Source organism: Acinetobacter sp. NIPH 817 (assembly GCF_000368405.1).
Lineage (GTDB): Bacteria > Pseudomonadota > Gammaproteobacteria > Pseudomonadales > Moraxellaceae > Acinetobacter.
Map to the genome: position 1 here is coordinate 2,667,746 of NZ_KB849420.1, position 230,686 is coordinate 2,898,431.

Sequence of the window (230,686 nt, forward strand, 5' to 3'; positions counted from 1 at the left end):
ATTTACATAGGCAATGTCTTTAGCCTCTACAGATGCATCTTTAAGTGCTAATTGCATACAGCGCCCCATCATCTCGGCGTCTGGTTTAGTTACATGTTGACCATCAGTATTGCTACCGTAGCCAATCACCTCTGCATAGATATGAGCACCTCGAGCTTTAGCATGTTCATATTCTTCTAAAATTAAACAACCTGCCCCTTCACCAATCACCAATCCATCTCGCTTAGCATCAAATGGACGCGGTGTTTTTTCGGGTTGATCATTCATGCCACTGGTCGCGAACAATACATCAAAAACGGCTGCACCTGCTGCACTAAGTTCCTCAGCACCACCTGCAATCATGACCTGTTGTTTGCCATATTTAATTGCTTCATAGGCTTGCCCAATGGCCATAGAACCAGAGGTACAGGCACTTGAGGTAGGTAAAGTTAAGCCTTTAAGACCAAAATATACGGTCATGTTCACGGCACTGGTGTGGGCCATCATACGAATATAGGTTGTTGCATTGATCTTACTCATGCTCTGATGAAGCAACATGCTAGCAAACTCACCTACGGCCTCTACGCTACCCGCAGAAGACCCAAAAGCAACACCTGTTTCGCCACTAGACAAAATTTCATGACCAAGCAAACCAGCATTTTGTAAGGCAGTTTCCGCACAAACCACAGACATGAGTGCTACACGCCCCATCCCGCGGGTAACCTTACGGTTAAAATGTTTTGGAACATGGAATGTTTCAACAGGCCCAGCAAGCTTCGTTCGAAGATCAACATATTGCTCCCACTCTGGCATGTAGCGTATACCGCTTTTGGCAGCGTCAAATCGAGCAAAGATGTCATCGGCAGTTTCACCTAAAGAGGTAATTCCAGCCATTCCTGTCACAACCACACGCTTCATCAGATGAGCCCTCCATTCACAGAAATAACCTGTCGAGTTACATAAGAAGCTTCATCTGAACACAAGAATTTTACTACACTCGCCACTTCATCGACCTGTCCCATGCGTTGCAACGGAATCATTTTAAGCGCATGTTCTTTGACTTCATCTGTCACCATTTCAGTTTCGATCAATCCTGGTGCAACACAGTTCACAGTAATTTTTCGCTTCGCCAATTCGAGTGCCAAAGCTTTGGTCGCACCAATCAGACCTGCTTTTGCAGCACTATAGTTAACCTGACCACGGTTACCCATAATCCCAGAAACCGAAGATAAGGTGACAATACGGCCACCTTTACGTAAATGAATCATTGGCATAACTAATGGTTTTAATACGTTATAAAAACCGTCTAGGGAAGTCGAAATAACTTCATCCCAATCTTGATCGGTGAGTGCAGGAAAAGCTCCATCATGAGTAAGACCTGCATTCAATACAACGCCATAGAATCCGCCATGCTGTTCTACATCTTGTTCTAAAATCTGTTGAACAGTTTGGCGTTCATTTACATCAAACATTAGATAATGGCTATTTTGTCCTAATGCTTGAATCTCTTGTACGACTTGCTCAGCCTCTGCCTGACGCGAACGTGCATGCACAGTCACATCAAAACCAGCCTTGGCAAGTTGTAATGCAATCGCTTTCCCAATTCCTCGACTTGAACCTGTTACTAAAATTCGTCTTGTCACAATATATTCCTAATTCTTTGTGGTTATTCAAATGGTGATTCTGTTGGCTCAAATACACTTAACGTTGCCTGAATGCAGTGCTCAGCATATTGAATTTCACAGGAAAATTGCCCAAGTCCTTCATGAAAATATTGTTGTTCTATTTGAATGATCAATCGTGAACCTAAGGCGAAATAAGGGATCGGTAAATTTAACTTACGCGTTCCCAATAAAAAACCGACTTTTGGCGCTTGTTTTGACTGCTGACCTTGCCAGCCGGAATAAGCACTAATCGTTTGTGCCATAATTTCAATGCTTGCCCATGTCGGCAAACCTTCTGCTTCACAAAACATCAGCTCTGGCGTAATCGTGAGTTCTGCTTGCGCCCGCCCTTCTGCAACCTCGATTAAATGGTCAATAAATACCATCGGTTGCTCATGAGGAATATATTGAATTGCATCCAGTTTCATTAGGGTTTCACTCCAAAAACAAGACTAATATTACTTCCCCCAAAAGCGAAAGAATTACTCATGACATAGCGAATGGGCTGTGTTAACTCGGATTCTTGCACATAGTTTTGATCGGCCAAATCTGGATCAACCTCAACACTTTGATGTAAAGGCAACCAACTTTGATCTTTTAGAATCTGTGCACAAATAAAAGCTTCTATGGCACCTGCTGCACCAAGACAATGTCCAGTTTTATGTTTAGTACTACTTAAAGCAACTTGGTAATCACCAAAAACTTGACGTACAGCCTTAATTTCCATTGCGTCATTTTGTGGAGTTGCTGTTCCATGCAAATTGATATAACCAATCTCTTGGGCGGAAAGATGTGCCATATCTAATGCACGTTGCATGGCTAAAGCGGCACCTTTACCTTCAGGGTGCGGGGCTGAAATGTGCCATGCATCCATAGATTCACCAGCACCCATTAACATGACAGGCGCTGATGCTTTACTTAAAACAAAAAATGCAGCAGCTTCACCAATATTAATACCATCACGATTTACACCGCAGGGTTGGCAAATATGTTCAGATAAACTTTCTAGGCTATTAAATCCATTTAGGGTCAACTTACACAAGGTATCGACGCCACCAACCAGCACAACATCTGCTAAATCTGCGTGAAGTAATCGCTGCCCTGCGGCTAATGCTTTAGCGCTTGAAGAACAAGCTGTCGAAATAGTATAGGCGGGCCCTTCCCATCCTAAGTATTGCTGTAATGCTTTCGCTAAACAGCTCATTTCTTGAGGATAATGAGATATTGATAGATCTGTTTGCCCTTGAAAATATTGCTTAAGTAAGAGTTCATTATCTGCAATACCAGAGGTAGACGTGCCCACCACAATCGCCAAACGTTTATTTTCAAAGGATGCCGTATAGGCTTTTAACTCTGTTTCGATTTCAGATAATGCGGTTAATGCAAAACGTAGATTACGTGAATCTACAGACCGCAAAGCATGAGGTAGGCTCGAACTTAATGGATGCGTATATTGTCCCACCCAAACATCACGATCAGCGATTAAATCATCTCGCAAACTCAAGGTTTGCTGCGGCTGTTGTAATGCTTGTTTGATTTGATTAAGTTCGCAGCCTAATGCAGATAAACCAACACTAAATTGTATGCCTACTGCCATTGGAGCTGCATTTGCTGAAGGTAAATGTTTCATGGCGTAGGACTTTCTTCTGTCTGTAAGGTGTTCTCAATCGAACTCAGCGTCATGGTATAAGGGACTTGTTCATTAATCAATTCAATGCTTCCTTGCCCTTGTTTAACCTGCAACACAGGCTGCTTTTCAATATAAACAACCTGCTTGTCTGCTTGTTGTTGCATCTCTACGGCTTGCTGCCCTAAATGCGAAAACTGAGGGTATGTCGCAAACAAAAGGTCACGCACCACAAACTCAAAAGGCAATAAACGCATTTGATCAATACGTTGTTCAACATGAACCCGATGCCCATCAAACTGTAACTTAAATAATTGTTGACCTGTCAGGCTTAAAGCGACCATATCCAGTACAGCACCCTTTTGCTGTTGATATAACAAGAAGCTAAAACTTTGCTGCTTCAACTGAACTTCAACTTGATCTTGCCTTTGATAAGTCTGAGCCTGCCATAGAGGGCTTTGCAGCCCTTTAGCATGTGGCATGACCTGACAACCATTTAAAAATATAAAGCTACTGAGTAATATCGTTGCCCATTTGCGTTGCATGGTTATCCCTCAAGTACCTGTTCTTGCACCAAGCCTTCACGACAATATTCTGCCAAGGTGCTGAGTCTACGTTTGGCATTTTTATGGATTGGATTCTTTTCATCCCACGCATAACCAGCCAATAATGAAGAAATCATACGGCGAATACCTTCATTCTGATTTTGCGAGAACACCACATCTTGGAATTCACCTTCGTACCATGATTCAACATAGGCACGAAACACCTGAATACCACGGCGTAATGGTTTTTCATATTCTTCTAACCAGTCGACTTGCTCACCTTGTAAAACTCGTTCAACCAAAGGAACCGCCAAACTTGAAGATTTAAGAGCAATCGTCACACCTGATGAAAAGACTGGATCAAGAAACTCACCCGCATTACCTAATAGCGCATAGTTGCGGTCTGCCAAGTGTTTTACATTCGCTGAGTAGCCCACCAAAGTACGCACTGGTGTATCAAACTTTGCATGGCGCAAGACATGTGACAAGCTTGGTTCATCGGCTAAAATGCGTTTGAACATTGCTTCAGGTTCATTATCTTCAGCATTTTCGACCGTGTGTTTGTCAAAAAATTCTTGTTCTGCCACCACACCGAAAGAAGCCCGTCCATCTGCAAATGGAATCAGCCAATACCATGCACGATGATCTTTTTCATGGACAGTAATTAAAATTTTATTACGGTCAAACTCTGGGTCATCTGTAATTCCGTCTTCAATATGGGTAAACAGTGCACGTCGTACCGGAAAATTTGATGGGCTCTCTAGATCTAATAATTTTGGTAAAATTCGCCCAAAGCCACTCGCATCTAATAAGAATTTAGTTTGAATCTGATAACGCTGTTGTTCTTCATCTAATACAGTTAATACAGACTGTTCAGATGTAACATCAACATCTAAAACCTCATGCCCAAAGCGAATATCCGCACCATAAGCTTGAGCCTGTTTTGCTAGTAAGTTGTCAAAATCTGCACGGCGAACTTGCCAAGTTGTTCCCGGACCATCGGTAAATTTTTCTGTAAAGTCATAGAAGCTACGCTGTTTGCCGCGTAAAAAAGCCGCGCCGTTTTTAAATTGAAAAGCGTATTGTTCAACATGCTCACTGACTGTTTCTAATAAACCAGCCTCTTCTAAAAACATCATAGACTGCGGTAACAATGACTCACCAATCGAAAAACGAGGAAAATGCTGTTTTTCAATGACCGTAACGGTATAGCCCTTTTTTCGAAGAAGTGCAGCAGCAGAACTACCTGATGGCCCAGCCCCAATAATCACGACGTCAATTTTTTCTATAGTGCTCATAGCACAACTTCCTTTTTAATTTATTCAAATTATGAATGGTCTTGTAAATTTACAATATGTTTTTCATCTGCGGGGGTTAACAAAGTCGCGTAGATAAATGAGAAAATAACCCCGAATAAAACCGTTAAACCAAAACAATGAATTGCATAAGTATGGCTAAATGAAAGTAATCCAAAGCCAAGTAAGGTCGACATCATACATAAAAATAATGCCATTCCAACTACTTGCGGGTGATCATGTCCATGTCGGTAGAAAATTGCATAGTCGACACCAATCCCAATAATCAGGAAAGTTGCCATAATACTAAATAGGTTAATCTCGACACCTATCCATGCCTGAATAGCAAAAGTGCTCAGTAATGCCAAGCTGACTGGCAGGACCAAAGGCACAATCGAACTTAGTCCATAAATAAGTGCTAAACCAATCGCCAGACCAATTAAGGCATAAATCAGAAGATGTTGAGCCTGCACTCGATGTTCGGCAAACATTTGCGACATTTCGGTAATCGGTTGCTGAAAATGTATGTGCTCATTCTGAAGCTGCTTTAACACATCAGGCTGTTTTGCCCCTGTCACCATGACTAATCGTTCATTGGCTTGAGGTTGTAAAAAAGCTAAAGGGTGATCTTTAAATACAGCAAAATCTAATAGTGGTTGTGTTGCCAGTTGTTGTTGCCACTGTAAAACATCAGTGACATTTAGCCCCATACTTTGCGCATATTGCTGCAAAGTCGCTTTTGGAATATTTTTTAAAAGTTGTAGATTATTTTGCTGCTCTGCCAATGGTGGAATCCATTGTCCCAAAGCTTGAAATGCACTGATTTTCCCTTGTGACTGTAACTGTTGCAAGTGGCTAATCAGTTGCTGCTCTTGTTGCTGCATTTCATTTGCAGAAGCTGCTCGTACTACAAAATAATCACTGCTTTGTTGCTGGCCAAATTGTTCACGAACCGCTTGGTCTTGCTGCTTTAAACTCGCGTCCATACCTTGTAAATTACGAATATCATCGTTACTTTTAAGATAGAAAAGACTCGCCGTACCTACTGCTAAAATGATTGCAATCAAGCTATAACGAACTTTGGCTCGCTGCTGAAACCATAACCGTGCTTGTCCAATCCACGACAGTGCTTTTATTGCAGGCTGAGCATTGAGTGCAGGTAATCTTGGTAATAGTAGAACACTACTGATCCACGCCGCAGTTAATCCCACAATTGAAAAGACTGCAATCTGCTTAAACCCAGGAAACGGAGTAAAACTCAAAAAGATGTAAGCAACCAACGTGGTCATTAAACCCATAAACAAACTTGGTAATAGCGGTTTTAAAATTTGAAAACCACCAAGCTTTCTATGCTGCGATTGCATCGCCATAAAATAAAATGAAAAGTCGACACAGACACCTATCAGACTTGCACCAAACACTAATGTCATCAGGTGAATTTCACCAAACACCCAATGTGTGACCGCAAACGCCACAAAGCTTCCAGTCGAAACTGCAATAAACTCGGTCGCCAAAGGTCGCAGTGAGCGAAAGCCAAACCAAACCAGAAAAATTAAGCCCAGTGTCGAGCCAACACCAATGGTTGAGATTTCCTGTTTAGCCGATTGCGTTCCAAAATTTGAAAATAAAATAGTTCCAGTCCAATGAGATTTTAATCCCATTGCAGCTAACTTTTGCTTAGTTTGCTCAATCCAAGTAGAGGTCTGTTCTTGATAATCAATGTTGTATGGACTTTGCTTCAACTGTAATACGAAAAGCCGAGAGATACCTTGCTCATGATGAATAGTGGCAAAGCCCTGCTCCATTTCAATATCTTGTTGCGACGGGGTTGCCAACTGCATAGCATAACGAGGGAACAATAATAGCGGGTCTTGCTTCAGTGACTCAGCAGTGACAGGCATGCCTGGACTCATCATCTGCATCAGACTTTGTTCAGTCAGCGCAGCATAATCCTTTTTTTGCAATAAGGCTTGATCTTGAGCACTCAACAAACCTGCTCGATGTTGATACAACTGTTTTGCAAATTGATCAAAATCAAGTTGTGGCTTCAGTGGTTGCCACAACTGGCTTTGCTTGGCCTGCGCTGTTAAGAAATGAGTCGCTTGTTGTATCGCAGCTTCGTCTTTGGCATCTACCACCACAAATACTTTATTGTTGAGTTGCTCATTCATGTACTGCTGAGTACGTGCAAGTTCTGGGTCTTGCTGAACTTTAGGCAATAACGCAAAAATATTAGTTTGAATATGAATATCTTTATTCAGCCACGTCACGCCAAGCCCCACCGCAATCAGTAGCAGAGCAATTAACCAAAGCGCGGTGAACCTATTTTGCCAGTTGGAAAATCGCATGCTCAGCAGCCGTTAGAGTCGTCGGTTGAGAAGTCTGGTGACTAAAGCGAATGGTTGTTAAATTATTCGCTTTCTCGGTAATCACGATTTGGTTGACGTACTGTTGTCCTTGAGCATCAACACGCACAAATAACTTTTTAAACAAGCTACTTTTCGGAGTTAAGCTCATGCTCCAACCCGCTGGACTATAATTCGCACTTACCACATTAAAATTCTTTGCTAAGGCCTGTTCATTACCAGACATGAGCTGTAAGAATAAAGTCGCGACCGAACTATATGGCGATTGATCAACTTGTATTTGGCTAAATGTACGCTGAGTTTTCTGTACCAATTTGGTTGGGGTAACAATCAAATCTGCTTGCACAGGTCGTTTGATTTGCCACGCTACACCATAAGATTTTGAGAACAACAAAGAGCCGTTCGATACAAAAGTTTTATTCAACGATGGCAATTTTTTTTGCTGTTCGAAATCAGCACGAACCGTAGGAGACTGTGACAATTGCTGAAAAATTTGAGTGATCTGTGTTGGCGCTGCATAGACCGCACTTAAACTGCTCATCCAAACAGCGGCACCTAAACCTAAAGTTTTGATGAATTGAGACATCACGCATTCCTCTTCGGTTGAAACTCAGACCATGCATTCAAGCGATCAAACAAAACCTGTGGCGATTGAAAACACATTTCACGAGCTTCAATATTCACCGCCACCTGTGTGGTATAACCCTTGGTTAAACGTTTCCCAGACTCAGCATCAAAAATCAAATAATCAATTTTCAAACGGTTTTCCCATTCTTTTAAAATGGCTCGAACTCGAATCTTTTGTTCAAACTCAATACCGTATGCATAGCGCACATGGCTTTCAATCACAGGCCATGCATAGCCTGATTCTTTCATCTGCATATAGTTGTAATGAAATTGATCGAGCAATTTGCAGCGCGCAATCTCAAAATATTTTAAATAGTGTCCATGCCAAACCACATTCATGGTATCGACATCATGAAATGGAATTTCAATGATTACATCTGCATGCATTGGCTCACCTTATCCCATAAATTCTGGTTGATTAAACAATTCAAGTTGGTCTAAACGATCAACAATCTGTTGTAATTCGGTTTGTAATGGTCGGTCTTCTTCGACAAATGCAAAGCTTTGTAAGGTCCATTGCATAAATGCTTGTAATGTTGGACTTAACTGTGTGGTTAAACCTTTCAAATGAATCGCCTGCACACTCGCGCAGCAAAGAGCTGCGATCACTTGCTGTGTTAAGGTAATTACGCGGCTCGCATCACGTGCAGCAATGGTTCCCATACTGACTTTATCTTGGTTATGACATTCGGTTGAACGTGAAAAAATTGAAGCTGCCAAAGTGTTTTTCAAGGCTTCAGCCGTCCACGCCGACACTCCGATTTGTACCGCTTTAAAACCATGATTCAGTGGTAAACGTTCAGCCGTTGCACCTGTTAAATTACGTGGCAAACCATGATTCATTTTGTGATCGACTAGCTGTGCAATCTGTCTATCCATCAAGTCAGCAATATTAGCGATCATAATTTTTAAGCTATCCATTGCCTGTGCAATGTGTCCACCGTAAAAATGACCGCCATGCAATACACGCATACCGGCTGGATCAATCAATGGATTGTCGTTGCTTGAGTTCAGCTCATTTTCAATAAACTGACGTAACCATACTTTGGAGTCTTCAAACACACCAATGATGTGTGGTGCACAACGAAGCGAATAACGGTCTTGCAAGCGTTGACTTTGGTGTGCTGTTTGTACTTCACTATTCAGCCAATCACGTAATTGCTTTGCTATTTGCTGCTGTCCCGGATGAGGTTTCTGTGCAAACAGTACTTCATCAAAATGACTAGGATTACCCTCTAGCGCCAATACATTCAGGGCGGTAATTAAAGTACTTGCGAGTGCAATTTGCTCTGCTTTTTTATAATTTAAACAAGCAATCGCCGTCATTACTGCTGTGCCGTTCATAAGCGCCAAACCTTCTTTAGGTCTGAGCTTTAAAGGCTGCATATTCTTTTCAGCATAGACTTGAGCAACAGGAACAATTTGTCCATCAACATAGACATCACGCTCACCGACTAATGTTCCCGCAATGTAAGACAACGGCGTTAAGTCACCGCTTGCCCCAACTGAACCTTCAGATGGAATGACTGGAATTACATTTTCATTCAGCAACCAAACCAAGCGCTCAAGTAGTGCTATCGACACGCCTGAATAACCGCGAGCTAACGAACATAAACGCGTTACGACTACTGCACGTGCAGTGATGACATCTAAATTTTCACCTAAACCACACCCATGAAAGCGTGAAAGATGCAGCGGTAGTTCATTAACCTGATGCAACGGCACTTCAACCAAACATGAGTCACCATAACCCGTAGTCACCCCGTAGATAACCCCTTCTTCTTCAAGGAGCTGATCGAGAAAATCAGCGCCTTTTTGAATCAGTTCACGCCATTCAGACGTGTCAGGTAAAGCAACCTGACATTCGCCTCTGGCTACAGAAACGACATCTTCAATACTCAGTGGCTGTTCACCTACGGTTAACACACGCATGTTATTTCGTCCAAAAATTATAAAAATTAAACCATTGATAAGGGGCACGCAGACAATGCTGTTCTAGAACGGCAACGTATGTTTTAGTGATGGTTTGCATACTTTCAATACGGTGAGCACGGGGTAAATTGATCTGTTCAGCAATTGAATGAATATGCACTTGAAACTGCTGTTGCACCCGATAGCAAAACACCGCAATAACAGGCACTTTGAGTAAATTTGCTAAAATCCATGCACCTTGTGGGAAAGCTGCTGACTCCCCTAAAAAATCAACATGCTGTACACGATCTGACTGCACAGGAACTCGATCTGCCGCCACAATAACCCACTCGCCTTGCTGCATTTTGTCTTGCAGCAACATCGCGGTTTCAATACCTAGCTCATCAACTGATAAAAGACAGATATCTGCCTTATCATTTATTTTTTTCAAAAACTCATTAAATTTGGTCGCGTGCTTTTGGTAAACCAGCACATTAATTTTCTGCGGATGCTCTGACTTAATGGCGCGAAGCAATTCAATATTGCCAAAGTGAGAGACAATAATCAGAGCACCTTTTTGATAATGCTGAGAGAAGTTTTCATGTCCAAAAACTTGTAGCTCCTGCTCGGGAATATTGCCTAGCCAGCCCTCAATCTTATCTAAAATACATTCGCCAAATTGCATGAAATGCGCGTAGCTATTTGTCCAATTTGGTTGGTGATTAAACGGCGACTTCGATCCAGCAAAATGATGCAGTTTTTGTAAATAAAGTAAGGAGGCCTGCCTTGCTGTGACAGCAAATAACCAGTACCACATAATAACGAAGTACATCACCAACTTGCATAACCAACGTCCACCAAAACGGTAAAACCACAACATCAGCATGAGGGGCAACATACCGCCTCGCTCTTTAATGTCGTTCCATTTTGGTGAAGCTGAATCTGTCATAGTCAACCTTGCAGCTTTTGTTTTAATAGCTTCGGTAAGCGAATCAACATGCCCATAAACAAAGTTGCATGCGCTTTGCTTAGCCCTAAGTTATCTCGCCAAGCATGAAAATGAGAAATCCCCTGCTCTGGATAAACCACAGATGTGGGTACATTAATAAAAGGAGTATTTTCCCATTTTAAACGTACTAAAATTTCACTATCAAAACCCATACGTGGCTGGAATTTAGCACTATTTAAAACTTTTATCGTGCTCGCGAGCGGATACACGCGAAACCCGCACATGCTGTCTTTAATTTCAAAAGACAAACTATTTAACCACACCCAAAAATGGGTGATGTAACGGCCATATAAGCGCTTTTTAGGAATAGAGGCATCAAAATATGGCTGACCAATTACCATTGCATCTGGATTTTGTCGAGACTGCTCAATAAATTTTGGAATGTCATCCCAGCAGTGTTGACCATCTGAATCGAGTTGTAACGCATGGCTTAAACCAAGCTCATAGGCTACACGTAAACCAGTTATTACGGCTTGTCCCTTACCCTTATTCACATCATGCTCAATAAGATGAATTTGAGAATATTGCTCTGCCAATGCTTTTAAAATTTGGCTACAAGCATCATCACTTCCATCATTGACCAACACAATCGGTAGATGAAATCTGTCCAGATAAGAAATTAAATCTGCTAAATAATGTGGATGGTTATAAACCGGAACAACAAAGCCGTAATTGGTCTGCATTTTTAACCCTCTACTTCCGTTTGCAAAGCAAATAATAATCGCCCTGAAGCTAGAATCTGTTCTGAATCACGTAGTTCAAAACTCACTTTATGCTCTTTTCGAGCAAGCTTGAGTTGCACCACAGCATACGGACGAATCAGGTTTTGAAATTTTAACTGCTCATATCCCTGACACCAGCTCAAATCAGACCAAATTGATTTAGCAAAATGTTGTAAAAAGCCTATTTGCCCAACCCCAGGATAAATCGGTTGTGTTGGAAAATGCCCTTTAAAACAAGCTAGCTCAGGTGGAAATTCCAACTCCCAAATGTAGTCATCTGAATTTTGAGACTGTGATAGCACCACGGGTTGTAACATAGGCTTAAATAGAGTTTTCAAATAGTTCTTATTGAGTTTGGACTGAGGGTTTTGTGGTAACTGACTTAAGAACCGCCACTGACGTGGAATTGCTACAATTTCCAAGCTGTCTTTTAATTGCTGTTTTAAATGGCTAACAAAAGCAGACTTACCCTGTTGTTGTAACTGCTCATGAGCTTGTTCTGGTAGAACAACAATACAACCCAACATTTGGCGTTGCTCATGTTCAAATACCAGTACATGACATTGCTTTACTGCATCTAAAGCCTGAATACTTTGCTCAATCGCATCTAGACTCAAACGTTTTTCTTCAAGTTTTACAATTCGATCTGTACGTCCCATTAGCTTAAAAGTCTGACATATTGCATCTGTCCATGCAGCACCATCACCTGTGGTAATCCAGTCATTCTCATAGGCATGATTACTCTTGACCATAAGCTGTTGATCTTCAATACGAATAGCCACATTACTAAATGCAGTCCAAGCATCTTCATCTTTAGCACGATGGGCAATACCACCAGTTTCCGAACTTCCCAAAACTTCAATAATCGGACGATTTAGTAAAGGGCGGACACCACTTTCTAGTTTGCCCCCGGAACTAAAGACCATCTGGCAGTGTTGCAAAACAACATCGGTTGTCCAGCGTTTTAATAAAGCAGGACTCGAGATCAAATAATTGCTTAATCCCAACGTTTCTAATTGTTTTTGAGCTTGTACCACATCTTCTGGGAATGCCATTTGAGGTACATAAAAACTTCGACCAGTAGCAAGTGGTAGCAGTAATTTAAACAGTAATCCATAAATATGTTGATGACTAACCGTTGCAATCGCGATTGCCTGTTCATCAAAACTAAAGCTTTGACTCAATCCTTGGACTTCGTTGAGTAATTGTCTGAGTGTCCTTGGAATTTTTTTAGGTTCCCCTGTTGAACCTGATGTATAAAAATAGAGTTGCGCCTGCTCTAAAAAAGCATCGTCTAAGGTTAAAGATGAAGGAACAACTTTTTCAGTATTTTGGCGCTTTAAAAAATAAATCTGCTGTGCTGCAAAATCTTGTTCTAGTTCACGTACTCGATTCGGTGGTAAAAGTACTTGTTTTTTCGCTAGCAAAGCAGCAAAGAATAAAACCAGAAATTCATAGCTATCTGCTTCCCATAAAGCCCAAGTTAGATTTTCCATTTGAGCAATTGCAGTAGCTTGTAAGGCCACATCCTGCCAAAAGTAATTAAAACTGGTCGAGTGCAGAGCACCGTCTATACAAAGTGGCTGAGCTGAATCGATGAATTTCTGAAAATGGCAATACATAGTTTTTAATTAATGATTTGAAGAATGTAAACGCTGATGTCGCTTACGCAGAATAAATTCACCAAGGAACAAAATGCCCATCAGCACATAAGAAATAAAGCCATTATAAATGACCCAAACCTGAGTTGAGGTAAAAAGCACAGTGCTTAACGCGATCAGTGCATTACAAAAAAAGAAAACACACCAAACTTTAGTCACCTGTCTGGTCCACTGCACCCCAGAATCAGGTAAATCAGGTTCAACGAGTCGGGCAAAGCGCTCAATCATAGACGGCGGCTTGATGAGTGTCAGCGAAAAAATAATTAATGCGCCTAAACTCATACCGACTGGATATAACTTTAACCACGCATGATTATGTGACAATAAGCTCAGACTGCCACAAACAATAGCAAAACCGGTTAAAGGCCATAATAAAGAGTTACCTTTACCAAAAAGTCTAACGACACCCAACCCGATGAGTAATAGACTTACCCAAATGAATTGACCGTGTGTCAAACTCCAACCCACAATAAAGGGATACAGCACAAAAAGTGCTGTTATTATCCCTTTAAGAATAAACTTCATTCAGCAGTCATGTTCTGAATAACCGTCACAACATCAAGTACGGTTCTCACATTTTTAAAGTCTTCAGGTTTTACTTGCTTACCTGTTAACTCTTTAATTTTTACAACTAAATCAACCGCATCAATACTGTCTACATCAAGGTCTGAATAAAGGTTCGAATCGAGTTGAACAGACTCCGGTTCAATTTCAAACAAATCTTCCATCCATTCACGGAGTTTAGTTAATACTTGCTCTTGAGATAACATCATCACGCTCCTTATGACTTCTGTTGTGCTTCAACTAAAGCAACCAAACTCTGGATTGATTTAAAATGCTGTTTGGTTTCATCCGACTCTGCATTTAAATGAATGTTGTAACGCTTTTTCAAAGCTAGTCCCAACTCAAGTGCATCAATCGAGTCTAATCCTAAACCTTCTCCAAATAGTGGCGCTTCTGTATCAATATCCGCAATAGTGATATCTTCAAGTGCCAAAACATCAATAATCATTTGCTTTAGTTCATCAGCAAGATTGCTCATTTCAAGATAACTCTTCATCAAAAATTTTATAAAAACTACGACTTAACTGACGAACTTGTTTAGGTCCTACTGTTAAATCGTCTAACAAATCTGATACTTGCACTGCATCTAAAACCTTGACCTCGATATGAAATGGTTGAGATGGTACGTGGTACCATTTTTCATTCTTAGTTAATGTAGATGGTGTGCAGGTAATAATTACTGGACGAATTGGTACATTTGCGCGAATGGCAATATTGGCTGCGCCTCGCTGAAACTCGTTGAGGGTCATCCCTTTTTCAGTGCGCGTTCCTTCCGGAAAAATTAAAAGAGAAGCCGCATTGTTTTCTTTTAGACGCTTTACACAGTCTTCAACAAACTGCTGAGAACCTGCATTTAAAATATAGCCTGCGCTTTGTACAGGTCCTTTGGTAAATGGGTTCGACCAAAGAGACTGCTTCACGACACAATTAGCCTGCTGCATCATACCAATTAGTACTACAACATCAATCAAAGTCGGATGATTGGCAATCACCAACTCTTGACGACTATTTTGTAGCTTTTCCAAGCCTTCTACCGAATAAGTCATGATGCCAAGTTTGACCATCATTTCGGTAAAGCCTTTAAAACTATGTTTAATCACATTTTGTGCACGCTGCTGACGCTCTTCAGAATCAGAGGTTGTCGCATTTAGTACTGGTGCAATCACTGAGGCAATTGCCATACCACCCAGCCCAAAACTGGCAAAACTAAAACCAGTAGCAGCCACACGCCAGCAATAATTACTTTTTTGCTTGAGTTTTTTAAGATTTAGCATTTGTTCCACCCAAATGCAGATGTTAACTTGTCAGCGTCCTGCCAAAAATGAGCAAAAGCAGGAGCATCTGCTTCATCTGTATGCATCCACGCAGTAATTTGTAAATTAGGTTGCTCTAGAGTAACGACGGTAGCCATTGCATAGGCAGAAAAATCGACTGCCTCAGCATAAATATTAGGTAATGGCTCATCATAAGCAACGACTAAGACCCGTTTGATATCAGTCATTGACTTTAAAAGTGCATATGCCTCAATCAAACTTTCAGTCCATGAACAGCTTAAGCTTGTAGAGGGAGTATCATCCTGACATAAAATAGAATAAAGCCCGGAAATTGCATTATGAACAGACGTTGAAAATTGTGTAGGCGATGGAGTTTGTTCATTTAAAACATCTTTTAAGATATTTAAAGTTTTGGCCTCATCACCATACTTTGACACCCAAACAATATAATCAGCTTTATTACCATCTAATGCACCGATCGCGCTATTTAAAGCAAGTTTAGCTAAGGGCGATAAGCGTCTGCGCTGCATCGCAGGGATGCAGTCGAGAGCTGCGTACGAGGGCTGAGCATGTGTAAATATAAGCTGAGCAAGATGTAATGTTACCATGCTAAAAAATGAACCCTAAGCCACGTTATTCTGTCGAAATATAAATTATTTTATAAAGATGCTGATTATAGCATTCGTTATAAAATTTACAAAAAATTACGTTTATTACTCACACTTTTTCATAACTCTTGGCACGTGCTCATTTATTTGCAATAAAAAACCCAAAGAAAACTTTGGGTTTTTGAACGTCAAAAAGCTTAACGATTAAATTTTTTCTCTGCTTTTTTAAATTTCTGAATGTAGCGACGACGACGTGCAGCAGTACGTTCATCAATTTGACTCTTACGACCTTCAAACGGGTTTTCAGAAGTTTTAAAGTCAATACGAACTGGTGTACCTTCAAGTTTATATACTTTACGGAACACGTTTTCTAAGTAACGACGATAATCCGCAGGAGTCTTATCAACCTTATTACCATGGATCACAATAGTTGGTGGGTTCTGTCCACCCATATGCGCGTAACGCATTTTAATACGTTTTCCACTCACCATTGGCGGTTGATGTGCATCTGTAGCATCATTCAAAATTTGGGTTAATTTCGCAGGTGAAACTTTTAAATGCGATGAATCATAAGCACGGTGAATAGTTGGATACATATCCCCTACACCCGTACCATGCAATGCAGAAATAAGGTGTACTTTCGCCCATGGAATAAAGTCAAAACGACGATCAACATCCAATTTACATTGTTTGCGATCATATTCGGTCATGTTATCCCATTTATTAATGGCGATCATCATGGCACGCCCAGCTTCAAGCGCATAACCAATTAAATGCAAATCTTGCTCAACAACTCCTTCACGAGCATCGAGAACTACCACAACCACATGTGCATCTTTAATTGCTTGTAGCGTTTTCACAATTGAGAATTTCTCAATCATTTCTTCTACTTTACCCTTACGACGCACACCAGCTGTGTCAATTAATGTGTATTGACGGCCATCCCGTTCAAAAGGAATATAAATCGAATCGCGGGTTGTACCAGGCTGGTCAAATGCTACTACACGATCTTCGCCAAGTAATCGATTGACCAAGGTAGACTTACCAACGTTTGGACGGCCAATAATAGCTAAACGTAAACCTGTTGCTTTGTCATGTTCTTCTTCACTTTCGTCTTCAGGAACATTCTCAAGAACATCCTCAAGCATTTGCTGCACACCACGACCATGGCTGGCAGCAACTTGTAAAGGTTCACCCATACCAAGCTTGTAGAATTCAACCAAAGCCGCTTCTGCATGAACACCATCTACCTTGTTTGCAACAAGATAAATTTTCTTGCCCAAAGTACGTAGTTCACGGGCAATTTGCTCATCTGAAGCCAATAAACCAGCACGAGCATCAACCACAAAAATAATGATGTCTGCTTCATTAATTGCCGTTTTTGACTGCTCGGCCATGTAGTTATCAATACCGCCCTCATTTTCACCAATACCGCCAGTATCAACGACAATAAAAGACTTATTCTGATAAGTCGCATCACCATATTTACGGTCACGAGTCAGGCCCGCGAAGTCGGCTACAAGTGCATCACGACTCTTGGTAATCTGGTTAAATAACGTTGATTTTCCGACATTCGGACGACCAATGAGCGCAATAACGGGTTTCATACAATAACCTTAATTCAAGACCAGCCATATCTCATGGCATGAGCATTAAAAACAGTACAGGAGATATATTTTAAGGTCAGAGATGACCATAATAAAAGACGGGGCTTTGAACTGATTTAATTCAAACACCCCGATATTTTTAACAGCATAATTTGTTAAGCGCTTATTTTAGCACAAGCGAACGAAATTAACGATTCTGCCAAATACTTAAATCACCTTTTCGGGTCGAAACATAAAGTTGATTCTCGATAACACGCAATGTGTTAACTTCTCCACTTGTTTTTGAACGACCAATTAACTTACCTGTTGTTGGTTCAACAAGATGTAATACGCCATCTAAATCACCTACAACAAGATCTTGTCCTAGCACAACTGGATTACTTAAATGACGGTTTAACAAACTATCATTTTCCCAGATTTTTTCACCAGATGCTAAATCGTAAGCTGTTAGCTTACCATCTGTTGAAGAGACAAATACTTTATTGTCGTAAACTTCTGGACGTTTAGTACTGCTCGAATCTTCACTCCAAACGACACGTTGAGAAGCAAGATCGGTTACAGTCACTTGACCTTGGAAACTGGTCGTTACCATAAACTGTCCAGCTACAGTAGGATCACCATCGATATCAATTAAACGTTGAATATCAGAACGACCTTCACTTACCGCAACACGACGTTGGAAACGCGGAATACCACTAATGGTATCAATTGCATAAACATATGCATTCGCAGAAGCAATTAATACAGTACGAGGATCAAGGCTCACTGGTGATGCCTGACCACGCAAACTAAATTGAACATTCGGTAACTTATAAGCCCAAACTTGTTGGCCTGAAGTAGCATCATGCGCAAATACAGTACCATCATTCGCAATGGTAATAACACGTCCAGATTGAACTAATGACGGGCTTAACAATGCGCCAGATAACTGTGCAGTCCACTTCTGTTCGCCTGTTGCCTGATCTAGTGCAAAGAGTTGACCTTTACTATTACCAACAACAACAATTCCTTCAGCAGCTTCAACACCAGAACTCAAGCCTAATTTGCTGACTTTCTTTTCCCAAATGCGTTGTTTCCCACGATATGCAGCTACTTCACCTTTTGGATCAAGCGTGAAAACCACACCATCGTTTGCATCAACTTGCAAACGTAATGGATCAGCTTTATCAGTAGAAGAAACACTACGCGAAAACACTGGCGTTAAGGTCTTTTTCGACTCGGTCAATTTCGGTAGAGGATTAGGTTTAACTTCTTTTACTTTATTACTAGAACATCCCACCAGTACAGCCGATGCGATTGCAATTGCCAAAGGCAGTTTGAATTTCTGATTCATTAAGACTCTTCCACCTGTGTTTCCAAAATTGGGCGCTCAATCTGTGGATCTTCAACTAAAACGCCAACACTTTCGAGTTTAATTTGTAAAATTTGTCGCTCTTGTTTACGTTCTAGTAACGAATTCCAAGCTGCCTGATACGCTTTTTTAGCAGAATCAACATCTTTCTTAGCAACAAAGATATCACCACGTAACTCTTCTACCGTTGCTTTAAATGCAGGATCGACGTTACCAGACAGAGTTTTTAGTGCTTCATCATATTTGTTTTGCGCCAATTGTGCATCTGCTAAACGCAATTTTACAACCTGAATCAAACCTTCATCTTTAACTTTTGAATTTTCAACTTTCTTTAAAGCTTTTTCGGCAGCAGCATAATCTTGTTTTTCATAGGCTAATTTTGCTAATACAAACTGAGTCTGTATAGCCTGAACAGAGTCGATATCATCTTTTACAATTTTATCTGCTGAAGCAGTTACTGAACTTAAAGCATTCGGATTATCGGCACTCGCATTTGCCTCATCCATTAACTGCTGTACTTTTGCAGTTTCTACCTGACTAGTTGCCAGATTCTTTTTTTGCCAGTATGTCCACCCAAAAAAGGCAATCAACGCAATGAGAATTCCGCTAATCATGGCAGAACCATATTTTTTGGCGAACGACTTTAAGCTGTCGAATTGTTCTTCATCACTTAAGCTCATGTGATTGTCCTTTTCCAGATGTTCAGTTTATTTTGTAAATTTTTGGATTAAAAATGGTACGAGGTCAGCAATTGCGACTTGTGACTGTTCAGCTGTTGCTAACTCTTTAATAGCAAGCTGCTGTGCTTCCCACTCTCGTTCCCCTAAAATCAAAGCAAAGATTGCTCCAGCCTGATCAGCTTTTTTCATCTGGCTCTTCATGCTGCCTTGTGAACCTGTTTTGATGCGAATACTGCTATTTGCAGCTTCTAACTGGTCACGTAATTGTTCCGCTAAAATCAAAGCATTCGTTTGATAAGCAGGTTCTGCAACCAAGAAAACTTCACAATCACGAATAACTTCAGCTTGTTCAACTTGCTCAAGCAGAAGCAATAAACGCTCCATACCCATTGCAAAACCAACAGCTGGTACAGATTGATCTGGCTTACCTTTTAATTGGCCAACTAAACCGTCGTAGCGCCCACCAGCACATACTGTGCCTTGCGAACCAAGTGCTGTAGTCGTCCATTCAAAAACAGTCTTGTTGTAATAGTCTAGACCACGCACCAACTTCTGGTTAATTACAAACTGGATACCAGCAGCAGTCAAATAATCTTGTAACTGCTTAAAATGATCCAAACTATCTTCTTTTAAGAAATCATGCAATTTCGGCGCATTTTCCAGAATTTTCTGAGTAGATTCAATTTTAGAATCTAAAATGCGTAATGGATTTGTTGTTAAGCGACGCTGCGAATCTTCATCCAACGCATCTTTATGCTCATTTAAAAAAGCAACTAATGCATTGCGATACTCTGTACGCTCATCAGTTTCGCCTAAAGTATTCAACTCAAGCTGAACCTTATCAGCAACGCCCATACGTTTCCATAAGCGAGCTGTCAACATAATCAATTCAGCATCAATGTCAGGAGTCGCAACACCAAAAGTTTCCACACCAAACTGATGGAACTGACGGTAACGCCCTTTTTGTGGTTTTTCATAACGGAACATAGGTCCCATATACCACACGCGTGGCGTAGCGCCGCGCAACAAATTATGTTCAACCAACGCACGAACACAGCCAGCTGTACCTTCCGGACGTAAGGTTAATGACTCTGGTGGGTTACCTTTGTCGAAAAAGGTGTACATTTCTTTTTCAACAATATCAGTGGCATCACCAATAGCACGTTTAAACAAGCCCGTTTGCTCAACGATTGGTAAACGAATTTGCTGATACCCATAAGCATCCATTAAAGATGCTAAATGTTGCTCAAGACGTCTCCACGCTACTGTTTGCGTTGGCAAGACGTCATTAAAACCTTTGATTGCGACAATTGAACTCATGATGAACTACGAATAATTTCTTTAGATTTAGCTTCTTCAAGCTCTTGGACACGTTGACGAACCATTGTTTCGATTTCATCAACCAATTGATCGGTATCGATTAAATGGCTTTTCTCACCATTACGATAAACCAGTGAGCGAGGCGCAGCTCCAACAACCCCGATATCAGCTTCTTTTGCTTCACCCGGGCCATTTACCTTACAACCAATCACTGACACATCCATTGGAGTACGAATATCTTCTAAACGTTCTTCCAAAGCTTGCATCACTTGAATAACGTTAAATTCTTGGCGCGAACAACTCGGACAAGCAATAAAGTTAATCCCGTTAGAGCGCAGACCAAGCGATTTTAAGATATCAAAACCAATCTTGATTTCATCTTCTGGTTCGGCAGCAAGCGAAATACGCATTGTATCGCCAATACCTTCCATCAATAATCCGCCAAGGGCAATCGCTGATTTCACAGTACCCGTACGGTAAATACCCGCTTCGGTAACACCAAGGTGTAATGGATTATCAATTTGCTGAGAAAGCAAGCGGTAAGCATCCATGGTTAAAAACACATTTGAGGCTTTTACACTAACTTTAAACTCATGGAAATCGAGGCGGTCTAAAATATCAATGTGACGTAAAGCTGATTCAAGAAGTGCTTGCCCAGTAGGCTCGCCATATTTTTTCTGTAAATCTTTTTCTAGAGAACCCGCATTCACACCAATACGCATTGAAATACCATGGTGACGTGCCGCAGCAACGACCTCGCGAACTTTCTGGTCTGACCCGATATTACCCGGATTAATACGCAAACAGTCTGCACCATAATCTGCAACTGCTAAGGCAATTCTATGGTCAAAATGAATATCGGCAACTAATGGTACTGAAACGCGCTTACGAATTGCGCCAAATGCCTCAGCAGCCTCCATAGATGGGACCGAAACACGCATAATATCAGCACCTGCATCAACGCAACGCTCAATCTGAGCAACGGTTGCATCAACATCGCAAGTTTCGGTGTTTGTCATACTTTGCACACTAATAGGTGCATCGCCACCGACATACACCGACCCAACACGAATTTTGCGTGTTGGTCGACGTTTAATTGGGTTCTCTATCATTGTATCGCTCAACTCATGGTATTAGCGGGATAAACGGAATTCAGCTTTACCGTTTACCGTATATGGAGACAATGAAATCTGTTCTTGGTTTAAATTTAATGACACCGCAGTTGCATCATCAAGACGAATCTGAAATGGAGACTCGCCATTTAAGTTTAAAGTTGATGACTGACGGCCTGTCGCCAAAACTTTACCTGTTGCATCAACAATATGAACAGACGTTGGACGGTTAAAGTTTAGCACCAATTGATCACCCACTGTTGAGGTGGCATTTCCTTTCATAGGCAAAACTTCAACACTAGATTGATTTACTTTAGGTAAATCAGCATCTTCTTTCTTAGAAGTCCATTTTTGAATACCCATGACAATCAATGACACAACAGCAATAACCACGATTGCAAGAAGTGCACGCTTCAACCATTTCTTATTACGGTCACTATTAGAACCAGGGAGCTTACCCATGATTTTAATCGGTGAGTTGTTTAAGGCATGGTTTGGTAAAAGCCCGGTATCATTTGCATAAATTTCATCAAAGCGCTGAATAATTGCCGTCGCATCTGTATTTAAATATTTTGCATATGAACGGTAATAGCCCTTGATAAAAGTCGCTTCTGGCAATGACTTGTAATCATCTTGCTCTAAAGCTATTAGAGTCTTAACCGGCATGTTTAAATCTGAAGAAACTTGCCCTAACTCTTTATTCTGAGCAACTCGAATTTGACGTAAATACTCACCAGGACGTTGAATATTTCCTAAAGCAGAAGTCGGTAAGCTTGAGCCAGTTGGCTGCTGTGAATTAGGATTTATTTCCATACGGCCTCAGTACTATACTGTAATTGCAAATAACGTTGATATTCTGGACTTTCCGGGAACAAAGCACGTAACTGGTTTACTAACACTTGCATTCCCATTTTATCCGCATTGGCTCGAGCCACTCTTACACCAATCCAAAGTGCTCTTGCACCCTGATTTTTCTGCCCCACTGTATGAACATATTGTTCATACATTTGTGTAGCAGCCGGAATCTGCTGCTGCAAATAAAAAATTTCCGCTAACTCTAACATTGAAATATAAGAGTCGCGGTTAGCAAGGAGTGCTTGTTTGAATGTTTTTTCAGCATTCGCAACATCACCCAATTTTAAATAAATACGCCCTAGATTTTCTAACGCCTGATAGCGTTGGTCATAACCTAATGTTGTACCAGCAATACGAAATTGCTCGATCGCATCATTATAGCGTTCCATTTGGTATAAATAAGTACCATAGTTATTATGTGCTTGAGCATTATCTGGTTCAGATGAAATTGCTCGTTTAAAGTAATGTTCTGCTTTTTCTAAGTTCGGCTTGCTACCTTCTTGCTGTAGCAAAATGCCCATCATCATATTTGCCATTGCATCGCGGTTATCTACACTTAAAGCTTGATCAAGAGCTCGCTTTGCTGAATCCAAGTCACCCGAACGGATATGTTCAGCAGCAAGTTGTGTACGCACTTTTACCGCTTTTTCTGGGTCTTTCTTTTGCATATGCGTTGTCTGGCAACCACTTACCAGAAATGCAACTGCAACCCCCATACATAATACCGTTTTTAACTTTGGAGTACTCAAAGCCTGCCCTCAATTTTATCCCTGTGTACGCAAAATCTCTTGACGCTGTGTGACTTTCTTCTGCCACTGTTCAGCACGACGAGTTCTATCGGCCACTTGTCCGACTAACTGTCCACATGCAGCATCAATATCATCACCACGTGTTTGACGAATCGTACACACAAATCCAGCATCAGACAAAGTTTTTTGGAACGAGATAATTCGATTTCGGCTTGAGCGGCCATATGGTGCATGCGGGAACGGGTTAAATGGAATTAAATTAATTTTACTTGGTAAGTTTTTTAATAATTTAATCATTTGCTGTGCATGTTCAGGCTGATCATTTACACCCTCTAACATCACATATTCAATAGTCACATGTTTACGCGTACTTTCATTACCATCTTTGGCAATATAACGCTGACATGCCGCAATCAACTGAGCCAATGGATATTTTTTATTAATTGGCACTAGTTCATTACGTAATTCATCATTTGGTGCATGTAAAGAAATTGCTAAAGCAACATCAATGTCTTTTGCAAGTTGATCAATTTTAGGTACAACACCTGATGTTGATAAAGTCACACGACGCTTAGACATGCCATAAGCAAAGTCATCAAGCATAATCTGCATTGAGCTTAATACTGCATCATAGTTGAGCAATGGTTCACCCATACCCATCATCACGACATTGGTCACTGAACGCTCGCGCTCGGCAACGGGCACTTCTTCCATATAAGAATAGTTTGCCATCCAAAGTTGTCCAATGATTTCATCTGGCGTTAAATCACGTTGGAAACCTTGTTTGCCTGTTGAACAAAATGAACAATCTAATGCACAACCGACTTGTGACGAAATACACAAAGTCTTACGCAAGCCTGTTTTATCTTCGGCAGGAATTAATACAGTTTCAACTAAAGAACCTGCACCATCGCCCACACGAAAAACCCACTTACGTGTACCATCTTTTGAATAGTGACGGTGAACCACTTCAGGAGCTTTGATTTCACAAATTTGTTCAAGTTTCGCACGCAATTTCCCTGAAATATTGGTCATTTCAGCAAAATCAGTAATGAAGTATTGATGTATCCATTTCATCACCTGACCGGCACGAAACTTTTTCTCACCAATATCTTCAAAGAATTTTTCTAATTCAGTACGAGACATGCCGAGTAAATTCACTTTATTTTCGGCAGCAGGAATGACCAGCGTGGACGAAGATTGCTGCTGTCCATCAAGATTTTCAGATGAAACGACCTCTGCAGAACTCATGTGTATTTACCTAAACCATGTCAAAAAACTGAAGATATTGTTCAAGAATCAAACAATATTCTCTTGAGAGAATAAAAAAACCAGATAAGTAGTATACCACTTATCTGGTTTGAATGCTTTCGATTAACGAGTGCGTGGGCAGATCTCGTTGTCAGCAAAGAAGTAAGCAATTTCACGCTCTGCAGAAGCAACTGAGTCAGAACCGTGAGCAGCGTTTTCGTCGATGCTTACAGCAAAGTCAGCACGGATAGTGCCAGGAGCAGCTTCTTTAGGGTTTGTAGCGCCTAAGATTTCACGGTGTGCAAGAACTGCATTTTCGCCTTCAAGAACAGATACTACAACTGGACCAGAAGTCATGAATGCAACTAAGTCACCAAAGAAACCACGTTCTTTATGCTCAGCATAGAAACCTTCAGCATCAGCTTGAGAAAGGTGTTTCATTTTAGTCGCAACAATTTTTAAACCCGCTTTTTCAAAACGAGCAAAAATATCACCGATGTGGTTTTTAGAAACTGCATCAGGTTTTACGATAGACAAAGTACGTTCAATAGCCATGAGTGGCTCCTTTATTTTAAAATTTAAACATTAAAAAATTTGCCGCATTATACCGATGTCATAGGCAATAATCAGCTTTGAATGTGTAAAAGTTGCGATTTTTTCTACTGTTTTTAGCGAACTTCGTCTATCCAGGCCATTTGAATCCCTTCTAGCAATCCTTCTGTCGATTTATTTGGGTCATCATTGAAGTCTGGCAATGCGCACACCCATGCATGTAAATCGGTAAAACGAATCCATTGCGGATCAACTTCTGGATGTGCTTCTGACAATTCAATGGCAATATCAATCGTATCTGTCCAACGTAAGCCCATAGCGGCTCCTATCTGTTTAATCTGCTAAATCACGAACTGTGTACTTTAGCAAATCCACAAACCTAATCGATAGCTTAAGCTGATAAAAATTACCGATGCTTATAAAGCGATATTCAATAGTGGAGCCATAAAGATAATCATACTCGCGACCGCCGCACCAATAAGCGCACCCACAATCACATCACTTGGGTAATGAAGACCAAGCACCATACGAGACAATGCTACAAGCACCATGAAAGGAAACATCGCCGCAAGCAAACCAGGCTGGATATAACCCAACACAATCGTCACCATGACCGCATGAAGTGTGTGACCTGATGGAAAGCTAAAGTGATCAAGCGGTCTTTCACCGAGCACAATCACTTGATGCACTTGATAAGGACGAGGTCGTGTTGTTTTATGTTTTAAAAATTTATAGATCGCAGTCCCAACAGAACCACCTAATAACAAGTAGATGATTTGCAGGCTATAGGTGATGCCTTGCATCCCCCACACGATTGCCAGCATTAGATACCAAAATGGCCCGTCACCCACACGACTGATAATTTTGAAAAAAAGAGCAACACGCTGTGAGTGAGAGAAATTGTTAAGATATAAACAGCCTCTTAAATCTAAATCGAGTATTTTTATTTTTGCATTCTTAAATTTCATGGTCATTCTCCTATTTTAGGATACTTAGGTGAAGTCCACCGAGGGCTCCTTCACTACCTGATAAAATGCCTGCTCCAATTGCTGAACCGGAAGTTGCCAACCGCTTTGCTGTACTTTATGACAGGCTTGTACGCCCATTTCTCTAAGTTGTTGTAATGAAGGAAGCTGATAAATTTGTTGTATAAAGTGGCTTTTTTGTCCAAGTGGGCTTAACCAGCCATTCACACCATGTGTTAAGTATTGATGTGCACATGCATAATCATACGCTATAACTGGCAAACCGCTTGCCATCGCCTCTAAAACTACGTTACCAAACGTTTCAACTTGACTCGCAAATACGAATACATCGGCACTCGCATAGGCAGCTGCCAAATCTTGACCTCTCAAACTTCCAGTAAAGATAACACCCTTCGCTTCAGCTAGTGACTTTAAACGAGCAAAATCTGGGCCATCTCCCACAATAACCAATTTCGTTTTATTGGGCTGAACAGTTTGTAAGTTGGCATAACTATCAATGAGCACTTGCACTTCTTTTTCAGGAGACAAACGCCCTACATAAAGCATAACGCGAGTATTTTCATCGGCATCCCATTGCTTTCGCAAGTTTTCAGAGCGGTGCTTTGGTGAAAATCTCGTTGTGTCTACACCGCGTCCAACAACAACCAGCGGGCAAGTAATACCAAAACCGCGTAAGGCTTCTTGTGTATCTTTACTTGGCACACAAGTCACTTGAGTATTGTTGTGAAACCAGCACAGGTATTTTTGAATCGGTTTAACCAAAAAAGCCAAATCGAAGAATCGACTAAAATCTTGAAATGGCGAATGAAAGCCACTAGAAACCGGAATATCTTTTGCCTTAGCAGCTTGCATGGCAGTTAAACCTAATGGTCCTTCGGTCACAATGTGAACCACATCGGGTACAAACTTTTCAAAAGCTTTCGATACTTTTAAATATTGTGGCCAGCCAAATTGCAAAGTCGGATATTTTGGAATCGCCTGTGACATCACCAGACATTCTTGCTCTGGCGTAAAGTCATGGCATTTTGTCTTTTGCTCTGGACGAATCAGTAAAATCTTATGCCCCTGTTTTTGTAAACCTTGGCATAGTTGTAATAATGAAAGTGCCACGCCATTAATTTCAGGTGGCCAAGTTTCGGTAACAATCGCAATTTTTAAACGTGGGCGCACCAAATCATGCAATGAATGCGTATTAGATAGCTGCTGCTTTTGTTTAAAAAAGAATTGGAAGCTTTCAGGAAGTTGCTGTTGTTTTAATAGTGCTGTCGCGTATGAGCTTTGCATAGCGCCATCCATCAATATATTTATTTTCATGCTTAAATATTAAGCAGATTTTTTGACATTTTGATGATAAATGCGTGACAGTTTACTGACATGAAAAATAAAAAAAGCACGCTGATAACAGCATGCTTTTCTCTTAAGACTTAGTAATACTTAGCGATTTTGCAATTTTGCATAATCCATGAGTACATTTGCAGCTTCAGTCACAAAAGTTTCTTCTTCTGGCAATGCAGGGCGTTGAGATGCTTTCATTTTAGCGCGAGATTCAGCTAGAGCATCTAATGAAGCTTGATAGCTTTCCCAGTTTGCAAAAGGCTTTTGACCAGTTGCAGCACGGCGTTCATTTTCTGCATCTAAAGTTTGTTTCTCTAAACCAAGTAATTCTGCACGGCGTTTATCAATATCAAGTACCACTTGTTTCTGATCACTCGTAACTTTGGCAATCGCGGTACGTTTATTTAGATATTTAAACTGGGCATCATTAGCAACACGTTGTTCAGAGAATTGAGACAACTTTGCCACATAAGGTTGAACAGAGCCTTCGCGCTTAAATGGTGCAGTAGGAATTGTGTCCCACTTCAACGCATTCTTCGATTTACGCTCACCAAACTCTTCGTTATAGATATCGACGAGTTTAATGTCTGGCACTACACCTTTATTTTGTGTACTACCACCTGTAATACGGTAGAACTTACGCTGAGTTAAAGTCGCTTGACCGTATGCCAGAGTATCAAGTTGCACCTGAGCTGTACCCTTACCAGTCGTTGTGCTACCAATAATAATACCGCGCTCATAGTCTTGGATTGCAGCAGAGTAAATCTCACTTGCAGATGCCGATGCCAAGTTCACCATTACAGCGAGTGGACCTGTGTAAACTTGCTGACCACCATCGTTGTCTTCAAAAACACTTACGTTGCCATTGCCATCACGAATTTGAACCACTGGACCTGACTTAATCACTTGACCCAGCATACGTGCCACTTCTTCTAATGAACCACCTGGGTCATTACGCAAGTCGATAATAATACCTTCTACTTTCTTCGCTTTTAACGCTTCAAAAGCATTGGCGGTATCTTCAGAAACTGAACGGTATTGTTGACCCGCACGACGTGAACGATAGTCAAAATAGAATGATGGAATTTCAATTACGCCCAACACATGCTTTTTACCATCACGTGTCACTTCAACTGTACGTGAACGAACACCAGCATCTTCTTCTTGAATCACATCACGCACTAAGGTCACATTACGTGCTTGACTCATTGATGCGCCAGCACCAAGAAGTTTTAACGTAACTTTAGTTCCGCGCTTACCACGAATGAGTCCAACAATTTCAGAACTTGTCCAACCAACCACATCAATCATTTTCTCGCCTTCTTGGGCGACACCAACGATTCGATCTCCTGATTTCACTTGACCAGACTTACTTGCAGGACCACCTTCTACAATGGTTTCAATCTTGGTGTAATCTTCATTGCCACGCTCTGGACGAATCGATACACCAATACCTTCAAGCTGCAAGGTGGTTTGGCGATTCAATTCTATCGCATCGATTGGCGGGTAATAGTTACTGTGTGGATCATAAGTCGCCAACATGGCGTTCAATGTTTTATCCAAAACATCATCGCTTTTCACACGACTAATTCTTTCAAGCTGACGCGTATAACGTTTAGTTAAGGTCTGAGCTGGTGTTAAATCTTCTGGACCAGTTAAATCTTGACCATCAGCAAGTGATGGATTTTCTTTAAGCGCTTTTTGTTTCGCCTGCTCTTCTTCACGGCTAATCGTTAAGTTGATTAACTGCGAAACCAACATTTTACGCCAGTGATTTTGTTGCTCAGCCGATGTTTTAAAATACGGCGCTTTTTCACGATCAACTTCAATATAACTATTTGGCTGTTTTAAATTTTGCTGCTGTTTCAGCTCGGCTAACATGAACTCATAAAATTGTTTTAAGCGTTCACGATATTGCTGATGAATTGCAAATGGTCCAGTCAAATTCCCCGCTTTTAAAGAAGCACCAAAATTTGAACCATATAGTTTTTTATAATTTTGAACTTCAGCGTCTAAAAATAGTGAGTGATCCGGATCAAGACTATCTAAATACATATCGAGAATACGATTTGATGTCGTCGCATCCAGACGCATATTCAAATAATGTTGGCGATCAACTAAAGTTGCCAGTTGGCGAGCCACCAAAGCCTGTTCTTGCGTTGGCTGGATCGATTGAGAAACTACAGCAGTATTGGTTGCTGCTCTCGCTTCATTCATCGTATGAGTGAAGAATAAACCGCCAGTTGCGATCGCTACTGCACAAGCTATAGTTTGAAGTTTCATAAATTTTTAATACTTCCTTGGGTGTTCCTATCTTACACGCTCTGTTTTCGATATGAACTAAGCAGATTCAAAATCTTAACCAACTAAATTGTTTATACCGTGTAGTTTTATCATATTCTGTACTGACAAAATGTAGCAAAACATTGCAAAATTCGCTTATTGTTTTTCAATCAAAATTCAAATGGAACCAATATGATTGGCGCATTGATGCTGGACATCGCCGGCACAGAACTTACTCAAGAAGATATTGAACTATTACGCGCTCCGCAAGTCGGTGGCATGATTTTATTTGCACGAAATATTGAATCTCCACAACAAGTCCGTGCCTTAACGGACCATATGCGTCAAATTCGTCCAGATATTTTAATTGCTGTCGACCAAGAAGGCGGCCGAGTTCAGCGCCTAAGATCAGGTTTTACCTTATTACCAGCCATGGGTCGTTTCGGTGAACTCTATATTACTCAACCTCAAAAAGCACTTGAACTAGCTGAACAGTGCGGTTGGTTAATGGCAACCGAAGTCCTTGCTGTCGGTATCGATTTTAGTTTTGCACCCGTTTTAGACCTTAATGCAATTAGTGATGTGATCGGTGATCGTGGCTTCTCTAAAAATATTGAGGATATCGCACCACTTGCTGGCGCGTTTATGCAAGGCATGAAAAAAGCTGGAATGGCAAACACGGGCAAACATTTCCCGGGTCACGGCTCAGTGAAAGCCGACTCTCATGTCGCAGCTGCAATCGATAGCCGTAGCTATGACGAAATTTACAACCATGACATGCAAAGCTTCATTAAGCTTATGCCTCAGCTTGATGCGCTCATGCCTGCACATGTGATTTATGATCAGATCGATCCAAATCCAGCCGGTTTTTCACCTTTCTGGATTCAAGAAGTTCTACGCAACCGTTTGAAGTTTGATGGTGTACTTTTCTCTGATGACTTAAGCATGCAAGCTGCATGTGTAGCAGGTGGCGCAGATGCACGTATTCAAGCTGCTTTAACTGCTGGTTGTGATATGGGACTCGTGTGTAATGACCGTAGTGCGGCATGTACAGCACTTGAAGGTATTGCAAACTTAGAGCTACCAAATCAAGAACGCCTTGAACGAATGCGTGGTCAAATTCCACAAATTCAGATTGGTGAAACCTTATCGCTTGGCAACGAGTGGCAAGCTGTCAAAACAGCCATTGAAGAGTTTAAAAATTCGATTTAAGTTAGTATAAATTTCAATTGGCTACAAAAACCTATTCGCTATCTGATACGCGGTTAAGTCATACGCAACCTGCTCATCTGCTGAAGGATATTGATTGCTTCAATATATTTGATAGATGCAGAAAGTGAACAGGTTTTGCGTATGACAATGGTTTTGGTTACTTTTCCCGAAAGAAAAGTAACTCTAACTGAAAGTTCATCCCAGAATGCGAACCTAATTGACAGGACTCCGTCATACAGGTTCATTCAACATCAATGCATTAAAACCTCTTCATTGTTATAAATAATGAAGATCACAGAAAAACAATAAATCGAGCTCAGGACGAATGACACAACAACTTTCAAAACACCGCCACATCTCTTTTACAGCCCACTATACAGGCTATATCTGGTATCAAATGGGGATCTCTCATGAAGCACTTGCCACTACCAAAGGCAAATCACTGGCATATTTGGTTCATCCAATAGAATCTTGGGCTGAGAAATATGTGGGCGGTAGTATGCGCACGACGCTTAAACAACGTCACACCATGCTTGATCATCACTTAAAACAACTCATTCAAGAAAGTCCTGATTTACAAGTTCTAGAAATAGCATGTGGCCTGTCCCCACGCGGTTGGTGGTTTAGACAGCATTACCCTTCGATTACCTATCGGGAGCTTGATTTACCCGACATGGCACAAACCAAACAAAATGCGTTACAGCAAATTGAAAAAAATGCACCTGAAGTTTTATCAGTTGATTTATTTACAGAAGCTTTTGCACAAGCATTTAAAGTATTTGACCCGAACCGCCCGCTAGTTGTGATTAGTGAAGGTTTAATTAATTACTTTGATAAAGATTTATTAAAACAGCTGATTCAATCGATTGCTCACTATGGCGCTTCTTTTAAAAATTTTCATTATTTAACTGACCTCTACCCTGAACCAGTTAAAAACAAACTTGCTAGTATTATCTGGAATAGCAGTAAGTTATTGAAATTAATGTCTCGAAGCTCGTTTAGTTTTCACTTCAAAAATCCCAAAGAAGTTGAAGACTTTTTTAAAGATACAGAGTTCGATCAAGTTAGCGTGGAACAACCACAAATTTTCTTTGGACAAGCGTCTCAAGATAGTCATGAGCAACATTTAGGCGACTTGGTCTGGACCATTCACGCGCAAATAAAATAACCAATATAAAAAATGGAAGCTCGACATCAACGAGCTTCCATCTATAATTATATTATTAAACTGCTTGTTTTTGACGAGCAATAAAACGGCTTAAACGATCAGCAAGTTCGAAACTACCATGTTTAAATAAAGCGCGAATACCCTGCTCTGTACTCTCAAAAATTAAGCACTCAATTGCAAAGCTACCCTCTTCATCTTCTAAATGCAGTGCCAAGTCACGTGGATGGTCATTCACAAAATTAAGCTGAGAAACATCATCCATTTTTAAATACATACCGAAGAAAGTGACATCAACAATTGTTACAGGTACCTCTACATCAGACTCTCGGTGAGTAAGTTGAGTATTTGGCTGCAAAACTCGAACTCGCTCTTCACCACGGCGTTCCATGTTTTGCATTTGTTCACGTGTCATAGGAATAATGCCATCCAAATTTTGGATAGATTCACCTTTTAAGAATGAAGTAAACAAACTCATGGTTTCTTTACGACGCTGGAGCTGCGGTACATGATCTGCGTTTGCGATCAATGCAAATTCCATGTCTGGGCATTGCAACGCAAAGTTCGCATTTTCATGAGGCAGAGTAAAACTATCGTACTGCCCTGATGCAACCAACGTTTTGCACTCTGGAATAGGTACATCCGTTAACCGCAAAAGACGATTACAGTTAATTTCATAACGTTCTCGCTCAGTACCCGTAAACTCAGCCATTTGTCTAAAAAATAATTTCTTGGCTGTTGGTGACATGCGGGTTTTATCTAATTTTGCATGATTAACTAAATATAAAATTACAGCTTGCCCAAACTCTTCCATGCGGTTTTCTTGCATGAGCTTGAGCGACTCTTCCAAAATCATTCGCCAACTTTTTCGGGTCTTTTGCATAACCCCCATTAAAATCATGCGATCCATTAATTCAGGACGATGATAGGCAAAACAAGAAGCAATCACTGACCCTAAAGACATTCCCATAACGGAAACTTTTTGTAGACCCACAATATCTAACCAGCGTCCCAACATTTTAGATAAATCAGGTAACTCTAAAGTACCTGCAGATACGCCAGTATCCCGATTAGTAATTTGCTGATTTGCACCCATAGAAGGCAAATCGATTAAAATGACCGGACCACTTTCAAAAAGTTGTTCAACACAATATTTATAAGAATTAAAATTCTGGAAAGCACCGCCCACAATCACAATTGGCGTATTGTGAATCGATTTTGGATCGGCAATTGCCATATATTCAATTTTCCAGCCGTCAATCCATGTTGTACGAGCAGGTTGTTTAAAACTATCTCTATGGTAGATATCGAAAAAGCCAAAACCGGCATAAGCTTGGTTGATCTCCGAATCCATTTGAATAATGGAATTCATATCCCTGCTTCCTCCTTGCTGTAATTTTTTTATGCTGCAAGAGTTCCTTCTTGAACACGTAATCTTTTATGCACAAAACTTTTAAATTTGTATTAGTTTGTATTGCACAATAACATTCTAAACAATTGTGTGAAATATACGCAATCGCTCAAATGACCGCTCATCTTGTTTAAGTCGCTAATAGTTTGCAAAATATTTAAATGTTTTTTTATGGCAGTCACATTTTTCAAAAAAAGCCATTCATTGTTCCGCATTTGACTGCTACTATCTTACTCATTGGTAAATGATTAAAAAATGCTATGCAAGACTCAATTGAACAATATATGCAAAAAGTCGGGCAACAAGCACGTCAGGCATCTCGTGTCCTAACAAGTGCTTCTACCTCACTAAAAAATCATGCACTCTCTGCTATTTATACTGCTTTAGAAAATAATCAGGCAGAAATCTTGGCAGCGAATCAAATCGACATGGATAAAGGTCGTAGCAATCAGCTCGACAGCGCATTGCTTGATCGTCTTGAACTTACGCCCACACGCTTTAAAGGAATGTTGCAAGGTCTAAAAGATGTGATTGCACTTGTCGATCCAATTGGGGAAATTACTGATCTTGCATATCGCCCCACAGGCATTCAAATTGGAAAAATGCGTGTGCCTTTAGGTGTTGTTGGGATGATTTACGAATCACGTCCAAACGTAACCCTTGAAGCTGCATCTTTAGCGATTAAATCGGGCAATGCCATTATTTTGCGTGGTGGTTCAGAAGCACTTGAGTCAAATAAAGCGATCGCTGAAGCGATTAAGCATGGCTTAAAAGTTGCTGGCTTACCTGAAGATTCAGTTCAAGTGATTAACACTTCTGACCGTGCGGCTGTTGGTCATCTTATTACCATGGCTGAATATGTAGATGTAATTGTTCCACGTGGTGGCAAAAGCTTAATTGAGCGTGTAACTAACGAAGCGCGCATTCCTGTCATTAAACATCTTGATGGTAACTGCCACGTATTCGTTGAAGCACAGGCAGACTTGCAAAAAGCATTACCAATTACATTAAATGCCAAAACACATCGTTATGGCGTTTGTAATGCGATGGAAACCTTGCTGGTTGATGAAAAAATTGCAGACGTTTTCTTACCGCACATTGCTGAACTGTATGCTGAAAAACAAGTTGAGTTACGTGGCTGTCCAGAAACACGCCGCATTTTGGGTGCCTCTGTAAAACCTGCAACAGAAGAAGATTGGTACACCGAATATTTAGGGCCAATTCTCGCAGTTAAAGTGGTGAGCGGGATTGATGAAGCAATTGACCATATCAACAAATATGGTTCACATCATACCGATGCAATTGTGACTGAAAACTACACTTTAGCTCGTCAGTTCTTGGCTCGTGTAGATTCAAGCTCAGTCGTAATTAATGCATCAACTCGTTTTGCTGATGGTTTTGAATATGGCTTAGGTGCTGAAATTGGTATCTCCACCGATAAAATCCATGCCCGCGGCCCAGTGGGTTTAGAAGGCTTAACTTCACAAAAATGGATTGTGTTAGGTGACGGACAAATTCGCCAATAACAGATTTAACACTTCAAAAAAACGCCTGATCAATATCAGGCGTTTTTTATTACTCAAGTTATGAGTCACTATAAAAAACCAACCCGAAGGCTGGTTTTTCTTAATCGTATATTTATTAGAAAATAAAGTCGGTATTCACAAATTTAGAGTAGTGTTCAGACACCATAGAGGCCAACATGCCTTTGCTGTCATCTGTCTGTTTAGCAGCAATCATAGAACGGATCGAGAATGCACGAAGCGCATCATGCACAGACAATGTACCTTCCGCAGAATCTTTACGTCCACCAAATGGGAACACATCAGGGCCGCGCTGACATTGACAGTTGATGTTCACACGACAGACCTGATGAACCAGCGGATCAACCAAGTGGCCAATTTGCTCAGGGTCACTACCAAAAATACTCACCTGCTGACCATGATCAGAAGTAGTGACATAGTCCAGCACAGTTTCAATGTCATCATAAACAGAGACTGGTATCACTGGACCAAACTGTTCTTCGCGATACAGCCTCATCCCCTCAGTCACTGGATAAACTACAGCTGGATAGAACATCGTTTTGCAGAATTCACCGCCTTCCAGATTAACCACTTTTGCCCCTTTAGCCATGGCATCCTCAATGACTTCAGTCATGTAGGTCGTACGGTGCATGCCTGGTAACGGAGTAATAAACACACCTTTTTCCCAAGGCATCCCCACTTTAAGTTTGGCCAGTTCAGCCGTTAAGCGGTTAACGAACTCATCGGCTATTGAGCTATGTACCATCAGCATTTTGAGTGCTGTACAACGCTGACCATTAAACGACAATGCACCCAGCAGGCACTCTTTCACTGTTAGATCTAGGTCGGCATCCGGCAGAATAATGGCTGCATTCTTCGCATCTAGCCCCAAAATCGCACGCAGACGGTGAGATTTAGGATGTTGCTTCTTCAAGTGATCAGCTACTTTACTAGAACCAATCAGTGCCAATACATTAATTTGCCCAGATGCCAGTAGATGGGGTACCACTAGAGAGCCTGGTGCATAAATGGTATTGATCACACCTTTTGGAAATGAATCACGGAACGCTTCTAGTAACGGTTCAAACAATAAGGTCCCAAATTGAGGTGGTTTAAAAATAATGGTATTACCCATCAGCATGGCTGGGATCAGAGTCGCAAAGGTTTCGTTCAGCGGGTAGTTATATGGTCCCATACACAACACGACACCTAGTGGAGTACGACGGATTTGACCAATCGTACCTTCGGCAATTACAAAACGGGAATTGGCATTATCTAAATCTTTCAGAGCATCAATCGTTTGACGCATGTAGGTAATTGTACGGTCAAACTCTTTTTCTGAATCCGCCAAGCTTTTGCCAATTTCCCACATGATCAACTTAATAATCAGATCTCGCTGTTCCACCATGCGCTGAATAAATTTTTGCATGCAGGCAATGCGCTCACTCACCTTCATCATTGGCCATTCGCCACGACCATTATTGTAAGCCCGTACCGCTGCCTCTAGTGCTTCATCGCTTTCTTTTTCACCCATGACTGGATAACTACCAAGTTCAACTTGCTGTAGGCTACCGTCAGGCTGCTGAATCCAGATTGGAGATAATGTTTTCTTGGTTGCACCAGCCCATAGCTTCAATTCACCATCTACCAGTGAGACACGCTGATGAATTTGGGAGGGTAAACGCACACTTTCAGGAATACTGTCCACTACTGGGAATTTATGTTGTAGATTATTTAACTGATTCATTCTTCTTAATACCTTATTATTCGTATGTCTTTTATATATTCCCGAACTTTCCATTCTAATTAGGATTTATTCGGGTCAATATCACTATTATTATCCGTACTCACCTTGCTTGAACCGTTAACCACAAGGTGAATATTTTAAAGCGTTGATAACCTTTCTAGCTGAATCTACCCCCGACACACACTATCAGTCACCCCTAGCTTCTGGATGACTTGTTCAATGATCTGTTCTGGTGTGAGAGCAATATCAATAGCAATTGCTTCATTTACATCAGGTTCCTCTAATGTGTCTAGCTGTGTTTGTAGCAACGCTGGGTCAAAAAAATGACCTGATCTTTCTGCAAGTCGTTGCTGTAATAATTCATAAGAACCTTTTAAGTAGACAAACTTAATATTCTGGTCCTGCCCTCTTAAAATATCGCGATACATGCGCTTTAAAGATGAGCATGTAAATACAGCCGTTTCACCATCTCTCTGTTTGGTTTCAATGACCTGACGAATTGCTTGCAACCATGGCAAGCGGTCTTCATCTGTTAAGGGAATGCCCTGACTCATCTTACTTTTATTTGCAGCTGAATGAAGCGTATCGCCATCAAGAAACTCACAAGCCAAACGCTCTGATAACAATTCACCAATTAGGGTTTTACCTGTTCCACAGACACCCATTGCAATCACAATCATGGATTACTCACCTTTAATTATAAAATAGTGCTAAGCAGTAGCGTGAAAGATAAACCCAACACCGAAATGATCGTTTCTAATACTGACCAAGTCTTGAGTGTCTGTCCTACTGTCATACCAAAATATTCTTTGATTAACCAGAATCCTGCGTCATTTACATGTGAGAAAACTAATGAACCTGAACCTGTGGCAAGTACCAAAAGTTCTGGTCTAACCGCAACTCCCGCTGTGGCTGCAATTGGAGCCACAATGCTACAAGCGGTAGCCATGGCAACCGTTGCCGATCCTGTTGCCAAACGAATTAATGCTGCAACAAACCAGCCCAACAATAACGGCGATAAATTTGCCTTTAAAGCTGTAGAAACAATCTCATTAGAAATACCGGTGTCACGCAAAATGCCACCAAAACCACCGCCAGCACCTACAATCAACATAATCCCAGCAATAGAAGCTAAACATCCGCCACAGAATTTTTCAATTTGTTCACGGTTAAAGCCCTGCATCGTACCGAAAGTAATAAAGCTGACCAATACTGCGATGAGCAATGCGATATCAGAAGTACCAATAAAACGTAGTAAGTCGTTTGCAAAAGTTTGTGGTGCAAAGAAAAGATCTGCCCAACTGCCGATTAACATCAATACAACTGGCAGCATGATCGTAAATAAGGTAATCCCAAAGCTTGGTAGCTCGCGAGTTCTATTCGTATCTGCTTCAATAAACTGCTTCGCTAACGGGTTATTTTCAGGCAATTTGACGTATTTATTGATCCAAAGTGCATACAATGGTCCAGCAACAATAGCTGTTGGCACACCCACTATCAGACTATAAGCAATTGTTTTACCAATATCAGCATGATAAGCCTGTACTGCTAACAACGCTGCTGGATGTGGTGGAATTAAGCCATGCACAACCGACAAACCTGCAACCATTGGCAAGCCCACAACCAGTAAGGATTTGCCTGTTCGCTTCGCAATGTTGAACGCAATTGGAATGAGTAGAACGAAACCTACTTCGAAAAATACGGGAAGCCCAACAATAAGGGCAATAAACATCATGGCCCAGTGAATATTTTTCTCACCAAACCACTTAATTAAAGTAATTGCTATTCGCTCTGCGCCACCCGACTCAGCCATCATTTTGCCGAGCATTGTTCCTAATGCGATTACAATCGCAAGGTGGCCTAGGGTTTTACCAGTACCAGCTTCATATGACTTAACAATATCGCCCATTGGCATGCCAACAGCTAAAGCTAAACCAAGTGAAACAATAATGAGAACCAGAAATGGATAAATTCTAAACTTCGCGATCATGACCACTAAAGCAATAATCGCGATTACAGTGTAGATCAGTAACATGCCACCCTGAACCGTCTCCATGGGACACTTCTCCTTGGAATAATTATTTAGGCACACTGCCTAAACAAAGGTCTTCAACCACAGTAATTCCTACTGTTAAGACATTAAATTTTTATATTTAGGTGTGACCAGCACAAACTGGTCACATCAATACAGCCTTTAAAGCACATAAAATGCACTTCATTTTTTATAAATATTGACTACATTTACAGTGCTCTCAACTGACTCGCAATTTGTGCCAAGCGAGTAATTTCAACCCAGTCTTGTGCAGCTACAGTAGCTTTAGGTGTTAACCATGAACCACCCACACAAACCACGTTAGGTTGCTTTAAGAAATCTGGTGCTGACTCTGCAGTAATTCCGCCAGTCGGACAAAAGCGTAAGTTTGGAAATGGACCATAAAATGCTTTTAGCATCTCAACGCCACCTGCCTGTTGAGCTGGGAAGAACTTTACAATGTCATAACCTAATTCAATTGCCTGAATCAGGTCACTTGGTGTCATCACACCAGGCAATAAAGGCAAGCCGGCATCTTGTGCAGCCAAATGCAAATCTTTAGTCAAACCGGGAGATACACCAAATTGAGCACCTGCTTTTTTAGCTTGAGCACAATGTTCTGGCTTGGTAATCGTTCCTACACCGACCACAATGTCATCTGCCAATTGGCTAGCACGCTCAATAGCAGCAAGACCCGCAGCAGTACGCAACGTAATTTCAAGGACTTTTACACCGCCAGCATGTAAAGCACGTGATACATCTTCACCTTGCTCGGCAGAATCAAATGCCAATACTGGAATGACTGGACCTAATTTGACGATATCTTCAATTTTAATCATTATTTTCAGTTCCTTTGACTCAAATCTGCTCTGGTGAAGTTTCACCAACTAATGCACCAAATACAGATGCTCCATGTTCAGCTGGCGCAGCAGCAGCACGGAAAACACCAAATAATTCACGGCCAAAGCCAACTTCGTTTTCTGCCTGATGTTCTGGCTGTGCAACAGGACGCGACTGCCAAGTCTGTTCATCTATTTCAACATCGAGTACGCCTGCCTCAGCATCAATAATCAACATATCGCCTGTTTGCACTTTAGCAATCGGCCCATTTAGTAAGGCTTCTGGAGATAAATGAATCACCGCAGGAACTTTGCCTGAAGCACCAGACATACGGCCATCAGTCACTAAAGCAACGTGGAAACCTTGATCTTGTAAAACACCCAACACAGGCGTTAAACGATGCAATTCAGGCATACCGTTAGCACGAGCACCTTGGAAACGAACAACCGCAATAAAGTCTCGGTGCAATTCGCCACGATCAAACGCAGCTTGAACCGCTTCTTGAGAATCAAACACAATTGCTGGTGCTTTAACTTTACGATGTTCTGGCGCAACAGCAGAAATCTTGATGACGCCACGGCCAAGACGACCCTGCATTAAACGCAAGCCACCATCTGGTTGAAACGGCGCATCAATGCTACGGAGTACTTTGTCATCAAGACTCTGAACCACACCATCAACCCAAGTCAGTTTGCCACCAATCAGTTTTGGTTCTTTGGTGTAATGGTGCAAGCCTTTACCAGCCACTGTGGTTACGTCGTTGTGCAATAAACCAGCTTTAAGTAAGTTACGAATGAGGAAAGCCACTCCACCCGCAGCTTGGAAATGGTTTACATCAGCCTTACCATTTGGATAGATTTTTGCGAGCAATGGAACAACAGCAGACAATTCATCGAAGTCATCCCAGTCAATTAAGATGCCAGCTGCACGAGCAATCGCAATTAGATGCAGAGTATGGTTGGTTGAACCACCTGTCGCGAGCAATGCCACGATGCCATTGATAATGGCTTTTTCATCAATCACATGACCAATCGGCGTATAGTTTCCGCGCTCAACTGTTAAATCCAGTACACGAATCGCAGCTTCTGCGGTAAGTGCATCACGTAATGGTGTGTGAGGATGGACAAATGCGGCACTTGGCAAATGCAAGCCCATAACTTCCATCAGCATCTGGTTACTGTTGGCTGTACCGTAAAAAGTACAAGTCCCTTGTCCGTGATAAGCAGCTGACTCAGCTTCTAACAAAGCATCTCGGCCAACCTGACCCGTTGCAAATTGCTGACGGATCTTAGCTTTCTCATCGTTAGATAACCCACTGGTCATTGGGCCAGCTGGCACAAAAATAGTAGGCAAATAACCAAACTGCAAAGCACCAATCAGTAAGCCTGGCACAATCTTGTCGCAAACACCCAGACATAAAGCTGCGTCAAACATGTTATGAGACAATGCAATCGCTGTGCTCATCGCAATGGTTTCGCGAGAGAACAAAGATAGTTCCATGCCAGCATTACCTTGGGTAATACCGTCACACATCGCAGGAACACCACCTGCAAACTGTGCTACGCCACCATTCTCACGAGCGGCTGTTTTAATTAAATCTGGAAATGTTTTATAAGGTGCATGGGCCGAAAGCATTTCGTTATATGAAGATACGATGCCAATATTTGGCTCACGACCTACTTTAATAATTAACTTTTCATTATCTTCCATGCTGGCAAAACCATGAGCCAGATTGGCACATGAAAGTGCTCCACGAGCAGGAAATTTGCCTTGTGCATGTTCAATACGTTGTAAATATGCAGAACGAGTTTTTTGACTACGTGCGATTACACGCTCGGTAACTTTTGCCAATATAGGGTTCGGCAAGTCCATGCTGGACGCTCCTGTACAACCGGATAAGCCGGAATATAAAAATAGACCAAATGATATATTTCTTATAATCATTTGAAAAAGGATGAACAATATTATTCAGGCAAAAAGCGACATGCAACCCCAACCAATACGGCTGTAATGGCCTCAGCACAAGCTTTAAAGGCATAGTAAGTTTATATTTTAGACAAAATTCTTATTAATAATGAGGTATATTTAAACCTAAAATAAACCTTAAAAAATACGGTAAAATTATCGCAATATCAATGTAATGAAATATAATTAACAATATATAAATGATGTTCTTTTCATTCTAATTTTTAGTATTAATAAAACTATATTTGGTTCTTTTTAATTCTCTCGAATGCTATTAAAACTTAATTTAACTTACGTATATTATTTGTAATATATGCTTAAAATTTAATTTAAAGACATGAGATACCTATTCAATAAAGAATCAATCTTTAAGATTTAAAATACGTTTTTCATTCAGTTTTATTTTTTCATAAATATATACAAAAAACTCTTTTCTAGGCATATAAAAAAACAAGGAATACAGTGGTTAAGCTTTATACTGGATAGATATTAGTTAGAAATAATTTGATGGTCGATAGTGCTTAAGTCTAATGGGCTAAAGTCTATCTTGGACAGAAAAACAACACATGATAAAACATGACAACCCGTTCAATCTGTATCGGAAAATAATACATCTTGAACAGGAAGTTAGGAAAACTACTTTAAATCAGGACTTGGGTATTTCAACGTGGCTACATCAGTATTAGTTATCAATTGCGGCTCTTCATCTATTAAATACGCACTGGTTTCAGAGCGTCGTGAAGACCGTATTTACGGTTTAGCAGAAAACTTGGGGGCAGCTGACGCTCGTATTAAGGGAGTTACAGTAGGTGGCGAACCACTTGAACTTTCAATTCCTTATGCTGACCACGCCAAAGCTTTAGAAACTTTACTTGCACGTCTTGCCAACTACAAACCGCAAGCGATCGGTCACCGTGTTGTACATGGTGGAAGCCTTACCAAAGCAGAATTACTCACTCCTGAAATTATTGAACGTATTCGTGCTGCGACGCCTTTAGCTCCACTTCATAACCCAGCACATTTAATTGGTATTGACGCAACCGTACGCCTATTCCCTGAATTACCTCAAGTTGCCGTATTCGACACTGCATTCCATCAAACCATGCCACCGCATGCATATCGTTATGCAATTCCTAAATTTTTATATACTGACCACAACGTCCGCCGTTATGGTTTCCATGGGACAAGCCACGCCTATGTATCTGATAAAGCAAGTGAGCTTGCCGGCAATCTGAAAAAAGGTGGATGGTTAACAGCGCATCTAGGAAATGGCAGTTCAACTTGCGCAGTATGGAATGGACAAAGTGTTGACACATCTATGGGCCTCACTCCACTTGAAGGTGTAGTGATGGGAACGCGTAGTGGTGATGTTGATCCAAGCTTACATAGCTTCCTTGCGAAAAACCTCGGTTGGGACTTAGCAAAAATTGATAAAGTTTTAAATAACGAAAGTGGCTTACTAGGCTTATCTCAACTGTCTAATGACATGCGTACAGTGATTGAAGCTGCTGAAAATGGTAATGAAGATGCTTGTCTTGCAATTGAAGTCTTTAGCTATCGCCTAGCAAAATCACTTGCTGCATTAAGCTGTGGTTTACCAACTTTAGACGGTTTAATTTTCACAGGTGGTATTGGCGAAAACTCAGCTTATATTCGTGAAAAAACCTTAGCTTATTTACCTCATTTTGGTTTACAGCTAAATAAAGACCAAAATAATAACCTAAAACGTGGTACTGAAGGCCGAATCGACAATGGAACTGGTCCTCAAATTTGGGTCATTCCTACAGATGAAGAAGGTCGTATTGCCAAAGAAACTCGTCAAGTTGTAGAAGCGGCAGAAAATACAGCATCTGTAGCAAGCCTGGCTTAATTAGAGCTCAGCGAAAACTCGATATTCGTTTATTTATAGGTTTATATGAATACAATTTTATTGATTCCTACAGGCGAAGGGGTTGGTTTAACCTCTGCCTGCTTAGGCATGATTTACGCACTTGATTGTAACGGGATTAAAGCAGGCTTTTTAAAACCATTTTCTCAAGAAGACCAAGAACCTCTTGACCGAACCACTTCATTATTTGGTCATTTATTTCAAAGTAAAACTGTTCAATCTATTTCGCATGAAAAATTAACCCAGCTTATTGCCGCTGGAGAAGTAGATGAATTACTTGAAGAAGCGGTTAGCCTCCATCGTAGCGTTGCAGCAGACCATGATGTCATTATTGTGGAAGGCTTATTACCTAACGGACAAGACCACTTTGCCAGTGAACTCAATGCAAGTCTTGCACAAGCACTTGATGCGGAAGTTGTCTTGGTCAGTACAGCAGATATTCAAAATCCGAAAAAAACAGCAGAAAAAGTAGATGCTCATTTACGTCAATTTGGCGGTGCAGCGTCAAATCGTACTGCTGGCGTACTGTTTATGCGTACTCGTGGATTAACTGAAGAAACAGCACAAATTCCTGTTGCATTTGATCCATCCTTACGACCAACCGAAGAAATCACAAAATTTACGAGCGAACTGCAAAAATATAATCGTTATCTCGGCTCTAGTGACTTACCAATTATTGGACTTGTTCCTTTTAGTAATACACTGAGCGTACCAAGGACTCTCGATATTGCAAATGTCATTGATGGGCAATGGGTACATCAAGGGGAAGCCAAAACACGTCGTATTTTGCATTCAAGTCTAATTGCTTCAAGCATTGAATATGAACTGAATAAGTTTATTGCAGGCGAATTAATTATTAGCGCATCTGAGCGTACAGATGTTTTACTCGCAAGTAGTTTGGCAACCAGCAATGGTATTCCTCTGGCTGGTTTAGTACTTACAGAACGAGAAGCGCCAGCACCAGAGCTTTTAGAGTTTTGTCAAAGTGCAATTAAGCAAGGGTTACCAATTTTACATACCCGTTTAAATACATTGGAAACTGCACAGCGCCTGTCTAATTTTGGCAATGAAATTCCAACAGACGATACCGAACGTGCCGAGCAAGTGACTCGTTTTGTTTCAAGTCATATTGATGTTGAATGGCTTAAGCAGCACAGTAACAATGCTGCTACCCCTCGCCTATCGCCATCGGCTTTCCGTCATGAACTGGTGCAAAAATCGATTGCAGCGAAAAAACGAATTGTACTACCTGAAGGTGATGAACCTCGTACTATTCAAGCTGCAGCAATTTGTCAGGCACGAGGTATTGCTGACTGTATTTTGTTAGCTAAACCAGATGCTGTGCACGATGTTGCAAAAGCACGCGGGATTGAATTACCTGCCGAATTGGCAATTGTCGATCCTGATAGTATTCGCAACCAATACGTTGCACCAATGGTTGAGCTACGTAAAGGTAAACTCAACGAATTACAAGCTAAAGATCAATTACAAGACACTGTAGTGCTTGGCACTATGATGCTGGCCCTAGACCATGTAGATGGTTTAGTTTCAGGTGCGGTACACACCACAGCAAATACAGTCCGCCCAGCATTCCAGCTCATCAAGACAGCACCTGAATATTCACTAGTTTCATCAATATTCTTTATGCTTTTACCAGATGAAGTCTATGTCTACGGTGACTGTGCGATTAACCCAGACCCTACAGCAGAACAATTGGCTGAAATTGCGATTCAGTCTGCTGACTCAGCGAAAGCATTTGGAATTGATCCGCGTATTGCCATGATCAGCTACTCAACCGGTACTTCTGGAACTGGTGCAGATGTTGAAAAAGTACAGCAAGCAACTCAAATTGCTCAGCAACGTCGTCCTGATTTACTTATTGATGGTCCACTTCAATACGATGCAGCTTCAGTTGAAAGTGTAGGCCGTCAAAAGGCACCAGACTCACGCGTTGCTGGCCGTGCAAATGTATTTATTTTCCCAGATTTAAATACGGGTAATACCACTTACAAAGCAGTACAGCGTGCTGCAAATGTAGTCAGTGTAGGTCCAATGCTGCAAGGTCTCAACAAACCAGTCAACGATTTATCTCGTGGAGCATTGGTAGATGACATCGTCTTTACCATTGCATTAACCGCAATTCAGGCAGAACAGCAAGCCACTGCCAAATAATTAATATAATTCACCTTTACTACCTCTCGCCATTTGATGTCCGCTCAAATGGCTTTTTTTATTTTAGTCATTCAAAAATAATTAATTTTCCGATTTCTGGCATTTAAATTACTTCAATATCTTCTTATGCGACTTTCGGTCAAAAGATCAACCAATCTCCCACAACACTATCTTTTTGTCATATAATTTAGCCCGCTAGCTAACAGCCCGCTCAAGAGATTTTCTGGTATGACAACGATTATCAAACAAGATGACTTGATTACATCGATCAAGGACGCCCTACAGTTTATTTCGTACTATCACCCGCAAGACTTTATCCAAGCGATGAGCCGTGCTTATGATCGCGAAGAAAACAAAGCCGCAAAGGATGCAATTGCACAGATTCTAATTAACTCTCGCATGTGTGCGGAAGGTCATCGTCCAATTTGCCAAGACACTGGTATTGTTAACGTTTTCCTTGAAGTGGGCTTAGATGTTAAATTTGATTTAACAATGAGCTTAGACGATGCGGTAAACGAAGGTGTTCGCCAAGGTTACCTTGAAAACAGCAATGTTCTTCGTGCATCTGTACTTGCTGATCCTGCATTTGGTCGTAAAAATACAAAAGATAATACCCCTGCTGTAATTCACTATAAACTCGTTCCGGGTAATAAAGTAGATATTACTGTTGCTGCTAAAGGTGGCGGTTCAGAAAACAAATCTAAACTTGCAATGCTTAACCCATCTGACTCGATTGTTGACTGGGTACTTAAAACTGTTCCAACTATGGGTGCAGGCTGGTGTCCTCCAGGTATGCTCGGTATTGGTATTGGTGGTACTGCTGAAAAAGCCATGATGCTTGCTAAAGAAGCACTCATGGAAGAAATCAACATGGACGAATTACTTCGCCGTGGACCAGAGAACAAAATCGAAGAACTTCGTATCGAAATCTTTGAAAAAGTAAACGCACTTGGTATTGGTGCTCAAGGTCTTGGTGGTTTAACGACTGTCCTTGATATTAAAATTAAAGATTACCCATGTCATGCTGCTGGTAAACCAGTTGGTATGATTCCTAACTGTGCTGCTACTCGTCATGCTCACTTCCAGCTTGATGGTACAGGCGTAGCTCATATTCAAGCACCAAAACTTGAAGACTACCCTTCAGTAACTTGGGATGCTTCACAGTCTAAACGCGTAAACCTTGATACCATTACTCAAGAAGAAATGGATTCTTGGAAACCGGGTGATACATTACTTCTTAGCGGAACAATGTACACAGGTCGTGATGCTGCACACAAACGTATGGTTGAAATGATCGACAATGGTGAAGAATTACCAGTTGATCTTAAAGGTAAGTTCATTTACTACGTAGGTCCAGTCGATCCAGTTCGTGATGAAGTAGTCGGTTCAGCAGGACCAACAACTGCAACCCGTATGGACAAATTCACACGTAAAGTACTTGAGCACACTGGCATGTTCGGCATGATCGGTAAAGCTGAACGTGGTCCTACAGCAATTGAAGCAATCAAAGACAACAAAGCAACTTACTTAATGGCAGTGGGTGGTGCGGCTTACCTCGTATCTAAAGCTGTTCGCGAAGCTGAAGTTGTTGCGTTTGCAGACTTAGGTATGGAAGCTATCTACAAATTCGTCGTTGAAGATATGCCTGTTTCTGTTGCAGTTGATGTAAACGGTACTTCAATTCACGCAGTAGCTCCAAAAATCTGGCAAGCGAAAATTGGAAAAATTCCAGTAGTCGATGCAGCAGCTGGCTAATCAAGAAAAGCACCGAATCCGGTGCTTTTTTTTGCATTCTTTTTTTATTTCAAAATCTGAAAAGAATTGTAACAATTACTTCTTCAATCTGTGCTATTAATAAATGCACTCTCTCGCCATATATTGAATATAGGTCATTTCATGACTATTCGCCCTATTCTTAAAAACCTTTCAATCAGCCTCTGCTTAAGCTGTATCACCACAAGCTTATTTGCGTCTCCTGCTAAGTTAAGTTCAGTCAAAGAACTCATGCAAATGAGCCAAATTGATTACCTACTTAAAGAATCAATTAATGAATTAACACCTTACTATGATCAACAGGCAGAACAGATCGTTAGTAATATCACGGGTATCAAAACTTTAGGTCCAAAAGAAAAAGAGGCCGCGAAGAAGTTAGGTTTACTCTTAAAAGATTCGAGCAATCAACTCATTAGCAACCCAAAAACCGCTCAAGCTTTACAGGATATTTATCTTAAGACTTATACTGAAGAAGAAATTCAGGCAAATTTAAAGTTTTTGAAAACTCCAGAAGGTCAATCAATTACACGTAAAAACGTGCAAATTATGGGGCAAATTTCAGAATATATGATGGAGTTGGGACAACAGACCTTTAATGACCCTAAAGCAAGAGATCATATGCAAGAAGAGATGCTTAAAATTCTTGCCCCACTCATGAAAGATAAAGAAAAGTCTTAACTTTTCTTTATCTTTTGCGGTCCATTACCAAGTTAAAGGATTCCATAATTTAAATGGCTTAATCAGATGTACATCTGATTTTTCATCATATTTGGCTGGCTTTAATTCTTGTGGTTTATGTCGAATCTTTCCTGAAGCTTCTTCAGCCACAAAGTTGTAGCTAGAAGATTTAAGCTCGGTAAATGCTATCTCTCTACGTCCTATATTGTCTTGCATTAACATAAATGGGCCAGTGTGTTCACCACGGTCCATTTTGTTCTCTTCATCATATTTCAAATAATAAGACGTTCCCGCCTCAACAGTGATATCAATATATTTCGGTTCTTGAAAATGAATACCAAGTAAAGGGCGGCTTGCAGAAAGACGATAAGTGCCTGCTGGTAATTCAATCCAGTAATAATGATTATGTAATAGACTCGGAATACGCTTGCCATTCACAAAAAGATTTATCGCCGCAATTTCCTGACGATTCCATTTCGTGTCTGGTCGATAAAGATAAACTACAGCAGCTTGCTGATTTTGTGGTTTGACTGGAGCAAAAGTCTGACCCAACTTTTGGTTAACCCAACCACCTACAGCAAAACCACCCACATGATATTGATCAAACAAACCAGGTTCTTTTTCAACATCAACTTTAGGTAGGGTTGCAGTCAATTCACCCGTATTTTTTTCCAAATGAGATGAACTTTGACAGCCCACAAATAGTCCGGCACAGCACAAAGATACGATTAAATAACGCATGGCATCCCTCAAAGCGTTTTGTTTTTGATTTATTTTTTACAACGCAAAACTATGCGTATTTTGTATTTTTAAGATTAACACCGCGCACATAAATTGAAAACAAAAAAAGCATGAATCACTCGCGCGATTCATGCTTTTTAGATGAATGAAATCTATGCAGACTTCGAATCAATAACCTTTAAATCTGCTTTAGCAACACTTTCATGTGTTGCAGCTTCTTTAGGCTGACGCTCTACTTTATAAACAGGTTCTGCCTCACCATTAATGACTGCTTCATTAATAATGACTGTCCCAACATCAGTACGACTTGGTAAATCGTACATGGTTTCAAGCAGCACGTTCTCCATAATAGAACGTAAACCACGCGCACCCGTATTGCGTTCAAGTGCTTTCTTCGCGATAGCACGCAATGCAGAATCTTCAAAGATCAGATCAACATTTTCCATAGTGAAAAGATATTGATACTGGCGAGTTAATGCATTTTTTGGCTCAGTCAAAATTTGCATTAATGCTTCTTCATCCAACTCTTCAAGTGTCGCAATCACTGGTAAACGACCAATGAATTCTGGAATTAAACCAAATTTCACTAAGTCAGTTGGTTCAACCTGACGGAACAATTCAGCAAGTTTTTTGGTTTCATCTTTGTTTTTAACATCAGCTGTAAAACCAATACCGCCTTTCTCTTGACGCTGCTGTACAATTTTTTCCAAACCGGAAAATGCACCACCACAAATAAACAAGATATTCGAAGTGTCAATTTGGATAAACTCTTGCTGTGGATGCTTACGTCCACCTTGCGGAGGAATAGAAGCCACTGTACCTTCAATCATTTTTAATAATGCTTGTTGTACACCTTCACCAGAAACATCACGCGTAATTGACGGGTTTTCAGATTTACGAGTAATCTTGTCAATCTCGTCAATATAGATAATGCCCTTCTGAGCTTTCTCTACATCGTAGTCCGCTTTTTGCAAAAGCTTTTGTACAATATTTTCAACATCTTCGCCGACATAACCAGCTTCGGTTAATGTCGTTGCATCCGCCATTGCAAATGGAACGTCTAATAGGCGAGCCAATGTTTGCGCAAGTAAAGTTTTACCCGAACCTGTAGGTCCAATCAGTAGGATGTTACTTTTAGCAATTTCTACTTCTTTAGACACATGTCCATTATGACCAACTTTTAGGCGTTTATAATGGTTATAAACCGCAACAGATAATGTCTTTTTGGCAAGATCTTGACCAATTACATATTGATCAAGCGCAGCACGTATTTCATGTGGTTTTGGCAATGCCTTACTCGCCCAGTCCCCTGCTTCAACCTGTTGGCTGGTTTGTACAAGGTCTAAGCAGACATCCACACACTCATTACAAATATATGCGTCCTCACCTGCAATCAGTTTCCCGACTTCAGACTGCGTTTTACCGCAAAATGAACAATGTTTTTGTCCTTGAGGATGTTCGGACATATTCACTCCACAAATAGAATCTTAAATATTAGGGCAAGATGCACTGCATAAATAACTAAATGGAGATCTTTTTCAACATCTCAAGTTATTTATATAAGAAGGTCCTTATGGACGCTTACTTAACACCTGATCAACCAAACCATATTCTTTAGCAGACTGTGCTGTCATAAAGTTATCACGGTCAGTATCACGAGCAACAGTTTCGTAGTCTTGACCACTATGCTCTGCCATTAAGCGGTTTAAACGTTCTTTAATAAATAGAATTTCACGCGCATGAATTTCAATATCCGATGCTTGACCGCGGAAACCACCTAATGGTTGGTGAATCATGACACGGGCATTTTCTAGGCAATAGCGTTTGCCTTTAGCACCAGCATTTAATAAGAATGCACCCATTGAAGCAGCTTGGCCCATACAATATGTTACGACATCAGGTTTAATAAACTGCATCGTGTCATAAATAGCCATGCCCGCTGTCACCGACCCACCTGGAGAGTTGATATAAAGGTGGATATCTTTATCAGGGTTTTCAGCTTCTAAAAACAACATTTGGGCAACAATTAGATTTGCCATATTGTCTTCAACTTCACCTGTTAAAAAAATGACGCGCTCACGTAAAAGTCGTGAATAAATATCAAAAGAACGTTCGCCGCGAGAAGATTGTTCAACCACAACAGGAACTAAAGCATTTTCAATTGTTGGAACATACATACGTTATTTATTCCTAAATTTTTTGTGACTTAACCTATGGCAACAATATGCGGGATAATTTCTCAAATTGCAAAAGGTTCGCACTGAAATATTATATTATTTATACCTAAGTACTTAATGTCGCACTCAAATTGACCACATAAAGAAAAACAAAAAAGGCGCCTAAAGCGCCTTTTTCTGACTTCTTAAAAGATTAGCCCATACGGCGAGCTTGTTGTTCTTTCAATAAGTCATCATAAGATACAGCTTTGTCAGTCACTTTAGCACCAGCTAAGATGTGATCAACAACTTGATCTTCTAATACAACTGCTTCGATTTGAGCACGTTGTTGAGCATCATTTTTGAAGTATTCAATCACTTCAGTTGGATCTTCGTAAGAAGAAGCCATGTCGTCGATGTAAGCATCAACGCGAGCTTGGTCAACTTCAAGTTTAGCATCAGCTAAAACTTTGCTTACCAATACGCCAAGCTTAACAGAACGCTCTGCTTGTTCTTTGAACAATTCGTCAGGAAGCATGCTCTTATCAAAAGATTGCGCACCTGCACCACCAAATTGTTGAGTGAATTGTTGAACCATTTGTTGACGTTGGCGGTCAATTTCTTGAGCAACCATTGCAGTTGGAACTTCAACTTCGTTCGCAGCAACAAGTGCATCAAAAGCAGCTTGTTTAACTTGGTTACGTAAACCATTGCGAACTTCACGTTCCATATTCTTACGAACGTCAGCTTTTAATTTCTCAACGCCTTCTTCTTCAGTTACACCGAAGATTTTCAAGAATTCAGCATCAATTTCTGGAAGTTTTGATTTTTCAACTTGTTTCACAGTGATTTTGAACTGAGCTGCTTTACCAGCCAAGTTTTCAGCTTGGTAGTCTTCTGGGAAAGTAACATCAATTACTTTCTCTTCACCAGCTTTCATACCAACGATGCCGTCTTCAAAGCCAGGAATCATACGACCTGAACCTAATACGAGTTTAAAGTCTTCAGCAGAACCGCCTTCAAACTTTTCACCGTCGATAGTGCCTTCAAAGTCAAAAGTCACTTGCATGTCTTTTTTCGCCATACCCTTGGTAACAGCCCAAGTTTGACGTTGTTTTTGCAAGTTTTCGATCATAGCATCAACGTCAGCATCTTTAATTTCAGCTGTTTTACGTTCAACTTCTAAACCGTCGAATGCTTGTACTGCAACTTCTGGATAAACTTCTACAGTCGCTTCAAAAACTAAAGCATCTTCTTTATGTTCAACTTTATCAATGTTCGGCATACCTACCGCATTGATTTTTTCTTGTTGAATTGCTTCAAAAACGCTATCACGAATGATGTCATTTACAACTTCTTGATAAATGCCTGCACCATATTCGCGGCGAACAACGTTTTCAGGTACTTTACCTGGACGGAAGCCGTTGATCTTCACAGTTTTGGCAGTGCGTTTCAAACGAGCTTCAAATTGCTCGTTAATACGGCTCGTCGGTACAGACACATTTAAACGACGGGCAACGCCCGAAACCGCTTCAGTCGTTACTTGCATGGCTTCCTCGATAAAAATTAGTGAGTAGGAACAGTTTTTTTAAAAGTGCTGTATTATATGACAACTTTCAAGATATACAAAATTAACCGATCACTTCATTTAAGTTAGCGTCATTATTCTCGTAAATTTCACAGTAATTTTATGATTCTTTAAATATTTTTCAAAAGACCTTAAGTAAAACTAATTTTTTAGTTATTCTTCATAAATCTAAAATTACAATCAAAATCTAAATTTAATCGTTTTTACAAACAATTACTAAGAATCAGTAGATTAGCTAAATAAAAGTACACTTTACTATTTAATCATTCACTTTGTCTCCATAATTCAATTGGCAAATCCAATTAACACAAACTGTACATATAAATAAGAATTATTATTATTCGCATAACGTTTTATATTTAAGTCCTGAAAGTCATGTCATTGATTAGAACACGTAAAAAAATTGTTTCATCTGCAATCGCATCATCTCTTTCTATGATTGCAACAACAGTCATGGCACAAGAAGCAATTTCACAATTACCAACCATTCACACTCAAGCAACTCACGAAGAATCTTTAAAAGTAGATGAGTCGGCAAATTCAAAATTAGTTGCTCCCCTTTTAGATACTCCAAAATCCGTTTCTATTCTTTCTCAAAAATTAATTAAAGATACAAACTCTAATACTCTACTCGAAGCTTTACGCTATGAACCTGGTATTACGTTAGGTGCAGGTGAAGGCGGTACCCCATTTACAGATATGCCCTACATCCGTGGTTATAGCGGTCAATCTTCTATTTATATCGATGGTGTTCGTAATACAACTTCACAAAGCCGCGATATGTTTGCCATCGAACAAGTGGAAGTGATTAAGGGTTCTTCTTCTGCCCTAGGTGGCGGTGGTAGCGTGGGTGGAAGTATTAACTTAATCCCTAAAGTAGCTCATGAAGGCGACGTTTACCAAGGTAGTATTCAAGGTGGTACTGACAACTATCGTCATATCCAACTTGATGCCAACAAAGACTTTGGTAACGGAGTTGCTGGTCGTGTTGTTATTATGGGTCACGAAAATGAAAAAGCTGGTCAAAGTAACGGCGCAGAATATGCTCGTGCTGGTATTGCATCAAGTCTTGCATTTGGCCTAGATACTGCAACTCGCGGAACACTGAGTTACTACTATTTACGTAGTAATGATGAACCTGATGCAGGTATTCCGTTTAACAACGCAAATCCAACGACTCCTCCAGCTGGTGTTACTGTAACTCCTGGTGATGGTAAGCCTGTTGATGTAAAAGCGGGTACCTACTATGGCTGGAAAGCACGTGATTTCGATAAACGTGAAAATCATATTGGTACGTTTAAATTAGAACATGATTTTAATGAAAATCTTACTTTGTCAAATGTAGCAACTTACAACAAATCTAAATCTGATTATGTTTATACGAATGCTGATGACTCTAAGGGTAATATTTACAGAGGTACAATCGCTCGTCGTGCTTTAAGTCGTATATTGGATACTGATGCATACAGTGATCAACTTTCTTTAAATGGCAAATTTAATACTGGTTCATTAAAGCATTCTTTTAATGTCGGTACTGAATGGAGCTTCCAAGAAACTGATCAAGGTGTATATACCTTTACTAATGCTGCTGGTGAAACCACCTCAACAATTTTAGACAGCAACATTCAAAACTGTACTTCAGCTGCTGCTGTAGCAAATGGCTGGTGTACGAGTTTAAATAATCCTGGAAATGGTGCCTTCACAGATAAGCGTGGATCTATTACAGCACAATCAACCACTCGTAGTCATAATGTAGGTGTATATGCATTAGATAGCATTGAATTTAATCCACAATGGCTACTTAACCTAGGTGTTCGTTGGGATAAATTTGAAACTGAGAAAAAATACAATAAAGACGTAGGTGGACGTACACCTCATAAAGCTGGCGATAAACTAGAAAGTGATACAGATTACTTCTCTTACCAAGCTGGTTTAGTTTTTAAACCAACAGAAGATGGTAGTATCTATTTAAGCTATGCTACGTCAGCAAACCCAGTAGGTGTACTCGCTGAGGGTGATACAGGTTCAGATTCTATTAGCGACTCAGGTGCTGCAAGTGCGAGTGCAAATGATCTAAAACCAGAAGAAGCACGTACTTTTGAATTAGGTACAAAATGGGATCTGTTTAATAATCGTGCGAACTTAACAGCAGCAGTTTTCCGTACTGAAAAGCAAAATACTCGCATCCAAATCGATCCTACAACAACTGCAAATGCAGGTAAAAGTAAAGTTGATGGATTTGAAATTAGCTTGAACGGAAAGATTACTGACAAATGGGATGTATCTACAGGTTATAGCTATTTAGATAGCGAAATCACTGAAGCCGCATACAATGCTATCGCTCAGGAAGGAAAACCACTTCCATTCGTAGCTAAAAACAGCGCGACTTTATGGTCAACGTATAAAGTTATACCTCAATTGACTTTAGGTGCTGGTGTTGAATACCGCGATCAAGTTTTTGTGAACACAACTGCTCCGAAATACTTGCCAACTTATACTATTTACAACGCGATGGCTAAATACGACGTGAACAAGAACGTAAACCTACAGCTTAATATCAATAATATTTCTGATAAGCGTTATTTCACAAGTGCACATGCAGCTCACTACGCTTTTGAAGGTAATGGCCGTAATGCTGTCTTAGCGATTAACTTTAAGTACTAAGTTTAAATTCCATAATTTATTTATGGAATTAATTAAAGTTCATATAAAATAGCCTCGTCACGAGGCTATTTTTACAAATGAAGTATCTATATTAAAAGGTGTTTGCTGTGATTCATCATATCCCCAATGTTTTAAGCAAAGAGCAAGTTGCCGAGTTTCGTAAACTCATGGAAGATGCCAACTGGGTAGGTGGAAAAGTGACTGCTGGCACCTTATCTGCTTCTGTTAAAAGAAATCAGCAACTCTCGGAACAAGACCCGCTTACTCATCATTTGAGTGATATTGTCATCAAAGCAATTTGGCAAAATCCAGTGTTTCAGGCTGCGGCCCTACCCCACAAAATTATTCCACCGCTTTTTAATCGTTATGATGAACATGAAAGCTTCGGTTTTCACGTGGACAACTCAATTCGTCTTATCCGTGGCACTTCTGAGCAGCTCCGTACCGATTTATCTTGTACGCTATTTTTAAGTGAACCCGAAGAATATGAAGGTGGTGACCTTGTTATTGAAGATACTTATGGTTATCACGAAGTCAAATTACCGGCAGGTGATGTGGTGCTCTACCCGTCTACTAGCCTGCATGAAGTCAGTAGCATTACTTCAGGTACTCGTTTTGCTTCTTTTTTCTGGGTACAAAGTTTGGTACGCGACGATAGTAAACGCCATCTTTTATTTAATCTTGATGAGAGCATTCGAGAATTACGTAAATCACACGGCGATAACTACCCAGAAGTCATGAAGCTCACCAACATTTATCATAATTTAATTCGTATGTGGTCAGAACTGTAACACTATTTATTTTTGCCTTTTTAAGACTTAATAATCTTTTTTACCTTAAAAAGGCAAAAATATGAAAATAATTTTCCATAAAAAATAAAACAGCGCAAAATTAGAAAATTATTTTCTAAACAACTTAACTAAAATTATGATAAGAATTTTGCACAAGGTGTAATCATTGTTTAGATGTGATATATCTAAATATCAAGATTACCCGCAAACCATCAAACTTATTATTCTACGGTCTAGAGATGAAAACGAATTACTTGTTTGCCCAGCCTACTCAAGCAAGACATCATCTGCAACTCCTGATGCTGCGCCACGCGCGCGTATAAAAATTTTGTCTGCTTTTTAAAGCAGCACTTCAAAATTACCTTTAATTTTTCTGAATTAGATACCATATATTAAGTAGAGACGTTGCCTTTTAAATATATCCAGAGCAACCGCGCTACGAGACAAGGAGTTTTCTCATGATGTTGGCTGACCCTAGCAAAAAATACCGCCGTATGTACCAACGTGTGGATTTACCAGATCGCCAATGGCCGAATAAAGAAATTACAAAAGCGCCAATCTGGATGAGTACCGATTTACGTGACGGTAACCAAGCAATTTTTGAACCGATGAATATGGAACAAAAATTCAAAATGTTCAAAATGCTTGTGAAAATCGGTTTTAAACATATTGAAATCGGTTTCCCTTCTGCATCACAAATTGACTTCGATTTTACTCGTATGTTGATCGAAGAAAATCATATTCCTGATGACGTATACATTGAAGTTTTGGTTCAAGCACGTGACCATTTAATTGAACGTACTTTTGAATCTTTGGCAGGTGCTAAACGCGCAATTGTGCATATTTATAACTCTAACTCTCCAACCTTCCGTCAAAAGGTGTTGAATGTAGACGTTAATGGTGCAAAACAATTAGCAATTAATGCTGCTCAAAAAGTTAAAGAGTATGCTGCACAGTATCCTCAAACTGACTGGATTTTCCAGTACAGTCCAGAATGTTTCTCTGCAACCGAATTAGAAGTCGCTAAAGATGTCTGTGATGCCGTCACAGAAATCTGGGATGCACGTCCAGATCATAAAGTGATTTTAAACTTACCTGCGACTGTAGAAGTTTCTACACCAAATGTTTATGCAGACCAAATTGAATGGATGCATCGTAATTTGGCACGTCGTGATGGTGTGATCATTTCTGTTCACTGCCACAATGACCGCGGCTGTGGTATTGCCGCATCAGAACTTGCCATTATGGCGGGTGCTGACCGTGTTGAAGGTTGTGTGTTCGGTAATGGTGAGCGTACAGGTAACGTTGACGTTGCAGCTATTGCATTGAACATGTACACCCAAGGCGTAGCGCCAGAGTTAGATTTCTCTAACATTAATGAAGTGATTGCAACGGTTGAAGAATGTACTGGCTTACCTGTACACCCTCGTCATCCATATGCAGGCGACTTGGTATTTACTGCATTCTCTGGTTCACATCAGGATGCAATCAAAAAAGGCTTCGAGTACCAGAAAAACGAAGAAATCTGGGATATGCCTTACTTGCCAATCGACCCGAAAGATTTGGGCCGCGACTATGACGCAGTTATTCGTGTAAATAGTCAGTCTGGTAAAGGTGGTATCGCTTACTTATTAGAAGCGAACTACAACGTTGTATTACCTCGCCGTTTACAAATTGAATTCAGTCAGGTTGTTCAACAATATGCTGATGATAATGGTACAGAAATTAATGCAAAAGAAATCTGGACCTTGTTTAAAGACACTTATGTTGATGTAAAAAACCAACATTACACAGTCAAAAACTACAGATTGTCTGATATTAATGGCACTCAAATCATCGAACTTGATGTTGATGTCGAAGGTGAAACACAACAACTTCGCGGTGAAGGTAACGGACCAATCTCTGCATTCTTAAATGCGCTTCAATTACCAATTGACGTATTGAACTATGAAGAACGCAGTATTAGTTCAGGTGCAAATGCGAAAGCGTTAACCTTGATTGAGCTTCAAGTAAAAGGTACAGGTAAAGGTTCATTTGGTGCGGGTGTTCATGACAATACAGTCACCTCATCGATTGAAGCAATTATTGCATGTACTAACCGTTTGATTGATCAAGGCGTTTTAAGTACAGATCAGGTTGTTGCCGCCGCTGTTTAATTTAAAAAAACTCTTTTGAAAGGATACCTAGCTTGGTATCCTTTCTTTTTATTCCTGAAAGATTTAAAAGGCGAAATGTTCCCGTGTCTTTTCCAGCTGATTCAGTGGGGTTAGTCACTCCGCAAAAGTTCCAATTTGAAGAACCATTACACCTTGAATGTGGGCGTGTCTTGCCACGTTTTGAATTAATGGTCGAAACTTACGGCACTTTAAATGCAGATCAATCAAATGCCATTTTAATCTGTCATGCCCTTTCTGGACATCATCACGCAGCAGGTTATCACCATGAAGATGATAAGAAAGCCGGATGGTGGGATAGCTGTATTGGCCCGGGTAAGGCAATCGATACAAATAAGTTTTTTGTAGTTTCTCTCAACAATATTGGTGGATGTAGCGGCTCAACGGGTCCAATATCTCCAAACCCTGAAAATGATAATCGCCCTTATGGACCTGATTTTCCCTTAGTGACGGTACGCGATTGGGTTAAAACTCAGGCCATGCTTTCTGATCGTCTAGGGGTACATACATGGTATGCAGTTGTTGGTGGATCATTAGGGGGCATGCAAGCACTACAATGGTCAGTAGACTATCCTGACCGCTTACAAAAGTGTGTGATTATTGCCAGCGCACCAAAGCTTTCAGCACAAAATATTGCATTTAACGAGGTTGCGCGTCAGTCGATCTTGTCTGATCCAGACTTCCATCATGGTCGTTATTTAGAAAATGATAGCTACCCAAAACGTGGCCTGATTTTGGCCCGAATGGTCGGTCATATCACCTATCTTTCAGAAGAAGCCATGAAACAAAAATTTGGCCGTGATTTAAAATCTGGCAAATTTATGTATGGTTTTGATGTCGAGTTTCAAGTCGAAAGCTATCTTCGTTATCAAGGTGAACAGTTTAGCCGTAACTTTGATGCCAATACTTATCTCATCATGACCAAAGCTTTGGATTATTTTGACCCATCACGTGAATACAATCATTCGTTAACAGAAGCGATGGGTAAAACCAAATGTCAGTTCCTGATTGTCTCTTTTACAACAGACTGGCGTTTTGCCCCTAGTCGCTCTCAAGAAATTGTAGATGCACTTATTACCAATCATAAGCCAGTAAGTTATCTCGATATTGATGCTGAGCAAGGCCATGACTCGTTCTTATTCCCGATTCCACTGTATGTCAAAACCATGCGCGCTTTCTTAGGCGGTGAAGAACACTTAAAATCGACATCACTGGAGGCAAGTTAATGCGTATTGATCAACAACTGGCAGAAAAGTGGATTAAACCCGGCTCAAGTGTACTCGATTTAGGGTGTGGTGATGGTGAATTACTCGCTCATATGAGCCAAAAGCATCAAATTCGTGCTTATGGTTTAGAAATTGATCAAGAAAAGATTGCAATTGCCGTCAGTCGCGGGTTAAATATTATTCAACAAGATTTGAATCTCGGTTTGAGCCGTTTTGCCGACCAGTCTTTTGACTATGTGGTTATGGCACAGGCTTTGCAAGCCGTAGATGCACCAGATGTTTTATTAAGAGACATGGTGCGTGTGGGTAAACAGGCAATTATTACTTTTCCAAACTTTGCGCATTGGAAGACTCGCTCTTTTCTTGCATTAAAAGGAATGATGCCTGTATCGGATGCTCTACCATATATGTGGTATAACACCCCCAATATTCATTTATGTACATTTAAAGATTTCGAAGCACTCTGTGCGGAAAATCAGATACAAATTATTAATCGACTCGCCGTCAATGGAAATCAGCAGGGAAGCCTGTTAAGCAAACATGTTCCTAATTTGTTTGGTGAAGTCGCTATTTATCGAGTGAGTGCACTATGAAAAAGACATTATTTAGCACACTATTTGCAGGACTGCTAAGTATGCAGGCTCATGCAGATTATATCGCCCAGCCACAATCGGTTGCGAGTCAGGCTGCACGCTTTTCAACAATGGGGGTTAATGACCTTCAAAAAGCTGCAAAAGCTGGTCAAGCAGGCGCGCAGTTTTACCTTGGTACACACTACCAATATGGTAAAGATGTAGCAAAAGACGAGAAACAAGCTTTCGCATGGTTTAAAGCAGCAGCCGACCAAGGTTTATCACCAGCACAACTCAACGTGGGCCGTATGTATGCCGACGGTATTGGTGTTAAAAAAGATGAGTCTATGGCTCGTAAATACTTTGAAAAAGCAGCAAGCAATGGCGATAACCGTGCAAGCTACAACCTAGCGATGATGGAAGAGCAAAAGAAAAACTACATGGGTGCTTACCAGTGGTATGAGCTTTCAACTCGTGATGGCATGCTCGATAATAAAGTGATTAGCCTATCTGAAGGTAAGAAAACTGCTCTAGCGGCGAACTTAACTCAAGAACAAATCCGTACAGCGCGTGACCGTGCAGACAAATGGATTCAAGCACAATAATAACGGTTCATCCGTAAAAAACCTTACTCGACTAAAGCCACCTTGTATACTCTATAAGGTGGCTTTAGTTTAGGTTGTCCCATTTTATATTCTATTTATTTCCCTCTATATCCCCTCTTAAAAAACACGTAACATAACTCACGTTCGATATTAGCTATAAAGTTTGGTTTTATTATGTCTACCCCACATTGGTTTGATCAGGGCAGTTTAGTTCTTGCCAGCAATAACAAAGGTAAAGTCGCTGAGTTTGAAAAACTTTTTGAACAGCTTAAGTTACCTGTAGAAATTATTCCTCAAGGTCGCCTTAATATTCCCGATGCAATCGAAGACGGCTTAAGCTTTATTGAAAATGCTATTATTAAAGCGCGTCATGCTTCTAAAATTTCAGGTAAACCTGCTATGGCTGACGACTCTGGTATTTGTGTACCAGTCTTAGGCGGCGCACCTGGTATTTATTCAGCACGCTATGCTGGAGAACATGGTGACGATGCAGCGAATAATGCAAAATTATTAAATGACCTTTTACCCTACCGTAAAAATGGTGAAGTGATTGAAGGCATGTTTGTGTGTGTACTTGCTCTAGTAACGCATGCTGAAGATCCTTTGCCACAAATTTTCCAAGGCATCTGGCACGGCGAAATTTTAGAAGCTGCACGTGGTGAAAATGGCTTTGGTTATGACCCACTGTTCTGGTTACCTGAGCTACAAGTTTCTAGCGCGGAACTTTCTAAAGAAGACAAGAATAAGATTAGTCATCGTGGACAAGCGATGCAGTTATTTAGAGAAAGTTTAGTATAATTTTTTTCCATATAGCCTTTGAATACCACGTTAGAGAGTATTCAGCTTTGTATAGGCAAACCTTACTTTTCAAAGATGAAAAGTAAGCAAAAATCTTTTGTTAGACTGATGGCACGTCCTTGTGCCACAGTCTAACTAGCGGCATCCATGCCGCCTTCACACAAGCAAGTGTAGGGTTAGAATTAAATAATTAATTAGACGAACATGTGCAAAAACACTGCATAAATAGCAATACACACACAACTCACAATCGTCCCAGAAGCGATATAAGCCGCAGATCTTCCTGTTCCTTGATAATGTGTTTCTAGCGCTACAATATTGGCTGCTGGTGGTAAACAGAACATTAAAAACATGACTCCAATTTGCTGACTTATATTTGGAATTGGTAGAAATCTATACGTTAGTCCACAAAGAATAAGTCCACACACCACTTTAAATGTTTGAGCTTTGGTGCTGTAGATTAAGTCTTTTAAATGCACTCGAGTACGGCGTAACCACATTCCGAGCACACACATCCCAGCAAAAGTCATTACAAATTTAGCTACCTCATAAATCCAGTGTATGGCTGGATGTTCAATATATTGAGCACCTAAAAGTCTGAGGACAAGCGCACAGAATATTGAGATACAAGGTGGAGAGCTTAAAACCTTTTTTAATATGTTGAGCTTGCTTTGTGGTGCTGTTGTTACAGCAGTTACGGCCCATGCATTTCCAAAAAGAGACATACCAATATATAGCGCAACAATTGGAGCCGTAGCATCAGGGCCAAATAAAGCCATAGCAAAAGGAAAACCGAGCCAGCCCATGTTGGTATAACTCACGCAAAGCGCTAATAATCTGTCTTTAAATAAAGCTAAATATGCAAAGAAAATAAGAAATGCTGAACCGAAGCTAAAGAGCATCAAACTCAAACTACCCGGCTGATAAAATACCATGTTGTAAATAATCACAACTGGAATCAGTAAGCGGGCAAGCCAAGCTGAAAGAACAGGTTTTATCGTTTCTGAAAGAGAAGTCTGAGCAAGTAAAAGTCCAGTGATAAACGCCAATATTGGCAATAACAACGCCACGTTTTCTCCTCTCACCCATCAAAATCAGTTTGTTATGCTACACCTTTTCAAAGTGAAATGTACTTTCCATTTCAAGTAATTTAAGCGCCCGATATCGGCCTGCCTATAAATTAAATAATTAAATAACTTCTCTATGAAAATTATCTTCTTAGGCTTTACCCCCATTCACTGTCTTAAAAGTGACATATAAGTGTCACATTCCTGTCATGGCAACCTGTTGATATAAAGCAAACTGAAAAGAGGTATAAGATCATGGCCGGTTTATCTATTTGGCACGTCGTTATTTTTGCAATTGTCGTTATTTTATTATTCGGTACATCTAAATTAAAAAATATCGGTAAAGACGTAGGCGGTGCAGTAAAAGACTTTAAAAAATCAGTTCGTGAAGAAGACGAAACTGCTGCTCTTAATACTCCACGTACAATTGATGCCCAAGTCAAAACCCCTGACAGCACATCAGTGAAAAGCTAAAGGTTTTCCACCATGCTTGATGTAGGAATGACAGAGCTACTCTGTTTTGCAATTATTGCAATTTTAGTTTTAGGCCCAGATAAATTACCAGAAGCCGCTCGCTTTGCTGGTCGCTGGTATGTTCGCCTAAAACGTTATATTACCAATTTGCAAAATGAGATTGATCAAGAGTTGCGTCTTTCTGAATTTCGAAAAGAAATGCAAGAAGAACTCAACCGCATTGAAGCACTAGAACGCAAAGTACAACAACAACTTGAAGAAATACAAAAACAGACTACCTCAGACAATTCCGAAAAAACTGAGGTAGCTGAAACTATATCTCAGTCTACGATGTACTCCCCTGTATCGGGTCATTATGAAGTGCCCTTTCTTGCCAGATTTACACCTTTGGCACCTCAAAGCGACACTTTAGAAACACCTCCCGTTAAATTGAAGATTGCCGTATGAACCAACTGCCTTCAACGACTGTAAATACGCAAGAAAATTTAGACCAAATGCCCATCATGAACCATTTGGTCGTTTTAAGGCGTCATTTATTTAGGATTGTCGGGGTAACATTATTTTTATTCTTTTGCTTATTACCCTTTCGAAACAACACTTACCAATTATTATCTGAACCTTTAAGGCTGCAACTTCCTGCATCATCGTCAATGATTGCAACAGATGTAACTGCAACCTTTATGGCACCTTTTAAGCTCAATTTATTTGTTGCGCTTGTGCTGGCAATGCCATTTATTCTTTATGAAATCTGGACTTTTGTTCGCCCTGCGTTATATCAAAAAGAACGTCATTTAGCGCTGCCATTACTCATCGGCAGTATTGTTTTGTTCTATGCCGGAGTTGCTTTTGCATACTACATTACACTTCCTGCAATTTTACATTTCTTTATTAGTGTATCGCCTGAAACTGTTGCACCTATGACGGATATTAATAGCTATCTAAGCTTTTGCTTAAAGCTGTTTTTAGTTTTTGGTGTCACTTTTGAAATTCCAATTGCGACGCTCCTACTCATTTTAATAGGTGTGGTAAATACAAAAAGTCTTGCTGAAAAAAGACGTTTTATCATTGTAGGCTGCTTTTTTGTAGCGATGTTTATTACCCCACCAGATGCAATTTCTATGGTGATGTTGGCGATCCCGATGTGGTTACTTTTCGAACTTGGATTATTGTTCGGTAAAATTCTTGAGAAAAGAAAAGCTCAATCTGCTGAATAAAATAATATTTAAGAAAAAGCCTGAACCTCTAAGTTCAGGCTTTTTTATATAGACCACTTTTTAATCTACAAAGCAATAAACTGTCTTCAAAGTGACTTAAAAATGTAAGAAAAGTGTCATTTCCAGTCCATAGAATCAACTCAACAAATATACTCACAAAAGTTACGGATTTATTATGACAACTGCTTCTAACCACCCAACACGTCGCGACATTTTAAAATGGTTTACGGGGATCCCTTTTCTTCCATTAGGTGCGATGGCTACGGCAGCAACGTTAGCAGGATGTAACGATAGTAATGATGATTCAGACGTTATCACTCCATCAAAACCAATTAACTTTAAAAATGCAACGTTCACGTCAATGCCTGCGCCTTCTACTGTAGCAGAGATGGCAACAACTGCATGTGCATCAAAGCTTGCTATTTCATGGGAAGATGGCAGCAAAACTGAATATCAACTTGCTTACAAACCATTCTTTTTAACAGGTACAGAAGTTCCTGATGGTAAAGGCGGAAAGATTATTGCGGGCGGTTATGTTGATATTAATAATCAGCCCATTATTGATAAATCAGTTGCAGGTAAAGAACGTCAATTCTTCTCTGACTGTCCAGATGGTAGTTCTCTGATTAGCTTTAAACAAGCGACTGGCAAAGATTTCACAGATGCAGATAAGAAAGCATTAGGTGTAACTGGTAACCCAGTGTTCCATGTGGTTCAGTTTGAATATTTATCAAAAGACCAAAATGGTGGTGATACTTACGGTAAATTATCATCTCCGATTGCAGTGCTTACTTTAGATCAAGACCCGAAAACTGGTCATTTGACTTTAATTAAATATCACAATGTAGACACTTCAAGTGCGCATGGTTTATGGATTACTTGTGGTGCAAGCTTGTCACCCTGGGGAACTCATTTATCGAGTGAAGAATATGAGCCAGATGCTTTCAACCAAAAGTTAGGTCAATCACTTTCAACACTTAAAGCATTTAGTAAAAATGTGTATGGTGATGAAAATGCGGCTAACCCATATAACTACGGTCATTTACCAGAAATTACCGTAAATGCAGATGGTACGGGTCGTGTGACAAAGCACTACTGTTTAGGCCGTATTTCACATGAGCTTGTACAAGTTTTCCCAGACAACCGAACAGTTTTGATGGGTGATGACTATACCAATGGTGGTCTCTTCATGTTCGTTGCAGATAAAGAGAAAGACCTATCTGCCGGCACACTTTACGTTGCAAAATATACAACGGTACTTACAGATACAACGACTGGTCAGATCTCATGGATCAAGCTTGGTCATGCAACAAGTGTAGAGATTGAAAACCTAATCAAGAGCGGTATCAAAGGAACTGATATTTTCGAATCGGTTCTACAAATTGCCAAATATCCAAGCGATGCAACGACAGCAGAAAAAGATGCTATTGATGCTGGAGATAAAGGTACGCCTGAACAACAAGCTTTAGCGAAAGCTGCGAAAGATCGTTTAAAACTACAACAAGCTACTCAAAAAGCAGAATTAGAAGCTCAAGGTTTTAAATTTACTTATTTGAGCAAAACTGGTGTTTATCTCAAGCTTAAAGATAACAGCGACAAAACTAAACTTGCAGCGGCTTTCCTTGAGACACACCGCTATGCAGCTTACGTTGGTGCTTCAATGGCATTGACCAAGAACGAAGGTACAACTGTAAATATTGCAGATAAACGCGCATATTCAGCTTTAGCTAACATTGTTGATTCAATGGTTGAAGGTGGTAGCGGTTACCTTGCTGAGCACAACGTTAAATTCCCGAAAATAACGGCTGGTGGTATTTTGGAGCATAAACTGACAGGCGGCCAAAAAGACAGCTCAAATGCCGCAATCAATAGTGAATGGGTACCTAGCCAATCTAGTCTTCTAATTAAAGGTAAAGACATTAGCTTTGACAGCTTAGGTAACACTGCTGACCCAGAACAGATTGCTAGCCCTGACAACTTGAAGTTCTCTGAAAAACTACGTACGTTATTTATCGGTGAAGACTCTGGTAACCATTTGAATAACTTCTTATGGGCTTACAACGTTGACACTAAACAGCTCATCCGTATCTTGTCTACACCAGCAGGTGCAGAATCAACTGGTCTACACGCAGTCGATGAAGTAAACGGTTGGACTTACATCATGAGTAACTTCCAACATCCAGGTGATGAATGGAACCGTTTCTATAAAGAAACTAATGGTGTTCGTACTGGTATCAGTGCAGATTTACTTTCGCAAATTGATACAGCCATTAATACAAACTACAGCAATAAATTTGCAGCGGCGGTTGGCTATATCACTGCCGACCCAATTGCTCCATCTGTTGTGAAGAAATAATCTCTTTCACCAAAATAGAAGAAACCTGCCTTGTGCAGGTTTCTTTTTTGACTAAACGATCAATTATTTCATAAACCTATCATCAAAACGTCAAAGCCTCGTCACATTGCCCAACTAAGCTGATGAAGATTTTTAGAACAATCTCTTTATTTCTTTCTTTACTTACTTAGGAATTTCCCATGACAGAGCTGACGCCATATCATGAAGATCAAGAACTGGACAATAATACTTCTGACAATATCCACTTCCGCGACATTTTAGAACAACATGTAAGTCGCCGTAGTTTAATTACTAAAGCAGCAAGCGGTGCTGTAGCTTTAACTTTAGCCTCTACTTTAACAGGCTGTAATGATAGTAATGATGACTCAGGTTCTAACAACGGTGGAATCCCACCTGTAGATCCAAATAAAAAACCAGAGAAATTAACTTTTACAGCAGTTGCAAAAAACCATAACGATATTGTGACTGTACCTGAAGGTTATGAAGCGAATGTCATTTATGCTTTAGGTGATTCAATCAACCCTGCTTTTGGTGACTGGGATGATAATAATATTCCATCAGGTCCAAGCTTCCAGTTTCGCTCTGGCGACTGCCATGACGGCATGCATTTCTTTGGCTTAAATACTTCAACAAACCGCTTTGATGAAAGTGTTTCAGCCGAAGGTTTGTTAGTCATGAATCACGAATATATTAATCAGACCTTCCTTCATCCCAAAGGTCCAACAAAAGTTGATGGACGTCGCCCTGAAGATGAAGTCATTCGTGAAACCAATGCACACGGCGTATCTGTCGTTCATATCAAAAAAGATGCAGCAACTCAAAAAGTAGTAATTGATAAAAAATCTATTTTTAACCGACGTATTACTGCGTCTACTGTAATGGAGTTTGCAGGTGCTGCTGCTGGTTCTAGCCTACTTGCAACTCGTTTTTCGCCTGCTGGCCGTCAAACTCGCGGCACACATAATAACTGTGGTAATGGTTATACCCCTTGGGGCACATATTTAACTACCGAAGAAAACTTTATTGGTTACTTTGCTCGTAGTACGACTGATGATGCGTTACGTACTCCAGAAGAAATTATTGCACTGAAACGCTATGGCTTAAAAGCAGGATCTGGTTCACGCTACGGTTGGGAAACAGCAATTGGTCAAGTTGAATCACAAGACTTATATGACCGCTGGAATGCCGATGTAAAAACTGCACAAGCTACCCAAGATTATCGTAACGGTCCAAATACATTTGGTTGGATGGTCGAGATTGATCCTTTTGATAACCGCCTGAATCCTGTTAAAAGAACATCTTTAGGCCGTTTTGCACATGAAGATAGTGCTTGCCGTGCAGTTGCAGGTCAGCCATTAGCATTTTATATGGGTGATGACTCTAAAGGTGAATACATCTATAAATTTGTCTCAAGTGCAGTGTGGGATGTCAAAGATGTAAACGGTGGCTATGGTGCTGGCGACAAATATATGAATGCGGGTAAATTGTATGTTGCCAAATTTAATAATGATGGTACAGGTCAATGGATTGAGCTTGCTTATGGCAAAAATGGCTTAAATGAAAGTAATTCGACTTACCCATTTAAATCTCAAGCAGACGTTGTCACATTTGCACGTTTGGCAGGTGATGCAGTCGGCGCTACAAAAATGGACCGCCCCGAATGGTGTACGGTTAACCCAGTAAACGGTGAAGTCTATGTGACCCTAACTAATAACTCGAACCGTGGTAAAGATTACGCGACCGATGCTGCGAACCCGCGTAACTATACTGACCTTAAAGATGGAAAAACCACTCAAAAAGGTAACGTTAACGGTCATATCATCCGTTTTAAAGAAACTGATGACAAAACCACTGCCGAAACCTTCAAATGGGATATTTATCTGTTTGGTGCAGAAGCATCGATGGCTTCAAACATCAACTTGTCTGGCCTAACCGACAATAATGATTTGTCCTCTCCAGACGGGATGTGGTTTGACCCACGTGGCGTACTTTGGATTCAGACAGATGATGGTGCTTACACCGATGTCACTAACTGTATGATGCTCGCAGCACTACCGGGCCAAATTGGTGATGGTGGTACTGCAACTACGTCAAATGGCCAACAAACGCTAGTCGGTGCTAAAGTTACAGACTCAACACTACGCCGTTTCTTGGTTGGACCAAAGCAATGTGAAATTACAGGCATTGCCATGACACCTGACCACAAAGCAATCTTTATTAATGTTCAACACCCTGGTGAAGACTCGAAAAGTTACTCGACACCAGACAGTAACTGGCCTGCAACTCAAAAAGATCCAAACAATAAAACTGCACGCCCACGCTCAGCAACTGTGGTGATTACCCGTAAAGATGGCGGTGTGATCGCGGGTTAATTCTTAAGTAATTAAAAATGCCGGTCAATTGATCGGCATTTTTATTGCTATCGATTTAAAAGAACCTGTTGCTGAACGATTTGTCCACTATGCTCGCCTTGTTGGGTCTTTTCAAACCAAAGCCATTCATTATTAGTCATTCTTAGAAAATTCGAACAGCGTGTACCATACACAGGACTTTGAATAAAGGTAGATGACAACAACTCTTCCATCTCTGCTTGAATGCCAGTATTGGGTAATAAAGCAGTTGTAACTTTACGCTCATCTTCCAGAATATCCCACGCCGCATGTTGCAAAGTTAACTCTTCTGTCTGATGCTGAAGCATAGGCAAAAACTCTTGCGTAAAACGTGTTCGTAAATGTTTAGTTTTTTCCCAATGTTCAGACATCAAACCATTTGAAACCACGTAAACACCGTTAGCCAAGACTTGCGGAGCTTCACCACGGTTACTCATATACACCGCTTGATCAGCATTTCCCATAAACAAGTTAAAGCCAGCAAAATTCTGTTGCTGCTGTTCTAATTGTTGAGCAAATCGAATCGGCATTAAATCAGATTCTAAAAAAGCCTGAACCAAATGCCCCCGAGAAGTCTCATAAGACTTTTGATCCCGCCCATCACGGAAGTTAGTCAAAACAGCCCATCGACCTTGAGGCGTAATGCCCATCCACGTGCCACCCGACTGTAAATCTTGCCCCGCAACAATCGGAGTATGTTCCCACTGATGCAGCAAAGCTGTTGGCCGATGATAAAACTCATCCCGATTTGACATAAGACACAAGGGCATATCATCCAGAACATGCCATGCTAAAGCGACAATACACATCTTTTCTTATTCCCTATCTTTACACATTGAATGTACAACATTTTTCACATCATTCCGCTACAATCTGTCAAAACGTAAGATCAAGGAGCAGCAATGCTGACCTATCCTAATATCGATCCGGTCGCAATACATCTAGGACCTCTTCAAGTTCATTGGTATGGACTCATGTATTTATTGGCATTTTTATGTGCTTGGGGGCTTGCTTCCTACCGTGCCAAACAACGTGATGGCTGGACATCAGAAATGGTTTCCGACCTAGTGTTTTATGGTGCCCTAGGTGTTGTTCTGGGCGGTCGTGTCGGCTATGTCTTTTTCTATGAATTTGATAAATTCCTTGAAAATCCGATTTGGCTATTTCAAGTCTGGACAGGTGGTATGAGTTTCCACGGCGGCTTTCTCGGTGTTATGGTTGCTATGCTATTTTGGTGTAAAAAATACCAAAAAACATGGTTTCAAACGCTCGACTTTATTGCCCCTTGTGTACCGACTGGCTTAATGTTCGGACGCTTTGGTAACTTTATTGGTGGAGAGTTATATGGTCGTGCGGTAACTGACCCCAATTATCCATTCGGTATGATCTTCCCAACAGATCCATTACACCTAGTTCGCCATCCATCACAAATCTATCAAGCTATTTGTGAAGGTTTCCTCTTATTTATTATCTTGTGGTGGTTTAGTTCAAAACCGCGTCCACGCATGGCCGTTTCAGCCCTATTCTTAATGGGATATGGTGTTGCCCGCTTTGTTATGGAATTTTTCCGTCAACCTGATGCCGACCAAGGCTTTATTCTGTTTGGCTGGATGACTAAGGGACAAATTCTCACAGTTCCAATGCTGCTTATTGGTCTTTGGATGATGTGGTACGCCTACCAAAAGAAAATTTTCGATTGGGGTCCACAAAAGAACTCTTAACATTATAAATCAGAGGAGTTTCGGCTCCTCTTTTTTATGCTACAGTTTTTACTCTCCCAAAAATGAAGATATGCCATGCTGGAATTCTGGTTTGATACACAAGTCCCGACATTTAAAAAATTAGTTATTTTAATTATTACTTTGGCCATTTGTATTGCGCTATATCAGTACCAGCCTTTGCCCTTAGAAACAATTTTAATGTTTACTGGAACTGGCGTTATCTTTTTAATATGCCGCTACTTTAAATTGCATTTTGCTCAAAAAAGTCCGACGGGTTTACTCTACCGTCTATTTACTTGGATCCCTATTGCTCTTTTGTTTGCCCTCATTTTTGTTAAAGCGATGCCAAACTTGCTGATCTGGGGTGTGCAAGGAATTGCTTTTATGGCACTTGCTGCTTTTATTTTTTCACCTCAATCGCTTGTTAAAAAATAGGTTGGGTTTTCATGTTGGCTTATTGGTACAACGCTCCGCGCCATATCAAACTCATTTTCATTATTGCGGTTTGTGCTGCAATTTATGTAGCCAATCAAGTCCAGCCTTTATCGCCGACTTATACTGTTCTTAGCCTTGCGTTAGGTTTCGGACTTCATTTCGGGCAATATTTACAAACAAAAATTTCAGATCGTGGTTCATCTAAATCTAAACTCCAGTTTCTACTTAGAATCTACCCTCTTATTATTGTTGGTATTGTGATGTGGATGCTACCACCTCAGCACAATTGGATCGTAACGATACAAGCTTTAGGCTTTGTACTGGTTGGTTTTTTTCTGGTTTCAATTTATCAAAATCGTGCCAAGCGATTTGAATAATTACGTTCATTGAAATGTCATAGAACTATTTTTAGATTTTCATCTTGAGCTACAACAGGTATCATCTTCAATGGTTCATGATGAAGCAGCTCTATTGCGTAATTATTTATCATTGAGCTATCTCCCCCCCTTTATTTTATGGAATTAATCCGAACTCGAGAGTGTTATGCGTGCATATTTAGACCTACTACAACATATCCTTGATAATGGCGGTGACAAAGGCGACCGTACAGGCACAGGAACCCGTTCGGTATTTGGTCATCAAATGCGTTTTGATCTCTCTAAAGGTTTTCCTTTACTCACCACAAAAAAAGTTCACTTCCGTTCTATTGTGATTGAGTTACTTTGGTTTTTAAAAGGCGACACCAACGTCCAATATCTAAAAGATAATAAAGTTTCAATTTGGGACGAATGGGCAACAGCAGAACAAACTGCTCGTTTTGGCCGCCCAGAGCATGAGCTTGGTCCAGTCTATGGTCATCAATGGCGTAATTTCGGCGCAACAAAAAAGGCAGATGGCACTTATAACCAAGATGGTTTTGACCAGATTAAATGGTTAATTAATGAAATTAAAACCAACCCAAACTCACGTCGTTTAATTATCTCTGGTTGGAACCCGAATGAAGCTGGACAAGTAGCCTTACCACCTTGCCACACGCTTTTTCAATTTTTCGTACAAGATAACAAATTGTCATGCCAGCTTTATCAACGTAGTGCAGACGTGTTCTTAGGTGTGCCTTTTAACATTGCGAGCTATGCTCTACTCACCCATATGATTGCTCAAGTGTGCGGTTTAGGAGTCGGTGATTTTGTATGGACTGGTGGTGATACACATCTGTATGCCAACCATTTTGAGCAAGCACAACTTCAATTGACACGTGAGCCTTTACCACTCTGCCAATTGAAACTAAATCCAGAAATAAAAGACTTATTTGATTTCAAATTTGAAGATGTTGAAATTGTAGGTTATGAGTCGCATCCTGCAATTAAAGCACCAGTTGCAGTATAACGACGACTCAAATTTCATTAGGTTACGGTTTAGAGAATAAGATTATGGCATGGCAAAATGTAGAAGTTGTTCACGTTGTGGCAATGGACAAAAACCACTGTATTGGTAAAGGCAATGCGTTGCCATGGCATATTTCTGCCGACTTAAAACATTTTAAAGAAATCACACAAGGTGGTGTGGTCGTAATGGGTCGTAAAACCCTTGAGTCTATGGGCCGTGCGCTACCAAACCGTGTGAACTGGATCATTACCCGTGATATTAACTGGCAATTTGACGGTGTTAAAATTGCCTATTCAATTGAAGATGCTTTAAATGCAGCTTTAGAAGATGTAAAAAATACTGAAAAACAAGCGTTATTCATCATTGGCGGCGGTGAGATATTCAAGCAAACTCTGTCAATTGCAGACCGTCTTGAACTTACTCATGTTGACTTAGATGTGCAAGGTGATGCACATTATCCAACAATACCGAGTGAATTTCATAAAACTGCAAGTGAACAGCAAGTTGATGAAAAATCAGGGACTTCATTCGAGTTTGCGACTTATAAAAAATAATTCAATGGATGCCTATGCACAATATCGGAACACGTGAATTTATTATTGCTCTACTTTTTGGGGTGTTACATAGTCTATTCACGCTGTTTATTGTGTTCTCTAGTATTTGGGTATGCGTAGCGCTCTGGGTTCAACAGCCTTTTGGCTGGCTAGGCAGCCGCATACTCATTGGCATCTGGATTGCTTTTGCGCTGAGTATGGCTGGCTTATATGTTGAAGGCCATCTTGTTAGCCGCCGTACAGATATACTGATTTACCTTTTAGCATTTGCCTGCTCTCTCGTTTGGTATTTTTCAATTACTGCACGCCAAGATCGTGACTGGAACCCTGAAGTTGCCAATATGCTGAGCTATGAAAAGCACGGCGATGTAGTCACTTTGCATAATGTCCGTAACTTTAATTGGCATCCTGATGGAACCTATGATGTTCGCTGGGAAACCCGAACTTTTGACCTCAACCAGTTAAATGGAATAAACATCATTGCCTCTTACTGGATGGGACCACAAATTGCCCATACACTGGTCAGCTTCGAATTTGCACATCAACAACCTTTAGTCTTCTCAATCGAGATTCGCAAAGAAAAAACTGAAGAATTTTCGGCAATCGGTGGTTTTTTTAGAAAATATGAACTGAGCTTAATTGCTTCTGATGAGAAAGATATTGTCTATACGCGTAGCAACATCCGCAAAGAGCAAGTTTATAATTTTCCTATCAATATGCCACGATCTGAGCAAAAAGCTTTATTTTTAGAATATCTAAAAAAATCAGATGAGTTGCGTACAAAACCAGAGTGGTACAATACGCTCACGAGTAACTGTACAACTCTAATTTTTGATATGGTTCAAGCGATTAACCCATACCAACTTCCTAAAGATTATCGTCTAATCGCTTCAGGTTACTTACCTAATTATTTATATGATCTTAAAGCTCTTAATCAAAATGTCAGTTTAAAACAGTGGTATCAAATTGCACATATCAATCCACGTACTGAAAATTTTGAACAGCTTTCAGATCAGAGTAGTGAACACTTCTCTCAAATCGTTCGACAAGGTTTACCTAAAGCTAAATGAAATAAGTAATGCACTTTTCTTTACTTTTTTATACATGCTTTACTTTGTATTTTAAATACATAAACCCTATTGTAATAGGCAGGAAATAGAGGGAAAAACAATGCAACAGGCATTATTTGGCGGCGGCTGTTTTTGGTGCGTCGAAGCTGTATTTTTACAAATACGCGGTGTAGAAAAAGTAACTAGTGGTTACGCAGGTGGGCACACGACTAACCCTACCTACGAGCAAGTATGTCAAGGAGATACCCAGCACGCTGAGGTGATCTTAGTCGACTTTGATGAAGAACAAGTAACTTACTCCCAGTTACTTGACGTGTTCTTTGCGACTCATGATCCAACGACTTTAAATCGCCAAGGTAATGATATCGGCACACAATACCGCTCTGTTATTTACTATTATAATGAAGAGCAAAAGCAGGCAGCGGAACACACGATTCAGACTCTAAAAAATGATGATCTTGATATTGTGACTGAGCTGTCTCCTGTCCCGACCTTCTATCCGGCAGAAGAATATCATCAGAACTACTATGCAAAGAATCCTTCACAAGGTTATTGCAACTTTGCGATTCCACCTAAGCTGCTTAAGCTATATAGTAAATTCCAGCATCTGATGAAAGATCAATAAATCAGAACAATAAAAAAGCAACCAAATTGGTTGCTTTTTTATTAAGTAAACTAAATTTTAGTTTTCACTGACAAAGGCAATATCGCTCAGTCCGGCTTCACTGGCGCGAGACATTACCTGTGCAACAGTATCGTACTTCGACTCTTTATCAGCACGAAGTTGAACTGTTGGTTTAACATCACCTTGACCTGCTTCTTGAAAACGTTTTTGAAGCTCATCAAGGCTAATTACTTGAGTATCCCAAGCCACTTCACCATTTGCATTAATACTAATCGTGATTGCTTTTGGTGGTGGATCAATAATTTCAGCAGTTGTTTTAGGAAGCGTTAATGGAATCGATGGGTTGGCAACTGTTGCTGTGACCAAAAAGATGATCATTAACACCAACATAATGTCGATTAGCGGAATGAGGTTCATCTCATTTATGCCACTATCGTGGTCTTCACCCAATTGAAAAGCCATTAAGCTTGACCTCCAACATAACTTTGCTGTGCAGTTTTAACATCAGACTTTACAGTTGAGTCTTGCTGCAACATCGTATCAATTAATAAGCTGTGCGCTTGATCTTGTAAATCATGAGCAAGACCACGGTTAGCACGTACACAAATGTTATAAGCCAATACCGCAGGAATCGCAACAGCAAGACCAAGGCCCGTCATAATAAGCGCTTCACCTACTGGTGTAGCCACTTGAGCCAAACCTGCTTGTCCACTTTTACCGACTGCAACAAGTGCATGGAAAATACCCCATACCGTACCAAACAAACCAACGAATGGTGCAATTGAAGCAATTGTTCCTAAAACAGAAATACCTTTTTCAGCATTGACTTTTTCAGCAGAAATTTGACGAAGTAGAGCCTGCTCCGCAACCGCTTTACGCTGCTCAAAACTCAAAGGTTGTAACTTTGCTTTTAGCGAAGTGATAGCCTGAGAAAGTTGAGCATAAGCTTGTTGCTTTAATTGGCGAGTCCCCATCAAACGTAAGATGAAAACTGTCCAAGTAGCAATCGACATTGCCAATAAGATGAAATACAGGGTTTTACTCACTGCATCTGCATGTTGCCAATAGATTGAAAAGTTCATATTGAACTCCTGATTAAGGTTAGCCGTTGGGACTCAAATTTATTAAGGATTAAACTCAAATGGTTGCTCAGTTTTAATTGGATAAGCAACACCATTTTCCATATAAGGTTTAAATTTCGCACCCCGTACTGCGCGCAAAACTTTGTCATCTAAATTCTGCAAACCACTACTTTTAGTAACTCGTGCAACTGTAACCTTACCTTTTTCATCTGCTTCAATATATATACCAACTGAACGTGTTTGATTTTCTAAATCTTTTGAAGTAACGGTTACACGTGGTGATCGACTCCATTGAATACCCGAACCACCAATTGAAACTCGTTTTGGTGATGGATCTGGAGCGGGTTGAGCTTTAGGTGCTTCTTGTACTACTGGCTTTGGTTTTTCAACGACTTTTTCAGAAACAGTCGTTGTTACCACTTTGGTTTCAACTTTAGGTTCTGTCTTTACTGTTTCTTTTGGTGTCTCAGCCTTTTTCACCTGTTGAATTTTTTCCACTTTTTTCGGTGGTGTCACAGGCTTTTCAACAACTTTAACTTCTTTTACCTCTTTCTTAGGTTCCGGCTTTTTAGGCGGTTCCTTTGGCTTAGGAGGTAGTGGTTTAGGTTGCTCTTGAATTTTTACGAAACGTACCTGTAAAGGTTTCTTATCGATTGGCTTTAATTCAGCAGGCTTAATATGGCTAACTGCCCATAAGACCCCGATATGACCAATTGCAACTGCAATTAGTGCTGTGATGACTTTCTTTTTCATCGGATTGGGAGCGTTTAAGGCTGCGGAAGATTGACTCATAAGAATCTAATTACCTAATGGATGATGATTTCAGATTTCTATTTATAGAAACGATTTCAAACATCGGATAGAACAATAAAGTGCCACAATAATAAATGAGAAGTGTTTTCATTTGCAACTATTTTTTGAGAAAAACATTTACTCTCTGTCATAGCTTCATGCCTGTTCAGTATGTTTACTTTAGTTTTCTCATAGTTACATCAATAGATATCCCATGTTCACAATTTGTTTAGCCAAACTTAAATAGTTGAGCTATTTACACCATGATCAGATCTATTTTTATGATAATCCCACTTATTATTGATATGTTATATTATTTCAACTTTATTTTAAATATAAAAAAACACGCAAGAAGCGTGCTTTTTTAGAATAACCGTTAATTAAAAAACAACGGTCTTATTACCATCAACAATAATACGATCTTCTAAATGCCATTTCACTGCACGAGCCAATACATTACGCTCTACATCTTCACCTAGCTCACGTAATTGCTCAACATTATAGTCATGACTCACACGCTCAACGTCTTGCTCAATAATTGGACCTTGGTCAAGGTCAGCAGTCACATAGTGAGCTGTCGCACCAATCAACTTCACACCTTTTTCATAAGCTTGCTTATATGGATTGGCACCCACAAAAGCTGGCAAGAAAGAATGGTGAATATTGATGATTTTCATTTCCCATTTTGCAACAAAATCTTCGCTTAAAATCTGCATATAACGTGCAAGAACTAATAAATCATTGCCTTGCATCATTTCATCAATTTGCGCATAAGCTTCAGCTTTATTGTCTTTAGTGACTTTAATTACAGTAAATGGAATACCGAAGTTTTCAACAGACTCACGTAAATCTTCATGATTAGAAATGACATGAGTAATTTCACAAGGTAACGAACCACGTGCATGACGCCATAACAACTCAAGCAAGGCATGGTCAACTTTAGAAACTAAAATACCAACTTTTTTAACATCGTTAACGAAAGCAAGACGCCATTGCATGCCGTAACGTTCAGCAACGTTCGCAGCAAAAGTTTGAATTAATGCATCTTTACGCGACTGTAAATGATCAAGTTCAAATTCAACACGCATGAAATAACGTCCGCCCTGAGCTTCCGTCGCATACTGATCAAGCGCGGTAATGTTTGCACCTTGGTGATACAAAAAGCTCGATACCGCTTGTACGATCCCTGGCTTGTCTTCACAAGTAATCAGTAAACGGGCTGTATTGGCAGTGGTCATATTCATTTGGTTAATATCACTTAATTGAGATAAATCTTTTAATAGGCCGAGTATTCTAGCGCCCTAAATAAACAAGCACAACTATTCGTCTTTTAAGGACGATAAGCTAGCAAATAGATCTGAAGGGCCAAGAGATTCAAGCAACTGCTCATAAGTTGCTCGGCTTTCACCCATAAGATAAGGACCTTCAAGGAAAACCATTTGGCGTAATGCTTGCCAAACCCATTTTTCTTCTAAATGGTTATTGTCACTAATATGACCAGACATATACAAAAAGTTTGTCCAGTTTGTTAATACAATCCAGAGGTTAATAATGAGGGCTTCAATTTCCGAAGCTGTCATTTTCATAAGACCTGCATCTACAAAAGCTTGATAAATCTTTTGCCCCTGCTGCATCACCTGCCCTGCAAAACGCGGATAAATCTTTTTAAAGTCTTCGTTACTTTCAACTAAATGATACACATCACGATGAATAAAACGGTAACTCCATAATTGACCACTGAGCACCTGAAAATAGTTGATTTTATCATTGGTTGTTAATGGTCTATCTTCAGGTAAAGAAAGTAATTCTAAAGTCTCGGCCTGATATTGATACATTAATTCCTTAATGATTTCATGCTTATTCCGAAAGTGATAATACAAGTTTCCAGGACTAATACCTAACTCCGCAGCAATATGATTGGTTGTAACTGACCGTTCACCTCGCTCGTTAAAAAGCTGCAAACTGATTTGTAAAATCCGGTCTTTTGTCTTCAGAGCTTTAGGTTGAGACATTTTAATAACCTTTAATAATTCACATGGTTAAGACTTGAACACATAAACTGTCTTGACTATTTAGAGTATTTACTCTAAAAAATAAACATATCAATGTATTTGGTAAGTACCGATGAACAGTCAAACAAAAACAAATCCAGAGACTCAGCTACCTTATGATGTTAAGCATTTACATGATTTGCTTGAACAACAAAAGCTTGCTTATTTACGTCATCCGGTACCCACTGCTAAAGAGCGTATTGATCGTTTAGCTCGTCTTAAAAGAGTCTTGGTAAAATATCAAGATCAGATTGCTGACGCAATTAACCTCGATTATGGCAATCGTGCAATTATGGAAACAAAAATTGGTGAGTTACTCACCAGTTTGGAACAAATCAAATATTACAGTAAACATCTGACAGCGTGGATGAAACCTTCAAAACGCCATATCAGTGTATTACATCAGCCAGCAAAAGGTTGGGTACAATATCAACCTATGGGTGTAATTGGTATTATTACACCATGGAATTACCCATTGCTTCTTTCAGTTGGGCCATTAATTTGCGCACTGGCAGCAGGCAACCATGCCATGATCAAGATTTCGAGTGCCTCTCCAAATTTTGGGCGAGTTCTTGAAAGTGCATTAGCAGAAGCTTTCCCACAGGAATTAGTTGCTGTAGTAAATGGTGGCGGCGTTATTTCAGATGCTTTTAGTCATTTGCCTTTTGACAAAATGATTTTCACAGGCTCAACCTCTGTTGGTAAAACAGTCATGGCAGCCGCAGCTCAAAATCTGGTTCCTGTTATTCTTGAGTTAGGCGGAAAATCTCCTGCTCTTGTACATGCATCTATGGATATGAAAGATGTGGCTCAACGCATTGCTGTAGGTAAATTATGGAATGCGGGTCAAACGTGTGTTGCACCTGACCATATTTTCTTGCCACGTGGAAAAACTGCCGAGTTCATCGAAAACTTTAAATTGATTGTGGCTGGCATGTATCCACATTTCCGTAACAATCAAGATTACACGTCTATTATTAATGACAAGCAATACAACCGCATTCAGGGCTATCTTGAAAATGCCCGCGATCAAGGTGCTCGTATTATTGAAATTAATCCTCAAAATGAAATTTTAGATGATATCCGCAAAATTGCGCCGACTTTAGTTACAGGTGTAACGACTGCCATGGATATTATGCAAAATGAAATTTTTGGTCCGATCCTACCAATTTTAGAATATGACCAAATAGAAGAAGTTATCGAATTCATTAATAGTCGACCACGTCCTTTAGCGATGTATTATTTTGACTATGATCAGGCGCGTGCTGACTATATTGCACAGCATACCCACTCAGGACATTTCGGAATCAACATGGTGATTACCCATGTGGCTCAAGATGATTTACCGTTTGGCGGAATTGGTGCATCAGGTATGGGTAAATATCACGGACCAGAGGGCTTTTTTAGCCTTTCTCATGAACGTTCGGTAATGTCCAATCCAAAACTTTATAGCCTGAAATACATTCTTCCACCGTTCAATAAGCCCATTCATCGTTTCATTTCGAAAACCTTGTTGCGCTAACTGATCAAGGCATGATCTGTTATACTAAATCATGCCTCGTTTTTACCAATTCCGCTTGTCTTTTAATCGTATTTTTGGTATAAAACGCCCCTTGAATGAATTCATCCGTTTACATTTAGTATGACTGGCCACAGATTTGCTGTTGGCTGAATCAATGGAGTTACACCATGTCTAAGGTTTGCCAAGTTACCGGCAAGCGTCCAGTCGTTGGTAACAACGTCTCACACGCCAACAACAAAACCAAGCGCCGGTTCGAGCCGAACCTGCACCACCACCGTTTCTGGTTAGAAAGCGAAAAACGTTTTGTACGTCTTCGTTTAACCACTAAAGGTATGCGTATTATTGACAAATTGGGTATCGAAAAGGTTGTTGCAGACCTTCGTGCTCAAGGTCAAAAGATCTAAGGAGTCTGAACAATGCGTGATAAGATTCGTCTCGTTTCTACAGCTGGTACAGGTTATTTCTATACCACGACTAAAAACAAACGTACTATGCCGGAAAAAATGGAAATCAAAAAATTTGATCCAAAAATCCGTCAACACGTGATTTTCAAAGAAGCTAAAATCAAATAATTTTAGCCTCGAAAAAAAACGACTTCACAATGAAGTCGTTTTTTTTTGCATTTTTTTTATAGCTAGCTTTTTTTTGATAAACTTTCCACATATTTCGCCTTGGCATTTTTTATGCTTGTCTTTAGCCTAACTCACGTAAAAGGAGTTTTTAGTGCCGCATGACGTAGATTTAATTATTTTACTTGCTGTTGGTTTCGGCGTTGCCCTCATTTTTGGCTATTTTGCAGCCCGATTACGACTCCCTCCTCTTATCGGTTATTTAATTGCCGGAATTATTATTAGTCCAAATACCCCAGGTATCGTTGCAGACATTCATCTTGCCAACCAACTTGCAGAACTCGGGGTCATGTTCCTAATGTTCGGTGTAGGGATGCACTTTTCATTAAATGACTTGCTGCTAGTTCGTCGTATTGCCTTGCCTGGCGCAATTTTACAAATCGCTGTTGCAACCTTACTTGGTATTGGCGTTTCAATGCTATGGGGATGGAATTTCGGGTCTGCACTCGTTTTTGGCTTAAGTCTATCGTGTGCAAGTACAGTTGTATTATTAAAAGCATTAGGAGACCGAGGTCTTCTAGACTCAGTTAACGGCAAAATTGCTGTAGGTTGGCTGTTAGTCGAAGATTTAGTGATGGTACTGGTTTTAGTACTTCTTCCAGCTACAGCTGTTTTACTCGGTGGAAAGGCACCAGCAGGTGCAGACAGTAATATCTGGTTAACTCTTGGGATAACCTTATTAAAGGTGATTGGCTTTATTGCCTTTATGCTGATTGTAGGCAAGCGCGTTGTGCCTATTATTATGCAATTCGTTGCTCGTTTAGGGTCAAGAGAGCTATTCACCCTTACTGTTGTTGCTGCTGCTGTTTCGATTGCTTACGGTTCTTATGCCATTTTTGGGGTTTCAATGGCATTAGGGGCTTTCTTTGCAGGAATGGTTGTTAAAGAATCAGACTTTAGCCACCGCGCAGAAGAAGAAACACTTCCACTACGTGAAATTTTCTCAATTCTGTTTTTTGTTTCTGTGGGAATGCTGTTTGATCCCCATATTCTTGTTGAACGTCCACTCCAAATTCTGGCAGTGATTGCAATTATCATGATAGGTAAAACTCTTGCCGCAATGGCTTTAGTTTTATTCTTTCGCTATCCAATTAATACAGCCCTTACAGTTGGTGCGAGTTTGGCCCAAATTGGCGAATTCTCGTTTATCTTGGCAACATTAGGTGTATCTTTAGGCTTATTAACATTAGAAGCCCAAAACCTGATTCTAGCAGGCGCTTTATTTTCGATAACGCTGAACTCTTTTATATTCTCTGCCATTGAGCCAGTACAACGCTGGATTCGTGAGCGCTCTCATCTAGCCCGACTTCTTGAACGCAGTGGTGACCCACTAGCCATGTTACCCGATGAAGTGGATCAAGCTTACTTACGTGATCAGGTCGTGATTGTTGGATATGGAGGTGTGGGACGACGCATCACTGAAAATCTAATTAACGAGAATATTAAGGTCGTTATTGCAGAAGAGAATCGTGAAATCGTAGAAAAACTGCGTCAGGCAAATATTGCTGCTGTGAGCGGTGTTGCTACCGAACCGAGTGTTTTAATTCAAGCACATATCATGCATGCACGACTCTTGGTGATCTCCCCTATGGATATTTTAGATATCCACCGTATTGTGAGCATTGCCAAGCAATTAAATCCTCAGATTCAGGTATTAATTTGCGCAGAAAGCAAAGAAGAAGCAGCAATTATCCGTGAAGAAAATATTGGCGAAGTGTTCTATGCAAAAGAAGAAATGGCAAAGAATATGAGTCACCACATATTAAATCAGATCGAGCTTGCCCATCAGTCAACTATGCATTAACCCATATAAAAAGCGTACTTAAAAGTACGCTTTTTTTAACTCAAGAATTTAGGCTGTTCATCTAGTACCTCAGCCTGCCATTCATTTACCTGCTTTTCGAGCAGTCCAAATAGTGCAGCCTGAATCATATGCTGAGCAACAACTGGAGTTTGCTCACCCAAGATTGCTTTGACTTCATCGCTAAATTGAATTTTAACCAAGGGTTCATTCTCAGAACCTGCATTACGCAAGGCGAGTTCACCACCTTCGAGTTGGACTAATTCCAAAACGGCTTCTTGATTTCCAAATAACTCTTTCAATTGCTGTATAGACATATACTTCCTCCATGTTTCAACATGGTGGCAAAGCACCCTTGCACTTTGCTTCTCTTGTCTTATTTATATAGGCACACCTAGTCTAAATTTCAAGCATCTAGGCAGTTTAATTTTAGAACTCGACCATTTCATTACGAAAACCATCAATTAAATGGCTTAATTCACGATGCCATTCACGCAAAATCTTAACATCTGGCAACCAAGATTGAGGACCTTGAGTCACTTTGATAATGAGATTAGAAGAGGTTTCTTCTTCTGGGGTCGGCTCTTTAGGTTCTGGTGCATATTGACACATACGGTAAGCTCGTTTGAGCTCTGCAACAAAACCATCTTTCGCCAATTGTTGCAAAACGGACACTTCTGGAGAAACTTGTCCTTTCGCCGCCATATGTTCTTCAATAGATTTTAAAGTGGGTTGCAATTCATTTAAACGGTAATAACGTACGAGTTCTTGTAAGAAAGCTAACATTGCACCATGTAAATGAAATACAGCTGCTTCACGGTAAGCTTGTATCTGCTGCACATGATCGGTCTGTTCTGCCTGTTGACACGCTAAGCGCGCAAAATAGAGCTTCTGATTGGTACGATCGGCATGATAACGAGCAACACGTGACATAACTAAACTTTCCTGTTCTAAAATCGCTATTGCAACAGCTATTCTTTAGCTTAACGACTCCATTAATAAAATCAACGTTATTTATGGTAAATCCAGCTCAACTTGATAAATTTTACGTTTCGCTAAAACTTTTAGTGGCTGCTTTATAGGACGAACATGACTTAAAACCCAAGCAAAATACCCTTCGTCCCAAGCAGTTGCACATGCTGGCTCAATTTCATCATTTCGCCAAGCATGAATAGAGTCGACATCAACTAAAGCGACAGCAACTCCCTCTTCTTCATTTGTATCTTTAACCAAAAATTTTTGGTTCTCGACAATTAATAGATCTTTAATTGGCAGTTTTGTAGGTACCCATGAACGCACTTCAAGTGTTTTGATACCTTCAGCGATACGAGTACCATTTGGCGTTACAATCGAAAGAGCTAAAAACTGTCTTTTCACACTGAAGACTTATTCTTCAGCTGCTTTAACGCGAATTCCATTGCCTTTAACTTTAAGCAGGTTTAAGCCTTTAATTGCCTTAATTGCTTCACGTGGGTTAGGCATTTCAACAAAACCAAAACCTTTTGATTTACCTGTGTCTTTATCAGTAACAAGAACACATGTTTCAACTTTACCAAATGCTTTGAATAACTCTAAAATTTCAGTTTCACTCACAGCACGATCTAAATTACGAACTAATATCTTCATTTTCTAACCTTAATTGGCAATTAAAGGGAGCAGCCAATATATTTAAGTAATCACATTGTCTTATACAGTAGTTTAATCCAGATCGATACCAAAACCTAAATTTACTGCAGGTGAACGGTTCCATTGTTTTTTGGCAAATGGCTGAGGTACTTGCCTATGTATCTTTGCTTGAACTAAATGTGTAGGCAAATCATTTAAAAAATAACTCTCGATTTTACGACCTTGCTCGTCATACGTGTCTTGTGACCACGTATTAAGATTTTGTTTCGTCAAGATTAATTCATTTTCAGCACGTGTTAATGCAACATACAATACCCGTCGCTCTTCCTCGACATCATCAAAATCCCCCTGTGCCCTTGCATAAGGATATTGATTTGGCGATACATGAGGGACATAGCAGACTTTCTGTTCAGCACCTTTAGCTGAATGAATCGTAATTAAAGTCACTAAATCTTGATCAGCAGCTTTTTCAATTTCAGAAACTGAAATAGGTTCAAGAACATATTCTTCGAGGAACTCACCCAAAGATGCATGTTTACGCGCAAGTTGCTTGACCAAATCAAAGTCTTTTAATCGGCGTGACCAATCTTTAGTTTTATAATTTTGCTCTAGCTGTTCACCTAAAGCATCAAGTGCCAGACCAATGCTTGCTTCAACATGCTGCTGTAATACATCTAGCTGTTTTAAAATTAAAATCGCTTGTAAAGGGACTTTCCCATGACGTTCTAGACGATTGCAGCGCTCCTCAACGTCAACAATTCCCATCAACTCTTGCGCTAGCTTACTTGCCCCAACATCCCCTATACCATCCCATAAGGTTAAAAAACGCATCCAAGCCAAATCATCGTGAGGGTTGCTCACAATACGTAGCAGGCTAAGCACGTCTTTCACATGTGCAGATTCAAGAAGTTTTACACCACCAATAAAACGATAAGGAATTTCAGCGGCAATAAAAGCCCCTTCTATATAACGAGCACTATAACCAGAACGTACCAAGACCATATGGTCATACCAGCCCGCACCTTGTTGATGGCGCGTTATTAAATCTTGTGCAATCCAGTTTGCTTCTTCAAACTCATTACCAAACAAATGTAGCTGTGGTTTTTGCCCTTGACCACGATGAGCTTGCAGCTGTTTTTGATAATCAATTGGACTGTGTGCCAACAACCAGTTTGATAAATCCAAAATCTCTTGAGTCGAACGGTAATTTAAATCCAGTGTATGAATAACTGCATCGGGTATCCGCTCTTTAAAAGAATGGATATTTTCAAAGTCTGCACCGCGAAAACCATAAATCGACTGGGCATCATCGCCAACACAAAACAGCTTCACTTTACCAATCAAGGGCTGCAATAAAGCCCATTGCAAAGGATTGGTATCTTGCATTTCATCAACTAGCAATGCCTGACAGAAGCCTGCCACCCAATTGGTGAGCGCTTCTGAGTTTTGTAAATGCACCGCCACAATCGACAAGATATCGTCGTAATCTAAAAAATTACGCTCTTTCTTACGTTGCTCATAAGTTTTCATCAACTCAGCAATTTGTGCCTTATGCTCGTAGGCTTCTGGAAGTTGCTTAAGGAGTGCTTCAGAAAGTTTGGTTTGTGTATTTCTTGCATAGGAATATAAATCGCACAGCTCTGCGGCTTTGGGCAAGACGTTATCTTTATCTTTGCCTCTTAATAAGCGAAACATAAGCAACTGATCATCACGATCAATAATACTAAATTGATTTAACCCAAAAGCTTGCGGGTTACGGCGTAGCAAATACATACAAAACGTATGAAAAGTTGAAGCTCTCAGACCCTTTGCCTGTGCTCCCACATGTTGTTCTACTCTCGCAACAATTTCACTCGCAGCACGGCGCGTAAACGTTAAAATCTGGATTTGGTTCGCTGGTAAGCCTTGATCAATTAAATAAGCTGCACGAGCAACAATGGTTTTAGTCTTGCCACAACCAGCGCCCGCCAAAACTAAACAGTTTTGCGCAGACGTAGTAGCTGCTTTTTTTTGCTGAGCATTTAGTTCATTAATTAATTTTGCAAGACTCATAACACATATCGCTAAAACACCAAGACATAGTTTAACAGACCGAGGCAACAGATGGGTCTGCCTATCCTAAAAACAAAAAGAGCACTTAAAGTGCTCTTTGGTTCAATATTATTTTTTAAGATACTGTTTTTGAACTAGAAGGAAGATGTTTAATGGCTGAAGCCAAACCTAGAAAGTTAATTCCCTGAAATAAAATATCAATAGCAAGGAACATTCCTAATACCCAAAAAGGTGAATCTTTAGAAACTAAAATTAAAATACCTGTAGCGAGCGTCAATAACCCTGAAAACAGGGTCCAGCCCCATCCAGTAATTGGCTTAAGTAAAATTGCATTTATGGTACGTATAGCACCAGCAATGATCAGCGCTATAGATAATAGGCTTGTCAGAACCACTGCTGTAGTGACTGGAGTAGAAAACGCATAATAACCAGCCATTAAATAAAGCACACCAAACAGTGCCCACAACCATCGGCTTGCGCCTTTAAAAACACTCATAGCCGCGACGAGATGCAAAACACCGCCGACCATCATGAGTATTCCAAATAAAAAAACAACAGAAAAAGTCGCAAATGGTAATGAACTAAATAAAATCAGGCCAAAACCAATAAGCACAAAGCCCAATATCAAATACCATTTACGGTCAGCATGTAACTGATTACGTACTAAATCATTACCTACAGTTTTCATCATGGCTACTCTTATTATCAGGTATTAGAATTTCATCTACCCAATAATAGTGATGCACTTCACATTTTTTGTCTGTATAAAATCTGCATCGTTTCTTAACAATTGATGTGGATAAAGCAGTATTTATCCACAGTTTTATTTCATCCAGCCAATTTCTTGAGCTGTAAGTAAACCTATTATTGTTTCATGTAAGCCATTCGGCATTTTACTGCTCTGCTCAGACAAAGGCGTTTGACCACCCATGATTTCGGCATCGGTTTGTGGATATAGAGGTACTTTTTCAGGTTGGGCATAACCTAAAGGATAAATAGGTTGTCCTGTTTTTAAATCATATTTGTCTTGTGCCCCAAAGCCATGTAATAGCTCATGAACAATCACGACCTGATTTTGTAAAGCTTGTGTCTTGGTCGCAAATAAATTCACACTACCAATACGACCTTTTTCTAAAGCAGTCGAATGGATCAAAACTTTTTGATAGTTGGGATCATAATAATTTAAATAAAGTTTAAGTGATGCGCCACTGTCTTCGGGTTGTTTTTGTCGCCATGCATAGAAACGAAATTTTAAGCTCCACCACATAACATGCAAAATATTGGCATTTTGAGGAACCTCGGGTGGTCGTTGCTGCAACTGTTGCCCTAATCGAATTGTAAAGTTTCCTGATTGCCCACGATAATGCTGTGACCACTGACTTAAATAGCTGTTAATTGCCCAAAAATCTTCATTTTTCAACTGATGAATATAGCTCTGTGTTATCTCTAAACCATCTGCATTAATAGGATGTAAAACGACTACAACTGGTCGATTCCAATCTTGATTTTGATCTCGCCATGCTTGAACAGCAACAATCAATAAAATAATTAATAAACATAAGACCCGAATGTTTTTCCACATTCTTATTCCCCATAAAATTAAAATTTTCTTTTATTGTTTTAGACATAAAAAATGCTAGCTGAGCTAGCATTTTTTATGTTGGACTTGATTAGCCCTCAACCCATTTACCATCTTGGTAAACTAGGCTCCATTTAGTTTGTTTACCTTCTGGGGTTTCTGAACCGACATATTGTGATTGATTCTTACGACTGAATTTCACAATTGTTGGATTACCTTCAGGGTCTACATCTGGCGCTTGTAAAATAAATTGATATTTTGGATCAAGCTGAGCTGCCACACTACGTAACTCTGCAACTTTTGGCGCACGTGTTTCACGAATTTTCGGGAATTTACTCGCTGCCAAGAATAAGCCCGCCGCACCATCACGCAACACAAAGAAGTCATCATGTTTCGTTGAACGTAAATGTTCCATCTTGATAGGTTCTACACGTGGAGGTGCAGGTTGACCACTCTTCAAGACTTTACGGGTATTGTCACAACTGGTACAAGCGAAATACGGACCAAAACGACCCGTCTTAAGCTGCATTTCACCATCACATTTATCACATGGGATCGTTGGCCCATCATAACCCTTAATCTTGAACTCACCTTCTTCAAGCTCAAAACCATCGCAATCAGGGTTATTACCACATACGTGCAGTTTACGGCCACCATCAATCACATAGCTGTCCATGGCAGTGCCACATTTTGCACAGCGATGCTTTGACATCAAGTCAGCAGTTTCAGCACCATCATCATCAGATAATGCAGCTAAAGACTCAACAGGTGTTAAGTTCAATGTACCCTTACAACGCTCTTTAGGCGGCAAGTTATAGCCAGAACATCCTAAGAATACACCAGTTGTACCCGTACGAATTTGCATTGGACGTGAACATTCAGGGCAATGTACAGCTGGGACTTCAACTGGTTGGTTACGGCGCATGCCATGCTCGCCTTGAGCATTGGTCAGACGTTTCTTAAAGTCACCGTAGAAAGTATCGAGTAACTCTTTCCAGTTACGCTCACCTGTTGCAACTTTATCGAGCTGTCCTTCAAGGTCTGCCGTAAACGCATAGTTCATCAAGTTATTAAAACTTTCATCCAGACGATCCGTCACAATCTCACCCATTTTTTCGGCGAAAAGACGACGGTTTTCTAACTTAACGTAACCACGTTCCTGAATAGTAGAAATAATCGCTGCATAAGTCGAAGGACGACCAATACTACGTTTTTCAAGTTCTTTAACTAAAGATGCTTCAGTAAAACGTGCAGGTGGTTTAGTAAAGTGCTGACTTGGATCTAACTTTTCTAACTTTAAGATTTCGCCTACTTTAATAGCAGGTAAAATAATATCGTCATCTGACTTATTCGCGCCACGTACTTTAGTGAAGCCTTCAAATACAAGCGTACGGCCTTTCGCCTTTAACTCAACATTCGCTGCTTCAACAATCAAAGTAGAAGACAAATATTCTGCTGGCGTCATTTGACACGCAACAAACTGACGCCAGATCAAATCATATAGACGTTGAGCATCACGCTCTACACCCGCAAGCTGATCACCTGTAAGTGCAACATTTGACGGACGAATCGCCTCATGGGCTTCTTGAGCACCCGCTTTGTTCCCATAGCGGTTTGGCTTTGCCGGTAAATATTTTTCACCATATTGGCTTTCAATATGCGCACGTACCATGCTTACTGCATCATCACTCAAAAAAGTTGAGTCAGTACGCATATAGGTAATAAAACCAGCTTCATATAAACGCTGAGCCAACATCATGGTTTTCTTCACAGAAAAGCCTAAACGTGTACTCGCAGCCTGTTGCAGAGTTGAAGTAATGTAAGGTGCGCTTGGATTAACCTTAGTTGGTTTATCTTCACGCTGTGCAACTTTATATTCAGCACCTTTTAAAACATCTAATAAAGCATCAGTTTCAGCTTTATTTTTCAGTTTAAGGGTTTTACCAGCCTGTCTAAATGCCTCAAGACGAATCTCATCTTTTTTCGCTTGGGTATCTGCAAAAACTTGCCAATATTCTTCTGGAATAAAAGCACGAATTTCTCGCTCACGTTCTACAACCAGTTTCACTGCTACTGACTGCACGCGTCCAGCCGATAAACCACGGGCAATTTTTTCCCAAAGTAATGGCGAAACCATAAAGCCCACAACACGGTCTAAGAAACGGCGTGCTTGCTGAGCATTTACACGGTTTAAATCTAGACGTGTTGGCTGTTTAAATGCTTCTTGAATGGCATTTTTAGTAATTTCGTTAAATACCACGCGGTGATAACGGCTGTCATCACCACCAATCACTTCTCTTAGGTGCCAAGCAATGGCTTCCCCTTCTCTATCCAAGTCCGTTGCGAGATAGATTGCATCGGCATCTTTGGCGAGTTTTTTGAGTTCAGCTACAACATTTTCTTTACCAGGCAGAACTTCGTAATGAGCTTCCCAACCATGTTCAGGATCAACCCCCATACGATTAACTAAAGCCTGACTCGCTTTTTGTTCTTTTTCGGCTTCGGTGAGTTTAGTCCGGGCAGCCGGCTTTTTCTCTGTTGATTTACTGCCGCCTGTTGGCAAATCACGTACGTGACCTACAGAAGACTTTACAATGAATTGCGAACCCAAATATTTATTGATGGTTTTCGCTTTGGCAGGCGACTCCACAATCACTAAGGCACGTTTATGTGCAGCAGGTGCAGTAGATGCTGTGCTTTGAGATGCAGAGCGCGAGGTATTCGCCATATAAAATGTTATTCCTATACCAATAAATTTAAAAATCAGGCTTTAGCCAAGGTCAACAGATAAGCCTTCATCTCATCTAATTGTGTTGCTCTCAGGTCTGATTCCTCATCCCAATAAAGCCCTACACAGTTTGCCTGCATATCAATAGCATAAATCCCTTTTAATGCAATGGGAGAATCATTAAATTTCTCATCGCCCTGAACCACTTTTAACTTGCCGTCTATAACACGAGCACGCATTAAGGATAAACGGGCATCAGGAATCAATACACTATAATAAGCAACCATGCTGGCACGCTTTTCAGTAGCCATTGGGACATGTGTCCATTCAGGTGCAACAATTACACGTGGATGCAACCCTATTTTTCGGGCTTTATCACGCATAATACCAAGTGCCTTTTCACGTGGGCTCACTCTTAAACCAAAAATGGAGCCTAGTACGAAAAGAACAATGATAACGGTAACCCAAATTCCCATATTGTCCATAGCAAAACCTATTAATCTCTTTTATTAGAGTTGCATAAGCTGACCAGAAAACGCAAGTTACATCAGAAAAATAATGCCCAATAAGATCGCAAGAACCAAAATATCAGTATTTCACGGTGCAAATTGCCATGTTGTCATGCAAATATAGTTAAGAGTTCCGACCATCATTAACAAGCGTCAACTTTCCAAATCGGTCGATATGGGCATCACCCCACAGTTTTAAAGCAAATAAAATTTGCTCAAGACTTTGTCCTAATTCGGTCAGGCAATATTCCACTTTAGGTGGGACCTGAGGGTAAACTTCCCGATGAACAATTCCGTCTTGCTCTAACTCACGTAACTGATTTGTCAGCATTCTTTGGGTAATGCTCGGAACACGCTTTCGAATTTCATTAAACCGTAAGGTACCTTCATTAAATAAATGCCAAAGAATGACGCATTTCCACTTTCCGTCAATCAAACTAATGGCCGCCTCCACGGAACAACCTGGAGAGCAATCAAAACTTGAATGTCGTAGTTTTGCCATTTTACAGTATCCTTTTTGACACTATGAGCGTTATTTGTCTGTAGTCACTAAATTTAAGCTTACGTTATGATCAAACTCTCAACAAGAGGAATTATTATTATGAAAGCTGTGGCATATCAAAAAGCAGGTCCCATTACGTCACCAGAAGCACTCGTTGATATTGAACTCGACACTCCCGTTGCAGAAGGTCATGATTTACTTGTTCGTGTTCAGGCGATTTCAGTTAATCCGGTTGATACAAAAATTCGCAACAATGTAAATCCAGAAAATAATCAGTGGAAAACTCTTGGTTGGGATGCGGTAGGCATCGTTGAAGCTATTGGAGATCAAGTCTCGCAATTTAAAGTCGGAGATGCAGTCTGGTATGCAGGTGCACTCAATCGCCAAGGTAGTAATAGTGAATTGCAGTTGGTTGATGAACGTATTGTGGGTCATAAACCAAAAACTTTAGAAGCAACTGAAGCAGCTGCTCTTCCTTTAACTGCTATCACGGCATGGGAAATGCTATTTGATCGGTTACAAGTATCCAAAGTTACCCCAGAAAATACATCAATATTAGTCATTGGCGGAGCTGGTGGAGTAGGTTCAATCACAATTCAGCTACTCAAGCAGTTGACTAACCTAACAATTATTGCGACAGCTTCACGAGCAGAAACTAAAGAATGGGTTAAGCAACTTGGTGCTGACTATGTATTAGATCATCGAGAGCCTTTAGCACCCCAAATCAAACACTTAGGTTTAGATGTACCCTTATATGTATTCTCAACCACTCAAACAGATCAGCATCTCTCAGATATCGTAGAGTTGATTGCGCCACAAGGCCATTTTGGCTTAATTGATGATCCAGCACAGTTAGATATTAAACCTTTTAAATCGAAGTCTGTATCGGTGCATTGGGAGTTTATGTTTACGCGTTCAATATTCCAGACTGAAGATATGCAAAAACAAAGTGAACTATTAAATGAGGTCAGCAAACTAGTTGACGAAGGAAAAATCAAAACGACCGTAACCGAGGTTATAAGTCCAATTAATGCTAAAAATTTAAAACGAGTTCATCAGCAAATAGAAAGCGGCACAACAAAAGGGAAAATCGTATTACATGGTTTTTAAATAAAATTGAAGATATTCCCTAATAAAATGGCAAGTATTGAACTTGCCATTTTATTAATAGTGAGGAGGTTTATTCGTTAATGGATCAAAAGCGGCAATGCCTTCTGATAAATCCGATGATTCCACACGTTGATAGAGAAATTGCATTTGTTTTTTTAAATCAGCTATTTCTAGAGTCTGAATAGCGAGCTGTTGATTTAATTCTTCAACTAAATCATCCAAAAATGTAATTCGCACTTGCAAATCTTCAATGGGTGCGGACAATGACGCTTGATCATCATGATATGGTGGTTTAGTCATTTAAATCCTCATTTGAGATTCTGGAAAACATTATGGCCTATATTACCCTAAGGGATGTCCAACTTGCTTTTGGCGGACCTGCCCTACTCGATGGCGCGAACTTTAATCTAGAACGTGGCGAACGAGTCTGTTTAATTGGGCGTAATGGTGAAGGTAAGTCTACTTTACTTAAACTGATCGAGGGAAGCCTATTACCAGATTCTGGTGAAGTTTCCATTCAAAATGGTCTAACTGTTTCAATGTTAGCCCAAGACGTTCCAATGGACTCTGGCAAAGTAGCGGACATTGTGGCAGATGGTGCAGGTGAAGCTTCTGAAGTACTCAGAGCTTATCATGAAGCGACCGACGCTTGTATGTTAGGAGATATGGAAGCCTGTGATCGCATGGGTAACCTTCAGCATAAGCTAGACCAACTAGATGGTTGGGCATTAGAAAATAAGGTAAATGCTCTTTTAAGTAAAATGGGACTTGATCCAAATGCAGACTTAGCGGACCTGTCAGGTGGACGTAAACGCCGTGTTTTATTGGCTCGAGCTCTTTTGACACAACCAGATGTATTACTTCTAGACGAACCAACGAACCATTTAGATGTTGAAAGTATTGAATGGTTAGAAAAGTTTTTACTCGATCAAAATAATTTAACGCTTCTATTTATTTCGCATGACCGTTCTTTTGTAGATAGTATTGCAACTCGAATTGTGGAACTCGACCGCGGTATTTTACGCGGTTACGAGGGTAATTATTCTCGCTATTTAGAGCTAAAAGCTCAGCAAATGGAAGCAGAAGAGAAACAGAATGCTTTATTTGATAAAAAGTTAGCTGAAGAAGAGGCTTGGATTCGCCAAGGTATTAAAGCACGTCGTACGCGTAATGAAGGCCGTGTTCGTGCTTTAAAAGCTTTACGTGAAGAATCAAAAGCACGCCGCTCACAACAAGGCAAAGTGAGTATGGCAACTCAAGACGCAAATCGTTCAGGTAAATTAGTATTTGATATTGAACATTTAAGCGTTGCTTACGACGATAATTTACTGATCAAAGATTTCTCTACCCTTGTTATGCGTGGCGATCGTATTGGTTTGGTAGGTGATAACGGCGTTGGTAAAACAACGTTGATTAAAGCCATTTTAGGTGAAATCGAACATGGCGGTTCAGTTAAAACAGGTACACAGTTAGAAGTTGCCTATTTTGACCAGTTGCGTAATGCCTTAGATCTTGAAAAAACAGTCATGGCAAACGTTTCAGAAGGCTCTGACTTCGTTGATGTAAATGGCAACCGTCGTCATATCTACAGCTACCTTCAAGACTTCTTATTTTCCCCTGAACGTGCCCGTACTCCAGTAAAAGCACTTTCTGGTGGTGAACGAAATCGTATCTTACTGGCTAAATTACTACTTAAACCATCCAATCTAATTGTAATGGATGAGCCAACCAATGACTTGGATATGGTAACCCTTGAGCTTCTAGAAGAAATGCTGTCTGATTACAAAGGCACATTGCTTCTCATTAGCCATGACCGTGCATTTATGGATAACGTCGTAACATCTACATGGGTATTTGATGGTAAAGGTAACATTGCAGAATACATCGGTGGATATCAAGACTATTTGCAACAACGTCCAGATGATAAAGTTGTAGACCAGAAATCTGACGTTAAAAAAGCTCAGGCAAAAGCTGAAGCTGAAAAAGCCGCAGCTCAGAACAGTGCCAAAAAAGTCAAACTTAGTTATAAAGATCAGCGTGAACTTGAACAATTACCCGCTGAAATTGAAAACTTAGAAAAGGAGCAAGCAGAACTTTCTGAGAAACTTGCAGATGGTTCATGGTTTGTTAAAGATGCTGATGCAGCAACAAAAGCAAGCCAACGTCTTACAGAAATTGACGAGTTATTACTTGAAAAATTGGAACGTTGGGACGTGCTTGAACAAATGAGCAAAGGAAACTAATTAGTTTTACTTTCCTAAAAAGAACTTTAAAAAAGAGCCTTCTTAAATTAAGCAGGCTCTTTTTTTATATTGTGAATATAAGCTTTTAAAAACTTAAAGCTTATAAATCACATTCCTATAATGGATTATATCTTCGCTATTTTTAGTATTTTTAAATAGCCTTGGGCTTGAATATAAGAATTATGTTATATCTAACAGCATAATAATATTGGAGTGTTTTAGCATGCTGGAGCTTTCTCAAATTTTGGCATTTGGACTAATTTGTTTAGCGATGGTCCTCACTCCTGGTCCGAATATGATTTACCTTATTTCCCGTTCAATTTGCCAAGGGAAAACCGCTGGATTTATCTCTTTAGGTGGTGTAGCGGTAGGCTTTATCTTTTATATGCTTTGCGCTTCTTTCGGGATTACAGCATTAATTGTAGCCGTTCCTTACGCTTATGACACTATTCGTATTGCTGGTGCAATTTATTTACTCTGGCTTGCATGGAAAGCCCTACGTCCAAATGCCGCTCCGATTTTTAATGTAAAAGATTTATCAGTAGATTCCCCTGCTAAACTCTTTTTAATGGGTTTCGCGACCAATCTGCTTAATCCTAAAATTGCGATTATGTATTTATCTTTACTGCCACAGTTTATTCATCCACAACAAGGCAGTATTTTGTGGCAATCAATTCAACTCGGTACGATTCAAATTTTTGTCAGCGTTTCAGTAAATGCGCTTATTGTACTTTCTGCGGGTAGCATTGCTCTTTTTCTACAACAAAAACCTCTTTGGGCAAATATACAACGTTGGCTGATGGGAACTGTACTGGCAGGACTTGCTGTTAAAATTCTTTTAGAAAATCGCAGATAACTCAACCTTCTTATTTCATCCTATCTTAACACTCAATTGAACAGTATATTACGACGATAAATTCAGTTCGTGATACACTTTTGCCTGTTTTAACTTTTTGAACTCTTTATATCGTTATGAGCCAAAAGCAGCCTTATACGCCCGGTGAATTTCAATGGTCCTTTTTATTGCCTAAATATTGGGGTGTTTGGATTGCTATTGTCTTTTTAATGCTTTTGGCTATTTTACCTTGGGCCATACAATGGCGTCTGGCGCATGGCGTAGCTCATCTGGCTTGGAAATATCTAAAATCACGCCGTAAAACCACTATTCGTAATTTAGAAGTCTGCTTTCCTGAATGGTCTGCCGATAAGGTTCAACAACAAGCTCGACAAGTTTTCGTCGATATGATGCTTGGGGTATTTGAAACCTTAAATGCATGGTACAGCCCACGCTGGTTTAAAAACCGAGTCACGATTGAAGGTTTAGAACACATTACCAATGCCCAAGCTCAGGGAAAAGGTGTTTTATTACTGGGGACTCACAGCACGCTTCTTGATGCAGGTGGTTATGTGTGTGCTCAATATTTTGAACCAGATGTTGTCTATCGACCTCAAAACAACCCATTGCTCGATATGCTCATTTATCGTTGCCGTGGCACGATTTATAAAGCACAAATCGACCATGATGATATGCGTGGTTTAATTCGTCACCTTAAAGATGGTGATGCAATTTGGTATAGCCCCGACCAAGACTTTGGACTTAAACAAGGTGTTATGGCACCGTTTTTCGGCGTACCTGCTGCCACAGTAACTGCACACCGCCGCTTATTAAAAATCTCAAAAGCAGTCGCCGTGCCTTTATATTTTTATCGCCATGGGGATATTAAGAACCCGAAGTATCATGTACTGATTGAACCTGCGGTTGACAATATGCCAAGCGAAGATGAAGTCGATGATGCAACACGCGTCAATAAAATTATTGAAAATCAACTTCGCATCGCACCGACTCAATATATGTGGTTCCACCGTCGCTTTAAAACACGTCCTGAGGGATATGAAGAGATCTATTAAGATAAAGCTGTGATAATTTTAAATTGATATTAAGCACAACATTATTTATATGACTCGCGGGAACATCATCCACAACCTGCCCAAAATCAGTGAAGATACTGTTTCTGCGATATAATTTGATATACAAAAGCAGTGAACAGGTTTTGTGGATGAGAATGGTTTTGCCTACTTTTGCCAAAACAAAAGTAGGTCGAACCGAAGGTTAATCTCTAAATTTCGACTTCAAAATCGTAAGATCCCACTTTGCTACAACCTAAAGGCAAAAAACAATGAAAGTGATGCAACTTCTCCCAGAACTCAATAGCGGTGGCGTAGAACGCGGCACACTCGAAATTGCACGTGCACTTATTGCCCAACGCCATCAGTCTTTAGTTGTATCTAACGGCGGGCGTTTGGTCTCACAGCTCGAAGCTGAAGGTTCTACTCATTTAACACTGCCAATTCATAAAAAGTCACTGTCAAGCTTGTGGCAAATCCGCCCATTACGTCAGCTGATTGAACAGCATCAACCCGATATTGTTCATGTACGCTCTCGTGTACCTGCATGGCTCACTCATTTTGCTTTAAGAAAAATACCTGTGAACAAACGCCCTCACCTCATTAGCACGGTGCATGGCTTTTATTCAGTCAATCGTTATAGTGCGATTATGACGCAAGCTGAAAAAGTTATAGCGGTTTCTGACAGCGTGGTTAAATACATCACTGACCATTATCAAAACTGCCCTCCCCAAGATATTGTTCGGATTTATCGAGGAATTGACCCAACCGCGTTTCCACATAATTATCAGCCATCAGCACAATGGTTTAATCAAGTTTTCAATGACTTTCCTGAACTCGAAAATAAGTTTTTACTTTGCTTACCTGGCCGTATTACACGTTTAAAAGGTCATGAAAGCTTAATTGAATTGATGCAAAAACTAGGTGAACAATATCCTCAACTACATGCTGTGGTTGTGGGTGGTGCCGATGCAAAAAAACAAGCTTATTTAAATGAGTTGCAAAACAGCATTCAAAGCAAAGGACTCGCAGATAAAATTACCTTCGTAGGACATCGCTCAGATATTCGTGAATGGCTCGCTTTTAGCGATATTGTGCTCTCTCTATCCAATCAAGCAGAAACATTTGGTAGAACAGCATTAGAAGCGCTTTCAGTCGGTACGCCAGTCATTGGCTGGAACCGTGGAGGCGTAGCCGAGATTTTATCGAATGTATATACACAAGGTCTTGTTGACGTAGGAAATGAAAAGGCTTTACTGGAAACAGTTAGACAGCATATTGAACAGCCTCAAATCGTTGCCCCTGTTGCCATGTTTAGCTTGCAAGACATGTGTGATCAGACACTGGCTCTATATGAATCTGTACTGAAATAACTCCATAAAAAACCCGCGATCAACGCGGGTTTTTATTACAACAATAAAAATTCAGCTTTATTTAAGCGATGCTTCATAAGCTGCTGCTTTTTCATAGTCGTATTGTTTTTCCCATTTACTAATTACAAGTACTGCAAGTGCATTACCTACAACGTTCAACGCGGTACGTGCCATATCCATGATACGGTCAACACCAGCAATAAATGCCAAGCCTTCTACAGGTATACCAACACTACCTAATGTTGCTAATAGCACAACAAACGATACGCCAGGAACACCCGCAATACCTTTAGAAGTAATCATTAAAGTTACAACTAAAATGACCTGTTGGCTAATTGACATTTCAATACCGTAAAGCTGCGCAATAAAGATTGCCGCGATACTCTGGTAAAGCGTAGAACCATCAAGGTTAAATGAATAACCAGTTGGGATTACAAAACTAGAAATTGCTTTAGGCGCGCCATAAGCTTCCATCTTTTGCATAATACGCGGTAAAACTGTTTCAGAGCTTGCAGTTGAATATGCCAAAATTAATTCGTCTTTCAAAATCTTAAACAAAGTAAAGATGTTGATGCTGAACATTTTTGCAGTTAAACCAAGTACCACCAAAGCAAAGAATAAGATCGCGCCATATACCAACACGACTAACTTGCCTAAAGGAATAAGCGAAGCGAAACCGAAGTTTGCAACAGTTACTGCAATCAAACCGAATACACCCACTGGCGCATATTTCATGATGATGTGTGTTACACGGAACATTGTTTCCGATACAGCATGAAATACGTTTAATAATGGATCTTTAGTTGTTGCTGGTAATGAAGACAAACCAATACCAAATAACACAGCAAAGAAAATCACAGGTAACATTTCGCCATGCGCCATCGAACTAATAATGTTCGTTGGGATAAGCGATAATATTGTCTGCATGATGCCATGAGACTGTGACTGAACTTCTTCAGTTGTATGCTTATATTGAGAGATATCAGTTTGAACCAGTTGAGACATATCAATGCCTGAACCTGGATGGAAGATATTCGCTGCAACTAAACCCACCAAAATAGCAATAGTGGTAATAATTTCAAAATAGAGAATGGTTTTAAAACCAAGTCGACCTAAACTTTTCGTACTGCCAACACCTGCAATACCTAAAATTAAGGTAGAGAAAACGATTGGAATAACAATCATTTTAATCAGGCTAATGAAGATCTTACCAAGTGGCGTAAGAACATTAGTTACAATACTGTCTTTGATTTCAGGCTGATTATGTAAAACAGCCCCGACAACTATCCCTAGGATTAAAGCAATTAAAATTTGCCAAGCAAGGCTAAATTTAAAATTCTTCATAAGACAATCCTTATGCACCGCAAAGTATCAAATATGAGAGGGAGAAGACCACTAACTAAGAGTGAAACCTCAATATGTACAGTAATTTCCAAACAGAAATTTAAATGCACAAACAAATCACAACTCGCCGATCTGACGAGATAAACAACAATGCCTGTTGACGATCCAACATGTCAACGATCGGCACATTCTATTGAGATTTGTTAATTAAACAAGTCCAATTTATATCTAAATAGATTAACGCTCATATTTGCTCATCAATAACCTATAAAAACAAAAACTTAATGAAAAAAAAATTTGTATCTCTTTTCACTGAAAATTGCTCAAATATAGATGAGAACGTATGGGCACTTAGCTATAATTAGATAGGTTTTAAAATTAAAACTAGCTTAAAAATATTTCTTTTTTACGATAAATTAAATAAGGTATGTATAAAATATTAACCCGAGTTCTGCGTCCTGCAAAACTCGGGTAAATGAGGTTGTGCTTTCAGGTTAATCGTTATTTTTATCGTTTCCGTTCCAACATCTAATCCGTGATGCTATTTCCATATCAGCTTTGTGTATCCTTACGTGGGATCGTCCATTCCCGTTTCCATGTGCCGATGAATGTAGAATAAGGTTTTTATCATCCCCTGCCTATTCGCCCTAGACTCAAATCTTTGTAAGATATTGCTTACATCAATTTTTATATTCTTTTTATTTATAAGGCTGTGCAATTTTATCAGTCACCATTTTTTCTTCTTTTTCAGCCTTGGCAATCCCTTCTTGTATGGCGCTTTGAGCCTCTTCTTCATCAGTTTGAGTTTGTTCTAATTCCTCTTGAATATGTTCAAATATTCGACCAGTCTGCAAAACAACATATACAGGAAAATGATCAGATCCAATATATGGTAAACGCTGCATTTTGACTAAACCAAAATCGGTACTATGAAAAATATGATCTAAAGACCAACGCAGCAATGGGTAATCTGCATGAAACGTATTAATGAAATGTCGTCCAACTCGTGGGTCAAGTAGCCCACTAATCCGCTGGAACAATCGCGTAGTACGTGACCACGCTACATCGTTTAAATCGCCCATCACAATACAGCTTTCATCTAAGTCTTTAATCTGGTCGCCAACAATTAAAAGCTCTGCATCACGTAAAGTCGAATCTTTCGCCTCAGTTGGACTCGGTGGCTTCGGATGCAAACAATAGAGTTGAACTGGCATGCCAGATCGTAAAGTCACAGTAGTATGAATAGAGGGAATTTCATCACTTAAAATAAATTTAACTTCAGTATTCGATAGAGGTAATCGACTATATAAATGCATGCCGTATAAATTATCTAAAGGCACGGGAACACGATAAGGATAATCTTCTTCAATTTCTTTTAAAGCATTTTCCCAAGTCTTATCACTTTCCAATGTAAGTAACAAATCTGGTTTTAATGTCCTGATCTGTTCAAGCAATAAATGATATTTATCATTTGGGGTTAGAACATTCGATACAATTAAGGAAATTTGCTTTTGCTGATCTAACTGGGATGATTTGACCTGTTTAACCTGCTTTTTCCAGAGCAAGGTATAAGGCAAAACCATTTTTAGTTGGTAGGCGATGGCCGCCATAAGCACAGCAAGCACTATTTCACGCCCTAGAGTCCATTCAGTCGGCCAAAACAGCATACCAACAAAGGCTAATAGACCAACAAATAGAATCTGCAAACGAGGAAAATCGGCGCCACGAAACCACCACTCATCACGAGGAATAAGTGACCAGAAACTTAACCAAATCACCAGACCAGCTAAAACTTCGATATAAATCATTGAATTTTCTCTTTTAAGATGATTTGGTTTTTAATATTTTGTCATCTTTATCAATTTTGTATGTAACATAAACAAGATATTCTACTCAATAAACATGGTGTTTTGTTTCTGTAACGCTTGCAGTTGTGGACACTTTTGATACACTCAACTCCCCCTATTAATTTTAACGCACCGAGGCAAAATGACATGAAAGTAGGTCTGGTCGGTTGGCGCGGGATGGTCGGTTCCGTCCTTATGCAACGTATGGTTGAAGAGAATGATTTTGCTCATATTGAGCCATTTTATTTCTCTACCAGTAATGCAGGTGGTGAAGCTCCTTCATTTGGTGGTAAGACTGCCCCAGCACTTATGGAAGCTACAGACATTAATAGTCTGAAGCAAATGGATGTCATTATTACCTGTCAAGGTGGTGACTATACGTCTGAAGTTTTCCCACAGTTAAAAGCGACTGGTTGGGATGGCTACTGGATTGATGCAGCCTCTACTTTACGTATGTCAGATGATGCGATCATCGTTCTTGACCCAGTAAATCTTAACGTTATTAAAGACGGCTTGGTTAACGGCACCAAAACTTTCGTAGGTGGTAACTGTACAGTATCGCTTATGTTGATGGGTGTAGGTTCACTTTTCCAAAACAATTTGGTGGAGTGGATGACTGCTATGACTTATCAAGCAGCATCAGGCGCTGGCGCACAAAACATGCGTGAGCTCATTACTGGTATGGGCTACTTATATAACAATACCAAAACATTGTTAGATGATCCTAAATCTGCAATTTTGGATATTGATCGTCAAGTTGCTGAGTTACAACGTGGCGAAGGTTTCCCATCTGCTAACTTTGGCGTGCCATTAGCTGGATCGTTGATTCCTTATATTGATAAACAGCTCGAAAGCGGTCAGTCAAAAGAAGAGTGGAAAGGTCAGGTTGAAACCAACAAGATCTTGGGTAATTCACAAATTGTTCCGATCGATGGCCACTGTGTCCGTATTGGCGCGATGCGTTGTCACTCTCAAGCACTGACAATCAAGTTGAAAAAAGATGTTCCGCTTGATGAAATCGAAGATATGATTCGTACTTCAAACCAATGGGCGAAAGTTGTACCAAACACTCGTGAAGCGTCTATGACTGACCTTACACCTGTGGCTGTAACTGGTACCTTAACTGTACCTGTTGGCCGTTTGCGCAAACTTAATATGGGTAAAGAATATTTAGGCGCATTCACAGTAGGTGATCAGTTACTTTGGGGTGCTGCTGAACCTTTACGTCGCATGTTACGTATCTTAGTAGAATACAAGAGCTCATAATTTGGTCTGAATTATTCAGTCAAAACGAAAAGCCGATCACATTAGATCGGCTTTTTCGTAACTGGTTTGTAAAAATTTTACAATTTATTTACATTTCATTATTGTATAATTTTGAACGACTTTACGACTTATTAGGTCATGGATTGAGATGACTGTTTATAACAAATTAAAAATTGCCATTTTCACCATTATGTCTTCGCCTTCTCTTTATGCGATTACATTAGACCCTATACAAATTCAGTCTGCACCCGGGGATTTGTTATATGCAGAAATGAATTTCCAACAAGCTGACCCCAACGCTACATTACAGGTGAGTTTAGCGACTCCTGAAGACTTAAGCGCTTTGGGTGTAACTCATCAGCCTCCGGGAAATCTTAATTTTTATACACGCCAAAATGGTCAAGGTTCTGGGGTTATTGTGATCACCTCATCCCGACCTGTTAATGATCCTGAACTTAATATTGTTGTGAAAATCAGTGAAGGTTCTGCAACGCGTTTACAGCATATTAAAACTGTAATTAAACCTTCTCCGATAAAAAAGACTGAAAATAACGAAAGTACTTTATCTCCTCAGTTTATTGTTAATGAGAAGGATATTGCATTAAATCTGCCAGAAAGCACCCAATATGCTTCATCAACTTCGGCCCCAACTACAACAAACTCTAATAGTGAACAAAACCTTAATATCAGCTCTGGCACTGCCTCTGCGGTAAATACGAATTCAACACCCTCACTTAGTGAAAACGCTTCCGCTCTGGCAACTCAACAAGTTGTAACAGATACGGCGCCCGATCAGGCACAAACCAAACCTACTATTACTAACTCAAATGCCCATACTTCACCAAAGACAACAGTTAAAAATTTAGCAGGACAAAAGAAATCGGTTCCATCCAAAAATATCAATCAAAATATTGCAAAGAAACAAACCCTAAGTCCATCTAAAGGACCAGCAACTTCTGGTAAATATGTAGTACAACATAATGAATCTTTATGGAGCATTGCTAATCGTATTGCAGCGAAAACCAAACAGCCAGTTGCAAAGGTCATGCATGATATCCAAAAACAAAACCAGCATGCTTTTATTCAAGGTGATGTAAACCGTTTACGTCAGGGAATTTCTCTAAAACTTACCCACACGCCTGTCACTAAAACTCAGCAAAATAAATCAAAAACAGAAATAACGCATACTGCAAAATCATCTTCTGGCCAAGCTAAATACCGATTGCAACAAGCAGAAATGAGCATCGTGGCTGAAAACAGTCAAAATTCTACACATGGAAGTGCTAAAAAGAGCACACAACAAAGTCAAAACAATACTGAGTTAGCAGTAAAAGTTATGACAAAAAGAGAAAAAACCGTTACATTACAAAGAAATGTAACCAAACTAAATCAAACTTTACGTTTAAAAGACCAACGTATTCAACTTTTAAATGCACGTTTGGCAGAGTTACAACAGCAGTTAAAAGTACAGCAACAAACTCACAAGCAAAAACATTAAGTTAAAACCAGAGTTAGCTCGCTTTATATTGCAGATATTTATTTTTTAAGGGGAAAGTAATGTTATATGTGATTCCGTTCATCATATTACTCGTGGTCGCTGTTATTTTAAAAAAGCGCGAGAATAGCCAGAAACAAGAGGCCACTTCCCCTAAAACGGTAAACAAAAAAACCAATAAAAAAGTGAGCTCTAAATCGAGTAAAAGCTCGCGTGAAAAAAGCAAAGTAAATGTAGTAGAAGACACTCTTCCACCTATTCCACAAAGTACTCCTGTTCCAGAAGCTGTACGTCAAACAATTCAGCAGCTCATTCAAGAAAAGCAATATTCAGCTGCTGAAGCTCAAGTCAACCAGGCGTTAAAAAAAGACAATACTCAGCATGCGCTTTATTTATTATTACTTGAAGTTCATATTGCACAAAAAGATGAGTTTGCTATAACACAACTAATTAGCCATATTCGTAGTTTGGCACTGAATGAAATAGCGACTCAAGCAGAAACTAGACAAAAAGAATATGAGTCATCAAGACAACCTGATGCTATCGATTTTCCTCAAGCTCAAACATACCAAGAACCAAAAAATACACCAGACACTACAGCTCAGTTTGACCAGTTAACAACAAGTTCTTCTGAAGCTTCTTTTGATGATTTGCAGAAAGACTATACACATTTAAAACAAGAACCTGCTGTTGAAGTTGCACCTTTAGAATTTAACTTTTCATTCGAAAAAACTGCTGCTACAGAAAATACCAGCCAACCAGAACATGAACCAGAAGTATCAACATCTCAGCAAGTACCGGAAGTATCGTCATCTCAAGAAACAAATGAGCTAGCTGATTTAGAATTTTCTTTTGACTTGGCACCTCTGCATGAAACTGAGAAAAAAACTCAAGCACTAGAGGTAAAAGCAGATCAAGAGAATAGCGTCAATGCTTTAGATTTTAACCTTGACTTAAATCCTTCAAGTTCAGAGACAAAATGTGTTGAACAAGCTCCATCACTAGATGAACTTACACTCGTAGAACAAGCGCCATTAGAAGCAACTTCAATCGCGCCTCTTGAGTTTTCGTTAGATGAGCCAGTGTTAGTTACAACACCAGAGATTGAAACTCAAAACCATATAGAGGCAGTCGATGAAGAGGCGACTCAAACTCAAATAGAGGATCCTCTTCTAGATGCATTTCCAGAATTAAAACAGTTAGATGAAAATGAGCTCGACTTACAACTTGCAGAACAGTACATCAAGTTAGGTGCTTACCCAGCAGCACACGCCTTGTTGGCAAGTAATGAGCAAAAATTCAACACAGAGCAACAACAACGCGCGAAAAATCTACTAAATCGCATAGCTTCTTAAAGCCGATCGTTTTACCATAAGCAGTCAAAGATGACTGCTTTTGTGCCTGAAAAAGATGAAAAAAATTGCCTTATTTTATATGGGTGGTACTTTTGGCTGTGTAGGTGAACCTTTAGCGCCTATGCCATATGACCAATTCTTGCCTCAACTTGAAAAAGTTATACCACCCCACTTAACAGTTGACTGTTTTGCTGCCCCAAATATTGTAGATAGCAGCGCTTGTACAGCGCCTGATTGGCTACGTCTTATTCAACGTATACAACAGCTCCAACTCGAAGGTTATCAACACTTCGTCGTTATTCATGGTACAGATACTCTTAGTTATGCTGCTGCAACCCTAGCTCGCTTTTTAGGCCAAAGCTGTCATATTGTGATTACTGGTAGCCAATACCCGTTACTCAATGTTCAAGGTGATAATACTCGTGAATTTACTGATGCAATTGAGAACTTATATCTTGCATTAGAACAAGTGATTGCCCTACCTGTAGGTGCGTATCTTGCATTCCATCATCAAGTATTCCATGCACAAACTGCATTAAAAACGCATACGACTGAACTCGATGCATTTTCAGGTTTAAGTAGTGAAGTTGAGTTTACACCTCAGCAAAATGAATTGATCGTACAAGATGCTCAAATTGAAAAAGCGGCTTCATTCCAAATTTTAAACTGGATGATGCAACCGATTGCAACACAGCACTTAGTGCAGCAGTTAAAAAACTTACTACCAGCCCCACCTCAATTTTTAGTATTACAAGGTTTTGGTACGGGAAACATAGCAGTTAATCAAGAGTTACTAGCAACCTTAGATGAACTGTATGCTCATGGTTGTGTTCCAATTCTTACAACTCAGGTGACGTTTGGTGGTATTGATCAACGTTATGCGATTAGTGCTTGGGCCAAAACAGCAAAAATTGTCATTAGTGATGCACATAGTCACGCAGATCTCTATGCAAAAGCACTTCAAATCTATTTAAAATACCCAACCCCAGAACAATGGTTCAGCCATTGGAACGAAAATTTGCATTAAATAGAGGTAAAGCCATGCAACGTTATGCAGTCGGTATTGAATTTAGCGGAGTTCAATATCGAGGTTGGCAAACACAACAGCCAGGCGTTGCCAGCGTACAAGAAACTATTGAACGTGTGCTTAGCAAAGTCGCAAATGAACCTATAGCACTCCATGGTGCTGGTCGTACCGATGCAGGAGTACATGCGACAAATATGGTGGCACACTTCGACACTCATGCCATTCGTCCAGAGACGGGGTGGTTAAGAGGGGCAAATAGCCAGCTGCCTAAAGATATTTCCATTCAGTGGATTAAGCTGATGGATGAAAGTTTTCATGCCCGTTTTAAAGCGACTGCTCGACGTTACCGCTACATTATATATAACACGCCTCATCGCCCTGCACTCCTGCATAAACAGGTTACTCACGTTTACCAAAAGTTAGATGTGAAAAAGATGATTGAAGCGGCAAGTAAATTTGAAGGCACTCATAACTTTGAAAGCTTCCGTGCGGCAGCGTGCCAATCAAATCAGCCTGTTCGACATGTAAAACATTGCCGTTTGTTTGAACATGGACGCTATTTGGTTTTAGATATTGAAGCAGATGGTTTTTTACACCATATGGTTCGCAACATTGTTGGATGCTTACTCGAAATTGGTCAAGGTATGTATGAAATTGATCATATCGATACAATGTTTGCTGCACAGGATCGTAAGGCGGCAGGTGTAACAGCCCCACCCGACGGTCTTTATTTTATTCAGTGTAATTATCCTGAGCAGTTTGATCTGCCACAGCCACCGCTTGGACCACATTGGCTAAACTTACCAGAGTAAGACAGTGAATCTCAGCATCCAAATTAAGCACTAAATAAGATACTCGACAAAGTCATGCGCAACCTGAACAAGGTTAAAGTGTACTTTAACCGCAGTGCAAGACAAACGAAGTGCGTAGTTCGATAAATTTTTAATCTTGTGACATGGTAAGAATTATTACTCTTTACCGTGTCACAAGCTTTTGCTCTTGCAGAGCTTACGCTCTTCATCCCGAAAGAAAAGTAACTCTAGCTGAAGGCCAATCCAGCTATGAAAGCCTCAATGGCACGACTCCGTCATGACATAGAATAAATTAACGATGCTGTTTACGTTTCCGATATTCAACTGGTGTCTCATTCGTCCAACGCTTAAATGCACGGTAGAACGTACTCGGTTCAGAGAAGCCAGTTAAATACACAATACGCTCAACACTCTCGCTGGTATTTGCTAAAAGTTTTTTAGCTAATCGACAACGATAATCTGACAAGATTTGCTGAAAACTAGTATTGGCTTCGCTTAGCTGAGTACGTAAGCGACGTGGAGTAATATTCAACTGAGCTGCAACCGTTTCTAAGGTTGTTTCTCCACTTTCCAACGTTGAACCAATTGCGCGACGAACTTCACCCACTAAATCATAACGAGCCAATTCCTGTAATTTTTCAATTGCGAGCTGCTCATGCAACTGCAATAACTCAGGCTCTGCTTGCCAAAGCTGAAAATCTAGAATAGCTGGATCAAAATATAAACGTGTCTCTTTCTGACCTAAACTGACTGGGCAGCCATACACTCGGAAATATTCATCCTCCGAGGCACCTTCACTAAAATTAAAATCGATGAAGATAGGATGAAATTGTCCTTCGGTAATAAACTTAAAAAATCTAAGGATGCCCGAAATTGCACATTCAGAGAAGTGACGATTGACGAGATTATCAGCACCAATTTGTTCACCATTGGTTAAATAACAACGCCCTTCCTCAACGACTAGTTTTGCATCAAAAGCATCACTAATAAGTCGCTGATAAGCCAAGGCCCGTTTTAGACCTTCACCAAAAGTTTCACTACTAATAAATAGATGTTCAATGACCTGACCACGGTACAAAGGCAAATGTTCGCCTAAATGCAGACCGATGTCTGGATCTTTACTGACTTCCTGAGCGGCAGTCCAAAAGGCGTACTGTGCACTTAACGGTGTACGTGCATTTGTATCAACCTGATTTAAAGCAACTCCCGCTTTGGTTAATATTTCTTCTGTTGGCAAACCCGCACGACGAATCGCTTGATAGCCAAAGCGTAATACAACTGATGCATCTGTTAGCTGACCCACGCAGTGCCCTTCCATGTAGATACTTCATTGATATTTAGGGCTGTTGACCTTTACGCAATTAACAGTCCCTAATAACTATGATTTTAGATTAGCGTTGATTGACCAAACTGACAACAGAATTACTCTTCTTTTGTGAAAAAAATTACATCTTTTTTTATTAGTCATACTTTAACCAGATGCTTTAGCAAAAGGATGTCTATCTTGTTTTTTTTAAATAAATTGACTATAATTTGCGCCTTTCCAATTTGATCATCAGGTAGGCTATGGCCAATAAAGAGGAACTCATTGAGTTCGAAGGCGTTGTCACCGAAACGCTTCCTAATACGATGTTCCGTGTACGTCTTGAAAACGGTCACGAAGTTATTGCACACATTTCTGGTAAAATGCGTAAACACTATATTCGTATTCTTACTGGCGACAGTGTAAAAGTCGAAATGACTCCATATGACCTCACTAAAGGTCGTATTACGTACCGTGCTCGCTAATTAGTGAATGCAAAAAAGCCACTTTATGATGTGGCTTTTTTATTGCGTTATTTATTCACTTAAGCGACTGGTTTTACATCCTACCGTTTGGCATTCACGCAGTCTTTCTTGCAGCCAATGGTTTCTTTCTTGCGTTGTCTGCAAACGACATTGCACGTCTACGCTATTCCTATTTGAATCTGTACAATCTGCATCACGTTGACGTATCCACGCGAGCTGAGATTTTTTAAGAATATTTTTCTGGGCCGTATTTAATTTTACGCGCAATGCTTGATAGTTCTTATTCAGATCTGCATCAGCACTCGCATAAATTTTATTTGTACAGTAAATATCATCGTAAGTATTTCGGGCACTATCACAGTTATCTGCATAGACCGCCGTCATTCCAAAGCTGCATAAAAAAGCAAAAACTATTTTTCTCATACTTTTCTTCCTTAAGTTTTCTATGAAATTATTATTAATAATGATTTGTATGTAATGATAAATCGCAAGACAAATTCACCTTCTATTTATCATAATCTTCCTTTTTTACTTTACAAGTATTCAAATCCAACCTATTGTTCTTTAATAATAAATATAATTTTTTATTGAGATAAAAATGAATACAGCTACCCGATGCCAAATTGGCCTACTTTGTTTAATCATAATGAATGTAAGCGGTTGTACTAGCCATCCACGCCAATCTATAGATTTACAAGAATATTTAAAGGGCTTTCTAGGCAAATCTTCTGCAACTATTCGACAAGATATCAATCTACGAAGTCTTGGTTTTCAAGTCGCAAATACTCCACAGAAAACATCCAATCAACTCATCTATACGATTTTACGTCCATTAAATATTCCAATCCCGATGGTGACTAATGTCGACATGAGAGGTAATTCTGTCGCTATACAATCAGGTAATTTGGGCGGCAATTCTTACGATTTAAATTTCAACTGCAAAGTTATTTTTCAGCTGAAGAACGATATTGCCGAGTCTATTCAATATGAAGGTAAAGCCTGCTAAAACATAGGCACAAAAAAAACGCAGCCTTGAGCTGCGTTTTTTATAAGAAGCTTTTAAACAAGAGCAGCGACAACTGCCTCACCCATTTCAGCTGTACCAACTTTTGTCATACCTTCAGACATAATATCTGCTGTACGCAAGCCTTGATCAAGTACTTGTCCTACCGCATCTTCAATTGCTTTAGCAGCAGCTTCTTCACGGAAGGTATAACGAAGCATCATTGCAACAGAAAGAATCGTTGCTAATGGGTTTGCCACATTTTGACCTGCGATGTCAGGCGCCGAACCATGACAAGGTTCATACATACCTTTACCATTTTCATCTAACGATGCAGAAGGCAACATACCGATTGAACCTGTAAGCATTGCTGCTTCATCAGACAAGATATCGCCAAACAAGTTACCCGTTACGATCACGTCAAACTGTTTAGGCGCACGTACAAGTTGCATTGCAGCATTATCGACATACATATGTGAAAGCTGAATGTTTGAATAACTTGCTTGCTGCAAATCAGTAACTGTTTGCTTCCAAAGTTCTGTAACTTCTAAAACGTTGGCTTTATCGACCGAACAAACTTTACCACCACGTAAACCTGCAAGCTCAAAAGCAACTTTTGCAATGCGCTTAATTTCACTTTCAGAATAAACGTCTGTGTTATAGCCTTGTTTTTCGCCGTTTTCGAGTTCACGAATACCACGTGGCTGACCGAAATAGATACCGCCAGTTAATTCACGAACAATTAAAATATCTAAGCCAGCAACAATTTCAGGTTTTAAGCTAGAAGCGTCTGCTAATTGCGGATATAAAATCGCTGGGCGCAAATTAGCGAACAAGTTGAGTTCACTACGAATTTTTAAAAGACCACGTTCAGGACGAATAGAGCGCTCAATGGTGTCCCATTTTGGTCCGCCTACCGCACCTAATAAGATTGCATCAGCTTTTTTTGCTTGTTCACTCGTTACAGCTGGATACGGTTCACCATGCGCATCAATTGCTGCACCGCCTAGTAAACCATGTTCCCAAGTTAACGATAAATTAAATTTTTCATTTACTGTATTTAATACTTTTTCTGCCGCCCCAACAATTTCAGGACCAATACCATCACCAGCTAAAATTAAAATCTGTTTAGACATGAACTTTTTCCATTTTCAAAGACGAGCAGCGTTATAACTACCGCGGGGTTAGTTTTTTCTGTTCGACAAATTCACCTAGCCCTGTTGTCACATTAAATGGTCGACAGAAACGGCGAATAACACGCTCATCTTGTTCCAAGTCAACACATAAAGGATCTGGTACAGAAACATTCAGCAAACTACCCGAACGGTTGGTTTTGTCTCGGTACATTTTAAATGTATAGCGATGGTTGGCATTAAACTGGTGAATAACATGGATTGTTTCGGCCCGATCTGGAGAAATCGGATAGAAACGGATCACCACTTCATATTGTTTAGCGGGTACAGATAAATATAAACTGTTGGTTTGACCAAGCACTGAACCGTGCAATCTTACAATTCCTTGATGAATTGCCTGATTACTAATTCGTCGTGTTTGCGCATCCACTACAGTAATATCATTTAGTCGTTCAAATTCACAACTCTTCGCACCCGAACAATATATTGCTGCATTCTGCCCCAAATTTTCTTGTTCAGCCTGCTTAATACGGACAGTATCCACTACATTATACGTGCTCTGACAAGCACTGAGTGTTATTGCGCACAGGCTCAACAAAAAGCTATGAGTAACGTTCCTCTTCATTGTTCAAGCCCAATCCTCATCTAGTGCATAATTTTAAGGTGTTTTTATGCTTTAGCATGTTAGCAAGAGTTTGAACGCTACGCCATGGCTATGTTTAAAATGTACCAAAAGGTTAATTTAACTCTTGGAATACCCAAGGACGAACTTGTTTAGTTTTTTCTTCATAAGCGCGAATTGCGTCGGAATTTTGAAGAGTTAAACCGATATCATCCAAGCCATTTAATAAGCAATGCTTACGAAATGGATCAACTTCAAATTTAAAAGCTTCACCTGTTGGCGTACGTACTTCCTGAGCAGCTAAATCAATTGTTAATTGATATCCTTCATTTGCCGCACATTCTTTAATTAATTGATCAACAATTTCTTCTGACAAAATGACAGGTAACATGCCATTTTTAAAACAGTTATTAAAGAAAATATCAGCAAAACTTGGCGCAATAACAGTACGGAAACCGTATTCATTTAATGCCCAAGGTGCATGCTCACGGCTTGAACCACAACCAAAGTTAGTACGAGCAATTAAAACATTTGCGCCTTGATAACGTGGTTGGTTCAAAACGAAATCCGGATTTTTTGGACGTACTGAATTGTCTTGTCCCGGATAACCTTCATCTAAATAACGAAGTTCATCAAATAAGTTATCGCCAAAACCAGTACGTTTGATTGATTTCAAAAACTGTTTTGGAATAATTAAATCTGTATCAACATTGGCACGATCTAATGGTGCAACGATACCTTGTTCAACTGTATAAGCTTTCATGGTTTGCTCCAGACCGAATTAAAATGAACGAACATCAACAAAGTGACCAGCGATTGCAGCCGCTGCCGCCATTGCAGGACTCACCAAATGAGTACGACCACCATTGCCTTGACGACCTTCAAAGTTACGGTTAGACGTCGATGCACAGTGTTCACCCGGTTGTAATTTATCTGCATTCATTGCTAAACACATTGAACAACCCGGTTCACGCCATTCAAAACCAGCTTCCAAGAAGATTTTATCCAAGCCTTCTTTTTCTGCCTGTTGTTTCACTAAACCTGAACCTGGAACAATCATGGCTTGCTTAATGCTAGAGGCTACTTTACGGCCTTTAACCACTTCAGCAGCAGCACGAATATCTTCAATACGAGAATTCGTGCAAGAACCGATAAAGACACGATCAAGTTGAATATCAGCTAATGCTTGACCTGCATTTAAGCCCATATATTGATAAGCACGCGTCCAGTCATTACGTTGAACGTCATCTTTCGCTTGTTCTAAAGTTGGTACAGCTTCTGTGACCGGAATAACCATCTCAGGTGAAGTTCCCCAAGACACTTGTGGCTCGATCTCTGCGCCATTTAATTCAACGACTGCATCAAACACTGCATCTTCATCTGAATGCAAAGTGTCCCAGTAAGCAACTGCTTGTTCCCATTGCTCGCCTTTTGGTGCGTAGCTACGACCTTTCACGTATTCAACAGTTTTGTCATCAACTGCAACCATACCAACACGAGCACCAGCTTCAATCGCCATGTTACATACCGTCATACGTCCTTCGATCGACATATCACGGAAAACTTGACCACCGAACTCAATTGCGTAGCCTGTACCACCAGCAGTACCAATTTTAGCAATGATTGCCAACACAACATCTTTTGGTGTTACGCCTTTGCCTAATACGCCATCTACACGCACTAACATGTTTTTAGATTTTTTCTGGATCAAACATTGTGTTGCTAACACATGTTCAACTTCAGATGTTCCAATACCATGCGCCAAGCAACCGAAAGCACCGTGAGTAGCTGTATGTGAATCACCACATACGACTGTCATGCCCGGCAAAGTTAAGCCTTGTTCAGGTCCAACCACATGCACAATACCTTGACGAATATCATTAATGCTGAATTCAACGATATTGAAAGCTTTACAGTTGTCATCTAAGGTTTGAACTTGAATACGAGACGTATCATCTTCAATACCTGCGATCCCTTGGTCACGTTCTTTTTTAGAAGTTGGAACGTTATGGTCCGGTGTAGCAACGTTTGCACTTAAACGCCATGGTTGACGACCTGCAAGTTGCAAACCTTCAAATGCTTGTGGACTAGTCACTTCATGCAATAAATGACGGTCAATATAAAGTAAACATGAGCCATCATCACGCTGTGAAACAACGTGGTCATCCCACAATTTGTCATATAAAGTTTTGCCTGCCATGTCGTCTTGCTCCATTGGACTGGGTAATTCTAATCTTTCTTCGATTATAGCTAGAGTTTCACATAAATCTAATTTATCATTTTTATAAATTAGAAAACTTTTTGGAATCAATTTTAATTTCTAAAAACAACCCCAAATTTAATAAATCGTTTTTGTTAATGATTATCATTTGCATAATCAATTTTTAATCTTATACTCTAATGCCTATACTAAAAATATCCAAAGTGGCTAAAGAGAATGATCATGGCTAATATTCAAAAATTCGTTGTAAATAATCAACGTACTTTAAAGAAAACATTAAGTTATTACATTATGCATATTAGTGTAGCAATGATAGTTGCATACTTTGTAACAGGTAATATCTGGATGGCTTTAACCTTAAGTATGCTTGAACCAACTGTACAAGCATTTGCTTTTTTCTTTCATGAAAAAGTTTGGGCAGCTAAAGATCGTCGCGTATCAGCCTTAGTCGAAAAAGAAACAACGGCTTAGGCTAAGATTAGTGCGGTAATTCACAACTTTCTCACTCGTTTTGCTGCAAGCATGATACGATTTTGGCTCGGCAACTTTAGCCTCTTGATTTTTCTATTCCAAGTTGAGTTGTATTATGAATCTTGCAGCCTTTGAAGCTTTTGTAAAAGTTATGGAAACAGGGTCTATCTCTGTGGCAGCAGATCAATTATTTATTACTCAACCTGCTGTTACCAAACGAATTCACAGTTTAGAAGAATATTTTGGTGTAAAACTATTTGAGTCTGCAGGCCGAGGTGTACAGGCAACTCATGCTGCACATTCATTATTACCAAAAGTTAAAAACTGGTTAAATGAGCTGGGTGATATTCACCACACGCTTAGCCATGAACAAACTCAAGTGCAAGGCCGCTTAAAAGTCGGGACAAGTCACCATATTGGCTTGCATCATTTACCTGCACCACTTAAGCATTTTGTTCAGCAATTTCCTCAAGTCACCTTAGATGTACATTTTGTTGATTCAGAGCAAGCCCATGAACAAGTACTTGCTGGTGATTTAGAGTTAGCATTTTTAACACTTCCTCCTTCAGGTGATGAGCGTCTTAACTACATTACAATCTGGAATGATCCTTTAGTTTTTGTTGCTGCCCCTTTTCATCCATTAGCAAAAAAGAAGAATCTCACCTTACAAGATCTCATTGAATATCCAAGCTTATTACCCGCTGCACAAACTTATACTGCTCAAATCACATTAGCCGAGTTTGAAAAACAAGGGCTAAAACCAAAAATCACCATGAGTAATAACCCTCTTGAGTCTATTCGCATGTTGGTGTCGATTGGTTTAGGTTGGTCAGTACTACCAAAAACTTTGCTGAATCAAGATATGCAACAACTTGATTTAGATGTAGAAATGAATCGCCAATTAGGTATGGTGTGGCATCCTGCACGTACTCAATCTAGAGCTATGCAGGAACTGATTAAAATGATGCAGGAGTAGTCAATTAAATCGACCAGTCCTGAATATCCCAATTATTTTCTTGAGCCAATTTTTCAAGGCGATCATCAGGATTTACTGCAATCGCATGCGTTGCATATTCAAGTAAAAAACGATCGTTGATTGAATCTGAATAAGCCCAAGACTCAGACACGCTACGACCTTCCAACCAAGCATCTAGACGTGCAAGTTTGCCCTTTTGGTAACATGCCAAACCAGCAACTTTACCCGTATATTTCCCCTCAGCAACTTCAGCATTGGTTGCCAAAATTTCTGTAATTCCAAATTCACGGAAAATCGGCGCAGTAATAAAATCACTTGTTGCAGTAATACCCACAATCGTATGTCCTAAGTCCTGATGTTTTTTGATTGCATCAAAACCTTTAGGACGCATTTGTGGACGAATCACTTTTTGCATGAACAACTGATGAAGTTCGGTTAAATAATTATTGTCGTGCTTTGTTAAAAATCCAAAGACAAATTCGTTATAAGCATATGGGTCAAGTTGTCCTGCTTTGTAATCTTCATAAAATTTATCATTCATCTGACGATGATGAACCGGATCAACCAAACCTTCATTGACTAAAAATTCACCCCAAGAATGGTCTGAATCGGTATTTAACAAGGTATGGTCTAAATCAAACAACGCCAGTTTCATGAAAATTCTCGTTTAAACTGAAATTTAAGAAAAAAAATGTAAATCTATCTCCGCTAGTCGATAGAAATTCGTTAAGATCGTAGCAATTTAAACATTTTACTTTGATCTTTTCGAGCTGGACATAAAAAAGTGTTTGTCCCCGCGATTAAAGTCAACGATATAGACAATATTTAGGTAGCCAAATGATCGATTCAGAAGGTTTCCGACCGAATGTCGGGATCATTTTGGCAAACGATGATGGACAGGTTTTATGGGCAAAGCGCATTGGTCACAATGCTTGGCAATTTCCACAAGGAGGCATTCAGTTTGGAGAAACTCCTGAACAGGCACTTTTTCGAGAACTGAGAGAAGAAATCGGCTTATTGCCCGAACATGTCCAGATTATTGCGCAAACCAAAGGATGGCTGCGTTATCGTTTGCCACATCGGTACATTCGGTCAGACTCTGACCCCGTATGTATCGGACAGAAACAAAAATGGTTTTTACTGAAATTAACTGCGCATGCAAAAAATATTCAGTTAAACCTCTCCGACCCGCCCGAATTCGATGAATGGCAGTGGGTTAGCTATTGGTATCCTCTTGGACAAGTGGTGAACTTCAAGCGTGATGTTTATCGCAAAGCCATGGTGGAGTTGTGTACACAGTTGCCGATGCAACAATTACCCTAAAAATCATTTATCTAGCAAATGATTTTTATTAAAAGTGCTGTTATAAATACATTCATAGTCTAAAAAAATACTGGAGTATACATCCATGTCAAACATGCAACTCGACACTTTACGGCGCATTGTCCAAGAGGTTAATGCGTCCGTCAGTTTGCATGAATCGTTAGACATCATGGTCAATCAGGTTGCTGAAGCCATGAAAGTGGATGTTTGCTCTATTTATTTACTCGATGAACGCAACCAGCGCTATGTTTTGATGGCCTCTAAAGGCTTAAACCCAGAATCTGTGGGCCATGTTTCACTGCAACTCGGTGAAGGTTTGGTCGGTCTGGTCGGGCAACGTGAAGAAATTGTTAACCTTGACAACGCACCAAAACATGAGCGTTTCTTGTATTTACCTGAAACGGGCGAAGAAATTTATAACTCATTCCTTGGCGTACCTGTAATGTATCGCCGTAAGGTTATGGGCGTTTTGGTTGTACAAAACAAACTTCCTCAAGATTTTAGCGAAGCAGCCGAGTCATTTTTAGTCACGCTGTGTGCTCAGCTTTCTGGCGTTATTGCTCACGCTCACGCAGTTGGAAATATTGACGTATTTCGTAAACCAAGTAATGGTCCTGCCTATAAAACCTTTCAAGGTGCTTCAGGTGCAGGCGGTGTTGCTTTAGGCCGCGCTATTATTTTATATCCACCTGCCGATTTAGCCTCAGTACCTGACCGTGAAGCAGAAGATATTAGTCATGAACTTCGACTTCTAGATCAAGCCATTTCATCAGTTCGTTCAGAGATTCGTTCTTTAGATGAAAAAATGCATGATTCATTAATGGCAGAAGAACGCGCTTTATTTAGTGTTTTCTTAAGAATGCTAGATGAAAATGCATTGCCAGCCGAAATTAAAGAACTTATTCGTGACGGGCATTGGGCACAAGGTGCAGTACGCCGCGTGATTGAAAAACATACTGCCCTATTTGCACAAATGGAAGACGATTATCTACGTGAGCGAGTTTCTGATCTTAAAGATTTAGGCCGACGTATTTTAGCCTCTTTGCAAGAAGAAGATTCTAGTCACCGTGAACTGAGTCCAGACAGTATTTTAATTGGTGAAGAAATTAGTACTGCGGCACTCGTAGAGCTGCCTGTAGATAATATTGCAGCAATTGTGACATCAGAAGGTGCAGCCAACTCACATATGGTGATTGTGGCTCGTGCATTAGGTATTCCAACCGTAGTTGGTGTAACCGAACTGCCTGTTAATACACTTGATGATGCAGAAATGATCGTGGATGCCTATCAGGGCCGTGTTTTTGTTAATCCGCCACGTCGTTTACGCCAACGTTATAAAGAAATTCAAAAAGAAGATGAACAAATCGCAAAAGATCTCAAACAATATGAGACCAAAGAAGCGATTACGCCAGATGGTGTATCTGTTCAGCTTTATGTGAATACGGGTCTCATGATTGATGTCGTCCGCGGAGTACAACGTGGCGCGCAAGGTGTGGGTCTATACCGAAGCGAAATTCCATTCATGTTACGGGAACGCTTCCCAGGTGAAGAAGAACAACGTGCAATTTATCGTCAACAATTAAGCCACTTCGCCAACAAGCCTGTGGTAATGCGAACTCTCGATATTGGTGCCGATAAAGACTTACCGTATTTCAGTATCGAAGAAGAAAACTCGGCATTAGGCTGGCGTGGTATTCGTTTCACGCTTGACCATCCTGAGATTTTCTCGTCTCAAATTCGCGCCATGCTCAAAGCCAGTATTGGTCTAAATAATTTGCATATTTTATTGCCAATGGTGACCACAGTAAGTGAAGTCGAAGAAGTGCTTTATTTACTTGAGCGTGACTGGATTGCGGTGCAAGAAGAAGAGCAAGTTAAAATTACCAAACCTAAAATTGGAATTATGGTTGAGGTGCCAAGCGTATTGCTACAAATTGATGAGTTTGCCGAACTCGTCGATTTCTTCTCGGTCGGTTCAAACGACTTAACCCAATATTTACTCGCGGTTGATCGTAATAATCCACATGTGGCAAACGTTTACTCGCATTTCCACCCATCTATTCTACGTGCTTTATCTCGCCTGGTTAAAGAATGCCATGACCACAAAAAACCAATCAGTATTTGTGGTGAAATGGCAGGTGATCCATTATCGGCAATTTTACTTATGGCGATGGGCTTTAATACCCTTTCGATGAGCTCGAGTAATATTTTGCGTGTACGAAAAGCAATTTGTCATGTACCTATGACAGATGCACAAAAATTACTTGATGATGTTATGAAAATGAATAATCCGCTCATTGTGAAAAGTTGGCTTGAGTACTATTTTAAAACTCACGGTTTGGCTGATATGGTGAAATCGAATCGAATCGTAAATGTTTAATATATAAAGAATAAAGGAGAGCAATGCTCTCCTTTATTCTTTCAAATAACTTAATAAAACTAAATATAAAAATTTCTTTTCACTCTCACTCATACCCTGCTTTTTAAACCAAACTTCAATCGGTTTTTTAAATTAATATTGACAATTTAATCCATTTGAAAAATAAGCCCTCTACTTCTACTATATTTAAAGAGCGTTATTAAAAGATCTTAAGTTGTTCAGCAATTGAAGAGGTAATTCTATGCATCGTTATTTACAGGTTTCATCTTATTTTTCCTTTTATTTTTTAACCTCCATACAGTAAATTGGAGGAATAACAATTAAAGGAATCTGATGCATTATTAAATAAAAAATAATGAGCCAACATCCTAGTGAAAAGACTTTTTAAACGGTTTCTCTCATCATGTGTTCTCTCATTTCTTTATTTAGTAAACATGAGTTTTCAAACCAGAAGTCCAGGAAAATGAGCCCTAACATTTTTACTAAGAGCTCAATAATTATTACCCAGAGAGAATATAACCATGTCAGACGAATCAAAATGCCCTTTTTCAGGCCATAAATCAAAACCAGAAGTAACGATCGGTGGTGGCACGCCTAGTTTACACTGGTGGCCAAAACAACTACGCGTCGACCTACTCAACCAACATTCAGAACGTTCTAATCCACTCGGTAAAGATTTTAATTATCGTCAAGAATTTAAAAAACTCGACTACTACACCCTCAAAGCTGATATCAAAAATGTGTTAACCGATTCTCAAGATTGGTGGCCAGCCGATTGGGGAAATTATACAGGCTTATTTATTCGACTAGCATGGCATGCTGCCGGCACCTATCGTATGGGTGATGGTCGTGGTGGTGCTGGTCGCGGTCAGCAACGTTTTGCTCCTTTAAACAGTTGGCCTGACAATGCGAGCTTAGATAAAGCACGCCGTTTGCTATGGCCAGTTAAACAAAAATACGGTCAAAAAATATCGTGGGCAGATTTATTTATTCTTGCCGGTAACATCGCACTTGAGTCTTCTGGCTTCCGTACATTTGGTTTTGGTGCGGGTCGTGAAGACGTTTGGGAACCAGACAACGATGTAAACTGGGGCGATGAAAAAGAATGGTTAGCTCATCGAAACTCTGAAGCATTGGAAGGCAGCAATCTCGCTGCAACCGAAATGGGTCTAATTTATGTAAACCCTGAAGGTCCACAAGCCAGTGGTGATCCAAAATCGGCTGCACCGTTTATTCGTGCGACTTTTGGCAACATGGCAATGGATGACGAAGAAATTGTTGCATTAATTGCAGGTGGCCATACTTTAGGCAAAACCCACGGGGCTGGCTCTGCTGACCATGTTCAGGCTGATCCTGAGGGAGCGTCAATTGAACAAATGGGCTTTGGCTGGTCAAACAGTTTTGGTACTGGTGTTGGTAAAGATGCGATCACTTCAGGCTTAGAAGTCATTTGGTCACAAACGCCAACCCAATGGAGCAACTACTTCTTTGAAAACCTATTCAAATACGAGTGGGTACAAGAACGTTCCCCTGCTGGTGCAATTCAATGGGTAGCAGCAGATGCTGAGGCGATCATCCCAGATCCATTCGACCCATCAGTTAAACGTAAGCCAACAATGCTTACTACAGATTTGACCTTACGTTTTGATCCTGAGTTTGAAAAAATCTCTCGTCGCTTCCTTAACGATCCACAAGCTTTCGCCAATGCTTTTGCCCGTGCATGGTACAAATTAACTCACCGTGATATGGGACCAAAAGCACGTTATTTAGGCCCTGAAGTTCCGGCTGAAGATTTAATTTGGCAAGACCCATTACCTGCTGCTAGTGCTGTACCATCAGTTGCCAGCATTGCTGATGCAAAAGCAAAAATTATTGCACTAGGGCTATCTGCTGGCGAGTTGGTTTCTCTTGGTTGGGCTTCAGCGTCAACTTTCCGTGGTGGAGACAAGCGTGGCGGTGCAAACGGCGCACGTATTACCTTATCACCGCAACGTGAATGGGAAGTAAACAAAAAAGCTGTTGAGACTTTAATTAAAATTGAAGAACTCAAAGCTTCAACTCAACTGTCATTAGCTGACTTAATTGTGCTTGCAGGTAACGTTGGCGTAGAGCAAGCTGCTCAAGCGGCAGGTTTCAATATTAGCGTTCCATTTGCCGCGGGTCGTGTTGATGCACTACAAAGTCAAACTGATGTCGAATCTTTCCAATTACTCCTCGGCCTTGCCGATGGTTTTAGAAACTGGAAAAAAGACGGCGTCAGCGCATCAACTGAGGCATTATTAATTGATAAAGCACAAAAACTGACTTTGACTGCACCAGAGTTAACAGCATTGATTGGTGGTTTACGTGTACTGGACACTAACTGGGATGGTTCACAACACGGTGTATTCACTCAGCAAGTTGGTGTACTCAGCACAGACTTCTTTACGAACTTACTCGACATGTCCACTGTATGGGCACCTGTTGATTCAACAAGCGAAGTATTTGAAGGCAAAGACCGTAAAACAGGCGCAGTAAAATTTACTGCAACACGTAATGATTTAGTCTTCGGTTCAAACTCAATCTTACGTGCATTGGCCGAAGTTTATGCTCAAGCAGATGGTAAAGAAAAATTTGTTCAAGACTTTGTTGCTGCATGGACTAAAGTTATGAATCTTGACCGTTTTGACTTAGCATAATTTTGTCAAAATAATAAAAAGCCAGTTCAAATTGAACTGGCTTTTTTAATATCAAGAATCTAGTTTTAAACAGTTAATTTATGCCCTTCTCGAATGCAATAAAAAGGATTTGCAAGCTTTGATGAGCCTTTAATGGCTTGACCTAGAGCATGCTCTGGATCTTCTCGGTCCTCATCAGTCAACTGGAAAGTCCGATAATGAATCGCGAGAGAACGATGGGCTTGTAAATCAAAGTGTGCATGTAGCGCATCTTGTGGATTCATATGAACATAACTCATCAAGTCACGAGGTTCATACGCACCTATGGGAAGTAATGCCACTCGCGGTGCACCGTAACGAGCATGAATTTGCTTAAAATGCCCTGCATAACCCGTGTCACCTGCAAAGAAACAATGACCTGTTTTAGCCACAACCGAAAAGCCACCCCAGAGTGCTTTATTTTGGTCACGTAGACCACGACCAGAGCCATGCTGTGCAGGTGTATAGATTATTCTTAGTTCGTGATAGGGAATTTCTTGCCACCAATCCATCTCAATCACATGAAACTCTTTAGGTAGATAAAAGCCATTCCCAAGTCCAGTGTAAATCGGCATTGCAAATTTTTTATGTAGCCACTCAAGCGTAGCCAAATCCATATGATCATAATGATTATGGCTGAGTAGAACACCATGAATCGTCGGCAATTGTTCTAATGCAAAACCTGCTGGACACACACGGCGAGGACCACGACCCTGTGAAGGGCTTGCATAATCACACCATACTGGATCGGTAATAAAGTTATAAGGCCCGATCTGAATCAATACGGTTGCATGCCCAACAAACCAAACTTGCCAATCATCTAAATCTGCCTGAGGACGATTTTGAGGCAATGTAACAGCCGTATTTACACGGGTATCGTATTCATTTTGAATATCAACTTTCCATGTAAAAGACTCACGCGTAACTAACCAACGTAATAGCTCTTTTGAGCCTCTAGCCGGCGATTTAGGCTGTTGGTTATAAAAACGTGTATCAGATTCATGCCCTGACTCGGGATGATAAAAAGGAGGTTTTATCCATGTATGCGTCCAACAGGACTGAGTCGGCAATTGATATGTTAATGTCGGCTTGTCTTTCATGGGCTTTTCTATGTTTTAGCATCGGCAGAATGGATGTGTTCAGGTTTCTATCTTAACAATTAAAACAAATTAAGCTATGGCACTTACATTTATTTATCATATAAATATCCCTTTTATTGTGGTCACAGCCAACATAAGTTGAATTAGATTGCCATAAAAAATACATAGATGTGTTGGGTTTATGCGTCGATAATTACCATTCTTATTAAGACTGCTTGTATAACATAACAATAATTAGTCACGTGAAATTGGGGGTGAGCTACTTGGTTTTACCTTGGTAAGCCCTACTTTTCCAACTTCAAACGTTTTGCCAGCTTATAGAACAAAATATTTAGTAACACTTAAAGTCAATTCATTCTTAAAGAATTTATATTTTATAATATTATTTTATATTTCTTCATTTTTGCATATTATGAGAATCACCTATACTAATATTTAAAACATTTAAATATTTCTTTGATTAAGTAAAAATAATGTATTTAAACTATCCTAATTAATATATTTTATGAATTACTTGAACTTATATTTATATATTAAATGTTTAATGAAAATGAAAATTCCATTTATTTTATAAATACCTAAAGTACCTTCACGCTATATCCCTTTATGCTTTATACTTCACATAAATCATAGTAAGACATTTTTTGGATTAGTCTTATGGAACTACGCCATCTCCGATATTTCATTACCGTTGCTGAAGAATTAAATTTTAGTAAAGCCGCTCTTAAACTTTTTACCGCACAACCCTCCCTTAGCCAACAGATTAAAGATTTAGAAGAAGATGTTGGTGTACGACTTTTAAATCGCACTAAACGTAAAGTTGAATTAACCGAAGAAGGTGAAGTCTTTTTAGAACATGCTCGCCTGACCCTTGCTCAAGCTGAAAAAGCAGTTGCTCTGGCACGACAGGTTTCTAAGGCTAAACAGCAGCTGCTCCGTATTGGTTTTGTCCCCATTGCAGAAATGAAGATTTTTCCTTACGTTCTTCCTAATCTGCGATTACAACACCCCGATCTCATCATTGAACTATCTAATCTAAACAATACCGAACAACTTAAATCCTTAAAAAAAGGTGAGTTAGACATTACATTTACCCGTGAAAACACAGATAGTGATGAAATCCAAAGCCAATTTGTTTTGACTGAACCCTTGATTTTTTTACTTCCTAAAAATCATCCACTTACTCAATATGAACGAATTCCTGTTCATGCGTTACAAGGCGTTGACTTTATTATTCCTGCTGCCGAGCAGTCACAAACATTACATAACACGATTTTAGACTTTGCCAAAACTCACAATATTGACCTCAATATTGTTCAAAAAGCAGATAGCATGTTGTTTAATATTAACTCTCTTGGCTCCGGATTAGGTTGTACAATTTTACCTGCTTACGTTGCACCTTTAGGCATCAAAAATACAGTAGTCCGCCCCCTTGATGTCGAGTTACCGACATTGGATTTATTCGTAAATTACCGTAGAAATTCACAGTCTTTAGGGGTTCAAAAATTTATTGATCAACTCACAAAAGTATTTCATCTGGATAAGAACTTAACTCACACCTAATCAGAAAAGCTATATTTTATTTTAAGCCTATGATTAATAAAGACACCTTTATAAAAGGTATAACTAAATAATATTTTTATTTATTTTATACTTTTTATAAACAGTTTATCCCGCGCTTTTGTTCTATTTTACCTACTCGGTAAAAGTAAATATCTCTTAAATACAATTTAAAATCTTGGAATAAAATCCACATAAAACTAGATATTATTTTTACCATTTAATAAAAAATAATATATTTACCATTTGGTAAAAGGAGATTGGAAAAATGGTTTCAGTATTTCAACATCTTGGACGTAGTGTACTAAACCGCCCTCATTTCTTTATTGCTTTATTTATAGGATTTATCACAGCGAGTATTCTGACATGGTTCACCTCATGGAAATGGTCAACTATTTTATTAGTCAGCTGGAATACTTCGATTAGTATATATTTACTACATGTTTGGCAGCTCATGAAAAGTGCTGATCATTCTCAAATGCAGCAGCAAGCAAAAAAACAAGATGAAAGCAAATGGGTCATTATGCTGATTGTTCTACTGGCTTTAACCATGTGCCTAGTTGCTATTTTAATACAGCTCTCACAGCTTCCTTCGGATCATTCTGCAAAGTTAGGCCATGTGGCTTTAGCTTTACTCACTATTGTTTCTGCATGGCTTTTTATGCATACCGTTTTTGCTCTACATTATGCCCATGATTTTTATATGGCTTTATCTAGAAATGAAGAAAATGGTGGTCTAGATTTTCCGGGAACAAAACAACCCACTTATCCTGATTTTCTATATTTTAGTTATATTATTGGTACTTCTGCCCAAACTGCCGACGTTTCGATTACCACCAAACACATGCGTCTTTTAAACTTATTTCACGCGGTGTTGTCTTTTGGGTTTAATACCACCATTTTAGCGATCTGTATTAACGTTGCTGCTGGCTTTCTTACCAACTAAAACTTGCATTTAGGAAATAAAAAAGTCACCCAAATGGGTGACTCTAAACAGCAGAGGTTTACAACAATGAGCCCATCGTGCTTTGTTTTAAGCCTTCACGTTGTTTGATGGTTTCAACATAGCGCGTAATAGCAGGATGAGATTCAATCGCTCCCATTTTCAATTGCCATAACAGCATTGCTCCAACGCTTATATCTGCGGCGGTAAATTGTTCGCCACACACATACGGATTTGCTTCACTAAGCCCTTGTACTAAAGCTTGGTAGGCATCGTTATAATCACCATAACCCACAAACATTTTTTGCTCAGGAGATACATCTATTCCGAGAGCTTTATCAACACCCGCAGCTTCCCATGGGCCTGCCATCAAAAATAACCAGCGATAGTACAAACCGCGTTTAGGATCATCTAGTGCAGGAGCTAAACCTTTATCGAAAAATTTATCAGCAAGATAAGCACAGATTGCACCTAGCTCATAAATCACGACATCACCATCTACCAATACTGGCACCTTTCCAAAAGGATTAATTTTTAGATATTCTGGTGTTTTCATTGCAGTCTTGTATTCGACTTCAATACGGTCACACTCAACACCTAATTCGACTAAAAGCCAGTCGACCACAACACCACGTGATTCTTTGTTAGTATAAAGTTTAAGGCTCATTTTTATGGCTCCTTGTTTATCGTGGAACCTAGTCTACAAAACCTCTTTGTCAGTTTTTGTCAGTAGTCTTCGACTCTTGTGCCCACCACTGCTCAAATAGTTTTTGCTTAAATGATGGATATAATTCTTGGCTTAAACTCAGCTGTTGAATACGATCAAGTCTAAAATGTCTAAAATCCTGCCTGAGTTCACACCATGCAGCCAACACAATTTTGTCATTAAAATATCCCAAGGCAAAAGGCCACAAGGTTCGAACACTACTTCGTTGCTGCTCATCATGATAATGCAGCGAAATTTTGACTTGCTGCCGAATGGCTAAACGCACCTGTTCGACTCGATTTTCATCTACAGGCAGCCACGTATTAAATGCTCTTAAAGTCGTTTGCTGTAATAAATATTGCCGATGCTCAGGCAAAACAGAGTTCAATTTAGCTAATACAGATGTAGATGCCGATTGCAACGATTGATCTGGCACACTCTTTAACCAATACAATGCCAGAAAAATAGCTTCGACTTCATTTTCATTGAGTGTCATTGGTGGGAGTACAATATCTTCTTTAAGCTGAAAACCGATACCTGCCGATGCCTCAATTGCTACACCCTGCTCACGTAAGCTATCGATATCGCGATAGACACTTCGGACACTAATTCCCATACGTTCAGCGAGAACTTGTGCAGTGATTGGATAACGGGCTTCACGAAGTTGTTGTAAAAGATTTAATAGACGAATAGAACGACTCATTTTTCTCTTCTTATTGTTATTAGACATACAATAAGAGGGAATAAATTCCCCCTTCTTATATTATTCTAAATTATGCAACATCTACCGTAGATAACTTTGCATACTCTCTTAAAAAGTTGTGCAGCTCAGGTACATCTTTAGCAATCGTTAAAGGCTGGAACTGTTGTAGAACTTCGCTCGAATGCACACCATAGCCCACACCAATTCGTGGCATGTTTAACCGCTGAGCCATCTCAAGATCATAGCTACTATCACCAATCATTACTGCACGCTCAACACTTACCCCAGTGACTGTTAAGATTTCTTGCAACATGAGAGGATCTGGTTTCGATCTAGTTTCATTGGCTGCTCGAGTCACATCAAAAAGATGAGTACTCTGTGTTTTTGCGATTACACGATCTAGCCCACGACGGTTTTTACCCGTTGCGACTGCAAGTTTTAAACCTTGCGCTTTTAAGTCATGTAATAGCTCAGCAATACCATCGAACCATGCATCATTTGTAGAGTTTGCAATATAGTGATCTCCATATGCTTTTAAAATTGAATCATGTAACTCAGGTGCTTCTGGAAATAGGGTTTGCATAACTTCCGGCAAACCTAAACCAATAATGCTTTTTGCTGCTTCATCGGTTAAAGGCAATTCATGCTGCTCTGCGGCATGTTGCAAACTAGCAACAATCTGCCCAACAGAGTTATATAAAGTCCCATCCCAGTCGAAAATAACTAATTCGGCTTTTAGACTCATTTTGCCACTCTCAAAGCCTTTAATAACTGGGTCATGTCTTCTGGTAAAGGTGCTTCAATCGGCGGATAACCTGGAATATCTAAACGCATCGCATGTAAACATAGACGACGTGCTTCAGGGCCAGTGTACTCAGTCGTGTGTCCATATTTATCATCACCAATCAATGGGTGTCCAATGCTTAAACCATGCACACGGATCTGATGAGTACGGCCAGATAAAGGTGATGCATGAACCAGAGTCGCATTTTTAAAACGCTCTGCTACAACCCATTCAGTTTTACTTGGTTTACCATCTTTAGTTACACGTACACGACGCTCGCCATTTGCCAGCTCATATCTCAATAAAGGTGCATCAATCAGCTGTTTATCTAAGCTCACTTGACCTTTAACAATCGCTGCATAGGTTTTACGAATTTTGTGCTCACGCAACATATCTTGTAGTTGTTTTAATGTGCTACGTTTTTTACTAATCATGACCAGACCAGAAGTATCACGGTCAATACGATGAATAAGTTCTAAGTATTTTTTGCCCGTCGCTGCACGTAGTGCCTCAATCAAACCGTACGCCATACCACTACCACCATGGACAGCAATACCTGAAGGCTTATTAACAACTAACAAACCTTCATCTTCATAGACCACACGGCTTAATAGGCCTTGTGCCACACTGTCACTGACAGGAGCGGCTGTTTCATCTTTTTGTTCGTAACGAATTGGAGCAACACGAATCTGATCGCCAATCTCAAGTTTAGTCTCAGCTTTAACACGTTTTTTATTTACTCGAACCTGACTTTCACGAATCAAACGATAAATACGACTTTTAGGTACACCTTTTAAACGCGAGAACAGGAAATTATCAATTCGCTGTCCTGCTTGATGTTCATCCACCTCAAACCAAGTGACACTTTGCCATTGCTGTGTAGAATTCATACTAATATTTAAACCTGAAATTTTGCTAAATTTGATTAATAAATGACCGTTTAGCTTAGTTTTTTCACAAGAAATCTAAGCTTAGCCCATAGGCAGATGCTGCAAGGTTTGATATAGTCAGCGCACGGATACCGCCGTAAGTGAACATCTAATAGGGAATTTCCCTGATTGAAACCTCAATCAAAATGATGCTTTCACCATCAGCTCGGATAGGTCCTAAAGAATTATGCCGACGCCGAAGGCTTATTATATCGGCAAAATGACAAACTGTTGCGTTTAATTCAGTTTGTTCAAAAAAATATGTTACCAACTCTAGTTGGTTATGGAACGTAAACTGATACACATCAGACAAATCGCTCCTTAATGTTGCCTTCAGGCTAAAGCGTTGATGCATTGGAACTGCCGAAAGCACCGATACGATGAACATTCCGTATCAAACTTCCAAAAAGAAGTCACTTCGCGCTCAATGACAGTGAAAGTCATTAACCAATGTACCGCTCACCCGCCAGTGAAGCACTAAGGAAGTCCGATTTAAAGGTTGAAGCAGTATTGCCTACATCACAGACGAGAATCGAAGTTAAGGCTAAATGTAGCCGGTAACAGATGACTCAGACCACAAATATTTTGAGATCTGGGAAATGATCCGTCATGTTCGATGTTCGTTCAGAACCTTTAAGTTTGTGCGATATGTTTGTGTGGGTCACTATTAGGTGTCACACCCATGAAACGTATGTTGATTAATGCAACTCACGCAGAAGAAGTCCGCGTTGCACTTATCACTGGTAATCGTCTTTACGATTTTGATTTAGAGAATCGTACCCGAGAACAGAAAAAATCCAATATCTATAAAGGCCATGTAACCCGCGTAGAACCTTCTTTAGAAGCTGTGTTTGTTGAATATGGCGCAGGCCGTCAAGGCTTCTTGTCTATGCGCGAAATTGCAAATAGTTATTTCCAAGCAGACCCGCGACAAACTTCAAACATTCGTGAACTCATCACTGAAGGTACTGAATTACTTGTTCAGGTTGAAAAAGAAGAACGTGGTAACAAAGGCGCAGCCCTTTCTACATTCATCTCACTCGCAGGACGTTATTTGGTTCTTATGCCAAACAACCCGAAAGGCGGTGGTATTAGCCGTCAAATTTCAGGTTCTGTACGTGAAGAATTAAAAGAAATTTTAGCTTCTTTAAATTTACCTCGCGGCATGAGTGTTATTGTGCGTACCGCAGGTATTGGTCGTACTCAAGAAGAATTACAGTTAGATTTACAGCATTTGCTTGACCTCTGGGCACAAATCCAAAGCACTGCAAGTTCTGGTCCATCTCCAATGCTTGTTCATCAAGAAGCTGGCGTAGTTACTCGTGCTATCCGCGATTACTTACGTGATGACGTTGCAGAAATTTTAATTGATAGCGAACAAGCTTATAACGAAGCGTATAACTTTGTTAAAGCAGTTATGCCACGTCAATTAGATAAACTTAAAACTTATACTTTAAACGAGCCGTTGTTTGCTCATTTTGGTATTGAAAGCCAAATTCAAACTGCTTACGAGCGTGAAGTAAAACTTCCTTCTGGTGGTTCAATCGTAATTGACCAGACTGAAGCTTTAGTTTCAATCGACATTAACTCTGCGAAATCGACTCGTGGACATGACGTTGAAGAAACTGCGCTTAATACAAACCTAGAAGCAGCAGAAGAAATTGCTCGCCAACTTCGTCTTCGTGACATTGGCGGTTTAGTTGTTATCGACTTCATCGATATGACTAAAGAACGCAACCAACGCATGGTTGAAGCAAAACTTCGTGAAGCAACACAAAGCGACCGTGCACGTATCCAATTTGGCCAACTCTCTCGTTTTGGCTTAATGGAAATGAGCCGTCAACGCTTACGTCCATCACTTGAAGAAGCAACTGGATATGTCTGCCCACGCTGTCATGGCACGGGTATGGTGCGTGACTTACGTTCACTTTCGCTTTCAATTATGCGTAAAGTAGAAGAAATTGCTCTTCGTGAACGTCATGGTGAAGTACAAGTAGAAGTTCCTGTTGAAATTGCAGCGTTCTTACTCAATGAAAAACGCCATAGCCTTGTTTATTTAGAACAAACTTCTGGTGTTCGTGTGACTGTTTTACCTCACCCGCACTTAGAAACACCTCACTATGAAATTCAGTACAATCCAGATGGATTTGCACCATCTAGCTATGAGCGTACTGAAGCAACTCGCTCAAGTGAAAAAGAGTTAGGTTATGAATCTTCTGAATGGCATTTAGAAGAAGCTGATCATGGCCATGCTCCTGCTGCAAATAATGCGGCTGGTCAAAAGAAAGTAAATCAAGCAGCTCAACCTGCTATTGCTCAGGCAAGCGTTCAAAAAGCAGCAAGCCCTCTTGCATGGTTAGAGAACCTTTTTGTTCAAAAACAAGCTAAAACTATTGATCAATCTCGTTCAGCACAAAATGCTGCTGCGACAATTGAACAAATGGTCAATACTGGCGCTGTAAGCCGTGGCCAGTTTGGACAAGTTGCAGTACCGCCAGTTGCTGAAACTGTTACGGCTCCATCTAATAATGCTTACATTTCACAGTCTCCTGCTAAACAGGAAGTTCGTGAAAATGTTGAAAAAGACGATAAAGTACAACAACGTCCAAACAACAAAAAACGTAAGCACAAAGAGCAACGTGAACAACATCATCATGCTCAAGAGCCACAACAACAGCAACAACCACAACAGGTTCATGAAGAAGTTGTACAGTTATCACGTCAAGAACAACGTGAGTTAAAACGTCAACAAAAACGTCAGCACCCAGATCAGTCACATCAACAACATCAAAATGATGGACAACAAACTGAAAATGCCGTGCCGCGTCGTGACCGTAATAATCAACAACGTCCGAACCGTCCAAATCGCCACCGCGATCCAAGTGTATTGAATGAAAATCAAAATGCACCGGCGGCACCAGTAGTTGTTGATGAGAAACAAATTAAGGTTGATTTGATTGATGCTCCAAAGCATGAAGTCATGAATACAGCCTTAGTGATCAATGTTGATCAGGCGCAAAGTGAAATTATTGCTTTGACTCCAGAGCAACCTGTTGAACGCACTGAAACAGCGCCTGTTGTTGAAGTCGCTCAAGAGTCAGCTCCAGCACCTGTTGCAGTTGTAGAAGAAGCAGTCACTGTTAAAGCAGAAGAAACGACGACTCCTCCTGCAGACAGCAAAACTCAACCGCAAATTCAACGTGCGAGCAATGACCCTCGTATGCGTCGTCGTGAACAACGCAACGCGAAACGTGCTAAAGCTGCGGTACCATCAATTGCCCCATCACAAATTCCAACGTTGGCGCAATATACGATTGGTAGCTTGATTCGTCATGTTTATGGTGAAGACTGCACAGTATTGATTGAACAGTTTGGTTTAGTTCCAACATTCAATCGTGCATTGCAGAAGTTTGCTGAACAGTACGCTAGTACGCTAGCAACAGAAGTCGTGTCTGATGCTGAAGACAAAAAGCCTGTTACTCGTGATGCAGAGCTTCCAAGCAACAAGCCATCACAAGAAGCAGAGCCTGCGCCTGTACTTGCATTGACACCACAAAAAGAGCAAACACCACGTGTTGCTAATGATCCACGTGAGCGTCGTCGTTTAGCAAAACTTGCTGCTGAACAAGCTTTTGAGCAAGTTAAACAACAACACGCTGCACCAGAAGAAGCTGCACCTGTAGCTCCAGCTGTTGAAGAAACGGTTGTTGCTCCTGCTGCTGAAACACAAGCACCTGTTGAGTCAAAACAACAACCGCTTGAGCTTGATCAAGTGGCTGAAGTAGCTCAAAGTGAAACAAGCGTAGAAGAAACACCAGCGACAACTGTAGTTGAAGCTCCAGTTGTTAAACAACCTAAAGCATCTGCAAGAGCAAAAGCTGCCGCAGAACAGGCTGTAGCACCAACGGAAGCTACTGCAGAAGTTGAATCAGACGATTCTAAGGCAGATCAGGACAAACCAAGTCGTCCTCCTCGTCGCCCTCGTGGTCGTCCACCAAAGAAAGCAAATCCTGTAGCTGAGTAAATCATTTGCTCAATTGCAGCTAATTTAAACAAACCTAGCCATTTCGATGACTAGGTTTTTTTTGTTATTTTTAACCAATTAGGTTGATTGCACTAGAAGAAAAGTTTTAAAAGCATGGTGAACCATGAAAAACACTGTACTTTTGCCAACGCAACCTTTTTTGGATTGATCGAAAAATAAATAGGATTGATATGAGCCAGACAACACAGACCGATATCATTACGCTTGGTGATGTTGCAACAAGACTTCCTAGCTTCATCCCCAAAGTACCCCATATCCTGAATGGTCTTAAACAGGCTTACTTAAGAACAGCAAATACACCAACGGGATTAGGTGTAGCTTTTGAAAAAGCTGTTAAGCGAAACCCGCAAGGCATTGCTTTATTATTTGAAGATCAACGTTATTCATATGAAGCTTTAAACGAATGGGCTAACCAGATTTCTCACTATTATCTATCTCTTGGCGCACAAAAAGGTGATGTGATTGCCGTAATGGTTGAGAACCGTTCTGAACTTATTGCCACGATTGTAGGTTTAGCTAAAATTGGGGTAACGATTGCGCTTGTTAATACCTCTCAAGTAGGTAAAGTCCTCGCTCATAGTATCAATCTTGTAAAACCAATTGCCGTAATTGCAGGTGAAGAAGTTCGAGCTGTAATTGATGAAATTCGTCAGGATCTAAATGTTCCTAAAGACCGTTTTCATTGGTTTGCAGATCAGGCTACACGTCAAGATGCGGGAACAGCACCTCAAGGCTATGCCAATCTTGCAATAGAAATTGATCAATTTCCAAAATTTAACCCATCGACTACGCAATCTGTTCATGGAAATGATGGCCTGTTTTATATTTATACTTCGGGCACTACAGGCTTACCAAAGGCTGTTATTTTCAAACACAGTCGCTGGACACTTGCCTATGGCACCTATGGGCACATTTTAAACCTTGGCCCAGATGATGTGATGTATGTAACTTTACCGCTTTACCATGCAACTGGTGTCGTAGTTTGCTGGTGTGGTGTGATTGCGGGAAGTTCGACCCTTGCAATTCGACGTAAATATTCAACCAGTGCATTCTGGAAAGATGTTCAGAAATTTAATGCCTCTGCAATTGGCTATGTAGGAGAGCTTTGCCGTTACTTAATGGATGCCCCTCCTACAGAAATTGACCGTGCCCACCGCGTAACCAAAATGATCGGTAATGGCATGCGTCCAAACATCTGGGATAAGTTCAAACAACGTTTTGGTGTGCAAGAAGTTCTTGAGCTTTATGCATCAAGTGAAGGCAATGTCGGGTTTAGTAATATTTTTAACTTTGACAACACAGTAGGTTTCTCTCCTACACCATATGCCATTATTGAGTTTGATAAAGAGAAAAATGAACCTGTACGCGATGAAAAGGGTTGGTGTAAAAAAGTTAAAGCAGGTGAAATTGGTTTGCTAGTGGGTAAAATTACTAGTCGCTCACCTTTTGACGGCTATACAGATCCAGAAAAGAATAAATCTGTGATTATGAAAGATGTCTTTAAAAAAGGTGACTCATATTTCAACACAGGTGACCTTGTTCGTAATATTGGTTTCCGTCATGCTCAGTTTGTTGACCGCTTAGGTGATACCTTCCGCTGGAAAGGCGAAAATGTATCTACTACTGAAGTTGAGAATATGGTTTGTGAATATGACAAGATCGCTGAAGCGGTGGTTTATGGGGTAGAAATCCCAAATACCAATGGTCGTGCTGGTATGGCAGCAATAACACTTGCTGATGGCGATGAGCTAAATGAGTCTGATTTAACCGAAATGGTCACTATATTTAAAAAATGCCTTCCTGCTTATGCAGTACCCGTGTTCTTACGTGTGCAAGCTAAAGTTGAAACAACAGGTACTTTTAAATATCAAAAGAATAAATTGAAGGAAGATTCGTTTAATCCAAGCAAAACTTCTGAACGTTTACTCGCTTTATTACCTGGTACGAACAGTTATTGTGATGTCACAACTGAAATTTTTGACAACATTCAGGCATATAAATACCGTTTTTAGTTCATTTTTTAGCTAAACAAGAGGAAATCGTGCTTTTTATAGGCAATCATGCAAATGTTTTTGATTTACCTCTTGTGTTAGTTGAATAACTTGCTAAAATACGCGACATCAAAACGATACGGGTCGTTAGCTCAGTTGGTAGAGCAGCGGACTTTTAATCCGTTGGTCCCGCGTTCGAGTCGCGGACGACCCACCACTTATCTGTTTTGAACCTATTTGGGTCGTTAGCTCAGTTGGTAGAGCAGCGGACTTTTAATCCGTTGGTCCCGCGTTCGAGTCGCGGACGACCCACCACTTATCTGTTTTGAACCTATTTGGGTCGTTAGCTCAGTTGGTAGAGCAGCGGACTTTTAATCCGTTGGTCCCGCGTTCGAGTCGCGGACGACCCACCAAATTCTAAAAAGCCTCTCACTGCGAGAGGCTTTTTTATTGTTATCTTATTTGAGTTTCATGACTAAAAGATGACGATGCATTTCTTATATAAAATCTCTTTAACCCAATTCATAAAGATTTCTAAACGTTTAGGAATATAACTTCGGTTCGGATACAAAATATTGAGTGGCAAAGATTGAGCGGTATGCGTACTTAGCACTTCAACCAAGGTTCCTTGCTCTATTTTATCCTGAACATCGTAGTATGGAAGTTGAATAATCCCTAATCCAGCACAAGCTGCTGCAACATAGGCTTCTGTATTATTTACACTTAAAGCACTATCGATCATTACTGTTCCATTTTGATATAAAAATATACCCTGTTTTTCTCCTACGGCTCCTGCGTAGTTAATGAGTTTGTGCTGAGATAGATCTTCTAATTGTTCAGGAATACCGTATTGTTCTAAATAATGGGGACTTGCACAGTTCACCATTATCAAGTTACCGACGAACTTCGCGATTAAACTACTATTCTCTAGCTGCCCCACCCGAACCACACAATCGATCCCTTTCTCGATCAAGTCAGTCATGTCATCTGAGCTATTTAGTTGTAAATGAATGTCTGGATAGCGGCTATAAAAATCGGGAAGTCCAGGAATAATCACTTGGTGTACGATTCGGCTGGGCATTGAAATTTTTAGTGTGCCACGGTAATGCTGCTTTTGCGTTTGTATGAGTTGTTCGAGCTGTTCATAGTCAAATAATAGATTTTGACATTCAGGCAATATTCTTTGTCCATCTTGAGTGAGGCTTACTTTGCGCGTAGTTCGGTGAAATAACCGAACACCATAGTGAGTTTCTAATTGTTGAATTGCACTCGTCACTGTAGAGCGAGGTAAATCAAGCTGATTTGCCACTTCACTAAAGCTTTGCCGTTTAGCGACTTCTGTAAAAATAAAAAATTGCTGCAACCGATCCATTCTATTGTTCGTATTTTCTGAATAGTTAAACCAAACTAGCATAATTGATCAAAAATTACCGCCAATCTAGACTAAAAACACATTAAAACAAGTCATCATAGGAACAATCATCATGGCAACTCATACTCTTAAAGATAAAGTTGTATTGGTTACTGGCGGTGCAAAAAATTTAGGTGGACTGATTAGCCGTAAATTTGCAGAGCAAGGTGCAAAAATTGCAATTCACTACAATAGTGCTGAAACTCAAGCAGATGCAGAACAGACGCTCGCAGATGTAACAGCATTCAGTGTAGACGCTGTTTTAATTCAAGCAGACCTAACGGATATTAATAATATCGAAAAACTCTTCTTAGATACTAAGCAACATTTTGGCGGAATTGATATTGCCATTAATACAGTTGGAAAGGTTTTAAAGAAATCATTTTTAGACACCACAGAACAAGAGTTTGATAGCATGAGCGATATCAACTCAAAAATTGCCTATTTCTTTATTCAATCAGCGGGTCGTCATTTAAATGACGGCGGCAAGATCTGTTCAATCGTGACTTCTCTTCTTGCAGCCTACACTGGACTCTATTCAACCTATGAAGGTTTAAAGGCGCCTGTTGAACATTACACCCGTGCTGCATCAAAAGAATTTGGTGATCGCCAGATTTCTGTGACTGCTGTTGCACCTGGTCCAATGGATACACCATTCTTTTATGGTCAGGAATCTGCGGAGGCAGTTGCTTACCACAAATCAGCTTCAGCTTTAGGTGGATTAACCAAAATTGAAGATATCGAACCTCTAGTTCGTTTTCTGGTAACCGATGGTTGGTGGATTACAGGTCAGACAATTTTTGCAAATGGTGGCTATACTACTCGCTAAAATCAAAAAGCCGCATATCAATAATGCGGCTTTTACTTTGTTTTATTATAAAAACTCTTCAAGCACGGAGTTCAAGAAAATATGCCCTTGCTCTGTACAAGCTAAACGAGAACTATCCTCTACCAAAAGCTTTCTAGCTCGTAGGGAAGTGAATACCTCATTTAAATGATCTAAGCTTAAGCCTGTACGCTGTTCATATAACTCAGCTTTTACACCATCATTTAGACGTAAAGCATTCATCATAAACTCAAAAGGTAGCTCTTCTGCCTCAATCTTTTTCATTTGCAAATGTTCAGCTGGAACCTTAGCCAAATAGTCTTTTGGCAAACGGGTCTTTTGGAAACGATACACACCATCCGGTCGTGTCACTTTGCCATGTGCCCCTGCCCCAATCGCAAGATAATCACCAAATTCCCAATAATTCAAATTATGTGCTGAAGGTAGCTCTTTACGCCATGCCGAAACTTCATAATTTATAAAACCATTTGCCTTAAGATATGCCTCACCCTGCTCTTGAATGTCTTCAAGCATTTCATCTTGCGGTAAAACGGGTTGTGTACGGAAAAAAACGGTATTCGGTTCAATGGTAAGTTGATACCAACTAATATGGGTTGCGCCACTTTCTACAGCAAGCTTGAGATCATAGAGTGCCTGCTCTAGCGTTTGCTCAGGCAAACCATGCATTAAGTCTACATTTACTCGTTTAAAACCAGCCTGCTTTGCTTGTTGAATCGCTTCAATTGCATTGTTTGCAGAATGAATACGACCAAGTTTTTGCAAATGATCAGTATCAAAGCTCTGGACACCAATAGACAAACGATTAATGCCAGCCTCTAAATACCCTGCAAACGGATCATGCTCTACCGTTCCCGGATTTGCCTCTAAGGTAATCTCACAGCCATCTTCAAATTTAAGCAATGACTTAAGTTCTGCAAACAACCATACATAACCCTGTGCCGAAATCAGTGAAGGGGTTCCACCACCAATAAACACACTATGGATCGGACGTCCCTGCGCCATCTCTAGTTGAGTTTCAAAGTCGGCGACCAATGCTTTTAAATAGGTTTGCTCAAGTTCTGACGAAAGTGCTCCGTCTGGTACTGCATGCGAGTTAAAGTCACAATATGGACATTTACGCACGCACCACGGCATATGGATATATAAAGATAGAGGAATAGAAGCAGGGTTTAATACGGCCAAGGAGCAGGTCCAATTTACACAATATTTCTATTTTAACATGACTGCATCAATGGGCTTATGAAAACATACCTTAATTGCTTTAGACTAAATTTAAACATTCTTAAATACTGATAAAAATGATGAAATTCTCTAGTCAACTTTTCCTGATCTTACCCTTAGCTATGGGAATCGGTGTTGCCATGGCTTTTCAGACCGCAATTAATGCTCAACTGCGCGAGCAACTACACTCACCCTTACAAGCAGCTTTATTATCATTTTTCATAGGTACTATTGTTTTAGCGATTATGGTTTTCTTTCAAAGTGCTGAGAAGCCCTCTTTAAGTGAAATATCAAATATTCCATGGCTTCTTTGGACTGGAGGATTCCTTGGGGTTTATGCAATTAGCATGAGCATTTATACTGCACCTAAGCTTGGTTTTTTAACCTTTACAGGGCTAGTCGTTTTTGGGCAAATCGTTATTTCTATGTTACTTGATCATTTTGGTTGGTTGGGCACAGAAAAGACACCTGTTACATGGCAACGGTTTCTTGGTGGAGTCATCATCTTTGTTGGTGTGGTACTTACTTTGCAACGTTAGCTTCATTTTTATATTTAAAAAGAGTACCTTTTGTGTCGAATGTCACATCTTTTCGGTCTGAACTAAAACAACTCTTCCACTTAATGCTACCGATTTTAATTACCCAGTTTGCTCAAGCAGGATTCGGGTTAATTGACACTATTATGGCTGGGCATTTATCTGCAACCGATTTAGCTGCAATTGCTGTAGGGGTCGGTTTATGGATTCCAATCATGCTCCTGTTCAGTGGCATTATGATTGCAACAACCCCTTTGGTCGCTGAAGCAAAAGGCGCAAGAAATACAGAACAAATTCCTGTCATTGTTCGTCAATCATTGTGGGTTGCTGTCATTTTAGGTGTACTAGCAATGCTCATTTTGCAGCTTATGCCGTTTTTCTTGCATGTGTTTGGTGTTCCTGAAAGCTTACAACCTAAAGCAAGTTTATTCTTGCATGCTATTGGCTTGGGTATGCCAGCAGTGACCATGTATGCAGCTCTACGCGGTTATTCGGAGGCATTAGGCCATCCACGTCCTGTAACAGCTATTAGCCTATTAGCTTTAGTTGTATTGATTCCTCTAAACATGATTTTTATGCATGGCTTAGGACCAATACCTGCTTTAGGTAGCGCAGGCTGTGGTTTTGCAACGTCCATTTTACAGTGGCTCATGTTGATTACGTTAGCTGGCTATATTTATAAAGCTTCGGCTTATCGAAATACCTCTATTTTTAGTAGGTTCGATAAAATTAACCTGACTTGGGTTAAAAGAATTTTACAGCTTGGCCTACCAATCGGTTTAGCCGTGTTCTTTGAGGTGAGTATTTTTAGTACAGGCGCGTTGGTGCTTAGTCCATTGGGTGAAGTCTTTATTGCAGCGCATCAAGTTGCAATTTCAGTGACTTCAGTGCTGTTTATGATTCCACTTTCACTTGCCATAGCCTTAACCATTCGTGTGGGAACCTATTATGGTGAAAAAAATTGGGCTTCCATGTACCAAGTACAAAAGATAGGTCTAAGCACAGCCATATTTTTTGCTTTATTGACTATGTCTTTTATTGCCTTAGGTCGTGAACAAATTGTCTCGGTGTACACTCAAGACTTAACCGTATTCCCTGTTGCGATGTATTTACTCTGGTTTGCCATGGCTTATCAGTTGATGGATGCATTACAAGTCAGCGCGGCAGGCTGTTTAAGAGGTATGCAAGATACGCAAGCACCGATGTGGATTACACTCATGGCGTATTGGGTGATTGCTTTCCCTATCGGACTTTATTTAGCACGTTATACCCATTGGGGTGTAGCTGGTGTGTGGCTGGGTTTAATTATTGGTTTAAGTATTGCTTGTGTTTTATTACTTTCAAGGCTTTATTTAAATACCAAACGTTTAAGCAAAACCTAATAAAAAAGCCGATTATTCATCGGCTTTTTTTATTTTATGCAGACTTGGCCCGCGGGCTTGCTCCAATTTGCCAGACAAAAGGTAAATCGGTACGGTTTACTTCCCAATCTCCAATCACCTTTTCTTTATAGATGAGTGGATTGTGCGAAGATACCGTGCGTGCGTTACGCCAGAAACGGTCGAGTTGTTTAACCTGACTACTTGCTGATGCACCTAAAGCATTAAATAACTGGCTGGTTAAATCCAGTACCAAATTAGAAATCACCACCTGCCCTTGGGCTGACTCAAGCTCTGCATCTACATTAAACTGATGCTCTTTTACTTCTAAGTCGCTAAAGTGGCTTTCATAAGCCTTTTGTAATGCTTTCGCCGTTTTAATTGTAATTGCTAGGCTTGCATAGGCTTGAGCAGAGGCTTTACCCACCACCTGTAAAACTTGTGGGTCATGACGAACAAGGTCACCATTACCATGACTAAAAATACGCTTACGCTCTCGTATTTCTTGGCTAAAAGTTTCGACCGCGTCATGCGCAATCCCTGTTAAAGTTGCAAGGTGAACAACCTGATAAAAAGCAGTTTGATATTTAAAACGCTGGTCAAATGGAATGAGGTGCGAAGCTGGCAAGTGAACCTGATGCACTTTTAATGTGCCACTGCCCGTTGTCTTTTGACCAAAGCCATCCCAATCATCAATCACACTTACCCCAGTTTCATGACGATAAATAGCAGCAATCACATGACGGTCATTCACTTCATCGTAAGCAAATAAATCGATCCAGTCTGCAAATATACTTCCTGTTGAATAGTACTTTTCACCATTCACCACTAAGTTACCCGAAGCATCTTTGGTTACTCGTGTAACGACATCACCAATCTGTACATTTCCAACTTCGGTCCATGCGTTTCCAACTAAATCACCTTGTACAAAACGCTGAAACCAGACTTCCTGCGAATGCTCTTTATGAGCAACTAAACGGTCTTCAACAAAAGCAAAGTGTCCACGCAACGCTTGCACAATATTCGAGTCTGCTTGGGCTAGCTCTGCTAAAAGCTGGAAAAGTTGCGGCAATGACACCCCATCTCCACCATATTTAACAGGTACCCGTACTGCACCTAACTTGAGTTCTTTTAACCACTGAATTGGTTCAAAAGGCAAGATTCGTTCTTTTTCCCGTTGAATTGCACCTTGGGCAATTTTTTCAAAAACTGGACGAAATCTACTCGCTACCTTTTCATAATCGGCGCCTACAGACAGTTCTTCTAATTCAATTTGCGTAATTGTCATCTTTATTCTCCTAATCTTATTTTTTCTTCACTTTAGCTCCATGCATGACGAGGTGGATGGATGCCATTGAGGTAATAATTACCGACAATGTGATATTTCCAACGCACGGGATCATGCAAGGTGTGAGTGCGAGCATTACGCCAATGTCGGTCCAGATTAAGTTCTGACAAGGTCGATCTTGTTCCAGACAGCTCAAAAAGCTTATTCGCTGCTAAAATCGCAATTTCTGTGGTTAAGACTTTTGCTTCTGCAACTAGTAATGTCGCTTGATTTACATGCTCTTGTGTCGTGTCGGCAATCGCTTGATCAATCGCATCTCCTGCTAAATCCAATACCGCTTCTGCTGCACGAAGTTTTATTTTTAAATCACCAATGTTTGCAATCGTATAGGGATCATCGCTCGCTTTTTCCAAACCTGAATCGACCCATGCACGGCTATGATTTTTGACATAGTGAATTGTTTCTTCAATTGCACCACGTGCAATACCAGCATCAATAGCAGCTTGAATAAATTGTGAAATTGCACCTGCCGGTGTAGGACGTTCGAAAGCCTGATAAATCGGAATTAGATATTCCTCACGTACTGGAACTTGATTAAGTTCAACGGTCCCACTGGCTGTGGTTCTTTGCCCGAAACCAGACCAGTCATTAATAATATTCACCCCTGAAGTTTCCCGAGGAACTAGCGCCGCATAAGGCTGCCCTTGTTCATTCACAGCGACAATTGGAACCCAATGTGCAAGCAATGCACCTGTTGCAAAAAACTTCTTCCCATTAATTTCATAACCATGCTCGGTCTTTTTTAATGTGGTAGTGAGGTCGGCCACCGTTTTGCTGTGTTTTTCCGAAAATGCATTGCCAAAACGAATCCCTCTCAACACTAAATTAAAGAAGAACTGTTGTTGTTCTGGGCCTGCATCAAGACGTAAATGTTCAATAAAAGCCAAGTGATTTTGGGGAAGCTGTGCAAGAGATGGATCAACACTCGCAATTGTTTTGATGACCTCAGCCAAAGTTCGATATTTAACTTGGGCACCACCAAATTGCTTGGGAACCGTAATGGCCCATAAGCCGCTTTGTGAAAACTGTTGAATTTCATTTAGGGGTAAACGGCGCTCCTTGTCTCGATCGGATGCTTCGTGTGCGAACTCTTGCGCAAGTTGTTTGGCAACCTCAATTGCTTCTTCATCAGAACGAATAATATGCGCATCTTTTGACTGCTCAAACACAGATAAAGGAACCGCCTGAGACCGCCCATGGGCTGAACTTAAACTTGTCATAACTTTTGTTATCTCTATTTTTATTTAACCTGCCATTCACATTAGCACCAAAAAAACAGACCCTTTATAGATATTAAAGCTTTGTTTATGAAATTGATTTTCACAAGCTTTTCATAATTTTTACTATAAAAATAACATTTTGTTTTTCGAAAATTTTCTTACATGAGATAAACAATTTCATATAGGCTTTTTAAGCTTAGTCACCTATGATCAAAACTAGGCAATATTATGTTGTAGTCAATGAGGTATCGAAGATATGGCAAAGAATGCAAGTTCACCCGGCAAACGATTTATGAAACTTGCAGGAATGACCGCGAGCATTGCAACGAAAACCGTTTCTAACTCGATTCGAAACTTGACCGCAGATGAAGAGCAAAAGCTGGCTTCAAAAACCAAGTTATTTCAGGATATTGGTTTGCAAATTGCCGACACCTTAGGTGAAATGAAAGGTGCCGTCATGAAAGTCGGCCAAATTGCATCTCAATATAAAGATATTTTCCCACCCGAAGTCGCTAAAGCAATTTCAAAGTTACAACGCCAAGCCCCAGCCATGCCTTTTGCTGCCATTCAGCAACAAGTTGAACGTGAGCTTGGAAAACCGCTCAATGTTGCCTTTAAATCTTTTGACCAAGAACCTTTTGCAGCTGCTTCAATTGGCCAAGTTCACAAAGCTACCCTACCTAGTGGTGAACAAGTTGTAGTTAAGGTTCAATATCCGGGTGTTGATGAAGCCTGTGAAAGTGACTTAAAACAAGTGCGTTTAGCCCTTCGTTTAATGGGCGTACTTAAAATTGATAAAAAGCTACAAGATCAGCTTTTTACAGAAATTCAGGATAGTCTTTCAGCAGAACTTAACTATGAAATCGAGGCTCAAAACCTTGAAGTTTTTAAAACATTTCACAGCCAGTTAGATGACAAAATTATCATCCCTACTGTTTATAAAGATTATTCTTCAAGACGTATTTTAACCTTGAGCCTCGAACAAGGTGACAGCATTGAAACTGCCAGTGCATGGCCTATTGAAATTCGAAATACGATTGGACGTCGTTTGATTCGTGCTTTAGGCCAGGAAATGTTCTTTTTAAAACGTTTTCACTGTGACCCTCACCCAGGTAACTTTGCCTTCCGCCAAGATGGCAGTGTCATTATTTATGACTATGGCAGTGTTAAAACGCTTTCCAATGAAATTGTATATAGCTTTAAACGATTGGTGAACGCAGCTCGTCATGAAGATATTAATCTTATTGAAACTGAGTTACTTGAACTACATTCACTAGCTGAAAAAGGCAAATTCCCTAGCGACCTTTATAAACTCTGGATTGAAGTGTTATTACGTCCGCTTACTACCACTTATGACTTTGCAGAGAACTCATCACATCATGATGGCATGTTGCTTGTGAAAAAATCTTTGAAGTACTGGGATGTCTTTAAGCCTTCACCAGACACTTTGATGGTCAACAGGACCATTTCAGGACACTACTGGAACCTCATTCACTTAAAAGTTCATGACAATTTGAATGGTCTATTTGAAGAGCTTGTCCCGCCTTCTAACTAACTTAATTTACTGATCAATGTAGCCTTCTAGGGGTTACATTGACTTTTTAATTGTTATGTTATAACATTTCTTTAATCAAAAATAATTTAGGACAATCTCTCATGCGTAAAGATATTCATCCTGCTTATCAACAAGTGTTATTTCATGACACCAATGCAGACGTGTACTTCTTAATTGGTAGTACTCTTCAGTCTAAACAAACCAAAGAATATCAAGGAAAAGTCTATCCTTATGTAACCCTTGATATTTCAAGTGCATCTCACCCTTTCTACACAGGTGAAGTACGTCAAACAAGTAACGAAGGCCGCGTTGCAACCTTTAATAAACGCTTCGCTCGCTTTAATCGTAAGAGTTAATCTTACGTTAAGATTTGACCAATACACTTAAATCATTGGAAGCCTAAGACTATCTCCTCCACTTAGGCTTCTTTTTTTATGTGTATTTTTTCGATCTTTTTATGTTGTGTATAAAAGATAACTTATCCACAACTTGTATAAAAACTTTTCTTATTTTTCCCACAACTCATCATTTTTTGCATTCGCCAAGCTTTCAAAGTTGCTATTCGATGCTATGCTTAAACCCTCATTTAATAGGAAGTTTAAGATAATGGCACAAGAGTTACTTGCCCAATTACAAGCAGGCACAGCAAAATTTTCAGACGTTTTAGCTCATATTGAAGCACGTTACCAACATACTCCAACGGCTTTTCAAAATGGTGCACAGCATAACGCTGCGACTGAAAATCAAGGCAGTGCAAAAGTTTTCTCTTTTGCCAAGTTACAAGGTTTAGACCAAGCACAAACTTTAAGTTTATTTGCAGAACACTACGCATCTGTATTGGCTACCCCTGAGGGAACTGATCATCAAAATATTCGTCAGTTTATGCAAAATGGTTGGGATGGTGTGAAGTTCGAAGGTCAGGCTTTGGCTGAAAAAGCTTAATCATTTTTTAGCACAGCCTCAAATTATGAGATTTTCCAAAGCCTGTTAATAGGCAATGCCTCACTTTTGAAGGCAAAAGTGACAAAACCCTTTGTTACGCTGATGCTACATCCATGTAGCACAGCGAAACGACGGCATCCATGCCGTCTGTCAAGATAGTAAATGACCAATTATTAATTAAATTATTTGATTAATCTCTTATATTCGATACTCGACAACGTCATTCGCAGCCTGCGTAGTGTCAATAAAAGATCGTTTTTGCAAAGCTTAAGATAAATGCGTACAGTGAACAGGTTCTGCGAATGACAGATGCCTTTGGTTACTTTGGGCAAAACCAAAGTAACTTAATTAGCTGCTTCCATTAGATAACTCAACGGTAAGACTCCGTCGTGAAAATCCTACACAACACTCAACTTCGATGAGCTCTCACAACTTGAAATCATGATCAATTCTTAAATATAAACACTCAATGTCCTGCTACCCAATAATAAGTCGCCAACCCCAAACACGTAAAAATTAACGATCCAATTAAATGAATGGAAATTCCCAACATCGCCATTCCCAACTTACCACTTTGCAATAAAGTCACAATCTCAATCGAGAACGTTGAAAACGTAGTTAAAGCACCACAAAAACCCGTAATCACAAAGAGCTTATAGTTCGGGCTTAAATCACTTTGAGCAAAATACGCAATTGCAAAACCAATAATAAAACCACCAACCAAATTAACAGTGACAGTACCGAGTGGAATTTGCGGGTAAATCGGGTTAAGTTTTAAACCTAAAAACCAACGTAACCACGCCCCTAGAACTGAGCCTAAAGCAATTGAAAGTAGAGAATAATACATAAGACCACCCCTTTAGATAGACGCTAAAAGAGCAAAAAATAATGAAGGAAAATATGACATGGCGTACTCCAAAAATAAGCAGAGTACGCAATAACCTACGTACCCAGCGATATATAAATACATGAGGGTAACGTAGGCATCATTAGCCAATACGGCGGTTTTTCAAGGGAGGAATGCCATCTCCCCGTTTTAAGTATATTAGATCATCTTGAATTTGATTTAAACATACTTTGTAAAATCATGGACGTTCATCGTATTGCGGTAAATCGTCACGAATACATTCCCACTCTGCCTTAGAAGCAGCAAAAATATGCATTGTCGGTTTTTGGTCTAATGGCGTATCTAGTGTCCCAATTCTTACACGATACAGTTCAGGCTGCGCATCACGCGAGCTAATAAGCGGTGAACCACATTCGCTACAGAACCAGCGGTACACACCTTCCACAGCGAATTTTTTAACTAAGTTTTCACCTTGGGTGATTTTAAAATCTGTACTTTTAACAGGAGCATTCGTGGCAAATGCTGTTCCATTGGATTTCCGGCAGCGTTGACAATGGCATTGAATGATATCTCCGATATCGCCTTTAATTTCATAGCGAATACCTTGGCACAAACAACTTCCTTGATAAACTGGTGATGCTTGAGACATGTTCTCGTAAATCCTATTATTATTGATCGCTCAAAAATAACACTTTTCACATATCAAAAATAGCACCAAATTCGCTGTTATTTTTCTAAGAATAAATGCACGCCTTCACCAGCCGCTCGCCCTGTAGCAAAGCATGCTGTAAGTAAATATCCACCTGTAGGAGCATCCCAATTCAGCATTTCACCACAACAAAACACACCTGAGATTTGTTTAAGGCTCAAATTCTCAGTTAATGCTTTTTGCTTAATACCACCAGCACAACTAATCGCCTCTTCAATAGGCCTAAAACCATCTAACTTAATTTGAAGTGCTTTAATTTGCTGAGCCATAGTCTCTGGTTGGCTCCATAATGCTTTATCAACGACTTCTCTAATTAAGTTAATTTTGGCCGTGTCTAAGCCTGCTTTACGCCAGATATTGGTGAGCGATTGTTTTTTACCAGCCTGCAATTTTTTAATTAACTGTGACAACTCTACATCAGGCAATAAATCCAAAAATAGATTTAAGCTTTTCCCTTGTTTTTGTTGTTCTCTTAATGCACGTCCAAGTTTATAAATAACGCCACTCTCTAAACCATAGTGAGTAATTACAATATCGCCATGAGTAACTTGGCTAGGCTCAACCCACGCATTGATACGCTTTAAAGGTTCACCAAAAGAGCTTTCCATAAAAGTAGACCAAGCGTGCAATACCCCTGCATTACTTGGCTGGAAAGGTTCAATACTAGATTGATCCACCCATTGCTGCCATGCACCATCACTACCTAATTGTGACCACGACACCGCACCGCAAGCCAACACGACTGCATCATATTGCTGGGTAAAAGTTTCAGTGCTTTGATTATTTTGGTTTTCTAAAGTCACCGTTGTACCTTGTAAATTAATACAACGATGACGATAAAAGAATTTAACCTGTTGTTCTGCCAAGCGCTTGAGCCAAGCACGCAGTAAAGGAGCAGCTTTCATTTCGACAGGGAAAATGCGACCTGAGGTGCCCACATAAGATTCAATTCCCAGACTTTTCATCCAGTTCTGAATCCAGACTGCATTCCATTTTTCAACCCACGGTTTGAGCCATTCTGCATGATCATAACGTTCAATGAACTGTGCTAAAGGTTCGGCGTGCGAGATATTTAACCCAGTTTTACCTGCCATCAGAAACTTACGTGCCGCTGAAGGTTTTTGTTCATAGACATCAATATCATAAGCGTATTGGCTTAGTACCTCAGCAGCCATAAGACCAGCCGGACCAGCACCAATAATGGCAACCCGCTTATTCGCCATGTGTTTGCCCTTGCAATGGCGCGAACTCATCAAATCGAGTTTGATAACCTTCAGGCTTGGTCATAATGAGCTGCTGACAAAGCTCACCACGTTCTAAATACTTAATTTCAAAATGGGTACGTGCAGAGGTTTGAGCAATTTTTTCTTTTTGGTAAGGCAACTTCCATACATTTAATAACTGCTGCTCTGCTTCTTCAATATATTCGGGAATATTACTTGCCAGAGTAATGGTTCCACCTGTTTGCAGACGCGAGATTAAGAACTCAAAAAATGGCATGTTTAACCAGCGCTGTGCTGGATTATGAGGTTCTGGGTTTGGGTAGAGAATAAAGAAATGTTCAACTTGAGCAGGGTGCAAAGCATGCACTACCCAAGGTAAAGCATCTGCATGTACAGGCACCAAGTTATCTCTTGGTTCCAAACCATGCTGTTTTTGCATTGCCAAGAATTTTTCTCGGGTTCGTTCAATTGCGTACAACGTGTGCTGTGGCTGTTGCCCACTAAAAAGCAAAGCATGTTTGCCCTTGCCCGCTCCAATTTCTACACAAATCGGGGTATTTTCAATTGGAGTAAAATCGCGAGGCGCTTGCATACGTTGTGCTTGAAATTGACGAATCGGCATAATCACATCAAACTAAATAAAAATCGGCATAAGTCTAACAAGTCACCTGACTTTTGCCTAATCTATTTCTCTTCACTTTGAGGATATCGCTTTATGCCACGTACATTTCCCTGCCCACGTTGTGGTGAACCAAGTGTTTGGGAAGGCAATGAATTTCGTCCATTTTGTTCTGAACGTTGTAAATTAATTGATTTAGGCGCTTGGGCAAATGATGAATATAGACTGCCTACCCAAGATGCTCCTCAGCAAAACAAGGGTAGTCAAAATGAAGATGATTATGAGGATTAACCTGCTTTACCCGCGACAAACGGGTTAAATTGCTTTTCATAGCCAATGGTACTCATTGGACCATGTCCAGAAATAAACTGAGTATCATCTGGCAAACTAAAACACTCACGTTTAATCGATTCAATCAACTGCTCATGGTTACCACGTGGGAAGTCTGTGCGCCCAATCGAACCTTTAAACAGAACATCGCCTGTCCAAAGTAAGCCATGGTTTTTATTATAGAAAACTACGTGACCTGGCGTATGCCCTGGAGCAAAGCGTACCTCAAACTCATCTTCACCCAGTTTTAGTACTTCACCACCTTCAAGCCATTGATCGACTTTGACAGGTTGTGGAATCGGGAAGCCATAACGTGCTGATACTTCCTGAATCATGTCTAGCCAGAACTGATCTTCTTTGTGTGGACCAATAACTGGAACGCTCCATTCTTTGGCAAGCTCGCCTACCGCTCCCGCATGATCTAAATGCCCATGAGTTAGCCACAGAGCCTTCACTTTTAAACCTAAGGCTTCTACTTCTTTTTTCAAAACAGCAGCATCGCCACCTGCATCAATCAAAACTGCTTCTTTCGTTTCACTGTCCCAAACAAGGGAACAATTTTGAGCAAATGCAGTAACGGGAACAATTTTGACTTGCAGCATAAGAACCTCTGGCTAAAACGCAATTAACGGTGGGCTAAGGTATGGGTAAGGGCATCAAGATTAGCCTGAACTAAACCTGCAAGCAAATCAATATGAGCCTGATCGCTATTTAAAGCTGGAATATAAGCATAGCTACCACCACCTGCTTCTTGAAACAACTCTGCGTTTTGAATAGCTAACTCTTCAAGTGTTTCTAAACAATCGGCAGAAAAAGCTGGGCTTAATACCTGAACAGACTTAACGCCTTGCTTCGCCCAATCTTGTAAAAGCTGATCTGTATAAGGTTTAACCCATTCTTGTTTTCCAAAACGTGATTGGAAACTAATTGCCCATTCATCATCTTTTAAATGTAAAGCTTCAGCGACTAACTTTGCTGTAATACGACAACGATCTGCATAAGGGTCGCCTTTATCTGCATATGGCTGTGGAATCCCATGAAAAGACATCAATAGTTTTTCAGGTTTACCGTGCTGCTCTTGGTAGGCTAAAACGCTTTCTGCCAATGCTTGAATAAACATAGGATGCTGATAATAGTCTTTAATAATGGTCAGACCCGGCAAGTTCCGCTGAGCTGGAATCCACTTGGCAAATGCGTCGTATAACGGCGCTGTAGACGTTGCAGAATATTGAGGAAATAAAGGCAATAAGATGACATGCTCTTGCGGGTTCGTCGCCAATTTTTCTAAAACTGCATCAATACCCGGATTACCATAAGTCATTGCGGGTAAAACGGTTAAATCAAACTGTGTATTTTCTTGTTCTAAATAAGCCTGCACACGTTTGGTTTGTTCAAACACAATTTCGCGCATCGGCGAATCTGCTGACCATACTGAAGCATAGGCATGCGCTACTCTTTTCGGGCGAAAAGGTAAAACAAACAGATTTAAAATAATCCACCAAATGAATTTCGGTATTTCAATCACGCGTGAATCAGATAAAAACTGTTTTAAAAAACGGCGCACCGCAGGCACAGTCGCCTCATCTGGTGTGCCTAAATTCGCTAAAATGACAGTAACTTTCGGTTTTTGTTCAAACGACATGTGTAAATGCCTTTCAGTTCATCTTATGACACTAATGTAACAGTTTTCAGTGTCATATATAAATTGAATCGCTCTAAGCTTTTAATCGAACGCCTCGATGGTTCCATTTATAACTAAGCAATATCTTTTGAGCTTTAGTGGTTAGTTTCCAGAGGTCATATGATTGCTCAGTTTGCGTTGGGACAATCCAGCCTTGTGATTGCATTTGATTTTTAATTCGAAACAGTGCTTTATGATTAATCTGTGCGCAAGCCACCGCATGTGCACGAGGTAATTCCTGACGAGCATCTTCTAAGCCAGCCTGATTTAAATATTCATTCAGACAAATTCCAAAATTCTCTTCTGGCACAGCTGTTTCAAAGCGCTTTGCCAGCACGCTCAATAACTGAGACCATGTCATTTGTCGTTGTCGTTTAAGCTCTTTAAAGTTGCCATCCTGAAATGCTTGAATCTGATATTCAAATGCAAAAATATCTTGTGGTGCGACTTCATTTAACTGTGTTGATGGCTCGGTTACTCGTTGTTCTAAATGCAAAATTTTACTTCTTAAGAGTCTAATTTCATCTTCTAACTGCTGAGCTTGATGAGCAGGAACCCAACCTTGCCCCATATGTTGCTCAACCATTAAAGGAATATTTAAACGGACGGCCAACTCCAATTCGCGTGGAGTTTTAAAATAAAAAATATGCTTTGCTTCCTGTAATAACTTTTTTCTAAAAGCGAGAAATTTGTCTTTAAGTTGTGGATGTGTTTCTTGTAAATCTATTTCACGGCTTTCAGGCTGTTCATGCATGAATACAATAATAGGTTTAGCCTGACTTAACGCATATTCATATTCTAAAGACAGATAGCTCACACCAGAAATCGATTGTTCTCCATACTGACTTCCTAGAAGTAAGATTACATAATCACATTCGTCAATCTGTCGACGTGCAAGTGTGGTTGTTAAAGGTGTTCGATGTTCTAGTCCCCAAGCAAAGAACCCCATCCCCACCAAGGTTTGAGACAAAACCATTCGCTCTGGCTGCATATCGCGGCCAGACGTTGAAATAAAAATCTGATAGCGTGTATCGAGCATAACAATACCCTTATCGCCTCATGATCTGTATGTGACTTAAAATCAGCCAAGATCATGAACCGCCCCAAATAAAATAATAAATATAAAAAAACACTATTTTCTAAATGATGCTAAAAGATCAGTTCAGATTATGAAGTGTCCAAGTTAACTCTTGTGGAATCATATGTTGTAAAACAGGTTGCAGTGCGTCAGCATTATTTCCGCTGACGTAACATTCAATACGTGCAACATTCTGACCTATTTGGTCACATAATAACGCATTTTTTATTAAAATACGGGCTGTTTGTCGGGCAACTGCAAATCCAGAATCAACCAGTGTGAATTGGTTATCAAAAAGATGATGAATTGCTTCATTTAAGAAAGGATAATGCGTACAACCGAGCACTAAATAGTCTGCACCTTGCTCAGCAGCAGGCTGTAAAACCTCTTTTAATGCCGTTAAACATGCTTCTCCCATTTGCTGCCCCGCTTCTACACAAGGAACAAGTTCAAGGCTGGTTAAGGTCATCACTTTAACACCCGCCGGAACAGCAAACTTATCAACAACATCTTTAATGAGTTGCCCACGAAAAGTAGCAGGTGTGGCCAACACAGCAACCACTTTAGAACGTGTCTGTAATACGGCAGGTTTTAATGCTGGAACTAAACCAACAATTGGAAAATGTTCACCATAATGTTCACGTAAATGGTCAAGACTAAATGCTGAAGCTGTATTACAGGCAACCACCGCAATTTTACAACCTTGGCGGTATAACCAATCAACTGCACGAGCTGTGAGCTCTCTAATTTCTTCATCAGAACGTGGGCCATAAGGAACGTAGGCTGTGTCGGCATAATACACAATGCGTTCATTCGGCAAATATCTAGCTATTTCTGCTGCAACAGACATTCCCCCAATTCCCGAATCAAAAATACCAATTGGGGCATCGGCTGATGCTTTAGGCATAGGTTCTAGATCGGTAAATAGAGGTTGTATGGCGGTCATAGCTGTACTGAAGTGTCAGAAAATTTCACTTCCTAAAGCTTAAACCTCAAGTGCCTAATTGCAAGAGCAAATTACCACTTTTTAACTCTAAAACGGTTTCACCATTCTCTTTTTCGATGAGTGTTCCATAGTTCACTAAGTGATAAAAAGACTGGCGTTGAATAAGCGCATTAATACCAAATCGGACATGCACATAAGGACGTAACTCCCCTGCATATTCACGCATAAAAATTGGATGTTCGGCATCAACCAAAATCACATCTTGATTGGTCGTGGTCAGTTGTAAAAATTGATCACCTGAAATTTCAACTTGATCGACCTGATTGACTAATAAAGGTTCATCTTCAACCTCAATTTCAATTTGTTCTACGGGGGTTTTCAGGTAGAATTTCCCTTCTTCTTTCCATAGGACTTTGGTAAATAGATCTAATAGGGCTTGGCGCTTAATTAATTGACCTTCGTGCCACCATTCTCCATTGGCTTTAACCGTCAAATCCATTTTGCCGCAATGCTTTGGATGCCACTGCTCTAAAGGTGGAATTGACCTTTTGTGACTTTGCTGTACACCTTTTAAGTATTGTGCAATGTTCATTAAGTTTTTATCATCAGATAACGGTATTTTTCCCATATCCGATGGGGAATTATTTTGATTTACCATAGTTTATGCCTTGCTGACGAAAAAATATGACGACTCAGCCAATTGGCTAGATCATGGTTTAAAACTATACTAGCCAAAACGATAAAAGGCACAATAGCATATTTGCGCCTATGGATTAAAACACTCACGGCAGCACCGAATTTCTGAATATGACGGTTGCCACCTTTAAGTATTGAGGAGTCCTACATGGAACACATCGAACGTGAATCGATGGAGTTTGACGTTGTCATCGTAGGTGCAGGACCTGCCGGTCTGTCTGCTGCGATTAAGATCCGTCAATTAGCGATTGAAAAAAACTTACCCGATCTTTCTGTTTGTGTAGTTGAAAAAGGCTCTGAAGTAGGTGCGCATATCTTGTCTGGTGCTGTGCTTGAGCCACGTGCCATCAATGAACTTTTCCCGAACTGGAAAGAAGAAGGCGCGCCTCTTAACGTACCTGTAACTGAAGATAAGACATTCTTCTTACTTTCAGAAACCACTTCTAAAGAAGCACCTCACTGGATGGTTCCTAAAACCATGCACAATGATGGTAACTATGTTATCTCGTTAGGTAACGTTGTTCGTTGGTTAGGTCAAAAAGCTGAAGAACTAGAAGTTTCTATCTTCCCTGGTTTTGCTGCATCTGAAGTGCTTTACCATGAAGACGGTACTGTAAAAGGTATTCAAACTGGTGACATGGGTATTGGTAAAGATGGCGAACCAACGCATAACTTTACTCCAGGCTATGAACTTCACGCTAAATACACTCTCTTTGCTGAAGGTTGCCGTGGTCACTTAGGTAAACGCCTCATTGCGAAATACAACCTTGATAAAGATGCTGATCCACAGCACTACGGTATCGGGATTAAAGAACTTTGGGAAATTGACCCAGCAAAACATAAACCAGGCTTAGTGATGCACGGTGCTGGTTGGCCATTGGCTGAAACTGGTTCTTCTGGTGGTTGGTGGTTATACCACGCTGAAAACAACCAAGTGACTTTGGGTATGATCGTGGACTTGTCTTATGAAAATCCACACATGTATCCATTCATGGAAATGCAGCGCTGGAAAACTCACCCACTGATTAAACAGTATTTAGAAGGTGGTAAGCGTATTTCTTACGGTGCACGTGCTGTAGTGAAAGGCGGTTTCAACTCATTGCCTAAATTGACTTTCCCAGGCGGCTGCTTGATTGGTGATGACGCAGGTTTCTTAAACTTTGCAAAAATCAAAGGCTCACACACTGCCATGAAATCAGGCATGTTATGTGGTGAAGCTGTATTTGAAGCGATTGCTGCTGGTGTAGAAAAAGGCGGTGACCTTGCGATTGCGCGCGTTACTGAAGGCGAAGATTTATTCACTAAAGAATTAACTTCATACACTGACAAATTCAACAACAGCTGGTTAAAAGAAGAGCTTTATAACTCTCGTAACTTTGGCCCAGCAATGCATAAATTTGGTCAATGGATTGGTGGTGCATTTAACTTTATCGACCAAAACGTCTTTAAAGTGCCATTCACTTTACATGACCTGAAGCAAGACTTCGCTGTATTGAAAACTGTCGATGCAACTAGCTTTAAGCCAAACTATCCAAAACCGGATGGCAAGCTTACATTTGACCGTTTATCTTCTGTGTTTATCTCAAACACTGTTCATGAAGAAAACCAGCCAGCTCACTTGAAGCTTACTGATCCTTCAATTCCAGTAAATGTAAACTTACCGAAATGGGATGAGCCTGCACAGCGCTACTGCCCTGCTGGTGTTTACGAAATCATGGAAGATAATGATGGCTCTAAACGCTTCCAGATTAACGCAGCAAACTGTGTTCACTGTAAGACTTGTGACATTAAAGATCCATCTCAAAACATCACATGGGTAACGCCAGAAGGTGGCGGTGGTCCGAATTACCCTAATATGTAATTCCTTGCGACACGGCAAAGCGTTGCTTTGCTAGCCGTGTCTCATATCCAAACATGTAACAAAAAAAGCCCCGATTATTCGGGGCTTTTTTATTGGAATCTGCTTATTGAAAAGGCGGTATTTTTGCTACGTTTAAATTGAGGTTCTTTTTATAAAAAATAAATGAGCCTAATAAAAACAGACCAAGAAAACCAAAGTTTCGCGCTAAATCGAAATACCAAACTGATTTCCCAAACAATAAATCAAGAATTAACATGAACCCCATGAATCTTGTATGCAAAATCAGACTCATCTTTATTTTTGGTTCGGGAGCAAAATATGTATTTCTATAACCCAACAGAATTGAGCCAAAAATAATAACAGTAACTAAAATAATGGTGGCAAGAGTTTCAGATAACCAAGGGGTTTCTAGATTTAATAAACCAGCAATAGAGAAAAACCAAAGACAAATAAATAAGCTTCGTTTCACAAAATAATCATTCATTTTTATACGTCATTTATATACTTAATTTTATAAATTATATAACGATTCTTATTTGTAAAAAATTATCATTTCAAATTAAATTTGAATTATTAATGGCTTCTAATCGTCGTTATTAGAAGCCTTATTATTCTATTACCCTTTCTTCACCAAATAATGAAATTCTTTATGACCATTTTCATCTAAGCGTTCTTCTTGCAAAAGTAACTCATGGCCTAAATGCATACAAAATTTAGGAATATCCCACGAGGTCGAATTATCTGTTGCGAACACTTCAACCACATCGCCAGATTTAGATTTGCGGATGGCTTGATGCAACATCATGACAGGTTCCGGACAACGTAAACCACGCGTATTGAGTTGTACAGTAGGTGAAATGGGTTGCTCTGACATAACAAACTCGAACAAATAGAATTTTCACATTTTAGCATAAACAAATTACTGCGCTGTTAACTGTAACTGGCTTTTACATAACAATATACGTTTTGTCTTTTAGCTTGTTTTATAGATGCATAAGCATGTTTTCTTCGGTATGATTCAAAGTATTCATTTGATAGATTGAGTCTTTAGGAAAGATCATGCAAGAGGAACCAAGTCCGTCGTGGGGAATGCGCGGCTTACGAAAATGGTTAGGCACAGCACCAGAAACCCGTGATGAATTATTAAAATTAGTCCAAAATTCACGTCGCTTTTTAGAACCAGATACTGTTGCCATGCTTGAAGGGGTTCTTGACCTTCCAGCTACAAAAATTCGTGAAGTCATGACACCACGAACAGCAATGATCAGTTTGCAAGAAGATGATCAGTTACTTGATATTCTTGATGTATTGGTCGAGTCTGCTCACTCACGCTTTCCAGTCTTCTCTTCTGATCAGCCTGATAATGTTGTCGGGATTTTGCTCGCAAAAGATTTACTGCCGTTTCTAACCGAACCGAATACCAAAGTCGATATTCGAGTTCTTATGCGTCAACCCTTATTTGTTCCAGAAAGTGCGCGTTCCGATCAAGTTCTACGCATGTTGAAACATACTCAGACTCACATTGCTATTGTGATTGATGAATATGGTTCAACAGCTGGTCTTGTTACGCTCGAAGATATTCTTGAAGAAATCGTTGGCGAAATTGAAGATGAACATGACACTGCTGATGAAGATGCTCAGTACATTGTTCCTGACAATGACCATACGGTAGCAAATGCATGGATGGTGCAAGCACTTACACCAATCGAACATTTCAATACTGTTTTAGATGCTGATTTTTCTGACGATGAAGTAGAAACTGTCGGCGGTTTATTGCTTCAAGAGATTGGTCTAGTAAGTGATTTACAAGGTCAAACTGTTGAGCTTGGAAATTGGTTATTTACAATCGTTGAAGCAGATGCTCGCACTATTCATCTGATTCGAGCTGTACGTCAATGAGAGCATACTTTGAAAAGCTGTTAGATTCTTCGCAACAACAAAAGCAGCTTCCTTTAATTTTTCCTTTACTCATTGCTTTATTTTCAGGTGCCGTGTTCAGTTTTTCACTGGCACCTTATTATTGGTGGTGGTTGGCAATATTATCTCCAGCCCTACTCTATGCATCACTGCATAAACGTTCAGCTAAACAAGCATTTGCTATTGGTTGGAGCTATGGCTTCGGCTTATGGTTTGTAGGCGCTTTTTGGCTCTACACGTCCATCCATGTATATGGCGATACCAATGCTTTTCTAAGCGTGGGTATGATTGCTGTTATGGCCCTGCTTATGGGCTTATTTACCGCACTTCAGACTTGGGTTTACCGACGTTTCTTCCCTGAAACACCCCTGACCTTTGCGCCGCTCTGGATTGTTTTCGAGTGGGCAAAAACTTGGGTATTTACAGGTTTCCCATGGCTGTTTGTGGGTTACGCTTTTACTGAACGTTTACTTGATGGTTACGCACCATTATTTGGTATTTACGCAATTTCCTTCGTTGTCATTGTATTAGCATGTGCTTTAGTTGAAGTTCTGCGCAAGCGTATTTTCTGGGTTATCCCATCTGCCCTATTGGTTTTAGGTGCATGGGGAGCATCATATATACAGTTTGTAAAACCTAAAGCTGCTAAACCACTTAGCGTTTCGCTCATTCAAGGTAACATTCCACAAGATTTAAAATGGCTGACTGAATATCAAGTCAGAACATTAGAAATTTATGCTGGTCTGACTCAATCTGAATGGGGCCGTGACTTAATTGTATGGCCTGAATCATCAATTCCACTCTTCCAAACTGACATTGAACCGTTTTTGGATGCAATGGATGCACAAGCGAAAAAGAACCACACTGCATGGGTAACCGGAATTCCTTACTGGGATGTTACCAAATCTCATGAAGTTGGTAGCCCGCTGTATTACAACAGTATTATGGCTTCTGGCAGTGATTCAAGCGGTCTCTATAAAAAGCAGCGTCTTGTGCCGTTTGGTGAATATATTCCACTGTCAGGTTTACTCTCATGGGTATTACCAGCCATGCAAAATGATATTAGCATGAGCGGTTTTTCACGTGGCGAGAGTAACCAGAAACCACTCTTAATTAAAGGGCATGCGCTTGCTGCTGCGATATGTTATGAAGTGGCTTATCCAAACCTTACCCGACGCAATGCAGAAGACAGCGACTTTTTAGTGACTGTATCTAATGACGCTTGGTTTACGGGTACTGCTGGGCCGTGGCAACATTTACAGATGGTGCAGATGCGCGCTAAAGAAAATGGTCGCTGGTTTATTCGTGCAACCAACACTGGTGTAACAGCTTTTATTGATCAAAATGGTCATATCACTGAACAAGCACCGCTCGATAAGGAGTTTGTCTTGAGAGGTGATTTACCTGCCATGCAAGGTCAAACTCTTTATAACCGTTTAGGCGATTATCCAGTGTTAGGATTTGCAGTATTACTGCTGATTTTAGGTTGGATCTATCGTCCACGTAAAGTTGATGTTTCTTTTAAATCACGTCGCTAAATTATAATAGCTTTGTACCCAGAGGAACTTCAAACTCTGGGATACAAAGTGCAACGTCCCCATCTGCATTATGAAACCCTGTCACCAAACATTCTGACTGAATAGGCCCTATTTGTTTTTTAGGGAAATTCACTACAGCAACCACTAACTTACCAATCAAATCTTGTGGTTGATAAAGTTTAGTAATCTGAGCACTTGATTTACGTATACCCAATTCTTCACCAAAATCTACCTGCAAAATATAGGCAGGTTTACGCGCCTTTTCAAAAACTTCAGCTTGAATAATTTTACCAACGCGAAGCTCTACTTTTAAAAAATCATTCCACTCGATTTGTTCCATTTACTTTTTCTCATGTTCTTAAATATCTGATTTGAAGCATATAATATGTACAAATAAAGAAACACCCTCTCTTTATTTCCAGTTAAAAAATAAAACGTAGATGTTGAGTCTACGTTTTATTTAAAAATTTGGTTTTAAAATATCATTAAAAAGCGATAGATAGTTCCAAAGATAAATAAGCAACTAAGCTTGATAAAAAGGCCATTGGGACATAACGATAAGCTTTAAACAGTAATTGCTCATATTTAGTAGATATTTGTTTAGCTTGCCAGAGACTCGCTTTTAATGCGGTAAAGAAGCTCACCATCAACCATGCACTCACAATACTTAACGCAAAAAAGCCAATCATAATTTGGCTACTTCCCTCTGTACTCAGCCATAGCTTTAATGAAAATTCAGCAAGCGGCAATAAACCCAAAATCAATAGGACAGACTTGAGCATTACCCAATGAAACTGAGTCAGTTCATCTAATATGAGAAATGCTTTCATTTAATCTCTCCTTTTTAATTGAATAAAGTGCTTTTTATTTATTATGCAAAGCTTTCATTTAAATATATAGCTTATTTTTCTCTACATTTTAACTTTCTTGTAACTATTAAATATGGGAATAATTCTTATTATAAATCTCAAATATCATTATTAATTTTAATTTATGTTTTTCAAATATTTATTATATTTTTATGATTGAGAGAGATTATCAATTCTAATTTATCGGTTTATCTTTTTAACTAAATTGATAATCTCTATTATATTTTCAATTAAGGCTGATAATAAATATCCGCATCATTACCCTCACCACCATCTTTGCCATCTGCGCCAAATGAATACAAATCAAAAGCGCGACCATCCGCCCCTGGAATTACATATTGAACATCGTTTTTCCAACTGTCTTTAGGATAACCACCTTTTACATAGCCACCCGGCATCCAGTTTTTCGCTGTTGCAGGTTGATTAACTAAAGCATCTAGTCCGCCTTCTTGCATGGTTGGGAAATGTCCGTTATCAAGCTTGTACTGATCTAAAGCACCAGCTACACCTTTTAATGTAATTTGGGTGGTATCAATTTTAGCTTTTTCACTACGCCCCATGACATTGGGTACGATTAACGCTGCTAACACGCCTAAAATTACAATCACGACCATGACTTCAATGAGGGTAAATCCTGAGGCACGTTTCATTCGAGCACCGCTCGAACGTGCCGCAAGTCCGAAAGCTGTGCTTGAGGAGCAAACATCTGATTGAGAGTTATGCTCGGAATGGCACGTTGGCTCAAACTGATTTGGAACCGCAGATTCACTATGTTGTTCCATCGCTATTTCGCTTTGAATATTTTTTACTTTCATCATTATCTCTAATATCAAAGTTATTAAATCATATTGTTCATATTTACGATTGGCAGCATAACCGCGATTACAATAACCAGTACAATGCTTGCCATTAGAACCAGCATAAGTGGTTCAAGTAATGCCAGTAAGGTTGAAATAAATGTTGTAACCTCACGATCTTGCATGGTCGATGCACGTTCTAACATGCGGTCCAGTTCACCTGATGCCTCACCACTTCGAATCATTTGTACCATCATTGGTGGGAAATAACCACTACGCTCAAGCTGTGTACCCAAGTTACCACCTTCGGTAACACGCTCAGCTGCATGGGCAATTGAATCGCGTATGACCCAATTACTGGTCACTGCTGCACCAATCTTTAAGGCATCGACCAAAGGTACGCCTGAACGAGTCAAAATAGATAAAGTACTGGCAAATCGTGCAGAATTAATACCACGTGACAGTTTACCGAATAATGGCAATTTGAGTGTTAATCGATCAAAAGCATAATGCCCAGCAGTCGTTTTTAAAAATCTTACGAATGCGACAACTCCCACAACTGCAAAAATAATAATAAACACCCAGGCATGACGGATAAAATCACTGGCTTTCATTAAAGCAACTGTAATCCACGGCAAGGCATCTTTACTTTGGTCGAACGTTTTTACAATCTCTGGCACAACATAAGTCATTAAGCCCATCACAATACCAAAAGACATCAGCATTAAAATGATTGGGTAAATCATGGCACCCTGAACTTTCTTTTGCATGGCAAAACGGTTTTCAGTGTAATCCGAGAGCTGATCTAAAATCAGATCTAAATGCCCAGAACGCTCACCTGCTGCGACCGTTGCAATATAGAGATCAGGAAACCGTCCAGATTGCTGCATACCTTGTGCGAGTGAATGCCCCTCTAAAACGCGAGAACGGACAGATAATAAAAGGTTTTGCACATGCGGTTTTTCACTTTGCCTACTCACCGCACGTAAAGCTTCTTCTAGAGGAATGGCCGCTGCAACCAAAACAGATAGTTGTCTGGTCATGAGAGCTAAATCATAAGCACTAAACTTTTTTTGGAATAATCCCTGACTCTGATGTTTATCTTTTTGTTCAACAGGGTCAACACTAATTGGTGTCCATGCTTTATCGCGTAATTGTTGGCGAATCTGGCGTGCTGAGTCTCCTTCAAGCACTCCTTTTTGCTGCTTCCCTGAAGCATCAATGGCAGTAAATTGATATGCAGGCATGGTAATGTTCTAATTTTCCAAAAATAATAGTCGCTGCTGTTGCATCTATGCTACGCAATCATTCATATTCGTTCTATAGCCTGTGTAGAATACCCAAGTCCTCTTCACGACGCTATGCCGTTTTTTAAAATTGACGAAATGAGCCTCTATGACCATAACGCCAAAGCCTGATTCAGTTGTTTATCGTGTGCGTGTAGCCGTACCTGTGCATCTGTACGACACTTTTGACTATACACTCACCCAAGCACAATATGAACGGGCTCACGTAGGCTCACGCGTCGCCATTTCATTTGGACGCCAAAACCTGATTGGCATCATTACAGAAAAAGTGAACCCAAATGAATCATTTACAGGTACCTTTCAGCTTAAAGCCATTTCTGAACTTTTAGATGAAGAACCAATTTTAGATGAACAAGTTTTAAGTTTATTGACATGGTCCGCGCAATATTACCAATTTCCAATTGGTGAGGTCATGCAAACCGCCTTACCCGCATTACTGCGTCAGGGCAAACCAATGGATGTTTTGTTCCATCTTTGGAAAATCACTCCCTGTGACAATGTTGAAGCCCTGCTAAAGCGTTCTGTTAAGCAACAAGATGCGTATCAAATTTTAAAATTACACCCTGCTGGAACTACAGAAAATATTTTAAATTTAAGTGGTGTAGAAACAGCAACACTTAAAGCGCTTCAAAAGAAAGGACTGGTTGACTGCACGCTCGAACCACACGACTTTAGCCCCACACCTGTTCAATTAGCCCAAATGCCGCTCACACTCAATGAAGACCAAAAGCAAGCAACCCAGCACGTCGTAAACGCACAACATCAATACCAAGCATTTTTGCTAGATGGTTTAACAGGAAGTGGTAAAACTGAAGTTTATCTGCACATCATGCACGAAGTGCTAAAGCAAGGTAAACAAGTATTGGTGTTAGTACCTGAAATTGGTTTAACCCCTCAAACGATTTCCCGTTTTAAGTCTCGTTTTAACTGTGATATTGCTTTATTGCACTCTGGCTTAAATGACTCCAAACGCTTACAAGCATGGCAACAGGCACAGACCGGAAAAGCGTCTATTATTTTAGGAACGCGCTCTGCCATCTATACGCCACTGCCACGTTTGGGCCTCATTATTTTAGATGAAGAGCATGACTTGTCTTATAAACAGCAAGAAGGCTTCCGTTACCATGCACGTGATGTCGCACTGTACCGCGGTCACTTGCAAAGCTGCCCTGTTATTTTAGGGTCGGCAACACCAAGTATTGATAGTTATTATTTGGTCGAAACTGGCAAATTAACTGCACTGCAACTCAACAAACGTGCTGGACATGCACTTTTGCCTAAAATGCATTTGATAGACCTTAAAATTGTCAAAAAACAGCATGGAATTAGCCAACCCCTTATTGAACAAATCAAACATACATTAGCTAGAAAAGAACAGGTTTTAATCTTTTTAAACCGTCGTGGCTATGCACCTGTACTGGTTTGTGAAAGCTGTGGATGGCAAGCAAATTGCCCGCATTGCGACGCGCATTTTACGTTGCACACTCAGCCTTATTCTTATTTACATTGTCACCACTGCGGAACCATTCATCGCTTACCCGATCATTGCCCTGAATGTCAGCAAAAAAGCTTAAAAACTTTAGGCGCAGGAACCGCTAAGGTTGAAGAGCACTTACAAGAACTATTTCCAGATCATGATGTCATTCGGGTCGATCGTGACAGTACTAGTCGTGTCGGAAGCTGGCAAAAAATCTATGACCGTATTCATCAAAACAAACCAACAATTTTACTCGGCACTCAAATGTTGGCAAAAGGCCATCATTTTCCACATGTCACATTAGTTGCCATTTTAGATATTGATGCAGGTTTACTCAGTGTAGACATCCGTGCACCAGAACGTACGGCGCAGCTGATTGTACAAGTCGCTGGTCGTGCAGGTCGTGGAGAACATAAAGGCCATGTTTATTTACAAACATTAAGACCTGACCATCCGTTACTTACCACACTCATCGAAAAAGATTATCGCGCGGTTGCCAAACAAACGCTGGCTGAACGTAAAGTAGCTTTGCTGCCACCTTATCGCTATGCAGTATTGATACGAGCAGAATCCAAAGATCGTGACTATACCTTACAATTTTTAAATGAAGCTGCCGAGCAACTTCGTCAAGTCGCTGGTGAGATTGTTGATATTTGGGGACCTATTCCTGCACCGATGGAACGTAAAGCGGGACGCTATCGTGCTCACATGGTTATTTTATCTGCTGATCGTGCTCGCTTACATTTTTACTTAAGACAATGGTGGTCTCAATTGGTTCATGCACCAAGACAGCATCAACTCAGGCTATCAATTGATGTCGATCCGCAAGAATTTAATTAGATGATTTGAATATCATGGTGTGAAGAAGCCTTTTTGGCTTTACACTTAAAAGAGACTAATACATTCGAGGCAATGAATGTCATTCCTACTGCAAGCAACAATCTTTCTTGGAGCTTCTCTGATTTTAGTCCCTCTTGGCAAACGCCTAGGGATAGCAACAGTTTTAGGTTATTTATTTACAGGAATACTTCTAGGTCCTAGTGTTTTAAATATTGCACATGACCCTGAAGCGATTATGGAACTTGCCGAATTCGGTGTCATTTTATTGATGTTCCTGATTGGTTTAGAACTAAGACCACAGCGGTTGTGGGAAATGCGTGACTCTATTTTTGTAATGGGAAGTCTGCAAGTCCTCATTAGCGGTGGCGTACTTATGCTGATCATACTATTACTCTTTAAGCAGCAGCTTTCTGTCAGCTTTGTCATTGGTTTTGCCCTTGCGCTATCTTCCACCGCTTTTGTATTACAGCTTCTGACTGAAAAGCAGCAACTCAACACGACTTATGGTCAGCAGTCTTTTTCGATTTTGCTCTTTCAAGATATAGCGGCGATTCCCTTACTTGCCATCATTCCATTATTGGCAGGAACAGAATCAACCCATCACGGGATCGCTTATTTTGCGGCGATTATTGCGACCTTTACAGGCTTGTTTCTGTTTAGTCGCTATGTGATGCGTCCATTCTTCCGCTTTGTTGCAAAAAGTGGCGCGACTGAGCTTATTACAGCAGTAGGATTATTTATTATCCTTGCCGTTGTCTTGCTTATGGATACCTTAGGAATTAGCACCACATTAGGCGCGTTCCTTACAGGCGTATTATTAGCAGATTCAGAATTTCGTCATGAAGTTGAAGCGAGTATTGCACCGTTCAAAGGTTTACTACTTGGCTTATTCTTTATGACCGTGGGTATGACCACTCAACTGTCACTACTCATTGAAATGCCTTTACTTATTATTGGTGGAGCAGTCGGCTTATTGCTCATCAAAACACTGATATTGACTACCATTGCCCGCTATAAAAAATACAGCTGGAACAATAGTTTGCTTTTGGGTACTTGTTTGGCACAAGGCGGAGAATTTGCTTTTGTAATTTTGAGTCTTGCAAAAAGTGAGAAGATTTTAACTCAAGCTCTATTAGAGCCAGTGACCCTTATTGTGACGTTGTCGATGGTACTTACCCCAGTGATTTACTGGATTATGGCAACCAAGGTCATTCCTCTGTTTAATAAGGAACGCCCACCTGAATACGATGAAATTCCTCAGCAGGATAACCCGATTATCATTGCTGGTTTTGGTCGATTTGGACAAATTATCGCGCGTATTGCCCGTCTGCAACATTTAGGCTTTACCGCAATCGACAACAATCTTCATCAAGTGGACTTTGTTCGTCGATACGGCGGTAAGCTTTATTATGGTGATGTGACCCAGCCAGATTTATTACGTTCCGCGGGTATTGAAAAAGCCAAAGTATTTATTTTAGCGATTGATGATGTCGAAGATTCAATGAATGTCGCTCGCCATCTCAGATTAAATTACCCAAACTTAAAGCTGTTGGCTCGTGCTCGTGACCGTCACCATGTACATCTTTTAAGAGATTTAGGTGTTGAATACATTTGGCGTGAGACGTATTTATCCTCATTAGGTATGGCTTATCGCGCCTTGAGAGAACTCGGCATCTCAGATGAACAAGCCTATAACAATATCGAAATCTTTCGGGATTATGATGAGAAATTGCTCATACAGCAGCAAAGTATTTATACTGATGAACAGAAGATCTTTGAAACACATCGTAATGCCTTAGCCGAACTTGAACATTTGTTTGAAAGTGATGCGCAGCAACAGGCTACGTCAAAACATGATGTGAATTTAAAGCGTCATTTACAGCCAAATCGCATCGACATTACAAGAGATCATCTAGAATAACTTGAGATTTCAGAAAATGGCTATATTAAGGACTTATTCACATTGCCTAAATAATTGGACAATGGGCACAAAGCTGCCCCTGTCCGGCTTGCGGCTTCGCTGCATTTCCTAAGCTTGATTAAAACGAAATAGTTATACTCTGCTTAGGGCCCTGGAGAATATTATGTCTGATTTACGCCAACGCTTTTATATTGAGAACTTTCCGGTTCGTGGGGAAGTAGTTCATCTAGAAGAGGCACTACAAACTATCTTAGCTCAACGTGACTATATGCCTGCGGTTAAAATTCTGTTAGGTGAAATGTTGAGTGCGACTGCATTACTTGCAAGTACACTAAAAATCAAAGGCCGTATCAGCTTGCAAATCCAGGCTAGCGGCACCTTTAAGTGGGCAATGGCTGAATGTAATCATTTGGGTGAAGTACGTGCTCTAGCTGATTATGAAACAGACCCACGCTTCATCGAAGCAACAGACAGTAGTACAGTTCTTGGCGCTTTAGTTAATCCAGTTTTATTTATTAATATTGAACCTGAATTTGGCGAGCGTTATCAAGGGATTGTCCCTCTTGATCAAAAGACTTTAGCTGGCTGTTTAATGCAGTATTACGATTTGTCTGCACAAATTCCAACTCGCATTGTGTTAGCAAGTACAACTAAACGCTCTGGTGGTTTACTGATTCAGCTTTTACCACGTCATGATGAAGAAGAGCAAAATTTGGTCGATGAAGATTTATGGCCACGTTTGACAATGTTAACCGAAACATTAAAAGCCGAAGAGCTGACCAATTTAGATGCAAACGAAATTTTATATCGTTTATATAACGAAGAAGAAGTTCGTTTACCAGAAATTGAAGCACTAAAATTTGGCTGTACATGTTCAAAAGAACGCTGTGCAAATGCGCTGATTCAAATTGGTGTAGAGGCTGTTCATGAAACACTAGAAGAACAGAACCCTATACGTATGGATTGTCAGTTCTGTAATACTCAATACACCTTTACTGCTGAAGAAGCTTTAGCATTATTTGGTGAACATTTAAGTTAATTATTAAAATTTATAAAAAGGCGGATATACCGCCTTTTTTATTTACCTTTATTTTTTGATGATAATTTTCAACATGTTAATTTAAATAGGATAAGATAAGGCTACTTTATAGCCTAATAAATAAGATGCCTAAATACCATGAATTATTTTGATTATTTTCTCTTTATTTTTAGCGTAGTTATTATGATTGCGACCCCTGGCCCCGTCATGATTTTAGTTGCAAGCGCTGGACTTAAAGGAGGCTATAAAAAAGCACTTGAAACCATTTTTGGTACAAATCTCGCATCCCTTGTCTTAATTTTTATTTCAGTACTCGTTTTAAAGGGAGTACTGAGCGTTAACGATAGTTATCTCAATATCATTCGTATTTTAGGCTGTCTATATATTGGTTATTTGGGTTTTAGTATTCTCAAAGAAGTCATTCAAGCACCTCACCCAGAAGCAATACAAACAGTTTCAGCACAAAATGGCGGCTTTAAAAAAGGCTTTCTCGTCGGTATTTCAAACCCTAAAGATATTATTTTTTTCTCGGCTTTCTTTCCGCAATTTGTGTCTATTACCCCACAATTAAATTTAAGTCTAACCATACTGACCCTGACATGGATTGTTTTAGACTTCCTCACTTTATCTTTGGTTTATATATTCTTCCGTCGCCTTTCTAACAGTCATTTATACCCAAAAATATTAGGGCTATGCGGTTTATTACTTTTACTTATTGCCCTTTACGGCTTATATCAAAGTTTCATCTAAATCATGAAAGGTATACGCCTCATTTGCCTATACCTTTTTCTATCAATTTCATTTTGAAATAGAACAACTCTTATACAATCTAGCTTATTGAAAACTCTAAAAATCGTTTCATAATGAAATAAACAACTCCATCGTGATAAAACATTATGGCAAAAAATTATTATGAAGAATTAGGGGTTACACGCAAAGCCTCTGCTGATGAAATTAAAAAAGCTTATCGAAAATTAGCCCGTAAATATCATCCTGACATCAGCAAAGAAAAAGATGCAGAAGAAAAGATGCAGGCTATTAATGTTGCCTACGACACGTTAAGCAATGCAGAAAAAAAAGCTGAATATGACCAGATGTTAGATCATCCTCAAGGTTTTAATAACTTTGGTCAGGGTGCTGCACAAGGTGGTTTTGATGGAGCACAGTTTTATCGCCAAGGCTTTACAGGTGGTGAACAAGCAGACTTTAGCGGTTTTGAAGATTTATTTGGACGCTTTGGTGCAGGATTTGGTGGTGGTCAGCAGCAGTACCAAAGACAACAGCGTAGTTATCGCGGTGAAGACCAACATGCCAGCATAGAAGTCGATCTTGATATTGCCTATCATGGATCAACGCAACAGATTACCCTGCAAATCCCGACTATGAATGCTTATGGCGAGCCTGAAGTTCAACGCAAAACCTTGCAGGTGAAAATACCAAAAGGTATGAAAGAAGGTCAGCAAATCCGCTTAAGTGGACAAGGACAAAGTGGCATCAATGGCGGTGCCAACGGCGATCTTTATATTGAAATTCAGTATAAAGATACAGACCGCGTTCATGTTGAAGGTAGTGATGTATATTTGACTGTAGATGTCGCGCCGTGGGAAGCTGCATTAGGTCAGGGTATTGAAGTAAAAACACCAGCTGGACCTTTAAACGTCAATTTACCTCACAACGCAAAACAAGGACAACAGCTACGTTTAAAAGACAAAGGGATACCAAATAAAACGCCAGGCCATCTCTATTTAATTTTAAATATTGTATTCCCACCAGCACATTCTGAAAAAGAAAAACAAGCTTATCAACAACTGGCTGAAGCCTTCGCTTCATTCGAACCTCGTTAATCTCATTAGGGAGCAAGATCATGACAACCATTCATTATCGCGAAATTGTATATGACGGCCATACCTTTAATGCGGAGGTCGTTGATGAACAATCTACATTTGATCTACAACAATTTGCTCAAGCTTGTGGTCAAAGTCCTGACTGGATTATTCAGTTAATTGAATATGACATTTTATCTGTCGACAATACGCCTGAAGCACACCAATTTATCGGTGAAGATGTGGCACGTGCACGTAAAGCTTATCGTCTGCAACGTGACTTTGACGCAAGTTTGGCAGCAGTTGCGGTGATGTTAGATTTGATTGATGAAGTACAACAACTTAGAAAACAGTTGAAGCATTTTCATTGAGGAATAGTATTAATGCAGCATAAAACCCTGGTTGAAATTTGATACTCGGGAAGCCATCTGCAACCTGCGTGGTATTAATCAGATAATGCTTTTGTAATGCTGTTATTTAAAAATAAGTATTGAACAGGTTTTGCAGATGGCAATGGTTTTGCCTACTTTTGCCAAAACAAAAGTAGGTCGAACCGAAGGTTAATGACTATATTAAATAACAACTCAGCAAGACCCCGACGTGCAAAAATAAAAATTTATTTCAACCGAGTAATTTTCTCCAACTCCTTCACAGTCTGTTTAATCGGCTCATATTCCAAAAACCAAAACAAATTCATCCGATCTTGACGATGCTGTTGAGCCAGTAAATCAATCACACTTTTTTCACCACGCCCAACCAAGTGCTGTCGATAAAAATAGTACAACAGAAAAATCGTACTAATCAGCATGGCACCCAACATAATCCAGAAACCAACGGGTGATTTAAGACCAGGAATAAACTCAAAGTTCATTCCATAAATGCCCGTTAAAAGGGTAAGCGGCGCAAAGACTGCCGTGATAATCGCAAGAATCCGCATGTTTTCATTGGTTTGGTTCGCAATAGCAGAAAAATGCAAATCAATAGCCGACTGAATGGCACTACGTAACCGTAAAGTATGTTTCTGGATACGTTCCACATGACTCATTAAATCATTTAAACGAACTAGTAGAATATCTTGTGAATTGCGGATATGTCCACCAACCACATGATGGTAATTTTCTACAATTTCATCTCGAAATTCTTGAAGGGTTTCGATTTGTTCTTCACATAAATTTTCGACCTGTTGAAAGGCCATATTTTCATGGAACAACTGGTGCCATTGTTTAAAACGACGATTACCCTGTAATAGTTGTTGCTGCCAATGCTCGACTCTTCTCGTCAATGGTGAACGGATATCAAGATAACCATCAACCATACTATTTAACAAGCGTAACGATAAATCGACAGGTGAATTCGGTAATTTACGGGTTTTGTTTTGTTCTTCTAAAGTTTTACATAAAATATTTTCGAGACGTTGAATATAGTTTTCAATCGACTTATTGCCCTGCTCACGCACACTAATCAGTACATCAGGCGTCAAGATAAAACTGATGGGTGTCATTGCTAATCCAAAAACACTATCTTGGGATTCAGCATGTTTAATTTCATCATCAGGTGTAACCAGCTTTTTAAAAATGAGCAGGTCATATTCTTCAAGTGTGTCAAATGCACAGGGATGTTCAATATTGGCAATATCCCGCATATGAAACTCATTAATAACCACACCCGAAAGCTGATGAATCCTTTGTTGCCATTCTTCGTTATGATTCACCACATCCGTTCTGACACTGTCAATCCAGAAAAACTCCAGAACATGTTCACTATGCTGTTCTCGGCTTAAAAAGACATAGCCGTCAGCTTGATGGCGATAAAAATAATAAACCTGCATACCACAACGATCTGTTTTTATATTACTTGCATCATGCCATAAAAAAAGTCCGCATCAAGCGGACTTTTTCATGTCACTAGAACAATTATGCTTGTTCAATGTCTTTCATAGTCAATTTAATACGACCACGATTATCAACATCAGCAACTTGTACTTTCACTTCTTGACCTTCTTTAAGAACGTCAGTCACGTTCGCAATACGTTCGTTTGAAATTTGCGAAATGTGAAGAAGACCATCAGTACCCGGCATGATGTTTACAAACGCACCGAATTCTACAATACGGATTACTTTACCGTCATAGATCTTACCTGGTTCAACTTCAGCAGTAAGTGCTTGAATTTTTGCAATCGCAGCACGAGCAGCAGCTTTAGTTTCACCAAATACGCGAACTGTACCGTTATCTTCAATATCAATTGCAGCTTTAGTTTCTTCAGTAATGGCACGAATCGTTGCGCCGCCTTTACCAATAACATCACGGATCTTGTCTGGATTGATGTTAATCACTTCAAATGTCGGTGCATGTGCGCTGATTTCAGAACGAGCACGTGAAATTACTTTATTCATTTCATTAAGGATGTGCATACGACCAGCAAATGCTTGGTTTAATGCAATTTCCATAATTTCTTCAGTGATACCTTCAATCTTGATGTCCATTTGAAGCGCAGTAATACCGTTTGCAGAACCTGCTACTTTAAAGTCCATATCACCTAAGTGATCTTCATCACCCAAGATGTCAGAAAGTACTGCAAAACGCTCACCTTCTTTCACTAAGCCCATTGCGATACCAGCAACTGGTGCTTTAAGTGGAACACCTGCATCCATAAGTGATAATGATGCACCACATACAGAAGCCATTGAAGATGAACCGTTAGATTCAGTAATGTCAGATACGATACGGATTACGTACGGGAAGCGGTCAGCAGCAGGAAGAACAGCTTGAACACCACGACGTGCTAAACGACCATGACCGATTTCACGACGCTTAGGGCCAGACTCACGACCAGTTTCACCTACAGAGTATGCAGGGAAGTTGTAGTGCAACATGAAGTTGTCAGTTTTAGTACCTGACAATGTATCAACCATTAATGCATCACGAGTATTACCCAAAGTTGTTGTTACCAACGCTTGAGTTTCACCACGTGTAAATAATGCAGAACCGTGAGCGCGGTCTAATACGCCAACTTGAACGTCGATACCACGAACAGTTTTAGTATCACGGCCATCAATACGTGGTTTACCTGACAAGATGTTGTCACGTACTGTACGGTATTTAAGGTCTTCAAATAATTCATTTACTTCGTCAGCAATACCAGTTTCGTCATTTTCAGGAACGAACTGAGCTACAGCTTCTGCATAAAGTGCATCAAGTGCTGCATAACGGTCTTGTTTAACCGCAATTGTATATGCTTCAGAAATTTTAGCTTCGAAAGCTGCTTTTAATTGCTCAAGAAGTGCTTCGTTTTTGCTTGGAGCAACCCAAGTTGATTCAACTGCACCAGCAGCAGCAGCAAATTCTTTAATTGCTTGAATCGCGATTTGCATTTCGTCATGACCGAAAAGCACAGCACCAAGCATTTGGTCTTCTGAAAGCTCTTTCGCTTCAGATTCAACCATTAATACAGCAGATTCTGTACCAGCAACAACAAGGTCAAGATCACTTTCTTTCAACTGTTCAAAGTTCGGGTTAAGAACATATTCACCGTTGATTAAACCAACACGTGCGCCACCGATTGGACCACGGAAAGGAGTACCAGCAATAGATAATGCTGCTGATGTACCAAGCATTGCTGCAATATCAGCATCCATAGTTTTGTCAGAAGAAACAACTGTTGCTGTTACTTGGATTTCGTTGAAGTAACCTTCTGGGAACAATGGACGAATTGGACGGTCAATAAGACGTGAAATTAAAGTTTCAGCTTCAGAAGCACGGCCTTCACGCTTACCGTAACCACCAGGGATACGACCAGCTGCATATTGTTTTTCTTGATAGTTAACTGTTAACGGGAAGAAGTCTTGACCCGCTTTTGCTTTAGGTTGAGCAACAACTGCAACTAAAACAGTTACGCCACCCATTGTAATTAAAACTGTGTTTGCTTGACGTGCAACGCGACCCGTTTCTAAAACGACTTGATGTTGACCGAATTGGAATTCTTTACGAACGATATTAAACATTGACATGTATTGTATTTTCCTAATTTTATTCTAGTGAGACCCCTAAGGTTTGGCATTCAGACTACAACTGTTGGTAGATAAATGACAAAGCTTAGAAGCCATCACACTAGGCCAAAAATTTTAAATAATATTAAACGCAAAGAAGGAGCGCACAAGCGCCCCTTCTAAACATCACTTAACCTAAAATTAAGTGAAACTCTCTTTTCAGCGATAAAGCATTGCGACATGCGAAATAGCGAAAACAAAGTGAAAATCGAATTAACGACGTAAACCTAAAGCACCGATCAAAGCAGTGTAACGACCGTGGTCTTTACCATTTAAGTAGTCGAGCAATTTACGACGTTGGTTAACCATACGGATCAAACCACGACGGCTGTGATGGTCGTGTTTGTGAGCTTTAAAGTGACCTTGTAAATCATTGATTTGAGCAGTCAATAAAGCTACTTGTACTTCTGGTGAACCAGTGTCATTTTCAGCGCGAGCAAATTTAGCAATGATCTCTGCGCGGTCTGCATTAGTTAAAGCCATTCGATTTCTCCGAGATGCTTAAAAAAGTAAACGATATGAATCAGTTGAGGCAACTGACTGCCGTGCATCACTACAGCAAGTTGCCTATTTTAAGGTATCTATAGGTGGATTGCAAAATAGTTTTCAGTAACTTGTCATTTTAGACACTGACACAAGCATGCTAACCCTGCACACTAGCTTTGAATAAAAAGAAAGAAGCGCGAGGGACGTGTGAAAATTTTTTCAACCAACACTTGTCCAGTACCGGACAATATTGAGCAAGTTATTCGTCGTCAAGATGAAGTTGCTGCTGAACAGGGTGGAATGACTGAGCGCCAGGTTCAAAAAATCTGGAACAGTATAGAAGCACTATATAAAACCGGAAATTATCCACTCATTACCTTCTGCTTACGTAGACAAGGTAAAATTTTGCTGAACAGAAGCATTGGATATGCTCAAGGGAACTCTCCGGCAGGATTACAACAGAATGCTCTGATTGCGACTCCAGATACACCCGTTTGTCTGTTTTCAGCATCGAAGATGATCACGGCCATGCTGATTCATCTACTAGATGAAAAGGGCGAAATCAATTTACTTGATCCTGTGAGCTACTATATTCCGGAATACGGCGTAAATGGTAAGCGCCGTGCAACACTCTTTCATTTATTAGCACATCGTGGCGGCATCCCCTATATTGATGGCGATGTCACGCCCGAACTTCTATTTGATAAAGACGAAATTTTAAAACGTTTATATGCTGCCAAGCCTGTATCTCCGGCTGGTAACCATCTTGCTTATCATGCGGTTACGGCGGGTTATATTTTAGGAGAAGTCATTGAGCGGGTGACTGGGCAAGATTTACGTGAGTTTGTGCATCAAACTATCGAAAAGCCAATGGGAATGCCTTATTTCAATTATGGCTTAAAACCAGAATACCGCTCAGAGGTAGCCTTAAACTGTGCAACGGGTCTACACCCTCGGCTTGGTACAGATCATTACCTGAACCATGTATTAGGTGGAGGGTTACAACTTGCAGTTGATGTGACTAACGATAGTCGTTTCATGGACACAATTTGCCCAGCCGGCAACATTTATACCAGTGCAGAACAAGCTGGACGTTTCTTTGAAATGCTTTTAAGTGGTGGAAGCTATGGCGGTCAGCAAATCTTCAGTGAGAAAACGATTTTCAGGGCAACACTGCCGACCACAGGCGTTAATATTGACCGTACTTTACTCATTCCAATGCGCTATGCCTTAGGTCCAATGTTAGGTAGTAATCCTATAGGCCTTTTTGGTCCAATGACGGGGCAAGCTTTTGGTCATTTAGGATTCTCCAACATTTTATGTTGGGCCGACCCTGAAAGAGATATTAGTGTTTCTCTATTAACAACGGGCAAATCGGTCGTGGGAACTCACCTTCCAGCTTTAGCCAACGTGCTTTATCAGATTTCAACACAATGCCCCCGCATTCCTAGAGATCAGCGCCGATCTTTGTTTGGCAGCGATGCTCATGAAACGAACTTAGTGTAAATCAAATAAAAAACCCAAGCATTTCTGCTTGGGTTTTTTGCGCTGTAGTTTTTGTTTATCGTGTTATTTCTATTTTTATTATCGTTGGTGAGATGCTAGTCACATCCTTCTTGTTGTTTTAACTGACTTCCGTTGTTTTGTTTCTATTTCCTTATGTGATGTATTGTGACACATCCAATTATGAAGAAAAGTAGTATTTTTCTTATCATCATGTAAGCAAAAACGTACAGGTCTGTCTAATATTTAATAAATAACGGTTTTTGCCCCATTATCGTACAGTTCTGTATAACATTTAACTTAACAATTCACAGGAAAAATGGCTGTTTAAAAATCATATTACAGATAAATATATTGATATTATTGATATAAATTTTTAAAAGAAATTACATTCAATATTGGCTTAAATCCGAACTTTTCTGATAATTTTTAGAAGTAAATAAAATTGAGAATATAAAAAAGCCCTGTAGTCTCTCCCAAAACTACAAGGCTTAGCGGCTGTAAGTTTCCTCTTTATACACCTACGTCATTGTAAGTTCGCAGTCTCTCGACTTAAGCTATTATTATTGTGCGATTTTGCCCGACATTCCTTGCCAAGCTCGTTGTGCGTTTATAATCTCAAAAACGTGGGGTGTACTCTAGCAGCAAATATCTCGAATCTATGTAAGCTTTTTCTTACAAGGATAAAAATATTAAGTTTGGCTTAACGAACTAATCGATTAACTTTCTGAACTAAACCACTTTTTCGTGTCGTACGAACTGTAAAGGACTGTAGTAAAGCTTCGGGATGAACCAAAAGACTTACTACTTTTTTAGCGCGTGTAATCGCAGTGTAAATAAGCTCTTGGCTTAATAAATTCTTTGCGGCTTGATCTAAAACGACAGCAGTGTGTGTAAATTCAGACCCTTGCGATTTATGAATTGTTAAAGCGAAAGCACTTTGAATACTTTTAGGTAATCGATTTGCAGCCACCCATTTATTCAAACTTGGAAAATATACTTCAAACTGCTGAGGTTGAGTTCTGTGTTCAAAACACAGACCAATGTCACCATTTGAAATACCGAGCTGATAGTCGTTATAAGTCATCATTACCGGACGACCAACATACCATCCCCCGGCTGTCACTATTGAAAGTTGTTGCTGTATCCAACGCTGCGCATATTGATTTAACTGCTGTAATCCAAATGGACCATGACGAACAGCAGTTAAAATGCGATAGTCATCAAATGCTTTTACTACGTTTTGGATCTGTTCAATCGAGCGTTCTTCTTTTAAATAATTTTTCAGGCTTTTTACATATCCTTGGAAACCGAGCATGAGCTTCTGATAATAAATTTCGACTTCTACGTGAATCCCTTCTGGCAAATACTCAAGCTGAACCACATCGGGCATATCAACTTCTAAAGGAATTGAACGTAATTCTGAAACCTGAACAATGTCACTTTCAAACTGTTGCAAAACCTGCTCATGATTGATCTGACTGGTTTGCATTTGAATAAAACGTGCCACCTGCCCAATCAACGCCCCTTCAGCAAAACGGCGACTGGTTTGTAATTGTACCCTGTTGTCGGCGAGTGCCTGTATTTGTTGCAAGTCAGCAAGAACAGCTCCGACGTCGACGGAAGCGAGCTGATTTGCATCACCTAATAAAATAATTCGACAAGACTCTGGCACTGCTTCAAATAGAAGAGTAGCTAGATTTAAATCCAGCATAGAAGCCTCATCCACGACAATCACGTCATAAGGAAGCGGTTGTTTTTGATTAAACCGTGGTGTTTGGCTATGTCCCATTCCCAACAAACGGTGAATCGTTTGTGTTCCCTGATTCCTTAGTTCTTCGCTCACTAATCCAGACTCAAGCAGTTTAGGATCGTTAAACGAGTTCTGTAAGGCCTCTTGCATGCGCTGTGCGGCTTTACCTGTTGGAGCAGCCATCGCTACACGAATATGTGGAATCGCTTGGCTAAGCACAGCAATAATACGTGCAAGCGTATAGGTCTTACCCGTACCTGGCCCACCCGTAATAATACTCAGGCTCTGCCGAGCAACCATTTGTAAAGCTGCCTGTTGATGCGGGTCTGTGAGTAGGTCTAAGTGGTCATCACAAGATACAGGTTGAATTAATTGTTGCTTTAATCGACAAATTTGTTCTGCAAGTCGTTGCTCTAGGTGCCAATATCGGTATAATGCCAACCCCTGCTCATCATAGACGCATGGGGCAACATTTGAGGTTGCTTGATCGGCAGATATAGCAAGCTGACCAAGTGCTGCAATTTGCTCAGAACTGACATCGATACAGCTATCGCCTTGTAAGCTCGCTTCAATAAGCTGCTGCAAGTAAGAAGTGGCTTCTGACACTTGCGATTGCTCAGTAAATGGAGCCTGATTTAAGAAGTTACTCCACGTTGTTAACCAGCTTAAATCGGCCTGTTCAGAGCTATTTAGATTGTCCACACACTTATCCACCTAGTTTTCCACACGCTTGTCCACATGGTTATAGACAGGCTTATCCACATGCCAAATATTTGTTAATATTAAAATTACATACTTTATCAGCATTTTTCATGCAATTTTATCCTCAGCAAAATACCCTAAAATAGCATCAAGACGCAGAATAAACTCAATGCTAGGCTGCCAGTAATAATAGCCCTGCTCAACTTCACCATTCATGCCACGTAAATAAAGATAAGTTGCCCCACCTAAATGTTGCTCAATTTGGTAATCCTGCATTTTGACTTGCAAATAGCGATGTAATGCAACGAGATATAGACCTGCTTGTAGCCAATAACTTGCTAAAGACATGCTTTGGGCAATGCTATCGCTACGATAATCCACAAGATCATCACCTAAGTAATTACTTTTATAATCGGCAATGTGGTAACGCTGCCCATCAAAATAAACTAAATCGATAGAACCGTTGAGATAACGTGCTGAACGTGCTTCAAGTAATTCGGGCATATTTAAACCATACTCAGCGAAAAGCTGCTGAATACGTGTCATCGCTAAAACTCGATCTGACAACGCCAAATAAAAAGGAAACTCTGACAAATACTGCTCTTGTTGAAGCTGATTTAGTCGGAAACCTTGATAAAGTGGCGTTCGCAAAATATCTTTCAGCCACTCTGCAATGGATTGGTAAAGCAGATTCTCGGCATCTTCTTGCTCTGGGAAGCTCTCGTTATATTTATTAAGTAAATCTTGCCAAAGACTACTATAGTCATTTTTAAAACGACGACGTATTTCACTTACCCAGTCGTCTGAACACTGAAAATCGATATGCTCAAAGATTTCATGCAAGAAATTACCGGCAAGCGTTCCTCGCGGAAAGTTACTCTTGATCCAGTCAATCGGCTGAGCACTGATTGCCTCAGCAGTGTTGATTAAATCCAGCTCATCTTCTGCTAATACAGCATCATTACTCTGACTGGCCAATAAATCTGTGCCAGCCTTATGTTTTAAATGCTGTGCCAAATAACTGAAACTGGTTTTACCTCTCGAATAAAAACGTTGTTCAGGAAACCGTTGTGCTTGTATTTCAATAATACTTGTTTGTTTGGCTAAATGAATTACCTGTGGAATCTGCTCCAAAACCATTTCATCCGTACAGCAACGGTGTTGAAAAGGCTCAGTCCTATTTTTCCAAAACGCGAGGCCTGATACTGATTTACCGTCAATATCTTGTAAAAGCGCGTAGACGCGGTGGCTTGCTCGCGTTAAAGCGACATACCAAAGACGATTCTGTTCAGCAAGCGCTCGTTCTTCGTGTTGCTTAAGTTCAACTTCATTCAAATAAGTCTTATCAGCAATCGCAACTACACGTTGAGTCAAGGTCTGACTTGAGTCTGGTTGGACTACATCTTGGGTCGAAAAATTGAGAGTTTTGTTATTTTCTCGAAAGGGCTTGTCTGCACCTAATAAGAAAACAATCTTAAATTCCAGTCCTTTTGACTGGTGAATTGTCATGAGCCGAACACCAGCTTCACTCGACAATTTACGTTCTAACTCCCAATCACGATCGAGAGGAGAACCCAACTGTTTGATATACCAGTGATAGAGGTTTTGCGCGCCTGAGTATTTCTCACTGTGCTGACTCAAAATTTCAGTCAAATGACGCAAGTTCACCACAACCCGTTCATTATCTTTACTTTGGGCAGCGACCAAATTTTGCCATATATCAAACTGGATGAGACATTGTTGCCATGCCACTAAAAAGCCTTGAGCGGACCACAACTCACGAATGACGTCAAAACCAGTCATAAACTGGCTTAACCCTTCGGCTGTCTGCTCAAGCTGCAATAGTTGTTTTAAATCCATGGCAAATAGGCGGCTAATTAAAGCTCGCTTCACTTTTGCTTCATCGTAAGGATGAAGTATGGCAGTCAACAAAGCACCAACGTCTTGAGCAATCGTGCAATCGAAAACACTTCGTTTTGATGGCCTGTTAACCCGAATTCCTAAACGTTCTAGCTCAAATTGAACTTTATCGAGGCCATCATGGTTACGGGACAATACCGCAATATCATCTTCGTTTAGAGTTTGAGTCTGAGCATCTTTTTGAAAATATAGTTGTCCAGCATGTGACTGGTTGAGTAGATCTCGAATCTTCCAAGCAACTTGCTGCGCCTCTGTTTCTTTATCTTTGAGCATGAGCCAGCGTAAAGGATGAGGATTATGATTGTTCTGCTCAATCAGCACAGGATGAGGCCGAGTTCCTGCTCGAATTGGATCATATTGAACCTCTTCGCCGAAATCAATTTGTCGTTGAAATAAGACATCGACCACTTCAACCAGATCTGCAACGGAGCGGTGGTTATGAATTAACTTATATTCGCGGCCATGTTTAGTTTGAATATCCTTATAGGCATTTAAGAAGGTGAGCATATCCCCACCGCGGAAACCGTAAATCGCCTGTTTCCGGTCACCCACCATAATCATGCAACCTTTCTGGTAGCGCTCTGGATGACGCCAAATGCTCGCCAACATGTCGTCTTGATCTTGGTTGGTGTCTTGAAATTCATCGACCAAAATTAAGGGATAACGTGCCTGAACAAATACAGCAAAACGCTGCCCCTGCTCACCTTTTAAAGCTTCAGAAAGTGTACGAATTTGCTGAGAAAAAGTAGTTTCACCTTTATTTTGCAGAACCTGAGGTAAACGTTTTTTCACCTCTACACACAAATAAGCTTTTAAAAAAATATGAAGCTGGTCGAACTGCTCAGCGTAGTTTTTCAGTACGCCAAATAGTTGTTGAATCTGTTGAATACAAGGATGCTGATAGAAACCATCTGAAATTTCAGCAGGACATTTCTTAAAAACTTTCTGATCGGCAAGTTGACCTAAAAACTTAAAAACAAGCTCACGTTGTGCAGTCAAAGACCCATCAAAAACCAAAATGCTGTCGCTTTGCATTAGAACTTGCAACAGCTGCGGCAAACATTCACTAAATAATTTGTTAAACGCCCCATTCCGAAATACGGTCCCGCTCACATGTTTATAGTGCTCGCCATCAAGCTGGTAATAGTTCTCTAAGAGGCTTAAGTCAATTTCTGTTGCCAACTGTTTGAGCTGAGCAAGTTGTTCAAATTGAATGGTTGGTTTTTCAGGAAGTTTAAAGTGAGCCGAACTAAAATTCAGTGAGTCTTCAACAAGTTTGACAAAACTATCGACACTCTTGAGTTCACCTGCCAGATACAACGCATCAATCACGGTCTGAGGTTGGGACTGTATCCATTCACGCAAAACATCATGAATCAGTTGTCGGCTATAGGTTTTGGCATCATCGGTAATTTGAGCGCGTTCAATTTTGCCACTCTCAAAGGCAAACTCACGTAATAGTTTTTGGCTAAAGCTATCGAGTGTCCCGACAAATAACTCGTCTAACTGATCGATGACCAATTTTAAACGTTCACACGCATAGGCAATACGCGTCGCAAAGCTTTTTAAAATATGTTGAAGTAATAAGTCAGACTCTTGCTCAGCCTGCGTCATTAATTCATGTTCTGTAAAACTGCGTTTGGTCTCTAAGTAACGATACGTTTCGACCAAACGGGCGCGAATACGACTTTTTAACTCAGCAGCGGCAGCACGGGTAAACGTGGTCGCAATGACTTGTCGAGGCAAATACTTTTCAAGAAAGATACGGACCATCAAACTTGATAAGGTATAGGTTTTTCCTGTACCTGCCGAAGCTTCAATTAAGTGCAAGCCACTAAATTCAATATCAATAATAGGTTGATAAGACACCTGTACTCTTGAGTTCATGTCTTACTCCGAATGTTGAAATTGAAAAACTGGATGATACAGATCATACGCAAACTCATCACAAGCATGTTGAAGCAAAGCTTGCGCATCTTGTTCTTGTAAAATAAAGCTCCAGTCTCGATGCAACTTGCAAGCTTCATTTTGAGTCATATCCATTGTGGTAAATGACCCTGTTTCATTCCAGTATTTTAACAGCTCAGCATAGCTCTTCTCATCCAGTTTTGCTTTTTCGGCCTGATTTGTTGTTTCCCACTGATATGCTTTGGCTTTTTCTAATGGTTTTAATAATAAGGCTGCTGGTAGAACCAAGGGTTGTTGCTGTGCATGACGCCAGATTTTAAACCATGGCTGTAAATATTGCCGAGCTTGCTCAGAACTAACCCCACTACAAATCACAGTTTGATCGCTAAAAACCACAATACGGCGTTTTTCAGCTCCTGCACTTCCCTCATTCAAATAAGCTAACCAAAGTAGGTGTTCCAACCAGACTTTCGCGCGTCTTTTTGCGCGGGCACTTGAAGGTTCCATACTCACCCAATCCTGAGTTTCAGACTTTGGAACCGTAATATTCATATGAAGCTGTTTAGCAATTCGCCAAATACGCTGAGTTATTTGTGTCACTGCGGGTGCATAATGATGTAGGCGTTCAAGCAAACATTCTTGCTCAAACACACCTTGTTGCCATGCGCTATATTTGACTTTACCTACAGGTAACTGATCAATTAATACTTCAGGTTGTGCTTGCTGTTCGGATTGCTGTAAAAAATGTCGGATCGCATAGCGCCCTAAACCATCTAATAATAAAGGTTCATTTTGGTCGAGCACTCCGACACTTCCTAAGTTTTCTACCCCTAAAGTTTTCAAATATAACCGTGCAGGGAACGTCACATCCTGTATCCACTGCTGGCTATCTAAAACCAGCATATCAGGGGCCTGTAGCGGATAGGTCGTATTCGCCCAAGGTTGACGGTTTCCTGAGACTTGCTGAATTTGTGAAGCGACCTTAAACCAGTGATCTTGATAACGGATCACACTTTTTTCTACAGTAAAACCTTTCGGGTCGAAGGGCTGTAAGTCATGTAAGTGATAGAGTTGTATTAACTGTGATGGAATCTCAATCCCTTCCACAACTACGTTCTCAGGTACACCATCTTCAGCTTTCACAATCAAGGCAAGATGTTCACGGAACTCTTGAAGAATACTGGAAGGTTCTCGCACCTCACCATCATTCACATCAAAACCGTTATAAAACAGCCATAAATTGTCTTGTGCTAATAATAAAGCATCTAAAAAAGCACCTTGATCATCTTCAAGACGAGAGCGATCACCCAACTGTTGACGCAGTGCATCCATTAAATCAAATGGAACGTGGGTATCTCGGTTTGGAAATTGGCCTGCATCAAGATTTAGCATGACCATTAGGCGGTAAGGTAACGGTCGAATATGTCCAATTTGGGCAAAGGTAATCTGCCCTGTCGGTTCAGCTTGCGCACTTTGGCTTTCTAAAGTTCGCTGAATTTCTTCAATAATATAAGGCAGAGGCAACGTAATTTTGCGCAAAGTTCCTGTTTCTGTCTCGGCGTAATAGCTTGCGAGCGTCAACATTCGCTCTTGTTTCTTAACAATTTCTCGAACGGCTTTTAGAGCAGCAACACCACCCTGTTCAAACTCAACAATATCTTTGCCCAATACCTGAAGCCAATATTCAACCGTGTAGACTTTCCCCTGTTCATGTAAAGTCAGCCAATCACGACGCTCATTCAAATCTTGATAAATTTGAATGAGTGTACCAATCAGCTCAAAATCACCCGGTTGAACTTTGGCATAACTCAAGACCTGATTAAACGTCGCATGTACAGGCACAGCAATGCCAAGGGCCAATCGCTCTAAGGCAAATTTAAAGCTATATCGGTAATCGTCGTCCCCTTCACACAAACTGCGCTTGAGATGCTCTGCATCAAGCCCTCGTTTAAAGCCTGCATCGGCAAGTAAATTTAAAATTCGCTCAACCTGAACATACTCAAGTTCGTAACGCTGCTGGGTCGCATGTAAGCTTAACCAGTCAGCAAAATCATCAAAGCTAAAACGCCCCTGCATCAGTTGAATACGCCCAATCACAGCACGCCATGCATTAAGTGCATCGAGTGATGCAACACCTGCGATTTTCACGGGCAAATGCACTCCCTGTTCAGTAGCAGTAGCGGGAAATACACTTCGAATTAGAGGCTCAATATCAGCCAAATTAGGAACTAAAACTAAAATATCGTTTGGACGGCGCGGTTGCTCATGTGGTTTAGCCAGCCAACCAATCAATTGCTCTTTTAATACTTCAAGTTGACGTAAAGTCGAATGACAAACATGAATCTGAATAGAGTCATCATCGGAAGCAAGCTCATATTGCTTAGCTTGCGGCTCCACTAAATGCAAAATATCTGACTGAACTTTACCGAGTAAACTTTCTGGGAAATCATCCACAAAAGCATCAACCCACTTACCTTCTTCGCCCGTAGACAAATTCGATAATAGTGAAAAGTGGTCGCGTGCTTGTTTACCCAATCTGGTTAAAAGCGGATGTCTGGACTCACGCGCTTCAGCATTAAAGTTGAGTGTAAATTTATTAAAGAAATCATTAATTTCAGCATCTGTAGCCTTTGGATTTTTTGCAATAAAACGCTCTTTTACGCCTAGATCATAACGTTGTTTCCACAGTGGATCGACACTATCAGCCCAATATTCTTGTGAAGGGTTATAGTGCAAAATCAACACATCAACGTATTGCCCTAAACGGCGCAAAAACTGTAACTGGCTTGGCGGCAAATCTAATAACGTAAAGATCACCACCTGATTAGGTAATCTTGAAATAGCACGCTTACTGCGGTCTGGATGATCTAGCTCTTGCCAGAACAAAGCATCAATTTGCTGCATCTGCACAAAATCATCATGAAAATGTTGCTGCCACAACCAACGCTGCCAGCGTTCTAGTTCCTCAGTTTGGTGCAATGCAAAAGCAGTCACTTCTTCATCTTTTTGTACTATATATTTTTCAATATCGAGTGCTCGCCCCTGCCCCCAAGCAGACAACCAGTTTTCTGGACAGGTACAACTATTTTCACAACCACGCTGGCACTGTCCACGATAAATCATATAGTTGCTAAATAGATCAGCAACCTGCTCAGCGACCCAATACAGCATTTTTTGTTTTTTTAATTGCTTATCTATGCCTTGTTCGAGTCGATCTGCACTGTCATAAATACGCTGAACAATAGAATGTAAAGGATGCGATGTGTCTATGCTCATCGTGTCAGGTTGAATAAATTCGTGTAAAGCCTGATGCACCCGCCATTTAAAAATCAAACGGGGGATGTTGGCTTTACGAACCTGTTCTTTATGTGCAGTTAAGACTTGCTGGTAGGCATACCATTGGAAGCCGCGTACCCGTTGGTGAAACTGGTAATTGGCACTCATGCCTTGTTGTTCTGCAAGTTTTTGTATCAGCCACTGCTCGACCGCAGGACTTGGAACAATAAAATGCTGGGTTTTCAAAACCTGTAATGGATGCGTTGAAGCTTGAGATGTAGACGCCAATACACCTTGCAGCAACACATCAATACGTTGACTTTGAATAACGTGGATCCCCATTTATTTCATTTCCTGCTTGCATAATTTATGCACAAAATCATAAACATTCATTACTATACAACTGAATCTGACTATGTCACGTTGGTTTAAACACAGCATAATCTAACTTTAAGTGTCACTTACACTTGGTTTTGAAGAAGCATCAAGAAACTGATACAGGTAAACATGATGAAAATTGATAATATTCCTGACTATATTGATCCTAGCCTAAATCTGGAACAAATTCGCGATGAGTGTCATGACCTCATCAAAAAAAGAGCTTACATGTCAGCTGGGGCGGCAATTGTACCGATTCCATTTTTTGACGTGGTGGTAGATTTAGGAATTTTGTCGCACCTCATTCCAGATATCAATTCCCGTTTTGGTTTAGCACCTGAACACGTAAGTGTCTATGACCCAAAAACTAAAACAATTCACTGGGATGAGCTACGTAAACGCGGTTTTGAATTTTCAGGCTTTGTAGTGGCACGCACTACCGTTAAAAAAACATTTAATGGCTTTTTTGGCAAAATCGTAACGAAACAAGTCACTAAATTTATACCGCTAGGCGGACAAATTGTAGCAGCTAGTTTAGGCTATTTCATGATGAAAAAAATAGCAGAAACACATCTTACTGACAGTTACAATCTTGCAAAACGTATTCAGCAAAAAAGCCGCACCACCATTGTAAATTAATCTATGCCTTATGGCTGAGAGCTTAATCTGCTCTCAGCTGTTTTAACACCGCCTTTAATACTTCTAGACGTGCTGTATATTTATCATCAGTTGCAATAATATACCAAGGTGCGTAGTCAGTACTGGTTCGCTCAAACATATCTGCTGCCGCTTTTAAATAATCGTCCCACTTATCACGATTACGCCAATCTTCTGCGGTAATTTTAAAACGTTTATGCGGTGTTTCTTCTCTAGCCTTAAAGCGCTGCTCTTGCTCATCTTTGCTAATCGCAAGCCAAATTTTTACCACAATAGTTTGGCTATCAAATAAATCTTTTTCAAATCGGTTAATTTCGTCATAGGCACGCTGCCATTCTAAAGGTGAAGCAAATCCTTCAACACGTTCAACGAGTACACGTCCATACCATGTCCGGTCAAAGATCGTGATTTTCTCGGCTTCATTAATGCGGTTCCAAAAGCGCCATAAGTAAGGATGTCGTGCTTCAAAGCGCTCAGGTGCTCCAATACAGTGAATATCATATTCACGCGGGTCTAGGTTTTTAACAATTCGCTTAATTGCACCCCCTTTACCAGCAGCATCCATTCCCTCAAAAGCAATGACGACATTGCGTTTATCGAAACGCATGGCATCAGCAATTTTTTTGCTTAATTTATCGAGCTCTTTTTTATAGTCAGCTTTTTCAAGTGGTTCATTAGAAGGTTTTAATAAACTTTCTGGAATTTTGGCCTGCTGCCATTTTCCTTTAACTTCGGTTTCATGGTCTGGAAGTTGGCGCATGTGTTGTAAAAGGTATTGAGCAAAAAACTGATCACGCTGTTTTTCATCTTCCCCATCAATAATGTACCAATCATCGGTAAAACGACGGCGTAACTTTTGCAAAGTGTCGTATTGTTTTTTATTACGCCAGTCTAGACCATGGAGTTTATGCCAGTGTTGCTCTGACGGGTCAATTTTGTCTAAACGTTTTTGTAGTGATTTCCATGAAAGATCGAACCAGACTTTAACGACATCGACATAGTTATTTTTTAGATCTTGCTCAAATGCCCGCATATTTTCAACATAAGCATCAAAGCGTGCTTCATCTAAAGGTTCAGACACATGTGTTGCTGTAACGAGCAAATCGCTATACCAATTACCAAACATCACCACAATTTGACCTTCGGTAGGAATAAACTCCGAGTAAGATTGCCAAAATGCTTCTGTATCTGTCAGCACACGTGGTGCGTCTGCTTTGACTCGTAAATATCTAGGGTCTAACCATTCACGGAGCTGCTTAACTGCCTCCCCTTTACCTGCCAGCTCAATACCACTCATTAAAATCAGCGTGCTTTTCGCATTGGGTTTTCCCCGACTTTCTTTTAACGCATATTGTGCTTCAATCAAGTCAACTGAAAGCAGTTCTTCATCTCGAATTTCAAATTTTGGTTGTTGTTCACTCATAGTCCACGGCTCTAATATTTTATTGTTTAATTTCGATGATCTTTAACTTATGCGGTTAAATGATGAATTGCTATACAAATTATGTCATTGCGACAAAAATCTGTCTAAGAATTGACGCATGAATCATTTTTTTTACATCTACTCGCCATAGTACAAGGTTACAATGCCTCTTATGATTTTTTACAAATAGCCCAATATTAGAGCCTTAAATGTCTAAACTCGCTGCTTTTGATGAACTTTTACAACAATATAAAACATTTAATTATCACGATAATCCAATGCTTGCCCAACGTTTGCAAGATGTACAAACATGGCTAAAAGAGCGGATGAAAGATACGCATCACGACTTTTTTAATCTGCCTGAACATAAACTCATGTCAGAGTATTTTTTAAATCGCTTATATGGTGGTCCAGAGTTTGATGCTCTAGCGGCTCAAATTGAACGCTTATTGAAATATGCCCATAAAGCCGAAAAAGTATTGCCTGAAAATGCAATTAAAACTGGCACTAAATCGGTAAGTTTAGCTGTGCTTGCAACTCAACTTGATGAACAAGTAGCTATGCAGCTTCTTGAGGACTATCCAGCAGATACAGTACTCACTGATGAGATTATGCGTTTAACCTTAATCAAGCTTGATCAGGCAGAAGCGCGTTATCAACAGCTTGCTCTTCTTGATGATTTAGGCGCAGCTCTCGATAAATACATGCGCTCATTTATGATGTTTACAGCTTTTAAAATGTGTAAAGGCATTGCCCAAAAATATCACTTCGAATTGATGTATGATTTCATTCAAGATGGTTTTAGTGCGATGAAACCGTTAAAATCAGCCGAGAACTTTATCAAGACTTTTACTGAAAAAGAACGCCAAATTATTGAAAATGTACATTCAGGGCATCCGAATCCGTTTAGAGTGTGATAAGGTCGGCACAGAGAAAAAATCAACCTTACGAAGTTGAGATTTTATTCATTATATTTGCATGATGATGCCTGTAAAAATAGACAAAATCTGTCATCATGCAGAACTTATTCCGTTTCACTTGAGTTTGAGTCTAGGAGAGACAATATGTCTAACGAAAACCAAAAGCCAACATCTCCAACTGAGCAGGCACAAAGTTCAGACAAAGTTAGCCCATTCCTAAGCTCACCTTTACCGCAAGGTATCCCTCAAGGGCAACAACAAACTTTACAGCAAACGCTAACAGATACACCTGTCAGCGGTTCTGTACCAAAATATAATTTACCACGTGGTGCTGGCAATACTGGCAATGTTGGTGAAACCACCCACTTCGGTTATTCAACTGTTAGAACTGAAGATAAAGCTCAAAAAGTTGCAGAAGTATTCCACTCGGTTGCAAGCAAATATGACTTGATGAATGACTTAATGTCATTTGGTATTCACCGCCTATGGAAACGCTTCGCAATTAACATGTCTGGCGTACGCCGTGGTCAACACGTGTTAGATATTGCTGGTGGTACAGGCGATTTAGCGAAAGTATTCAGCCGTGAAGTTGGTCCTCAAGGTCATGTCGTTCTTTCAGACATTAACGAATCTATGCTGAATGTCGGTCGCGACCGCCTAATTGACGCAGGCTGTACCAATGTTGATTTCGTACTTGCCAATGCAGAAACTTTAGAACCTTTTGCAGATAACAGCTTTGACTTACTCACCATTAGCTTTGGTTTACGCAACGTAACAGATAAAGATGCAGCGCTTGCATCTATGTTCCGTGTATTGAAGCCAGGTGGTCGTTTACTTATTCTTGAGTTTTCTAAGCCTGTATTTGAGCCATTCTCAAAACTTTATGACCTCTATTCATTCACTGCTTTACCGATTATGGGTAAATTGGTTGCGAATGACTCAGAAAGTTATAAATATTTGGCTGAATCAATTCGTATGCATCCGGACCAACGCACCTTAAAAGGTATGATGGAAAATGCTGGTTTTCAGAACTGTGACTATCATAACCTTACTGCTGGTATCGTTGCCGTTCACCGTGGCTTCAAACTGTAAGGGATAAAGATATGTGGTCGATTCTGGCACTCGGTGCAGTCGAACGTATCATTCATCATCTGATCGATCTGGATGCGGTTACACGCATTCAGCTTAATCAGTTACAGGGCAAAATGCTGCGTGTTGTGATTGATAGCCCGCAGCTTTCTGTCGATGTATTCTTTGACCAAGAAAAAGTACGTCTTGAACCTACTGCAACAGGACATAGCGAAAAGCCTTCTATTTTTGAACAACGCCCTTTTGATGCGCAATTCAAAATTTCTGAAGCAACAGCAACTTTGCATGTTAAAGATGTCGTCGAACTGATTAAATTATTGGTCAGCGATCCAGATCAGATTGGCAATATTCCATTGCAAGGTGACTACCATCTGCTACAGGATATTCAAAAGATTATGCAGCAAGCTGAACCAGATTTAGCTTCGCACTTATCAAGATGGGTAGGCCCTCAACTCGCCCACGAAATTGGTAAAATTCAACTTGCACCAAAACATTTAAAACGCTCTCTTCAAAGTCATCTATTTTTTGCAGAAGACGCATTAAAAGAAGACAGCGGTCTATTTGCCCCTCGTTGGGAAATGGATGATTTAACCCAAGCAACTCGCAAGCTTAATCAAGACATTGACCGTCTAGAAGCAAGATTGCAGCAACTCAACATACAACTACAACCCTCTCAAGACTAGGTAAGACCGTATATGATTCCGCACGTTTCACGTTTACTCGAACTTTGGCGTATTGCAGCGCACTATAGACTCGATACGTTGTTCCCTGCGGATGAATTACCAGTTAAAGCTCAACGTGCATTAAGTGTTATTAAAATGCACCCAGCTGCATGGTCTAGTCGCGAACGTAAAAATCCTTTAAAGCTCAAAGAAGCTTTGGAAGAGATGGGGCCGCTTGCAATTAAGCTTGGACAATTACTGTCAACTCGACGTGATTTGATTCCACCTGAAATACTCGCTCAATTGGTCTTACTTCAAGACCAGGTAAAACCTTTTGATAGCAATGTTGCCAAACAACGTATTCAAGAATCATTAAAAGCTGACGTAAATACCTTGTTTGCACGATTTGATGACCAGCCATTAGCAGCTGCTTCAATTGCACAAGTTCATACTGCTGCTTTGCACGATGGTCGTGAAGTCGTTGTTAAGGTAACTCGCCCCGACATTCGCAACCAAATTTTGCAAGACTTTGAAATTTTGGCATGGTTAGGTAACACACTAGAAAGTCGCCTTGAAGCTGCTCGTGCCTTACATCTCTCTGAAATTATTCAAGATTACCGCCAGATTATCTTAAATGAGCTGGACTTAAGTATCGAAGCAGACAACACCCGTCGTATGCGCCATTATTTTACTGGCTCAACCATGATGTATGTGCCTGAAGTCTACATGGACACCAAAGATGTCATGGTGGCAGAGCGCATTACAGGTGTTCCTATTTCAGATACGGCAACTTTTGACCGTCTAGGCATGGACCGCGCACAACTTGCAGAAAAAGGATTAACCATTTTCTTTACGCAAGTATTCCGCGATAACTTTTTCCATGCTGACATGCACCCCGGCAATGTCTTTGTAGAAACAATTAACCCAAGCAATCCACGCTTTATTGCGCTCGACTGTGCAATTATGGGCGAGTTATCTAAGCATGACCAGATGACTATTGCCCGCATGTTGCTTGCTGTAATGAATAGCAACTTTATGCAGCTCATTCAAATTGTGCATCAAGCTGGTTGGATTCCACCGGGTACAGACCAAGATGCGCTATCACGTGAAATGCGCCGCACCGTTGGCCCAATGGTTTCTAAACCAATGGATCAACTTGATTTTGCTGGCATCTTGATTCAAGTAATGGATATTGCCCGTCGATTCCATTTAGAGATTCCGCCACAACTCATGTTGTTGCTAAAAACTTTAGTGCATGTCGAAGGCCTAGGGACCGATCTTTACCCGCAGCTCGACATCTGGAAATTGGCAAAACCAATTTTGACTGAATGGGTCAAAGCCAACATGAACCCAGTCAAAAATATAAAAGAGTTAGGACAGCAATTACCTGACTTGCTTTTAGGTGCTCAAGATTTCCCAAGCTTAATTGTTGATAGTTTAAATGGTTTAAAAAATCAGTCTGCTTGGCAAGACCGTCAGTTACGCGAAATGCAGCAACTTCGTTTACAAATGGAGCATCAACAACGCCGCAGTTGGATGTTCGGTAGTAGCATGCTGATTTTACTGACTATTGCGATTATTAGCCCTTGGTTTGTCTCGATTATTCTGATTGTGCTAAGTAGTTTATTAGCACTTTGGCGCATCTTGAAATAAGTTTAAAATCCCTTGCCAGTGCAAGGGATTTTTTTATGAAAAAACTTTAATTTTAAAAAATTTATAGCTCAACTATTCGTTCATTGCTAAATTGAACCTATAAATGCTTCAAAAGAATAAACAATGAAAACACCTCATTTTGCCATTATCGGTGCTGGTACAGCAGGTTTAGCTACGGCGATTTTACTTGCCCGTGAAGGCAATAACGTTACAATTTTTGAACAAGTTGATGAGTTATCTCCGGTCGGTGCTGGTTTATTGCTACAACCCGCGGGCTTAGCCGTATTTGAACATTTAGGGGTGCTCGACAAAGCCTTAACATTAGGTGCGAGAGTCACAGGCTTAGAAGGACAACTTCCAGATAAGCGTCTTTTAGTGAACAGTCATTATCATGAAGCATCAGCAAATCTTTATGGTTTAGGTATACACCGTGCCACTTTATGTCATGTACTCACACAAAAACTTAGTGAATATTCGAGCCAAATTACTTGGCGTATGAACCATTCTGTTGAGAGTTTTGAAGAACATAATGATGAAGTTCGGTTATTCGGAAATCATCAAAATCAAAAGTTTGATGCTCGTTTTGATGCCGTCCTTATTGCCAATGGTGCTCGTAGCCGATTACGCCCCAAAGCATGGGTAAAGGTTGACCAAGCCTATCCTTGGGGTGCGGCGTGGAGTATCGTGCCTGAATGCCAAGTCCTCGATTCTGAAATTCTGCATCAATTTTATGATCGCTCAAAGATTATGATGGGAATTCTTCCTACAGGAGCGATTCCAACAGAACCTCAACAGCGCCTTTCAAGTATCTTCTGGAGCTTGCCTACTCCGCAATTACAAAGCTTTCTGCAAGATGAACAAGCTAAACAAACTTGGTTAAAGCAAGTCTCTGAGCGTTGGCCCACAGTTGCAGAATGGCTAAAAGAGATTTTATATAACAGTCAAACTCAACCTAAATGGCTATCTGCAAACTACCGTGATGTCGTCATGACTCAATTTGGTCAAGGTAGAATTGGTGTGATTGGAGATGCAGCTCATGCAATGAGCCCACAGTTGGGGCAAGGTGCAAATATGGCATTATTGGATGCTTGGGCTTTTTCTCAATCATTGCAACATGCCAAGAAGAACCAAAACATTGATTGGCCCCTACTCTGGCAGCACTACCACCAGCTTCGCCGCTCATCCACCCAGTTTTATCAATTTCTTAGTCGCTTATTAACACCCCTTTATCAATCTGAACATTGGTGGGCTGGAGGCTTAAGAGATTTAGTTTTCCCTTGGATGTATCAAATCCACTATTTTCGAAAAGAAATGGCAATCACAATTTCAGGTTTAAAGACTGGTCCATTTCAGCAAATTGATTATGATCGAGTGGCTCAATTACCTAAAGAAAGACGTGCTTTCAATTTAAAAAGCGAATCTTTGTCGGACTATTAACCCAACTAAATGATAGTGAGTAACACATGAAAATTAGCCATCTTGATCATCTTGTTTTAACTGTCTCGAATATTGAAACTACATGTAATTTCTATCAAACTGTATTAGGGTTTGAGGTCATCACTTTTAAAGGTGATAGAAAGGCTCTACAGTTTGGAAATCAAAAAATAAATTTACACCAGCAAGGTAACGAGTTCAAACCTAAGGCATTACAGCCGACTCCCGGATCTGCTGACCTATGTTTTATTTCAGAAACTCCCATTTCCGAAGTGATTGCGCACCTTAATCAATTAAATATTACAATTGAAGAAGGCCCCGTTGAACGTACGGGTGCAATGCATCCTATTCTTTCAGTTTATATTCGCGATCCAGATCAAAATTTGATTGAGATTTCAAACAACATAAAGTTATAAGTCACTTATAGTTTGCAGGGATATTTTTTAATTGTTTTTCAATATCCCAATTTTTGGGTTTCTCTTTTAATGCCCACCAATTAGCACCTGCCTCCAACCATTTCTTGCGGTACGCTTTTACAGATGCTTTAGTATAATCCTCATATCCAAATTCAACACCACAACAATCACAAATGTCAAAGTTTGGATTTTCCCCATCTTCACCCCATGGTTCTTCAGGTTGTATAAGCCCACATATTCGACAAGCAAAATTTTCTATTTTTTCCAAAATTTATTTTCCTAAGTTATGCAAGACGATTAGATAATTTTATAATAACGATAACTTCGCAAATCAAAATTAATTTGAACAACTCTTAAATTACAATTTACTCATAACGATCTTATAGACAAATCATATAACCGATTTTTTATACAACAAGCATAGCCAACCCTAAGCACAAGCGCTACACTAGCTGCTTTCCACCCAATGGATTTCCACTCATGTCAAACTGGTTAGATGAAGTTAAATTTGATTCCAATGGTCTTATCCCTGCCATTGCTCAACATCATCAAACCGGACGTATTTTGATGGTGGCGTGGATGAACCGTGAAGCACTCGCGCTCACAGCAGAAAAAAATCAGGCTGTTTACTTCTCTCGCTCTCGCCAAAAACTTTGGCACAAGGGTGAAGAATCAGGCCATTTTCAAACAGTTTATGAAATTCGTCTGGACTGTGACGGCGATGTAATTATTCTACAAATTGAACAACACGGTGGTATTGCATGCCATACAGGTCGTGAGTCTTGTTTCTACCGTAAACTTACCCCACAGGGCTGGGAAATTGTCGATGCACAATTAAAAGACCCTACTGCAATTTATGGTGACAAAGCTAAAACTGAAAGCCACGATCATGCTCATACCACTGAACAAGTCGATGTACTTGCTCACTTAGGGCAATTGATGCAAGAGCGTAAGCAAGCTGAAGCAGATACTTCATATGTTGCAAGCCTCTACAAAAAAGGCATCAATAAAATCTTAGAAAAAGTCGGTGAAGAAAGTGTAGAAGCAATTATTGCTGCTAAAGATTTTGCCGCACAGGATTCGGAAGCTCACTTAAATGATCTCGTTTATGAAACAGCAGATTTGTGGTTCCATACTATTGTGATGTTGGGTTATTTCGACCTTAATCCACAACTTATTATTGACGAATTAGCTCGTCGTCAGGGTTTATCTGGTTTAGTTGAAAAAGCTAACCGCAACAAGGTTTAAAATCACTCAGTGTCGAATATTGAAAAACCTAAAGCCACCTATGAACAAGCAATTGCCATAGATAATGCACGCCTTGGGCAGTCATTTAAAGTGATTGCCTATGCTGGCACAGGTAAAACCACCACTTTACAAATGATTAGCGATGCCATGCCTGAACGGCGTGGTATGTATCTAGCATTTAACAAAGCTATTGCTGGTGAAGCACAAAACAAATTCCATCGTAATGTAGACTGCCGTACTTTTCACTCGCTTGCTTTTCGTAGTGTACCGCGTGGTGTAACTGATAAATTACGTCTACCACGACTAAGCCCAAGTTTTATTGCTAAAGAATATCGACTAGAACCTATTACGCTGCGACGTATGATGGGTGGACGTTACGAAAAATATGTCTTGATGCCAAGCCGTCTAGCGAGTCTTGTAGCAAATGCAGTAAGCTATTTCTGTTCAACAAGCTCCCAATATCCGGCGCCTCGACATATTCAGGCGCCTAACTGGTTGCATCCAGACGATATTATCGAATTACAGAATCACCTTTACCCTGCTGTGGAACGACGTTGGTTAGAGTCGATTGACCAAAACCATCAAGCAGGTATTGGGCATGATATTTACCTCAAACTTTGGGCATTGTCTGAGCCAAACATTCCTACTGACTACGTCTTGTTTGATGAAGCACAAGATGCTGACCCACTAATGCTAGGCATTTTGCTTCGCCAAAAAAATACTCAAGTTATTTATGTAGGTGATGCACATCAACAAATCTACGCTTGGCGTGGTGCAATTAATGCCATGCAACAATTGCCCTTGCCAGAATCTCGGTTAACCACTTCTTTTCGTTTTGGCGAAACGATCGCCGATGTAGCCAATGCCCTGCTTGGCGGTTTAAATGAAACTGTTCCCTTGCTTGGTAATCCAAACCAGAAATCAAGTGTAGTGAATAAACCGCATACCAAAATGCGTGATGCGATTTTATGCCGTACCAATGCTCGTGCAATGGAACTTTTATTAGCAGGTTTGGTTCATGGCGATAAAGTGAGTTTGCAGGCGGATCATCAAAAACTAAACCGTTTTGTAGACGCTGCCAGCCTCTTAAAACAAGGCAAACGAGTTACTGACGTTCCTGAATTAGCATGGTTTAACTCATGGCACGATGTACATGAGTACTGTGAAACCAATGAAGGAAGTGACATTAAGCCATTGGTTAAACTGGTTGATGATCACGGCACTGACCCGCTAAAAAAAGCACTTGCAAAGATTACTCCACTTGAGCAAGCTGATTATGTCATCTCTACAGCCCATAAAGCGAAAGGGCTAGAATGGAATCGCGTTCATATTGAAGATGACTATCAATTTAAAATTAATGGCTTAGAACACAAGATTAGTGATGAGGAGTTAAGATTACTTTACGTTGCCTGTACTCGTGCTAAAGTAAGTCTAAATATCCATCATCTTTATGATCTGATACAACAATTAAAAGTAAGGGCGCCTTTAAGTCTTCGAAAGTCAGTTGGTTGAAGCGCTCATAATTAGGTGAGCCTATGCAACTTGAATCTATCCAATTTAAACATATTGCTCTGTTTCACGATCTTAAAATACAGTTTCAATATGAAAAACAGCCGATTACCTTAATTTTAGGTGAACAAGCAACGGGTAAAAGTATGTTGCTCAAACATACTTACCATGCTCTAACTTGGTTCCCTGCCCGTTTTAAAGATTTACGTAGTCCCGGTATTGTTATGCCTGACCAAGACATTACTCAATCGCGTCTACAGTCAAAAATCGAAGTGACCCTTCAAGTTCCACCAGAAATTGGCTCTTTACCAGAAAGTACTTCGGCACAAGAGGTAGATTCTTCACTGTGTAGCTGGAAACTTTTTAAAACCCTAAACTCAAGTGGCATTGGAATCAGCCAAGTTGAAACTCAGCAACTTGACCAGACGATGGCCCTTTATCAACAAGTCATCAAAAAAGATCCATTACAAGGGTTACCCTTAATCGCTTACTACCCAGCCGAGCGATTTGTAAATGATATTAATCTGCTCAATAAAAATTTACCCGGCATCACTCAAGCCATTTCAGCCTATGATATTAGTCCAGTTCCGTTCACAACCTTCACTCGTTTTTTTGAATGGTTACGTGAAATTAGCGATATCGAAAATGCTCAAGCTGCACATCTCGTACAACGCATTAAATCTAAGCAATCAGATCCAGAAGATCAGACAGAACTATTAAATGAGCTTCAAAAAGAGTTCTCTGGGCAGCCTAAACAGCTCACCACACCTAACCTCTACGCTCTTAAAAATGCATTAAATATCGTTCTGCCAGAGCTCAAAGACTTATATTTGCAATATCAGCCTCGGCTTCAACTTATGGCTGACTATGATGGCCAAACCCTACCTTTTCAGCAACTTTCCAACACCACAAAAACATGGATTGCTTTAGTAGGCGATATTGCCCGCAGGCTCTGTTTACTCAATCCGTTAAGCCTAAATCCTTGCCTTGAAGGTGAAGGAATTTTATTAATTGATCAGATTGATGCGCAACTCGATGCACAGCATTGTTCAGAAATTTTAAACAAACTCCATCAAGCATTTCCGCGCTTACAAATTATTGCAACGGGAAGTCGTGAAGAGTTACTAGAACATGCCTCGGCCTATCAATGTTTAAAATTAGAGCATGGTAAAATTAGCCATCTTGATTTAAATACCACCAAACAACAGCTTGAACACATCTATACATTACTCCAAAGAAGCGAGTCATTAGTTCCACACATAGAAGCACAGCTTCCAAGCTTAATAGACCCTACTCCCTCTCCAGCACAGGTTGAAGTTTTATTTCAGCAAATTCAGGGTTTAAATGAACAACAAAAAAATGAATTGCTACGAATGATTCATGCAGGAGACACACCAGAAGAAAGCCCTTCTGTTTAAATTTTATGCCACTTTTAGCTCTATTTTTATAATAAAAAGCGCTCTTACAAAATATACCGCTTCATTAAAATTTTTAGGCATTAAAAATCACTAGATGTTGTTACTACATGTAATAACATCAGATTTTTAATGCTTTTTTAGTGTACAATAAATTTCATTTTGCGTTTTTATTCTTCAAGTTGCGCAATACAACTTGTTTCTCGCTTTATTTTCTAATTTGGTTGGGTTTTCAGAATAACAAAGCCTTGGAACTCTCTTTGAATTCCTATCTATTCTGAAATTAAAAATTCACCTTTAGGTTTCGGCCTAAATCACATATGGATACGAGTGTGCTACCGATAATTATCTTATTACCGTTAATATTAGGCACCACCCTTGTTTCATTGCTTCAACGGTTCTCGCGTGGAGTAACGGCTTTAGGGGCAATTGGAGTCAGTTTAACCAGTTTTGGTTTATTACTGACTCAAGCTAAAACTGTGCTTGGTGGTGCAAGCATTCAACAAAGCTGGGATTGGCTACCTCAATTGGGGATTAATCTTAGCTTCAGGCTCGATGCCCTTGGTTTACTATTCTCTTTACTTATTACCGGTATCGGTACCCTCATTTACATATACGCCTATTACTATCTTGGCCCTAAAAATTCTTTAAGCAAACTCTATGCTTTGCTCATGCTGTTTATGGCAGCAATGCTGGGTATTTCGCTCTCTAATAATCTTATTATTTTATTAGTCTTTTGGGAGCTCACCAGTATTTCATCTTTCTTGTTAGTGGGTTACTGGAGTCATTATGAAGCTGCTCAACGTGGCTCTCGAATGGCGCTCACTATTACAGGAATGGGTGGTTTGGCGTTATTGGGTGGATTTGTTCTATTAGGGCAAATCACCGGAACCTATGAAATTAGTGACATCATGGGCATGAGAGACACCATTCAAGCCCATGCTCTATTTATTCCAATGCTATTGCTTATTTTGCTTGGTGCATTTACGAAGAGTGCTCAGTTTCCATTTCATTTTTGGTTACCAAACGCAATGGCTGCACCAACACCGGTGTCTGCCTACCTACACTCTGCGACCATGGTAAAAGCAGGTATTTTCCTGCTCGCACGTTTACTGCCAATTTTTGTAGGCGCCGCGCTTTATCACAATATTGTTACCTTCGTTGGCCTATTTACGCTCTGTATGGCAGCATGTTTTGCCATTTTTAAAGAAGATTTAAAAGGACTGTTAGCCTATTCAACAATTAGCCATTTAGGTCTTATTGTCTGTTTACTTGGTATCGGTTCGCCTTTAGCAGTTACTGCTGCTATTTTTCATATTATTAACCATGCAACATTTAAAGCTGCACTCTTTATGATTGCAGGGATCATTGACCATGAAACGGGTACACGTGATCTTCGAAAACTCAGTGGTATTTGGCAATTACTTCCTTTCACTGCCACATTAACCATGATCACCGCTGCCTCTATGGCAGGTGTGCCACTCACCAATGGCTTTATTTCAAAAGAGATGTTCTTTACCGAGCTATTGGCGAATCTTTCAGGTTCAGCAGTTATCTTTGCCAGCATCATTGCAACACTTGCTGGTATTTTTGCAGTGAGTTATTCAATTCGTTTAGCACACGGCGTGTTTTTTGACGGTCCAATTGGTAAGCAAGTGCCAAATAAAAATGCACATGAACCGCCTATGGGCATGCGCGCACCAGCCCTTCTTCTTGCTGTGCTATGTATCCTAGTCGGCGTTTTACCTTCTTTGTTGGTAGAACCACTGGTAAATAGCGTAACCAGAGCAAGCTTGATGCAACCAGAATTTGCAGGAACTCATCTTGCGATCTGGCACGGTTTCAATGCTCCTCTTGTGATGAGTATTATTGCTTTAGTCGGTGGCTCACTGTTCTATTTTGCTTTGGCAAAAGATAGCATGATTCGTAAAATTGACCTTGACCCACATCTTGGCAGATTGCAAGGCCGCATTTTATTTGATTTATTTTTAAAACACCTGTTGCTCACCAGCCGAAAAATTAAACAAAAAACTGAAAACGGCTCATTGCAAAGTTACTTGTTCTTGATCATTGCTTTTAGCGTCATCATGGTAACTATGCCGCTACTTAATCAAGGGCTCACTACAGGCACACGTGAACTTACTCATGCCCCATGGATTGCTATCGTTCTCTGGCTAACCCTGTTCTCAGGTTGCTGGATGATGTTGTGGTTCCATCATGAACGTATTAAAGCAGTCCTTATTAGCGGTGCAATTGGTCTAGTGGTAACAATGGTATTTGTCACCATGTCAGCTCCAGATTTGGCACTAACTCAAATTACCGTGGATGTTGTAACCACTGTTCTTTTACTAATGAGTTTATCTTTACTTCCACAGCTAACGCCATATGAATCTCTTCGTTCTAGACGCTTAAGAGATGCTGCTTTAGCGATTATTGGAGGTTTAGGGATAGGCTGGATTGCATGGCTGATTTTAACCCGTGATCATAATTCGATTTCATGGTTCTTTGCGCAGCAGTCTTTACCACTTGGCGGCGGCTCAAATATTGTAAATGTCATTTTGGTTGACTTCCGTGGCTTCGATACATTCGGTGAAATTACTGTATTAGGCATTGCTGCTATTGGTGCGCTATGTCTTATGGATGGTATGCGTGTCCATGGTACAACCATGACCCAAGGCCTCACCTACCGTTTTAATCCATCTCCGCTCATGTTCCGTATTACAGCTTCTTGGGTATTACCGTTAGCACTTGTCGTAAGTGTTTATATTTTTATGCGTGGCCATAATTATCCGGGCGGTGGCTTCATTGCAGGTCTAATCACCTCAATGGCTTTAATCATTCAATATATTGCGCTAGGTCAAGACCAAACAGAACAATTACTCAAAGCAAAATCAGGCCGTCTTTACGAAGTCTGGATTGGTTCAGGTTTAACGATTGCTGGGCTTACTGGTGTAGCTGCATGGTTCTGGTTACGCCCATTCCTGACTAGTGCACACGTATATGTTGAATTACCAATTTTAGGAAAACTACATCTGGCTTCAGCTGCGAGTTTTGACTTAGGGGTTTATATCACCGTTGTTGGTGCAACGATGTTACTTATCTCGGTATTAGGAGACTCTCGCCACTCAAGCATGGCTGGTCCTGTAGTACCACATCGGGAGGAATCATCATGATCAGTTTAGAATTCTTATTGGCTTCTGCAATTGGTTTACTTGTTGCCACAGGTATTTATCTGATTTTACGTGCTCGTACCTTCCCTGTTGTGCTTGGGTTAGCTGTAATTGGCTATGCTGTAAACCTATTTTTATTTGCTATGGGCCGATTACAAATTAGCTCACCCGCAATTTTAACTGAAACAACAAAAATAACCGATCCACTTCCTCAAGCGCTAGTGTTAACAGCCATTGTGATCGGTTTTGCAACCACCGCTTTTATTGTACAACTGGCACTGCGTAGCCGTTATGAATCAGGTAGTGATCATGTTGATGCTAAAGAAGACATATCTCCGACATACGACCCACGCGAGGATGAGCCGTAATGTTTGATTTTTTATCTTTCTGGCAAGAACATGCGCCTATTTTTAGCATTCTCATCCCGGCATTTACTGCTTTTATATTATTACTGCTTGGCAACCCGGGAGCAGGTGCTTTAAAAGATGACTGGCGACAACCATGGCGTCGTGGCATTAGTCTTGTTTCTGCAATTGCTGGATTAATTACCGCAATTATATATTTAAGCTTTGCCAGCACTGGACAGATTACCATTTACCAGTTGAGCGAATGGTCAGCGCCATTTGGTATTGTGCTTGTGTTAGATCGCCTTTCTGCTTTTATGCTGGTGCTGACTTACGCATTAGCAGTACCAGTTCTATGGTATGCAAGCGACAATTGGGATACCCGTGGTCGCTATTTCCATGCCATGGTGCATTTCTTATTAATGGGTATCTGCGGAGCATTTTTAACAGGCGATTTATTTAACCTTTTTGTCTTTTTTGAAATCTTGTTGATGGCTTCCTATGTTTTGCTTTTACATGGGCAAGGCAAACCACGTTTTCAGCTTGGCGTTCACTATGTCATTATTAACCTTTTAGCCTCTGCCCTCTTCTTAATTGGGCTTGGTATGATTTATGGCAGTGTGGGTAGCCTCAACATGGCGGATGTATCACGCCTTATACCAACACTTGAAGCAGATCAACACAAATTAGCAGTCGCTGGTTCCTTACTTCTTTTTGTTGTTTTCGGCATTAAAGCAGCAATGCTTCCTGTCGGTTTTTGGCTGCCAAAAACCTATGCCGTTGCAAGTACGCCTGTAGCTGCAATTTTCACCATTATGACCAAAGTCGGGATCTATTCTATTTTACGTGTAAATGGAACAGTATTTGACGATGCGCTTAGCCAAGAAATCTTAAAAAGCTGGTTATTGCCTATTGGTTTAATTACTTCACTCTATGGTGTGATTGCAGCAATTGGAGCAGATCGTTTACGTCGCTTTGTCGGCTTTATGGTACTTTCTTCAATTGGTACCTTGCTCACCGCAATTGCCATGTCTAATACGCAGGCATGGTCTGGTGCTTTATATTACTTAGTGCACAGTACCTTAATCGGTGCAGCTTTTTATCTATTTTGTGGATGGATCACTTCACAACGTGGAGATTTTAAAGATCATTTAAAAGTTGCCCCAAGAATCAAACAAGAAAAAGCGGCTATGGTGACTTATTTCTTGATTGCCATGATGCTTGCTGGGTTACCGCCTTTTAGTGGTTTTCTTGGAAAAGTATTCATTTTACAAGCGACAGTTGAAGCTAGCTATCAAGGCTGGATTATTGGTGTTGTGCTTGTTGTGAGCTTATTAAGTATTATTGCACTCACACGTGTTGGTTTTATCTTATTCTGGCGTGCATCTCCTCCAGAAGAAGATCCAATCCATCCAGCTTATATTCTTTATCGTGCTTTGCCGGAACGCGCACCACCACGTAACGATCAAGTCATTTATCTATTACTGGCTAGTTTAATCACTTACGTTGTCTTTGCTGCACCAATTCAGCATTACACATTAAGCACCGCACAACAGATTCAAGACCATGCACTTTACCAACGCACTATTCTTAAAGTAGATAAAAATGGGGAAGTTATCAGCGTACAGCCATTTGATCCCGCCTATCTGCCAGAAACTAAATATGGGGGAGAAGTTGAAGATCATAATGCTTATCTTATTCCCGATATTATTTCGAAAGATACGTTCAATGGTGAACATATTTCTGAATATAAACAACGACAAATTCAGCAACAGGACAAACTCCAAACACCTTCCATTGTTGATGAAAGTCAATTGAAACCTATGGAGCCATAACAATGCAGTTATCTCATTTGCTTGAACGTTGGTTTCCACATCCATTTGTTTCGGTTCTGATCATTTTATTTTGGTTGATGCTGGCGCATAGTCTTGATGCGAGTGATCTTTTGACTGCAATGCTTTTGGGCTTAATCATCCCTCGTTTAGTCAAACCGTTTATTACCCGTACACCGCATATTCACTGGAAACCTGCGGTTAAATTATGTTTTGTGGTTCTTTGGGATATTATTATTTCTAACTTTAAGGTCGCAAAACTTGTTTTAGGGCCTACTAAAAAATTACATCCTAAATGGTATCGTGTACCTTTAGAGACAGAACATGAGCAGGTCAATACCTTACTAGCGATGATCATTACCACAACACCAGGTACGGTTTCTGCGGGTATTGATCAGGAACGTGGCGATATTCTGGTTCATGCTTTGAGCACAGATAATACCGAATCTGATATTCAAGACATCAAACAACGTTATGAAATTCCACTTATGGAAATTTTTGATGTAAAAAGCAAGACGGAGGCAAGTGCATGACCATCCTACCCTATGCTCTAGGTATTAGCTCAATTGCCATTACAATCTCTATGCTACTTTGTCTCTTCAGATTGGTCATAGGTCCATCAATTGTAGATCGGCTTTTAGCACTCGATACTCTCTTCTTAAATGCAACTTGTCTCATTGTTGTTTTAGGCATTTATTGGATGACGACCTCTTTATTTGAAGGAGCCCTACTGGTTGCGATGCTAGGTTTCGTATCTACGGCAGCCTTAGCACGTTACTTCACAACTGGTCACGTAATCGATTAAGGAGAGATCAAAATGCAGTTCGTAATGGAAGTTATTGTTTCAGTCTTTCTGGTTTTTGGTGCTTTCTTTATGTTAGTCGGCTCGATTGGCATGGTGCGCTTACCTGACTTATTCATGCGTTTACATGCACCCACAAAATCGAGTACGTTAGGATTAGGCAGCTTTTTGATTGCGTCTATGATCTTTTTTGCTTTTCAAGGCCGCTTTGGTTTTGCCGAGCTACTGATCACACTTTTAGCTTTCATTACCGCACCAGTTTCAGCAAATTTAATTGCTCAAGCTGCGCTACATTTACGTTTGCGTTCATTGAGTGGCGAAGTTCCTGAGTCAATTGAACGTCCCTTGCCGTGGGACCGTTATAAAATTGGACAGCGTTTCTCGCAAAATAAACCGCCTATGGACCCTCCTAAAGACTAGGAAAAAGCCCACCAATAAAAAAGCCACCCGAAGGTGGCTTTTTTATTTTTTATATTACTGTTCGTCGTCTGAATCGCGTTTCGGCAAATCATTTACCGCTTTTTCGATCAGACCAAACATATAGTTACCATAAGCATTCGTCTTGTCATAATGGAAACGCAATCTTGGCGTAATACGTGTCTTGATACGACGGCTCAATTCATGACGCAAGAAACCAGAAGCTTTATTTAATACCTCTAAAGTTTCTTTATTCGCTGCTTCACTTTGCTCATCGCCAAGCTCACGCCCCATTACGGTGACATAAACTTCAGCATAACCCATGTCTGCACTGACTTTCACCGCAGAGATGGTCACTAGACCACCTAAGCGAGGATCTTTAAGCTCTTGACGAATCAGCTCAGACAACTCGCGTTGAACTGAATCCGCCATGCGCTTTAAGCGTTGGCTACCCGCCATTAAAGACTCCGTTTAATCAATTGAACATCATAGACTTCAATTTTATCTTTCACTTTGATGTCTTTATAACCTTTCACCGCAAGACCACATTCCATACCGGCACGAACTTCTTCAACCACTTCTTTATAGCGACGAAGAGATTCAAGCTCACCTTGGAACACAACCACGTCATCACGTAATACGCGAATCGGTTTATTACGATGCAATACACCTTCAAGTACCATACAGCCTGCTGCTGCACCAAACTTACTTGAGTGGAATACTTCACGTACTTCAGCAACACCCAAGATAGTTTCACGATGTTCAGGAGCAAGTTTACCGCTCATGGCATCTTTCACATCATCAATTAATTCATAGATGATGCTGTAGTAACGAATATCGATACCGTCTTGGTCACTTCTCTGACGAGCAGTCGTATCAGCACGAACGTTAAAGCCTAACAATACAGCTTCTGAAGATTCAGCAAGAATCACATCAGACTCAGTAATCGCGCCAACACCCGAACTAATTACACGAACTTTTACTTCATCAGTAGATAATTCATGTAAAGCTGCATTCAATGCTTCTAAAGTACCACGTACGTCTGTTCTTAAAACAACGTTCACTGTAGGAACATCTTTTTTGCCCATTGACGACATGATATTTTCAAGACGCATTGCGCTTTGACGATCAATACGTTTTTGACGTTCACGGTCAGCACGAGCATCAGCAACTTCACGCGCTTTCTTCTCGTCATTTACAACAAGAACTTCATCACCTGCCATTGGAGCATCTGGAAGACCCAGAATTTCTACTGGAATAGATGGTCCTGCTGATTTAATCGGCTTACCATTTTCATCAGACATTGCACGGACACGACCATATGACGAACCTGCAAGAACAAGGTCACCAATGTTTAATGTACCGTTTTGAACAAGAATAGAAGTTACTGCACCACGGCCTTTATCAACACGCGCTTCAATAACAACACCTTGTGCAGCACCTTGTGCAGATGCTTTTAATTCCATCAATTCTGACTGAATAAGAATTAAGTCAAGGAGTTCATCAATACCTTGTCCACTGTGTGCAGAAACCTTAGCAATCGGAACATCACCACCCCATTCTTCTGGAACGATTTGTTTCGTTGTTAATTCATTTAACACACGGTCTGGATCAGCAGATTCTTTATCCATTTTGTTGATTGCAACAATAATTGGAGTACCTGCTGCACGCGCATGGTCAATTGCTTCAGCAGTTTGTGGCATTACACCGTCATCTGCCGCAACAACTAATACAACGATATCCGTTGCTTTAGCACCACGTGCACGCATTGAAGTAAATGCAGCATGTCCCGGTGTATCAAGGAATGTAATAATTCCTTTGTCTGTTTCAACATGATATGCACCAATATGCTGGGTAATACCACCTGCTTCACCTGCCGCCACTTTCGAACGACGGATACGGTCAAGCAATGATGTTTTACCATGGTCAACGTGACCCATAATGGTAACAACTGGCGGACGAGTTGTTTGCTCACCACGTGCTTCTTCAGCCGCTTCAAGCAAGTTATCTTCCGCTTGTGTATCAGAAACTAAAACAGGGTTATGACCCATTTCTTCAACAACAAGTGCTGCTGTATCTTGGTCAATAGCTTGTTCCTGATTAACCAACTCACCCATTTTCATAAGTGTTTTGATAACTTCACGTACTTTAATCGCCATTTTTTGAGCAAGATCGGCAACAACAATGCTTGAACCGATTTCTACATCATAAACTTGCTTTTTAACTGGTTTTTCAAATCCATGCTTATTCGCTTGGCTTGATTTTAAACCACGTTTGTTATGGTTAACAAAGCTTTGCTCTTCTTGACCACGACGACCACCCTTTTTACCCGCACGAGGGTTAGTGGTTGCGCCACCGCGTTTAATTTCACGGTCTTCTTGCTTGAATGAATCTTCATAAGCTTGGCCTACAAGACCTGAAGCAAGTGGAGAATCATCAATCACACGAATTGTGGTAGTAGCTTCGTCACTTGAATACTTAGACGCCATTTTGCGCATTTGTTCAAGTGTACGTTGCTGAGCTTCTTCAGCCGCTTTACGACGCGCAGCTTCTTCAGTTGCTTTCAACTGAGCTGTTTGTGCTTCACGCGCTTTCTTTTGCTCTAATGTTTCTGCTGGTTTTGGTGCAGGTTTTACTGTACCACCACCACGTTTTTTCACTACTACAGCAGCTTTAGGAGCTGTCTGAGCAGCGCTATCTTGTTGATGAGCAGCACGCATCGCATCTAAAGTTGCTTTTGCTTTTTGCTCTGTTTGAAGACGCGCGTTTTGCTGTGCAGTGTCACGCGTTTGCTGTTCTACACGTGCTTTAGCTTCAGCTTCTGCACGTGCTTTAGCTTCAGCTGCAATTTGTTCAGGGTTTGGTTTAGCAAAAACCTGTTTTTTACGTACTTCTACGTTAATTGTTTTTGCTTTACCTGAAGTACTTGCAACTTTAGCGGTACTGGTTGTTTTACGTTTCAACGCAATTTTTCCTGTGTTACCACTTTCCTGACCATGCACTTTTTTCAAATGATTGACTAAAGTATCCTGTTGTTCAGTGGTAATAATGTCGTCTGCTGTACGTTGAGGCAAACCTGCTTCACGAGCCTGTTCTAGGAGCTTCTCAACAGGACGTTCTACACTGAGAGCTAACTCTTTAATCGACTTGTCCGTCATATTTCATCTCCTAGTTAAACCATGATTCGCGAGCTTTCATGATCAATTGACCTGCTTTTTCATGATCAAGTCCTTCAATATCAGAGATATCGTCAGTAGCTTGATCTGCCAAATCATCGACAGTAATAATACCGCGAGCGGCAAGCGAGTAAGCGATCTCAGAAGTCATGCCTTCCATAGTTAGAAGGTCTGCGCTCGGTTCTTGAATATTTTCTTGCTGTTTCAAAGCATCAGTAAGTGCTGCTTCTTTTGCACGACTTTGCAATAACTCAACCAATTCAGCATCAAGCTCAATTTCGTCAAAAGTTTCAGCTGGAACATAAGCAATCTCTTCTAAAGAGGTAAAGCCCATTTCCACCAATGCCATTGCTAAATCTTCTTCAATATCGAGACGTGATACAAACATATCAAGATATTGCTGAGCTTCATTTTGCTGACGAGCACGATACTCTTCTTCAAGCATCATGTCGAGTTTGTAGCCAGTTAAATCAGAAGCCAAGCGAACATTTTGGCCTTGTGAGCCAATCGCGCGAGCCAATTGATCGCTGGTTGCAAAAATAATATCGGCACTTCTTGCATCTTCATCAAGCACGATGCCTGAAACATCAGCTGGTTCTAATGCACTTGCAATGTACTGAGCTGGATCATCAGACCAGACCACTACATCAATACGTTCACCGTTTAACTCTTGTTGTACTGCTTGAATACGCGTACCACGCATACCAATACATGCACCTACAGGGTCAATACGATGGTCATTTGTTTTAACTGCAATTTTAGCACGAACGCCCGGTTGACGTGCCGCTGCTTTAATTTCAATAATTTCTTCAGAAATTTCAGGAATTTCTTTTTTCATTAAAGCAATTAACATTTCAGGCTTAGCGCGTGATAACAACAACTGAGCGCCACGACCTTCACGGTTCACATTGTATAAAATAGCGTTCATACGTTGTTTCGGACGAAGAATTTCTTTTGGAATCATTTCTTCGCGCGCAAGGTAAGCTTCAGCGTTGTCGCCTAAATCAATAATAAAGCCATCTTTGGTTTGTTTTTTTACTTCACCGTAAATTAACTCACCAACTTTAGACTCGTATGCATCAGCAACTAAAGCACGCTCAGCTTCACGAATTTTTTGTACGATAACTTGTTTTGCAATTTGTGCAGCGATACGACCAAACTCAATAGATTCTACTTCGAGTTCACGAACATCACCAATTGACCATTTAGATGGGTCAAGGTCAGAAATCGCATCTTGGCAAGCTGGCATTTCATGATCTTCATCTGCCACAACAGTCCATTGACGGAATGTACTGTAATCACCAGTTTTACGATCAATTTCTACACGAAGCTGAGCTTCTTCAGCATGCGTACCTTCGTAAAATCTTTTCTTCGTTGCAGCAACTAGAGCTTGTTCTAAAGCCTCGAAGATCGCTTCACGACTAACACCTTTTTCATTACTAACCGTTTCAACAACGGTAAGAATTTCGCGGCCCATAAGTCACCTACCGATTTCTTATAAAATTTAATAAATTTAATCTTGATAGATCAAGTTTGCTTTATCGATATTGTTGCTGTCGATCTCAAGCACGTGCTTCCCATCAACTTCAACCTGAATTTCTTCATTTTCAAGGTCTACTGCGATAAGCTTTGCTTGAAATTTACGACGGTTTTCTACTGCTGCAATCAAACGCAAAGCAATTTGTTGTCCGATGTAGCCTTGTAACTGTTCTAGTTGAAAAAATGGACGATCCCAACCTGGTGAAGAAACTTCTAATGAATACTCACCCGAAATTGGATCATGAACATCCAGCATTGCGCCAACTTGTTGTGTTACACGCACACAATCTTGCACACCAATACCACGGCCTAGTTCTACTTCACCATCTTCATTAAGTACTGGCTCAGCATCTTCTTCACTTACCGCTTTATCGATATAAATACGCAATAATGAACGTTTACCTTGTGGGAGAAACTCGATTCCCCAAAGGTCGACACCACATGCTTGTACTGCAGGAACAATTAAGTCATGCAATGCTTGGGATTTATTTGATAATTTCATTTACTCTCGTCATTCTCGTGCGATTCAATCGGTTGTTTTAACCGACACAGACCTACTATAGTGAAGCATGACTATTTGACCAATTGATGTCGAAACTACACGATAGCGATACGATAACCAATAAAAAAGGGCGTTAATCGCCCCTATGTAGCACAGAAAACAATAGTCCACTGTGCAAAAAGGCCCACTTGTCTGTGAGCCTCTTTTAAGAAACTTGGTAGCGGGAGCTGGATTTGAACCAACGACCTTCGGGTTATGAGCCCGACGAGCTACCAGACTGCTCCATCCCGCATCAACGTGCAAAAATTATATACAAATATCAAATAAAGTCAATGTAAACTTTCTAGATACTGTCTGATTAAGTTGCACCTTAATCAATTTGGTAGCGGGAGCTGGATTTGAACCAACGACCTTCGGGTTATGAGCCCGACGAGCTACCAGACTGCTCCATCCCGCATCAACGTGCAAAAATTATATACAAATATCAAATAAAGTCAATGTAAACTTTCTAGATACTGTCTGATTAAGTTGCACCTTAATCAATTTGGTAGCGGGAGCTGGATTTGAACCAACGACCTTCGGGTTATGAGCCCGACGAGCTACCAGACTGCTCCATCCCGCATCAAAAAACTGCTTGCACTCAACTTTCTGGTTCAAAGTTGGTGCGGAAGGGGGGACTTGAACCCCCACGCCCGAAGGCACTACCACCTCAAGGTAGCGTGTCTACCAATTCCACCACCACCGCAGCTTGTGGGACGCATTCTAGTCCTTCCAACTATAAAAGGAAAGCCCTATTTCGAATTATTGACCCGTTTTTGGTGCATTTGGTGAAGTTTCAGGCGATGTTGTTTGAATTGGTGCTGTTGTTTGTACAGATTTCAAACTATATGCCTCAGTCGTCTGTTTTTTTGCAAAAACAGCCAAGGTTAAACTCGTCACAAAAAACAGTGCCGTTAAAATAGCAGTAAGGCGAGTAAGGAAATTAGCTGAACCCGATGCGCCAAATACAGTTGCTGCTCCGCCACCACCGAAAGAAGCACCAGCATCCGCACCTTTACCGTGTTGGACTAGAATCAAGCCAATCATCAGTACCGCTAAAATAATATGTACGATCAGTACAAAAGAGTGCATACCCTATCCTCGTTATTTACTTTGTGCAAAGGCATGTACGATTTGATAAAAAGATGCTGCATTTAACGAAGCACCTCCAACCAACGCGCCATTAATATCTGGACATGCTGCCAACTCGACTGCATTCTCAGCTTTTACACTACCGCCATATAAAATCGCAATGTCTGGACCCGCAGAAGTAATCTGACTTAAACCTTCACGGATTTTAGCATGCATTGCCTGTGCATCTTGTGGTGAAGCAGTTTTACCTGTACCAATTGCCCAGATTGGCTCATAAGCAATTACAATTTGCTTTTGCCATTGCTCTGCAGTCACTACAGGAGCTATATCACAGATTTGTTGCAATACAACCTGCTCTGCCAAATCTTGTTCACGTTGTTCGAGACTTTCACCCACACAATAAATGACAGTTAAGCCTGCATTTAAAGAATTTTGGAGTTTTGCCTTCAAAATTTCAACGTTATCACCTAACAAATCACGGCGTTCAGAGTGACCCACCAATACAAAATTAATTTGGCTATCTTTTAATAATTCTGCACTGACTTCACCAGTATAGGCGCCTGTACCTGCTACACGCGATACATCCTGTGCAACTGTATATACTGTTTTTGCAGCATCTTGCAATTGGGTTTGTACCATTGTAAGTGCAATAGAAACCGGAGCAACTCCGACATGGCAGCTTTCATCTGCAATTTCGTTTTGTTGCAATAGTTGTTTAAATTCTTCTATAAGTTGTTTGGCATTGGCACGCATTGGGTTCATTTTCCAGTTGCCAACTACCCAAGGCGTAATCGTCGAACCCGACATACGGCTCACCTTTCATCAAAAATGCAGCACATTCTACACGCATTTCTACAAATTTCAGATACTTTTCTTTAACGGCTTTGCTCATATCTTTTCTACTATTTGAAAACAGTCATAAAACTTTATTAAGACTAAAGCTCCGCGTTTTAAAAATTAATGAATAAAAACTTCGACTGGTTCAAGCTTTAATATATGGATCAAGACGAGAGCATCATTTTCTCAGGTAGTAATTTTAGATAACAAAAGTATAATTTTTTATATACCAATTATAAACATATGAGCACAGGTAGGCAGATGTCAGTCATACATACATCTCCAAAATTTTCGGGGTTTTTTCGACGATTAGTCGAAGAAAAACATGTGTCGGCAGCGACCATGCAAGCAGCACTAGATGCAGCAAAAAGAGCTAAACAGGATACTGTTGCGTACCTGATTGAAGAGGTTAATCTCTCCCCTTCTTTATTAGCTGAAACAATTTCTATTGAATTTGCTGAGCCATATTTTGATCTGGACGTTTACGATGTCAGCCAGATTCCTAAAGATTTGGTCGACCAGAAACTGATTTTAAAACATCGGATCTTGCCTCTCGTAAAAAAAGGACAGATTTTATATGTTGCAACCAGTAATCCTAGCAATATTGATGCTATTGATGCTATTCGCTTCAACAGCAAGCTTATGGTTGAGCCGGTTATTGTCGAGCATCATAAACTCGAGAAAATTCTGGTACAGCAATTTACTGAAGAAAGTAGTTTCGAGTTTAGCGATGAAGAGTTTGATCTAGATGTAGATCTTGATACCTCAGCTGCTCCAGAAGAGGATGAGGATACTCCACAAGGCGATGAAGCACCTATTGTTAAATATATTAACAAGTTATTGATTGATGCGATTCGTATGGGGGCTTCTGATTTACATTTCGAACCTTATGAGAAATCGTATCGGGTCCGTTATCGGGTCGATGGCGTTTTACGTCAAATTGCAAATCCGCCTTTGCAACTGGCTAATCGTTTGGCTTCACGCTTAAAAGTGATGTCTCAAATGGACATTTCTGAAAAGCGTGTCCCTCAAGATGGTCGTATCAAGCTCAAGCTATCAAAATCTAAAGCAATTGATTTTCGTGTGAACTCTCTTCCGACCTTATTTGGTGAAAAGTTAGTTCTACGTATTCTCGATCCATCGAGTGCCATGCTGGGAATTGATGCACTAGGATATGAAGAAGAGCAAAAAGCACTCTTTATGGAAGCCTTAGATAAGCCACAAGGTATGCTTTTAATCACAGGTCCAACAGGTTCTGGTAAGACTGTATCTTTATATACAGGCCTCAACATTTTAAACACTGAAAGTTCCAATATTTCTACTGCCGAAGATCCAGTCGAAATTAACCTTGAAGGCATTAATCAGGTTAACGTGAACCCTAAGGTAGGTCTAACTTTTTCAGCTGCACTTAAGTCATTTTTACGTCAGGACCCTGACATTATTATGGTCGGTGAGATTCGTGATTTAGAAACAGCTGAAATCGCGATTAAAGCTGCTCAGACAGGTCATATGGTGATGTCCACGCTACATACCAACAGTGCTCCTGAAACACTGACTCGTCTACGCAATATGGGCGTTCCGTCTTTCAATATTGCAACTTCAGTCAATCTGGTCATTGCTCAGCGTTTGGCACGTCGACTATGTTCTCAATGTAAAGTACCTACTGACATTCCTAAACAAAGCCTATTGGAAATGGGTTTTACCGAACAAGATCTGATGCATCCCGATTTTCAAGTTTTTCAACCAGTCGGTTGTCCAGAATGTCGTGAGGGCTACAAAGGTCGAGTTGGTATTTATGAAGTAATGAAAGTCACACCTGAGATTTCCAAGATTATTATGGAAGATGGCAATGCGTTAGAAATCGCTGCCGCTTCTGAAAAACTGGGGTTTAATAATCTGCGTCGCTCAGGTTTAAAGAAAGTTATGCAAGGTGTTACTTCTTTACAAGAAGTCAACCGCGTAACCAGTGAATAAAAGACAATTTAAAATAAGGATAATGTCATGACTGTCAAAAAGGCACAATTGATGCCGACTTTTGCTTATGATGGGGTTGACCGCAAAGGCGTAAAAATTAAGGGGGAACTTCCAGCTAAAAATATGGCTTTAGCTAAAGTCACCCTACGCAAACAAGGTGTGACTGTTCGTAATATTCGAGAAAAGCGTAAAAATATTCTTGAAGGTTTATTTAAGAAAAAAGTATCAACGCTCGATATCACGATTTTCACACGACAACTTGCAACCATGATGAAAGCCGGCGTCCCACTAGTACAAGGCTTTGAAATTGTGGCAGAAGGACTAGAAAACCCAGCTATGCGCGAGGTGGTACTCGGTATTAAAAGTGAAGTTGAAGGTGGTAGTACTTTTGCCTCAGCTTTAAGAAAGTATCCTCAGCACTTCGACAAACTGTTTTGCTCTCTTGTAGAGTCTGGCGAACAGTCTGGTGCGCTTGAAACCATGCTGGACCGTGTGGCAATTTACAAAGAAAAAAGTGAATTGCTCAAGCAGAAAATCAAGAAGGCTATGAAATACCCGGCAACGGTTATTGTGGTTGCTGTAGTTGTTACCATTATTTTGATGGTTAAAGTCGTTCCCGTTTTCCAAGATCTGTTTTCTTCCTTTGGCGCAGATCTACCTGCTTTTACACAAATGGTCGTAAATATGTCGAAATGGATGCAGGAATACTGGTTCATTCTGATTATTGTAATCGGTGCAATCATTGCGGCATTTCTGGAAGCTAAAAAGCGTAGTAAAAAATTCCGTGATGGTTTAGACAAACTTGCCCTGAAACTACCCATCTTTGGTGATCTGGTTTATAAGGCGATTATTGCCCGTTACAGCCGTACTTTAGCAACAACTTTTGCAGCTGGTGTTCCTCTCATTGATGCGCTTGAATCAACAGCTGGTGCAACTAACAATGTCATTTATGAACAAGCCGTCATGAAAATTCGTGAAGATGTTGCTACAGGTCAACAACTCCAATTTGCAATGCGCGTTTCAAATCGTTTTCCATCTATGGCTATACAAATGGTCGCAATTGGTGAAGAATCTGGTGCACTAGACAGCATGCTAGATAAAGTTGCAACGTACTATGAAAATGAAGTTGATAATGCCGTTGATGGCTTAACTTCAATGATGGAACCTTTAATTATGGCAATTTTAGGGGTACTTGTAGGCGGTCTGGTGATTGCTATGTATCTTCCAATTTTCCAAATGGGCTCAGTTGTATAATGCAAGAAATTATTGCTTATTTTATTCAAAACTTAACTGCAATTTATATTGCAGTTGCATTATTGAGCCTATGTATTGGTAGCTTTCTGAATGTGGTGATTTATCGCACCCCAAAAATGATGGAACAAGATTGGCAGCAAGAATGTCAAATGCTACTCGACCCTGAGCAACCCATTATTGACCACGGGAAACTAACATTAAGTAAACCTGCTTCATCATGTCCAGAGTGCCATCAACCTATCCGTTGGTATCAAAATATTCCTGTCATAAGCTGGTTGGTTTTAAAAGGTAAATGTGGCCATTGCCAGCATCCTATTAGCATTCGTTATCCAGCAGTTGAACTATTAACAATGGTATGTTCACTGGTTGTGGTCATGGTGTTTGGTCCAACCATACAAATGCTTTTGGGACTAGTTCTGACTTGGGTCCTGATTGCCCTCACCTTTATAGACTTTGATACTCAGCTGCTACCCGACCGTTTTACTCTACCTTTAGCTGCGCTTGGTTTGGGCATTAACACCTTTAATATTTACACCTCACCTAACTCAGCCATTTGGGGTTACCTGATTGGTTTTTTATGTCTTTGGATTGTGTATTACTTATTTAAAGTGATTACAGGCAAAGAAGGCATGGGCTACGGCGACTTTAAATTGCTTGCCGCATTAGGCGCGTGGATGGGGCCATTGATGCTGCCATTAATTGTGTTATTGTCATCTTTACTAGGTGCAATTATTGGCATCATTTTATTAAAATTACGCAATGACAATCAGCCCTTTGCCTTTGGGCCCTACATTGCCATTGCGGGTTGGGTTGCCTTTCTATGGGGTGATCAAATTATGAAAATCTATTTGGGAGGTTAAGATGGCTTTTATTCTGGGAGTCACAGGTGGTATTGGCAGTGGAAAATCTGCTGCAACACAATGGTTTGAATCCCGAGGAATACAAGTCGTCGATGCCGACATCGTTGCTCGCGAAGTGGTTGATAAAGGCCAACCTGCCCTGCAAAAAATCCAACAAACTTTTGGGGATTGGGTACTTCAATCCGATGGTAATCTCGATCGTCGTGCCCTACGCGAATATATTTTTCAAAATCCTGAAGCAAGACAAACACTCGAAAAAATCACGCATCCAGCTATTCGCCAATCTATTATTCAGCAGTTGCAAAACCCAAAGAGTCCTTATGTGATTTTAGTTTCACCACTACTTTTTGAAACCAACCAACATGAATTGGTAAACCACACCTTATTAGTTGATGCGAGTGAACAAACTCAAATTCAGCGTGCCAGCCAACGCGATGGGCAAAACCAAGAACAAATTCAGAAAATTATTGCAGCGCAAATGTCACGCGAACGTAAACGCGAACTTGCCAATGACATTGTGTTTAATGATGGATTACTCGAACATTTACATCAGCAATTAGAGCCGTTACATCAAAGCTATTTGAAGCGTACAAACTAATTTGATTTATTTTGCTGCTTAATTTGTTGTGCCAAGCTATCTGGTCGGAACCATCGCCAAGGTTGTAAGGCGCCGATTCCCATTCCAACCAAACCTACAACAATAGATGGGCTTAATGCTTCACCGAGTAAAGGTACAGCTAAAATGGCAGCAATAAATGGCGCTAAAGTTACAATACTTCCTGTTTTAAAAGCGCCAAGTCGCTGAATCGCTGCCACATAAGTCAGAGTTGCAATAATAACCACAAACACACCATGGAAAATGCCCTGTATCGCTAAATGGATAGGACTAACTTCCATGAAATGCTTTGGTAAAAATAGAGCATAGATGGGTAAGTAAATAATTGCAGACCAAATCGCAACACTTGCCATAGAGTGCCATGCAGAAAGTTTCCACTGTTTAAGTAATACAGTGAAAATACCCCACCAAATCGCACTAATAAAAAGAAGTAAATCACCCACGCCAAAAGCAGAAGCATTACTTTGCAACATCAACACGCTCATGAGAGTCAAGGCAGTAATCATAATTACCAGACTCACCCAGGTATGCTTATCAAACGGCTGTCTAAATAAAATGTATGCTGCAAACGCAGTACAAATTGGAATACAACCATTTAAGAAAATTGCAGCATGCGCAGCGGGAGCATAGAGAAAAGCGGTATAGACAGTGAGACAATAAATGACCCCGCCAATCAAGGCCAAAATTACCGCATGCTTACTCCATAAAAAAGCGAGATCTTTTTTATAGATTAGAATAGGCATTAAAATTAGAAAGGCTATAGCGAAACGCAATGCAGCTATGTCCCAAGCACTGATATGCCACTGTGCATTTAAACGGGCAAAAAGCGTAAACCCGCCCCAAATGCACATGGTCACCAATACAAAGAAATAACCTTGCTTACGGGGAGACATATCAAGATGACTTAAAAACTAGAAAGGCAGTGAGATTATACCTCAGAACGCTGACGGCAAGCCTCATAAAGTGCCATACCTGTCGCTACGCTGACATTTAGACTTTGTAGATTTCCTGACATCGGAATATAAACTTTATGATCACACTGCGCCTGTGTAATAGGACGTAAACCAGTGTCTTCAGCTCCCATTACAATTACAACTGCGCCAGAGAAATCACACTTTTGAAGTGGCAACGCACTTTCATCAAGCATAGTGCCAATTACGCGTACATGAGTTGTTTCTTTAAGATGAGCCAATGTACGAGCTAAATTAGTGACTTGAATAAATTTAACTTTCTCGGCTCCACCTGCTGCAACTTTACGAGCAGTTGGTGTCAAACTAGCCGAACGATCACGAGGCACAATAACAGCTTGCACGCCCATCGCAGCGGCAGTACGAATACAAGCCCCTAAATTATGCGGGTCTGTCACCTGATCCAATGCCAACAACAATGCATCCGGAGTTTCTCTTAAAATTTGATCGAGGTCTTGTTCATTCAAGACAGGATGTGGACGTACTGCGGCAACTACACCTTGATGAAATGGTAGACCTGCAAGTTTCTCAAGACTATCGCGGCTTGCTTTTTGTACACTGATTCCAAAAGGCTCTGCCAATTGCAAAATCTTTTGCAAACGCTGATCATCCCGTCCTTTTAAAGTAAACAGGGTTAGCACACGCTCCGGCTCAAGTTCTAACAATGACTCCACTGAATGAACGCCATAATAATATTCCTGTTTTGCCATGCATGACCTCTAACAACGTTTGAGCAAAAAAATAAAAATCCTGCAAAGCCAACTTCACAGGATTTCTTTGGGCATAGTGTACCCGATTTGAACAGGAATTTCTTAGCCTTCTAAATGGCATACATAATCGAGTACTTCGTCAGTTTCGATTTTAAAAAGACTATTGCCCGGTACATAAAATGATTGGCCTGCACGGAACAACTCACTTTCAGTGCTGTCCGCAATTGTTACGCGACATTCGCCTGAAATAATTTCCATACGCTCAGGAACATGCGTCTCAAAAGTTAAAGCCTGCTCAGTCGGCAAAATAACACCTAATGTTTTTTTAGTTCCATCTTCAAATTGCACGGTATGGCTGATACATGCTCCACCAAAATAAACGTTTGATTTTTTGATGACCGTTACATGATCAAATTGGGTTGAACTCATGCAGATTCTCCAGATAATGCCGTATTTATATAAATTATGATGAATGTAGTTTAATTGTGCCTAAATAACTAATCAATCAGTTTTCATACGGATAGACTTGTAATTTCCACTGCTCTGCCTGAATTTTTTTGGCAAAAGCATGAGGTAAGTTAATCTCAATATTTCGACTAGTAGACACAATTGCATCGTATCTGCAAACTTCGACCTGATTTTCATCTAGGAGTACCCAACACACTCTTTGCGCGGTTGGATGGACAACTGCTGTAGCAATTACCGGTGAACCGTCATTCATCCCTACATGAAAATTTTCACTGTCGTTTTGCATTAACGCCAGATCATAAGCTGGAAAATCGATAGCCTCCGGATCAAATTGCTGACTATCGTGTATAAGCACACTTTGTTTTAAAGTCGGCCAAATACAGTAACGCAAATAATGCTGATCCATCACCCGATTATCTAGATAACGTCCGGTGGCAACATAATCTCTGATATGTGCTTCAATATTATGAAAAATCCCCGTACATCCGCCCCACATTCCAGCCAAAACTAACTCAGTATGAGAATAATTATCTCGCATTAAATGAAACCATTTATCACTTTTGAGCCATGCATCTACAGCCGCCTTTTCGCGGTGCGACACAATAGAATCGGCGTCACGTATTAGAAAGCGCTTAACTGTAGGATCATCCATCACAAAAAAACGCCAAAACAGTCCAGATAGTTGTTTTTGAGAATCTGTAACTTGGATGACTTGTGCGCCTTTTTCTTTTAACCGCTGTTGTACCAGTACTGGCACACTATCATCGACATAAAATCGACACGTCCATTCTGGATAAATCTGTTTGGCTAGCTGAGTATTTAATATAGAGGTTTCACAATAGCGAGGATTTGCCCCAAATAATGAGAAGGCAATAATATTTTCTTCAGGGTTTGTACTAAATGCTGGTGGTGCATGATCTGGAATCGATAAAATAGGTTCGCTCTTCGCTAGCTCTTTTTTTGTTGTAATGGCTAAGCGTCCGAATTTGATTGTTTCTTCTTTTTTATTTAAATGATGACAAACTTCTGTGAGTCCATCATATAAGTTTGTATTTACATTAGTTCCACTTGCCTGAATCGCTTGTAAATAGTGTTGATAGGCTTCTTTATAACGGCCTAAGCGTAATTCAGTATAAGCCAAGTCAGATAAAGCTCCCGGATGCTTAGGAACTAAGCTAACAGCTTGTTTAACATGTTGATAAGCTTTGGCATAATCACCTTGTGCAGCTGCTTGTTTAAATGCATTAAAATGTTGATTTAAAATTTTATTCATTTCTGCAGGATTGTTTTTTTTATGACGATTGACTATCCCTATGGGTGGTTTTGGTAAGCTGAATGTTTTTTTCATTGTAAATATCCGCAATCTTGCTGTTCTATAATTTCAGTTAGAATAATAGATCACTTGTAGCAAATTCAAAACTTCTCTATCTTTAACCCATAATTTGGCGCGTTGGATGCGTTTATGCTCACACATTTAACTTTAATTAATTTTGCATTAGCTGATCATTTAGCTATTGATATAGAACAAGGATTTAATGTTCTAACAGGCGAAACAGGTGCCGGAAAATCATTATTACTGGATGCACTCTCTGCCTGCCTCGGGGAACGTACAGATACAAATTATGTCCGTTATGGTTCGGACAAAGCGGATATTACCGCTGTTTTTACCTATCAAAATAATAGTCCTGAAGTAAAATGGCTCCAAGACCACGAGCTAGATGATGATTCTGGGGAAATTCATTTACGTCGCGTTATTTTTGCAACTGGCCGTAGTAAAGCATGGGTTAATGGGCGCCCGAGCAGTCTATCTGAACTTAAAGAGTTAGGGCGTTTGCTGGTTCAACTCTATAGTCAGCATAGTCAGCAACAACTTCTTGAACCGCCTTATCCAAAGCATTGGCTAGACCGTTATAACAATTTTTATGCTGAAGCGAATGATGTACGTGAAGCCTATAGCACATGGCAACGTACCATTCGTTTGCACCAAGCTGCTCTAGATGCACAAGCAACCCGTCTACAACGGATTGGTACTTTAGAGCATCAAATTGAAGAACTCGAAGAAGTCATTCAAACCGACTATAAAGAAATTGAGCAAGAGTTCGATCGACTCAGTCATCATGAACATATCATGCAAGACTGTAGTTATAGCTTAAATGTTTTAGATGAAGCTGAGCAGAATATTACTCAAGAAATATCTTCGATTATTCGCAGATTAGAGTCCCATGCGGGGCGCAGCGAACAACTTTCTGAGATCTATAATTCTCTACTTAATGCTCAAAGTGAAATAGACGATGCAACGGCAAACTTACGTCAATTTATAGATCGTCAAAGTTTTGATCCAGAGCGAATGGAAGAACTCAATTCCAAATTGGAAGTTTTCCATCGTCTGGCACGTAAATATCGCACTCAGCCAGAGACGCTTAAAGAAGAATACGAAACTTGGCAGAGTGAGCTTGAGCAATTGCATCAACTTGAAGATCCAGAAACATTGGCAGAACAAGTTGAAAAATCGCATGAGGAGTTTTTAGAAAAAGCTCAGCATTTAGACAATATTCGTCGTGAAGCTGCCGCTCCGCTTGCGAAACAATTAACTGAACAAGTGAAACCTTTAGCCCTACCAGAGGCACACTTCGAATTTAAGTTCGAACCATTAGAGCAACCAGGTGCAGAGGGTTTAAGCTTTATTCAACTTTTATTTACTGCCAATAAAGGCATTCCTCCACAACCATTGGCAAGAGTAGCCTCAGGTGGTGAACTTTCTCGTATTGCTCTCGTAATGCAAGTCATGAATGCTGAAAAAACTGAATCTGAAGTTTTGGTGTTTGATGAGATCGATGTCGGAATTAGTGGTGGCACCGCAGAAGTTGTAGGACGTTTACTTGCTGACTTGGCACAACATGTCCAGCTCTTATGTATTACTCACCAAGCACAAGTTGCTGCACAATCTGATCAGCATTTATTAGTTAAAAAACAACAAACTGACCCAGCCAGCAGTACAATTGTAGAACTTGATGAAAATCAAATCATTTTTGAGTTAGCTCGCATGTCAGGGGGTGTTGAAATTAATGAAACAACCTTGCAGCACGCAAAACAATTACGCCAGCTTAAATTTCAGGCTTCTTCAAATTAATAAAGAAAATGAGAGAAAAAGATTGGCGAAATCCGATTAACTCTTGTATGTTGATAAAAAGAACCTATATAGATAAAAGGGTCGAGAGGCCCTCTAGTGACATTTTTTGAGGGAGAACCGCTTAGGTGACCAAACAATATCTGACTCACCGTTGTCTGATTGCCCCGCCAGAAATGGCAGATGACTTTTTCGCAAACACTGTAATTTATCTTGCCCGTCATGATGAAGAAGGTGCTCAAGGCATTATTATTAATCGTCCTTCTGGTATTCAAATTAAAGAATTACTCAATGATCTCGACATTGAAGCAGACAATGTAAATCCACATGCGGTTTTACAAGGTGGGCCATTACGTCCTGAAGCTGGATTTGTTCTCCATACCGGACAACCAACATGGCATTCATCTATTGCTGTAGGTGAAAATGTTTGTATTACCACCAGTAAAGATATTCTTGATGCGATTGCCCATAATGAAGGCGTAGGTCGATATCAGATCGCTTTAGGCTATGCGAGCTGGAGCAAAAATCAGTTAGAAGACGAAATTACCCGTGGTGACTGGCTCATTTGTGATGCCGATATGGATCTGATTTTTAACCTGCCTTATGACGACCGTTGGGATGCAGCTTATAAAAAAATTGGTGTAGATCGTGCGTGGCTAGCATCTGAAATCGGACACGCTTAATGACCGAAACACAATCAAAATCGATTATGGCTTTTGACTTTGGTACTCAAAAAATGGGAATGGCGATTGGCCAGTCTTCAATTGAAAGTGCCAACCCTCTCCCTCTATTTGTTATGAAAGATGGCATCCCAAATTGGGATCAACTCTTAAAAATTGTGAAAGAATGGCAACCCAATTTATTTTTGGTTGGCCTGCCATTAAATATGGATGATAGTGAGTCAGAACTCTCTACACGTGCCCGCAAATTTGCGAGACGTTTACGTCATCAAACCAACATAGAAACATTGATGGTAGATGAGCGCTTAACTACACGTGAAGCGAGAGAAGAGCTAGGTTTTTACCAAGAACAGGGCCGCGCAAAAAAGCTCTCGGCAGATAGTTTTGCTGCTGCACTACTCATTCAGAGTTGGTATCGAAATCCAGTTGGCTTAACGCCATAAAACAAAAAAGCATGTAATTAAAACTACATGCTTTTTTTAATTAAATCATTTCGACTTTATTTTTCAACAATATGCACAGTCGCAGTTCGTCCAGAAACAAAAGCAAGTTCATTCTTTGGTGTTTCATCTAATACAATCTTCACAGGTACGCGCTGTGCTAAACGAACCCAACTAAAAGTTGGATTTACATTAGCAAGAAGCTTAGAACTGCTTGAGCGCTCACGATCTTCAATTCCCGATGCAATACCTTGTACATGACCTTTAATTTTCTGGTTATCACCCATTAATTGAACAGTAGCCTGATCGCCTACATGAATACGATTTAACTTCGTCTCTTCAAAGTAACCCACCACATAAAGCTGTTTACGATCAAGTAATGCTGCAACTGCCTGTCCAACTTGAACATAGTTACCTGGGCGCATATCAAAGTTAGATAACGTACCATCAGCTGGAGCAATTACCGCAGCACGATGCATATTAAGCTCGGCCAAATGCAAATTGCTCGTTGCAACCTCAATGAGTGCCTGTTGTTGTTTAACGGTAGCTTCAGCTTGTTGAATGGCTGCTTGGAGTTGCTCATGTTCTGCAAGAGATTGATCACGTGTGGCAAACACTTGGTCTTGTTCTTGTTTAGAGATAGCGCCATCCATTAGGTTCGAGTAACGACCGGCATTTTTCTCGGCCAATTTGATATTACTCGCCGATTTAATCAAGTTCGCTTTTGCTTGTGCCAAACCCGCCTGCGCTTGAGCAAAGGCTGCGTTTGCTTTTGCTAAATCCGATTTGGCCTGCTCTACATCTAAAGCTCGACGAGAAACATCAATTTTAAAGAGCACCTGACCTTTTTTTACAGTCTGGTTATCTTGAACCAATACTTCTGTGACAAGGCCAGCGACATCCGAAGATACTTGAATAACATCACCACGCACTCGACCATCGCGTGTCCACGGCGCTGCATTATAGTAGTTCCACAAATGCACAATGGTATAGACTGCCACCATTAATGCGACAATCAAAATTACTGGACGGATGACCTTTTTCAAATCCACCTGATTCATTTCACTCACCTAACTCAATCTTTAATTTCGCAATCATCTCTATGCACCCACTCCAACAAAAATTTGATGTATTACCAAAAGCAATAAAAGGTAAAAGCACAAATTGAAAATACTAGGTAATGCGATCCAGCCTTGTGCAATCCACTTGTTGGTCAAAGGACTTAACCCACGAAAACATATATATGCCAAGAGGGCTTGAACGAGCAAAGAAGGCACGTAAATACCATAAACATTAAACTCACCCATTTGCTGTCGCTCCTCTCAAGGTACTGTTCTCATTCATTTGATCTGATGAAACATGACACATGCTATAAGCAATATTGTTAAGTGAAATGAGTAATCTTTGTCGCATCGTCATATCTTCAATATTTGAAGCAAGCTGTTTTAATTCAAATAAACCGTGATGGATTTGCTCAACCAAAGCCACTGTATTATCTACATCATTTTCTTTAGCTCTAAACAGTTCATCCAGATTTTGTTGCAAATTTCCGATGTGATGAGCCAGTTCTGAATTTTTGGGAGACTGATTTGCCAGTTCTTGTAATCTACTTAAATCGACAATACTGCTCGACTCAATCAAAGCTTGATGAATTGAGGTTTTAATCTCATTAGATTGCACTACTTTACTGTTAAGAATCCCAATTCGGTCTAACATACTGCGCAGGTGAACTTTAAAATCAAGACCATAAGGCAAATAGATCGCCTGTCTCATGGCACGATAATGCAAGGCCAGAATACGGCTGGCACTCGTGTCTGGAGACATTGCACGAACAACGTCAATGACAACTAAAGACACTAAGACACCTAAGATCATGGCAAAAGAACCATCAAGATAAGACACTGCATCCATGCTATAAGCATTATGTAGATTCAGGCCCATCATGGTATTAATACCTAAGACCATGCCTACTGGCATAAGCATTTGGTTGGCCATCATAGATACAGCAAACAGGAACATCGGCAATAAAACCAGTCCAAGTTCCCAGAATGTGGTGACATGGGGGAAAATACCAAATGCATAAACAAAGACTAAAACTGCTGAAGCAATACTGCCCCAGATAAAAATACGCAAAACCGGAACAGGGTTATCTAAGGCCGTTAAGATACAGGCTGTTACTGCACCCATTTGCGCCATCATAAATCCAGCTTTCCATCCCGAAATAATCCAGACCCCAGTCACAATAAATGTAATAAGGACTGCACTAATACCACCTCGAATAGCCACACCATGGTCACGGTGTAAACTTGGATATTTGGTGGTCATTGGGGTAATGTTGTCAGGGATTTCTTTATTGCCTTGCTGAATTCTTTGCCACAAGACTTTAACCGCTAAAACATTGCTAATGAAATGGCGTACATCCATTTTCATAGCTGCGACCAAAACTTGCTGATGTGTCGAAGCCGATTCCATCAAACTCAAGAAATCACTTTCAAACTCATCTGGTAACTGCAAAATATTTTCATCAATAATTAAATTTTTTTGCTCCAGAAAATGAACAACATGAGCTGAAAGTTGTTGCAGTTTTTCTGAATGTGTTTCGATAAACCGAAGTTCCTGAAGCTGCTTAATACGTTCAGATAAAGCGACCAGATTCGCAACGACCATTGAGATTTGATGAAGCATTTCCTGTAAGGGCTTGGTCATGCCATGCAACTCACCCTTCTCATAACTCAAATGTACTGCCAAAGCATGAATATCTGTGGTATCACGAGTAATAGTGGCTAAAAGTTGCGTATTGTTCTGCTGAGGATCAGCAGTTAATAAATTAGCAAACAGATTTTCTGTATCTTTAAGCGTTTTGATGACGCGCTGCTTAATCGCTGAACCAATGTGCATTGGAAGAATCGTGGCAGAAACCACAGCACTTGAAATCACCCCAATCGAAATCTCAATAACCCGAGCTAAAGCAATATCAAAAATATTGTATTGATCAATATACGTAATCGCATTGAAGACAATCATGGCTGTCGAGTAACCCGCCAGCATAAAAGCATAACTGCGTGGGGTCCGGTCAAGTAAAGACACATAAAGTGCAAAGCCTACCCACAACGACAACACCACAGTAAACAACCAAGGCGTATTAATGAGATGTGGCGTTAGCGTTAAGGCAACCACTGCCCCACCCATCGTTCCTATAACACGATAGACACACTTAGAGGACACCATTCCTGAATAAGGATTGGCAATAATCAAGACTGTACCAATCGACCACATCGGGTTAATCAGATCTAATTCAAATGAAACAAATAACGCCAACATTCCGGCAATAAATGTTTTTATTGCAAAGATCAGATCAAGCCTATTCGGGCGAAACGCCAGTATTTGCTTTAATAACATGAACTCATCTCAAATACAGATTTGAACTGATGAGCATGCCCTTCAATATTAAATTGCCTTTCTAGAGACAACAAAACTTTGCCATTTGCCTAAAAGCAAATGAGATGAGGAGCATCCTTCAATACAATGATTTTTCCACATCCTGCCTGATTGGCCCAGATGATTTCAATTTGGGCGCTATTTAAACGGCCAAACTTTGGAAAGAAGAGGTATCAAGAAATTCGCCTAGAACGGAATAATTTCTCGATTAGATATTTTGTTTGGCAATTTTTTCAAAATAAAGCAATTTAGTCAACTAAAATATCTCTATTTGATAATTTGATATATTTTTTGATTATCGTATATGATGTATTGGCCAAGAGAAGTTTTCTCTTTGTCAGAGTAAAATACTCAAATCAGACATTTATTTTAGAATTGAGACAAATTCTCTTTTTTTCTGTTATAAAAACTCAAAGATGACTCATTGTTAAAGGATACGAACAAGACACTATGGCAATTTCAAGTTTTGGCAAAATTTTAACCGTACTGGACCTATTTTCAGTTTCGCGTCCAGTCATTAATGTCGATATTATTTGCGAAGAACTTGGCTTGTCTAAACCAACCAGTTACCGTTACCTAAAAGAGTTGGTGTCTACTGATTTATTAAAACGCATTAATGGGACATCTGGCGATTATACCTTAGGCTCAAAAATTGCAGTTCTTGACTATATATCTCGCACAACAGACCCATTAGTTCAAATCAGCACACCGTTTATGCGAAATATTGTAGAGCGCACCGAACTGTGCTGCTTGCTCACCTATTTAAATGATGACTATTGCATCGACATTCATCATGAAATATTTAAAGACACTGAACTGCTCTCGTATGGTCGAGGCTGCCCAAGACCGATCTACGTTGGATCATCTCCAAAAACGATGGTTTCGCATTTAAGTAAACAACGAATGCAAGATTACTATCATCGTTATCAGCAAGAATTAAAACAATCAGGTTTTGCTGAAGATGAACCGAGCTTTATTCAGCGTATGCGTAAAATTAAAAAACAAGGCTTCTATTTCTCACAAGGTGAGATTGACCCAAATGTTTCTGGTCTTGCCGTTCCAGTACGTTTTTCGAACAAAGAAGTACCTTTAGCTTTAACTTTAGTTGCCTCTAAAAATCGTTTTGATTTTTTAAATGTTGAAAAGCTCATCGAAATTTTACAAGAAAATGCAGCACTTATTGAGCAACGTTTTATGGAGTTATCTGAAAAAGGTGAAATCTAAAACCCCACCTTATGATAATTTAAACTTTTCTTACACTTTAAAATATTGAATATCTCACAATATTCTCATATTATGATTTTAGCTCCTATTGGTGATTCTTTTCATCAGCAGCTCATCAATAGAAGCATCCCCCTCAGAGGAATAAGCTCATGTTGCCATCATGGGCTTTTTCTTGCCCAATTTTTATAAGAACTGAAATTGCCGAAAAGTAAGATTAATACGTGGTTGTAAAATCTTTGTTGAACGATTTAAACGGTGTTGCCAATACTGTTGAGTCTCACCACGCATCACAATGAGTTGACCTGGTTGGAGCCACAATTCAACTTTCTCTTTACTTTGAATATGTCTAAAAGAAAATTTTCGGGTAGCACCAAAGCTTAAAGAAGCGATTGTTGTGGTTTTTGCCAAAGACACATCCGAATCACTGTGCCAAGCCATACCTTGAGTTCCATCTTCATAGAGATTTGCTAAGCAAGAATTAAATTTCTCTGAAAGTATTTGCTCTACCTGTTGTTTTAATTTGGCGAGTGCTTTGTCCCACGGCAACGAATCACGTGCCACACCCGAATATTTATATTGATAGTAATCATCTCCATACCATGCAACTTTTCGAGCTGTAATAAAGTGCTTACCATACAACTTAGCCTCGTCATGTTTCCATGCGAGGTGCTGGTAAAGATAGTGAAAATATTGTTCAGCTTCTTCTGGGCTTAAAATACAACCATAGTCCTGAACTTCACCATCGTAGGGTAATAAATTCTCACAAGGCTCTGGAGAAAATAAATCCAAAGTCATACGGTCTCTCCATGTTGCTTTGACATCTCCCAAGCTAACAATGCCAATTTACGCCCCTTTTGCCAATGATATTCTCCGACCATGCCTGTTGCACGAATCACCCGATGGCAAGGAATTAAATATGCAATCGGGTTTTGCCCAATTGCTGTGGCAACAGCTCTAACAGCTTTAGGCTTTCCAATCTGCTCTGCAATATCTTGATAGGTCCGCAATTGACCTTCTGGAATGGTCAGTAACGCTTCCCATACTTGTAGCTGAAACGGAGTCCCTGCTAAGTTAAGCGGAAGCTTGTGCTGCAAGTGTTCTGAAAAATCGTGTTCGAACCATTCTGCAACTTGTTGATGCCAAATCGTTGACTGATTTTTCAATTGAGCTTTTGGAAAATACTGTTTAATTAAATCTTCAATATTCTCGTGAGTTTCGATAAATCTTATAGAACATATACCCTTTTCACTACTTACCACCAACAACTCACCAAATGGACTGGTCTCAACCGAATAATTAAGAATAACGCCTTCACCTTGCTGTTTATATTCACCAGGTGTCATCCCTTCGAGCTGAATAAACAGATCATGTAAACGACCAGTACCCGACAAACCTGTGTTTAAAGCGGTTTCTAATAAGCTTCGCTTTTGTAGCAGATAATATTTAGCCTGCTGCAAACTCATATATTGAACAAATTTTTTCGGGCTAATACCCACCCATTCCTGAAACTGACGTTGGATATAACCTGAACTTAAATTCATATGGCTCGCAACATCGTCTAGACTCGGTTGTTGGTCTAGATGTTCATATAAATATTCAATTACATTGGCAATTACAGCAAATTGCCGAGAAGAAAGCATTTGCATGTGTCACCTCCTTAGCTCTCATATCTTACATTAAAGTAGCTAAAGCCCCATGACGACCCGATTCTTGCACTTTTGAAAATAAAAAAGCCTTTCATTATAGAAAGGCTTAATCATTCAATATGTGCTTAAGGTTGCTTTAAATACGGCCAAGCTGCTTTAAGGTAAATAAACATTGACCATAAAGTTAAAATGACGGCTGTATATAACAACGCGTAAGCCAACATTTCTAAAGGTTGCCAATTGAGTAAGAACACACTAATGGCAATCATCTGAAAAGCTGTTTTATATTTGCCTACTGTCGATACAGCCACACTCGTTCTTGCGCCAAGTTCTGCCATCCACTCACGTAAAGCAGAAACTGTAATTTCCCGTGAAATAATGACAATTGCCGCAAAAGCCATTGAAATGGTTGGATTCCACTGCACCAAAACAATAAGTGCTGCCGCCACCATGAGCTTATCTGCAACTGGATCTAAAAAACGGCCAAATGCTGAAGTCTGGTTTAAAGTTCGTGCCAAATAGCCATCAAACCAATCGGTAATAGCAGCCAACACAAAAATAGCCGTCAAGATAATATGACGACTCATATTCCCTGCTTGCTCACCAATACCCATTGCAGGCGGCCAATACGCAATCACCAAAAATACAGGAATAAGCGCGATACGCGCCAACGTTAGGATATTTGGGATATTCAGGATTCGCCCTGTGGTCATAAACACCGCCAATTTAGTCTTCATGCATCTTGTAACAGACAAAAATACATTCTTCAATATTGTATCTATCTGTAACAGCCACTTTATACGAAATATACGAATCGAGGAAGTGGACTGCTTAGGTAAATACCGTAACAGTTTGCCGTAAAATTGCAATTAAATGATCATTTTGGTCCCAAAGATGGGCACATTCCGTGGAATAACCTTCACCAGCATATTCAGTCACCACTTTATATTTAAACCAGTCACATAATTGATGTGGAAATGGATGAACATAGGTAATGTGCCAAGTTAAAGAACTTGCAGGAGCAACTTGTTTAAACATCGGCAATACACCAGGCGGCCAAATATCCATCAAAACAATTAAATCTGGCAATGTCATTTGACGATTTTCATGCTTCTCTGGAGTGAACCTTGACCATCCTCCAAAGTCAGCATACTGACTTCCTGTAACAGGATAATGACCTTCTGCCCAGCATACATCAAAATGTTGATAGCATTCTGGCATTTGTCTAGCAAAAGGAATCGGTTGTAAATCTTCTGGTGGTGCATAAACTGGCACCATAGGTTCTTGCCGTACTTCAATATTCGATGTACGAGGCACACCAAAGCTTGCAACCAAAATGGTTTGTACCGCGCCATCTTGCCATAAACGGGTTTCAAGTGTAGTGACCGATTTCCCTTCCCTTAAAATTTCAACAGTCAATTGAGCAGACCCCTGCTGAACAGGCCCCACAAAAGTAACACTACAACTTAATAATCTTTTATTTGGATCTTGAATATTGGCGCACGCTTTTTGCATCAGCAAACCTGCAACAAGACCACCAAACACTGTTCGTCCTTGCAACCACCCTTCAGGTATTTCAATCCATTCCTTTTGTTTTATTTCTTCAAACAATTGCAGCAAAGACATTCCTTTCCCTAAAACAAAAGTGTTATTAGGGAGGATCTTTCATCATTTTGATTGGAATGTGAATGGTCAATCCTTTAGTAATTGGCGAGCTATTTTGTCACTCCGCCTTTAAAACGATGCTTATTCATGCAGAATTTTATAAATCGTTCTGGCCATCATTTCACCAAAACCGGGCACAAGCATGAGCTCTTTTTCAGAGGCTTTTAAAACACCTTGAATCCCACCAAAATGAGTTAATAAATCTCGACGGCGCTTTGGACCCAATCCCGGAATTGCTTCTAAAACTGAAGTGCTACGGCGTTTATCACGTTTAGCTCGGTGTTTAGTAATTGCGAAGCGATGGGCTTCATCACGCACCTGTTGAATTAAGTGCAATGCTTTATGATCTTCTGGTAACTGGATTTTCGTGCCATCTGTAAAATGCAGGGTTTCAAGACCCGGTTTACGTCCTTCACCTTTAGATACTCCCACCATAAAAGCATCGAGCCCAAGCTCTTGCATAACATCCATCGCCATATGAAGCTGACCTTTACCACCATCAATCAACAGTAAGTCAGGCA

At 40.2% G+C, this 230,686-nt stretch carries 211 protein-coding genes, 7 tRNA genes, 1 pseudogene and 1 riboswitch (2 of these 220 cut by a window edge); of the genes and pseudogenes, 96 read left to right on the forward strand and 123 right to left on the reverse strand.

Translation table 11 applies throughout. The annotated features are described in order from the left end of the window. From F968_RS16170 to F968_RS16320, 31 genes are all read right to left on the reverse strand, one after another. Positions 1 to 897 carry the 5' portion of a beta-ketoacyl-ACP synthase gene (locus F968_RS16170; RefSeq protein ID WP_004794676.1) on the reverse strand. Its footprint begins 330 nt before the window's first position, so the window shows 897 of its 1,227 coding nt (coding positions 1-897); it begins with the start codon at positions 895 to 897; its stop codon lies off the left edge, out of view. Further along, positions 897 to 1,622, reverse strand: coding sequence for a 3-ketoacyl-ACP reductase FabG2 (locus F968_RS16175; RefSeq protein WP_004794677.1), 726 nt, complete (start codon positions 1,620 to 1,622; stop codon positions 897 to 899). Before F968_RS16175 ends, F968_RS16170 begins: the two co-directional genes overlap by 1 nt. A 23-nt stretch (positions 1,623 to 1,645) precedes the next feature. Continuing rightward, positions 1,646 to 2,071 (reverse strand): hotdog family protein, encoded by a 426-nt coding sequence (locus F968_RS16180; protein ID WP_004794678.1) that lies wholly within the window; start codon positions 2,069 to 2,071, stop codon positions 1,646 to 1,648. Continuing rightward, positions 2,071 to 3,273: a beta-ketoacyl-[acyl-carrier-protein] synthase family protein gene (locus F968_RS16185; protein WP_004794680.1), complete on the reverse strand. Its 1,203-nt coding sequence runs from the start codon at positions 3,271 to 3,273 to the stop codon at positions 2,071 to 2,073. Before F968_RS16185 ends, F968_RS16180 begins: the two co-directional genes overlap by 1 nt. Next, positions 3,270 to 3,815 (reverse strand): DUF3261 domain-containing protein, encoded by a 546-nt coding sequence (locus F968_RS16190; protein ID WP_004794683.1) that lies wholly within the window; start codon positions 3,813 to 3,815, stop codon positions 3,270 to 3,272. Before F968_RS16190 ends, F968_RS16185 begins: the two co-directional genes overlap by 4 nt. Before the next feature lie 2 nt (positions 3,816 to 3,817). Continuing rightward, complete coding sequence (locus F968_RS16195) at positions 3,818 to 5,113, reverse strand: NAD(P)/FAD-dependent oxidoreductase (protein WP_004794684.1); 1,296 nt, start codon at positions 5,111 to 5,113, stop codon at positions 3,818 to 3,820. Positions 5,114 to 5,142: 29 nt separating this feature from the next. Then, the gene (locus F968_RS16200; RefSeq protein ID WP_004794687.1) at positions 5,143 to 7,458 is read right to left on the reverse strand and encodes an MMPL family transporter; all 2,316 of its coding nucleotides are present in this window, start codon (positions 7,456 to 7,458) and stop codon (positions 5,143 to 5,145) included. Then, the gene (locus F968_RS16205) at positions 7,433 to 8,062 is read right to left on the reverse strand and encodes a LolA family protein (protein ID WP_004794688.1); all 630 of its coding nucleotides are present in this window, start codon (positions 8,060 to 8,062) and stop codon (positions 7,433 to 7,435) included. The genes F968_RS16200 and F968_RS16205 overlap by 26 nt, the downstream gene beginning before the upstream one ends. Beyond that, the gene (locus tag F968_RS16210; RefSeq protein WP_000542808.1) at positions 8,062 to 8,490 is read right to left on the reverse strand and encodes an acyl-CoA thioesterase; all 429 of its coding nucleotides are present in this window, start codon (positions 8,488 to 8,490) and stop codon (positions 8,062 to 8,064) included. The genes F968_RS16205 and F968_RS16210 overlap by 1 nt, the downstream gene beginning before the upstream one ends. Before the next feature lie 9 nt (positions 8,491 to 8,499). Further along, the gene (locus F968_RS16215; protein ID WP_004794690.1) at positions 8,500 to 10,035 is read right to left on the reverse strand and encodes an HAL/PAL/TAL family ammonia-lyase; all 1,536 of its coding nucleotides are present in this window, start codon (positions 10,033 to 10,035) and stop codon (positions 8,500 to 8,502) included. 1 nt (position 10,036) lies between these two features. Then, the gene (locus F968_RS16220) at positions 10,037 to 10,963 is read right to left on the reverse strand and encodes an LpxL/LpxP family acyltransferase (protein ID WP_004794692.1); all 927 of its coding nucleotides are present in this window, start codon (positions 10,961 to 10,963) and stop codon (positions 10,037 to 10,039) included. Positions 10,964 to 10,965: 2 nt separating this feature from the next. Next, the gene (locus F968_RS16225; RefSeq protein ID WP_004794694.1) at positions 10,966 to 11,706 is read right to left on the reverse strand and encodes a glycosyltransferase family 2 protein; all 741 of its coding nucleotides are present in this window, start codon (positions 11,704 to 11,706) and stop codon (positions 10,966 to 10,968) included. Positions 11,707 to 11,708: 2 nt separating this feature from the next. Next, entirely contained in the window at positions 11,709 to 13,367 is a 1,659-nt protein-coding gene (locus tag F968_RS16230) for an ApeI family dehydratase (RefSeq protein ID WP_004794696.1), read from the reverse strand. Positions 13,368 to 13,376: 9 nt separating this feature from the next. After that, on the reverse strand, positions 13,377 to 13,931 hold the full coding sequence (locus F968_RS16235; RefSeq protein WP_004794699.1) for a COG4648 family protein: 555 nt from the start codon (positions 13,929 to 13,931) through the stop codon (positions 13,377 to 13,379). Further along, on the reverse strand, positions 13,928 to 14,182 hold the full coding sequence (locus F968_RS16240) for an acyl carrier protein (RefSeq protein ID WP_080649511.1): 255 nt from the start codon (positions 14,180 to 14,182) through the stop codon (positions 13,928 to 13,930). Before F968_RS16240 ends, F968_RS16235 begins: the two co-directional genes overlap by 4 nt. 5 nt (positions 14,183 to 14,187) lie before the next feature. Next, positions 14,188 to 14,448: a phosphopantetheine-binding protein gene (locus tag F968_RS16245; RefSeq protein ID WP_000067033.1), complete on the reverse strand. Its 261-nt coding sequence runs from the start codon at positions 14,446 to 14,448 to the stop codon at positions 14,188 to 14,190. Position 14,449: 1 nt separating this feature from the next. Then, positions 14,450 to 15,253: a lysophospholipid acyltransferase family protein gene (locus F968_RS16250; protein ID WP_081399570.1), complete on the reverse strand. Its 804-nt coding sequence runs from the start codon at positions 15,251 to 15,253 to the stop codon at positions 14,450 to 14,452. Next, entirely contained in the window at positions 15,238 to 15,852 is a 615-nt protein-coding gene (locus tag F968_RS16255) for a beta-ketoacyl synthase chain length factor (RefSeq protein WP_004794706.1), read from the reverse strand. Before F968_RS16255 ends, F968_RS16250 begins: the two co-directional genes overlap by 16 nt. A 197-nt stretch (positions 15,853 to 16,049) precedes the next feature. After that, on the reverse strand, positions 16,050 to 17,459 hold the full coding sequence (gene der, locus F968_RS16260; protein ID WP_004794708.1) for a ribosome biogenesis GTPase Der: 1,410 nt from the start codon (positions 17,457 to 17,459) through the stop codon (positions 16,050 to 16,052). Between the two features lie 187 nt (positions 17,460 to 17,646). Continuing rightward, positions 17,647 to 18,792: an outer membrane protein assembly factor BamB gene (gene bamB / locus F968_RS16265; protein WP_004794711.1), complete on the reverse strand. Its 1,146-nt coding sequence runs from the start codon at positions 18,790 to 18,792 to the stop codon at positions 17,647 to 17,649. Next, positions 18,792 to 19,490 carry a YfgM family protein gene (locus F968_RS16270; protein ID WP_004794712.1) on the reverse strand — a complete coding sequence of 233 codons (699 nt, stop codon included), beginning with the start codon at positions 19,488 to 19,490 and terminating at the stop codon, positions 18,792 to 18,794. Before F968_RS16270 ends, bamB begins: the two co-directional genes overlap by 1 nt. Before the next feature lie 27 nt (positions 19,491 to 19,517). Further along, the gene (gene hisS / locus F968_RS16275; RefSeq protein ID WP_004794714.1) at positions 19,518 to 20,810 is read right to left on the reverse strand and encodes a histidine--tRNA ligase; all 1,293 of its coding nucleotides are present in this window, start codon (positions 20,808 to 20,810) and stop codon (positions 19,518 to 19,520) included. Further along, positions 20,807 to 21,922: a flavodoxin-dependent (E)-4-hydroxy-3-methylbut-2-enyl-diphosphate synthase gene (gene ispG / locus F968_RS16280; RefSeq protein ID WP_004698760.1), complete on the reverse strand. Its 1,116-nt coding sequence runs from the start codon at positions 21,920 to 21,922 to the stop codon at positions 20,807 to 20,809. Before ispG ends, hisS begins: the two co-directional genes overlap by 4 nt. Before the next feature lie 21 nt (positions 21,923 to 21,943). Beyond that, a complete protein-coding gene (locus tag F968_RS16285; RefSeq protein WP_004794715.1) occupies positions 21,944 to 22,735 on the reverse strand; it encodes a helix-turn-helix domain-containing protein in 792 nt (263 codons plus the stop codon). Then, positions 22,726 to 23,526, reverse strand: a complete 801-nt coding sequence (pilW, locus tag F968_RS16290) for a type IV pilus biogenesis/stability protein PilW (RefSeq protein WP_004794717.1) — start codon at positions 23,524 to 23,526, stop codon at positions 22,726 to 22,728. Before pilW ends, F968_RS16285 begins: the two co-directional genes overlap by 10 nt. A 15-nt stretch (positions 23,527 to 23,541) precedes the next feature. Further along, positions 23,542 to 24,777, reverse strand: a complete 1,236-nt coding sequence (rlmN, locus tag F968_RS16295; protein ID WP_004794719.1) for a dual-specificity RNA methyltransferase RlmN — start codon at positions 24,775 to 24,777, stop codon at positions 23,542 to 23,544. A 123-nt stretch (positions 24,778 to 24,900) separates the two neighbouring features. Beyond that, positions 24,901 to 25,332, reverse strand: coding sequence for a nucleoside-diphosphate kinase (gene ndk, locus F968_RS16300; RefSeq protein ID WP_003654870.1), 432 nt, complete (start codon positions 25,330 to 25,332; stop codon positions 24,901 to 24,903). A gap of 113 nt (positions 25,333 to 25,445) precedes the next feature. After that, complete coding sequence (gene iscX / locus F968_RS16305; protein ID WP_003654869.1) at positions 25,446 to 25,646, reverse strand: Fe-S cluster assembly protein IscX; 201 nt, start codon at positions 25,644 to 25,646, stop codon at positions 25,446 to 25,448. Positions 25,647 to 25,745: 99 nt separating this feature from the next. Next, on the reverse strand, positions 25,746 to 26,297 hold the full coding sequence (locus tag F968_RS16310) for a phosphatase PAP2 family protein (RefSeq protein ID WP_004794722.1): 552 nt from the start codon (positions 26,295 to 26,297) through the stop codon (positions 25,746 to 25,748). Positions 26,298 to 26,321: 24 nt separating this feature from the next. After that, a complete protein-coding gene (locus tag F968_RS16315; protein WP_081399572.1) occupies positions 26,322 to 27,611 on the reverse strand; it encodes a glycosyltransferase family 4 protein in 1,290 nt (429 codons plus the stop codon). Positions 27,612 to 27,749: 138 nt separating this feature from the next. Continuing rightward, positions 27,750 to 29,933 (reverse strand): carboxy terminal-processing peptidase, encoded by a 2,184-nt coding sequence (locus F968_RS16320; protein ID WP_004794726.1) that lies wholly within the window; start codon positions 29,931 to 29,933, stop codon positions 27,750 to 27,752. Positions 29,934 to 30,125: 192 nt separating this feature from the next. On the opposite strand from F968_RS16320, the gene nagZ reads away from it, so the two are divergent. Both nagZ and F968_RS16330 read left to right on the forward strand, forming a co-directional pair. Continuing rightward, complete coding sequence (gene nagZ / locus F968_RS16325; protein WP_004794729.1) at positions 30,126 to 31,145, forward strand: beta-N-acetylhexosaminidase; 1,020 nt, start codon at positions 30,126 to 30,128, stop codon at positions 31,143 to 31,145. A 325-nt stretch (positions 31,146 to 31,470) separates the two neighbouring features. Next, positions 31,471 to 32,313 carry a class I SAM-dependent methyltransferase gene (locus F968_RS16330; protein ID WP_004794732.1) on the forward strand — a complete coding sequence of 281 codons (843 nt, stop codon included), beginning with the start codon at positions 31,471 to 31,473 and terminating at the stop codon, positions 32,311 to 32,313. A gap of 55 nt (positions 32,314 to 32,368) precedes the next feature. Here the strand turns inward: F968_RS16330 and F968_RS16335 are convergent, their stop codons facing one another. Further along, positions 32,369 to 33,682, reverse strand: coding sequence for an alpha/beta fold hydrolase (locus tag F968_RS16335; protein ID WP_004794734.1), 1,314 nt, complete (start codon positions 33,680 to 33,682; stop codon positions 32,369 to 32,371). A 299-nt stretch (positions 33,683 to 33,981) separates the two neighbouring features. Here F968_RS16335 and F968_RS16340 point away from each other — a divergent pair, with 299 nt between their 5' ends. Continuing rightward, entirely contained in the window at positions 33,982 to 35,247 is a 1,266-nt protein-coding gene (locus F968_RS16340; protein WP_004794736.1) for a glutamate-5-semialdehyde dehydrogenase, read from the forward strand. 115 nt (positions 35,248 to 35,362) lie between these two features. Here the strand turns inward: F968_RS16340 and F968_RS16345 are convergent, their stop codons facing one another. From F968_RS16345 to edd, 5 genes are all read right to left on the reverse strand, one after another. Further along, positions 35,363 to 36,991 carry an NADP-dependent glyceraldehyde-3-phosphate dehydrogenase gene (locus F968_RS16345; protein ID WP_004794737.1) on the reverse strand — a complete coding sequence of 543 codons (1,629 nt, stop codon included), beginning with the start codon at positions 36,989 to 36,991 and terminating at the stop codon, positions 35,363 to 35,365. A gap of 167 nt (positions 36,992 to 37,158) precedes the next feature. Then, positions 37,159 to 37,671, reverse strand: a complete 513-nt coding sequence (locus F968_RS16350) for a gluconokinase (protein WP_004794739.1) — start codon at positions 37,669 to 37,671, stop codon at positions 37,159 to 37,161. A 17-nt stretch (positions 37,672 to 37,688) separates the two neighbouring features. Continuing rightward, positions 37,689 to 39,047, reverse strand: a complete 1,359-nt coding sequence (locus F968_RS16355) for a GntT/GntP/DsdX family permease (RefSeq protein ID WP_004794740.1) — start codon at positions 39,045 to 39,047, stop codon at positions 37,689 to 37,691. A gap of 185 nt (positions 39,048 to 39,232) precedes the next feature. Beyond that, positions 39,233 to 39,862, reverse strand: coding sequence for a bifunctional 4-hydroxy-2-oxoglutarate aldolase/2-dehydro-3-deoxy-phosphogluconate aldolase (gene eda / locus F968_RS16360; protein WP_004794742.1), 630 nt, complete (start codon positions 39,860 to 39,862; stop codon positions 39,233 to 39,235). Between the two features lie 19 nt (positions 39,863 to 39,881). Further along, entirely contained in the window at positions 39,882 to 41,735 is a 1,854-nt protein-coding gene (gene edd / locus F968_RS16365) for a phosphogluconate dehydratase (RefSeq protein ID WP_004794743.1), read from the reverse strand. A gap of 659 nt (positions 41,736 to 42,394) precedes the next feature. On the opposite strand from edd, the gene F968_RS20005 reads away from it, so the two are divergent. The 5 genes from F968_RS20005 to F968_RS16385 all read left to right on the forward strand — a co-directional run bounded on the left by F968_RS20005 (position 42,395) and on the right by F968_RS16385 (position 48,339). After that, positions 42,395 to 42,514, forward strand: coding sequence for a hypothetical protein (locus F968_RS20005; RefSeq protein WP_081399573.1), 120 nt, complete (start codon positions 42,395 to 42,397; stop codon positions 42,512 to 42,514). Then, positions 42,496 to 43,698, forward strand: a complete 1,203-nt coding sequence (locus F968_RS16370; RefSeq protein WP_004794745.1) for an acetate/propionate family kinase — start codon at positions 42,496 to 42,498, stop codon at positions 43,696 to 43,698. The genes F968_RS20005 and F968_RS16370 overlap by 19 nt, the downstream gene beginning before the upstream one ends. Before the next feature lie 45 nt (positions 43,699 to 43,743). Next, the gene (gene pta / locus F968_RS16375) at positions 43,744 to 45,888 is read left to right on the forward strand and encodes a phosphate acetyltransferase (protein ID WP_004794746.1); all 2,145 of its coding nucleotides are present in this window, start codon (positions 43,744 to 43,746) and stop codon (positions 45,886 to 45,888) included. Positions 45,889 to 46,116: 228 nt separating this feature from the next. Continuing rightward, the gene (locus tag F968_RS16380; RefSeq protein WP_004794749.1) at positions 46,117 to 47,643 is read left to right on the forward strand and encodes a fumarate hydratase; all 1,527 of its coding nucleotides are present in this window, start codon (positions 46,117 to 46,119) and stop codon (positions 47,641 to 47,643) included. A gap of 141 nt (positions 47,644 to 47,784) precedes the next feature. Beyond that, entirely contained in the window at positions 47,785 to 48,339 is a 555-nt protein-coding gene (locus F968_RS16385) for a DUF2059 domain-containing protein (protein WP_004794750.1), read from the forward strand. A gap of 24 nt (positions 48,340 to 48,363) precedes the next feature. On the opposite strand, the gene F968_RS16390 is transcribed toward F968_RS16385, so the two are convergent. The 4 genes from F968_RS16390 to tig all read right to left on the reverse strand — a co-directional run bounded on the left by F968_RS16390 (position 48,364) and on the right by tig (position 52,785). Continuing rightward, a complete protein-coding gene (locus tag F968_RS16390) occupies positions 48,364 to 49,080 on the reverse strand; it encodes a DUF2846 domain-containing protein (RefSeq protein ID WP_004794753.1) in 717 nt (238 codons plus the stop codon). A gap of 152 nt (positions 49,081 to 49,232) precedes the next feature. Beyond that, positions 49,233 to 50,546 (reverse strand): ATP-dependent Clp protease ATP-binding subunit ClpX, encoded by a 1,314-nt coding sequence (clpX, locus tag F968_RS16395; RefSeq protein ID WP_004794754.1) that lies wholly within the window; start codon positions 50,544 to 50,546, stop codon positions 49,233 to 49,235. Between the two features lie 105 nt (positions 50,547 to 50,651). Then, positions 50,652 to 51,257: an ATP-dependent Clp endopeptidase proteolytic subunit ClpP gene (gene clpP / locus F968_RS16400; RefSeq protein ID WP_003654845.1), complete on the reverse strand. Its 606-nt coding sequence runs from the start codon at positions 51,255 to 51,257 to the stop codon at positions 50,652 to 50,654. Between the two features lie 193 nt (positions 51,258 to 51,450). After that, positions 51,451 to 52,785 (reverse strand): trigger factor, encoded by a 1,335-nt coding sequence (gene tig / locus F968_RS16405; protein WP_004794757.1) that lies wholly within the window; start codon positions 52,783 to 52,785, stop codon positions 51,451 to 51,453. A 414-nt stretch (positions 52,786 to 53,199) separates the two neighbouring features. Between tig and F968_RS16410 the strand changes: the two genes are divergently transcribed. The 7 genes from F968_RS16410 to rdgB all read left to right on the forward strand — a co-directional run bounded on the left by F968_RS16410 (position 53,200) and on the right by rdgB (position 61,654). After that, positions 53,200 to 55,488 carry a TonB-dependent receptor gene (locus tag F968_RS16410; RefSeq protein ID WP_004794759.1) on the forward strand — a complete coding sequence of 763 codons (2,289 nt, stop codon included), beginning with the start codon at positions 53,200 to 53,202 and terminating at the stop codon, positions 55,486 to 55,488. 107 nt (positions 55,489 to 55,595) lie between these two features. Further along, positions 55,596 to 56,279, forward strand: coding sequence for a Fe2+-dependent dioxygenase (locus F968_RS16415; protein ID WP_004794762.1), 684 nt, complete (start codon positions 55,596 to 55,598; stop codon positions 56,277 to 56,279). 458 nt (positions 56,280 to 56,737) lie between these two features. Beyond that, entirely contained in the window at positions 56,738 to 58,435 is a 1,698-nt protein-coding gene (gene leuA / locus F968_RS16420) for a 2-isopropylmalate synthase (RefSeq protein WP_004794764.1), read from the forward strand. A gap of 83 nt (positions 58,436 to 58,518) precedes the next feature. After that, entirely contained in the window at positions 58,519 to 59,679 is a 1,161-nt protein-coding gene (gene metX, locus F968_RS16425) for a homoserine O-succinyltransferase MetX (RefSeq protein WP_004794766.1), read from the forward strand. Next, positions 59,679 to 60,272 carry a methionine biosynthesis protein MetW gene (metW, locus tag F968_RS16430; protein WP_001217230.1) on the forward strand — a complete coding sequence of 198 codons (594 nt, stop codon included), beginning with the start codon at positions 59,679 to 59,681 and terminating at the stop codon, positions 60,270 to 60,272. The genes metX and metW overlap by 1 nt, the downstream gene beginning before the upstream one ends. Then, positions 60,269 to 60,856 carry a tetratricopeptide repeat protein gene (locus F968_RS16435; RefSeq protein ID WP_034596446.1) on the forward strand — a complete coding sequence of 196 codons (588 nt, stop codon included), beginning with the start codon at positions 60,269 to 60,271 and terminating at the stop codon, positions 60,854 to 60,856. The genes metW and F968_RS16435 overlap by 4 nt, the downstream gene beginning before the upstream one ends. Positions 60,857 to 61,030: 174 nt before the next feature. Next, entirely contained in the window at positions 61,031 to 61,654 is a 624-nt protein-coding gene (gene rdgB / locus F968_RS16440; protein WP_004794770.1) for an RdgB/HAM1 family non-canonical purine NTP pyrophosphatase, read from the forward strand. 194 nt (positions 61,655 to 61,848) lie between these two features. Here rdgB and F968_RS16445 read toward each other — a convergent pair whose 3' ends face one another. Further along, complete coding sequence (locus F968_RS16445; RefSeq protein ID WP_004794773.1) at positions 61,849 to 62,724, reverse strand: AEC family transporter; 876 nt, start codon at positions 62,722 to 62,724, stop codon at positions 61,849 to 61,851. A gap of 252 nt (positions 62,725 to 62,976) precedes the next feature. Between F968_RS16445 and F968_RS16450 the strand changes: the two genes are divergently transcribed. From F968_RS16450 to F968_RS16470, 5 genes are all read left to right on the forward strand, one after another. Continuing rightward, positions 62,977 to 63,195: a Sec-independent protein translocase subunit TatA gene (locus tag F968_RS16450; RefSeq protein WP_004794775.1), complete on the forward strand. Its 219-nt coding sequence runs from the start codon at positions 62,977 to 62,979 to the stop codon at positions 63,193 to 63,195. Positions 63,196 to 63,207: 12 nt separating this feature from the next. Continuing rightward, positions 63,208 to 63,642: a Sec-independent protein translocase protein TatB gene (gene tatB, locus F968_RS16455; protein WP_004794777.1), complete on the forward strand. Its 435-nt coding sequence runs from the start codon at positions 63,208 to 63,210 to the stop codon at positions 63,640 to 63,642. After that, positions 63,639 to 64,409 carry a twin-arginine translocase subunit TatC gene (tatC, locus tag F968_RS16460; RefSeq protein WP_004794778.1) on the forward strand — a complete coding sequence of 257 codons (771 nt, stop codon included), beginning with the start codon at positions 63,639 to 63,641 and terminating at the stop codon, positions 64,407 to 64,409. The genes tatB and tatC overlap by 4 nt, the downstream gene beginning before the upstream one ends. A gap of 175 nt (positions 64,410 to 64,584) precedes the next feature. After that, on the forward strand, positions 64,585 to 66,765 hold the full coding sequence (locus F968_RS16465) for a PhoX family protein (protein WP_004794780.1): 2,181 nt from the start codon (positions 64,585 to 64,587) through the stop codon (positions 66,763 to 66,765). A gap of 179 nt (positions 66,766 to 66,944) precedes the next feature. Then, a complete protein-coding gene (locus tag F968_RS16470) occupies positions 66,945 to 69,137 on the forward strand; it encodes a PhoX family protein (RefSeq protein WP_004794783.1) in 2,193 nt (730 codons plus the stop codon). 47 nt (positions 69,138 to 69,184) lie between these two features. On the opposite strand, the gene F968_RS16475 is transcribed toward F968_RS16470, so the two are convergent. Continuing rightward, complete coding sequence (locus F968_RS16475) at positions 69,185 to 69,964, reverse strand: NRDE family protein (protein ID WP_004794784.1); 780 nt, start codon at positions 69,962 to 69,964, stop codon at positions 69,185 to 69,187. Between the two features lie 93 nt (positions 69,965 to 70,057). On the opposite strand from F968_RS16475, the gene lgt reads away from it, so the two are divergent. From lgt to msrA, 7 genes are all read left to right on the forward strand, one after another. Continuing rightward, positions 70,058 to 70,876, forward strand: coding sequence for a prolipoprotein diacylglyceryl transferase (gene lgt, locus F968_RS16480; protein WP_004794786.1), 819 nt, complete (start codon positions 70,058 to 70,060; stop codon positions 70,874 to 70,876). A 75-nt stretch (positions 70,877 to 70,951) separates the two neighbouring features. Then, positions 70,952 to 71,311: a hypothetical protein gene (locus F968_RS16485; RefSeq protein WP_004794788.1), complete on the forward strand. Its 360-nt coding sequence runs from the start codon at positions 70,952 to 70,954 to the stop codon at positions 71,309 to 71,311. An 11-nt stretch (positions 71,312 to 71,322) separates the two neighbouring features. Then, positions 71,323 to 71,688 carry a hypothetical protein gene (locus tag F968_RS16490; protein ID WP_004794790.1) on the forward strand — a complete coding sequence of 122 codons (366 nt, stop codon included), beginning with the start codon at positions 71,323 to 71,325 and terminating at the stop codon, positions 71,686 to 71,688. Between the two features lie 166 nt (positions 71,689 to 71,854). Beyond that, complete coding sequence (gene thyA / locus F968_RS16495) at positions 71,855 to 72,697, forward strand: thymidylate synthase (protein WP_004794791.1); 843 nt, start codon at positions 71,855 to 71,857, stop codon at positions 72,695 to 72,697. Positions 72,698 to 72,741: 44 nt separating this feature from the next. Next, on the forward strand, positions 72,742 to 73,251 hold the full coding sequence (locus tag F968_RS16500) for a dihydrofolate reductase (RefSeq protein ID WP_004794794.1): 510 nt from the start codon (positions 72,742 to 72,744) through the stop codon (positions 73,249 to 73,251). Positions 73,252 to 73,265: 14 nt separating this feature from the next. Continuing rightward, positions 73,266 to 74,321 carry an Lnb N-terminal periplasmic domain-containing protein gene (locus F968_RS16505; RefSeq protein WP_004794796.1) on the forward strand — a complete coding sequence of 352 codons (1,056 nt, stop codon included), beginning with the start codon at positions 73,266 to 73,268 and terminating at the stop codon, positions 74,319 to 74,321. A gap of 100 nt (positions 74,322 to 74,421) precedes the next feature. Beyond that, positions 74,422 to 74,946 carry a peptide-methionine (S)-S-oxide reductase MsrA gene (msrA, locus tag F968_RS16510; protein ID WP_004794799.1) on the forward strand — a complete coding sequence of 175 codons (525 nt, stop codon included), beginning with the start codon at positions 74,422 to 74,424 and terminating at the stop codon, positions 74,944 to 74,946. 57 nt (positions 74,947 to 75,003) lie between these two features. Here msrA and F968_RS16515 read toward each other — a convergent pair whose 3' ends face one another. From F968_RS16515 to F968_RS16535, 5 genes are all read right to left on the reverse strand, one after another. Next, complete coding sequence (locus F968_RS16515; protein WP_003654800.1) at positions 75,004 to 75,408, reverse strand: ExbD/TolR family protein; 405 nt, start codon at positions 75,406 to 75,408, stop codon at positions 75,004 to 75,006. Beyond that, complete coding sequence (locus F968_RS16520; RefSeq protein ID WP_004641039.1) at positions 75,408 to 76,028, reverse strand: MotA/TolQ/ExbB proton channel family protein; 621 nt, start codon at positions 76,026 to 76,028, stop codon at positions 75,408 to 75,410. Before F968_RS16520 ends, F968_RS16515 begins: the two co-directional genes overlap by 1 nt. A gap of 42 nt (positions 76,029 to 76,070) precedes the next feature. Next, entirely contained in the window at positions 76,071 to 76,820 is a 750-nt protein-coding gene (locus tag F968_RS16525) for an energy transducer TonB (RefSeq protein WP_004794801.1), read from the reverse strand. A 380-nt stretch (positions 76,821 to 77,200) separates the two neighbouring features. Then, positions 77,201 to 78,064 (reverse strand): formyltetrahydrofolate deformylase, encoded by an 864-nt coding sequence (purU, locus tag F968_RS16530; RefSeq protein WP_004794803.1) that lies wholly within the window; start codon positions 78,062 to 78,064, stop codon positions 77,201 to 77,203. A gap of 75 nt (positions 78,065 to 78,139) precedes the next feature. Beyond that, positions 78,140 to 78,832: a TetR/AcrR family transcriptional regulator gene (locus tag F968_RS16535; protein WP_004794805.1), complete on the reverse strand. Its 693-nt coding sequence runs from the start codon at positions 78,830 to 78,832 to the stop codon at positions 78,140 to 78,142. 112 nt (positions 78,833 to 78,944) lie between these two features. On the opposite strand from F968_RS16535, the gene F968_RS16540 reads away from it, so the two are divergent. The 4 genes from F968_RS16540 to F968_RS16555 all read left to right on the forward strand — a co-directional run bounded on the left by F968_RS16540 (position 78,945) and on the right by F968_RS16555 (position 82,826). Then, positions 78,945 to 80,393 (forward strand): coniferyl aldehyde dehydrogenase, encoded by a 1,449-nt coding sequence (locus F968_RS16540; protein WP_004794807.1) that lies wholly within the window; start codon positions 78,945 to 78,947, stop codon positions 80,391 to 80,393. A 167-nt stretch (positions 80,394 to 80,560) separates the two neighbouring features. Further along, entirely contained in the window at positions 80,561 to 80,797 is a 237-nt protein-coding gene (rpmB, locus tag F968_RS16545; RefSeq protein ID WP_000048256.1) for a 50S ribosomal protein L28, read from the forward strand. Between the two features lie 12 nt (positions 80,798 to 80,809). Beyond that, positions 80,810 to 80,965 carry a 50S ribosomal protein L33 gene (rpmG, locus tag F968_RS16550; RefSeq protein WP_003654787.1) on the forward strand — a complete coding sequence of 52 codons (156 nt, stop codon included), beginning with the start codon at positions 80,810 to 80,812 and terminating at the stop codon, positions 80,963 to 80,965. 151 nt (positions 80,966 to 81,116) lie between these two features. Then, on the forward strand, positions 81,117 to 82,826 hold the full coding sequence (locus F968_RS16555) for a cation:proton antiporter (RefSeq protein WP_004794809.1): 1,710 nt from the start codon (positions 81,117 to 81,119) through the stop codon (positions 82,824 to 82,826). 35 nt (positions 82,827 to 82,861) lie between these two features. On the opposite strand, the gene F968_RS16560 is transcribed toward F968_RS16555, so the two are convergent. The 10 genes from F968_RS16560 to F968_RS16605 form a co-directional block, all read right to left on the reverse strand. After that, positions 82,862 to 83,140, reverse strand: a complete 279-nt coding sequence (locus tag F968_RS16560; RefSeq protein WP_002114792.1) for a hypothetical protein — start codon at positions 83,138 to 83,140, stop codon at positions 82,862 to 82,864. Positions 83,141 to 83,252: 112 nt separating this feature from the next. After that, entirely contained in the window at positions 83,253 to 83,756 is a 504-nt protein-coding gene (locus F968_RS16565; protein ID WP_004794811.1) for a DUF6586 family protein, read from the reverse strand. A gap of 81 nt (positions 83,757 to 83,837) precedes the next feature. Continuing rightward, positions 83,838 to 84,200 (reverse strand): ASCH domain-containing protein, encoded by a 363-nt coding sequence (locus F968_RS16570; protein WP_004794812.1) that lies wholly within the window; start codon positions 84,198 to 84,200, stop codon positions 83,838 to 83,840. Positions 84,201 to 84,209: 9 nt separating this feature from the next. Beyond that, positions 84,210 to 84,449: an RNA recognition motif domain-containing protein gene (locus tag F968_RS16575; RefSeq protein ID WP_003654760.1), complete on the reverse strand. Its 240-nt coding sequence runs from the start codon at positions 84,447 to 84,449 to the stop codon at positions 84,210 to 84,212. 72 nt (positions 84,450 to 84,521) lie between these two features. Further along, on the reverse strand, positions 84,522 to 86,501 hold the full coding sequence (locus tag F968_RS16580; protein WP_034596455.1) for an ATP-dependent helicase: 1,980 nt from the start codon (positions 86,499 to 86,501) through the stop codon (positions 84,522 to 84,524). A gap of 115 nt (positions 86,502 to 86,616) precedes the next feature. Beyond that, positions 86,617 to 87,189 carry an HdeD family acid-resistance protein gene (locus F968_RS16585; protein WP_034596457.1) on the reverse strand — a complete coding sequence of 191 codons (573 nt, stop codon included), beginning with the start codon at positions 87,187 to 87,189 and terminating at the stop codon, positions 86,617 to 86,619. Between the two features lie 135 nt (positions 87,190 to 87,324). Next, positions 87,325 to 88,083, reverse strand: coding sequence for a hypothetical protein (locus tag F968_RS16590; RefSeq protein WP_004794817.1), 759 nt, complete (start codon positions 88,081 to 88,083; stop codon positions 87,325 to 87,327). An 88-nt stretch (positions 88,084 to 88,171) separates the two neighbouring features. Beyond that, positions 88,172 to 90,808 carry a type I DNA topoisomerase gene (gene topA, locus F968_RS16595; RefSeq protein WP_004794819.1) on the reverse strand — a complete coding sequence of 879 codons (2,637 nt, stop codon included), beginning with the start codon at positions 90,806 to 90,808 and terminating at the stop codon, positions 88,172 to 88,174. Positions 90,809 to 90,843: 35 nt separating this feature from the next. Continuing rightward, a complete protein-coding gene (locus F968_RS16600; protein WP_004794821.1) occupies positions 90,844 to 91,293 on the reverse strand; it encodes a hypothetical protein in 450 nt (149 codons plus the stop codon). A 148-nt stretch (positions 91,294 to 91,441) separates the two neighbouring features. Then, positions 91,442 to 91,819: a winged helix-turn-helix transcriptional regulator gene (locus tag F968_RS16605; RefSeq protein WP_004794822.1), complete on the reverse strand. Its 378-nt coding sequence runs from the start codon at positions 91,817 to 91,819 to the stop codon at positions 91,442 to 91,444. Positions 91,820 to 91,918: 99 nt separating this feature from the next. On the opposite strand from F968_RS16605, the gene F968_RS16610 reads away from it, so the two are divergent. After that, positions 91,919 to 92,929 (forward strand): zinc-binding alcohol dehydrogenase family protein, encoded by a 1,011-nt coding sequence (locus tag F968_RS16610; RefSeq protein ID WP_004794824.1) that lies wholly within the window; start codon positions 91,919 to 91,921, stop codon positions 92,927 to 92,929. A 54-nt stretch (positions 92,930 to 92,983) separates the two neighbouring features. Here the strand turns inward: F968_RS16610 and F968_RS16615 are convergent, their stop codons facing one another. After that, complete coding sequence (locus tag F968_RS16615) at positions 92,984 to 93,229, reverse strand: SlyX family protein (protein ID WP_004794826.1); 246 nt, start codon at positions 93,227 to 93,229, stop codon at positions 92,984 to 92,986. Between the two features lie 32 nt (positions 93,230 to 93,261). Between F968_RS16615 and F968_RS16620 the strand changes: the two genes are divergently transcribed. The 4 genes from F968_RS16620 to F968_RS16635 all read left to right on the forward strand — a co-directional run bounded on the left by F968_RS16620 (position 93,262) and on the right by F968_RS16635 (position 98,450). After that, positions 93,262 to 95,172 carry an ATP-binding cassette domain-containing protein gene (locus F968_RS16620; protein ID WP_004794828.1) on the forward strand — a complete coding sequence of 637 codons (1,911 nt, stop codon included), beginning with the start codon at positions 93,262 to 93,264 and terminating at the stop codon, positions 95,170 to 95,172. A gap of 223 nt (positions 95,173 to 95,395) precedes the next feature. Further along, positions 95,396 to 96,028: a LysE family translocator gene (locus F968_RS16625; protein WP_004794830.1), complete on the forward strand. Its 633-nt coding sequence runs from the start codon at positions 95,396 to 95,398 to the stop codon at positions 96,026 to 96,028. A 116-nt stretch (positions 96,029 to 96,144) separates the two neighbouring features. Next, complete coding sequence (locus tag F968_RS16630) at positions 96,145 to 97,080, forward strand: LpxL/LpxP family acyltransferase (RefSeq protein WP_004794831.1); 936 nt, start codon at positions 96,145 to 96,147, stop codon at positions 97,078 to 97,080. Between the two features lie 269 nt (positions 97,081 to 97,349). Continuing rightward, positions 97,350 to 98,450 carry a glycosyltransferase family 4 protein gene (locus F968_RS16635; protein WP_004794833.1) on the forward strand — a complete coding sequence of 367 codons (1,101 nt, stop codon included), beginning with the start codon at positions 97,350 to 97,352 and terminating at the stop codon, positions 98,448 to 98,450. 57 nt (positions 98,451 to 98,507) lie between these two features. On the opposite strand, the gene gltP is transcribed toward F968_RS16635, so the two are convergent. Together gltP and F968_RS16645 are read right to left on the reverse strand one after the other, a co-directional pair. Continuing rightward, on the reverse strand, positions 98,508 to 99,794 hold the full coding sequence (gene gltP, locus F968_RS16640; RefSeq protein ID WP_004794835.1) for a glutamate/aspartate:proton symporter GltP: 1,287 nt from the start codon (positions 99,792 to 99,794) through the stop codon (positions 98,508 to 98,510). A gap of 698 nt (positions 99,795 to 100,492) precedes the next feature. Then, entirely contained in the window at positions 100,493 to 101,602 is a 1,110-nt protein-coding gene (locus F968_RS16645) for an endonuclease/exonuclease/phosphatase family protein (protein ID WP_004794837.1), read from the reverse strand. 186 nt (positions 101,603 to 101,788) lie between these two features. On the opposite strand from F968_RS16645, the gene asd reads away from it, so the two are divergent. The 5 genes from asd (at position 101,789) to truA (ending at position 107,596) form a co-directional block, all read left to right on the forward strand. Further along, positions 101,789 to 102,907, forward strand: a complete 1,119-nt coding sequence (gene asd / locus F968_RS16650; RefSeq protein WP_004794839.1) for an aspartate-semialdehyde dehydrogenase — start codon at positions 101,789 to 101,791, stop codon at positions 102,905 to 102,907. Positions 102,908 to 103,055: 148 nt separating this feature from the next. Then, positions 103,056 to 104,405 carry a type IV pilus assembly protein FimV gene (locus F968_RS16655; RefSeq protein WP_004794841.1) on the forward strand — a complete coding sequence of 450 codons (1,350 nt, stop codon included), beginning with the start codon at positions 103,056 to 103,058 and terminating at the stop codon, positions 104,403 to 104,405. 59 nt (positions 104,406 to 104,464) lie between these two features. Continuing rightward, a complete protein-coding gene (locus F968_RS16660) occupies positions 104,465 to 105,757 on the forward strand; it encodes a hypothetical protein (protein ID WP_004794843.1) in 1,293 nt (430 codons plus the stop codon). Between the two features lie 55 nt (positions 105,758 to 105,812). Further along, positions 105,813 to 106,784 carry an asparaginase gene (locus F968_RS16665; protein WP_004794846.1) on the forward strand — a complete coding sequence of 324 codons (972 nt, stop codon included), beginning with the start codon at positions 105,813 to 105,815 and terminating at the stop codon, positions 106,782 to 106,784. A gap of 14 nt (positions 106,785 to 106,798) precedes the next feature. Continuing rightward, complete coding sequence (gene truA / locus F968_RS16670) at positions 106,799 to 107,596, forward strand: tRNA pseudouridine(38-40) synthase TruA (RefSeq protein WP_004794850.1); 798 nt, start codon at positions 106,799 to 106,801, stop codon at positions 107,594 to 107,596. Between the two features lie 292 nt (positions 107,597 to 107,888). Here the strand turns inward: truA and F968_RS16675 are convergent, their stop codons facing one another. After that, entirely contained in the window at positions 107,889 to 108,899 is a 1,011-nt protein-coding gene (locus F968_RS16675; RefSeq protein WP_004794851.1) for an AraC family transcriptional regulator, read from the reverse strand. Between the two features lie 263 nt (positions 108,900 to 109,162). Between F968_RS16675 and infA the strand changes: the two genes are divergently transcribed. Further along, positions 109,163 to 109,384, forward strand: a complete 222-nt coding sequence (gene infA, locus F968_RS16680; protein ID WP_001284370.1) for a translation initiation factor IF-1 — start codon at positions 109,163 to 109,165, stop codon at positions 109,382 to 109,384. Positions 109,385 to 109,435: 51 nt separating this feature from the next. On the opposite strand, the gene F968_RS16685 is transcribed toward infA, so the two are convergent. Next, positions 109,436 to 109,807, reverse strand: a complete 372-nt coding sequence (locus tag F968_RS16685) for a lysozyme inhibitor LprI family protein (protein WP_004794852.1) — start codon at positions 109,805 to 109,807, stop codon at positions 109,436 to 109,438. A gap of 175 nt (positions 109,808 to 109,982) precedes the next feature. On the opposite strand from F968_RS16685, the gene F968_RS16690 reads away from it, so the two are divergent. After that, positions 109,983 to 110,390: a hypothetical protein gene (locus F968_RS16690; RefSeq protein WP_004794854.1), complete on the forward strand. Its 408-nt coding sequence runs from the start codon at positions 109,983 to 109,985 to the stop codon at positions 110,388 to 110,390. Positions 110,391 to 110,443: 53 nt separating this feature from the next. On the opposite strand, the gene leuB is transcribed toward F968_RS16690, so the two are convergent. From leuB to leuC, 4 genes are all read right to left on the reverse strand, one after another. Further along, positions 110,444 to 111,523 carry a 3-isopropylmalate dehydrogenase gene (gene leuB / locus F968_RS16695; protein ID WP_004794856.1) on the reverse strand — a complete coding sequence of 360 codons (1,080 nt, stop codon included), beginning with the start codon at positions 111,521 to 111,523 and terminating at the stop codon, positions 110,444 to 110,446. A 37-nt stretch (positions 111,524 to 111,560) separates the two neighbouring features. Then, complete coding sequence (locus tag F968_RS16700) at positions 111,561 to 112,145, reverse strand: hypothetical protein (RefSeq protein WP_004794858.1); 585 nt, start codon at positions 112,143 to 112,145, stop codon at positions 111,561 to 111,563. Positions 112,146 to 112,257: 112 nt separating this feature from the next. Beyond that, entirely contained in the window at positions 112,258 to 112,905 is a 648-nt protein-coding gene (gene leuD / locus F968_RS16705) for a 3-isopropylmalate dehydratase small subunit (RefSeq protein WP_004794860.1), read from the reverse strand. An 18-nt stretch (positions 112,906 to 112,923) separates the two neighbouring features. Further along, positions 112,924 to 114,342: a 3-isopropylmalate dehydratase large subunit gene (leuC, locus tag F968_RS16710; RefSeq protein ID WP_004794861.1), complete on the reverse strand. Its 1,419-nt coding sequence runs from the start codon at positions 114,340 to 114,342 to the stop codon at positions 112,924 to 112,926. 237 nt (positions 114,343 to 114,579) lie between these two features. Here leuC and F968_RS16715 point away from each other — a divergent pair, with 237 nt between their 5' ends. Together F968_RS16715 and F968_RS16720 are read left to right on the forward strand one after the other, a co-directional pair. Next, positions 114,580 to 114,834: a DUF2061 domain-containing protein gene (locus F968_RS16715; RefSeq protein ID WP_171065154.1), complete on the forward strand. Its 255-nt coding sequence runs from the start codon at positions 114,580 to 114,582 to the stop codon at positions 114,832 to 114,834. A gap of 115 nt (positions 114,835 to 114,949) precedes the next feature. Further along, positions 114,950 to 115,810: a LysR family transcriptional regulator gene (locus F968_RS16720; RefSeq protein ID WP_004794863.1), complete on the forward strand. Its 861-nt coding sequence runs from the start codon at positions 114,950 to 114,952 to the stop codon at positions 115,808 to 115,810. Positions 115,811 to 115,814: 4 nt separating this feature from the next. Here the strand turns inward: F968_RS16720 and F968_RS16725 are convergent, their stop codons facing one another. Continuing rightward, positions 115,815 to 116,465 carry an HAD family hydrolase gene (locus F968_RS16725; protein WP_004794864.1) on the reverse strand — a complete coding sequence of 217 codons (651 nt, stop codon included), beginning with the start codon at positions 116,463 to 116,465 and terminating at the stop codon, positions 115,815 to 115,817. A 182-nt stretch (positions 116,466 to 116,647) separates the two neighbouring features. Between F968_RS16725 and F968_RS16730 the strand changes: the two genes are divergently transcribed. The 3 genes from F968_RS16730 (at position 116,648) to katG (ending at position 122,191) form a co-directional block, all read left to right on the forward strand. Next, a complete protein-coding gene (locus tag F968_RS16730; RefSeq protein WP_004794866.1) occupies positions 116,648 to 117,133 on the forward strand; it encodes an RNA pyrophosphohydrolase in 486 nt (161 codons plus the stop codon). An 85-nt stretch (positions 117,134 to 117,218) separates the two neighbouring features. Next, positions 117,219 to 119,513 (forward strand): phosphoenolpyruvate--protein phosphotransferase, encoded by a 2,295-nt coding sequence (gene ptsP / locus F968_RS16735; RefSeq protein WP_004794867.1) that lies wholly within the window; start codon positions 117,219 to 117,221, stop codon positions 119,511 to 119,513. Positions 119,514 to 120,034: 521 nt separating this feature from the next. After that, positions 120,035 to 122,191 carry a catalase/peroxidase HPI gene (katG, locus tag F968_RS16740; RefSeq protein WP_004794869.1) on the forward strand — a complete coding sequence of 719 codons (2,157 nt, stop codon included), beginning with the start codon at positions 120,035 to 120,037 and terminating at the stop codon, positions 122,189 to 122,191. Between the two features lie 65 nt (positions 122,192 to 122,256). On the opposite strand, the gene F968_RS16745 is transcribed toward katG, so the two are convergent. Then, a complete protein-coding gene (locus tag F968_RS16745; protein ID WP_004794871.1) occupies positions 122,257 to 123,309 on the reverse strand; it encodes an MBL fold metallo-hydrolase in 1,053 nt (350 codons plus the stop codon). A gap of 657 nt (positions 123,310 to 123,966) precedes the next feature. Here F968_RS16745 and hcaR point away from each other — a divergent pair. Further along, positions 123,967 to 124,872, forward strand: coding sequence for a DNA-binding transcriptional regulator HcaR (gene hcaR, locus F968_RS16750; protein WP_004794873.1), 906 nt, complete (start codon positions 123,967 to 123,969; stop codon positions 124,870 to 124,872). A gap of 265 nt (positions 124,873 to 125,137) precedes the next feature. Continuing rightward, positions 125,138 to 125,815 (forward strand): DUF1345 domain-containing protein, encoded by a 678-nt coding sequence (locus F968_RS16755; RefSeq protein WP_004794875.1) that lies wholly within the window; start codon positions 125,138 to 125,140, stop codon positions 125,813 to 125,815. Positions 125,816 to 125,873: 58 nt separating this feature from the next. Here the strand turns inward: F968_RS16755 and F968_RS16760 are convergent, their stop codons facing one another. The 4 genes from F968_RS16760 to F968_RS16775 form a co-directional block, all read right to left on the reverse strand. Further along, the gene (locus F968_RS16760) at positions 125,874 to 126,479 is read right to left on the reverse strand and encodes a glutathione S-transferase family protein (RefSeq protein ID WP_004794879.1); all 606 of its coding nucleotides are present in this window, start codon (positions 126,477 to 126,479) and stop codon (positions 125,874 to 125,876) included. A 49-nt stretch (positions 126,480 to 126,528) separates the two neighbouring features. Beyond that, positions 126,529 to 127,221, reverse strand: coding sequence for a helix-turn-helix transcriptional regulator (locus F968_RS16765; RefSeq protein ID WP_004794881.1), 693 nt, complete (start codon positions 127,219 to 127,221; stop codon positions 126,529 to 126,531). Between the two features lie 70 nt (positions 127,222 to 127,291). Then, entirely contained in the window at positions 127,292 to 127,966 is a 675-nt protein-coding gene (locus tag F968_RS16770; RefSeq protein WP_004794883.1) for an HAD-IA family hydrolase, read from the reverse strand. Further along, positions 127,963 to 128,895, reverse strand: coding sequence for an RluA family pseudouridine synthase (locus tag F968_RS16775; protein WP_004794885.1), 933 nt, complete (start codon positions 128,893 to 128,895; stop codon positions 127,963 to 127,965). The genes F968_RS16770 and F968_RS16775 overlap by 4 nt, the downstream gene beginning before the upstream one ends. A 721-nt stretch (positions 128,896 to 129,616) precedes the next feature. Between F968_RS16775 and F968_RS16780 the strand changes: the two genes are divergently transcribed. The 5 genes from F968_RS16780 to F968_RS16800 all read left to right on the forward strand — a co-directional run bounded on the left by F968_RS16780 (position 129,617) and on the right by F968_RS16800 (position 135,383). Further along, complete coding sequence (locus tag F968_RS16780; RefSeq protein ID WP_004794887.1) at positions 129,617 to 132,958, forward strand: Rne/Rng family ribonuclease; 3,342 nt, start codon at positions 129,617 to 129,619, stop codon at positions 132,956 to 132,958. A gap of 191 nt (positions 132,959 to 133,149) precedes the next feature. Further along, positions 133,150 to 134,991: a long-chain-acyl-CoA synthetase gene (locus F968_RS16785; protein ID WP_004794889.1), complete on the forward strand. Its 1,842-nt coding sequence runs from the start codon at positions 133,150 to 133,152 to the stop codon at positions 134,989 to 134,991. Between the two features lie 120 nt (positions 134,992 to 135,111). Next, positions 135,112 to 135,187: transfer RNA gene (locus F968_RS16790), tRNA-Lys, on the forward strand. A gap of 22 nt (positions 135,188 to 135,209) precedes the next feature. Continuing rightward, positions 135,210 to 135,285 (forward strand) — tRNA-Lys (locus F968_RS16795). A gap of 22 nt (positions 135,286 to 135,307) precedes the next feature. Further along, positions 135,308 to 135,383 (forward strand) — tRNA-Lys (locus F968_RS16800). A gap of 62 nt (positions 135,384 to 135,445) precedes the next feature. On the opposite strand, the gene F968_RS16805 is transcribed toward F968_RS16800, so the two are convergent. Next, positions 135,446 to 136,342 (reverse strand): LysR family transcriptional regulator, encoded by an 897-nt coding sequence (locus F968_RS16805; protein WP_004794891.1) that lies wholly within the window; start codon positions 136,340 to 136,342, stop codon positions 135,446 to 135,448. A 112-nt stretch (positions 136,343 to 136,454) separates the two neighbouring features. On the opposite strand from F968_RS16805, the gene F968_RS16810 reads away from it, so the two are divergent. Further along, positions 136,455 to 137,210 (forward strand): SDR family oxidoreductase, encoded by a 756-nt coding sequence (locus F968_RS16810; RefSeq protein WP_004794893.1) that lies wholly within the window; start codon positions 136,455 to 136,457, stop codon positions 137,208 to 137,210. Between the two features lie 45 nt (positions 137,211 to 137,255). Here the strand turns inward: F968_RS16810 and hemW are convergent, their stop codons facing one another. Then, complete coding sequence (gene hemW / locus F968_RS16815) at positions 137,256 to 138,410, reverse strand: radical SAM family heme chaperone HemW (RefSeq protein ID WP_004794895.1); 1,155 nt, start codon at positions 138,408 to 138,410, stop codon at positions 137,256 to 137,258. A gap of 116 nt (positions 138,411 to 138,526) precedes the next feature. Between hemW and F968_RS16820 the strand changes: the two genes are divergently transcribed. Next, positions 138,527 to 138,988 carry a DMT family transporter gene (locus tag F968_RS16820; RefSeq protein ID WP_004794898.1) on the forward strand — a complete coding sequence of 154 codons (462 nt, stop codon included), beginning with the start codon at positions 138,527 to 138,529 and terminating at the stop codon, positions 138,986 to 138,988. A gap of 32 nt (positions 138,989 to 139,020) precedes the next feature. Further along, positions 139,021 to 140,367 carry a multidrug efflux MATE transporter AbeM gene (abeM, locus tag F968_RS16825; protein ID WP_004794901.1) on the forward strand — a complete coding sequence of 449 codons (1,347 nt, stop codon included), beginning with the start codon at positions 139,021 to 139,023 and terminating at the stop codon, positions 140,365 to 140,367. Between the two features lie 34 nt (positions 140,368 to 140,401). On the opposite strand, the gene F968_RS16830 is transcribed toward abeM, so the two are convergent. Both F968_RS16830 and F968_RS16835 read right to left on the reverse strand, forming a co-directional pair. Then, positions 140,402 to 141,652: an acyl-CoA dehydrogenase family protein gene (locus F968_RS16830; protein ID WP_004794903.1), complete on the reverse strand. Its 1,251-nt coding sequence runs from the start codon at positions 141,650 to 141,652 to the stop codon at positions 140,402 to 140,404. 32 nt (positions 141,653 to 141,684) lie between these two features. Further along, on the reverse strand, positions 141,685 to 142,932 hold the full coding sequence (locus tag F968_RS16835) for an SfnB family sulfur acquisition oxidoreductase (protein ID WP_004794906.1): 1,248 nt from the start codon (positions 142,930 to 142,932) through the stop codon (positions 141,685 to 141,687). A 256-nt stretch (positions 142,933 to 143,188) separates the two neighbouring features. On the opposite strand from F968_RS16835, the gene F968_RS16840 reads away from it, so the two are divergent. The 3 genes from F968_RS16840 (at position 143,189) to F968_RS16850 (ending at position 145,429) form a co-directional block, all read left to right on the forward strand. After that, a complete protein-coding gene (locus F968_RS16840; RefSeq protein ID WP_004794908.1) occupies positions 143,189 to 144,487 on the forward strand; it encodes an ABC1 kinase family protein in 1,299 nt (432 codons plus the stop codon). Between the two features lie 101 nt (positions 144,488 to 144,588). Further along, positions 144,589 to 144,843 (forward strand): type B 50S ribosomal protein L31, encoded by a 255-nt coding sequence (locus F968_RS16845; protein WP_004794910.1) that lies wholly within the window; start codon positions 144,589 to 144,591, stop codon positions 144,841 to 144,843. A 250-nt stretch (positions 144,844 to 145,093) separates the two neighbouring features. Then, positions 145,094 to 145,429, forward strand: a complete 336-nt coding sequence (locus F968_RS16850; protein WP_004794912.1) for a HopJ type III effector protein — start codon at positions 145,094 to 145,096, stop codon at positions 145,427 to 145,429. 466 nt (positions 145,430 to 145,895) lie between these two features. Here the strand turns inward: F968_RS16850 and crcB are convergent, their stop codons facing one another. The 4 genes from crcB to F968_RS16870 all read right to left on the reverse strand — a co-directional run bounded on the left by crcB (position 145,896) and on the right by F968_RS16870 (position 148,836). After that, positions 145,896 to 146,276 (reverse strand): fluoride efflux transporter CrcB, encoded by a 381-nt coding sequence (gene crcB / locus F968_RS16855; RefSeq protein WP_004794914.1) that lies wholly within the window; start codon positions 146,274 to 146,276, stop codon positions 145,896 to 145,898. 126 nt (positions 146,277 to 146,402) lie between these two features. Then, positions 146,403 to 146,469, reverse strand: a riboswitch (Fluoride riboswitch). A 45-nt stretch (positions 146,470 to 146,514) separates the two neighbouring features. Then, complete coding sequence (locus F968_RS16860) at positions 146,515 to 146,925, reverse strand: GFA family protein (protein WP_004794916.1); 411 nt, start codon at positions 146,923 to 146,925, stop codon at positions 146,515 to 146,517. Between the two features lie 77 nt (positions 146,926 to 147,002). Then, positions 147,003 to 148,208, reverse strand: coding sequence for a TIGR03862 family flavoprotein (locus tag F968_RS16865; protein WP_004794918.1), 1,206 nt, complete (start codon positions 148,206 to 148,208; stop codon positions 147,003 to 147,005). Continuing rightward, complete coding sequence (locus F968_RS16870) at positions 148,198 to 148,836, reverse strand: class I SAM-dependent methyltransferase (RefSeq protein WP_081399214.1); 639 nt, start codon at positions 148,834 to 148,836, stop codon at positions 148,198 to 148,200. Before F968_RS16870 ends, F968_RS16865 begins: the two co-directional genes overlap by 11 nt. A gap of 87 nt (positions 148,837 to 148,923) precedes the next feature. Here F968_RS16870 and F968_RS16875 point away from each other — a divergent pair, with 87 nt between their 5' ends. Next, positions 148,924 to 149,118: a DNA gyrase inhibitor YacG gene (locus F968_RS16875; protein WP_004794921.1), complete on the forward strand. Its 195-nt coding sequence runs from the start codon at positions 148,924 to 148,926 to the stop codon at positions 149,116 to 149,118. On the opposite strand, the gene F968_RS16880 is transcribed toward F968_RS16875, so the two are convergent. From F968_RS16880 to F968_RS16900, 5 genes are all read right to left on the reverse strand, one after another. Then, a complete protein-coding gene (locus F968_RS16880; protein ID WP_004794923.1) occupies positions 149,115 to 149,759 on the reverse strand; it encodes an MBL fold metallo-hydrolase in 645 nt (214 codons plus the stop codon). The two genes, F968_RS16875 and F968_RS16880, sit on opposite strands and share 4 nt — an antisense overlap. 23 nt (positions 149,760 to 149,782) lie before the next feature. After that, positions 149,783 to 150,799: a ferrochelatase gene (gene hemH / locus F968_RS16885; protein ID WP_004794925.1), complete on the reverse strand. Its 1,017-nt coding sequence runs from the start codon at positions 150,797 to 150,799 to the stop codon at positions 149,783 to 149,785. 73 nt (positions 150,800 to 150,872) lie between these two features. Further along, positions 150,873 to 151,877: a DUF4062 domain-containing protein gene (locus F968_RS16890; protein WP_004794927.1), complete on the reverse strand. Its 1,005-nt coding sequence runs from the start codon at positions 151,875 to 151,877 to the stop codon at positions 150,873 to 150,875. A 118-nt stretch (positions 151,878 to 151,995) separates the two neighbouring features. Continuing rightward, positions 151,996 to 152,862 carry a glutamate racemase gene (murI, locus tag F968_RS16895; protein ID WP_004794928.1) on the reverse strand — a complete coding sequence of 289 codons (867 nt, stop codon included), beginning with the start codon at positions 152,860 to 152,862 and terminating at the stop codon, positions 151,996 to 151,998. 46 nt (positions 152,863 to 152,908) lie between these two features. Next, positions 152,909 to 153,520 (reverse strand): DUF1285 domain-containing protein, encoded by a 612-nt coding sequence (locus F968_RS16900; protein ID WP_004794931.1) that lies wholly within the window; start codon positions 153,518 to 153,520, stop codon positions 152,909 to 152,911. A gap of 186 nt (positions 153,521 to 153,706) precedes the next feature. Between F968_RS16900 and F968_RS16905 the strand changes: the two genes are divergently transcribed. After that, positions 153,707 to 155,419, forward strand: coding sequence for an electron transfer flavoprotein-ubiquinone oxidoreductase (locus F968_RS16905; protein WP_004794933.1), 1,713 nt, complete (start codon positions 153,707 to 153,709; stop codon positions 155,417 to 155,419). Between the two features lie 103 nt (positions 155,420 to 155,522). Here F968_RS16905 and F968_RS20485 read toward each other — a convergent pair whose 3' ends face one another. Further along, on the reverse strand, positions 155,523 to 155,903 hold the full coding sequence (locus tag F968_RS20485; RefSeq protein ID WP_004794935.1) for a hypothetical protein: 381 nt from the start codon (positions 155,901 to 155,903) through the stop codon (positions 155,523 to 155,525). Positions 155,904 to 156,035: 132 nt separating this feature from the next. Then, on the reverse strand, positions 156,036 to 156,293 hold the full coding sequence (gene tusA / locus F968_RS16915) for a sulfurtransferase TusA (RefSeq protein ID WP_002053527.1): 258 nt from the start codon (positions 156,291 to 156,293) through the stop codon (positions 156,036 to 156,038). 185 nt (positions 156,294 to 156,478) lie between these two features. Between tusA and F968_RS16920 the strand changes: the two genes are divergently transcribed. Then, the gene (locus F968_RS16920) at positions 156,479 to 157,318 is read left to right on the forward strand and encodes an HlyC/CorC family transporter (protein ID WP_004794939.1); all 840 of its coding nucleotides are present in this window, start codon (positions 156,479 to 156,481) and stop codon (positions 157,316 to 157,318) included. Further along, on the forward strand, positions 157,315 to 158,874 hold the full coding sequence (gene lnt / locus F968_RS16925) for an apolipoprotein N-acyltransferase (protein ID WP_004794940.1): 1,560 nt from the start codon (positions 157,315 to 157,317) through the stop codon (positions 158,872 to 158,874). Before F968_RS16920 ends, lnt begins: the two co-directional genes overlap by 4 nt. A 1-nt stretch (position 158,875) precedes the next feature. On the opposite strand, the gene F968_RS16930 is transcribed toward lnt, so the two are convergent. The 4 genes from F968_RS16930 to gspF all read right to left on the reverse strand — a co-directional run bounded on the left by F968_RS16930 (position 158,876) and on the right by gspF (position 161,787). After that, the gene (locus F968_RS16930) at positions 158,876 to 159,214 is read right to left on the reverse strand and encodes a tRNA-binding protein (RefSeq protein ID WP_004794942.1); all 339 of its coding nucleotides are present in this window, start codon (positions 159,212 to 159,214) and stop codon (positions 158,876 to 158,878) included. A 145-nt stretch (positions 159,215 to 159,359) separates the two neighbouring features. Further along, the gene (locus tag F968_RS16935; RefSeq protein WP_004794944.1) at positions 159,360 to 159,704 is read right to left on the reverse strand and encodes a hypothetical protein; all 345 of its coding nucleotides are present in this window, start codon (positions 159,702 to 159,704) and stop codon (positions 159,360 to 159,362) included. 269 nt (positions 159,705 to 159,973) lie between these two features. After that, the gene (gspG, locus tag F968_RS16940; RefSeq protein WP_004794946.1) at positions 159,974 to 160,558 is read right to left on the reverse strand and encodes a type II secretion system major pseudopilin GspG; all 585 of its coding nucleotides are present in this window, start codon (positions 160,556 to 160,558) and stop codon (positions 159,974 to 159,976) included. 23 nt (positions 160,559 to 160,581) lie between these two features. Beyond that, a complete protein-coding gene (gspF, locus tag F968_RS16945) occupies positions 160,582 to 161,787 on the reverse strand; it encodes a type II secretion system inner membrane protein GspF (RefSeq protein WP_004794948.1) in 1,206 nt (401 codons plus the stop codon). Positions 161,788 to 161,935: 148 nt separating this feature from the next. On the opposite strand from gspF, the gene F968_RS16950 reads away from it, so the two are divergent. The 6 genes from F968_RS16950 to F968_RS16975 all read left to right on the forward strand — a co-directional run bounded on the left by F968_RS16950 (position 161,936) and on the right by F968_RS16975 (position 169,318). After that, entirely contained in the window at positions 161,936 to 164,164 is a 2,229-nt protein-coding gene (locus F968_RS16950) for a primosomal protein N' (RefSeq protein WP_004794950.1), read from the forward strand. Positions 164,165 to 164,240: 76 nt separating this feature from the next. Continuing rightward, positions 164,241 to 166,085, forward strand: a complete 1,845-nt coding sequence (locus F968_RS16955) for a monovalent cation:proton antiporter-2 (CPA2) family protein (RefSeq protein WP_004794953.1) — start codon at positions 164,241 to 164,243, stop codon at positions 166,083 to 166,085. A 163-nt stretch (positions 166,086 to 166,248) separates the two neighbouring features. Beyond that, entirely contained in the window at positions 166,249 to 167,124 is an 876-nt protein-coding gene (gene hslO / locus F968_RS16960; protein WP_004794955.1) for an Hsp33 family molecular chaperone HslO, read from the forward strand. Positions 167,125 to 167,262: 138 nt separating this feature from the next. Continuing rightward, positions 167,263 to 167,874 (forward strand): LysE family translocator, encoded by a 612-nt coding sequence (locus tag F968_RS16965; protein WP_004794957.1) that lies wholly within the window; start codon positions 167,263 to 167,265, stop codon positions 167,872 to 167,874. A gap of 146 nt (positions 167,875 to 168,020) precedes the next feature. Further along, a complete protein-coding gene (locus tag F968_RS16970) occupies positions 168,021 to 168,968 on the forward strand; it encodes a DnaJ C-terminal domain-containing protein (protein WP_004794959.1) in 948 nt (315 codons plus the stop codon). Between the two features lie 20 nt (positions 168,969 to 168,988). Then, positions 168,989 to 169,318 (forward strand): chaperone modulator CbpM, encoded by a 330-nt coding sequence (locus tag F968_RS16975; protein WP_004794961.1) that lies wholly within the window; start codon positions 168,989 to 168,991, stop codon positions 169,316 to 169,318. A 245-nt stretch (positions 169,319 to 169,563) separates the two neighbouring features. Here the strand turns inward: F968_RS16975 and F968_RS16980 are convergent, their stop codons facing one another. The 3 genes from F968_RS16980 to rpsO all read right to left on the reverse strand — a co-directional run bounded on the left by F968_RS16980 (position 169,564) and on the right by rpsO (position 173,476). Continuing rightward, on the reverse strand, positions 169,564 to 170,775 hold the full coding sequence (locus tag F968_RS16980; protein ID WP_004794962.1) for a magnesium transporter CorA family protein: 1,212 nt from the start codon (positions 170,773 to 170,775) through the stop codon (positions 169,564 to 169,566). An 85-nt stretch (positions 170,776 to 170,860) separates the two neighbouring features. Then, positions 170,861 to 172,948 carry a polyribonucleotide nucleotidyltransferase gene (pnp, locus tag F968_RS16985; protein ID WP_171065176.1) on the reverse strand — a complete coding sequence of 696 codons (2,088 nt, stop codon included), beginning with the start codon at positions 172,946 to 172,948 and terminating at the stop codon, positions 170,861 to 170,863. A 258-nt stretch (positions 172,949 to 173,206) separates the two neighbouring features. Next, complete coding sequence (gene rpsO, locus F968_RS16990; protein ID WP_002114951.1) at positions 173,207 to 173,476, reverse strand: 30S ribosomal protein S15; 270 nt, start codon at positions 173,474 to 173,476, stop codon at positions 173,207 to 173,209. Between the two features lie 210 nt (positions 173,477 to 173,686). On the opposite strand from rpsO, the gene F968_RS16995 reads away from it, so the two are divergent. Next, a complete protein-coding gene (locus tag F968_RS16995) occupies positions 173,687 to 174,985 on the forward strand; it encodes a serine hydrolase domain-containing protein (protein WP_004794967.1) in 1,299 nt (432 codons plus the stop codon). A 700-nt stretch (positions 174,986 to 175,685) separates the two neighbouring features. Here the strand turns inward: F968_RS16995 and recD are convergent. From recD to F968_RS17010, 3 genes are all read right to left on the reverse strand, one after another. Then, positions 175,686 to 177,437 (reverse strand): exodeoxyribonuclease V subunit alpha, encoded by a 1,752-nt coding sequence (gene recD / locus F968_RS17000; protein ID WP_004794968.1) that lies wholly within the window; start codon positions 177,435 to 177,437, stop codon positions 175,686 to 175,688. A 108-nt stretch (positions 177,438 to 177,545) separates the two neighbouring features. Next, a complete protein-coding gene (locus tag F968_RS17005; protein ID WP_004794970.1) occupies positions 177,546 to 181,244 on the reverse strand; it encodes a UvrD-helicase domain-containing protein in 3,699 nt (1,232 codons plus the stop codon). A gap of 3 nt (positions 181,245 to 181,247) precedes the next feature. After that, a complete protein-coding gene (locus F968_RS17010) occupies positions 181,248 to 184,883 on the reverse strand; it encodes an exodeoxyribonuclease V subunit gamma (protein ID WP_004794972.1) in 3,636 nt (1,211 codons plus the stop codon). Between the two features lie 168 nt (positions 184,884 to 185,051). On the opposite strand from F968_RS17010, the gene F968_RS17015 reads away from it, so the two are divergent. Further along, entirely contained in the window at positions 185,052 to 185,558 is a 507-nt protein-coding gene (locus F968_RS17015) for a hypothetical protein (protein WP_034596465.1), read from the forward strand. A gap of 22 nt (positions 185,559 to 185,580) precedes the next feature. Here the strand turns inward: F968_RS17015 and F968_RS17020 are convergent, their stop codons facing one another. Further along, positions 185,581 to 186,999, reverse strand: coding sequence for a polyphosphate:AMP phosphotransferase (locus tag F968_RS17020; protein WP_004794976.1), 1,419 nt, complete (start codon positions 186,997 to 186,999; stop codon positions 185,581 to 185,583). A 209-nt stretch (positions 187,000 to 187,208) separates the two neighbouring features. On the opposite strand from F968_RS17020, the gene F968_RS17025 reads away from it, so the two are divergent. The 6 genes from F968_RS17025 to F968_RS17050 all read left to right on the forward strand — a co-directional run bounded on the left by F968_RS17025 (position 187,209) and on the right by F968_RS17050 (position 193,173). Beyond that, on the forward strand, positions 187,209 to 187,916 hold the full coding sequence (locus F968_RS17025; protein WP_004794977.1) for a DUF8198 family protein: 708 nt from the start codon (positions 187,209 to 187,211) through the stop codon (positions 187,914 to 187,916). Positions 187,917 to 188,063: 147 nt separating this feature from the next. Next, on the forward strand, positions 188,064 to 189,011 hold the full coding sequence (ubiE, locus tag F968_RS17030; protein ID WP_004794979.1) for a bifunctional demethylmenaquinone methyltransferase/2-methoxy-6-polyprenyl-1,4-benzoquinol methylase UbiE: 948 nt from the start codon (positions 188,064 to 188,066) through the stop codon (positions 189,009 to 189,011). An 11-nt stretch (positions 189,012 to 189,022) separates the two neighbouring features. Continuing rightward, on the forward strand, positions 189,023 to 189,691 hold the full coding sequence (locus tag F968_RS17035) for a ubiquinone biosynthesis accessory factor UbiJ (protein ID WP_004794980.1): 669 nt from the start codon (positions 189,023 to 189,025) through the stop codon (positions 189,689 to 189,691). 12 nt (positions 189,692 to 189,703) lie between these two features. Further along, entirely contained in the window at positions 189,704 to 191,323 is a 1,620-nt protein-coding gene (locus F968_RS17040; protein WP_004794982.1) for an ABC1 kinase family protein, read from the forward strand. Positions 191,324 to 191,446: 123 nt separating this feature from the next. Continuing rightward, positions 191,447 to 192,760, forward strand: a complete 1,314-nt coding sequence (locus F968_RS17045; protein ID WP_004794984.1) for an FAD-dependent oxidoreductase — start codon at positions 191,447 to 191,449, stop codon at positions 192,758 to 192,760. A gap of 26 nt (positions 192,761 to 192,786) precedes the next feature. After that, positions 192,787 to 193,173 carry a VOC family protein gene (locus tag F968_RS17050; protein ID WP_004794986.1) on the forward strand — a complete coding sequence of 129 codons (387 nt, stop codon included), beginning with the start codon at positions 192,787 to 192,789 and terminating at the stop codon, positions 193,171 to 193,173. Position 193,174: 1 nt separating this feature from the next. Here F968_RS17050 and F968_RS17055 read toward each other — a convergent pair whose 3' ends face one another. Continuing rightward, positions 193,175 to 193,441: a hypothetical protein gene (locus tag F968_RS17055; RefSeq protein ID WP_004794988.1), complete on the reverse strand. Its 267-nt coding sequence runs from the start codon at positions 193,439 to 193,441 to the stop codon at positions 193,175 to 193,177. A 212-nt stretch (positions 193,442 to 193,653) separates the two neighbouring features. On the opposite strand from F968_RS17055, the gene hisIE reads away from it, so the two are divergent. The 9 genes from hisIE to F968_RS17100 all read left to right on the forward strand — a co-directional run bounded on the left by hisIE (position 193,654) and on the right by F968_RS17100 (position 203,913). Further along, entirely contained in the window at positions 193,654 to 194,421 is a 768-nt protein-coding gene (gene hisIE, locus F968_RS17060) for a bifunctional phosphoribosyl-AMP cyclohydrolase/phosphoribosyl-ATP diphosphatase HisIE (RefSeq protein WP_004794990.1), read from the forward strand. Positions 194,422 to 194,430: 9 nt separating this feature from the next. Next, positions 194,431 to 195,933, forward strand: a complete 1,503-nt coding sequence (locus tag F968_RS17065; RefSeq protein WP_004794991.1) for a UvrD-helicase domain-containing protein — start codon at positions 194,431 to 194,433, stop codon at positions 195,931 to 195,933. A gap of 23 nt (positions 195,934 to 195,956) precedes the next feature. Further along, entirely contained in the window at positions 195,957 to 197,348 is a 1,392-nt protein-coding gene (locus F968_RS17070; protein WP_004794993.1) for an AAA family ATPase, read from the forward strand. Positions 197,349 to 197,665: 317 nt separating this feature from the next. Further along, positions 197,666 to 200,518 carry a monovalent cation/H+ antiporter subunit A gene (locus tag F968_RS17075; protein ID WP_034596468.1) on the forward strand — a complete coding sequence of 951 codons (2,853 nt, stop codon included), beginning with the start codon at positions 197,666 to 197,668 and terminating at the stop codon, positions 200,516 to 200,518. Then, the gene (locus tag F968_RS17080) at positions 200,515 to 200,883 is read left to right on the forward strand and encodes a Na+/H+ antiporter subunit C (RefSeq protein WP_003654595.1); all 369 of its coding nucleotides are present in this window, start codon (positions 200,515 to 200,517) and stop codon (positions 200,881 to 200,883) included. Before F968_RS17075 ends, F968_RS17080 begins: the two co-directional genes overlap by 4 nt. After that, positions 200,883 to 202,694, forward strand: coding sequence for a monovalent cation/H+ antiporter subunit D (locus F968_RS17085; RefSeq protein ID WP_004794997.1), 1,812 nt, complete (start codon positions 200,883 to 200,885; stop codon positions 202,692 to 202,694). The genes F968_RS17080 and F968_RS17085 overlap by 1 nt, the downstream gene beginning before the upstream one ends. A 2-nt stretch (positions 202,695 to 202,696) precedes the next feature. Further along, on the forward strand, positions 202,697 to 203,224 hold the full coding sequence (locus F968_RS17090; RefSeq protein ID WP_004794999.1) for a Na+/H+ antiporter subunit E: 528 nt from the start codon (positions 202,697 to 202,699) through the stop codon (positions 203,222 to 203,224). Then, on the forward strand, positions 203,221 to 203,496 hold the full coding sequence (locus F968_RS17095) for a monovalent cation/H+ antiporter subunit F (protein ID WP_004795001.1): 276 nt from the start codon (positions 203,221 to 203,223) through the stop codon (positions 203,494 to 203,496). Before F968_RS17090 ends, F968_RS17095 begins: the two co-directional genes overlap by 4 nt. Positions 203,497 to 203,508: 12 nt before the next feature. Continuing rightward, complete coding sequence (locus F968_RS17100; RefSeq protein ID WP_004795003.1) at positions 203,509 to 203,913, forward strand: Na+/H+ antiporter subunit G; 405 nt, start codon at positions 203,509 to 203,511, stop codon at positions 203,911 to 203,913. Positions 203,914 to 203,967: 54 nt separating this feature from the next. On the opposite strand, the gene F968_RS17105 is transcribed toward F968_RS17100, so the two are convergent. From F968_RS17105 to tpiA, 10 genes are all read right to left on the reverse strand, one after another. After that, complete coding sequence (locus tag F968_RS17105) at positions 203,968 to 204,369, reverse strand: ribosome-binding factor A (RefSeq protein ID WP_004795004.1); 402 nt, start codon at positions 204,367 to 204,369, stop codon at positions 203,968 to 203,970. Then, on the reverse strand, positions 204,369 to 207,068 hold the full coding sequence (infB, locus tag F968_RS17110) for a translation initiation factor IF-2 (RefSeq protein ID WP_004795007.1): 2,700 nt from the start codon (positions 207,066 to 207,068) through the stop codon (positions 204,369 to 204,371). Before infB ends, F968_RS17105 begins: the two co-directional genes overlap by 1 nt. 10 nt (positions 207,069 to 207,078) lie before the next feature. Further along, entirely contained in the window at positions 207,079 to 208,563 is a 1,485-nt protein-coding gene (gene nusA / locus F968_RS17115) for a transcription termination factor NusA (RefSeq protein WP_003654584.1), read from the reverse strand. 36 nt (positions 208,564 to 208,599) lie between these two features. Next, a complete protein-coding gene (rimP, locus tag F968_RS17120) occupies positions 208,600 to 209,127 on the reverse strand; it encodes a ribosome maturation factor RimP (protein WP_004795010.1) in 528 nt (175 codons plus the stop codon). Positions 209,128 to 209,342: 215 nt separating this feature from the next. Next, positions 209,343 to 209,419 (reverse strand) — tRNA-Met (locus tag F968_RS17125). Positions 209,420 to 209,507: 88 nt separating this feature from the next. Beyond that, a tRNA-Met gene (locus F968_RS17130) sits at positions 209,508 to 209,584 on the reverse strand. An 88-nt stretch (positions 209,585 to 209,672) separates the two neighbouring features. Continuing rightward, positions 209,673 to 209,749 (reverse strand) — tRNA-Met (locus F968_RS17135). Positions 209,750 to 209,787: 38 nt separating this feature from the next. After that, a tRNA-Leu gene (locus F968_RS17140) sits at positions 209,788 to 209,872 on the reverse strand. A gap of 56 nt (positions 209,873 to 209,928) precedes the next feature. Beyond that, positions 209,929 to 210,258, reverse strand: a complete 330-nt coding sequence (gene secG / locus F968_RS17145; RefSeq protein WP_004795012.1) for a preprotein translocase subunit SecG — start codon at positions 210,256 to 210,258, stop codon at positions 209,929 to 209,931. Positions 210,259 to 210,270: 12 nt separating this feature from the next. Beyond that, a complete protein-coding gene (gene tpiA / locus F968_RS17150; protein WP_004795015.1) occupies positions 210,271 to 211,065 on the reverse strand; it encodes a triose-phosphate isomerase in 795 nt (264 codons plus the stop codon). A 291-nt stretch (positions 211,066 to 211,356) separates the two neighbouring features. Here tpiA and pilB point away from each other — a divergent pair, with 291 nt between their 5' ends. The 4 genes from pilB to coaE are packed head-to-tail and all read left to right on the forward strand — an operon-like array spanning position 211,357 to position 215,781. Further along, the gene (gene pilB, locus F968_RS17155) at positions 211,357 to 213,069 is read left to right on the forward strand and encodes a type IV-A pilus assembly ATPase PilB (RefSeq protein WP_004795016.1); all 1,713 of its coding nucleotides are present in this window, start codon (positions 211,357 to 211,359) and stop codon (positions 213,067 to 213,069) included. Between the two features lie 27 nt (positions 213,070 to 213,096). Further along, positions 213,097 to 214,323 carry a type II secretion system F family protein gene (locus F968_RS17160; protein ID WP_004795018.1) on the forward strand — a complete coding sequence of 409 codons (1,227 nt, stop codon included), beginning with the start codon at positions 213,097 to 213,099 and terminating at the stop codon, positions 214,321 to 214,323. Beyond that, the gene (locus F968_RS20745) at positions 214,323 to 215,183 is read left to right on the forward strand and encodes a prepilin peptidase (RefSeq protein WP_004795021.1); all 861 of its coding nucleotides are present in this window, start codon (positions 214,323 to 214,325) and stop codon (positions 215,181 to 215,183) included. Before F968_RS17160 ends, F968_RS20745 begins: the two co-directional genes overlap by 1 nt. 1 nt (position 215,184) lies before the next feature. Continuing rightward, positions 215,185 to 215,781: a dephospho-CoA kinase gene (gene coaE, locus F968_RS17170; protein WP_004795025.1), complete on the forward strand. Its 597-nt coding sequence runs from the start codon at positions 215,185 to 215,187 to the stop codon at positions 215,779 to 215,781. Here coaE and F968_RS17175 read toward each other — a convergent pair. The 4 genes from F968_RS17175 to F968_RS17190 all read right to left on the reverse strand — a co-directional run bounded on the left by F968_RS17175 (position 215,778) and on the right by F968_RS17190 (position 219,293). Beyond that, positions 215,778 to 216,692, reverse strand: coding sequence for a DMT family transporter (locus F968_RS17175; RefSeq protein ID WP_004795027.1), 915 nt, complete (start codon positions 216,690 to 216,692; stop codon positions 215,778 to 215,780). The genes coaE and F968_RS17175 overlap by 4 nt on opposite strands. A gap of 35 nt (positions 216,693 to 216,727) precedes the next feature. Beyond that, positions 216,728 to 217,477 (reverse strand): 23S rRNA (guanosine(2251)-2'-O)-methyltransferase RlmB, encoded by a 750-nt coding sequence (gene rlmB / locus F968_RS17180; RefSeq protein WP_004795029.1) that lies wholly within the window; start codon positions 217,475 to 217,477, stop codon positions 216,728 to 216,730. Between the two features lie 102 nt (positions 217,478 to 217,579). Further along, positions 217,580 to 217,906 carry a pyrimidine/purine nucleoside phosphorylase gene (locus tag F968_RS17185; RefSeq protein WP_004795031.1) on the reverse strand — a complete coding sequence of 109 codons (327 nt, stop codon included), beginning with the start codon at positions 217,904 to 217,906 and terminating at the stop codon, positions 217,580 to 217,582. Positions 217,907 to 217,982: 76 nt separating this feature from the next. Next, positions 217,983 to 219,293: a tetratricopeptide repeat protein gene (locus tag F968_RS17190; protein ID WP_004795033.1), complete on the reverse strand. Its 1,311-nt coding sequence runs from the start codon at positions 219,291 to 219,293 to the stop codon at positions 217,983 to 217,985. Positions 219,294 to 219,407: 114 nt separating this feature from the next. Here F968_RS17190 and recN point away from each other — a divergent pair, with 114 nt between their 5' ends. The 3 genes from recN to ruvX all read left to right on the forward strand — a co-directional run bounded on the left by recN (position 219,408) and on the right by ruvX (position 222,195). Next, positions 219,408 to 221,075, forward strand: a complete 1,668-nt coding sequence (gene recN, locus F968_RS17195) for a DNA repair protein RecN (protein ID WP_004795035.1) — start codon at positions 219,408 to 219,410, stop codon at positions 221,073 to 221,075. A gap of 125 nt (positions 221,076 to 221,200) precedes the next feature. Continuing rightward, the gene (locus F968_RS17200; RefSeq protein WP_003654562.1) at positions 221,201 to 221,755 is read left to right on the forward strand and encodes a YqgE/AlgH family protein; all 555 of its coding nucleotides are present in this window, start codon (positions 221,201 to 221,203) and stop codon (positions 221,753 to 221,755) included. Further along, positions 221,755 to 222,195, forward strand: coding sequence for a Holliday junction resolvase RuvX (gene ruvX, locus F968_RS17205; RefSeq protein ID WP_004795038.1), 441 nt, complete (start codon positions 221,755 to 221,757; stop codon positions 222,193 to 222,195). The genes F968_RS17200 and ruvX overlap by 1 nt, the downstream gene beginning before the upstream one ends. 56 nt (positions 222,196 to 222,251) lie before the next feature. On the opposite strand, the gene F968_RS17210 is transcribed toward ruvX, so the two are convergent. The 4 genes and pseudogenes from F968_RS17210 to F968_RS20020 form a co-directional block, all read right to left on the reverse strand. After that, positions 222,252 to 223,253: an HlyD family secretion protein gene (locus F968_RS17210; protein ID WP_004795040.1), complete on the reverse strand. Its 1,002-nt coding sequence runs from the start codon at positions 223,251 to 223,253 to the stop codon at positions 222,252 to 222,254. A 39-nt stretch (positions 223,254 to 223,292) separates the two neighbouring features. Then, positions 223,293 to 223,499 (reverse strand): DUF1656 domain-containing protein, encoded by a 207-nt coding sequence (locus F968_RS17215; protein ID WP_004795042.1) that lies wholly within the window; start codon positions 223,497 to 223,499, stop codon positions 223,293 to 223,295. Beyond that, positions 223,492 to 225,591, reverse strand: a complete 2,100-nt coding sequence (locus F968_RS17220; RefSeq protein ID WP_004795044.1) for an FUSC family protein — start codon at positions 225,589 to 225,591, stop codon at positions 223,492 to 223,494. Before F968_RS17220 ends, F968_RS17215 begins: the two co-directional genes overlap by 8 nt. Continuing rightward, positions 225,582 to 225,713 (reverse strand): annotated as a pseudogene (locus tag F968_RS20020) (hypothetical protein). Before F968_RS20020 ends, F968_RS17220 begins: the two are co-directional and overlap by 10 nt. A gap of 367 nt (positions 225,714 to 226,080) precedes the next feature. On the opposite strand from F968_RS20020, the gene F968_RS17225 reads away from it, so the two are divergent. After that, the gene (locus F968_RS17225) at positions 226,081 to 226,854 is read left to right on the forward strand and encodes an IclR family transcriptional regulator (protein WP_004795045.1); all 774 of its coding nucleotides are present in this window, start codon (positions 226,081 to 226,083) and stop codon (positions 226,852 to 226,854) included. A 183-nt stretch (positions 226,855 to 227,037) separates the two neighbouring features. Here the strand turns inward: F968_RS17225 and F968_RS17230 are convergent, their stop codons facing one another. From F968_RS17230 to uvrC, 5 genes are all read right to left on the reverse strand, one after another. Then, entirely contained in the window at positions 227,038 to 227,649 is a 612-nt protein-coding gene (locus F968_RS17230; RefSeq protein ID WP_004795047.1) for an alpha-ketoglutarate-dependent dioxygenase AlkB family protein, read from the reverse strand. After that, positions 227,646 to 228,500 carry a methylated-DNA--[protein]-cysteine S-methyltransferase gene (locus tag F968_RS17235; protein ID WP_004795049.1) on the reverse strand — a complete coding sequence of 285 codons (855 nt, stop codon included), beginning with the start codon at positions 228,498 to 228,500 and terminating at the stop codon, positions 227,646 to 227,648. The genes F968_RS17230 and F968_RS17235 overlap by 4 nt, the downstream gene beginning before the upstream one ends. Positions 228,501 to 228,625: 125 nt before the next feature. Beyond that, positions 228,626 to 229,213 carry a CDP-diacylglycerol--glycerol-3-phosphate 3-phosphatidyltransferase gene (gene pgsA / locus F968_RS17240; RefSeq protein WP_004795051.1) on the reverse strand — a complete coding sequence of 196 codons (588 nt, stop codon included), beginning with the start codon at positions 229,211 to 229,213 and terminating at the stop codon, positions 228,626 to 228,628. A 118-nt stretch (positions 229,214 to 229,331) separates the two neighbouring features. Next, positions 229,332 to 230,126 carry a thioesterase family protein gene (locus F968_RS17245; protein WP_004795052.1) on the reverse strand — a complete coding sequence of 265 codons (795 nt, stop codon included), beginning with the start codon at positions 230,124 to 230,126 and terminating at the stop codon, positions 229,332 to 229,334. Between the two features lie 120 nt (positions 230,127 to 230,246). Then, positions 230,247 to 230,686 carry the final stretch of an excinuclease ABC subunit UvrC gene (gene uvrC, locus F968_RS17250; protein ID WP_004795055.1) on the reverse strand. It continues 1,360 nt past the right edge of the window, so only the last 440 of its 1,800 coding nucleotides appear in the window; the start codon falls outside the window, past its right edge; the stop codon is at positions 230,247 to 230,249.

Excerpts from the sequence above, each read along its gene's own strand:
- F968_RS16485 (WP_004794788.1), top strand. The coding sequence starts at position 70,952 with ATGCTGGAATTCTGGTTTGATACACAAGTCCCGACATTTAAAAAATTA.
- F968_RS16515 (WP_003654800.1), bottom strand. The coding sequence starts at position 75,408 with ATGGCTTTTCAATTGGGTGAAGACCACGATAGTGGCATAAATGAGATG.
- F968_RS16615 (WP_004794826.1), bottom strand. The coding sequence starts at position 93,229 with ATGACTAAACCACCATATCATGATGATCAAGCGTCATTGTCCGCACCC.
- F968_RS16950 (WP_004794950.1), top strand. The coding sequence starts at position 161,936 with ATGACCATAACGCCAAAGCCTGATTCAGTTGTTTATCGTGTGCGTGTA.
- tatB (WP_004794777.1), top strand. The coding sequence starts at position 63,208 with ATGCTTGATGTAGGAATGACAGAGCTACTCTGTTTTGCAATTATTGCA.
- tpiA (WP_004795015.1), bottom strand. The coding sequence starts at position 211,065 with ATGTCGGGTTCGACGATTACGCCTTGGGTAGTTGGCAACTGGAAAATG.
- F968_RS17215 (WP_004795042.1), bottom strand. The coding sequence starts at position 223,499 with ATGGGTGAGTTTAATGTTTATGGTATTTACGTGCCTTCTTTGCTCGTT.
- F968_RS16320 (WP_004794726.1), bottom strand. The coding sequence starts at position 29,933 with ATGAAACTTCAAACTATAGCTTGTGCAGTAGCGATCGCAACTGGCGGT.
- F968_RS16965 (WP_004794957.1), top strand. The coding sequence starts at position 167,263 with ATGAATTATTTTGATTATTTTCTCTTTATTTTTAGCGTAGTTATTATG.
- pilB (WP_004795016.1), top strand. The coding sequence starts at position 211,357 with ATGTCAGTCATACATACATCTCCAAAATTTTCGGGGTTTTTTCGACGA.
- F968_RS17160 (WP_004795018.1), top strand. The coding sequence starts at position 213,097 with ATGACTGTCAAAAAGGCACAATTGATGCCGACTTTTGCTTATGATGGG.
- F968_RS16390 (WP_004794753.1), bottom strand. The coding sequence starts at position 49,080 with ATGCGTTATTTAATCGTATCTTTGTGCTGTGCCGGACTATTTGTGGGC.
- F968_RS17020 (WP_004794976.1), bottom strand. The coding sequence starts at position 186,999 with ATGAGTGAACAACAACCAAAATTTGAAATTCGAGATGAAGAACTGCTT.
- F968_RS16725 (WP_004794864.1), bottom strand. The coding sequence starts at position 116,465 with ATGAAACTGGCGTTGTTTGATTTAGACCATACCTTGTTAAATACCGAT.
- F968_RS16810 (WP_004794893.1), top strand. The coding sequence starts at position 136,455 with ATGGCAACTCATACTCTTAAAGATAAAGTTGTATTGGTTACTGGCGGT.
- eda (WP_004794742.1), bottom strand. The coding sequence starts at position 39,862 with ATGATTAAAATTGAAGATATCGTCAAATTAGGTCCAGTCATTCCAGTA.
- F968_RS16435 (WP_034596446.1), top strand. The coding sequence starts at position 60,269 with ATGAAAAAGACATTATTTAGCACACTATTTGCAGGACTGCTAAGTATG.
- pta (WP_004794746.1), top strand. The coding sequence starts at position 43,744 with ATGAATACAATTTTATTGATTCCTACAGGCGAAGGGGTTGGTTTAACC.
- metW (WP_001217230.1), top strand. The coding sequence starts at position 59,679 with ATGCGTATTGATCAACAACTGGCAGAAAAGTGGATTAAACCCGGCTCA.
- topA (WP_004794819.1), bottom strand. The coding sequence starts at position 90,808 with ATGGCGAATACCTCGCGCTCTGCATCTCAAAGCACAGCATCTACTGCA.
- F968_RS16335 (WP_004794734.1), bottom strand. The coding sequence starts at position 33,682 with ATGAATTCCATTATTCAAATGGATTCGGAGATCAACCAAGCTTATGCC.
- F968_RS16820 (WP_004794898.1), top strand. The coding sequence starts at position 138,527 with ATGATGAAATTCTCTAGTCAACTTTTCCTGATCTTACCCTTAGCTATG.
- F968_RS16285 (WP_004794715.1), bottom strand. The coding sequence starts at position 22,735 with ATGGAAATAAATCCTAATTCACAGCAGCCAACTGGCTCAAGCTTACCG.
- F968_RS16875 (WP_004794921.1), top strand. The coding sequence starts at position 148,924 with ATGCCACGTACATTTCCCTGCCCACGTTGTGGTGAACCAAGTGTTTGG.
- F968_RS16975 (WP_004794961.1), top strand. The coding sequence starts at position 168,989 with ATGACAACCATTCATTATCGCGAAATTGTATATGACGGCCATACCTTT.
- F968_RS16255 (WP_004794706.1), bottom strand. The coding sequence starts at position 15,852 with ATGGTAACATTACATCTTGCTCAGCTTATATTTACACATGCTCAGCCC.
- rpmG (WP_003654787.1), top strand. The coding sequence starts at position 80,810 with ATGCGTGATAAGATTCGTCTCGTTTCTACAGCTGGTACAGGTTATTTC.
- F968_RS16700 (WP_004794858.1), bottom strand. The coding sequence starts at position 112,145 with ATGAAGAGGAACGTTACTCATAGCTTTTTGTTGAGCCTGTGCGCAATA.
- F968_RS17245 (WP_004795052.1), bottom strand. The coding sequence starts at position 230,126 with ATGTCTTTGCTGCAATTGTTTGAAGAAATAAAACAAAAGGAATGGATT.
- F968_RS16755 (WP_004794875.1), top strand. The coding sequence starts at position 125,138 with ATGGTTTCAGTATTTCAACATCTTGGACGTAGTGTACTAAACCGCCCT.
- F968_RS16775 (WP_004794885.1), bottom strand. The coding sequence starts at position 128,895 with ATGAATTCTACACAGCAATGGCAAAGTGTCACTTGGTTTGAGGTGGAT.
- katG (WP_004794869.1), top strand. The coding sequence starts at position 120,035 with ATGTCAGACGAATCAAAATGCCCTTTTTCAGGCCATAAATCAAAACCA.
- clpP (WP_003654845.1), bottom strand. The coding sequence starts at position 51,257 with ATGTATGTTCCAACAATTGAAAATGCTTTAGTTCCTGTTGTGGTTGAA.
- msrA (WP_004794799.1), top strand. The coding sequence starts at position 74,422 with ATGCAACAGGCATTATTTGGCGGCGGCTGTTTTTGGTGCGTCGAAGCT.
- iscX (WP_003654869.1), bottom strand. The coding sequence starts at position 25,646 with ATGGGCTTACGTTGGACAGATACGATTGATATTGCCATTGAATTGTCA.
- leuA (WP_004794764.1), top strand. The coding sequence starts at position 56,738 with ATGATGTTGGCTGACCCTAGCAAAAAATACCGCCGTATGTACCAACGT.
- F968_RS16600 (WP_004794821.1), bottom strand. The coding sequence starts at position 91,293 with ATGGACAATATGGGAATTTGGGTTACCGTTATCATTGTTCTTTTCGTA.
- F968_RS16185 (WP_004794680.1), bottom strand. The coding sequence starts at position 3,273 with ATGAAACATTTACCTTCAGCAAATGCAGCTCCAATGGCAGTAGGCATA.
- F968_RS16930 (WP_004794942.1), bottom strand. The coding sequence starts at position 159,214 with ATGGAACAAATCGAGTGGAATGATTTTTTAAAAGTAGAGCTTCGCGTT.
- thyA (WP_004794791.1), top strand. The coding sequence starts at position 71,855 with ATGCGTGCATATTTAGACCTACTACAACATATCCTTGATAATGGCGGT.
- F968_RS16630 (WP_004794831.1), top strand. The coding sequence starts at position 96,145 with ATGAGCCAAAAGCAGCCTTATACGCCCGGTGAATTTCAATGGTCCTTT.
- F968_RS16465 (WP_004794780.1), top strand. The coding sequence starts at position 64,585 with ATGACAACTGCTTCTAACCACCCAACACGTCGCGACATTTTAAAATGG.
- F968_RS16850 (WP_004794912.1), top strand. The coding sequence starts at position 145,094 with ATGGCACAAGAGTTACTTGCCCAATTACAAGCAGGCACAGCAAAATTT.
- F968_RS16765 (WP_004794881.1), bottom strand. The coding sequence starts at position 127,221 with ATGAGTCGTTCTATTCGTCTATTAAATCTTTTACAACAACTTCGTGAA.
- F968_RS16720 (WP_004794863.1), top strand. The coding sequence starts at position 114,950 with ATGAATCTTGCAGCCTTTGAAGCTTTTGTAAAAGTTATGGAAACAGGG.
- F968_RS16920 (WP_004794939.1), top strand. The coding sequence starts at position 156,479 with ATGCAAGAGGAACCAAGTCCGTCGTGGGGAATGCGCGGCTTACGAAAA.
- F968_RS16340 (WP_004794736.1), top strand. The coding sequence starts at position 33,982 with ATGCAAGACTCAATTGAACAATATATGCAAAAAGTCGGGCAACAAGCA.
- F968_RS16270 (WP_004794712.1), bottom strand. The coding sequence starts at position 19,490 with ATGAGCTTAAGTGATGAAGAACAATTCGACAGCTTAAAGTCGTTCGCC.
- F968_RS16690 (WP_004794854.1), top strand. The coding sequence starts at position 109,983 with ATGAATACAGCTACCCGATGCCAAATTGGCCTACTTTGTTTAATCATA.
- F968_RS16195 (WP_004794684.1), bottom strand. The coding sequence starts at position 5,113 with ATGAGCACTATAGAAAAAATTGACGTCGTGATTATTGGGGCTGGGCCA.
- F968_RS17040 (WP_004794982.1), top strand. The coding sequence starts at position 189,704 with ATGATTCCGCACGTTTCACGTTTACTCGAACTTTGGCGTATTGCAGCG.
- F968_RS16505 (WP_004794796.1), top strand. The coding sequence starts at position 73,266 with ATGCACAATATCGGAACACGTGAATTTATTATTGCTCTACTTTTTGGG.
- ispG (WP_004698760.1), bottom strand. The coding sequence starts at position 21,922 with ATGATAGAGAACCCAATTAAACGTCGACCAACACGCAAAATTCGTGTT.
- F968_RS16220 (WP_004794692.1), bottom strand. The coding sequence starts at position 10,963 with ATGACAGATTCAGCTTCACCAAAATGGAACGACATTAAAGAGCGAGGC.
- F968_RS17090 (WP_004794999.1), top strand. The coding sequence starts at position 202,697 with ATGCAGTTATCTCATTTGCTTGAACGTTGGTTTCCACATCCATTTGTT.
- lgt (WP_004794786.1), top strand. The coding sequence starts at position 70,058 with ATGCTGACCTATCCTAATATCGATCCGGTCGCAATACATCTAGGACCT.
- F968_RS16540 (WP_004794807.1), top strand. The coding sequence starts at position 78,945 with ATGAACAGTCAAACAAAAACAAATCCAGAGACTCAGCTACCTTATGAT.
- leuC (WP_004794861.1), bottom strand. The coding sequence starts at position 114,342 with ATGGCAGGCAAAACTTTATATGACAAATTGTGGGATGACCACGTTGTT.
- F968_RS20005 (WP_081399573.1), top strand. The coding sequence starts at position 42,395 with ATGATAAAACATGACAACCCGTTCAATCTGTATCGGAAAATAATACAT.
- F968_RS16565 (WP_004794811.1), bottom strand. The coding sequence starts at position 83,756 with ATGTCACGTGTTGCTCGTTATCATGCCGATCGTACCAATCAGAAGCTC.
- F968_RS16605 (WP_004794822.1), bottom strand. The coding sequence starts at position 91,819 with ATGGCAAAACTACGACATTCAAGTTTTGATTGCTCTCCAGGTTGTTCC.
- F968_RS16805 (WP_004794891.1), bottom strand. The coding sequence starts at position 136,342 with ATGGATCGGTTGCAGCAATTTTTTATTTTTACAGAAGTCGCTAAACGG.
- F968_RS17085 (WP_004794997.1), top strand. The coding sequence starts at position 200,883 with ATGTTTGATTTTTTATCTTTCTGGCAAGAACATGCGCCTATTTTTAGC.
- F968_RS17105 (WP_004795004.1), bottom strand. The coding sequence starts at position 204,369 with ATGGCGGGTAGCCAACGCTTAAAGCGCATGGCGGATTCAGTTCAACGC.
- F968_RS16190 (WP_004794683.1), bottom strand. The coding sequence starts at position 3,815 with ATGCAACGCAAATGGGCAACGATATTACTCAGTAGCTTTATATTTTTA.
- F968_RS16980 (WP_004794962.1), bottom strand. The coding sequence starts at position 170,775 with ATGCAGGTTTATTATTTTTATCGCCATCAAGCTGACGGCTATGTCTTT.
- rlmN (WP_004794719.1), bottom strand. The coding sequence starts at position 24,777 with ATGAGTTCTGCAGAGGTCGTTTCATCTGAAAATCTTGATGGACAGCAG.
- F968_RS17025 (WP_004794977.1), top strand. The coding sequence starts at position 187,209 with ATGTCTAAACTCGCTGCTTTTGATGAACTTTTACAACAATATAAAACA.
- F968_RS16380 (WP_004794749.1), top strand. The coding sequence starts at position 46,117 with ATGACAACGATTATCAAACAAGATGACTTGATTACATCGATCAAGGAC.
- F968_RS16520 (WP_004641039.1), bottom strand. The coding sequence starts at position 76,028 with ATGAACTTTTCAATCTATTGGCAACATGCAGATGCAGTGAGTAAAACC.
- F968_RS17230 (WP_004795047.1), bottom strand. The coding sequence starts at position 227,649 with ATGACTTTGGATTTATTTTCTCCAGAGCCTTGTGAGAATTTATTACCC.
- F968_RS17035 (WP_004794980.1), top strand. The coding sequence starts at position 189,023 with ATGTGGTCGATTCTGGCACTCGGTGCAGTCGAACGTATCATTCATCAT.
- rlmB (WP_004795029.1), bottom strand. The coding sequence starts at position 217,477 with ATGGCAAAACAGGAATATTATTATGGCGTTCATTCAGTGGAGTCATTG.
- F968_RS16780 (WP_004794887.1), top strand. The coding sequence starts at position 129,617 with ATGAAACGTATGTTGATTAATGCAACTCACGCAGAAGAAGTCCGCGTT.
- F968_RS16560 (WP_002114792.1), bottom strand. The coding sequence starts at position 83,140 with ATGTCTATACAGCAATTGAAAGAGTTATTTGGAAATCAAGAAGCCGTT.
- bamB (WP_004794711.1), bottom strand. The coding sequence starts at position 18,792 with ATGAATCAGAAATTCAAACTGCCTTTGGCAATTGCAATCGCATCGGCT.
- edd (WP_004794743.1), bottom strand. The coding sequence starts at position 41,735 with ATGGACTTGCCGAACCCTATATTGGCAAAAGTTACCGAGCGTGTAATC.
- F968_RS16880 (WP_004794923.1), bottom strand. The coding sequence starts at position 149,759 with ATGCTGCAAGTCAAAATTGTTCCCGTTACTGCATTTGCTCAAAATTGT.
- F968_RS17045 (WP_004794984.1), top strand. The coding sequence starts at position 191,447 with ATGAAAACACCTCATTTTGCCATTATCGGTGCTGGTACAGCAGGTTTA.
- F968_RS16635 (WP_004794833.1), top strand. The coding sequence starts at position 97,350 with ATGAAAGTGATGCAACTTCTCCCAGAACTCAATAGCGGTGGCGTAGAA.
- F968_RS16385 (WP_004794750.1), top strand. The coding sequence starts at position 47,785 with ATGACTATTCGCCCTATTCTTAAAAACCTTTCAATCAGCCTCTGCTTA.
- F968_RS16535 (WP_004794805.1), bottom strand. The coding sequence starts at position 78,832 with ATGTCTCAACCTAAAGCTCTGAAGACAAAAGACCGGATTTTACAAATC.
- F968_RS16310 (WP_004794722.1), bottom strand. The coding sequence starts at position 26,297 with ATGAAATTTAAGAATGCAAAAATAAAAATACTCGATTTAGATTTAAGA.
- murI (WP_004794928.1), bottom strand. The coding sequence starts at position 152,862 with ATGACCGCCATACAACCTCTATTTACCGATCTAGAACCTATGCCTAAA.
- F968_RS17210 (WP_004795040.1), bottom strand. The coding sequence starts at position 223,253 with ATGAATCAGGTGGATTTGAAAAAGGTCATCCGTCCAGTAATTTTGATT.
- F968_RS16355 (WP_004794740.1), bottom strand. The coding sequence starts at position 39,047 with ATGGAGACGGTTCAGGGTGGCATGTTACTGATCTACACTGTAATCGCG.
- gspG (WP_004794946.1), bottom strand. The coding sequence starts at position 160,558 with ATGAAAGTAAAAAATATTCAAAGCGAAATAGCGATGGAACAACATAGT.
- tatC (WP_004794778.1), top strand. The coding sequence starts at position 63,639 with ATGAACCAACTGCCTTCAACGACTGTAAATACGCAAGAAAATTTAGAC.
- F968_RS16655 (WP_004794841.1), top strand. The coding sequence starts at position 103,056 with ATGACTGTTTATAACAAATTAAAAATTGCCATTTTCACCATTATGTCT.
- F968_RS16215 (WP_004794690.1), bottom strand. The coding sequence starts at position 10,035 with ATGCGTGTGTTAACCGTAGGTGAACAGCCACTGAGTATTGAAGATGTC.
- F968_RS17095 (WP_004795001.1), top strand. The coding sequence starts at position 203,221 with ATGACCATCCTACCCTATGCTCTAGGTATTAGCTCAATTGCCATTACA.
- F968_RS20745 (WP_004795021.1), top strand. The coding sequence starts at position 214,323 with ATGCAAGAAATTATTGCTTATTTTATTCAAAACTTAACTGCAATTTAT.
- gspF (WP_004794948.1), bottom strand. The coding sequence starts at position 161,787 with ATGCCTGCATATCAATTTACTGCCATTGATGCTTCAGGGAAGCAGCAA.
- F968_RS16845 (WP_004794910.1), top strand. The coding sequence starts at position 144,589 with ATGCGTAAAGATATTCATCCTGCTTATCAACAAGTGTTATTTCATGAC.
- F968_RS16685 (WP_004794852.1), bottom strand. The coding sequence starts at position 109,807 with ATGAGAAAAATAGTTTTTGCTTTTTTATGCAGCTTTGGAATGACGGCG.
- F968_RS16715 (WP_171065154.1), top strand. The coding sequence starts at position 114,580 with ATGATCATGGCTAATATTCAAAAATTCGTTGTAAATAATCAACGTACT.
- F968_RS17080 (WP_003654595.1), top strand. The coding sequence starts at position 200,515 with ATGATCAGTTTAGAATTCTTATTGGCTTCTGCAATTGGTTTACTTGTT.
- hisS (WP_004794714.1), bottom strand. The coding sequence starts at position 20,810 with ATGAGTTCAATTGTCGCAATCAAAGGTTTTAATGACGTCTTGCCAACG.
- F968_RS17015 (WP_034596465.1), top strand. The coding sequence starts at position 185,052 with ATGAAAATTGATAATATTCCTGACTATATTGATCCTAGCCTAAATCTG.
- tig (WP_004794757.1), bottom strand. The coding sequence starts at position 52,785 with ATGCAAGTAACGACTGAAGCGGTTTCGGGCGTTGCCCGTCGTTTAAAT.
- F968_RS17185 (WP_004795031.1), bottom strand. The coding sequence starts at position 217,906 with ATGAGTTCAACCCAATTTGATCATGTAACGGTCATCAAAAAATCAAAC.
- lnt (WP_004794940.1), top strand. The coding sequence starts at position 157,315 with ATGAGAGCATACTTTGAAAAGCTGTTAGATTCTTCGCAACAACAAAAG.
- F968_RS16450 (WP_004794775.1), top strand. The coding sequence starts at position 62,977 with ATGGCCGGTTTATCTATTTGGCACGTCGTTATTTTTGCAATTGTCGTT.
- F968_RS16180 (WP_004794678.1), bottom strand. The coding sequence starts at position 2,071 with ATGAAACTGGATGCAATTCAATATATTCCTCATGAGCAACCGATGGTA.
- pgsA (WP_004795051.1), bottom strand. The coding sequence starts at position 229,213 with ATGACCACAGGGCGAATCCTGAATATCCCAAATATCCTAACGTTGGCG.
- F968_RS16210 (WP_000542808.1), bottom strand. The coding sequence starts at position 8,490 with ATGCATGCAGATGTAATCATTGAAATTCCATTTCATGATGTCGATACC.
- F968_RS16660 (WP_004794843.1), top strand. The coding sequence starts at position 104,465 with ATGTTATATGTGATTCCGTTCATCATATTACTCGTGGTCGCTGTTATT.
- rpsO (WP_002114951.1), bottom strand. The coding sequence starts at position 173,476 with ATGGCTTTAACTAATGCAGACCGCGCAGAGATCATTGCTAAATTTGCT.
- F968_RS16350 (WP_004794739.1), bottom strand. The coding sequence starts at position 37,671 with ATGATTGTGATTGCAATGGGTGTCTGTGGAACAGGTAAAACCCTAATT.
- F968_RS16935 (WP_004794944.1), bottom strand. The coding sequence starts at position 159,704 with ATGAAAGCATTTCTCATATTAGATGAACTGACTCAGTTTCATTGGGTA.
- F968_RS16900 (WP_004794931.1), bottom strand. The coding sequence starts at position 153,520 with ATGGTAAATCAAAATAATTCCCCATCGGATATGGGAAAAATACCGTTA.
- F968_RS16770 (WP_004794883.1), bottom strand. The coding sequence starts at position 127,966 with ATGAGTCTAAAAGCCGAATTAGTTATTTTCGACTGGGATGGGACTTTA.
- F968_RS17010 (WP_004794972.1), bottom strand. The coding sequence starts at position 184,883 with ATGGGGATCCACGTTATTCAAAGTCAACGTATTGATGTGTTGCTGCAA.
- F968_RS16760 (WP_004794879.1), bottom strand. The coding sequence starts at position 126,479 with ATGAGCCTTAAACTTTATACTAACAAAGAATCACGTGGTGTTGTGGTC.
- F968_RS16745 (WP_004794871.1), bottom strand. The coding sequence starts at position 123,309 with ATGAAAGACAAGCCGACATTAACATATCAATTGCCGACTCAGTCCTGT.
- F968_RS16785 (WP_004794889.1), top strand. The coding sequence starts at position 133,150 with ATGAGCCAGACAACACAGACCGATATCATTACGCTTGGTGATGTTGCA.
- pnp (WP_171065176.1), bottom strand. The coding sequence starts at position 172,948 with ATGTTTAATATCGTTCGTAAAGAATTCCAATTCGGTCAACATCAAGTC.
- F968_RS16625 (WP_004794830.1), top strand. The coding sequence starts at position 95,396 with ATGCTGGAGCTTTCTCAAATTTTGGCATTTGGACTAATTTGTTTAGCG.
- rdgB (WP_004794770.1), top strand. The coding sequence starts at position 61,031 with ATGTCTACCCCACATTGGTTTGATCAGGGCAGTTTAGTTCTTGCCAGC.
- recN (WP_004795035.1), top strand. The coding sequence starts at position 219,408 with ATGCTCACACATTTAACTTTAATTAATTTTGCATTAGCTGATCATTTA.
- crcB (WP_004794914.1), bottom strand. The coding sequence starts at position 146,276 with ATGTATTATTCTCTACTTTCAATTGCTTTAGGCTCAGTTCTAGGGGCG.
- leuD (WP_004794860.1), bottom strand. The coding sequence starts at position 112,905 with ATGAAAGCTTATACAGTTGAACAAGGTATCGTTGCACCATTAGATCGT.
- ndk (WP_003654870.1), bottom strand. The coding sequence starts at position 25,332 with ATGGCTATTGAACGTACTTTGTCTATCGTAAAACCTGATGCAGTTTCT.
- hisIE (WP_004794990.1), top strand. The coding sequence starts at position 193,654 with ATGTCAAACTGGTTAGATGAAGTTAAATTTGATTCCAATGGTCTTATC.
- hslO (WP_004794955.1), top strand. The coding sequence starts at position 166,249 with ATGTCTGATTTACGCCAACGCTTTTATATTGAGAACTTTCCGGTTCGT.
- infA (WP_001284370.1), top strand. The coding sequence starts at position 109,163 with ATGGCCAATAAAGAGGAACTCATTGAGTTCGAAGGCGTTGTCACCGAA.
- F968_RS17235 (WP_004795049.1), bottom strand. The coding sequence starts at position 228,500 with ATGCAAATGCTTTCTTCTCGGCAATTTGCTGTAATTGCCAATGTAATT.
- F968_RS16225 (WP_004794694.1), bottom strand. The coding sequence starts at position 11,706 with ATGCAGACCAATTACGGCTTTGTTGTTCCGGTTTATAACCATCCACAT.
- purU (WP_004794803.1), bottom strand. The coding sequence starts at position 78,064 with ATGAATATGACCACTGCCAATACAGCCCGTTTACTGATTACTTGTGAA.
- gltP (WP_004794835.1), bottom strand. The coding sequence starts at position 99,794 with ATGAAGAATTTTAAATTTAGCCTTGCTTGGCAAATTTTAATTGCTTTA.
- F968_RS16840 (WP_004794908.1), top strand. The coding sequence starts at position 143,189 with ATGGCAAAGAATGCAAGTTCACCCGGCAAACGATTTATGAAACTTGCA.
- F968_RS16890 (WP_004794927.1), bottom strand. The coding sequence starts at position 151,877 with ATGCTCGATACACGCTATCAGATTTTTATTTCAACGTCTGGCCGCGAT.
- F968_RS16905 (WP_004794933.1), top strand. The coding sequence starts at position 153,707 with ATGGAACACATCGAACGTGAATCGATGGAGTTTGACGTTGTCATCGTA.
- F968_RS16610 (WP_004794824.1), top strand. The coding sequence starts at position 91,919 with ATGAAAGCTGTGGCATATCAAAAAGCAGGTCCCATTACGTCACCAGAA.
- F968_RS16620 (WP_004794828.1), top strand. The coding sequence starts at position 93,262 with ATGGCCTATATTACCCTAAGGGATGTCCAACTTGCTTTTGGCGGACCT.
- F968_RS17070 (WP_004794993.1), top strand. The coding sequence starts at position 195,957 with ATGCAACTTGAATCTATCCAATTTAAACATATTGCTCTGTTTCACGAT.
- tusA (WP_002053527.1), bottom strand. The coding sequence starts at position 156,293 with ATGTCAGAGCAACCCATTTCACCTACTGTACAACTCAATACGCGTGGT.
- F968_RS16200 (WP_004794687.1), bottom strand. The coding sequence starts at position 7,458 with ATGCGATTTTCCAACTGGCAAAATAGGTTCACCGCGCTTTGGTTAATT.
- F968_RS16860 (WP_004794916.1), bottom strand. The coding sequence starts at position 146,925 with ATGTCTCAAGCATCACCAGTTTATCAAGGAAGTTGTTTGTGCCAAGGT.
- F968_RS16955 (WP_004794953.1), top strand. The coding sequence starts at position 164,241 with ATGTCATTCCTACTGCAAGCAACAATCTTTCTTGGAGCTTCTCTGATT.
- leuB (WP_004794856.1), bottom strand. The coding sequence starts at position 111,523 with ATGTCTAAACAGATTTTAATTTTAGCTGGTGATGGTATTGGTCCTGAA.
- der (WP_004794708.1), bottom strand. The coding sequence starts at position 17,459 with ATGAAACCCGTTATTGCGCTCATTGGTCGTCCGAATGTCGGAAAATCA.
- F968_RS16345 (WP_004794737.1), bottom strand. The coding sequence starts at position 36,991 with ATGAATCAGTTAAATAATCTACAACATAAATTCCCAGTAGTGGACAGT.
- ptsP (WP_004794867.1), top strand. The coding sequence starts at position 117,219 with ATGTCAAACATGCAACTCGACACTTTACGGCGCATTGTCCAAGAGGTT.
- F968_RS16730 (WP_004794866.1), top strand. The coding sequence starts at position 116,648 with ATGATCGATTCAGAAGGTTTCCGACCGAATGTCGGGATCATTTTGGCA.
- F968_RS17005 (WP_004794970.1), bottom strand. The coding sequence starts at position 181,244 with ATGAACTCAAGAGTACAGGTGTCTTATCAACCTATTATTGATATTGAA.
- F968_RS16245 (WP_000067033.1), bottom strand. The coding sequence starts at position 14,448 with ATGAGCAATCTTGCTGATGAACTAAAGCAAATGATTATTGATGTTTTG.
- F968_RS16230 (WP_004794696.1), bottom strand. The coding sequence starts at position 13,367 with ATGTATTGCCATTTTCAGAAATTCATCGATTCAGCTCAGCCACTTTGT.
- F968_RS16970 (WP_004794959.1), top strand. The coding sequence starts at position 168,021 with ATGGCAAAAAATTATTATGAAGAATTAGGGGTTACACGCAAAGCCTCT.
- secG (WP_004795012.1), bottom strand. The coding sequence starts at position 210,258 with ATGCACTCTTTTGTACTGATCGTACATATTATTTTAGCGGTACTGATG.
- F968_RS16830 (WP_004794903.1), bottom strand. The coding sequence starts at position 141,652 with ATGACAATTACGCAAATTGAATTAGAAGAACTGTCTGTAGGCGCCGAT.
- F968_RS16645 (WP_004794837.1), bottom strand. The coding sequence starts at position 101,602 with ATGATTTATATCGAAGTTTTAGCTGGTCTGGTGATTTGGTTAAGTTTC.
- F968_RS16580 (WP_034596455.1), bottom strand. The coding sequence starts at position 86,501 with ATGAGTCTTGCAAAATTAATTAATGAACTAAATGCTCAGCAAAAAAAA.
- F968_RS17220 (WP_004795044.1), bottom strand. The coding sequence starts at position 225,591 with ATGTTATTAAAGCAAATACTGGCGTTTCGCCCGAATAGGCTTGATCTG.
- ubiE (WP_004794979.1), top strand. The coding sequence starts at position 188,064 with ATGTCTAACGAAAACCAAAAGCCAACATCTCCAACTGAGCAGGCACAA.
- truA (WP_004794850.1), top strand. The coding sequence starts at position 106,799 with ATGCAACGTTATGCAGTCGGTATTGAATTTAGCGGAGTTCAATATCGA.
- F968_RS17175 (WP_004795027.1), bottom strand. The coding sequence starts at position 216,692 with ATGTCTCCCCGTAAGCAAGGTTATTTCTTTGTATTGGTGACCATGTGC.
- F968_RS16475 (WP_004794784.1), bottom strand. The coding sequence starts at position 69,964 with ATGTGTATTGTCGCTTTAGCATGGCATGTTCTGGATGATATGCCCTTG.
- F968_RS16410 (WP_004794759.1), top strand. The coding sequence starts at position 53,200 with ATGTCATTGATTAGAACACGTAAAAAAATTGTTTCATCTGCAATCGCA.
- hcaR (WP_004794873.1), top strand. The coding sequence starts at position 123,967 with ATGGAACTACGCCATCTCCGATATTTCATTACCGTTGCTGAAGAATTA.
- nagZ (WP_004794729.1), top strand. The coding sequence starts at position 30,126 with ATGATTGGCGCATTGATGCTGGACATCGCCGGCACAGAACTTACTCAA.
- F968_RS16665 (WP_004794846.1), top strand. The coding sequence starts at position 105,813 with ATGAAAAAAATTGCCTTATTTTATATGGGTGGTACTTTTGGCTGTGTA.
- F968_RS16315 (WP_081399572.1), bottom strand. The coding sequence starts at position 27,611 with ATGGATGGCGCTATGCAAAGCTCATACGCGACAGCACTATTAAAACAA.
- ruvX (WP_004795038.1), top strand. The coding sequence starts at position 221,755 with ATGACCGAAACACAATCAAAATCGATTATGGCTTTTGACTTTGGTACT.
- F968_RS17050 (WP_004794986.1), top strand. The coding sequence starts at position 192,787 with ATGAAAATTAGCCATCTTGATCATCTTGTTTTAACTGTCTCGAATATT.
- F968_RS16205 (WP_004794688.1), bottom strand. The coding sequence starts at position 8,062 with ATGTCTCAATTCATCAAAACTTTAGGTTTAGGTGCCGCTGTTTGGATG.
- rpmB (WP_000048256.1), top strand. The coding sequence starts at position 80,561 with ATGTCTAAGGTTTGCCAAGTTACCGGCAAGCGTCCAGTCGTTGGTAAC.
- nusA (WP_003654584.1), bottom strand. The coding sequence starts at position 208,563 with ATGGGCCGCGAAATTCTTACCGTTGTTGAAACGGTTAGTAATGAAAAA.
- F968_RS16235 (WP_004794699.1), bottom strand. The coding sequence starts at position 13,931 with ATGAAGTTTATTCTTAAAGGGATAATAACAGCACTTTTTGTGCTGTAT.
- coaE (WP_004795025.1), top strand. The coding sequence starts at position 215,185 with ATGGCTTTTATTCTGGGAGTCACAGGTGGTATTGGCAGTGGAAAATCT.
- F968_RS17100 (WP_004795003.1), top strand. The coding sequence starts at position 203,509 with ATGCAGTTCGTAATGGAAGTTATTGTTTCAGTCTTTCTGGTTTTTGGT.
- F968_RS16470 (WP_004794783.1), top strand. The coding sequence starts at position 66,945 with ATGACAGAGCTGACGCCATATCATGAAGATCAAGAACTGGACAATAAT.
- F968_RS17075 (WP_034596468.1), top strand. The coding sequence starts at position 197,666 with ATGGATACGAGTGTGCTACCGATAATTATCTTATTACCGTTAATATTA.
- F968_RS16575 (WP_003654760.1), bottom strand. The coding sequence starts at position 84,449 with ATGAAGATATTAGTTCGTAATTTAGATCGTGCTGTGAGTGAAACTGAA.
- F968_RS16330 (WP_004794732.1), top strand. The coding sequence starts at position 31,471 with ATGACACAACAACTTTCAAAACACCGCCACATCTCTTTTACAGCCCAC.
- F968_RS17190 (WP_004795033.1), bottom strand. The coding sequence starts at position 219,293 with ATGAAAAAAACATTCAGCTTACCAAAACCACCCATAGGGATAGTCAAT.
- clpX (WP_004794754.1), bottom strand. The coding sequence starts at position 50,546 with ATGTCCGAACATCCTCAAGGACAAAAACATTGTTCATTTTGCGGTAAA.
- F968_RS16525 (WP_004794801.1), bottom strand. The coding sequence starts at position 76,820 with ATGAGTCAATCTTCCGCAGCCTTAAACGCTCCCAATCCGATGAAAAAG.
- asd (WP_004794839.1), top strand. The coding sequence starts at position 101,789 with ATGAAAGTAGGTCTGGTCGGTTGGCGCGGGATGGTCGGTTCCGTCCTT.
- F968_RS16865 (WP_004794918.1), bottom strand. The coding sequence starts at position 148,208 with ATGGCGAATAAGCGGGTTGCCATTATTGGTGCTGGTCCGGCTGGTCTT.
- hemH (WP_004794925.1), bottom strand. The coding sequence starts at position 150,799 with ATGTCGTTTGAACAAAAACCGAAAGTTACTGTCATTTTAGCGAATTTA.
- rimP (WP_004795010.1), bottom strand. The coding sequence starts at position 209,127 with ATGAAATTATCAAATAAATCCCAAGCATTGCATGACTTAATTGTTCCT.
- F968_RS16500 (WP_004794794.1), top strand. The coding sequence starts at position 72,742 with ATGGCATGGCAAAATGTAGAAGTTGTTCACGTTGTGGCAATGGACAAA.
- F968_RS16590 (WP_004794817.1), bottom strand. The coding sequence starts at position 88,083 with ATGTGGAAAAACATTCGGGTCTTATGTTTATTAATTATTTTATTGATT.
- F968_RS16490 (WP_004794790.1), top strand. The coding sequence starts at position 71,323 with ATGTTGGCTTATTGGTACAACGCTCCGCGCCATATCAAACTCATTTTC.
- F968_RS16835 (WP_004794906.1), bottom strand. The coding sequence starts at position 142,932 with ATGACAAGTTTAAGTTCAGCCCATGGGCGGTCTCAGGCGGTTCCTTTA.
- F968_RS16585 (WP_034596457.1), bottom strand. The coding sequence starts at position 87,189 with ATGAAAACTGTAGGTAATGATTTAGTACGTAATCAGTTACATGCTGAC.
- F968_RS20485 (WP_004794935.1), bottom strand. The coding sequence starts at position 155,903 with ATGAATGATTATTTTGTGAAACGAAGCTTATTTATTTGTCTTTGGTTT.
- F968_RS17225 (WP_004795045.1), top strand. The coding sequence starts at position 226,081 with ATGGCAATTTCAAGTTTTGGCAAAATTTTAACCGTACTGGACCTATTT.
- infB (WP_004795007.1), bottom strand. The coding sequence starts at position 207,068 with ATGACGGACAAGTCGATTAAAGAGTTAGCTCTCAGTGTAGAACGTCCT.